General features: G+C 48.5%; 234 protein-coding genes, 1 tRNA gene, 4 pseudogenes and 1 riboswitch (1 of these 240 only partly in view). Of the genes and pseudogenes, 164 read left to right on the top strand and 75 right to left on the bottom strand.

Features of this window, described 5'->3' with window-relative positions:
* Together EDC33_RS10340 and EDC33_RS10335 are read left to right on the top strand one after the other, a co-directional pair.
* Positions 1-615, top strand: the 3' portion of a protein-coding gene (locus EDC33_RS10340; RefSeq protein WP_124011118.1) for a CPBP family intramembrane glutamic endopeptidase. Its footprint begins 102 nt before the window's first position; the window shows 615 of its 717 coding nt (coding positions 103-717); the start codon falls outside the window, past its left edge; its stop codon occupies positions 613-615.
* Between the two features lie 68 nt (positions 616-683).
* Positions 684-872 carry a hypothetical protein gene (locus EDC33_RS10335; protein ID WP_124011117.1) on the top strand — a complete coding sequence of 63 codons (189 nt, stop codon included), beginning with the start codon at positions 684-686 and terminating at the stop codon, positions 870-872.
* Between the two features lie 104 nt (positions 873-976).
* On the opposite strand, the gene EDC33_RS10330 is transcribed toward EDC33_RS10335, so the two are convergent.
* Positions 977-1,288: a hypothetical protein gene (locus EDC33_RS10330; RefSeq protein ID WP_124011116.1), complete on the bottom strand. Its 312-nt coding sequence runs from the start codon at positions 1,286-1,288 to the stop codon at positions 977-979.
* Positions 1,289-1,415: 127 nt separating this feature from the next.
* Positions 1,416-2,465 (bottom strand): homocysteine S-methyltransferase family protein, encoded by a 1,050-nt coding sequence (locus EDC33_RS10325; RefSeq protein WP_124011115.1) that lies wholly within the window; start codon positions 2,463-2,465, stop codon positions 1,416-1,418.
* Positions 2,466-2,711: 246 nt separating this feature from the next.
* Between EDC33_RS10325 and EDC33_RS10320 the strand changes: the two are divergent.
* The 3 genes and pseudogenes from EDC33_RS10320 to EDC33_RS10310 all read left to right on the top strand — a co-directional run bounded on the left by EDC33_RS10320 (position 2,712) and on the right by EDC33_RS10310 (position 4,922).
* A pseudogene (locus EDC33_RS10320) lies at positions 2,712-3,355 on the top strand (helix-turn-helix transcriptional regulator).
* 16 nt (positions 3,356-3,371) lie between these two features.
* A complete protein-coding gene (locus tag EDC33_RS10315; RefSeq protein WP_124011114.1) occupies positions 3,372-3,746 on the top strand; it encodes a RidA family protein in 375 nt (124 codons plus the stop codon).
* A gap of 72 nt (positions 3,747-3,818) precedes the next feature.
* Complete coding sequence (locus tag EDC33_RS10310) at positions 3,819-4,922, top strand: threonine synthase (protein ID WP_124011113.1); 1,104 nt, start codon at positions 3,819-3,821, stop codon at positions 4,920-4,922.
* Positions 4,923-4,978: 56 nt separating this feature from the next.
* Here the strand turns inward: EDC33_RS10310 and EDC33_RS10305 are convergent, their stop codons facing one another.
* From EDC33_RS10305 to EDC33_RS12685, 3 genes are read right to left on the bottom strand one after another with little or no spacing between them, the layout of a single operon-like run.
* Positions 4,979-5,491 carry a hypothetical protein gene (locus EDC33_RS10305; protein WP_124011112.1) on the bottom strand — a complete coding sequence of 171 codons (513 nt, stop codon included), beginning with the start codon at positions 5,489-5,491 and terminating at the stop codon, positions 4,979-4,981.
* The gene (locus EDC33_RS10300; protein ID WP_031546344.1) at positions 5,461-5,742 is read right to left on the bottom strand and encodes a hypothetical protein; all 282 of its coding nucleotides are present in this window, start codon (positions 5,740-5,742) and stop codon (positions 5,461-5,463) included. Before EDC33_RS10300 ends, EDC33_RS10305 begins: the two co-directional genes overlap by 31 nt.
* Positions 5,739-5,915: a hypothetical protein gene (locus EDC33_RS12685; RefSeq protein ID WP_170156390.1), complete on the bottom strand. Its 177-nt coding sequence runs from the start codon at positions 5,913-5,915 to the stop codon at positions 5,739-5,741. Before EDC33_RS12685 ends, EDC33_RS10300 begins: the two co-directional genes overlap by 4 nt.
* Positions 5,916-6,211: 296 nt before the next feature.
* On the opposite strand from EDC33_RS12685, the gene EDC33_RS10295 reads away from it, so the two are divergent.
* The 8 genes from EDC33_RS10295 to EDC33_RS10260 all read left to right on the top strand — a co-directional run bounded on the left by EDC33_RS10295 (position 6,212) and on the right by EDC33_RS10260 (position 12,209).
* Positions 6,212-6,925 carry an alpha/beta fold hydrolase gene (locus tag EDC33_RS10295; RefSeq protein WP_124011111.1) on the top strand — a complete coding sequence of 238 codons (714 nt, stop codon included), beginning with the start codon at positions 6,212-6,214 and terminating at the stop codon, positions 6,923-6,925.
* 55 nt (positions 6,926-6,980) lie between these two features.
* Positions 6,981-8,225: an amidohydrolase family protein gene (locus EDC33_RS10290; RefSeq protein WP_124011110.1), complete on the top strand. Its 1,245-nt coding sequence runs from the start codon at positions 6,981-6,983 to the stop codon at positions 8,223-8,225.
* A 57-nt stretch (positions 8,226-8,282) separates the two neighbouring features.
* Positions 8,283-8,999, top strand: a complete 717-nt coding sequence (locus EDC33_RS10285) for a DUF5694 domain-containing protein (RefSeq protein WP_124011109.1) — start codon at positions 8,283-8,285, stop codon at positions 8,997-8,999.
* Between the two features lie 14 nt (positions 9,000-9,013).
* Positions 9,014-9,301: a hypothetical protein gene (locus EDC33_RS10280; RefSeq protein ID WP_124011108.1), complete on the top strand. Its 288-nt coding sequence runs from the start codon at positions 9,014-9,016 to the stop codon at positions 9,299-9,301.
* A 26-nt stretch (positions 9,302-9,327) separates the two neighbouring features.
* On the top strand, positions 9,328-9,987 hold the full coding sequence (locus EDC33_RS10275) for a hypothetical protein (protein ID WP_124011107.1): 660 nt from the start codon (positions 9,328-9,330) through the stop codon (positions 9,985-9,987).
* Positions 9,987-10,298: a hypothetical protein gene (locus tag EDC33_RS10270; RefSeq protein WP_148087056.1), complete on the top strand. Its 312-nt coding sequence runs from the start codon at positions 9,987-9,989 to the stop codon at positions 10,296-10,298. Before EDC33_RS10275 ends, EDC33_RS10270 begins: the two co-directional genes overlap by 1 nt.
* Before the next feature lie 74 nt (positions 10,299-10,372).
* A complete protein-coding gene (locus EDC33_RS10265) occupies positions 10,373-10,660 on the top strand; it encodes a hypothetical protein (protein ID WP_124011105.1) in 288 nt (95 codons plus the stop codon).
* Positions 10,661-11,003: 343 nt separating this feature from the next.
* Positions 11,004-12,209, top strand: coding sequence for an erythromycin esterase family protein (locus EDC33_RS10260; protein ID WP_124011104.1), 1,206 nt, complete (start codon positions 11,004-11,006; stop codon positions 12,207-12,209).
* Between the two features lie 225 nt (positions 12,210-12,434).
* Here EDC33_RS10260 and EDC33_RS10255 read toward each other — a convergent pair whose 3' ends face one another.
* The 6 genes from EDC33_RS10255 to EDC33_RS10230 all read right to left on the bottom strand — a co-directional run bounded on the left by EDC33_RS10255 (position 12,435) and on the right by EDC33_RS10230 (position 18,659).
* Complete coding sequence (locus tag EDC33_RS10255; RefSeq protein ID WP_229716732.1) at positions 12,435-13,250, bottom strand: alpha/beta hydrolase; 816 nt, start codon at positions 13,248-13,250, stop codon at positions 12,435-12,437.
* 85 nt (positions 13,251-13,335) lie between these two features.
* Positions 13,336-14,442 carry a glycosyltransferase family 2 protein gene (locus tag EDC33_RS10250; RefSeq protein ID WP_124011102.1) on the bottom strand — a complete coding sequence of 369 codons (1,107 nt, stop codon included), beginning with the start codon at positions 14,440-14,442 and terminating at the stop codon, positions 13,336-13,338.
* 20 nt (positions 14,443-14,462) lie between these two features.
* The gene (locus tag EDC33_RS10245) at positions 14,463-15,980 is read right to left on the bottom strand and encodes a phytoene desaturase family protein (protein ID WP_124011101.1); all 1,518 of its coding nucleotides are present in this window, start codon (positions 15,978-15,980) and stop codon (positions 14,463-14,465) included.
* A 54-nt stretch (positions 15,981-16,034) separates the two neighbouring features.
* Positions 16,035-16,508 carry a glycosyl-4,4'-diaponeurosporenoate acyltransferase CrtO family protein gene (locus EDC33_RS10240; RefSeq protein ID WP_124011100.1) on the bottom strand — a complete coding sequence of 158 codons (474 nt, stop codon included), beginning with the start codon at positions 16,506-16,508 and terminating at the stop codon, positions 16,035-16,037.
* An 84-nt stretch (positions 16,509-16,592) separates the two neighbouring features.
* A complete protein-coding gene (locus EDC33_RS10235; RefSeq protein WP_124011099.1) occupies positions 16,593-18,083 on the bottom strand; it encodes a phytoene desaturase family protein in 1,491 nt (496 codons plus the stop codon).
* Positions 18,084-18,251: 168 nt separating this feature from the next.
* A complete protein-coding gene (locus tag EDC33_RS10230; RefSeq protein WP_124011098.1) occupies positions 18,252-18,659 on the bottom strand; it encodes an Lrp/AsnC family transcriptional regulator in 408 nt (135 codons plus the stop codon).
* Positions 18,660-18,777: 118 nt separating this feature from the next.
* Here EDC33_RS10230 and EDC33_RS10225 point away from each other — a divergent pair, with 118 nt between their 5' ends.
* Entirely contained in the window at positions 18,778-19,539 is a 762-nt protein-coding gene (locus tag EDC33_RS10225; protein WP_124011097.1) for an MBL fold metallo-hydrolase, read from the top strand.
* Between the two features lie 403 nt (positions 19,540-19,942).
* Here the strand turns inward: EDC33_RS10225 and EDC33_RS10220 are convergent, their stop codons facing one another.
* From EDC33_RS10220 to EDC33_RS10195, 6 genes are all read right to left on the bottom strand, one after another.
* A complete protein-coding gene (locus EDC33_RS10220) occupies positions 19,943-20,698 on the bottom strand; it encodes a hypothetical protein (protein ID WP_124011096.1) in 756 nt (251 codons plus the stop codon).
* 87 nt (positions 20,699-20,785) lie between these two features.
* Positions 20,786-22,033 (bottom strand): dihydrolipoamide acetyltransferase family protein, encoded by a 1,248-nt coding sequence (locus tag EDC33_RS10215; RefSeq protein WP_124011095.1) that lies wholly within the window; start codon positions 22,031-22,033, stop codon positions 20,786-20,788.
* Between the two features lie 13 nt (positions 22,034-22,046).
* Positions 22,047-23,078 carry an alpha-ketoacid dehydrogenase subunit beta gene (locus EDC33_RS10210; RefSeq protein ID WP_124011094.1) on the bottom strand — a complete coding sequence of 344 codons (1,032 nt, stop codon included), beginning with the start codon at positions 23,076-23,078 and terminating at the stop codon, positions 22,047-22,049.
* 29 nt (positions 23,079-23,107) lie between these two features.
* Positions 23,108-24,043 carry a thiamine pyrophosphate-dependent dehydrogenase E1 component subunit alpha gene (locus tag EDC33_RS10205; RefSeq protein WP_188358205.1) on the bottom strand — a complete coding sequence of 312 codons (936 nt, stop codon included), beginning with the start codon at positions 24,041-24,043 and terminating at the stop codon, positions 23,108-23,110.
* Between the two features lie 147 nt (positions 24,044-24,190).
* Positions 24,191-25,537, bottom strand: coding sequence for a dihydrolipoyl dehydrogenase (lpdA, locus tag EDC33_RS10200; RefSeq protein WP_124011092.1), 1,347 nt, complete (start codon positions 25,535-25,537; stop codon positions 24,191-24,193).
* A gap of 109 nt (positions 25,538-25,646) precedes the next feature.
* Positions 25,647-28,235: an ATP-dependent Clp protease ATP-binding subunit gene (locus EDC33_RS10195; RefSeq protein WP_229716734.1), complete on the bottom strand. Its 2,589-nt coding sequence runs from the start codon at positions 28,233-28,235 to the stop codon at positions 25,647-25,649.
* Between the two features lie 242 nt (positions 28,236-28,477).
* Between EDC33_RS10195 and EDC33_RS10190 the strand changes: the two genes are divergently transcribed.
* The 9 genes and pseudogenes from EDC33_RS10190 to EDC33_RS10150 form a co-directional block, all read left to right on the top strand.
* Positions 28,478-28,939: a GNAT family N-acetyltransferase gene (locus tag EDC33_RS10190; protein ID WP_124011091.1), complete on the top strand. Its 462-nt coding sequence runs from the start codon at positions 28,478-28,480 to the stop codon at positions 28,937-28,939.
* Positions 28,940-28,981: 42 nt separating this feature from the next.
* Positions 28,982-29,470: a GNAT family N-acetyltransferase gene (locus tag EDC33_RS10185; protein ID WP_124011090.1), complete on the top strand. Its 489-nt coding sequence runs from the start codon at positions 28,982-28,984 to the stop codon at positions 29,468-29,470.
* A 75-nt stretch (positions 29,471-29,545) separates the two neighbouring features.
* Positions 29,546-30,391 carry a DUF2268 domain-containing putative Zn-dependent protease gene (locus tag EDC33_RS10180; protein ID WP_124011089.1) on the top strand — a complete coding sequence of 282 codons (846 nt, stop codon included), beginning with the start codon at positions 29,546-29,548 and terminating at the stop codon, positions 30,389-30,391.
* Between the two features lie 26 nt (positions 30,392-30,417).
* The gene (locus tag EDC33_RS10175; RefSeq protein ID WP_124011088.1) at positions 30,418-31,170 is read left to right on the top strand and encodes a class I SAM-dependent methyltransferase; all 753 of its coding nucleotides are present in this window, start codon (positions 30,418-30,420) and stop codon (positions 31,168-31,170) included.
* A gap of 614 nt (positions 31,171-31,784) precedes the next feature.
* Positions 31,785-32,018: a heavy-metal-associated domain-containing protein gene (locus tag EDC33_RS10170; protein WP_124011087.1), complete on the top strand. Its 234-nt coding sequence runs from the start codon at positions 31,785-31,787 to the stop codon at positions 32,016-32,018.
* Positions 32,019-32,098: 80 nt separating this feature from the next.
* A complete protein-coding gene (locus EDC33_RS10165; RefSeq protein ID WP_124011086.1) occupies positions 32,099-32,662 on the top strand; it encodes a Dps family protein in 564 nt (187 codons plus the stop codon).
* Between the two features lie 300 nt (positions 32,663-32,962).
* Positions 32,963-33,301, top strand: coding sequence for a Crp/Fnr family transcriptional regulator (locus EDC33_RS10160; protein ID WP_124011085.1), 339 nt, complete (start codon positions 32,963-32,965; stop codon positions 33,299-33,301).
* A 50-nt stretch (positions 33,302-33,351) separates the two neighbouring features.
* Entirely contained in the window at positions 33,352-33,639 is a 288-nt protein-coding gene (locus EDC33_RS12885; protein WP_271397734.1) for a helix-turn-helix domain-containing protein, read from the top strand.
* A pseudogene (locus EDC33_RS10150) lies at positions 33,627-34,492 on the top strand (HAD family hydrolase); the annotation flags it as partial. The gene EDC33_RS12885 and the pseudogene EDC33_RS10150, both read left to right, overlap by 13 nt.
* Before the next feature lie 117 nt (positions 34,493-34,609).
* Here EDC33_RS10150 and EDC33_RS10145 read toward each other — a convergent pair.
* The gene (locus EDC33_RS10145) at positions 34,610-35,779 is read right to left on the bottom strand and encodes a serine hydrolase domain-containing protein (protein ID WP_124011083.1); all 1,170 of its coding nucleotides are present in this window, start codon (positions 35,777-35,779) and stop codon (positions 34,610-34,612) included.
* Positions 35,780-36,302: 523 nt separating this feature from the next.
* Between EDC33_RS10145 and EDC33_RS10140 the strand changes: the two genes are divergently transcribed.
* From EDC33_RS10140 to EDC33_RS10100, 10 genes are all read left to right on the top strand, one after another.
* Entirely contained in the window at positions 36,303-38,186 is a 1,884-nt protein-coding gene (locus EDC33_RS10140) for a heavy metal translocating P-type ATPase (protein WP_124011082.1), read from the top strand.
* 147 nt (positions 38,187-38,333) lie between these two features.
* Positions 38,334-38,567, top strand: a complete 234-nt coding sequence (locus EDC33_RS10135; protein ID WP_124011081.1) for a heavy-metal-associated domain-containing protein — start codon at positions 38,334-38,336, stop codon at positions 38,565-38,567.
* Positions 38,568-38,759: 192 nt separating this feature from the next.
* Entirely contained in the window at positions 38,760-39,041 is a 282-nt protein-coding gene (locus EDC33_RS10130; RefSeq protein ID WP_124011080.1) for a hypothetical protein, read from the top strand.
* Positions 39,042-39,145: 104 nt separating this feature from the next.
* Entirely contained in the window at positions 39,146-40,579 is a 1,434-nt protein-coding gene (locus EDC33_RS10125) for a multicopper oxidase family protein (protein WP_124011079.1), read from the top strand.
* A gap of 629 nt (positions 40,580-41,208) precedes the next feature.
* Positions 41,209-41,577, top strand: coding sequence for an ArsR/SmtB family transcription factor (locus tag EDC33_RS10120; protein WP_046791362.1), 369 nt, complete (start codon positions 41,209-41,211; stop codon positions 41,575-41,577).
* On the top strand, positions 41,570-44,038 hold the full coding sequence (locus EDC33_RS10115; protein WP_170156402.1) for a heavy metal translocating P-type ATPase: 2,469 nt from the start codon (positions 41,570-41,572) through the stop codon (positions 44,036-44,038). The genes EDC33_RS10120 and EDC33_RS10115 overlap by 8 nt, the downstream gene beginning before the upstream one ends.
* A complete protein-coding gene (locus EDC33_RS10110; protein ID WP_092987815.1) occupies positions 44,035-44,655 on the top strand; it encodes a CadD family cadmium resistance transporter in 621 nt (206 codons plus the stop codon). The genes EDC33_RS10115 and EDC33_RS10110 overlap by 4 nt, the downstream gene beginning before the upstream one ends.
* 509 nt (positions 44,656-45,164) lie before the next feature.
* The gene (locus tag EDC33_RS10105) at positions 45,165-45,476 is read left to right on the top strand and encodes a redoxin domain-containing protein (protein ID WP_229716751.1); all 312 of its coding nucleotides are present in this window, start codon (positions 45,165-45,167) and stop codon (positions 45,474-45,476) included.
* A gap of 61 nt (positions 45,477-45,537) precedes the next feature.
* A complete protein-coding gene (locus tag EDC33_RS12820; RefSeq protein WP_249036091.1) occupies positions 45,538-45,687 on the top strand; it encodes a hypothetical protein in 150 nt (49 codons plus the stop codon).
* Positions 45,681-47,621, top strand: a complete 1,941-nt coding sequence (locus tag EDC33_RS10100; RefSeq protein ID WP_249036090.1) for a copper-translocating P-type ATPase — start codon at positions 45,681-45,683, stop codon at positions 47,619-47,621. Before EDC33_RS12820 ends, EDC33_RS10100 begins: the two co-directional genes overlap by 7 nt.
* 228 nt (positions 47,622-47,849) lie before the next feature.
* Here the strand turns inward: EDC33_RS10100 and EDC33_RS10095 are convergent, their stop codons facing one another.
* Complete coding sequence (locus EDC33_RS10095) at positions 47,850-48,419, bottom strand: YdhK family protein (protein WP_229716752.1); 570 nt, start codon at positions 48,417-48,419, stop codon at positions 47,850-47,852.
* Between the two features lie 544 nt (positions 48,420-48,963).
* On the opposite strand from EDC33_RS10095, the gene EDC33_RS10090 reads away from it, so the two are divergent.
* The 5 genes from EDC33_RS10090 to EDC33_RS12930 all read left to right on the top strand — a co-directional run bounded on the left by EDC33_RS10090 (position 48,964) and on the right by EDC33_RS12930 (position 54,508).
* Positions 48,964-49,875 carry a F510_1955 family glycosylhydrolase gene (locus tag EDC33_RS10090; RefSeq protein WP_124011076.1) on the top strand — a complete coding sequence of 304 codons (912 nt, stop codon included), beginning with the start codon at positions 48,964-48,966 and terminating at the stop codon, positions 49,873-49,875.
* Between the two features lie 75 nt (positions 49,876-49,950).
* The gene (locus EDC33_RS10085; protein ID WP_124011075.1) at positions 49,951-51,354 is read left to right on the top strand and encodes a sensor histidine kinase; all 1,404 of its coding nucleotides are present in this window, start codon (positions 49,951-49,953) and stop codon (positions 51,352-51,354) included.
* Positions 51,332-52,003, top strand: a complete 672-nt coding sequence (locus EDC33_RS10080) for a response regulator transcription factor (protein WP_124011074.1) — start codon at positions 51,332-51,334, stop codon at positions 52,001-52,003. Before EDC33_RS10085 ends, EDC33_RS10080 begins: the two co-directional genes overlap by 23 nt.
* A gap of 139 nt (positions 52,004-52,142) precedes the next feature.
* Positions 52,143-53,459, top strand: a complete 1,317-nt coding sequence (locus tag EDC33_RS10075; RefSeq protein ID WP_124011073.1) for an APC family permease — start codon at positions 52,143-52,145, stop codon at positions 53,457-53,459.
* Positions 53,460-53,971: 512 nt separating this feature from the next.
* Positions 53,972-54,508, top strand: coding sequence for a YdhK family protein (locus EDC33_RS12930; RefSeq protein ID WP_188358210.1), 537 nt, complete (start codon positions 53,972-53,974; stop codon positions 54,506-54,508).
* 363 nt (positions 54,509-54,871) lie between these two features.
* On the opposite strand, the gene EDC33_RS10065 is transcribed toward EDC33_RS12930, so the two are convergent.
* Positions 54,872-55,198 carry a four-helix bundle copper-binding protein gene (locus EDC33_RS10065; RefSeq protein ID WP_124011072.1) on the bottom strand — a complete coding sequence of 109 codons (327 nt, stop codon included), beginning with the start codon at positions 55,196-55,198 and terminating at the stop codon, positions 54,872-54,874.
* A gap of 205 nt (positions 55,199-55,403) precedes the next feature.
* Complete coding sequence (locus tag EDC33_RS10060) at positions 55,404-56,972, bottom strand: multicopper oxidase family protein (protein ID WP_124011071.1); 1,569 nt, start codon at positions 56,970-56,972, stop codon at positions 55,404-55,406.
* A 614-nt stretch (positions 56,973-57,586) separates the two neighbouring features.
* On the opposite strand from EDC33_RS10060, the gene EDC33_RS10055 reads away from it, so the two are divergent.
* From EDC33_RS10055 to EDC33_RS10040, 4 genes are all read left to right on the top strand, one after another.
* Positions 57,587-58,984, top strand: coding sequence for a PQQ-dependent sugar dehydrogenase (locus EDC33_RS10055; protein ID WP_124011070.1), 1,398 nt, complete (start codon positions 57,587-57,589; stop codon positions 58,982-58,984).
* 234 nt (positions 58,985-59,218) lie between these two features.
* Positions 59,219-59,719 (top strand): ferritin, encoded by a 501-nt coding sequence (locus EDC33_RS10050; RefSeq protein WP_124011069.1) that lies wholly within the window; start codon positions 59,219-59,221, stop codon positions 59,717-59,719.
* A 162-nt stretch (positions 59,720-59,881) separates the two neighbouring features.
* Positions 59,882-60,346, top strand: coding sequence for a TspO/MBR family protein (locus tag EDC33_RS10045; RefSeq protein WP_170156401.1), 465 nt, complete (start codon positions 59,882-59,884; stop codon positions 60,344-60,346).
* 288 nt (positions 60,347-60,634) lie between these two features.
* Positions 60,635-61,837, top strand: a complete 1,203-nt coding sequence (locus EDC33_RS10040; protein ID WP_124011067.1) for a hypothetical protein — start codon at positions 60,635-60,637, stop codon at positions 61,835-61,837.
* Positions 61,838-62,055: 218 nt separating this feature from the next.
* Here the strand turns inward: EDC33_RS10040 and EDC33_RS10035 are convergent, their stop codons facing one another.
* The gene (locus tag EDC33_RS10035; RefSeq protein ID WP_170156400.1) at positions 62,056-62,550 is read right to left on the bottom strand and encodes a DUF1648 domain-containing protein; all 495 of its coding nucleotides are present in this window, start codon (positions 62,548-62,550) and stop codon (positions 62,056-62,058) included.
* A gap of 364 nt (positions 62,551-62,914) precedes the next feature.
* Positions 62,915-63,736: a YihY/virulence factor BrkB family protein gene (locus tag EDC33_RS10030; protein WP_124011065.1), complete on the bottom strand. Its 822-nt coding sequence runs from the start codon at positions 63,734-63,736 to the stop codon at positions 62,915-62,917.
* Between the two features lie 635 nt (positions 63,737-64,371).
* Here EDC33_RS10030 and EDC33_RS10025 point away from each other — a divergent pair.
* From EDC33_RS10025 to EDC33_RS09995, 7 genes and pseudogenes are all read left to right on the top strand, one after another.
* A complete protein-coding gene (locus EDC33_RS10025; RefSeq protein WP_124011064.1) occupies positions 64,372-66,495 on the top strand; it encodes an LTA synthase family protein in 2,124 nt (707 codons plus the stop codon).
* 472 nt (positions 66,496-66,967) lie between these two features.
* Complete coding sequence (locus EDC33_RS10020) at positions 66,968-67,246, top strand: AbrB/MazE/SpoVT family DNA-binding domain-containing protein (protein WP_124011063.1); 279 nt, start codon at positions 66,968-66,970, stop codon at positions 67,244-67,246.
* Between the two features lie 78 nt (positions 67,247-67,324).
* Positions 67,325-67,663, top strand: a pseudogene (locus EDC33_RS10015) (type II toxin-antitoxin system PemK/MazF family toxin).
* 199 nt (positions 67,664-67,862) lie between these two features.
* Positions 67,863-68,099 (top strand): hypothetical protein, encoded by a 237-nt coding sequence (locus tag EDC33_RS10010; protein WP_124011061.1) that lies wholly within the window; start codon positions 67,863-67,865, stop codon positions 68,097-68,099.
* 346 nt (positions 68,100-68,445) lie between these two features.
* Positions 68,446-69,399, top strand: coding sequence for a hypothetical protein (locus EDC33_RS10005; protein ID WP_124011060.1), 954 nt, complete (start codon positions 68,446-68,448; stop codon positions 69,397-69,399).
* A 13-nt stretch (positions 69,400-69,412) separates the two neighbouring features.
* A complete protein-coding gene (locus EDC33_RS10000) occupies positions 69,413-69,880 on the top strand; it encodes a helix-turn-helix domain-containing protein (RefSeq protein WP_124011059.1) in 468 nt (155 codons plus the stop codon).
* A 13-nt stretch (positions 69,881-69,893) separates the two neighbouring features.
* On the top strand, positions 69,894-71,918 hold the full coding sequence (locus EDC33_RS09995) for a hypothetical protein (protein ID WP_124011058.1): 2,025 nt from the start codon (positions 69,894-69,896) through the stop codon (positions 71,916-71,918).
* 72 nt (positions 71,919-71,990) lie between these two features.
* Here the strand turns inward: EDC33_RS09995 and EDC33_RS09990 are convergent, their stop codons facing one another.
* The 5 genes from EDC33_RS09990 to EDC33_RS09970 all read right to left on the bottom strand — a co-directional run bounded on the left by EDC33_RS09990 (position 71,991) and on the right by EDC33_RS09970 (position 76,765).
* The gene (locus EDC33_RS09990; protein WP_124011057.1) at positions 71,991-72,500 is read right to left on the bottom strand and encodes a cupin domain-containing protein; all 510 of its coding nucleotides are present in this window, start codon (positions 72,498-72,500) and stop codon (positions 71,991-71,993) included.
* Between the two features lie 155 nt (positions 72,501-72,655).
* Positions 72,656-73,588, bottom strand: coding sequence for an ArsA family ATPase (locus EDC33_RS09985; RefSeq protein ID WP_124011056.1), 933 nt, complete (start codon positions 73,586-73,588; stop codon positions 72,656-72,658).
* Positions 73,589-73,609: 21 nt separating this feature from the next.
* Positions 73,610-73,867 (bottom strand): cory-CC-star protein, encoded by a 258-nt coding sequence (locus EDC33_RS09980; protein ID WP_040105886.1) that lies wholly within the window; start codon positions 73,865-73,867, stop codon positions 73,610-73,612.
* Positions 73,868-73,880: 13 nt separating this feature from the next.
* On the bottom strand, positions 73,881-75,626 hold the full coding sequence (locus EDC33_RS09975) for a carbon starvation CstA family protein (protein WP_094906831.1): 1,746 nt from the start codon (positions 75,624-75,626) through the stop codon (positions 73,881-73,883).
* A 155-nt stretch (positions 75,627-75,781) separates the two neighbouring features.
* Positions 75,782-76,765, bottom strand: a complete 984-nt coding sequence (locus EDC33_RS09970) for a formamidase (protein WP_124011055.1) — start codon at positions 76,763-76,765, stop codon at positions 75,782-75,784.
* Positions 76,766-76,868: 103 nt separating this feature from the next.
* On the opposite strand from EDC33_RS09970, the gene EDC33_RS09965 reads away from it, so the two are divergent.
* The 4 genes from EDC33_RS09965 to EDC33_RS09950 all read left to right on the top strand — a co-directional run bounded on the left by EDC33_RS09965 (position 76,869) and on the right by EDC33_RS09950 (position 80,922).
* Positions 76,869-77,897 carry a restriction endonuclease gene (locus EDC33_RS09965; RefSeq protein WP_124011054.1) on the top strand — a complete coding sequence of 343 codons (1,029 nt, stop codon included), beginning with the start codon at positions 76,869-76,871 and terminating at the stop codon, positions 77,895-77,897.
* Between the two features lie 547 nt (positions 77,898-78,444).
* Complete coding sequence (gene abc-f / locus EDC33_RS09960; RefSeq protein WP_124011053.1) at positions 78,445-79,902, top strand: ribosomal protection-like ABC-F family protein; 1,458 nt, start codon at positions 78,445-78,447, stop codon at positions 79,900-79,902.
* Between the two features lie 83 nt (positions 79,903-79,985).
* Positions 79,986-80,099 (top strand): type I toxin-antitoxin system Fst family toxin, encoded by a 114-nt coding sequence (locus EDC33_RS09955; protein ID WP_372908744.1) that lies wholly within the window; start codon positions 79,986-79,988, stop codon positions 80,097-80,099.
* A gap of 274 nt (positions 80,100-80,373) precedes the next feature.
* The gene (locus EDC33_RS09950; protein ID WP_124011051.1) at positions 80,374-80,922 is read left to right on the top strand and encodes a GNAT family N-acetyltransferase; all 549 of its coding nucleotides are present in this window, start codon (positions 80,374-80,376) and stop codon (positions 80,920-80,922) included.
* Between the two features lie 68 nt (positions 80,923-80,990).
* Here EDC33_RS09950 and EDC33_RS09945 read toward each other — a convergent pair whose 3' ends face one another.
* Complete coding sequence (locus EDC33_RS09945) at positions 80,991-81,461, bottom strand: peptide-methionine (S)-S-oxide reductase (RefSeq protein ID WP_124011050.1); 471 nt, start codon at positions 81,459-81,461, stop codon at positions 80,991-80,993.
* Positions 81,462-81,501: 40 nt separating this feature from the next.
* On the bottom strand, positions 81,502-82,470 hold the full coding sequence (locus tag EDC33_RS09940; RefSeq protein WP_170156399.1) for a M23 family metallopeptidase: 969 nt from the start codon (positions 82,468-82,470) through the stop codon (positions 81,502-81,504).
* 142 nt (positions 82,471-82,612) lie between these two features.
* Between EDC33_RS09940 and EDC33_RS09935 the strand changes: the two genes are divergently transcribed.
* Entirely contained in the window at positions 82,613-84,019 is a 1,407-nt protein-coding gene (locus EDC33_RS09935; protein ID WP_124011048.1) for a sodium/glutamate symporter, read from the top strand.
* Positions 84,020-84,140: 121 nt separating this feature from the next.
* On the opposite strand, the gene EDC33_RS09930 is transcribed toward EDC33_RS09935, so the two are convergent.
* Positions 84,141-85,274, bottom strand: coding sequence for a trans-sulfuration enzyme family protein (locus EDC33_RS09930; protein WP_094906826.1), 1,134 nt, complete (start codon positions 85,272-85,274; stop codon positions 84,141-84,143).
* A 249-nt stretch (positions 85,275-85,523) separates the two neighbouring features.
* On the opposite strand from EDC33_RS09930, the gene EDC33_RS09925 reads away from it, so the two are divergent.
* A complete protein-coding gene (locus EDC33_RS09925; protein WP_124011047.1) occupies positions 85,524-86,738 on the top strand; it encodes an amidohydrolase in 1,215 nt (404 codons plus the stop codon).
* The gene (locus EDC33_RS09920; RefSeq protein ID WP_124011046.1) at positions 86,731-88,131 is read left to right on the top strand and encodes an MFS transporter; all 1,401 of its coding nucleotides are present in this window, start codon (positions 86,731-86,733) and stop codon (positions 88,129-88,131) included. The genes EDC33_RS09925 and EDC33_RS09920 overlap by 8 nt, the downstream gene beginning before the upstream one ends.
* A gap of 81 nt (positions 88,132-88,212) precedes the next feature.
* Here the strand turns inward: EDC33_RS09920 and EDC33_RS09915 are convergent, their stop codons facing one another.
* From EDC33_RS09915 to EDC33_RS09905, 3 genes are all read right to left on the bottom strand, one after another.
* Positions 88,213-89,496, bottom strand: a complete 1,284-nt coding sequence (locus tag EDC33_RS09915) for a CBS domain-containing protein (RefSeq protein WP_124011045.1) — start codon at positions 89,494-89,496, stop codon at positions 88,213-88,215.
* 148 nt (positions 89,497-89,644) lie between these two features.
* Positions 89,645-90,358, bottom strand: a complete 714-nt coding sequence (locus EDC33_RS09910) for an aggregation-promoting factor C-terminal-like domain-containing protein (RefSeq protein WP_124011044.1) — start codon at positions 90,356-90,358, stop codon at positions 89,645-89,647.
* 310 nt (positions 90,359-90,668) lie between these two features.
* Positions 90,669-91,517, bottom strand: coding sequence for an aldo/keto reductase (locus EDC33_RS09905; protein WP_124011043.1), 849 nt, complete (start codon positions 91,515-91,517; stop codon positions 90,669-90,671).
* A gap of 207 nt (positions 91,518-91,724) precedes the next feature.
* Here EDC33_RS09905 and EDC33_RS09900 point away from each other — a divergent pair, with 207 nt between their 5' ends.
* From EDC33_RS09900 to EDC33_RS09885, 4 genes are all read left to right on the top strand, one after another.
* On the top strand, positions 91,725-92,402 hold the full coding sequence (locus tag EDC33_RS09900) for an RluA family pseudouridine synthase (RefSeq protein ID WP_124011042.1): 678 nt from the start codon (positions 91,725-91,727) through the stop codon (positions 92,400-92,402).
* A 194-nt stretch (positions 92,403-92,596) separates the two neighbouring features.
* On the top strand, positions 92,597-94,240 hold the full coding sequence (locus tag EDC33_RS09895; protein ID WP_124011041.1) for an AAA family ATPase: 1,644 nt from the start codon (positions 92,597-92,599) through the stop codon (positions 94,238-94,240).
* The gene (locus tag EDC33_RS09890; protein WP_170156398.1) at positions 94,233-95,279 is read left to right on the top strand and encodes a 5-methylcytosine restriction system specificity protein McrC; all 1,047 of its coding nucleotides are present in this window, start codon (positions 94,233-94,235) and stop codon (positions 95,277-95,279) included. Before EDC33_RS09895 ends, EDC33_RS09890 begins: the two co-directional genes overlap by 8 nt.
* Before the next feature lie 30 nt (positions 95,280-95,309).
* On the top strand, positions 95,310-95,747 hold the full coding sequence (locus EDC33_RS09885; RefSeq protein WP_124011039.1) for an SRPBCC family protein: 438 nt from the start codon (positions 95,310-95,312) through the stop codon (positions 95,745-95,747).
* 44 nt (positions 95,748-95,791) lie between these two features.
* On the opposite strand, the gene EDC33_RS09880 is transcribed toward EDC33_RS09885, so the two are convergent.
* The 3 genes from EDC33_RS09880 to EDC33_RS09870 form a co-directional block, all read right to left on the bottom strand.
* A complete protein-coding gene (locus EDC33_RS09880; protein WP_124011038.1) occupies positions 95,792-97,138 on the bottom strand; it encodes a dihydrolipoyl dehydrogenase family protein in 1,347 nt (448 codons plus the stop codon).
* On the bottom strand, positions 97,125-97,601 hold the full coding sequence (locus tag EDC33_RS09875) for a MarR family winged helix-turn-helix transcriptional regulator (protein WP_188358206.1): 477 nt from the start codon (positions 97,599-97,601) through the stop codon (positions 97,125-97,127). The genes EDC33_RS09880 and EDC33_RS09875 overlap by 14 nt, the downstream gene beginning before the upstream one ends.
* Before the next feature lie 271 nt (positions 97,602-97,872).
* The gene (locus EDC33_RS09870) at positions 97,873-98,340 is read right to left on the bottom strand and encodes a hypothetical protein (protein WP_170156397.1); all 468 of its coding nucleotides are present in this window, start codon (positions 98,338-98,340) and stop codon (positions 97,873-97,875) included.
* A gap of 410 nt (positions 98,341-98,750) precedes the next feature.
* Between EDC33_RS09870 and EDC33_RS09865 the strand changes: the two genes are divergently transcribed.
* From EDC33_RS09865 to EDC33_RS09815, 11 genes are all read left to right on the top strand, one after another.
* Positions 98,751-99,596: a putative RNA methyltransferase gene (locus tag EDC33_RS09865; protein WP_124011035.1), complete on the top strand. Its 846-nt coding sequence runs from the start codon at positions 98,751-98,753 to the stop codon at positions 99,594-99,596.
* A gap of 39 nt (positions 99,597-99,635) precedes the next feature.
* Positions 99,636-100,913 carry an alcohol acetyltransferase gene (locus EDC33_RS09860; RefSeq protein WP_124011034.1) on the top strand — a complete coding sequence of 426 codons (1,278 nt, stop codon included), beginning with the start codon at positions 99,636-99,638 and terminating at the stop codon, positions 100,911-100,913.
* The gene (locus tag EDC33_RS09855; RefSeq protein WP_124011033.1) at positions 100,910-101,569 is read left to right on the top strand and encodes a DUF6320 domain-containing protein; all 660 of its coding nucleotides are present in this window, start codon (positions 100,910-100,912) and stop codon (positions 101,567-101,569) included. Before EDC33_RS09860 ends, EDC33_RS09855 begins: the two co-directional genes overlap by 4 nt.
* A gap of 55 nt (positions 101,570-101,624) precedes the next feature.
* Positions 101,625-102,593, top strand: coding sequence for an alpha/beta hydrolase (locus EDC33_RS09850; RefSeq protein ID WP_124011032.1), 969 nt, complete (start codon positions 101,625-101,627; stop codon positions 102,591-102,593).
* 454 nt (positions 102,594-103,047) lie between these two features.
* Positions 103,048-103,260, top strand: a complete 213-nt coding sequence (locus tag EDC33_RS09845; RefSeq protein WP_031546491.1) for a DUF6366 family protein — start codon at positions 103,048-103,050, stop codon at positions 103,258-103,260.
* A gap of 169 nt (positions 103,261-103,429) precedes the next feature.
* Entirely contained in the window at positions 103,430-104,416 is a 987-nt protein-coding gene (locus EDC33_RS09840; protein ID WP_124011031.1) for a LacI family DNA-binding transcriptional regulator, read from the top strand.
* 96 nt (positions 104,417-104,512) lie between these two features.
* Positions 104,513-105,919, top strand: coding sequence for a sucrose-specific PTS transporter subunit IIBC (locus tag EDC33_RS09835; RefSeq protein WP_124011030.1), 1,407 nt, complete (start codon positions 104,513-104,515; stop codon positions 105,917-105,919).
* A 13-nt stretch (positions 105,920-105,932) separates the two neighbouring features.
* Positions 105,933-107,384 carry a glycoside hydrolase family 32 protein gene (locus EDC33_RS09830; RefSeq protein WP_124011029.1) on the top strand — a complete coding sequence of 484 codons (1,452 nt, stop codon included), beginning with the start codon at positions 105,933-105,935 and terminating at the stop codon, positions 107,382-107,384.
* A 72-nt stretch (positions 107,385-107,456) separates the two neighbouring features.
* Positions 107,457-108,638: a diaminopropionate ammonia-lyase gene (locus EDC33_RS09825; RefSeq protein ID WP_170156396.1), complete on the top strand. Its 1,182-nt coding sequence runs from the start codon at positions 107,457-107,459 to the stop codon at positions 108,636-108,638.
* A gap of 136 nt (positions 108,639-108,774) precedes the next feature.
* Positions 108,775-110,052: a TolB family protein gene (locus EDC33_RS09820; protein ID WP_124011027.1), complete on the top strand. Its 1,278-nt coding sequence runs from the start codon at positions 108,775-108,777 to the stop codon at positions 110,050-110,052.
* Positions 110,053-110,261: 209 nt separating this feature from the next.
* A complete protein-coding gene (locus EDC33_RS09815; RefSeq protein ID WP_124011026.1) occupies positions 110,262-111,131 on the top strand; it encodes a DMT family transporter in 870 nt (289 codons plus the stop codon).
* A 62-nt stretch (positions 111,132-111,193) separates the two neighbouring features.
* Here EDC33_RS09815 and EDC33_RS09810 read toward each other — a convergent pair whose 3' ends face one another.
* Positions 111,194-113,449: an ATP-binding cassette domain-containing protein gene (locus EDC33_RS09810; protein WP_124011025.1), complete on the bottom strand. Its 2,256-nt coding sequence runs from the start codon at positions 113,447-113,449 to the stop codon at positions 111,194-111,196.
* A 169-nt stretch (positions 113,450-113,618) separates the two neighbouring features.
* Here EDC33_RS09810 and EDC33_RS09805 point away from each other — a divergent pair, with 169 nt between their 5' ends.
* On the top strand, positions 113,619-115,292 hold the full coding sequence (locus EDC33_RS09805) for a M20/M25/M40 family metallo-hydrolase (RefSeq protein WP_124011024.1): 1,674 nt from the start codon (positions 113,619-113,621) through the stop codon (positions 115,290-115,292).
* 49 nt (positions 115,293-115,341) lie between these two features.
* Here the strand turns inward: EDC33_RS09805 and EDC33_RS09800 are convergent, their stop codons facing one another.
* A complete protein-coding gene (locus EDC33_RS09800) occupies positions 115,342-116,607 on the bottom strand; it encodes a Zn-dependent hydrolase (protein ID WP_124011023.1) in 1,266 nt (421 codons plus the stop codon).
* 90 nt (positions 116,608-116,697) lie between these two features.
* Between EDC33_RS09800 and pxpB the strand changes: the two genes are divergently transcribed.
* The 11 genes from pxpB (at position 116,698) to msrA (ending at position 126,783) form a co-directional block, all read left to right on the top strand.
* On the top strand, positions 116,698-117,417 hold the full coding sequence (gene pxpB / locus EDC33_RS09795; RefSeq protein WP_124011022.1) for a 5-oxoprolinase subunit PxpB: 720 nt from the start codon (positions 116,698-116,700) through the stop codon (positions 117,415-117,417).
* Positions 117,417-118,403, top strand: coding sequence for a 5-oxoprolinase subunit C family protein (locus EDC33_RS09790; RefSeq protein WP_124011021.1), 987 nt, complete (start codon positions 117,417-117,419; stop codon positions 118,401-118,403). The genes pxpB and EDC33_RS09790 overlap by 1 nt, the downstream gene beginning before the upstream one ends.
* A 5-nt stretch (positions 118,404-118,408) precedes the next feature.
* Positions 118,409-118,831 (top strand): acetyl-CoA carboxylase biotin carboxyl carrier protein, encoded by a 423-nt coding sequence (locus EDC33_RS09785; protein ID WP_124011020.1) that lies wholly within the window; start codon positions 118,409-118,411, stop codon positions 118,829-118,831.
* Positions 118,791-120,191 (top strand): acetyl-CoA carboxylase biotin carboxylase subunit, encoded by a 1,401-nt coding sequence (accC, locus tag EDC33_RS09780; protein ID WP_170156416.1) that lies wholly within the window; start codon positions 118,791-118,793, stop codon positions 120,189-120,191. The genes EDC33_RS09785 and accC overlap by 41 nt, the downstream gene beginning before the upstream one ends.
* 2 nt (positions 120,192-120,193) lie before the next feature.
* Positions 120,194-120,952 (top strand): LamB/YcsF family protein, encoded by a 759-nt coding sequence (locus EDC33_RS09775; protein WP_124011018.1) that lies wholly within the window; start codon positions 120,194-120,196, stop codon positions 120,950-120,952.
* Positions 120,953-120,967: 15 nt separating this feature from the next.
* Entirely contained in the window at positions 120,968-122,179 is a 1,212-nt protein-coding gene (locus EDC33_RS09770) for an NRAMP family divalent metal transporter (RefSeq protein WP_124011017.1), read from the top strand.
* 12 nt (positions 122,180-122,191) lie between these two features.
* Positions 122,192-122,962 carry a putative hydro-lyase gene (locus tag EDC33_RS09765; RefSeq protein WP_031546532.1) on the top strand — a complete coding sequence of 257 codons (771 nt, stop codon included), beginning with the start codon at positions 122,192-122,194 and terminating at the stop codon, positions 122,960-122,962.
* 114 nt (positions 122,963-123,076) lie between these two features.
* A complete protein-coding gene (locus EDC33_RS09760) occupies positions 123,077-124,645 on the top strand; it encodes a glutathione ABC transporter substrate-binding protein (RefSeq protein WP_124011016.1) in 1,569 nt (522 codons plus the stop codon).
* Between the two features lie 84 nt (positions 124,646-124,729).
* Positions 124,730-125,326: a pyroglutamyl-peptidase I gene (locus tag EDC33_RS09755; protein ID WP_094907003.1), complete on the top strand. Its 597-nt coding sequence runs from the start codon at positions 124,730-124,732 to the stop codon at positions 125,324-125,326.
* Positions 125,327-125,354: 28 nt separating this feature from the next.
* Positions 125,355-126,080 carry a glucosamine-6-phosphate deaminase gene (nagB, locus tag EDC33_RS09750; protein ID WP_124011015.1) on the top strand — a complete coding sequence of 242 codons (726 nt, stop codon included), beginning with the start codon at positions 125,355-125,357 and terminating at the stop codon, positions 126,078-126,080.
* Between the two features lie 28 nt (positions 126,081-126,108).
* Positions 126,109-126,783: a peptide-methionine (S)-S-oxide reductase MsrA gene (gene msrA / locus EDC33_RS09745; protein WP_124011014.1), complete on the top strand. Its 675-nt coding sequence runs from the start codon at positions 126,109-126,111 to the stop codon at positions 126,781-126,783.
* Between the two features lie 45 nt (positions 126,784-126,828).
* Here the strand turns inward: msrA and EDC33_RS09740 are convergent, their stop codons facing one another.
* Both EDC33_RS09740 and EDC33_RS09735 read right to left on the bottom strand, forming a co-directional pair.
* Entirely contained in the window at positions 126,829-128,070 is a 1,242-nt protein-coding gene (locus EDC33_RS09740; RefSeq protein WP_124011013.1) for an ABC transporter permease, read from the bottom strand.
* A complete protein-coding gene (locus EDC33_RS09735) occupies positions 128,067-128,963 on the bottom strand; it encodes an ABC transporter ATP-binding protein (protein WP_124011012.1) in 897 nt (298 codons plus the stop codon). Before EDC33_RS09735 ends, EDC33_RS09740 begins: the two co-directional genes overlap by 4 nt.
* A 93-nt stretch (positions 128,964-129,056) precedes the next feature.
* On the opposite strand from EDC33_RS09735, the gene EDC33_RS09730 reads away from it, so the two are divergent.
* The 6 genes from EDC33_RS09730 to EDC33_RS09705 all read left to right on the top strand — a co-directional run bounded on the left by EDC33_RS09730 (position 129,057) and on the right by EDC33_RS09705 (position 134,603).
* A complete protein-coding gene (locus EDC33_RS09730) occupies positions 129,057-130,802 on the top strand; it encodes an ABC transporter ATP-binding protein (protein ID WP_124011011.1) in 1,746 nt (581 codons plus the stop codon).
* A gap of 18 nt (positions 130,803-130,820) precedes the next feature.
* Entirely contained in the window at positions 130,821-131,384 is a 564-nt protein-coding gene (locus tag EDC33_RS09725) for a VanZ family protein (RefSeq protein ID WP_124011010.1), read from the top strand.
* A 12-nt stretch (positions 131,385-131,396) separates the two neighbouring features.
* Positions 131,397-131,810 carry a PH domain-containing protein gene (locus tag EDC33_RS09720; protein WP_124011009.1) on the top strand — a complete coding sequence of 138 codons (414 nt, stop codon included), beginning with the start codon at positions 131,397-131,399 and terminating at the stop codon, positions 131,808-131,810.
* Positions 131,811-131,923: 113 nt separating this feature from the next.
* Positions 131,924-132,841, top strand: coding sequence for an ABC transporter substrate-binding protein (locus EDC33_RS09715; protein WP_124011008.1), 918 nt, complete (start codon positions 131,924-131,926; stop codon positions 132,839-132,841).
* Positions 132,842-132,855: 14 nt separating this feature from the next.
* Positions 132,856-133,731 carry a M23 family metallopeptidase gene (locus EDC33_RS09710; RefSeq protein ID WP_124011007.1) on the top strand — a complete coding sequence of 292 codons (876 nt, stop codon included), beginning with the start codon at positions 132,856-132,858 and terminating at the stop codon, positions 133,729-133,731.
* Positions 133,731-134,603, top strand: coding sequence for a DNA-3-methyladenine glycosylase family protein (locus tag EDC33_RS09705; protein WP_229716738.1), 873 nt, complete (start codon positions 133,731-133,733; stop codon positions 134,601-134,603). The genes EDC33_RS09710 and EDC33_RS09705 overlap by 1 nt, the downstream gene beginning before the upstream one ends.
* A gap of 63 nt (positions 134,604-134,666) precedes the next feature.
* On the opposite strand, the gene EDC33_RS09700 is transcribed toward EDC33_RS09705, so the two are convergent.
* Positions 134,667-134,846: a hypothetical protein gene (locus EDC33_RS09700; protein WP_040106448.1), complete on the bottom strand. Its 180-nt coding sequence runs from the start codon at positions 134,844-134,846 to the stop codon at positions 134,667-134,669.
* A 97-nt stretch (positions 134,847-134,943) separates the two neighbouring features.
* Between EDC33_RS09700 and EDC33_RS09695 the strand changes: the two genes are divergently transcribed.
* Positions 134,944-135,246: a thiamine-binding protein gene (locus tag EDC33_RS09695; RefSeq protein ID WP_040106447.1), complete on the top strand. Its 303-nt coding sequence runs from the start codon at positions 134,944-134,946 to the stop codon at positions 135,244-135,246.
* A gap of 154 nt (positions 135,247-135,400) precedes the next feature.
* Here the strand turns inward: EDC33_RS09695 and EDC33_RS09690 are convergent, their stop codons facing one another.
* The 3 genes from EDC33_RS09690 to exaC form a co-directional block, all read right to left on the bottom strand.
* On the bottom strand, positions 135,401-136,129 hold the full coding sequence (locus EDC33_RS09690) for a metallophosphoesterase family protein (protein WP_094907096.1): 729 nt from the start codon (positions 136,127-136,129) through the stop codon (positions 135,401-135,403).
* A gap of 246 nt (positions 136,130-136,375) precedes the next feature.
* On the bottom strand, positions 136,376-136,711 hold the full coding sequence (locus EDC33_RS09685) for a DUF779 domain-containing protein (protein ID WP_040106446.1): 336 nt from the start codon (positions 136,709-136,711) through the stop codon (positions 136,376-136,378).
* A complete protein-coding gene (gene exaC / locus EDC33_RS09680) occupies positions 136,712-138,232 on the bottom strand; it encodes an acetaldehyde dehydrogenase ExaC (RefSeq protein ID WP_094907014.1) in 1,521 nt (506 codons plus the stop codon). It lies immediately after the preceding gene.
* Positions 138,233-138,336: 104 nt separating this feature from the next.
* Between exaC and EDC33_RS09675 the strand changes: the two genes are divergently transcribed.
* Both EDC33_RS09675 and EDC33_RS09670 read left to right on the top strand, forming a co-directional pair.
* Positions 138,337-138,681 (top strand): hypothetical protein, encoded by a 345-nt coding sequence (locus EDC33_RS09675; protein WP_229716739.1) that lies wholly within the window; start codon positions 138,337-138,339, stop codon positions 138,679-138,681.
* Between the two features lie 106 nt (positions 138,682-138,787).
* The gene (locus EDC33_RS09670; protein WP_094907015.1) at positions 138,788-140,404 is read left to right on the top strand and encodes a BCCT family transporter; all 1,617 of its coding nucleotides are present in this window, start codon (positions 138,788-138,790) and stop codon (positions 140,402-140,404) included.
* Between the two features lie 147 nt (positions 140,405-140,551).
* On the opposite strand, the gene nagA is transcribed toward EDC33_RS09670, so the two are convergent.
* Entirely contained in the window at positions 140,552-141,688 is a 1,137-nt protein-coding gene (nagA, locus tag EDC33_RS09665; protein ID WP_124011005.1) for an N-acetylglucosamine-6-phosphate deacetylase, read from the bottom strand.
* A gap of 134 nt (positions 141,689-141,822) precedes the next feature.
* Here nagA and nagE point away from each other — a divergent pair, with 134 nt between their 5' ends.
* The 4 genes from nagE (at position 141,823) to EDC33_RS09645 (ending at position 145,291) form a co-directional block, all read left to right on the top strand.
* Positions 141,823-143,289 (top strand): N-acetylglucosamine-specific PTS transporter subunit IIBC, encoded by a 1,467-nt coding sequence (gene nagE, locus EDC33_RS09660; RefSeq protein WP_124011004.1) that lies wholly within the window; start codon positions 141,823-141,825, stop codon positions 143,287-143,289.
* A 91-nt stretch (positions 143,290-143,380) separates the two neighbouring features.
* Entirely contained in the window at positions 143,381-144,487 is a 1,107-nt protein-coding gene (locus EDC33_RS09655) for an iron-containing alcohol dehydrogenase (RefSeq protein ID WP_124011003.1), read from the top strand.
* Between the two features lie 10 nt (positions 144,488-144,497).
* Positions 144,498-144,791: a protease inhibitor I9 family protein gene (locus tag EDC33_RS09650; RefSeq protein WP_040106440.1), complete on the top strand. Its 294-nt coding sequence runs from the start codon at positions 144,498-144,500 to the stop codon at positions 144,789-144,791.
* Positions 144,788-145,291 (top strand): GNAT family N-acetyltransferase, encoded by a 504-nt coding sequence (locus EDC33_RS09645; protein ID WP_228311689.1) that lies wholly within the window; start codon positions 144,788-144,790, stop codon positions 145,289-145,291. Before EDC33_RS09650 ends, EDC33_RS09645 begins: the two co-directional genes overlap by 4 nt.
* A 20-nt stretch (positions 145,292-145,311) precedes the next feature.
* Here the strand turns inward: EDC33_RS09645 and EDC33_RS09640 are convergent, their stop codons facing one another.
* The gene (locus EDC33_RS09640; RefSeq protein WP_124011002.1) at positions 145,312-146,193 is read right to left on the bottom strand and encodes a helix-turn-helix domain-containing protein; all 882 of its coding nucleotides are present in this window, start codon (positions 146,191-146,193) and stop codon (positions 145,312-145,314) included.
* 43 nt (positions 146,194-146,236) lie between these two features.
* On the opposite strand from EDC33_RS09640, the gene EDC33_RS09635 reads away from it, so the two are divergent.
* From EDC33_RS09635 to EDC33_RS09625, 3 genes are all read left to right on the top strand, one after another.
* Positions 146,237-146,482 (top strand): hypothetical protein, encoded by a 246-nt coding sequence (locus EDC33_RS09635; protein ID WP_249036089.1) that lies wholly within the window; start codon positions 146,237-146,239, stop codon positions 146,480-146,482.
* Between the two features lie 239 nt (positions 146,483-146,721).
* Positions 146,722-147,126, top strand: coding sequence for a (deoxy)nucleoside triphosphate pyrophosphohydrolase (locus EDC33_RS09630; RefSeq protein WP_094907020.1), 405 nt, complete (start codon positions 146,722-146,724; stop codon positions 147,124-147,126).
* Between the two features lie 99 nt (positions 147,127-147,225).
* The gene (locus tag EDC33_RS09625) at positions 147,226-148,290 is read left to right on the top strand and encodes an NAD/NADP-dependent octopine/nopaline dehydrogenase family protein (RefSeq protein ID WP_094907021.1); all 1,065 of its coding nucleotides are present in this window, start codon (positions 147,226-147,228) and stop codon (positions 148,288-148,290) included.
* A gap of 39 nt (positions 148,291-148,329) precedes the next feature.
* Here EDC33_RS09625 and EDC33_RS09620 read toward each other — a convergent pair whose 3' ends face one another.
* Positions 148,330-148,746: a DUF2188 domain-containing protein gene (locus tag EDC33_RS09620; protein ID WP_124011001.1), complete on the bottom strand. Its 417-nt coding sequence runs from the start codon at positions 148,744-148,746 to the stop codon at positions 148,330-148,332.
* A gap of 68 nt (positions 148,747-148,814) precedes the next feature.
* Here EDC33_RS09620 and EDC33_RS09615 point away from each other — a divergent pair, with 68 nt between their 5' ends.
* Together EDC33_RS09615 and EDC33_RS12680 are read left to right on the top strand one after the other, a co-directional pair.
* Positions 148,815-149,213, top strand: coding sequence for a secondary thiamine-phosphate synthase enzyme YjbQ (locus EDC33_RS09615; protein WP_124011000.1), 399 nt, complete (start codon positions 148,815-148,817; stop codon positions 149,211-149,213).
* 196 nt (positions 149,214-149,409) lie between these two features.
* The gene (locus EDC33_RS12680; RefSeq protein ID WP_170156395.1) at positions 149,410-149,580 is read left to right on the top strand and encodes a hypothetical protein; all 171 of its coding nucleotides are present in this window, start codon (positions 149,410-149,412) and stop codon (positions 149,578-149,580) included.
* 67 nt (positions 149,581-149,647) lie between these two features.
* Here the strand turns inward: EDC33_RS12680 and EDC33_RS09610 are convergent, their stop codons facing one another.
* On the bottom strand, positions 149,648-150,631 hold the full coding sequence (locus EDC33_RS09610; RefSeq protein ID WP_124010999.1) for a metal ABC transporter solute-binding protein, Zn/Mn family: 984 nt from the start codon (positions 150,629-150,631) through the stop codon (positions 149,648-149,650).
* A gap of 134 nt (positions 150,632-150,765) precedes the next feature.
* A complete protein-coding gene (locus tag EDC33_RS12880) occupies positions 150,766-150,888 on the bottom strand; it encodes a hypothetical protein (protein WP_255620880.1) in 123 nt (40 codons plus the stop codon).
* Positions 150,889-150,968: 80 nt separating this feature from the next.
* Between EDC33_RS12880 and rpmG the strand changes: the two genes are divergently transcribed.
* Positions 150,969-151,118: a 50S ribosomal protein L33 gene (gene rpmG, locus EDC33_RS09605; RefSeq protein ID WP_084184929.1), complete on the top strand. Its 150-nt coding sequence runs from the start codon at positions 150,969-150,971 to the stop codon at positions 151,116-151,118.
* 120 nt (positions 151,119-151,238) lie between these two features.
* Positions 151,239-152,111, top strand: coding sequence for a bifunctional 5,10-methylenetetrahydrofolate dehydrogenase/5,10-methenyltetrahydrofolate cyclohydrolase (locus tag EDC33_RS09600; protein ID WP_124010998.1), 873 nt, complete (start codon positions 151,239-151,241; stop codon positions 152,109-152,111).
* A gap of 47 nt (positions 152,112-152,158) precedes the next feature.
* Here the strand turns inward: EDC33_RS09600 and EDC33_RS09595 are convergent, their stop codons facing one another.
* Positions 152,159-152,539, bottom strand: a complete 381-nt coding sequence (locus EDC33_RS09595; RefSeq protein ID WP_124010997.1) for a YolD-like family protein — start codon at positions 152,537-152,539, stop codon at positions 152,159-152,161.
* 145 nt (positions 152,540-152,684) lie between these two features.
* Between EDC33_RS09595 and EDC33_RS09590 the strand changes: the two genes are divergently transcribed.
* Both EDC33_RS09590 and EDC33_RS09585 read left to right on the top strand, forming a co-directional pair.
* Positions 152,685-153,704 (top strand): lactonase family protein, encoded by a 1,020-nt coding sequence (locus tag EDC33_RS09590; protein WP_124010996.1) that lies wholly within the window; start codon positions 152,685-152,687, stop codon positions 153,702-153,704.
* Entirely contained in the window at positions 153,705-153,995 is a 291-nt protein-coding gene (locus EDC33_RS09585; RefSeq protein WP_094907028.1) for an alpha-amylase, read from the top strand. It abuts the gene before it with no gap.
* A gap of 143 nt (positions 153,996-154,138) precedes the next feature.
* Here EDC33_RS09585 and EDC33_RS09580 read toward each other — a convergent pair whose 3' ends face one another.
* The 4 genes from EDC33_RS09580 to EDC33_RS09565 all read right to left on the bottom strand — a co-directional run bounded on the left by EDC33_RS09580 (position 154,139) and on the right by EDC33_RS09565 (position 157,168).
* Positions 154,139-154,402, bottom strand: coding sequence for a GNAT family N-acetyltransferase (locus tag EDC33_RS09580; RefSeq protein WP_094907029.1), 264 nt, complete (start codon positions 154,400-154,402; stop codon positions 154,139-154,141).
* Between the two features lie 12 nt (positions 154,403-154,414).
* Positions 154,415-155,338, bottom strand: a complete 924-nt coding sequence (locus EDC33_RS09575) for a manganese-dependent inorganic pyrophosphatase (protein WP_124010995.1) — start codon at positions 155,336-155,338, stop codon at positions 154,415-154,417.
* A 62-nt stretch (positions 155,339-155,400) separates the two neighbouring features.
* Positions 155,401-155,952 carry a cysteine hydrolase family protein gene (locus tag EDC33_RS09570; RefSeq protein ID WP_094907031.1) on the bottom strand — a complete coding sequence of 184 codons (552 nt, stop codon included), beginning with the start codon at positions 155,950-155,952 and terminating at the stop codon, positions 155,401-155,403.
* A 37-nt stretch (positions 155,953-155,989) separates the two neighbouring features.
* Positions 155,990-157,168 carry an MFS transporter gene (locus EDC33_RS09565; RefSeq protein WP_094907032.1) on the bottom strand — a complete coding sequence of 393 codons (1,179 nt, stop codon included), beginning with the start codon at positions 157,166-157,168 and terminating at the stop codon, positions 155,990-155,992.
* A gap of 95 nt (positions 157,169-157,263) precedes the next feature.
* Here EDC33_RS09565 and EDC33_RS09560 point away from each other — a divergent pair, with 95 nt between their 5' ends.
* The 10 genes from EDC33_RS09560 (at position 157,264) to EDC33_RS09515 (ending at position 168,788) form a co-directional block, all read left to right on the top strand.
* Positions 157,264-158,715 carry a nicotinate phosphoribosyltransferase gene (locus EDC33_RS09560; protein WP_124010994.1) on the top strand — a complete coding sequence of 484 codons (1,452 nt, stop codon included), beginning with the start codon at positions 157,264-157,266 and terminating at the stop codon, positions 158,713-158,715.
* Positions 158,716-158,722: 7 nt separating this feature from the next.
* Entirely contained in the window at positions 158,723-159,568 is an 846-nt protein-coding gene (nadE, locus tag EDC33_RS09555) for an NAD(+) synthase (protein WP_124010993.1), read from the top strand.
* 53 nt (positions 159,569-159,621) lie between these two features.
* Positions 159,622-160,266 carry a DUF2179 domain-containing protein gene (locus EDC33_RS09550; protein ID WP_124010992.1) on the top strand — a complete coding sequence of 215 codons (645 nt, stop codon included), beginning with the start codon at positions 159,622-159,624 and terminating at the stop codon, positions 160,264-160,266.
* Entirely contained in the window at positions 160,244-160,429 is a 186-nt protein-coding gene (locus EDC33_RS09545) for an NETI motif-containing protein (protein WP_371128704.1), read from the top strand. The genes EDC33_RS09550 and EDC33_RS09545 overlap by 23 nt, the downstream gene beginning before the upstream one ends.
* A 120-nt stretch (positions 160,430-160,549) precedes the next feature.
* Positions 160,550-161,845 carry an adenylosuccinate lyase gene (gene purB / locus EDC33_RS09540; protein ID WP_124010991.1) on the top strand — a complete coding sequence of 432 codons (1,296 nt, stop codon included), beginning with the start codon at positions 160,550-160,552 and terminating at the stop codon, positions 161,843-161,845.
* A 72-nt stretch (positions 161,846-161,917) separates the two neighbouring features.
* The gene (locus tag EDC33_RS09535) at positions 161,918-162,607 is read left to right on the top strand and encodes a M15 family metallopeptidase (RefSeq protein ID WP_094907038.1); all 690 of its coding nucleotides are present in this window, start codon (positions 161,918-161,920) and stop codon (positions 162,605-162,607) included.
* 132 nt (positions 162,608-162,739) lie between these two features.
* The gene (gene pcrB, locus EDC33_RS09530) at positions 162,740-163,408 is read left to right on the top strand and encodes a heptaprenylglyceryl phosphate synthase (protein WP_084217772.1); all 669 of its coding nucleotides are present in this window, start codon (positions 162,740-162,742) and stop codon (positions 163,406-163,408) included.
* 15 nt (positions 163,409-163,423) lie between these two features.
* Positions 163,424-165,598, top strand: a complete 2,175-nt coding sequence (pcrA, locus tag EDC33_RS09525) for a DNA helicase PcrA (protein ID WP_124010990.1) — start codon at positions 163,424-163,426, stop codon at positions 165,596-165,598.
* 8 nt (positions 165,599-165,606) lie between these two features.
* Positions 165,607-167,583 carry an NAD-dependent DNA ligase LigA gene (ligA, locus tag EDC33_RS09520; protein ID WP_124010989.1) on the top strand — a complete coding sequence of 659 codons (1,977 nt, stop codon included), beginning with the start codon at positions 165,607-165,609 and terminating at the stop codon, positions 167,581-167,583.
* Positions 167,580-168,788: a CamS family sex pheromone protein gene (locus tag EDC33_RS09515; protein ID WP_124010988.1), complete on the top strand. Its 1,209-nt coding sequence runs from the start codon at positions 167,580-167,582 to the stop codon at positions 168,786-168,788. The genes ligA and EDC33_RS09515 overlap by 4 nt, the downstream gene beginning before the upstream one ends.
* A 47-nt stretch (positions 168,789-168,835) precedes the next feature.
* On the opposite strand, the gene putP is transcribed toward EDC33_RS09515, so the two are convergent.
* Positions 168,836-170,395: a sodium/proline symporter PutP gene (gene putP / locus EDC33_RS09510; protein WP_124010987.1), complete on the bottom strand. Its 1,560-nt coding sequence runs from the start codon at positions 170,393-170,395 to the stop codon at positions 168,836-168,838.
* 307 nt (positions 170,396-170,702) lie between these two features.
* Here putP and gatC point away from each other — a divergent pair, with 307 nt between their 5' ends.
* The 3 genes from gatC to gatB are packed head-to-tail and all read left to right on the top strand — an operon-like array spanning position 170,703 to position 173,910.
* Positions 170,703-170,993 carry an Asp-tRNA(Asn)/Glu-tRNA(Gln) amidotransferase subunit GatC gene (gene gatC, locus EDC33_RS09505; protein WP_040106417.1) on the top strand — a complete coding sequence of 97 codons (291 nt, stop codon included), beginning with the start codon at positions 170,703-170,705 and terminating at the stop codon, positions 170,991-170,993.
* 11 nt (positions 170,994-171,004) lie between these two features.
* On the top strand, positions 171,005-172,480 hold the full coding sequence (gene gatA, locus EDC33_RS09500; protein WP_124010986.1) for an Asp-tRNA(Asn)/Glu-tRNA(Gln) amidotransferase subunit GatA: 1,476 nt from the start codon (positions 171,005-171,007) through the stop codon (positions 172,478-172,480).
* Positions 172,480-173,910, top strand: a complete 1,431-nt coding sequence (gene gatB / locus EDC33_RS09495; RefSeq protein WP_124010985.1) for an Asp-tRNA(Asn)/Glu-tRNA(Gln) amidotransferase subunit GatB — start codon at positions 172,480-172,482, stop codon at positions 173,908-173,910. The genes gatA and gatB overlap by 1 nt, the downstream gene beginning before the upstream one ends.
* A gap of 53 nt (positions 173,911-173,963) precedes the next feature.
* Here gatB and EDC33_RS09490 read toward each other — a convergent pair whose 3' ends face one another.
* On the bottom strand, positions 173,964-174,725 hold the full coding sequence (locus tag EDC33_RS09490; protein ID WP_124010984.1) for a hypothetical protein: 762 nt from the start codon (positions 174,723-174,725) through the stop codon (positions 173,964-173,966).
* Between the two features lie 123 nt (positions 174,726-174,848).
* Here EDC33_RS09490 and EDC33_RS09485 point away from each other — a divergent pair, with 123 nt between their 5' ends.
* From EDC33_RS09485 to EDC33_RS09475, 4 genes are all read left to right on the top strand, one after another.
* On the top strand, positions 174,849-175,355 hold the full coding sequence (locus tag EDC33_RS09485; protein ID WP_124010983.1) for a GrpB family protein: 507 nt from the start codon (positions 174,849-174,851) through the stop codon (positions 175,353-175,355).
* Positions 175,348-175,515 (top strand): hypothetical protein, encoded by a 168-nt coding sequence (locus EDC33_RS12675; RefSeq protein WP_170156394.1) that lies wholly within the window; start codon positions 175,348-175,350, stop codon positions 175,513-175,515. The genes EDC33_RS09485 and EDC33_RS12675 overlap by 8 nt, the downstream gene beginning before the upstream one ends.
* Positions 175,512-176,438 carry a diacylglycerol kinase gene (locus tag EDC33_RS09480; RefSeq protein ID WP_094907047.1) on the top strand — a complete coding sequence of 309 codons (927 nt, stop codon included), beginning with the start codon at positions 175,512-175,514 and terminating at the stop codon, positions 176,436-176,438. Before EDC33_RS12675 ends, EDC33_RS09480 begins: the two co-directional genes overlap by 4 nt.
* 120 nt (positions 176,439-176,558) lie before the next feature.
* Positions 176,559-177,287: a hypothetical protein gene (locus tag EDC33_RS09475; RefSeq protein WP_124010982.1), complete on the top strand. Its 729-nt coding sequence runs from the start codon at positions 176,559-176,561 to the stop codon at positions 177,285-177,287.
* A gap of 33 nt (positions 177,288-177,320) precedes the next feature.
* Here EDC33_RS09475 and EDC33_RS09470 read toward each other — a convergent pair whose 3' ends face one another.
* A complete protein-coding gene (locus EDC33_RS09470) occupies positions 177,321-178,112 on the bottom strand; it encodes a glucose 1-dehydrogenase (RefSeq protein ID WP_040106410.1) in 792 nt (263 codons plus the stop codon).
* Positions 178,113-178,229: 117 nt separating this feature from the next.
* On the opposite strand from EDC33_RS09470, the gene EDC33_RS09465 reads away from it, so the two are divergent.
* The 11 genes from EDC33_RS09465 (at position 178,230) to EDC33_RS09415 (ending at position 189,312) form a co-directional block, all read left to right on the top strand.
* The gene (locus EDC33_RS09465; RefSeq protein WP_170156393.1) at positions 178,230-180,047 is read left to right on the top strand and encodes a 5'-nucleotidase C-terminal domain-containing protein; all 1,818 of its coding nucleotides are present in this window, start codon (positions 178,230-178,232) and stop codon (positions 180,045-180,047) included.
* A complete protein-coding gene (gene rlmD / locus EDC33_RS09460; RefSeq protein ID WP_124010980.1) occupies positions 180,025-181,386 on the top strand; it encodes a 23S rRNA (uracil(1939)-C(5))-methyltransferase RlmD in 1,362 nt (453 codons plus the stop codon). Before EDC33_RS09465 ends, rlmD (EDC33_RS09460) begins: the two co-directional genes overlap by 23 nt.
* A 122-nt stretch (positions 181,387-181,508) precedes the next feature.
* The gene (locus tag EDC33_RS09455; RefSeq protein ID WP_124010979.1) at positions 181,509-182,420 is read left to right on the top strand and encodes a restriction endonuclease; all 912 of its coding nucleotides are present in this window, start codon (positions 181,509-181,511) and stop codon (positions 182,418-182,420) included.
* Between the two features lie 250 nt (positions 182,421-182,670).
* Entirely contained in the window at positions 182,671-183,663 is a 993-nt protein-coding gene (locus EDC33_RS09450) for a tRNA dihydrouridine synthase (protein ID WP_124010978.1), read from the top strand.
* 303 nt (positions 183,664-183,966) lie between these two features.
* A complete protein-coding gene (locus tag EDC33_RS09445; RefSeq protein ID WP_211328332.1) occupies positions 183,967-184,512 on the top strand; it encodes an RDD family protein in 546 nt (181 codons plus the stop codon).
* 30 nt (positions 184,513-184,542) lie between these two features.
* A complete protein-coding gene (locus EDC33_RS09440; RefSeq protein WP_124010977.1) occupies positions 184,543-185,073 on the top strand; it encodes a hypothetical protein in 531 nt (176 codons plus the stop codon).
* Between the two features lie 20 nt (positions 185,074-185,093).
* Positions 185,094-185,546, top strand: coding sequence for a GNAT family N-acetyltransferase (locus EDC33_RS09435; RefSeq protein ID WP_124010976.1), 453 nt, complete (start codon positions 185,094-185,096; stop codon positions 185,544-185,546).
* A gap of 66 nt (positions 185,547-185,612) precedes the next feature.
* Positions 185,613-186,467, top strand: a complete 855-nt coding sequence (locus EDC33_RS09430; protein WP_124010975.1) for a DUF6544 family protein — start codon at positions 185,613-185,615, stop codon at positions 186,465-186,467.
* A 91-nt stretch (positions 186,468-186,558) separates the two neighbouring features.
* Complete coding sequence (gene cysK, locus EDC33_RS09425; RefSeq protein WP_124010974.1) at positions 186,559-187,476, top strand: cysteine synthase A; 918 nt, start codon at positions 186,559-186,561, stop codon at positions 187,474-187,476.
* 85 nt (positions 187,477-187,561) lie between these two features.
* Positions 187,562-188,371 carry an ABC transporter ATP-binding protein gene (locus EDC33_RS09420; protein ID WP_124010973.1) on the top strand — a complete coding sequence of 270 codons (810 nt, stop codon included), beginning with the start codon at positions 187,562-187,564 and terminating at the stop codon, positions 188,369-188,371.
* Positions 188,368-189,312: a VOC family protein gene (locus EDC33_RS09415; protein WP_124010972.1), complete on the top strand. Its 945-nt coding sequence runs from the start codon at positions 188,368-188,370 to the stop codon at positions 189,310-189,312. The genes EDC33_RS09420 and EDC33_RS09415 overlap by 4 nt, the downstream gene beginning before the upstream one ends.
* A 29-nt stretch (positions 189,313-189,341) precedes the next feature.
* Here the strand turns inward: EDC33_RS09415 and EDC33_RS09410 are convergent, their stop codons facing one another.
* A complete protein-coding gene (locus EDC33_RS09410; protein ID WP_170156392.1) occupies positions 189,342-190,271 on the bottom strand; it encodes a protein-ADP-ribose hydrolase in 930 nt (309 codons plus the stop codon).
* A gap of 121 nt (positions 190,272-190,392) precedes the next feature.
* On the opposite strand from EDC33_RS09410, the gene EDC33_RS09405 reads away from it, so the two are divergent.
* The 4 genes from EDC33_RS09405 (at position 190,393) to EDC33_RS09390 (ending at position 193,871) form a co-directional block, all read left to right on the top strand.
* Entirely contained in the window at positions 190,393-190,845 is a 453-nt protein-coding gene (locus EDC33_RS09405; RefSeq protein ID WP_229716742.1) for a hypothetical protein, read from the top strand.
* Between the two features lie 116 nt (positions 190,846-190,961).
* Entirely contained in the window at positions 190,962-192,359 is a 1,398-nt protein-coding gene (rlmD, locus tag EDC33_RS09400; protein ID WP_188358209.1) for a 23S rRNA (uracil(1939)-C(5))-methyltransferase RlmD, read from the top strand.
* Positions 192,360-192,402: 43 nt separating this feature from the next.
* Positions 192,403-192,930: a hypothetical protein gene (locus tag EDC33_RS09395; protein ID WP_124010970.1), complete on the top strand. Its 528-nt coding sequence runs from the start codon at positions 192,403-192,405 to the stop codon at positions 192,928-192,930.
* 8 nt (positions 192,931-192,938) lie between these two features.
* Positions 192,939-193,871 (top strand): arsenic resistance protein, encoded by a 933-nt coding sequence (locus EDC33_RS09390; protein WP_124010969.1) that lies wholly within the window; start codon positions 192,939-192,941, stop codon positions 193,869-193,871.
* A 46-nt stretch (positions 193,872-193,917) separates the two neighbouring features.
* Here EDC33_RS09390 and EDC33_RS09385 read toward each other — a convergent pair.
* Together EDC33_RS09385 and EDC33_RS09380 are read right to left on the bottom strand one after the other, a co-directional pair.
* Positions 193,918-193,989: transfer RNA gene (locus tag EDC33_RS09385), tRNA-Val, on the bottom strand.
* Positions 193,990-194,279: 290 nt separating this feature from the next.
* Positions 194,280-194,564, bottom strand: coding sequence for a hypothetical protein (locus tag EDC33_RS09380; protein WP_308809867.1), 285 nt, complete (start codon positions 194,562-194,564; stop codon positions 194,280-194,282).
* 169 nt (positions 194,565-194,733) lie between these two features.
* Positions 194,734-194,843: riboswitch (SAM riboswitch) on the top strand.
* 64 nt (positions 194,844-194,907) lie between these two features.
* On the opposite strand from EDC33_RS09380, the gene EDC33_RS09375 reads away from it, so the two are divergent.
* From EDC33_RS09375 to acsA, 5 genes are read left to right on the top strand one after another with little or no spacing between them, the layout of a single operon-like run.
* On the top strand, positions 194,908-196,710 hold the full coding sequence (locus tag EDC33_RS09375) for a PLP-dependent aspartate aminotransferase family protein (RefSeq protein WP_371128707.1): 1,803 nt from the start codon (positions 194,908-194,910) through the stop codon (positions 196,708-196,710).
* 16 nt (positions 196,711-196,726) lie between these two features.
* Entirely contained in the window at positions 196,727-197,731 is a 1,005-nt protein-coding gene (locus EDC33_RS09370) for an aliphatic sulfonate ABC transporter substrate-binding protein (protein ID WP_124010968.1), read from the top strand.
* Positions 197,732-197,752: 21 nt separating this feature from the next.
* Positions 197,753-198,601: an ABC transporter permease gene (locus EDC33_RS09365; RefSeq protein WP_124010967.1), complete on the top strand. Its 849-nt coding sequence runs from the start codon at positions 197,753-197,755 to the stop codon at positions 198,599-198,601.
* Positions 198,602-198,611: 10 nt separating this feature from the next.
* A complete protein-coding gene (locus EDC33_RS09360) occupies positions 198,612-199,367 on the top strand; it encodes an ABC transporter ATP-binding protein (RefSeq protein ID WP_124010966.1) in 756 nt (251 codons plus the stop codon).
* Positions 199,368-199,384: 17 nt separating this feature from the next.
* Complete coding sequence (acsA, locus tag EDC33_RS09355) at positions 199,385-201,073, top strand: acetate--CoA ligase (RefSeq protein ID WP_124010965.1); 1,689 nt, start codon at positions 199,385-199,387, stop codon at positions 201,071-201,073.
* 131 nt (positions 201,074-201,204) lie between these two features.
* On the opposite strand, the gene EDC33_RS09350 is transcribed toward acsA, so the two are convergent.
* From EDC33_RS09350 to EDC33_RS09340, 3 genes are read right to left on the bottom strand one after another with little or no spacing between them, the layout of a single operon-like run.
* Positions 201,205-201,762, bottom strand: coding sequence for a DUF2975 domain-containing protein (locus EDC33_RS09350; protein WP_346255837.1), 558 nt, complete (start codon positions 201,760-201,762; stop codon positions 201,205-201,207).
* On the bottom strand, positions 201,734-201,955 hold the full coding sequence (locus EDC33_RS09345; protein WP_124010964.1) for a helix-turn-helix domain-containing protein: 222 nt from the start codon (positions 201,953-201,955) through the stop codon (positions 201,734-201,736). Before EDC33_RS09345 ends, EDC33_RS09350 begins: the two co-directional genes overlap by 29 nt.
* Positions 201,956-201,964: 9 nt before the next feature.
* Positions 201,965-202,441 (bottom strand): DUF2975 domain-containing protein, encoded by a 477-nt coding sequence (locus EDC33_RS09340; protein WP_124010963.1) that lies wholly within the window; start codon positions 202,439-202,441, stop codon positions 201,965-201,967.
* Between the two features lie 125 nt (positions 202,442-202,566).
* Between EDC33_RS09340 and EDC33_RS09335 the strand changes: the two are divergent.
* The 4 genes and pseudogenes from EDC33_RS09335 to EDC33_RS09320 all read left to right on the top strand — a co-directional run.
* Positions 202,567-202,758 (top strand): annotated as a pseudogene (locus EDC33_RS09335) (glycoside hydrolase family 2 TIM barrel-domain containing protein); the annotation flags it as partial.
* A gap of 64 nt (positions 202,759-202,822) precedes the next feature.
* Complete coding sequence (locus EDC33_RS12810; protein WP_229716745.1) at positions 202,823-203,812, top strand: thermonuclease family protein; 990 nt, start codon at positions 202,823-202,825, stop codon at positions 203,810-203,812.
* Positions 203,813-203,888: 76 nt separating this feature from the next.
* Entirely contained in the window at positions 203,889-204,314 is a 426-nt protein-coding gene (locus tag EDC33_RS09325; RefSeq protein WP_040106385.1) for an Ohr family peroxiredoxin, read from the top strand.
* 121 nt (positions 204,315-204,435) lie between these two features.
* Positions 204,436-204,816, top strand: coding sequence for a hypothetical protein (locus EDC33_RS09320; RefSeq protein WP_124010961.1), 381 nt, complete (start codon positions 204,436-204,438; stop codon positions 204,814-204,816).
* Between the two features lie 44 nt (positions 204,817-204,860).
* Here the strand turns inward: EDC33_RS09320 and EDC33_RS09315 are convergent, their stop codons facing one another.
* Entirely contained in the window at positions 204,861-206,237 is a 1,377-nt protein-coding gene (locus EDC33_RS09315; protein ID WP_124011208.1) for a hypothetical protein, read from the bottom strand.
* A 150-nt stretch (positions 206,238-206,387) separates the two neighbouring features.
* Positions 206,388-207,428 carry an NAD(P)/FAD-dependent oxidoreductase gene (locus EDC33_RS09310; RefSeq protein WP_124010960.1) on the bottom strand — a complete coding sequence of 347 codons (1,041 nt, stop codon included), beginning with the start codon at positions 207,426-207,428 and terminating at the stop codon, positions 206,388-206,390.
* A 101-nt stretch (positions 207,429-207,529) separates the two neighbouring features.
* Here EDC33_RS09310 and EDC33_RS09305 point away from each other — a divergent pair, with 101 nt between their 5' ends.
* A complete protein-coding gene (locus EDC33_RS09305) occupies positions 207,530-208,099 on the top strand; it encodes a DUF3267 domain-containing protein (protein ID WP_229716747.1) in 570 nt (189 codons plus the stop codon).
* A 61-nt stretch (positions 208,100-208,160) separates the two neighbouring features.
* Positions 208,161-209,228 carry a DNA polymerase IV gene (gene dinB, locus EDC33_RS09300; protein ID WP_124010959.1) on the top strand — a complete coding sequence of 356 codons (1,068 nt, stop codon included), beginning with the start codon at positions 208,161-208,163 and terminating at the stop codon, positions 209,226-209,228.
* Here dinB and EDC33_RS09295 read toward each other — a convergent pair.
* Entirely contained in the window at positions 209,221-210,252 is a 1,032-nt protein-coding gene (locus tag EDC33_RS09295; RefSeq protein ID WP_124010958.1) for an FUSC family protein, read from the bottom strand. The two genes, dinB and EDC33_RS09295, sit on opposite strands and share 8 nt — an antisense overlap.
* 106 nt (positions 210,253-210,358) lie before the next feature.
* On the opposite strand from EDC33_RS09295, the gene map reads away from it, so the two are divergent.
* Positions 210,359-211,114 (top strand): type I methionyl aminopeptidase, encoded by a 756-nt coding sequence (map, locus tag EDC33_RS09290; RefSeq protein WP_124010957.1) that lies wholly within the window; start codon positions 210,359-210,361, stop codon positions 211,112-211,114.
* A 58-nt stretch (positions 211,115-211,172) separates the two neighbouring features.
* On the opposite strand, the gene EDC33_RS09285 is transcribed toward map, so the two are convergent.
* The 4 genes from EDC33_RS09285 to EDC33_RS09270 form a co-directional block, all read right to left on the bottom strand.
* On the bottom strand, positions 211,173-211,364 hold the full coding sequence (locus EDC33_RS09285; RefSeq protein ID WP_124010956.1) for a hypothetical protein: 192 nt from the start codon (positions 211,362-211,364) through the stop codon (positions 211,173-211,175).
* A gap of 137 nt (positions 211,365-211,501) precedes the next feature.
* A complete protein-coding gene (locus tag EDC33_RS09280; RefSeq protein ID WP_094907080.1) occupies positions 211,502-212,068 on the bottom strand; it encodes a beta-class carbonic anhydrase in 567 nt (188 codons plus the stop codon).
* A complete protein-coding gene (locus tag EDC33_RS09275) occupies positions 212,052-213,095 on the bottom strand; it encodes a YihY/virulence factor BrkB family protein (protein ID WP_094907081.1) in 1,044 nt (347 codons plus the stop codon). The genes EDC33_RS09280 and EDC33_RS09275 overlap by 17 nt, the downstream gene beginning before the upstream one ends.
* A 56-nt stretch (positions 213,096-213,151) precedes the next feature.
* Complete coding sequence (locus EDC33_RS09270) at positions 213,152-213,472, bottom strand: hypothetical protein (protein WP_094907082.1); 321 nt, start codon at positions 213,470-213,472, stop codon at positions 213,152-213,154.
* 157 nt (positions 213,473-213,629) lie between these two features.
* Here EDC33_RS09270 and EDC33_RS09265 point away from each other — a divergent pair, with 157 nt between their 5' ends.
* The 8 genes from EDC33_RS09265 (at position 213,630) to EDC33_RS09235 (ending at position 219,274) form a co-directional block, all read left to right on the top strand.
* Positions 213,630-213,827 carry a DUF1128 family protein gene (locus EDC33_RS09265; protein WP_040106375.1) on the top strand — a complete coding sequence of 66 codons (198 nt, stop codon included), beginning with the start codon at positions 213,630-213,632 and terminating at the stop codon, positions 213,825-213,827.
* A gap of 12 nt (positions 213,828-213,839) precedes the next feature.
* Entirely contained in the window at positions 213,840-215,072 is a 1,233-nt protein-coding gene (locus EDC33_RS09260; RefSeq protein WP_124010955.1) for an aminopeptidase, read from the top strand.
* 74 nt (positions 215,073-215,146) lie between these two features.
* Positions 215,147-215,302, top strand: a complete 156-nt coding sequence (locus EDC33_RS12670) for a hypothetical protein (RefSeq protein WP_170156391.1) — start codon at positions 215,147-215,149, stop codon at positions 215,300-215,302.
* Positions 215,303-215,403: 101 nt separating this feature from the next.
* The gene (locus EDC33_RS09255; RefSeq protein ID WP_094907084.1) at positions 215,404-215,913 is read left to right on the top strand and encodes an acyl-CoA thioesterase; all 510 of its coding nucleotides are present in this window, start codon (positions 215,404-215,406) and stop codon (positions 215,911-215,913) included.
* Positions 215,914-215,923: 10 nt separating this feature from the next.
* The gene (locus EDC33_RS09250; protein ID WP_040106372.1) at positions 215,924-216,718 is read left to right on the top strand and encodes a RecX family transcriptional regulator; all 795 of its coding nucleotides are present in this window, start codon (positions 215,924-215,926) and stop codon (positions 216,716-216,718) included.
* The gene (locus tag EDC33_RS09245) at positions 216,705-217,007 is read left to right on the top strand and encodes a DUF1811 family protein (protein WP_229716749.1); all 303 of its coding nucleotides are present in this window, start codon (positions 216,705-216,707) and stop codon (positions 217,005-217,007) included. Before EDC33_RS09250 ends, EDC33_RS09245 begins: the two co-directional genes overlap by 14 nt.
* A gap of 4 nt (positions 217,008-217,011) precedes the next feature.
* Positions 217,012-218,505, top strand: coding sequence for a hypothetical protein (locus tag EDC33_RS09240; RefSeq protein ID WP_124010954.1), 1,494 nt, complete (start codon positions 217,012-217,014; stop codon positions 218,503-218,505).
* A 10-nt stretch (positions 218,506-218,515) separates the two neighbouring features.
* Positions 218,516-219,274: a hypothetical protein gene (locus EDC33_RS09235; protein ID WP_124010953.1), complete on the top strand. Its 759-nt coding sequence runs from the start codon at positions 218,516-218,518 to the stop codon at positions 219,272-219,274.
* 21 nt (positions 219,275-219,295) lie between these two features.
* Here the strand turns inward: EDC33_RS09235 and EDC33_RS09230 are convergent, their stop codons facing one another.
* Entirely contained in the window at positions 219,296-220,273 is a 978-nt protein-coding gene (locus EDC33_RS09230; protein WP_124010952.1) for a metal-dependent hydrolase, read from the bottom strand.
* A gap of 52 nt (positions 220,274-220,325) precedes the next feature.
* On the opposite strand from EDC33_RS09230, the gene mutY reads away from it, so the two are divergent.
* Genes mutY through EDC33_RS09210 form a run of 4 tightly spaced genes read left to right on the top strand, consistent with a single transcriptional unit; the run spans position 220,326 to position 224,386 of the window.
* On the top strand, positions 220,326-221,360 hold the full coding sequence (mutY, locus tag EDC33_RS09225; protein ID WP_124010951.1) for an A/G-specific adenine glycosylase: 1,035 nt from the start codon (positions 220,326-220,328) through the stop codon (positions 221,358-221,360).
* A gap of 56 nt (positions 221,361-221,416) precedes the next feature.
* Positions 221,417-221,962, top strand: coding sequence for a nucleoside tri-diphosphate phosphatase (gene ntdP / locus EDC33_RS09220; protein WP_040106366.1), 546 nt, complete (start codon positions 221,417-221,419; stop codon positions 221,960-221,962).
* 57 nt (positions 221,963-222,019) lie between these two features.
* Entirely contained in the window at positions 222,020-223,756 is a 1,737-nt protein-coding gene (locus tag EDC33_RS09215) for an ABC transporter ATP-binding protein (RefSeq protein ID WP_094907090.1), read from the top strand.
* A gap of 15 nt (positions 223,757-223,771) precedes the next feature.
* On the top strand, positions 223,772-224,386 hold the full coding sequence (locus tag EDC33_RS09210) for a DNA-3-methyladenine glycosylase (RefSeq protein WP_124010950.1): 615 nt from the start codon (positions 223,772-223,774) through the stop codon (positions 224,384-224,386).
* Positions 224,387-224,419: 33 nt separating this feature from the next.
* Here EDC33_RS09210 and EDC33_RS09205 read toward each other — a convergent pair whose 3' ends face one another.
* Positions 224,420-225,532 carry an FUSC family protein gene (locus tag EDC33_RS09205; RefSeq protein WP_124010949.1) on the bottom strand — a complete coding sequence of 371 codons (1,113 nt, stop codon included), beginning with the start codon at positions 225,530-225,532 and terminating at the stop codon, positions 224,420-224,422.
* 11 nt (positions 225,533-225,543) lie between these two features.
* Entirely contained in the window at positions 225,544-226,836 is a 1,293-nt protein-coding gene (locus EDC33_RS09200; RefSeq protein ID WP_124010948.1) for a glutamate-1-semialdehyde 2,1-aminomutase, read from the bottom strand.
* Between the two features lie 145 nt (positions 226,837-226,981).
* On the opposite strand from EDC33_RS09200, the gene bcp reads away from it, so the two are divergent.
* The 3 genes from bcp (at position 226,982) to perR (ending at position 228,903) form a co-directional block, all read left to right on the top strand.
* Positions 226,982-227,431: a thioredoxin-dependent thiol peroxidase gene (bcp, locus tag EDC33_RS09195; protein ID WP_124010947.1), complete on the top strand. Its 450-nt coding sequence runs from the start codon at positions 226,982-226,984 to the stop codon at positions 227,429-227,431.
* A 1-nt stretch (position 227,432) separates the two neighbouring features.
* Complete coding sequence (locus EDC33_RS09190; protein ID WP_124010946.1) at positions 227,433-228,377, top strand: D-2-hydroxyacid dehydrogenase; 945 nt, start codon at positions 227,433-227,435, stop codon at positions 228,375-228,377.
* Between the two features lie 82 nt (positions 228,378-228,459).
* A complete protein-coding gene (perR, locus tag EDC33_RS09185) occupies positions 228,460-228,903 on the top strand; it encodes a peroxide-responsive transcriptional repressor PerR (RefSeq protein ID WP_271397739.1) in 444 nt (147 codons plus the stop codon).
* Between the two features lie 37 nt (positions 228,904-228,940).
* On the opposite strand, the gene EDC33_RS09180 is transcribed toward perR, so the two are convergent.
* Entirely contained in the window at positions 228,941-229,330 is a 390-nt protein-coding gene (locus tag EDC33_RS09180; RefSeq protein WP_040106359.1) for a DUF2614 family zinc ribbon-containing protein, read from the bottom strand.
* Positions 229,331-229,716 lie beyond the last annotated feature (386 nt).

Genomic DNA, 229,716 nt, shown 5'->3' with positions numbered 1-229,716 from the left:
GGCCTCATTGTAATGTCAGTGTTATCATTCACCAATTTTTTCGGAACAAGAATTGCGGGAGTGGCGGTCATTGTCGGAGTCATTTTCTTTTTTCTCCATAAAAGGAGGGAAGGGGAAACCAGTTCCAACAGTGGCCTGGATATAAAAGCCATAGGGCATGATCTGAAACAAAAGGGAATCTGGTTCTGGATCATCCTTCCGGTCATCATGAATGCATTGAGCATCGGCATTGCCCTGATTTTTCTGCCTGATTACCTCGAACATGTCGTTTCGAGGACAGAAGCCTTCCTTTCATGGAACTTATTGTTCCTGTTGATTTTGCAATTGGCTTTCTTCGCATTGGGTGAAGAGATTGCCTGGCGGGCTTTCTTTCAAAAGCAACTGGGCAAAATGATGCCGATCATTCCTGCAGTGCTGCTTACTTCGCTGCTGTTTTCATTTGGTCATATCGTCTTCGCCAGTCCATTTGTTGTAGTATACGATATCTTTTTCGTCTTCATCAACAGTGTTTTATATGGCATTGTCTTCTATAGGACTGATAATGCCTGGATCAGTGCAATCGCTCATTTCCTGGCTAATTTTTCTTCTGTCGTTTTCTTTCTATGGATCTATTGAAACCGGGACTTGATCTATAGAGAGTGATTTATATGTGTGATTTTCAAATTCATAAAGGAGGGGGTTTCTTGGAACAGGTGGTATTCCTCATCGCCCTCACATCATTTCTGCTTGCGCTCATATTTCTGGGCGTGAACATCATAAGGGTGGGCTTCATGCCGGCCCTTTCGATCAGGACACGACTGTCACAACTGGCATTGGTGTTTATGGGGATCTATGTAATCTTTCTGATTGCATTTCTCGTGATGATAAATTGATGTTCATTCAGCAGATTTTCTGCATGGAGAAAAAGAGGGGCAACGCGGCAATGATTTAAAAACTGGCCGGCATCCGATGATTGGATGCCGACCAGTTTTTTTTGCTACCTATTCTCCATATGCATTCCTTTGAAGTTTGCACTCGGTGCTGCGCCATTGGTACCATGCATACTCCTATACATGTTTTTCATCTGTTCCTTCGTCATTTCGGGATGCATCTCTTCCATCATATTCTTCGCCTGGCCAAAGTTGATGACAGCCTCCGAATCCATCATCCTGTCATGCATTTCTTCCATTTCCGATTGGTCGATACCTTCATGCGGCATTTCCGGTTGTCCGCTTTCTGCATTGACGTCCGTCATACCTACAGCAGCAATCATTCCAAATGCCAATGTGCCAATGATAAACTTTTTCATGTCCATCAGCTCCTTTTTGTTGATAGCTTCATTATAGGATGAAACTATCAAGAATTTGTGGAGAAACTATTGAGAAACATTGACATTGTTGGAGAGCTGCATTTCTTGAAGTGATTCCCAGAACTCCCTATGCTTTCGAACGATAACTGACATTGTGCGCCTGCAATGATTCATCCTTGCCGAAAAGAAAATGCTTTTCCATATTGGGAGAGTACTTGGAGTTGACCGTTTCCATTCCGACGGCTTCCGCAACGGAGCGGAGCATGGCAGGGGAGGCCCCGCAGCACAGTCCAATATAGTTGACGCCTATGTCTTTGGCGCTCTTTGCCCATTCGGCCAGCTCATACCGGTTATGGTAAAGCGGGTCGAGTGAAGTTGGGAAGGTCGTCTCGAGCGGCAGGTGGCAGCTGCATCCGCCGTCAGGCAGATTGAAGAAGGTCGGGTGTTCCTCTGTAGTCCGGTACGGAATCGGCAGTCCGCCCACGTAACCATCGACTGATGCCCGTATCTTTTCGAGATAGGGCTGCATGGTGGCCGGCCCGCGGAAGCAGTTCATGCCTACCACCAGCGCACCTTTTTCGGATAATATCCTGCAGGATTCCTCTACGGTAAAGCCGTCCCTCAATATGTTTTCTCCCATCAACCCCAGCGTGATGACAGCGGGTATGCCCTGTCTTTGGATTTCTTCGAGAGCGATCACTGCTTCCTCATGATAATAGAACGTCTCTCCATTGATGTAATCCACTTCTTCTTCCTTGCACCAGCGGACCATCTCCCTGAACATCCGCCTCACCTGATCTTTTGATTCGGGGTTGTCCGGATCAAAGATGTTCGTATTGGAAATGTTGCCTGCCACCAGTGCTTCTTCCGTAGGATGCTCCTTTGCCACTTCTTTTGCCAGTCGGATTGCATTTCTATTCAGAGGTTCCAGCAGCTCCTCCTTGCCGATGATCCGCATCTTCTCCCTGTGGGCGTTATATGTGAAGGCCAGGACGACATCGGAACCTGCATTCATGTAGTCGCGGTATGTCTGTTTGAGTGCCTCCGGATTATCCAGCGCCACTTCGGGTACGAATGAGCCTGCCTGCAGATATCCCCTGCGTTCCAATTCGAATAGATATCCTTCTCCTGCGATTACTGGACCGTCCTCGAGTCTTTCTTCCAAACTGCGTTTCATATGAATTCCCCCTCGAATTTAAAGAAAAGGTCTGTAATGAAGTCAACCTGATCTTTTGATTAGGACAAGTCTATCACAATATGCAGGGTATAAAATAATACCGATTATTCATGAGTGGATATAGCGTGAGACTATACCGGAAGGGATAAGATGAGTCCTCCTGAATAATATAAAAAAATCTATTTATTAATTTAAATATATAAAAAATATATAATGAATTTGAGATTAAATTTGGGGGCTTTACATATGGAGGAATCGAAGAAAATTTTAGAGAGTTTCATCCCGTTGGCGAAATCCAACGCAAAAATGTTCGGGCCAAACTGTGAGGTCGTCATTCATGATTTGACGCATCCGCAGAATTCAATGATGTTCACCGTCAATAATCATGTGACAGGAAGGGAAGTCGGGCAGTCTTTTGATCATCTGGTCAAGACAGTACTGCAGGATGAAGACTTCAAGGAGGACCACCTGTCGGGCTATACATTCACGACCGAAGATGGACGGCTGATCCGCTCCTCGACTTCTTTGATACGTGGTTCCGATAGGAAGGTCATCGGTGCCTATTGTGTGAACTTTGATGTCGACGCACTGAACCGGATGCAGGCGTTCATGGATGATTTCCTGCCTGCACAGGATGACCCCAGGTGGAAAAAGACGAGGCGGATGAGGACCTTGAAAATGTCGAGGAGATAGTCGACCAGCTGATCCAGCAGATCATTAAAACCAGTGTGCATCCGGCAATGAAGCGCCATGAGAAAGTCGAATTGATACGGTTCATGGAAGAAAAGGGCATCTTCCTGATGAAAGGTTCGGTTGAGAAGGTTGCTTCTCTGCTGGGCATCTCCAAAGTGACCGTCTACAGTTATCTGGATGAAATCAAAAATAAATGAAAATAGGAGTGTCATCATGAAGCAGATCTTTGAAGTGGGAAATTTAAAATCAAATGGACATTATGCCTTGGCGACCATACATGGAGATACCGTGTATATATCCGGACAGTTTGCGGTCGACCCGGAAACCCGGGAAAAGAAGTTCGGGCCAATTGAAGAGGAGACGCTGCAGGCACTCAAGAATGTGGAGGCTATTGTGGGAGCGGCCGGCAGTTCGAAAGCGCAGATTGTGCGCATGAACCTGTATATTCCGGATGTGAAGCTGTGGGATAAGGTGGACGGCGTCTACAAGGAATTCTTCGGCGGGCACAAACCTGCCCGTACTGTGATACCGACGAACGAACTTCATTTTGGCTTCAAAATTGAAGTGGATGCCATCGCATATATCTAAGTATATTTTTTTGCATGAGGCGTATAAAAAAGTCTAATTAATATAAAAGATTATTTGAAAGGGTTGAGAAATTTGGAACAGTTCATCTGCAGCTGCTGTGGTAGAAAGCACGAGATTACTCCAACGTTATGGAAATGTGAATGTGGAGGTGTACTGGATATAGCGAAGGGAACCCCCAAGATTGATGTTGCAGCCTGGAATGCCTATCCGGACTCGTTATGGCGCTATTTTGAAACCATGCCCTTCAAAAAGGATTCGAGGACATGGGAAGGCGTCACGATGGGAGAAGGCCAATCACCTCTAATTGTCCTGGATTCTGAAACCCCAAATTCATATGTGAAAGTCGACTATATGATGCCGACGTTATCCTTCAAGGATCGGGGCGCAGCGGTTCTGATGACACTGGCCAAAGAGTTGGGTGTGAAAAAGGTGATTGCCGACAGCAGCGGCAATGCAGGCACAGCAATCGCAGCCTATGCAGCACGCTGCAATATCGCCTGTGACATCTACTTGCGTGATACAACATCACCGAAGAAGATCGATCAGGTGAAGGCACATGGGGCCACAATCAAGGCGGTCCATGGCACCCGTGAGGACATTGCCGCGGCAGCCCAACGGGCTGTGGATGAAGAGGGGGTCTTCTACGCCAGTCATGTGTACAATCCTTATTTCTATGAAGGGACAAAGACATACGCCTACGAAATCTACGAACAGCTGAACGGCGCGCCCGATTCAGTTATTGTTCCGGTGGGGAATGGGACGCTGCTTCTCGGTGTCTATTACGGCTTTAAAGAGCTTTATGAAAATGATTTGATTGAGAAGATGCCGAAGATCGTCGCCATCCAGGCGAAGCACTGTGCGCCCCTGGCTGCGGCTTATCAGAATGGTGAAGAAACCGCACAGGCTGTCGTCAATGAAGGGACGCTGGCGGAAGGGATTGCCATCGCTGCACCAGCGCGATCCAGACAGATTCTTGAAGCTGTAAGGAATACGAATGGTACATTCATTGAAATTGAAGAGGATGAAATCCTCGATGCCCGGGCTGAACTGAGCGGAAAAGGATTCTATGTCGAAGTGACATCAGCAGTCAACTATGCCGGCTACCTCAAGCATGAAAAACATCCGGACGAAAAAATAATCATCCCACTCTGTGGTGCGGGCATCAAATCGAAATAGGTTCGAGAAGTTAAGACATTAAATGAAAGGTGGATTCAGGGCAACTGATCAGCGAGTTATGGAAGCTTATAAGTAACCTCCCCATGTGCGTTCAGGAACTCCATCCTGGGCTCATCATTCTCATCTATGACCATCCGGATCCGATCCTTCCCTTTTGAATCCATAAGCTTCATGGATACATCACCATTTTGGGATTTACCCATGAAGGCACGTGGTGCGTTGCCTTTATACAATGCTTTATACGCGGTCTCTTTCTCCTCATCGCTCATATCAGATGATTCAATCTCACGATGTGCTTTGACGATATGTGAAAGTGGCCGATTGGGTCTATCAAAAACGGAAAATCCGTATTGGGTCTGTCCTTTTTCCTCTATGTAGCTCATCTGTACCACTTGATCCTGCCTGTACTCATCGAAGGTAAGGGAAGCGGTCATTGATGGGTTGCCATCTTCATCCTCTTCACTGCCAGAGATCAACCCGCCACATTTCTCTTCCCTTCCATAGAGAAAGCATAATTTTCTTATACAAAAAACTACTTCTAATTTTTGAAAGATTTTATTAATAACCATATTGGAGATATCAAATAGGCAACAATCATTGAATAACTAGCAATAATAGCATTCCAATCTTTAGTCTTTTCTCCAAGCTCTGTACTAACTGGAGTTAGTGTGAAGATAGAAATAAAAAAATATATTGTTAGTATGACAAAGGGGAAACTAAGAATATCTTGATTAAGTATGGCATTAACAATTGTAATATAAAAAATAAAGAAGAAAATGCCAACCAATATATTAAGAAAATATGTGGCTTTTTCATTCATAATTTAAAAACTCCTATCGGATTATCCTTTCTGTGTCCCGGCATGATATCTTGACCATCTAAAATCACTGGTGGGATATTCTCCTGATTGAAAAGCGTCATTTTGATTTTGCCGTTGCTGTCGACAATATTAAGTTTCTCAACATCAAGCTCTGTGAACTTTTTCTTCTTCAATGAACAGCACTCCTTTTGATTTATGTGAAATGGGAAATCACGAGATAAAAAATCAGAAAATTTGTTATACTGTTACCATACCAAATAATTACACCCAGAAAAATAAATTGAGGATGGATTCAGTCGAAGTGGCAGCAGGAGGACAATACTATGAAGTAAGAATACGACTGTTCCATGTGTCGAGTGAGATGACGATTGAAAATTCCTTTTTCTCATCACATATCTCGTAATGATAAATTAGGAGTCATCCTTTAGACAGTACCCATGCCAATAAAGAAGAGGAGGGAGCGACATCCATGATTCTGCATACCGACGTTTCAGGTGAAGGAGAGCCTGTCGTTTTTCTGCATACCGGGCTCCAGACAGGAGAAACTGAACTTGAAATACAGAAAGAATACTTTAATCAAGATAATCTGGTCATTCTCCCCGACCTTCGCGGCCATGGAAAATCCGTCGCGGAAGATTTTACAGACTACTTCGCCCAAACAGCCATCGATCTATCTGAAACAATGGATGATTTAAAGATCCAGTCGGCACACATTGCAGGGTGTTCACTCGGTGGATTGACAGCGCTGATGTTTGCCAAGGAATATCCTGAAAAAACGAAGAGCCTGACACTCTCCGGCATCATGGCGGAAAAGCCGTCAAACTGGGAGGAACTGAACCGTCTGGATGTGGAAAATGAAGAGAAGATGCTGGAGCATCCGGATACGGCTGCCTACTTTGATCGTCTCCACGAAGGGAACTGGCGGGAACTATTACGGCTGACACAGGAGGAGAGTTGGTATCCATTCGATGAGACGGCGGACCTCTCCATGCTCGATATGCCCGTCCTGTATATAGTGGGGGAGCAGAATATGCATGAAGTGAAGGGGACCATCAGATATCCAAAAATGAATCCCAACATCCATGTTGCGACAATTCCTTTCGCGGGGCATGTTGTACACCTTGACCAGCCGGAGATCTACAACAAGATGCTCGAAATATTCATATCACAGGTGCGGAATTGAAAATCGGTCAGGATGCGATGCTTGAAGAATATTTAAACGGTAGGGAGCAGTGGTGATGATCAAAATAAACAGTGTCAACTGGATTGATCTTGAGCAGGGAAAGATTGAAGTGAGGGATGTCGAAATTCCGTCAGGAACCGATGCAGTGATTGATGGGGCAGGCAAGTACATGATGCCCGGGCTGGTCGACATGCATACCCATATTTCGCCGCTCAGTGCGAAACACTATTTGGCCAGCGGTGTCACTTCTGTCCGTAATACAGGAGGCAACTATGAACTCATCCAGGTGGTCGATGATGTGGCTCCAAATACATACGCAACATACCGTTTCATCGATGGGGACCCAGGTCTATGGGGCCCGACGTCCTATGGCACCGTGTCCACCAATGATAGGGGTACAGCTGTTGAGGCTGTTGAAGAACTCCATGCTCAGGGGGCGAAGTTCATTAAAGTCTACGGGAATATTCAGGCGGATGTTCTAGAAGCAGTGGTCGAAAAGGGGGAGGCACTCGGGTTGGAGGTTGCAGCCGATCTGCTGCACACGAAGTCCATCGACGCTATGAAGGCGGCAGAGTACGGAGTGAAGTGGCTCGAACATGCATCGAGCATCATCCAGCACCTGTTCCCCGGCTACCATACGCAGCTTTCAGATGAAGATTTCGCTGCCATCGCTGGAAAACCTATGGATGAGGACAAATTGAAAGATCTGCTGCTTTATCTGATGGATAAAGGAGTGAAGATTGGACCGACATTGACGCTGTATCGTCATTTGGCTGAGGGGCGGGTATTCAACCCGCCTGAACTAGATGCCTCCCGTCAGATGAAACTGTTGGGGTCGGATGAAATGTTATCCATTGATGCACAGTTCCGTTCTATCGATGATCAGATTAGTAAGGAGTTCCGGAAACGCCAGAAATGGGAGCATGAGCAGGTGAAGCGGATCACCGAAAAGTACCTCGAAATGGGCGGGGAAGTATATATCGGTACCGACGCCCCGGCAGGCACATGGGTATATCCTGGTCTCAGCATGGTTGAAGAGCTGAATGCGTTCAGGGACTTTAGTCTCGACAACTTTGAAATACTTAAGAAGGCGACCATTGAAGCAAAGAAAGTGATTGGTGAAGATGAAGGGTATATTTTGCTCAACAATAATCCCATCGAGTGCCTGCAAAACATACTCGACATCGATACCGTATTTGTCGCAGGCAAAGTGTTTACCTGGGAGGAAATCACAGAACATCAGGTCGATGGAGACGGCATGAGGGAAGTCTTTGAATCACTTGAGGCAAAATATAATTAGGGATGGACTGAAGAGAAGGGGTCATCCTTAAAAATCCATGCGGATTGGAGCATCCATATGAAACCAAAAGTCCTATTGGTGGGCACCTATCACTTCGCATCAAAACTCGATATGGTGAGCCACGAAGATACTTTTGACGAAGAGAACGACCAGGATCAGATACAGGCACTGACAGATATACTCGCTCGCTTCAAACCGACTGCCCTGGCGGTGGAAATCACCAAGGATAAGCAAAAGCATCTGAATGATGAGTACAGATCATATTTGTCCGGGACATTTTCACTTGAAGCCAATGAAGTCCATCAAGTCATGTATCAGTTGGGGGAACGATTGGGATTGGCTGAAATCAATGCCGTGGACTGGATGGATTCGGTGGGCAACAGAGGTATGGGCGATGTGGTCGAGTGGGCAAAAGTCCATCAGCCGGATACATATGAAGCGGTCTATAACATGTTCGTGGAAAGTGATCGCATTGAAGATGACAATACAATCATAGAGAACCTTAGGCTGATCAATGACGAAGAGAACATCCGTGAAAATCACCAGGCTTATATGAAGTTGGCACAAATTGGTGTGGGGACGGAGTATGTAGGCATAGACTGGATGCGATGGTGGTATCAGCGCAACCTGATCATCTATAAGAATGTCATGGAACTGGTCGAGGGCGGCCATGATAGGGTACTGCTTTATATAGGCGCCGCACATCTCCACCTTCTGAAACAGTTTCTGACGGAGTCTGGAGAAGTGGAAGTTGTCTCTTTCAATGGATTTTAACAGGAGGGGTTCAAATGGAGTTGATAGTTTTCCTGCTCATTTTTGGTCTTGTCCTCTTTGGCTATAACCGACTGATGGGATATAGGAAGGGGCAGATTGTTCTGGATCTGGAGGAGCGGTATACCGACCAGTCGAAGTATGTGGAAGCGGTAAAGCATGAGCTGGTTAAAGAGGGAAGAAGTGTAGAATATCAAGGAAAAGGAAGATTCCTGGTCGACGATCAGACTTATATTCTAATCGAGCGGAATGACTCCATGGGCGGAGGCATGATCCAGATGACCATATTGAAGCCTGAAAAATGATTTTCATTACAACGAGGTGATATAGCATGGACAGTGGTCTTATACGGTTGGCAATACCTACAGATGAGGAGGCAATAGAATATCTGACCTCCCTAAGGGGCGAGGATAATTTGAAAGTGACGCCGCTGATGGCGAAGTCCCTCTATCCTGATAAAGTCAAAAGTAATCGTCATTTTACATGTGCAACTAAAGGGTGCGATGCACCAATCACTTGCCGTTCAATTAAAGAAACGCATGTCAATCAGCCGACATTTGTAAATCAGTCAAGAGTGGTCAACCTACATTCAAAACATTGCCGTCATCATCCGGATAATAAAGTGGAGGACAGGAAGGAAAGGCCTGAAGAAAGCTATGCAGAACACTTCGACAGCGGCAGAACTATTTCAGGAATATCCAGAGTGAATGGGTTTGTCCCCCTCACTCCACTGAAGCAAAAGGCTGTTGACCAGAAGCAGCGCAGAAAAACGCTTCTGATGCCGGAGGTTAAGAAAGAAGGGGAGTCCAGAGAGAAGAAGGGAGTTGTCCACAGGCTGAGGACGCTCCAACAACATGCCGAACTCTTTGCAGATGACCCGGACTTCAGAGTGATCAATCAAAGTGCAGGCGGTGACATCCCCATCAGGGAAATGTTTGAAATATCCGCAGCAATGTGTTCTATGAAGACATGCTGGATAAGGAAAAGGTGATGATCTATACAGGGAGGGCCTATTTATCGGAGACAAGTAATGATAAAGTCATTGCCGTGCGCTTCAAGGATAAGATTGAAGTAGAAGGACACGCGTACCGGCCATCCATGATCATTTCCAGGGACTATTTCATGGAGGAGTATGAGGATATCTATGAAGCCTTCATCAATGGAAACCAGTATGAATTTGACGTCTTCACCACGTTGCCTTTCTTCATGAATGGGAAGTACCTCAATTTCTCTTCTTACAGAACTCATGAGCAGGTCCACCCATTTGGTGAGGAGCTCTACAGCAATTTCTATATCAGATAGAATAGGTGCTTTGGACCAGGTAGATATAATCTTCGATTTGAATTAAATGCTGGATAAAGTGGGGGGGAGTTTTAATGAAGAATGGGATAGTGAGCATTTTTGGGGTTGTGTCTGTGTTAATCCCGCTCATCTTATCAATACTCATTTTGAACTTCTTTCTCGAAATTGTGCCAAATGAAAAAATCCAAGGCTTACCTCTGATTCTGCCACTATTTCTATGCCCTATAGGCGCAGTTGTTGGAGTTGTGGGATATAGATATCGAAAGGATCAAATATCAAGAATTGGCATTATTTCTAATATCATTTTATTTTTGTTTCCAATCGCCTACAATATTTTTGCCACACTAATATTTGGTGTGTAAAGAAAAACCAAAGCTGCTCCGTTCATTTCCTGATATGAATATTAGAGTGCTTGCGGTGCACACGATAATTTTTTCAACGCGCCACTTTTTCAAGTAATATTTGAAGAGAGAGAACAATCCATATACTCCGGTATAATTTTTAGCATGTTGAAAACTTAAGGGGTGAAATAATGGATAATAGATCTAAGTATCTCATCATTATTATTATTGTTGTTGGTCTTGGTTTGGGTCTGCTTGGTTATTTCGGTTTCATGGAGTTCATAAAGAACTTTCCGATGAATTGAATGGCAGTAAATTGATCAGGATACTCATATAGTACTAAATCATCAAAGGGGTTTATCAAATGAAGAAGGGGTTCTTAAAAGCAATGGGTTCTTTACTGGTCACTACATCAATATTGATTGGATGTAGTAGTGATGCCGAAGAGCCCAAAGATAGTTCTGCCGATTACTATGAATTGGATAATGACATTGAGGATATCGGAGACATCTTAGGGGAACATGACATTGTCATACTCGGTGAAAGTACGCATTGGTCATCTGAAATCGCGAAACAAAAAGTAGATCTCATAGATTACTTAGCAGAGGAACATGGCTTCAATAAGTTATTTTTGGAGACGGGTGATTCAGAATTCAACTATTATAAAGAGAGCGGTTTGCCGATTATTGAAGGCGTCAATCATCTATATCAACAAGAAATGTTTGAAAAATATTGGGATGGAAAAACTGAGGGCATCAGAGCATTGCCCATGGACTGGTCACCTAATTTTACAGATAACAGGTCTACCTCGATCTCCGTGCTAGAAAAAAACATCGTGGATGAAATTTCTGAATACGACCTTGAGCTTGCAGAAGAATTTAAGCGTTCGGAGTTCGCTCTACGCGACTGGTTTTCTAAAGGTGTGCATCAAGGCAAAAAAGTGGGATATTTCGAACGGCCTACAGATATATATGAAGATATTACAAGCCAGTCTTTCTTTGGGGATTTAACTTCAGAAACAAAAAACTATATCCTTTCAAGACAGGATAATATTGAAAAGTACTATTCAAAGATCAGCTTTGAGGACGGGGCCGCCAGTTACAACGATTATCGGGAAATCGGCATGTCGGAAAAGGTGCTTGAGCAGATGGAGAGTAATGATAAAGCTATCGTGTGGGTGGCAAACCTCCATTCGAATTATGATGTGACATCCATAGAATATACGAATGAGACATACGTCGAAGACAAAATGAATGAGCGTGTTGAATCACTTGGGGCATTGCTTCGAGAGAGTGAACATAGTGTTTACAATGTAGGTCTATTTCATAATGAAGCCGACAATTATGAACTCCTGCCTGAGGATTATGCAACCCCGAGAAGCGAAGCAGATGAGACTTTGGAAGGCTATATCGGAAATCGCGTCCAAAAAAATGTATTTATCGATTTTGCCACCAGCGATTTTATTGAAGAAAATCAGTATACGGTTTATTGGGCGGGATATTACGACTATAGAATGGTGCCTCAGGAACAATTTGACGGCCTGATCTACATAGATCATATTAAAGAATGATGGATAAATGATAAATAATAATAGTGAAGGTTCCTGCTTATTCAAGCTGCTTTAGGCAAGAGCAGGAGACAGTCATATACACTACAATAAAAAACCTCCATAAAACACTCGTAAGAGTGCTAGGAGGTATGAAGATGAAGTCATTGTTTATCAATGGCTTCATCATTTATTTTATTGGAATATCAATCCAGTGAATCTCTTTAATGGAAGAAGTTGAAAGCTCTATTACCGCTCGACAGCTTCTCTGATATTCTGTGAAATCAACTGCCAAGACTCCTGTGCTTTATCTTTTGGACCGAGATGTGTAAATGCATGGTGACAGTCTTTGAAAAGGACATCCTGGACGCTCACACCTGCAGCCTTTAATTTCTCAGCGTAAACCTCGGCTTCCGGTCTGAAAGCGTCATGTTCGGCAATGAGGATGAGGGCAGGAGCCAAATGGTCGTCTACATCGGCAAAGACAGGGGAGGCGAGGGGATTCCTGGCCATTTCCTCTTCAGGCACATAGCATATGTTCAAAAAGTGTGCAGCCTGCGGGAATTTCGCGCGCAACTTATTTGGTTCGGGCTTTTCTGAATATGGTGTGACGAAATCGAGCATCGGATAGGATAGAACTTGGAGAAGCGGCTGCTTTTCCGATTTCTCCTCAAGTAGGAGGCAGAATGCAGCTGCAAAGTTGCCGCCTGAACTTTGGCCGCCCACCATCACTTTTTTAGGATCGATGGCGAGCTCCTCCGCATGCCCCTCCATCCATTGAAACACGTCATAGCTCTGTTCGATCGCTTTCGGGAATGGATACTCCGGCGCCTTCACATAATCGATGTTGAGGACGACGCAGCCCGTCTCATTGGCGAGGTAACGGCAATACGGGTCATCCATATTCTTATCATTCATTATGAAGGCACCACCGTGGAAATTGATGTATACGGGGTGCTTTTTTTGTTCTGCCTCCAATGGATAATACAGCGTTATTGCGGTAGGGCCGATGGATGTTTCCACCATGATATCCTTCTTGCTTTCTACAGGCTGCTGATCAATCATTGGATTTTTTTCTGCTTTATTTGGAAGGAGTCGCAGTAATTTGGCAAAGATGGTTTTGAGCATGACTGACCTCGCTTTTCTAGCATTATTTGACGTTGATTTTCCGTCCTTTCCAGTTCACCGAACGCAGTACATGGACCCGGAAGATGGAGTATACGAATATACCGGCAAAAAAGGTGAACAGAAATGGGTGGAACAGGAAAAGAATCCTGTTGAAGTTGCCGCATCTTCGGGCGAATATCATCGTTTGCAGGGCATAGAGGAGATACACCACTCCGGTGAGTGCAATCAGCACGGCATCCAGTGCGATGAGTGAAGAAACCAATGCCCCGGTACTTATGAAGCTGCCGGAAATCCAGATGATGGTCATCAGCATGACGGCAGGGTGGGTCGCTTGTGAACCGAGCGCAAAACTTTTGCACCAGCCCTCGACAAGGCTTCTGAACCCTTCCGGATACATGCGGAAGGATATGACGTCTTTGCCGCCTATACAATGGACGGGGAGGTCTTGGTCAAGATATGCCTGTCCCAATGCCAAGTCGTCCATGATGGCTTCCTGTATCCCCTTATGCCCGCCTGTCGAAAGGTAGTCCTCCCTGTCAGACAGGATGCAGGGGCCGAACGACCCTGCAGGTCTGAAGCGCTTCCCCCAGACGGTGAATACATTCATCCCTACAACAACAATCACGTTGAAGATAGCTGAAAGGTTCTCGTACATGTCTTCGATGCGGTGAAAAGGCTGCAGGGATAATATGCCCCGGGCCCCTTTCCGTCGATAAAGCGCCAACAGATCCTGAAGGCTGTCGGGGGTGCTGAAGCGTGTATCGGCATCGAGGAAAAGGAGCCATTTCCCTTTCGAATGTTGGACACCGTGCCAGCAGGCTGACGATTTTCCCGCACCGGCCTCCTTGGATTCATTACGCAGTACTGTGGCATCAAAAGCCGATGCGACAGAAACGGTCTCATCCGTGGAGTCATCGTCGATGACCAGGACTTCAAATGATCTGAAATTCTGCTCCTGCAGGGATCTGAGCAGGGCGGAAATCCTTTCTGCTTCATTCCTGGCCGGAATGATGATGGATACGAAAGGGTATTCGGCACCCTCCCCCCGGCCTGACGGGCGGGGGAGGGACCAGAACATGAGTGTCCCGACAACAATCGCCAGAAGCCCCAGTATAAGATTGACCATCATAAGCGTCGTCCCCTTTCATATCATTCAGCGGATGGGCTGCCTTTGTCGTCCTGGATGAGTTCCCGGGCAGCGATTTGGGCGGACAGCAGTACAATCGGGACGCCTGCCCCCGGATGTGTGCTGCTGCCTGTGAAATACAAGTTGGAACAGCTCGGCGATTTGCTCTGCGGCCGCTTGTGGATGCTTTGGGAAAGGGTGGGCTGCAGCCCGAAAGCAGCACCGTTATATGCATTGAACCTCGACTCGAAATCGAGTGGTGTGAAGTGTGTCTCTGCAACGATCTCCTGCTCGACATTTTCAAACCCGCGTATCTGCTTCAAGGTATCCAAAATGTATGTACGGTAGTATTCGATCGTCTCATCGTTCCACTCATAGTCCGCCATACCGAGGTCGGACACCGGCATCAGGATATATAGTCCATCCTTTCCTTCCGGTGCGAGTGTGGGATCGAGCTTCGAAGCGATATAGACGTAGAAGGAGGCATGCTCCAATTTTTTGCCTTTAAAGATGTCCTGCATGTTCTTCTCGAGTGACTCATTGAAGATGAAATTATGGATGTGCTCGACGTCTTCATATTTCCGGTCCATGCCCAGGTAGAGGAGGAAGGCGGAACAGGAATACTTCATGCCGTCAATCTTCCGGTCGGTGAATTTCCCTTTGGCGCGGGGGCTTTTCACTAGGTTTTTCATCGCATACGGGAAATCGGCGTTGCAGACCACATAGTCGGCATCAATCTTCCTGTCATCCACCTTGATGCCGGTCGCCTGTCCGGCATCGATGGAGATTTCCTGCACTGCGCTTCCATAGAAGATTTCCCCGCCAAGTTCCTCAAACAACCGTTCCATGGCCGTTGCCATCGTATACATGCCGCCTTTGATGAACCATATCCCGTACAGGAACTGGATCATCGGAATCATCGAATAGAAGGACGGGCCGGTGAAGGGGGAGACGCCTATGTACAATGTCTGGAACCCCATGATCTGCTTCAGGCGTTCGCTGTTTATATACCTTCCGATGAAGTTGTCCGCTGTACCCACCAGTTTCACTTTCGGCGCCTTCCTCAACATCGAAAGGTTATAGAAGTCGCTTCTTTTGTGGAAAGGCCGTCCGAGGATATTATCCTGGGCGAAGATATATCCTTTATAGATATCATGCATATAGTTGAGGAAGCCTTCCGTATCCCCCGGGCTGATGGACTCGATCATTCTGGTCAACTCGGTCAGGTCGGAGGAGATGTCGATGGGTGCATCCGGAGCGTCGCTGAAGTATACCCGGTACATGGGGTCCAACTTCTCCATTGGAATGTAGTCGTTGGGGTCTCGTCCGCAAAGCTCGAATATTTCACGGTACAGTTCCGGCATCATGACGATGCTCGGCCCAAGGTCGAACTGGTACCCATCCTTTTCGATCCGGTTCATTTTTCCACCCGGAGTAGCATCCTTCTCATGGATCTCCACCTGATAGCCGGCGTGCTGCAGCCTGATGGCACTTGCCAGTCCTGCCACACCTGCACCAATGACGATCACTTTCTTTGTCATGCATACACCTCTTTCTGAAATGAAGGACCCGGAAGGTTCTAAAACTCTCCCGAGTCACGACAGCATTCTTCTGATTCTTCCGCGGTTGTATCTTTGTGTGATGATGAGGGGCAGGTTGAAGGCGACCGCATATACGATCATCAGCCAGCCCACGAGCGGTGGGTTCCACAGGAAGAACAGCGGAGCGGGCACAATCGACAGCCAATGTGTCAGCTCAGCCCGTTTCGTCTCCATGGCAAATGTTTCGAGGTCTTCCCTGCCCGTGCCATGCAGTGATTTCTTTTGATATCCCCTTTTGAACAGGGTGGCCCCATCGATCAGTCTGCCTTTCCATGCCTTCACCCGGAACAGCTGCTGCCATATCTCGCCTGATTTCTCCCACCGATAGATGCGGGACCAGAAGGCGTTGTTCTGGAATACTGCGGCCGGGAGCTTCAGGCAGAGGACAGATATGGCCATATGGAAGAAGAACCAGACGGCGATGTCGATGACGATGGTCCAGAATAGGGATAATGAAATCACTTGCATGGCCGAACCTCCTAAGCATCTTCATTTTCGCAGGCGTCATTTGCGGCAGTGTCCTTAATCACGCACAAGCTTCAGAAGGAGAAATCACTCATCAATCGAATCCCTCTGGACAATCTGGTCGCTGACATGTTGGCCGCTCAATGTCACCATCGGCATGCCGCCTCCGGGATTCACTGTGCCCCCGACGAAGTAGAGGTTGTCATAGTGTTCGCTCTGCTTTGGATGCTTGAACCCCTTATTCTTCTTGCGGTCGGACAGGGTGCCGTATATTGCGCCCCGGTCGGAGCCGTACACCCGCTGGATGTCCTCCGGCGTCCACACATCTCTTGTCACGATGTTCTCACGCAGATCCGTGAGGCCCATGCGTTCAAGCTTGATCAGCGTCTGTTCTGCAAAACGCTCATAGTCTTCAGCCGTGAATGGTTTGTCCTGGATATATGGAATGTGGGGGAGCACCTTCAGGTTCTCATGTCCCGGCGGTGCTTGGTCCGGGTCCGTCTTGTTGACGTTCACGAGATAGATGACCGGATCATCCGGCAGTTCATGCTTATGGAATATTTTATCCATCTGCTTCTTCATATCTTCTGCGAAGAAGAAGTTGTGGTGGGCAAGCTGGGGGTAGATCTTCTTGACTCCCAGATGCATGACCAGGCCGGAACTCGCAGGCTCGAATTTCTTTTTGATTTTTCTGACATAATCTTCTTTTCCGCCAATCAGCTGTTCGTAGGTTGGAATGACTTCCATATTGGAGACGTAATAGTCTGCATCGAGTTGTGTGCCGTCATCCAATACGGCACCGGTGATTCTGCCTTCTGAATTTCGGAGTTCAGAAATATGCTGTCCGGTATGGATCGTCACGCCGGTCTCCTCGGCAAGTTGTACAAGCCCTTTGGCCAGGTTGTCCATCCCGCCCGGTACATACCATACGCCCTGATCATGCTGCATATATATCATCATGTTCAATACAGCCGGTGCATCGTAGGGGGAGGAGCCGACATATTTGATGAAGTAGGAAAGCATGTCGCTCAACTGCTTATTGCTGATCCGCTTGTCGATCGCCTGGCGTACCGTCGAAAACAGGTCAAAGCCCTTCAAGGTGCTGAATACCCCTTGATACTTCAAAATGTCCTTCTTATCATCGACCCCTTTGAAGTAGCTCTGCTCGGTCGTATCATACAGCTTCTTGGAGTAGGCGAGCAGTTTTTCATACTGCTTGATGTCCTTTTTATCCAATGACGGATTCTTTTCCAGCATGTCATTCATATCTTCATACAGATCGATGACATTGCCATCCGGGAAGAAGGAGCGCCACTGATGATTCAGTTTGACCGTCGGCACATAATCCGCCATCTTCTTTCCGCTTGCGGTAAAGAGTTTTTCAAATACTTTCGGCATCGTCAAAATGGAAGGGCCGAGGTCAAAGCCGAAGCCATCCTGCTCCAGGCGGTTCAATTTCCCGCCCAGGTGTGCATTCTTCTCATATAACGATACATCATACCCCTTTTGTGCCAGGGAAATGGCGGCTGATAACCCTCCGAGCCCGCCTCCGATGATCAATACGCTTTTTTGTGGCATTCAAGACATCTCCTTAAAATAGAAAATAACTGCTGCTTATTTATATATGGACTTTAAAAATTTGGAAATTTAGTGATACTGGTATCATACCAAATAAATACAGGCATTAATATTTAGAGGTATGCGCCATGGGCGCATTGTGGAAGAAAAGGCATCTCTGTACTTCCGTCAATTGATGGCGATGGAGAGCTTGTAGTTCACATGGGATTCCAGTTGGATGAGGAATTCATCCAGTACTCTGTTTGAAGGGAAGCGGCATTCGAGGAGATAGCACCCATCCCCACTGATCTTATGGTTTCGGACGATGTACTGTTCGTTGGCCGCCACCAGGTTCAGATAGGGCGTGTGATAAGAGCTGCTTGTGAATATGGTGATGAAGGCATGAACCGGGTAGCCCATCTTTTCCGGGTTCACTTTGATGGTGAACCCTTCGATGACTCCCGCATCTTCCAGCTTCTCCACCCGGGCCGAAGCCGCAGGACCGCTCAAATGCACCTTTTCACCAAGTTCCTTCATCGTGATGCGGCTATTTGTCCGAAGGACATCCAGAATGAGCGAATCTGTATCGTCAAGCATAGGCGTCTGCTCCTTTCATTTTTAAAGTGAAATGACATAAAAACTTTCATGAGTCCATTTATTTCAGAAGTGGTATCAGTATACACTGGAGGTAAATCAAACTAAAGGAGTTGCTGTTATGAACATTCAACATATACGTAATGCCACACTCGTTATGGACTATGCAGGGAAGAGGTTCCTGGTCGATCCGTTTCTGGCGGAGAAGGGGACACTGCCGCCATTCCCGAACTCTGCGCGGCAGGATCAGAACAATCCGCTCGTCAGCCTGCCGACATCCATAGAAGAAGTAATCAGCGGTGTGGGTGCCGTCATCGTCACCCATACACATCTCGACCACTGGGATGACGCTGCAAAGGATGCATTGCCGAAGGACATCAAGCTTTTCACCCAGAATGAAGCGGATAAGGAAGAGGTCGGGAATGCCGGTTTTACGAATATAGAAGTACTCGCGGAAGATACAGTGTTTGAGGGCATCCAACTGATCAAGACAAAAGGCGAGCATGGCAGGGGAGAGATATTGGAGATTGCCGGATCCGTATGCGGTGTCGTCTTCAAGCATCAAGAGGAGAAGACGCTATATGTAGCCGGGGATACCGTATGGTACGAAGAAGTGGAGAAGACACTAAACACCCACAAACCCGAAGTCATCGTAGTGAACGCCGGAGACAACCAGTTCCTCGAGGGCGGTTCCCTTGTCATGGACGCGGAGGATGTACTCAAAGTCCACCAGACTGCACCCGATGCCAGGATCATCTCCGTTCACATGGAAGCAGTGAACCATTGGGGGCTATCCAGACAGGAGCTGAAGGACTATGCAGAAGAAAAAGGAATGAGCGATAACCTGCTCGTGCCGGACGCCGGCGAAGAGTATTGGTTTTAAAAGGTTAAGATTCGTTACCGAGCAGGATGAAAGTAATATAGGCAATCAAACATTATGGCATGGCATACCAACTCCCCAATCCATTTAAATGGATTGGGGGGGGGGTTATTAGTGTTCTTCACATAAAGATAGAGCAGTATAAAGAGGTTTGCGAGAAAATAAATCATTCTATGTCTTCCAACCCAATCTATTAGAAGGATTTAATGAGAAGGAAATTAAAACCTACTCAACATATAGGGTAATCTATGGTGTTTGTGGAGCATTGGCAGAAAACTATGGTACAAATTCTTTTATAATCAATTAATAATCTGAAAAATACGATATTTGAATAGGTTTAATCTCAAAGGTGGGGTAATCTCCTCTTTAAAGGAAGAACCTATAAAGATTGAAGCATAACAGATTTTTAGTATCCAATCACTTCTCTTTCGACTGTCTGTATAATCTCTGATGGGATACTTTTAATATATTTGAAATATGAAACATTCAAGCGGGGGTTAAAAAATCCAATCCTCTCGACCTGCTTAAACCTTTCCCTGTTGGATGACCTCAATCCCATCAAATAATAGACCAGCACCTGCAGGGTATGCTTGTTGGTGATCTTATTTTTGCTGACTTTCATATCCCATAATCCATCTGCAGTTAATATATCCCCATCACCATTACGTATTTTATGTGTGTACGCACCTTCAAAAGTCATGCCTGAGTCGATGACAGGTCCATTGTCATTAAAAAACTTAACTGAGCGATTGACCATCGTCTTGATATTTTCAATCGTATTTTGATCAATCATAAAATCCTCGACCGGCCTGTAAAAATCCCTGCCCATCCTATAGATGACATCATAACCGCTCAACCGGCACGCATTGATGATGGAGTTATCATCCAATCCTTGAATATTTTCCAGGTATAAAATAGAAGGGTTATGCAAACCTACATTGTAGGCTCCTTGCAGGGAAACCTTGAAAACCTCTTCTTTCTTTTCACCTAGCATGAACTCACTCAAGTATTGAGTTGCCATACCAATGATACTCGGGTGCAGAGTCTCCCCATCATTCAATACAATGTCGTCACCAAATTGTGCCATTTCAAATTCACTGACTTTTAGAAAGCCACCGTACGGTTGTTTGAATTTCCTCGTCACATATGTCACTGTAGTCATTGAATACTCTCCCTTATTAATATATAACAACATATTAAAATGGTATCTTAAAAGCGCAGGACCATAGGGATCCTGCGCTCATTTCATTTAAAGTATTAAACGGTAGGGCTGTTCTAGATAATCTGCTACAAGTTGCATGAATTCTGCAGCTGGTGCGCCGTCGATCAGTTGGTGGTCATAAGTCATGCTTAGTGGAAGCATCTGTTTTTCTACTACATTTTTATCTTCATCAAATGCCAGTTCACTTTGCATCGCACCGACACCGAGTATAGCGACTTCAGGTGTATTGATGATCGGGGTGAAGTATTCGATTCCTGATCCACCAAGGTTGGTTATAGAGAAGGTGGATCCTGAATATAAATCACCTTCCAGTGTACCCTGACGTGCTTTTGTCGCAACTTCTTTAATCGATTCACCAAGTTTCGACACTGTCATATAATCTGCATTCCTGATCACCGGGACAACGAGTCCGTCACCGATATCTGTAGCCATACCGATATGGACTTCTTCATTGATGATGTGTTCACTGTTGTAATACCATGCATTGATTTCTGGCATTTCCTTCAATGCCAGAACCACTGCGCGTGTAAGCAGGGTATTAATGCTGAAGGCACTTTTGTCGACTGTGCCATTTGTACGTTCTTTCATCTCGCTTCTGAATGCGATTAATTTGGTGATGTCTACTTTGCGTTGGTTTGTCACACTTGCAGTGGATTGGGCGCTGCGCATCATGCGTTCTGCGATAGTCTTCCGCATACCTTGGAGTCCAGCACCGTATTCGGTGTCCAATGCCTGCGGTGCTTCAGTTTTGGCTGCCGATTTCTCTTCTGATTTGAATCGTTCAATATCAAGTTTTGTAATCCTACCATTTCCACCGGTTCCATTGACTTCCTGTATATCAATGCCACGCTCATCAGCCATTTTCCTGGCAAGCGGGGTAATGAAGATTCTGTCACCGCCGGGCTCTGCTTTAGTGTTGGTGACCTGTGAGGCCGGTTTGCCGGTCGGCAGTGGATCATCTTTCTTTTGGGCACTGGCCGGGAGGGTTTCAGCACTTTCTTCAGAGGCGGGGGTACTGTCACCACCGACATCTTCCCCGGGTTCACCAATATATGCCATAGGTGCCTTGCAGGCAACAGTGTCACCTTCTTTTGCGACCAGTTTGATGATCGTCCCATCCGCATTCGCTTCAACTTCACTGGTCAATTTCTCGGAACTGATTTCTGCAACGATGTCTCCGACGGATACTTCATCGCCTTCTTTCACCATCAAATTTTCTATCGTACCTTCGGTCATTGTGAGTCCGAGTTTCGGCATTACTAATTCTGTGGCCATTCATGATCACCTCCTACGATTTTAAATCGCTGATGATTTCATCAGCTTCTTTCAATACTTTTTCAGCATCAGGAATATAAAGCTGCTCCAAATTGACAGCGAATGGTACCGGCACATCCGGCGCGGTCACACATTTGATGGGTCCGTCTAAGTAATCGAATGCTTTATCGGAAACAACCGATGCGATATCTGTTGCGGTGTTGTTATGCGGGTTCGCTTCGTCGATGATGATCAGACGGTTCGTCTTCTTGACTGATTCAATGACGGTCCCCTGATCCCATGGGGCGACAGTCCTGAGGTCGATTACCTCTACATCCACATTGTCTTGCTCCAGTGTTTCCGCCACTTCGAGACCGACGAACAGCATTTTACCGATGGTGACGATGGTGAGGTCGCTGCCTTCACGTTTTACATCCGCTTTTCCTATCGGAATCGTGTAGTAGTCATCCGGGACTTCTCCTTTAGTCCCATATAGGGTTTTATCTTCGGAAAAAATGACTACATTGTTGTCCTCGATGGAGGAGAGTAGCAATCCTTTCGCATCATAAGGGGTGGCAGGTACAACAACTTTGACACCTGGTATGGAACCGAAGATTCCGTAGTAGGAGCCTGAGTGCTGTGCTGCGGCACTCGCACCGGCACCGTGCATCGTCCGAACCGTCATAGGTATACTGGCCTTCCCGCCGAACATGTACCGCATCTTTGATGCCTGGCCGAGAATCGAGTCGAAGGCGAATCCAATGAAGTCATTGAACATCAGTTCAGGTACAGGTCGAAGTCCGGTCGCGGCCATGCCAACAGCACCCGACATATAACCCATTTCGGACAACGGAGTATCGATGACACGGTCTCTGCCATACTTCGGCATCAATCCTTTAGTCACACCCATCGTACCGCCCCAAGCGTCTTCGTTAGCTTCTTCAAGATGTTGTACATCCGCGCCCCCTGCGATATCCTCACCCAGTAAGACGACATCTTCATCATTTTCCATAGCCATGTCTAAAGCTTCTTTGATTGCATTCATGAATAATTTTTCACTTGCCATATTATCGCTCCTTTTTATGGTTGTAATGGTTAGTCGGCAAAGACATCAGTATATAATGACTCGGGGGATGGCTCCGGGCTATCCTGTGCAAACTTGACCGCTTCTTTCAAGTCGTTTTGCGACTGTTCACGTACTTCATCTAGTTCTTCCTCAGTCATCAATTCATTCTCTATGACATAATTTCTGAAGACATCAATCGGATCGATATCCGCCCATTCTTTTTCATCGCCTTCTTTAGCTTTATAAGCTTGTTCATCACCTTCAAAATGTCCGTATCTCCTATAAGTGACACATTCGATTAGAGTAGGACCTTCGCCACTGCGTGCACGGACGATGGCTTCCTGTGAAGCATCCATGACAGCAACGATATCCTTACCGTTCACCCGCATGCCCGGCATGTTATATGCTGAGGCTCTTTCGGCAATTGTATCCGTAGCTGAGGCATACCAGTGCGGGGTTGATTCAGCAAAGAGGTTGTTTTCATTGACGAAGATGAGCGGCAGTTTCCAGATGGATGCCATATTCATGACTTCGTGGAAGACCCCCTCATTGGCAGCACCATCACCGAAGAAGCATACTGCGACCGCATCTGTGCCTTTGTATTTGTTCCGCATCGCAGCACCCATGGCAATCCCGAATCCGCCGCCGACCATGCCGTTCGCACCGAGTATACCTTTGTCGACGTCGGCGATATGCATGGATCCGCCTTTACCTTTACCAAGACCGGTCTCCTTACCGAAAATCTCGGCCATCATCCCATTCAAGTCACCGCCTTTTGCCACACAGTGCCCATGTCCGCGGTGGGTGCTCGTGATATAGTCCTCATCAGTCAAGTTGGCACATACCCCTGAAGCAATCGCTTCTTCTCCGGCATATAAGTGTACGAAGCCGGGAATTTCACCTTGGTTGAATAAGCGGCGTGCGTTTTCTTCAAAATTACGGATATCTTCCATTGTTTTATACATATCTTTGGCTTTCTCGGCGGATAGTTCTTTAGCGGCAGTACCTACAGAAGTCCTTATTTCCAGATCTACGTGGCTTTTCTCATCGGATTTGCTTTGAAACATCGACTTTGGCATACCTTGTAAATTTTCAGCCATGTTGATTCCTCCTTAATGATATTTAATGATATTTTTTGATACATCCTGTATCAATTCAGATAATGTCGGATGACCGTACACTGTGCCGGCTATTTCATCTATAGTGCCTTCCGATTCATAAACTGTGAGTAATTGGTGAATGAGGTCAGTAGCATGGGGGCCGACCACGACCGCCCCAAGTATCCGGCGGTACCGGCTTTCTGAAACAATTTTGACAAAGCCATCGGTTTCTCCTACTGAGATGGCCCGTCCATTGAATGAGAATGGCAACTTTTCCGTAATCACATCATATCCTGACGTGGTCGCCTCTGATTCGCTCAAACCGAACTCTGCAACTTCAGGATCGGTGTACAATGAACGTGGAATGCTCAGAGGACTGACAGGGGTCTCTTTTTTATTGGCCATCGCCCTAACTGCCTTGATTCCTTCTGCGCTGGCAGCATGGGCAAGCGTATGACCGCCGATCAAATCTCCGATTGCATAGACGCCGGGGGCACTTGTCTCATAATACTCATCGACTGCGACGAAGCGGCCGGAATTATCGAGATCCAGACCCATCGCTTTCGGGAGAGTCAGATTTTGCCTTCTGCCGATAGCAACCAGGAGTTGGTCAAACTCAAAGCTGTTTCCGTCCGAGAGGTTCACACGCGAAGCTTTCACCTCTTTGATTGAAACTTTCGTCCTTACCTCCACCCCGAGATTTTCTAGCCTTTTCTTGACGGTTTGACGGGCATCTTCATCGATGGTGAGGAGGATATCTTCCGCCACTTCAAGAAGACTAACATCGATACCGTATGCTTTCATTGCAAAAGCAAGTTCAACGGCGATGATGCCGCCGCCGATGGTTACGAGTTTTTCAGGCAGCTCAGTCATATCGAAAATGGTATCTGTCGTTAAGTAATCCACCTCTTCCAGTCCGGGTATGTCAGCGATGAAGGGGTATCCGCCAGTTGCAAGCAGTACCTTTTTCCCAGTGATGCTCCTGTCGTCCACTTCGAAAGTCCTGCCTTTCTTATGAATGGCCTCTCCCTGGATATAATCGATGTTGTTGGCTTTAAAGGTTGACATTATGCCTTTTTGCAGAGTGGCGACCACACCATCTTTCCTATCGACCAGTGAGGGAAAGTCGATATTCTTTATTTCGACTTCAATACCCTTACTGTTAGCCCTTCCGATTGTATTCAGCCAGTGGGCATGCTCCAGATAAGTTTTTGAGGGGATGCACCCGGTATTTAAACATACTCCTCCTATATCTTTCTTTTCTACCACTGCCACGCTGTTGCCGAGGAGTGCCGCTTCTTCAGCTGCGACATATCCGCCTGGACCTGAACCGATAATCAATACATCATAATCACTCAATACTTTGCCTCCTTTAGAACTAAGCTTCAGGATGAAGCGCTTTCATAAGACAAGTCTATAATATCAGATATTATTCCGAATTTTCAATAAAATGAATTTTATTTGAATATTATTCAGATTTTACCATCGAGAAGATGGGTTGATCATTTTCGAGACTGACTGTGACGGTGGTGGGGCTTCGATTCGGGTGGGCTATGATGTGGCGTGCAATAGGTGTTTCAATTTCCTGGACGATGAATCGGTCGAGTGGGCGTGCTCCGTAATTTTTATCGTATCCATTGACGGCGAGCCATGTCATCACCTCATCGTCGACCTTAAGTGAAATCGATTGCTTTTCAAGCCTCGCTTCTAGGTCGGAGAGCATGAGACGCACGATGTTGTACATATTATGAAGTAGTAATGGATTGAACATGATGACTTCATCAATCCTGTTTAAAAACTCAGGCTTAAAGTGCGTGCGCAAATCGTCCATGACTGCAAGCCTTGTATCGTCTTCCAACTGCCCCTCCTGATTTGTGCCATCAAATAACTGATGGGAGCCGATATTGGATGTCATGATCAATATCGTGTTTTTAAAATCGACCTTCCTGCCTTTCGAATCCGTGAGATGTCCTTCATCGAGGACTTGAAGTAAAATATTGAACACATCTTCATGTGCCTTTTCAATCTCATCCAGTAAAACTATCGAATACAACCGCTGCTGGACCGCTTCCGTCAGTTGACCACCTTCATCATATCCGACATAGCCGGGCGGGGGACCGATGAGACGAGCAACGGCGTGTTTTTCCATGTACTCCGACATATCGAGGCGCACCATCTCAAGCTCACTTCCGAACAGCGACTCTGCGAGCGATTTGGCGAGTTGCGTCTTCCCTACACCAGTTGGCCCTAAAAACAGGAAAGAACCACTCGGCTTGTTGGGATCTTGTATGCCAGCACGCATACGCAGGACGGTATTGCTGACTTTCCCCACAGCCTCATCCTGGCCAACCACCCGGGCTTTCAGCTCATCTTCAAGATGCAGCAGCTTCTGTCTTTCATCTTCCAATATGCCGCGAACTTTGATGCCAGTAAGCCTTTCTATTACGCCTGCAATATCATCTTCGGTGATAATGGTTTCATTGATGAAAGATGCAGAAGGAACATCTTCCTCAATACTGTTGATGTCCGTTTTTATTTTAGGCAGCTTGATATTCTTCAGTGAGACGATTTTTTCAATGTCTTCTTCCGACCGGGCGGCATGATACTCTGCATGCTGCTGTAGATTATCCTGCCTTAGTTGTTGCAGATCAAAAAGCAGATCCTGCTCATCTTCCCATTTTTCAAGCTGTTTATTCCGCAGCATCTCTAGAGACGCCATCTTTTCATCGAGGCTGGATTGCTGCGCTGCCTCATCGGATTCGAATGCCATGATTTTAAGATTGAGCAACTTTTCATTGATTTCTTCAATGGAGCGGGGGAGTGCGTTCAATTTGAGGTTCTGCACGGCACTGGCCTCATCCAGTACATCGATGGCTTTACCGGGTTGGTAACGATCTGTGATATAGCGGCTGGACAGCTTTACAGCGGCTTCAACCGCCTGTGGCGTGATGATGGTGCGATGATAGGTTTCGAATTCTGATTTGATACCTTCTAGAATTTCCATCGTACCATCTATATCCGGCTCATTGACGAGCACCTTTTGAAACCGGCGCTCGAGTGCTTTGTCTTTTTCGATGTTTTCCCTGTATTCATCCTGGGTGGTAGCACCGATGCAGCTCACTTCACCCCTTGCGAGCATTGGTTTTAAGATATTGCCGGCATCCATTGCACCGCTTGTCTGCCCGGCCCCGACGACTGTATGGATCTCATCGATGAAAAGGATGATTTCTCCCTGCGAGTCACGGACCTCGTTCAATACACTCTTAAAACGTTCTTCGAATTCGCCGCGGTATTTTGCACCGGCAACCAATGCACTCATGTCGAGGTTATAGATGATTTTATTTTTGAATTTGCCGGTGACATTCCCTGTTACGATGTCTGAGACCAAACCTTCGATGATGGCCGTCTTCCCGACGCCTGGGCTGCCCACCAGGATGGCATTATTCTTCTCTTTTCTGGAAAGTATTCTGAGCACGTCATGGATTTCATCCTGTCTCCCGATGATCGTTCTGAGCTTCCCCTCCATATAACGGACGTTCATGTTGACTGCATACCTTTCCAAAGACCGGTATATGGATTCTTGATATTCAGAAGCAGGCTTTTTCCCGTCCCGGTTGATGTTCATCTGCTTTTGCAGAGTGTCGATGGTGATACCCTCATCTTTTAAAAAGACGGTCAAAGGGTTGTATTTCTGTTTGAAAAGCGCAAGTATATAATGCTCACAGGTGACGAATTTATCACGCTGGAGCCGGGCCTCTTCCTCTGCATGCTGTTTTAATGTGCCAAGTCGTCTGCTCAACTGCTGGCCGTATCGTTGATCGGTTCTCGAGACGGTGGAAATCTTGTCCACTTCCCGGTTGATCAGCTGGATGAAGGCATTCATATCTATGTCCAAACCCGCATAAAAATCATATAAAAACTTCCCGGACTGCATCATGACAGACCAAAGGTGAGGGATATCGATCTGATAGTTCTGTTTTTCTTTTGCGAGTGTCTCTGCGTCCCGAAACCCATCTCTCACTACGACAGTTTCTTGTAATTCTGTTGCATCATTCAAATGACCGCCTCCTTTGTAAAGCGCTTTCATTAATTCCATATTAACAAAGTTTTAAAAGTATTTGTGATAATTTAAACTTAATTCATAATATTGTGATTATTTAGCGGTTCAATTTGAATAATAAGTGAATTTTTTTAATGGATTTTGACGATGGATTGGCGGGCGCGTGAATTATTCAAATAACTGTCATCAATTTACCCTTTGGTCGCTTTTACGAACTAAGGGTAAAATCGAGTGATTAAATGGAATTTGTTAATATTAACCTGAATTTTCATAAGGGCATAGTGATTAGGTTCCGGAAGGATTCATTCAAAGAAAGCTTCCGTCATTCAAAAGATTTTAATGAGGAAGAAAATGTATTGTGGCTAGAGGAAAAGGTACAAGAATTTTCTAATGGCTTCTTACTTCTTAAGAAAGAAAATGAATATATCAGACAAATTGAACTGACAATCAAGAGATACAAAAATAGAGTGGTTGGATACACCAACCTATACTATTTAGCAAAATCACATCGAGAAAAAGGGTGTGCTGAAGAGAGGCATACATACGCATTGAGTTATTTTAAGAACAATGTCTTAGAAGAATATCACCTTAGAGTCTCTCCAACAAATAGACGTGCAATAAAGTCCTACCAAAAAAATGGGTTGGAAAAGATAAATGAAGAACATAAGGGGAAAGTCATATGTATGAGAGGTTATTTATAAAATTATCGGTCCAAATTACATAATTATATTGGGGGAAGTTGAATGATACCGTTTAAATTAAAATTATTTGATAAGGAGAAGGAATTTAATCCCTTCTATAACTTCATCATGGGCAATACAGATCATTTCAGGGATTATATGGAGGTAGCCCCATCCTTTGATGAAGTTGAAAAAGAATTCCTATTGGATGTGCCTCCCGTCATGGATATAAAAAATAAAGAAGTATATGGCGTCTATAGAGAGGAGAATCTTATTGGCTTTCTGGACATCCTATTCAATTATCCTGAAAGCCACACCTGTATGATAGGATACTTGGTCATTGATCAAAATTATAGGAAGCAGGGTATTGGTCAGCAAGTATATAATCACGCTGTTGCTTATGCTAAAGAAAAAGACATGCGGAAGATTCGGCTCAGTGTTATTAAAGAAAACGAACCGGCTGTTAGAATGTGGAAAAAGCAAGGTTTTGAAACAATAGACGAAGAGGTAACGGAATATGGCACACAATTAATGATGGAGATTAGACTGTAGGGCTAAGCTATGAAACATCAAGAACAAAAGCGCCATTGGTAATTGCATCAATCTTTTGTAAGACAGGTGGTATATATGAGACTGCAAGTCGGTTTAGAAAAATTTAATCATGCTTTGAGCAATATTGAAGTAAAAGGTAATGTTGATGCATGGATGGAATACTATACTTTTTACCGTAGACCTTTCAGTACGATATTTAAGACATTATACATGATGGATGTGGAGTCTATTAAAAAAATGGTTAGAGATAGTGATTTAGAAACTTTAAGCGAAGAGGCTAGAACTGCCCTCCAGATGTATACTATTGAAGAACTCAAGGAAATAATAAAAGAAACTGCAGATTACTATAATTTCGAAGCACACTATGATGCCTATTTATTAGTGGGATTGGGACAAGTAGATGGTACTGCTCTTCCAAGTGAGATTCCCTTTCTCTACTTAGGACTAGAACGCCTAAGGAATTCAGATATCGAAATGCTGATCCAACATGAATTCAACCATCTTGTCAGATTCAACAGTATAGAAGAAGTAAATGAAGAAATGGGTATGACGGTGGGGCAGCTTGCTATAGCTGAAGGGTTGGCGACACTCGCCCCTTTAGTTATGAGTGGATTGGAACTGAATGAAGCGAACATTAGAGAGGGCCTTTTCGTTAACGATGAAGAATTTAACCGTTTAAGAGATGATTTTTCAACCTTACAAGAAGAACTGGAAAGAGATTTCAATGAACCATTGTCTCCAAAACTCCATGAAAAATATTTTATGTATAACGAAGGCAACAAATATCCAAAAGTGGGTTACTTCATTGGCGTTCATTATATTATCCCGCTTTTGGAAGCAGGATATAGCTTGAAGGAATTAACGAGAAGTAAAACCAAGGATATTTTATATAAATATACCGAGATGAAACGCTTGCTGTGAATGAAAAATACAAGGTGGCAAAGATGATGCAATCAAACTGGGAAAATGCTTATTATAAGAGACAATTTGAAATGATGACATCTAAATTCAATTATCCAGACAGTTCCTTCTTTGAAGAAGAAGTCCTCCTGCTCCTGGAACAAGTAGGGCGGCCTTTCACTAAAGTTTTGGAATTAGGGGCAGGGCGTGGCGAGATAGCCAATGGACTAGCTCGTCAGAATAAAGATATAGTCACTGTTGAATTGGTGGAAGAGATCTGTGAATATGCGAAAAAGCATGCCCATCCAAATGTTCAAGTGATATGTGACGACTTTTATACAGTAAAGTTAAATGGAGACTTCGATTTAATTTTGTATCTTGATGGATTTGGTGTTGGAAATGACGATGATCAGTTCTTTTTACTGCAACGGATTTACAATTGGCTGAGTGATGATGGATATGCCTTAATAGATATTTATCAACCGCTATACTGGCAAAAAGTTGCAGGGAAAGAGATGTACCCCTTTGGCACGAAAGATATTGTACGAAAGTATGATTATGATGAAGATGAAAATAGAATGACGGATACTTGGTGGGAAAGTGGCCAAGAAAATGATTCGATTACACAATCCCTTGCGTGTTACTCACCTGGGCAAATCTATGCCCTTTGCGAAAAAGCAGGATTACATATAACTGCTTATTATCCTTCAGGTGCGATGGACTTTGAAAAAGGCGTTTATCAAAAAATAACAGCATTGGATGAATGCTTATCCTACCGCATCAAGTTAAAAAAGAAATAAGACGGAGTAAAGGACCTTCTGATATAACAATCGGAAGGTCCTTCTACTATTTATAGGGTCTAATCTAATCAATCAAAAATTTAAAAAAGAAAAACACATTTAAAAATTGTTTGACCGAAGATTATTTTTCTAGTTATAAATGAAAAGTGTCCGTGAAAGTGTACTTTTGTGAACCACAATATGCTGTACTTAATTGAATATGATTGTTCATAAATCTAAAATAAATACTAAGCAAGGTGTATACGGTGCTCTAATATTACCATTACGACAACCTAAGCATTACCATCAAAATCGCACGCCTCGCTACGACTCGAATCGGATAATATATCATCCTCCTCCTCATTCTGATTATTTTTTACAGCCAGATGATCTTAAAAGGAGAAAACATTTATGGAGATGGCATTCAATGCCATGAGGTTGATGATTTACCGTCTAAGAGGCAGAGGTGCCAATGCAGCAGAAAGATAATGAAACAAAGCGCTTTATCAGAGAAAATAAAAAATTTTAAATCAGCAATCAAAAATTGATTTACATCAATTCTTTTAACGGCAAAAAGTAATATATTTGAATTGTAGAGAAGGAAACGCATAAAATTTATGTAGGAGAGATATATTATGCAAAAAGCAACCATTCAATTAGAAACTTTATCATGTCCATCATGTCTCCAGAAGATTGATAACGCTGTAAAAGGTTTGGACGGTGTGGAAAAAGACAGCGTCAAAGTCATGTTCAACGCAAGTAAAGTCAAAGTAAATTTTGATGAATCAGTCACGCCGATTGAAAATATAGAAAATGCGATTGAAAACCTGGGGTACCCGGTCACCAAATCAAAAGTAAAAGCTGTCTAATTTACAATAAAATGAAATTACTTCCACAGTTTATTTAGCAATAGTGTAAGCAAATAGTAAAAACGATAGGAGGAACAGAAATGACACGAGATAAAACACCGCAAGAAAGATTGAAAGAGGAGCAAGAGCATAAAGAGCATGTCCACCATACAAAAATCAACGCAGCAGCCATTGCAGATCACATTTTAGGGAACATCCACACGATGCATGTAAAGTTACATCAATATCATTGGTATGTGAAGGGACCGCATTTCTTCAGTCTCCATGGCAAATTGAAAGAACTGTACAACGTAAATGAAGAGTGGTTCGATAAAATCGCGGAACGATTGATTGCTTCCGGCCATAAACCAGCTTCGACTACTGCTGAATTAGAGGAATATTCCATGCTTTTAGAAGACCCGGCCCACAAGTATTTGGAAGCAGAAGAAATGATTGAAAATGTGATTGAAGATTTCAGAAGCACCCGTGGCTTAACCATTCGTGCTATCCATTTGGCACGAGAAGAAGGCGATGATGTGCTAGAAGATACACTGATTGCTTTCAAAAAGTATTTGTATGAAAATATTTGGATGCTGCAAGCCTATCTTGGCAAAGAAGCATTGGAAGATGACGATGATTTTGAAGTGGATGATGACGAAGAATAAACCTGCCTTGCGCACATTAAATATTTGTAATTTAGCCTAGCCAAAAAAAACAAATCGTTTTTTTGGCTAGGCTGCTTTTGAATGAACTGAAGAAATTTGAGATGAAACGCCTGATTGATGAAGTCACCACGGATGAAACCACTTATAATCGAATCCACGGAGGTAATGAGGTATTGAATTTGAATTGACGTTCAGTTTTATCATATTTTTATCGAGTCCTGCAGAATGTGATCTATCACTTTGCAGGGTTTTTCCGTGGACCAGAATGTCATCATCAAATATTGAAGGGAGGCGAGATCGTTGTTTGTAGAATACCTGTCATCCATGAAGGTTTTTGAAGCTTTGAACAAAGAAGAGATTTCTGCTATCGCTGAAATTGCTTATCATAAAAATATAGAAAAAGACACCCATCTATTTCATATGGGGGAGGGAATGACCAATGTCTATTTCGTGGTCAAAGGCAACATGAAAATATATCTCATTGATGAAGAAGACCGTGAGCAGATCATCAACTTCCTCGCCAAAAATGAGATGTTTCCGCACCATGCGATATTGAGGAGTGACCCCTATTTGGCAAACGCATTGTCAACTGAAAATTCCGAAGTAGTTTTCATAGATAAAGGGACTTTGAAGGTGTGATCCGGAAAAATCCAAATATCGCGGTCAAACTGCTCAATTATATAGGAGAAATGATCATCGACCTCCAGTACTGGCTACAGGAGAAGATTTTAAAACCGACGGACAAGCAAGTCCTCCTGCTGATCCGCCGACTTGCATATGCCCATGGGCTTGTACTTGGTGATGGCCGGCGTGAAATCACGTTGAAGTTCACCAAGCATGAGATGGCGAACATGATTGGTCTCGCCCGCGAAACCGTCAGCCGCAACATCTCCATGTTCAGGAAACTCGGCATACTGGAAATCAGCAAATCCGGCAAGATGATTGTCGATCTGGATGAGCTGAAGTTGTATGGATGACGATTTCAAACAACGTGGACTTTGCACTTGAAAGGCTGGTGACGGTGTTGGTCATCGCATGTCCTCATGCGCTCGGGCTTGCCATCCCCTCGTCACGGCACGGTCGACATCCATCGGCGCGAGCAACGGTTTGATTGTGAAAAACCGTGAATCTCTGGAAACTGCCAATCAGTTGGATGTGGTCATGATGGATAAGACCGGCATGCTCACAGAAGGCAACTTTGCAGTGAATCATTTTGAAAGCTTCAATGATGCCTATTCTGATGAGGAAGTACTCGGATTCATGGCAGCAATGGGAAAAAGTTCGAGTCACCCGCCGACATTGGATATTTTGGACAAAGCAGCAGAAAAAGATATCAATATCCCGCACGCCGAAGATGTCAACAACATACCGGGCATCGGACTGGAAGCCACAATTGCGGGTAAAGACATGAAAATAACAAGTGTTTCTTATTTTGAAGATAATGATATGGATTATGGTAAGGAACAGTTTGAATCCCTTGCAGGGCAGGGGAAATCGGTCAGTTTCCTGGTCATAGACGGTGAAAACAGCAGCATCGTTGCACAGGGCGACCAGATCAAATCAAGTTCCAAAGGCATGGTGAGAAATCTGATCGACCGAGGCATCGAACCTGTCATGCTGACAGGGGACAACAGGCAGGCAGAGAAGACGATGAGTAAGACAGTACAGAACTTGTGACTCGGGACAGGATATAATATAATCGCGGTCCCACTTGCAACAGGCGTACTCGCTTCAGCCGGGCTTATCCTATCTCCTGCTGTCGGTGCAATACTGATGTCGATCAGCACGGTCGTTGTTGCACTGAACGCCATGACATTGAGATTGAACTAGTATTAACCAGCAAATTAGGGGTTGTAATTCTTAACTTAAACTTGAAATTTACGAATCTTGATAAATACGTATAACAGTCGGAGAACATGAAACTTTGGAGAAATCTCCAGGGTTCCTTCATTTTATATTATCAATCAGATCCTCAAGGAACAGCATATCGTCAATCGGCTGCGTGCCCATGGGCTTCGGACGGGCGGAGGAAATGGCTATGACCACGTCTTCTTCCGGGTCGATATGGATGACCTGTCCATGGATGCCGACTGCCTGAAAGGCCTTGTTCTCTTTGGACTTCTGCGTCCATGCGGGCCACCACATCAAACCATAATCGACCGTCTCCCCGTTTTCCAGAGTCGTCGGCTGACCGGCCATTTCTGTCCATCCTTCGGGTAAAATTTGCTTACCGCCCGCTTTTCCACCCTCAAGGAAGAACTGGCCGAAGCGTGCATAATCCCTCAAAACAGCGGAAAAACCGCTGCCGCCGATTTCATTGCCGTCCGGGGAATCCAGCCACCATGCCGCTTTGCTTTCCATGCCGTATGGTTCCCAAATCTTTTCATATAAGTAATCGGACAAACTTTTACATGTTGCACCGATGACGATTTCACTGGCCACTGTCGTCTCCCCCGTAGAATAGTTATGGACATGACCGGGTTCTCCTGCGCTTGGAAGATCAGCCATCACTTCAAGCAGGGCGCCCGGGTTCCGGGAGAGCTGGGCTTTTAAAAAAGCACGGCGGTCCGAGCCGGGATTGGTGTAAGCCTCATCCCACTCCACGCCTGAGTTCATGCCCAAAATATGACGGACCGTGGTGTTTTCATAAGCACTGCTCTTCAATTCCGGTACATATTTCACCGTCGGATCGTCAAGGCTCTCTATGTAACCGTCTTGGATCGCCGCCCCCACCAGTGTTGAAGTAATCGCCTTTGCGACCGACATCGACATCCAGCGCGTGTCGGGGCTGTTGCCGTGAAAATAGTTTTCATAAACGAGTCTCCCCTCTTTCAGCACCACGATCCCCGTCACCGAATTCAAAGCCACATAATCATATAGATCATAATTCTGCTCCGTTTTATCAGTTGTCGTGTCTTTGATCCTCGATTGGAAAGGCTGAAGAGACTCCCTCGACTGCTCAAAAGGCTCCGGTCTGGTTGAAGCGAGAATTGTGCGTGTCGGAAAAAGCCGTTCAATATTACGGAATGTGTTGATGGCAAGATCCGGGAACATGTCCCCGTTGTAAATATTATCTATAGTGCCGATTTTCTCTTTTGCATGTCTGTATGTACTCATTACCATTCCCCTTCTGATTCAATAATGATGAAAATGCCTTACTTAATCCATACCCTCTATTAATAATCCCACATCTCAAATATAAAAAAACTGTTGTGCATTTCTCCAAATCCACTATTTTTTATTCAGTATTAAAAGAGGAAACCATGTAATGAGGCAACTTTTAATGAATTGCCCCTCTAAAGTTGAACTCAATTTTAACTTTAGGGTGTTTTGCAAAGCAAAAGAAGTCTATGAGATTTCATAAGACGATTCAACTACACTCAAACTGTCCATTACATATATTAATTCAACCAACAAAGCAAACTTAACAATATATCTACCTTAACAAACTTAAGTGTGGATTATGGTTTCTTGCATGATATATAGAATTGCCATATTATGATGCCGTAGAAATTATTACAGACTAATCAGAGTGTGTCCACATCGAAATTTTATAATCTTGACCTCAGTCAATTTTTATACGAGGCTAAAACTTTATACTTTAACCAACAAGAAAATATAGAGAGATGGAGGAAGTATCATGCAGAGGGCTATATTAGATATGAAAAACCTGATTACGTTGATTAGTGCAACCTTGATCATACTTGGATTCTATGGTCGATTTGGTATGGGTAACATGTTCGTCTTCGATTTGTCACTCATCATTGCAACTGTCATTGGAATCACACCGATCGCAATTCAAGCTTATCAGGCATTAAAAGTAAAGGTTATCAGTATTGACGTATTGGTCACAATTGCCGTTGTCGGTGCTTTGCTGATTCAAAACTATGAAGAATCCGCAATCGTTACATTCTTATTCTTATTTGGTTCTTATTTAGAACAGCGTACACTCAAACGGACACGATCGGCCATCAAAGAACTAACGGAAATGGCGCCGGAAAGTGCTTTGAAACAAAACGCGGCTGGTGAATTCGAAGAAGTGGACGTTGATGATGTAGATGAAGGTGATGTTTTATTAGTAAAAACTGGTGCGAAAATACCCGTCGATGGCACTGTTTTAACTGGTGAAGGCCATATCAATGAAGCAAGTATCACTGGTGAATCTATTCCAGTGAGTAAAATGAACGGATCAGAAGTATTCGCAGGTACAATTTTGGAAAACGGGACGATTCAAATCGAAGCTGACCGTGTCGGGGAAGATACAACATTCGGTAAGATTATCGAATTGGTGGAAGAAGCACAAGATTCCAAGTCGGAAGCAGAACGCTTTATCGACCGATTCTCCAAATACTATACACCGGCGGTCCTGGTACTGGGTGTCATCGTCTGGTTGTTCACCAATAATGTTGAACTGGCGATTACAGTTCTGGTACTGGGCTGTCCAGGCGCCTTAGTGATCGGGGTCCCTGTCTCCAACGTTGCCGGTATTGGGAATGGTGCCCGTAACGGCGTGCTTTTAAAAGGCAGCGAAGTCATCAACGATTTTAGTAAAGTGGATACAATCCTTTTTGATAAGACAGGTACATTGACCATTGGAAACCCTGAAGTTGCAGAAAAGGAGTTTTACGGAGATGACATGGATGAAGTGCTTGGATATCTGGCCAGTGTAGAGCGGGAATCAGATCACCCTCTGGCAAAAGCCGTGCTGCAGGATATTGGACCAACGAACTTCTCTGATGTAGATGAAACGGAAGTTGTCAAAGGCGGCGGCATCATCGCTAAAGTCGCTGGTCACCGTGTCGCAGTAGGAAATGTCGCTTTGATGGAAAAAGAAAATATTGAGTTGAATGAAACGGTCAGACAAGATCTGAAACGTTTTGAGGAAAACGGGAACTCCCTTGTACTGACTGCAGTGGATGGTGTGTTGCAGGTATTGATGGGGATTCGGGATCAAATTCGACCGGGTGTTAAAGCGGACTTGCAAAACCTGAAAAAGCTTGGTGTTAAAAACCTCGTTGTACTTTCAGGCGATAACCAGGGCACTGTGGATGCCGTTGCCAGCGAACTTGGATTGACAGAAGCCTACGGCCATATGTTGCCGGAAGACAAGTCCGCTCATCTTGAAAAATTACAATCAGAAGGGCAAATAGTGGCATTTGTCGGAGACGGCGTAAACGACAGTCCGTCCTTGGCTCTGGCCGATATCGGTATTGCCATGGGCACCGGCACAGATGTTGCGATAGAAACCTCGGATGTCGTCCTGGTGAACTCTGACTTCAGCCGATTGACTCATGCCTTGGGTCTGACAAAATCGACAGCGAGAAATATGAAGCAGAACATCACCATTGCGGTTGGCGTGGTACTGATCTTGTTGGCCGCCTTGCTGTTCAGTGACTGGATGAACATGACGATTGGCATGCTGGTACATGAATTGAGTATCCTTGTCGTCATATTCAACGCCATGAGATTGATGATTTACCGTCCAAGAGGCAAAGGTGCCAGGGCAAATGCAGCAGAAAGATAATGAAACAAAGTGCTTTACCAGAGAAAACAAAAAAATTTAAATCAGCAATCAAAAATTGATTTACATCAATTCTTTTAACGGCAAAAAGTCGTATACTTGAATTGTAGAAAGAAAACGGATAAAAATTATAAATAGGAGAGATACATTATGCAAAAAGCAACCATTCAATTAGAAACCTTATCATGTCCATCATGTCTCCAGAAGATTGATAATGCTGTAAAAGGTTTGGACGGTGTGGAAAAAGACAGCGTCAAAGTCATGTTCAACGCAAGTAAAGTCAAAGCGGATTTTGATGAAGCAGTCACAACAATTGAAAATATAGAAAATGCGATTGAAAACCTGGGTTACCCGGTCACCAAATCAAAAGTAAAAGCTGCTTGATCAAATTAATTATTTCCATTTTAACTGATTCCGGACATTCAATCGATTGTCTGGAATCTTTTATTATGAATCAATAGATAGGTAAGAGCTTAACTTTAACCAAAGCCGGTACACTATAATTAAGTTTAAGATAAATATATTTTGGAGAGACTATTATGAGTGAATATAGTCGAGATTATGAGAAGGAGAGATATGAAAATGAACAAATACACTTTCACTTACAATCTGGTTGATGGCACAAAAGTGATTTTTGAAAATATTGAAGGAAAGACGCCTCAGAGTGCTTTGAACAGTATTAAAGTCGTTGAAAATGAAAACATTTGCGGCCTGGAAAAAGTGGACGGTGATATAACCACCATGATTCATATTTTTAAAGCGAATATATTAACAATGGAGGTATCCTACCCGACGGAAGAATCAGTTCAAGCTCGTAAAAGTAAGGGCAAAAGCAGCAAAAAAATAGAACTAGAATAATATAAGATATCTTTTAACCGCCCCGCATCAAAATATGATGTGAGGTGGTACTATATAAAAGCATAAAATTTTCATGTAATTTAAAATATGTAAGGAGAGATTGAATGCTGATTAATTCAGACAATCATTTTAAAAAGTTGGATATGAGTTACCAGCCCTCATCGTTAGATACAATATTCCGCAGTGATGATGAAGTTAAAATCATTGAAAATGACATCGAATCACGTCCCTTGAATATCCCTTCTTTACTCGAACCAACCAGCCAGACAGACGGCCAAATAGAATATGAAATCAGAGCCCGGAGCGGAGAAACAGAAATCATCCCCGGACGAAAAACGCCGTCTCGGGGTTATAATGGAGATTTGTTAGGGCCGACGATAAAGCTTAAAAAAAATCAACAGGTCAAGATTCATACCGGCAATGATATGGATGAAGTGACCACCTATCATTGGCATGGTCTCATTGTTGACGAAGCTTCAGATGGCGGACCACAAATGACTATTGAACCTGATGAAACAAAAACAATTGACTTTAATGTTGATAATGAAGCAGCAACATTATGGTATCACCCCCATCCGCACGGTTTGACTTCAAAGCAGGTGTATGAAGGCTTAGGTGGGATGATTATAGTGGAAGATGAAAATACCGAGCGATTGAAAAAACACCTCCCTCATGAGTATGGGGTGGATGATATTCCGGTTGTCGTACAAGATCGTTTCCTGGTTGACGGGTACAAGTTGGATTACGACGACATAAAAAGTATTGATGGTACGGGAGGCGACACATTGTTGCTGAACGGTACAGCAAACGCCACCTTTGATGCTGACGGGCGCTACTTGCGAATGCGTCTGCTTAATGGTTCGAACGTAACAAATTTTGAGTTTTCATTACAAAACCACACTACATTTTATCAAATCGCCACAGACGGTGGCTTGTTAAATTATCCAATTGAACTCAAGCATTTATTTTTGTCTGCAGGTGAACGTGCTGAAATCATTATTGACTTGGAAGGTTATAAGGAAGAAGAAGTTAAATTATTTGTTAACGGAGTGACCGGTTTAACAATCAGACGCGGAGAGAATAAAAACAATGCCGATTTTAATCCGAACATGTCCCTTCGCACAGAGATGCTTCCAGTTATTCAACCACATGAGGTCGCTAAGTATCCAAAGAAATTGATGTTGATGGCCGGAACAGATTATCGTGTATCCATCAATGGCAGGAAATATGACCCTGATAGAATTGACACTACTCAGCCTCTGGGTGAATATCAAGTCTGGGAAATTGTCAACGCCAAGGATGAAATGGAAAATTTAATTCATCCTTACCATGTTCATGGTGTGCAATTTAGAATTTTAGATCGGGATGGTAAGATACCGCCCAGAAATGAACAAGGTTGGAAAGATACAGTGCTGGTTAACCCAGGTGAAACGGCTCATATTTTATTGAAATTTACCAAACCGGGTAAGTTCATGTATCATTGCCATATATTAGAGCATGAAGAACATGGCATGATGGGTCATTTAGAAATTGATTAAAAGTAAAAATTACTATGTATTAATAGGGTGTCTATCGAAAATCCCAGAAGCATCACTTATTTTATAAATGTTAATCAGTCATTATAGACTGTGTCCATTATCTCTATATTTAGAGGTAATGGACATTTTTAAATTTTAAAATATTAATGTCTTTATGATTAATTGGGGATATCTGATAAAACGCAGGTGTAATCGGCAAAGGGCTCCTCTTTAATGAACTTCATCCTAATTATTGTGTATTTAATATTTAGCGAAGTATGTGTCGCTTTCGATGTTATTTTGCGTAACCAACTTTAAAACTCGACTGTCTTCAGGAAAAGAGAAGTTGTTTTTTTAACTATAGTGCAAGTTAGCTCCTAAATCAGTGCAAGATATCATTAAAAATGACAAAATGCAGTCAAATCAATACATAATATATGTATGTTTAGGGCCTACCCTATTTTCATAAACAACACAACATAAAGTTCATTTACAATATCAGAATTTTTTCATTTATTTATTTCAAAAAATTCCGTTTTGTTGAGAAAAATTTATACGTATTCATTATTCTTATTCAAATATTAGCTTGAATAATAAACTGAAGATGATTATACTGTATTCAAGTGAAAATTTGAATGAAGAGGTGGATTATGAATAAAAAAGATACTTGTGATATTTTTTGTTATGACGAAGAGAAGGTCAATCGAATACAAGAAGATTTACAAACCGTTGATATTTTTGGTGTTTCGGAGATGCTGAAATCCATTGCCGATGTAAACAGAGCAAAAATCACCTATGCCCTGTGTCAGGATGAAGAATTATGTGTCTGTGATATCGCAAATATCCTCGGTATCACTGTAGCCAATGCATCCCACCATCTGCGGACCCTTTATAAGCAAGGGGTGGTCACTTTTAGAAAAGAGGGCAAACTCGCTTTCTATTCACTGGAAGATCAACATATCAAACAGATAATGGTGATTGCATTAACACATAGAAAAGAAGTGATGACCAATGTCTGATAGCATTGCAGAACTCACTAAGGAAGAGAAAAACGTCTATCGCATCCAGGGGTTTTCTTGTGCGAATTGTGCAGGGAAATTTGAGCGCAATGTGAAGAAACTACCTGAAGTTCAAGATGCGAAGGTGAATTTTGGCGCATCAAAAATTTCTGTATATGGTTCTGCAACGGTTGAGGAACTGGAAGAAGCAGGAGCATTTGAAAATCTCAAAGTGGTGCCTGAAAAGTCTAGTCGTCAAGCGCAACCAGAAGTTAATAAAGAAAAAAATGTTTACCGTGTTCAGGGATTTTCCTGTGCAAATTGTGCTGGCACATTTGAGAACAATGTGAAGAAACTGCCTGAAGTTCAAGATGCGAAGGTGAATTTTGGCGCATCAAAAATTTCTGTATATGGTTCTGCAACGGTTGAGGAACTGGAAGAAGCAGGAGCATTTGAAAATCTCAAAGTGGTGCCTGAGAAATCCCGGGAAGAAAGTGGACAAGACAAAAAAGAAAAGGAAGTAACCATTCCATTTTATAAAAAGCACAGCACTCTGCTCTATTCGCTACTATTTATCGCTTTTGGCTTCATTTCAATGTTGGTGAATGGTGATGACAATATTCTTACACCGCTGCTATTCATCACTTCCATGATTGTCGGAGGGGCTTCAATGCTGAAAACGGGTCTCCAGAATTTAGTCCGGTTTGAATTTGATATGCGAACCCTGATGACAGTCGCAGTGATTGGCGGTGTCATCATCGGAGAATGGGCCGAGGTCGCCATTGTTGTCATCTTGTTTGCCATCAGCGAAGCGTTGGAGCGTTTCTCGATGGATCGAGCAAGGCAATCCATCAGTTCATTGATGGATATTGCTCCTAAAGAGGCACTTGTCAGACGCAACGGACAGGAAATGACAGTGCACGTCAATGATATTGCTGTGGGCGATATCATGATTGTTAAGCCTGGACAGAAAATTGCTATGGACGGCGTAATTGTCAATGGTTACTCTGTAATCAACCAGGCAGCAATCACAGGTGAATCAGTGCCGGTTGAAAAATCGCTCGATGATGAAGTATTTGCAGGGACACTGAACGAAGAAGGCTTACTGGAAGTTAAAATCACTAAATTGGTTGAAGATACGACCATTGCCAAAATCATTCATCTGGTGGAAGAAGCACAAGGTGAGCGTGCTCCTGCCCAGGCATTCGTTGATAAATTTGCAAAATATTATACACCCATCATTATGGGTGTCGCAGTGCTGGTTGCGATTGTACCGCCGTTATTTTTCGGTGCCAGTTGGTCTACTTGGGTATACCAGGGGTTAGCGGTCCTCGTTGTAGGTTGTCCATGCGCATTGGTGATTTCCACGCCGATAGCGATTGTTTCAGCAATCGGAAATGCTGCCAAGAAGGGAATCCTTATAAAAGGGGGGGTTTACCTCGAAGAAATGGGTGGATTAAAAGCCATTGCATTTGATAAGACCGGCACACTCACAAAAGGCGTCCCGGTTGTAACCGATTATCGTTTAATCGACAATGCAGTTGATGAAAAGGAAATGCTGGCAGTCATCACAGCATTGGAAGATCGTTCCCAGCATCCATTGGCATCCGCTATTATAAAGAAGGCAGACAGTTATAACCTTCCTTATTCTGATATCTTTGTCGAAGACTTTTCTTCCATTACAGGCAAAGGGATACGGGGTAAAATCAATAATGAAATGTATTATGTTGGCAGTCCGGCATTATTTGAAGAGATACAGGCAACTAATTTCAATGATGCAATTAAAAGTGATGTCAAAACACTTCAAGAACAAGGTAAGACCGTTATGGTTGCAGGAACGAAAAATACAGTTCAGGCAATTATTGCAGTCGCGGATGAAGTCCGCGAATCAAGTAAAGCGGTAATCCAGAAGCTGCATCAGGCAGGCATCGAAAAAACAGTCATGCTTACGGGGGATAATCATAGTACCGCCAGTGCGATTGGTTCACATGTCGGTGTCACAGATATTCAATCTGAATTACTCCCGCAGGATAAACTAGACGTAATCAAGCAACTAAAAACTGATTATCGTCATGTAGGCATGGTCGGTGATGGGGTCAATGATGCGCCAGCATTGGCAGCTTCCACCGTGGGTATCGCTATGGGTGGCGCCGGTACAGATACCGCTCTTGAAACAGCAGATGTCGCCTTAATGGGCGATGACCTGAAGAAACTGCCTTTTACCATCAAGCTCAGCCGCAAAACATTGAACATCATCAAAGCGAATATCGCTTTTGCCATTGGAATCAAACTGATTGCTCTATTGTTGGTCATCCCAGGATGGCTGACACTATGGATTGCGATTCTCTCGGACATGGGTGCCACTTTAGTGGTGGCCATGAATGGTTTGAGGCTTATGCGTGTGAAGGAAGATGAATTAAGCTTGGGTTCTTCCCAGATAATTAAAAGTACTGATGCTGAAAAATTGGAGTTGGAACTATGATTGTAACGGCATTTACAGCTGCTGCCGTTTATGTAGCGACAGGAATCGACTACCTCGTTATATTGATTCTTCTGTTTTCGCAAATCGAAAAGAGTAATCAAATAAAACATATTTGGGTTGGACAATATATAGGGACAGTCATTATTATAGGCGCAAGTCTTCTGGTCGCATTGGGAGTAGCCAATTTTATTCCTCAACAATGGATGATCGGCCTGCTTGGATTGCTGCCACTTTACCTGGGTATCAAAATATGGATCAAAGGGGAAGAGGACGAAGATGAAGATAACATTCTCTCCCTTTTCTCTTCAGGCAGATTTAATCAATTATTTATAACGGTCACTTTCATTGTACTGGCTTCCAGTGCGGATGATTTTTCTATCTATATACCATACTTTACAACTTTAAATATGATGGAAATCGTTATTGCCATCATTGTTTTCATGATCATGGTTGGTGTTCTATGTCTAATCAGCTATCGATTGGCTTCCTTGAATTTTGTTTCAGATAAAATCGAAAAATATGAACGTTGGATCGTTCCAATCGTCTTTATAGGATTAGGAATTTATATCCTATTTGAAAATGGCACATTCAACGCTCTGTTCTCATTCCTATTTTAATAGAAAATTTTATAAGCCGATATCTCTCTTTTAATGTGAGATATCGGCTTAATTTTAGTGCAAAATATCACTTAAATAAGTGCGAAATAAAGTCAAAAGTCACATACAGTCAAATCAATACATACTATATGTATGTTTAGGGCCTACTCAAAACATCCGATTTTCATAAGCAAATTTATCTGGCTTATTTTAGTGTTGAATTTAAATTTATTCATAATTTGAAATGTCACATTAAATACTAATAAAATGCACAGTTTCTTTAAAAATTTGATTTAAGCTAAATAATTAGAGGGGAATTTTTTAATAGCTAAAATTGGTAATAAGACTAGTGTACGAATGATTTCTTATTCTAATAGAATAGTAAGTTTGTTTGAAAATTATCTTTCAAAATTAACTATGTATGAGGTGCAAGATGAAAGTAATTGCTACTGGAGGTGTAAGAGTATGAAGAAAAAACAAGGAAGATTCTAAGAATCAGTATTATACTGAGTGTCATTATTTTGTTAGGTGTGACCTTATGGTTCAACTTAACTTCTGATACAAAAGCCTTACAAGTAGGCGATGAATCAATTGATTTTCAATTGGAGACGTTAAATGGTGATTCAATACAATTATCGGATATCAATTCAGAAAAAGGTGTTATTTTGAATTTCTGGGGGACTTGGTGTAAGCCGTGTCGTGAAGAAATGCCTGATATGAACCGAATTTATAATGAAGGACATGAAGACTATGAAATCATTGCAGTAAATGTTTCTGAGGATGAGCAGCAGATTAATCAGTTCTTATCCAGTAGTTGCGAATTATACCCACTAGGGGTATAATGCAAGTAAGATACAACACTAGGGAGTGATAGAATGGATCATCACAAAAAAGAGTCGCATCATGGCCAGAATGAAAGTCACAATCATCATGGCCAGGAAGAGCATACCCATCACGACCATCATGACCACGAAAGTCACAATGGGTCTCATGAGGCACATGAGCACGATAATCATGGCCACGGTGCACATGACCATCACGGACATATGGTGACGGAATTCCGGAATAAGTTTTTTGTTGTTTTAATATTCACCATTCCGATCCTTCTCCTGTCTCCAATGATTCAGGATTTTATGGGCGTCGACTGGCGCTTTACAGGGGATATCTATATCCTAGCTGCCCTGTCCACATTCGTTTATTTCTATGGCGGCTGGCCTTTCCTCAAGGGTGCTTTTGATGAACTGAAAAACAGAGAACCCGGGATGATGACACTGATTGCCATGGCCATCTCCATCGCATTCTTCTACAGCCTAGCTGTCGTATTTGGGTTTAACGGGGAGCAGCTTTTCTGGGAACTGGCAACCCTGGTACTGATCATGCTTCTGGGCCACTGGATTGAAATGCGATCGATCAATAATGCATCCAAAGCTCTGGAGTCACTTGCATCCCTGATGCCGAACACAGCAAATCGTATTGCTGAGAATGGTGAGACGGAAGAAGTGCAGGTTGATGCTATCAAAGCAGGGGATCTGCTCTTGGTCAAACCGGGAGAAAAGATGCCATTGGATGGAAAGATCGTTAAAGGAAAATCCCAAATCGATGAATCCATGCTGACAGGTGAGTCCGTTCCCGTAACCAAATCTGTTAATGACGAGGTCATCGGTGGATCGATCAATAGGGAAGGCTCACTTACAATAGAAGTAGAAAAACTGATGGATGAGTCCTACTTGAACCAGGTCATCGAAATGGTCAAAGAATCCCAGAAGACAAAATCCAAAACGCAGGACATCACGAATCAGGCGGCCAAATGGCTGTTTTATATCGCTTTGGCTGCTGGTATTATCACCTTTATTGTTTGGATAAGTATCGGAGCCACTGTAGATACGGCCATACAAAGAACAGTGACCGTCATGGTTATCACCTGCCCGCATGCTTTAGGTCTCGCAGCGCCCCTGGTCATCTCTGTTTCTACTGCTTTATCTGCGAAGCATGGTCTGTTGATTCGCAAACGTCCTCAGTTCGAACGGGCCCGGAATATTGATGCGGTAATTTTCGATAAAACTGGTACGTTAACTGAAGGTAAATTTGGAGTAACAGACGTGCAAACTTTCAGTGATATGGACGAAAATAAGATACTAAGCTATGCAGCGACAGTAGAGAATGACTCTGAGCATCCCATTGCTACGGGAATAATCAATGAAGCAAAGAAAAGGAAACTGAAACTGCATGAAATGACACATTTCAATTCTATTACTGGCGTGGGAATTGAAGGGACAATTGATAACAGGAATATCAAAGTTGTAAGTCCCGGGTATATCAGTGAACAAGGTATCAGCTTTGACGATCAGAATTTCAACAAATGGTCCGAACAGGGTAAGACGGTTGTGTTCCTGATCATTGATGAAGAACTGTCAGGCGCCATCGCATTGGCAGATAAAATCAAAGAGAGCTCAAAACAGACGGTTGAACAATTGCACAAGCGAAATATCAAGGCCATCATGCTCACTGGAGACAACCGGAAAGTGGCGAATTACGTTGCAGAACAAATCGGGATTGATGAAGTCTATGCAGAAGTTCTGCCGGATCAGAAGGCAGAGAAAGTGACGGAAATTCAAAAGCGTGGTTTAGTGGTTGCAATGACCGGGGACGGTATTAATGATGCGCCGGCCTTGACGAAAGCAGATGTTGGCATTGCGGTAGGGGCAGGGACAGATATCGCTATGGATAGTGCAGATATCGTTCTTGTGGACAGCAATCCGAAAGATATACTGGCCATATTCAGCCTTTCCAAACGGACCTTTAATAAACTGGTTCAGAACTTGATATGGGCAACCGGCTACAACATTTTTGCCATCCCATTGGCTGCAGGCGTTCTGGCGCCTTGGGGCATTGTACTCAGCCCGGCTGTCGGTGCAATACTGATGAGCTTAAGCACCATCATCGTAGCAATCAATGCGCAATTGCTACATCGATTCGAAATGGATTAAAGTAAACTTATTTGAAGTATTATAGAGATAATATTTTTTATAAGAAGTGAAAATTATGCAATATATTATGGAAGGAAGGCGATTGCAATTTCGACTTCCTTCTTAATTTTATAAATTCTCTTACTTGTTTTTAACATTTTGGTATATTGGATTAATAACATATGGCCAATAATAAAGAGTCTATCCGTTTTGGATAGACTCTTTATTCATCGTTGAAAATATTTAGAGTTATTCAACAGGCGCCAATTCGCTTTCAATTACCCATTTATGATTTTGTACTTCTTCTCCAGTATCTGTTGTGACAAAGTCTACCATGTAAACTGTTGTCTGTTCAGCTGAATCAATCGTAGCAGTGGCACCTTCCATACCTTCCATATGCGTGGCATTCATTACTTCCTCATCCCCTGGTTCTAAGGGGGCTTCACCCGGATTTTCCAATTCTTCGTGGATGACCCATTTATGATCTTCTACTGGTTCTCCACCATTTGTTGGTGTATACGATACGGAATAAACCGTTGTATCAAAGGCTCCGGAGATGGTGGCTTCAGCGCCATACATACCTCGCATGTGATCGGCTTCAATAATTGCTTGGCTCCCTACTTCGTATGTAGGATTTTCTGCTTCTTTCAAATCTTCAGGCACTTCACCAGAACTCGACATTTCCCCAGCGGAATGGTTCATATGTCCACCGGAATGTGGCTCAGACTGCATATTCATGTGGTCCTCAGAATGGGATTCGGACTGCATATTATAATGGTGCAGTCTTTCTTTCAGCTCTTCCTTTGTCAGACCATTGATGTATTTCGTCTTTTCTCCATCTTCATTGACTTCATAGTAGTAGTGGCTACGTGCTCCGTTATAAGGGTAGCCCAATTCATCTTCCAATTCTTTTTCAGTCAAACCATCAATGTATTGCGTCTTGTTTCCATGTGCATCGACTTCGTAGTAGTAATAACTTCCATCTTCATGGGCGGCAGTATCTGTACTACCTGCGTTTGCTGCTCCTGGACTAAGCCCCAACGCTAATGCGAAAATCATTGCACCTGATAAAGAAATTCTTTGAAATTGTCTCATCTACCTAGCCTCCAATTTTTTGAGATACCAAAACCATACCCTTAGAATATGCAGTTTAAGTGCAGATTCAATGAAAAGTGGATGTAATTGGAAAATATCAGAGATTAATATTTATAAATATATGTTTAGATTTTCAATGTAGAGTTTTATAACTTAGATACAACATGTCATATCCTTATTAGAGTCTGCACTAAAAATCGATATTTAAATAATAAAATGGTTGAGGGCTTCCGAGTTAATTAGTAAATAGAGGTGGGAGGAAACGACTATGGTATCAAGGAAGTTAGTGATTAATGCAATGATAGTATCAGCGATATTTCTAGCGGGATGCAGTAGCGACGGAGCAAGTGAATTCGAAGAAGCCTTTAACGGCGAAATAGAACATGTGCATGGAATGGGGTATGCTGGTGGGAATGATGGATTATATCTGGCGACCCATGGCGGCTTGAAAATATTTCGTGACGGGGGATGGCATGAAACCACCAGGAACTACAATGATTATATGGGATTCAATGCTGTAGATGAAGGGTTTTATACTTCCGGGCATCCAGGTGGAGATTCCGATATTCCCAACCCTTTTGGTATTCAACGTAGTTTTGATGGCGGCAGGACACTTGAACATATCCAATTCGAGGGAGAAACGGATTACCATGCCATGGCGGTAGGATACGACAGCCATGATATTTTTCTGTTGAATCCTCAACCGAATTCAGCGCTGGGCCAAGGATTTTATAAAAGTAATGATGATGGAGAAAATTGGGAGCAAGCAGATGCGGAGGGCCTTCAGGGGGGTGTATTATCATTGGCAATCCATCCGTCAGATTCCAACTTTGTCGCAGCAGCGACTTCCACCGGCATCTATTTGTCAGAGGATGGTGGAAATCAGTTTAAAGCATTAACAGATTCAAGCCAGGTAGGAACGACCGTATATTTCTATGGGGACGACTTATATTATGCGATAAATAACGAAAATATTGAACTCCACAGAAGAAATGTTAAAAATGACGAAGAAGCCATCATTGATACACCGGAATTAAAAAATGATGGCATTGCATATATTGCCCGAAACCGACAGAATGAAAAAGAACTGGCCATCTATACCGTAAACGGCGATGTATATGTCTCTGATGCCGGGTCAACTGCATGGGAGAAAGTTTTAGATGAGGGTCAAACCAGGTAAGCGTAAGTTTTGAGGTCATCTTTTCACTCTGTTGTTAGGCACTCGAAGTATTATTGTCGAAGAGAGGGGGCTGTGATGCTAAATCAATTATCTTTGAAGATCGGGTTGTTATTTTTTGTAGTAGTTATTACTGTTGAAATCATATTATTCTCCATATTATATACAAACCTGGTCAATGATCGTGTCGACGAAGTGATGGGAGATTTGCTGGCCCGTGGGAACACCCATCGGGATGTATTGGAAGAAAATTACACCTCATCAACCTTGAATCATGTCGCCATCATGGAATCCGAATCTGATTTTATTGTCGTCATTACAGACCGGAATGGAGAAGTGGTTACCAGCTCCAACCCAATGGAGCCGAAAATGGCAGCGGTAATCGAGCATACAGATAACGACCAAGTGCCAGATGAAGGCGTCATACTGGAGTCGGATTGGGCGGATGAAAAATATGTGGCGACAGACAGCCCGATTATCATGGAGGGTACACATAGTGGGCATGTATTCATGTTTGTCGACAGCAACCATATCAAAGAAATCATCAGCAGTCTCACTCGGCAATTTTTATTCATCGGATTGGTCACTGTCATTTTAACCATCATCACGGTGATTGTGCTTTCAAAAGTCATTACACAGCCATTGGTCAGAATGAAGAAGGCCACAGAAGCGTTGAGCAGAGGCAACCATGAAGTGGAACTATCCACCAGTCGAAAAGACGAACTCGGAGAGTTGGCAACTGCTATCACACGCTTATCAAAAGATTTGAAGCGTTTGAAAAATGAAAGAAATGAATTCCTGTCGAATGTCTCCCATGAACTCCGTACACCACTGACCTATTTGAAAGGATATACAGATATCATCAATCGGGAGACCACATCCGAGGAAGATCGAACCAGATATACAAAGATCATCCAGGAGGAGACAGAACATCTGGCCGGACTGATAAAAACATTGTTTGAACTGGCCAAAATAGACCAGAATGAATTTGCCATAAAAAAAGAAAAAGTGGAATTTGATGCGCTAATTCAAAAGATCGTGGAACGGATTTATCCAGCAATTGAAGAAAGAGAGATAGAATTTTCATATTCCTGTCCAAGTAATGTGGTCATTTCCATTGACCCGGAAAGAATCCAACAGGTGCTGTTGAACATACTCGATAACGCCATAAAATACACTCCGCGCGGAAATCATGTCAGATTGGAAGTGGTTCAAACTAAACATGAGGTCTTAACGGTTATTTCGGATACGGGGGATGGCATTGCCGAAGAAGATATGCCGTATATATTTGAGCGGCTCTATCGTGCAGAAAAATCCAGGTCCCGTTCCAAGGGAGGATCCGGTCTTGGGCTGACAATCGCCAAAGAGATTGTGGAACTCCACAACGGCAGGATGGAAGTCGAAAGTGAACTAGGTGAAGGAACGGTTTTCAACATATCTTTGCCGAAGGAGGATGCGTATGAAAAAGGCATTGTTGATTGATGATGAAGAGAGGATGCTGGAATTGCTGGCGTTGTATCTGGAACCCTACCAATACGACTGCAGAAAAGCGCTGGGGGCGAAAGAAGTGCTCCAATACATCGAAGAAGAAAGATTCGATATTGTACTGCTCGATATCATGATGCCTGACATGGATGGGTGGGACGTATGCAGAGAAATCCGTCAGCATTCGGATGTGCCCATCATCATGGTGACTGCACGGGAGCAGAAGACGGATATCGTCAAAGGCCTCAGATTGGGGGCGGATGACTATATAACAAAACCCTTCAATGAAAAAGAACTCATTGCACGGATGGATGCATTATTAAGGAGAGCGAAACCTGGCAACCATGTTGAGGTGGATGGACTGCTATGGGACAAGGATCGATTCGAACTGTCCTATAAGAATCAGTATATCAAGTTGACCCCCAAGGAATTCTCATTGATTGGATTGCTCATACAGAACCCGGGGCGGGTATATTCCAGGGATCAACTGATCGATCTGGTGTGGGGAATGCATTCGGAAACTGAAGGCCGGACTGTGGATTCGCATGTTAGAAACATGCGGGAAAAAATCAGGGAAGTGGGGTTTCCCATCGATGATTATTTTCACACAGTATGGGGCGTGGGCTACAAGTGGATTAAAAAGTGAGGTTTGTATATTATCGATTGCTTAAAAGTATGGTTTTTGGGTGCATTACTAAATTAGTTTGTAATATTTTAAAAACTGCACACTAACTGCATAAATCATGGGCATATACTTAGAGGCCATTATTTCTGAGGTGATGCTAATGAACGAATATAAAAAAGACAGCTTATCTCTGACGGGTGCGATCGGTCTTGGGACAGGCGTGATGATCAGTGCCGGCATATTTGCATTGCTGGGTCAGGTTGCCGCGCTTGCCGGCATGTGGTTCCCGATCATGTTTGTCGTCGGGGGTATCGTAACTGGATTCAGTGCCTATTCCTACGTCAAGATGAGCAATGAATACCCCTCTGCAGGGGGCATCGGCATGTTTTTGGCAAAAGCGTATGGTCAGGGTACCGTCACTGCTTCTGCAGCGATGCTGATGGCCGTATCCATGGTCATCAACCAGAGTCTGGTGGCCCGTACTTTCGGCACCTATACATTACAGATTTTCAATATGGATGCAACCAGCTACCTGGTGCCTGTGCTCGCTGTTGGTCTTTTGCTCTTTGCATTCCTGGTTAATATTTCTGGCAACAGTTTCATTCAGACGTTTACTTCGATTGTGTCCCTGCTTAAAATAATTGGACTTGTCGTCTTTGCGATGGGCGGGTTATGGGTCGCCGGTTTTTCCATTACACCCGCAGAGGGCAGTGGAAGTACGGAAGACGCAACTATTACCAGCATGATTGCAGCTGTGGCACTCACCATCCTATCGTTCAAAGGGTTTACGACGATCACTAACAGTGGCTCTGAAATCGTTAAACCCCATAAGAATATCGGCCGGGCGATTGTCGCATCCATTTCCATCAGTCTTTTTGTGTATCTGCTGGTTGCATGGGCGGTATCCAGCAATCTGCCGTTAAACGAAATCATTGCAGCCAGAGACTACTCGCTTGCAGAAGCCGCAAGGCCAGCATTTGGAAACTACGCTGTATGGTTTACCGTCGGCATTGCGATCATCGCAACAGTATCCGGTATTATTGCCAGTGTCTTTGCGGTGTCACGCATGCTTGCCATGCTGACAGATATGAAGCTGATTCCACATAAGCACTTTGGCATGCCAGGACGGATTCAAAAGCATACGCTGGTATACACAATTGTACTTGCGATGGTACTGGCCGTCATTTTCGACCTCAGTCGTATCGCCTCAGTCGGGGCCATATTGTATCTTGTGATGGATATGATTGTGCATTGGGGTGTATTTAAACATCTGAGGGATAAGATGGATGCAAATCCAGTCATTGTCATGACCGCATTCATACTTGATGGAATTGTACTGGCAGCTTTTATGTGGGTCAAACTGATGAATGACTGGCTGATTGTTGTCGTCTCCATCATTTTCATTATCATCATCTTCATAGGGGAGTATGTATTTCTTAAACACCGTAATGATGGGGAAGAAGGGCATGCGCATTAAAGCATTTTTAAAAAATATTATTAACCTGAATTTCAAAGAGGGGAAGGTCATGGTTGCAAAGGGGTGATGCTTTTTCAGAAAGGTGAATCAATAGAATTTAAAATGATTAGAAGGCATTGGATCGCTCATATCATTTAAGGTAAATATCTCTTAGAAAAAATACCAGGGAGGAATGTAAAATGAATAACAGATTTACAAAAATAGTCGTCACACTCGCAACCGTTACTGGAATCAGTTTCTCAGCAGGACAAGTTTCGGCAGATTCCATCAACGCAGCTCCCCAAGCCAATGGACAAGCACAGGGGGAAGCAAAGGTTGAAAAGAGACTGGATAAGGTTGAGAAGAAAACGGACGCTATCCAATCTGAGCTGGAGGCAATCGAAGGATCTATCGAAGGCGCCCCTATAACAGTTGATCAAGTACAGCTCTATAAAGAGTATCTGGACAAGCTGGAATCTCTGCTGAATCGCTTAAGCGCCGCTGACAATCATTTGGATGCTATAACTAAAAAAATGGAAAATCAGGATGCATCCATTGAAGAGACTGAAGCAGAAATTAATGATATCCGTACCAGTATTTTAGAGGTGCAGGAAACGATTCAATCCATTTTTGCTGAACAGATGTCGAGCACCGGTGTAGTCCCTGACGGTCTGCAGGAAGCAGAAGATCCAACTTATGAAGTGGGTAGCCAAGCCATTATCAAAGCCGATCATATGCCAGGTATGTATGGCGCTGAAGCAACAATTGCAGGCGCATTTGATACTGTTGCTTATAGTGTCACTTATTACCCTACAACTGGTGGAGACCCAGTGGAGAATCATAAATGGGTCATTCACGAAGAATTGGAAGGTCCAGGAGAAGCACCACTGGAGCCCGGCACTGAAGTAACCCTGGATGCGGATCACATGAAAGGCATGGATGGTGCAACCGCTGTGATCGAATCTGCTGAAGACACTACTGTATATATGCTTGACTTCACAACAACAACTGGAGAAAAAGTAGAAAATCATAAATGGGTGACAGAAAGTGAATTGTCACCTGTTGAATAAAAACAGATGATATTAAAGAGCTTATCTTTACTGGATTATCTATCTCAAATGGATAATCTGCATGGATAAGCTCTTTTTATTATATGAATTAACAGATATATTAATGACTGTTTTGAAGGGAATTCGGTTTACTCTTCCTTGCAACGAGGGTCCTGAATGAACTTAACTTTTTTCTATAACCATGTCTAAACTAAGGTGTTTCTTATAAGTATTGCCAAAATCAAAGGAACTCTTAAGTAATAATGCAAATACACCTTAATGTATATTTTCGTTAAAATACTGGGTACAATTTTAACCGGAAATAAAAGAAGTGGTATGTCCGGAATAAGTCCCGACATACCACTTCTTTCTAGGTATTGTACTTTAGGCGGTTTCTTTACAAGCCTCTGCACATTTGAAGCACGCTTCTGCACATTTCTGGCAGTGGTCATGGTCATGTTTCTGGCATTCATTTCCGCATGCTTCGCAGACCTTGGCACATACTGCCGCCAAATCAGAAGAAAATGGTGAGTTTCTTGTCAGTGACTGTGCCAGGAATGCACAGATATCTGCACATTCACGATCCAATCGGATACACTCCGCCATCATTTTTACGTCTTCTTCCCTCAGACAGGCATCGTAACAGTGGTTACAGGCTTCCATACATTCATGTAACGTCTGAATCAGTTGTTGATGTTGTTCATGAGCCATTATAAATCCCTCCTATAGAATTGAATGCACTTACATTAATTGAATTCCCATCCATTTCGCATATAAACCGATATGGTAAAACTCCATAGAAACTGCACATAATTTTAATGATGATTGTCCTTTTCCAACTTACTCAATATTGTAATTCGTCTAGAAAAAATCAAGAAATAGTTCCTTTTTTGTTATTAGATTGAAGCTTTGGAGCTTACTCTACTTTAACCTGTCCCATCATCCCATTGTCCTCATGTTCAAGTATGTGACAGTGGAACATATATATGCCTTTATTTTTAAACTGAATGGCAATTTTTACAGTCTCATCCGGGGCAACGGAAAAACTATCTTTCCAACCTCTTTCGTTCTCAGGTGGTGCTTCTCCATTCCTGGAAAGGATCTTAAACTGAGCACCATGGATGTGGAACGGATGAATCATGCCGCCCATCATGTCAGGTTTATTATAGATTTCCCATACTTCTGTAACACCTTGTTCCTGCGTAAAATCAATTCTTTCAGGATCAAATTTTTTTCCGTTTATCGTTACCTGATCCATCATGCCGAAAAGTTCAATTTCTTTTGTCACTGGCAGGTTTTTTTCTTCTTCCGTAACTGAAAAGTCATTCATTTCATCAGGTATATCCATGTTCTTACCTGTTTGATCTGTGATTTCAAAAGGTAAGAGCGTGGCACCATCTTCATTCATTAACGCTATATTTTCATTACCATCGACTTTAGAAAAATCAATGATTATTTCGGCCCGCTCTGAAGGCGTGAGTGTGATTTCTTCCATTGAGACCGGTTCATTTAAAAACCCGCCGTCCGTTGCGACTTGTACAAAAGAATCCCCTGTATTTAGTTTAAAGGTGTAATTTCTTGCATTTGATCCATTTAAAAGTCGAAGCCTTACTTTTTCTTTATCTACAGTTAATTTTGGATTCAATGTGCCGTTAATTAATGATGTATCCCCGACTGTGCCATCTTCATTTGCTATGGCTTTGTAGTCCAATTGTTTCTCATCATTAAATACTTTGTCCTGGAAAACAAGAGGGATGTCATTTTTTCCATATTCACTTGGTAATTCGAGTTTTTTTGAATTTTGGTCCTCGATATAAACTAACCCAGCAAGTCCGTTGTACACTTGCTCAGAGGTTTTTCCTTCCGGGTGGGGATGGAACCACAATGTGGCAGCTTCCTGTGTCACTTCAAATTCAATAGTACTCTCTTCGCCTGGCTCCAACACATTATGTGGACCACCATCGTCATTCCCTGGCACTTCCAATCCATGCCAGTGAAAAGTGGTATTTTCATCGAGTTCATTGATTAAGTTTATTTTCACAGTATCTCCTTTTTCAAATTGAAGCATGGGACCTAGAAACGAGCCATTATAGCCATATGTTTTTGTTTGAACGCCATCAAATATTTCTGTTTCTCCTTTTTGCGCGCGTATTGTATACTCAGTTCCTTTGTTGCTGTCGCTTTTGAGTACAGAGGGGATACTCAGTTCGTTCTCTCCTGTCGAATCAATTAGACCTACCACATCATCATGATCCATATGACCATTACCCATGGAACCATTATTCATTTCTCCTTCACTGGAGGAGCCATTCATATTTTCTTCCATAGAACCTTCATTGTCCTCATTCATGTTCATCTCTTCATTTGAATTCTTTTCATTGCTAGTATCTTCTACAGATGCTTCTCCGTCATTGCTTGTACAAGCTGATAAAACAATGACCATCATTAGAGAAAACAAGCTTATCAATAGGTTCTTTTTTCTCATACTTTACAATCCCTTCTTTCTACTTTTAATAAAGAACTTGTCATTCCTTTATGTATTAGACTAGATTATAATTTTCGAGAATCCGTGCATAAAATGAGTATTTAATATGACAAAAACTACATGTAAAATTAAGTTTAAAAAACGACCGTTTATTGGAACATTGGAGGAAGAAAAGATAGAGTTGATTTCACTACAGATCGACAATATAAAAACACGTACAATTATCTAAGTACAATATTCTAAAAACCTATTGAGTTTTTGTACTGTAACCAAGTCCTTTGAGGCCAATTAGTCAATTTTGACTATCAAGTGCATATATTTTAGGTTCTATTCTGCATAACTAATTTTAAATCCCGGCTATCTTGATGAGAGATAGACTGGGTTTTTAAATTATAATAGTGCGAACCAGTACCTAAACCAGGAGAGTATAATTCCGTTTATAGTGAAAAAAGTAAGTTCATCATTAAAGTTATCTGATAATTGTGATAAAATTGTATATAAGGAAATCTATAACTTCAGTTATGACATGAAAGTCTGAATCGTTTTTGATGCTGGGAATTATGGACTGGGTTTTAATATATTCAGTTCAATATTATATAAAGGGGAGGAAAATGATGGGGAAAGTTTCGTGGTCAAGATTAACGTTCCTTCTGATGCTGGTCTTTGTATTGGCTTTGGCAGCATGTGGCAATGGTGGCTCTTCAGACGAAGAAACCACTGAAGAATCAACAGAAGAATCGGATACTGCAACAGAAGAAACTGAAGAATCCACTGAGGAATCAACAGAAGAATCGGAGGAGACAACAGAAGAGAGTGAAGAATCAACAGAAGAAAGTGATGAAAGTGCAGACGGAGAATCTGAATCAGCAGAAACTGAACCAAAGGTTACTGATTTTGAACCAGCATTCCCAGAACAGACAAGAGCACCTGAAGTAGAGACTGAAGCAGAACTTGATGTGGAAGTTGTTACAGAAGGTCTTGGCGTACCTTGGGGTATGGTGGAGTTTGACACGAACCGCCTGCTTGTTACACAAAGGGACTCAGCAGAACTTCTTATCGTAAACCTTGAAGATGGCTCTGTATCCGACCCAATCGAAGGGACACCGGAAGTGAACAGTGAAGATCAGGGCGGTCTGCTTGATGTAACCGTTGCACCTGATTTTGACGAATCAAGAACAGTATTCATGACGTTTTCTCAGGATATCGAAGGGGGTACTGTAACGGCCGTCGGTAAAGGTATGTTGTCAGAAGATGAAACCGCACTAGAAGATTTTGAAGTGATCTTCCAGGCAACGCCAGCATATGAAGGCACCCTGCACTACGGTGGACGCATCATCTTTGATGATGATGGCAACCTGTTCCTGACAACTGGGGAACGTTCCGATGATCCGATCCGCGAACGTGCACAGGACTTGGATGCCTACTTGGGTAAAGTAATCCACATTACACCAGATGGGGAACCAGTAGAGTCTAATCCGTTCATCGAAGATGAAGACGCACTGGATGGCATCTACAGCTATGGTCACCGTAATATTCAAGGTGTGGACTTCCACCCCGAAACAGGGGACCTATGGATTGTTGAATTTGGTCCACAGGCCGGGGATGAACTGAATATCATTGAACCAGGCAACAACTATGGCTGGCCGATCGTTTCCTATGGTATCGAGTACAGTGGTGAATTGATCAACGAGGGCGTTTCAGAACACGAAGCGCAAGGCTTTGTTGAACCAAGATATTATTGGGATCCGACAAGTGCACCAAGCGGTATGTCATTCTATGACAACGACGCAATTTCTGAATGGGAGAACAACCTGTTCATCGGTGGCTTAGCACCGAACTATATCGTACGTGTCGTTATTGAAGATGACACCATCGTTGGAGAAGAACGCCTATTGACTGAAGAAGGCGAACGTTTCCGTGATATTCTCGTAACCGAGGATGGCGCGCTTATTGCAAGCACTGATGGCGGTAAGATCTATAGGATCACTGAAGCAGGTGAAGGCTCAGAATAAGGCGCCGTATGATTTTCTAAAGCACCCATGAAGAAGGTTGCTTATATTAAAGAAGCAGACATTCATATGAGGTGCTGCCTCCCAAGCTTACAGATGAAATGAAAAATCTGTGGACTTGGGAGGATTTTTCATGTCTAGACGTCATAGTATTACTTTTTGCTGATGATGAAAATGATATATTTAGTGATAAGAGGGTAAATATAAATGAGCAATCCAAAGGGAGGCACGTATAATATGTTATCGGAAAAACTCAAAGAAGCATTGAATGATCAGATGAACAATGAATTTGCAGCAGCACATGAGTATATGGCTATGGGCGCATATTGTGAGTCCAGAAGCTATGATGGCTTCGCGAACTTTTATATCCAGCAGGCCAAAGAAGAGCGTTTCCACGGTATGAAACTTTATGATTATTTGAATGACCGTGGAATTCATGCCGTCTTTAAAGAAATCCCAGCTCCAAGGGCTAACTATGATTCCATCCTGGATACTTTCAAGGCAGGGTTGGATCAGGAGATAAAAGTCACGGAATCCTTCTACAACATTTCTGATATCGCGACTGAAGAGAAAGAATATGCTACATTATCTTTCATCAGATGGTTCCTGGATGAACAGGTTGAGGAAGAATCCACTTTCGAACGTCATATCGACTATCTTGAACGGATTAAGGATGACAATAATGCGCTGTTCATTTACGAACGGGAGCTCGCTAAGCATAAGTTTGAGGAAGAATAAAATAATCAATTGAATGTGTAAAACCTGGCAGAATATATTTCTGCCAGATTTTTTATTTCCCATTTGCATCATTGATGATTATTGTATTTTGATGTGTATCAATATTACCTTAACCTGAATATGGTATATACTTGGTATCAAATTACGAAACGAGGAGATTCCATGAAACCAATCATCCAGTTTGTATTTCATCTTGTCACTCCGCTCATATTAGGTAAGACGGTCGGTAAATTATCCACCAAATCGGCACCAAGGCAATACAAGAAGCTTAAGCAGCCTCCCTTTGCCCCGCCACGTAAAATCTTTGCCCCCATGTGGACTTTCCTTTATCTGACGATGGGACTGGCTCATGCCATCGTCAAAAGGAGAGGGGACCGTAAGGCAAGCAGGCTCTTCAAGGTTCATCTCATGATCAACTACACTTGGTCCTTCCTGTTCTTCCGTCTCAGAAAACGTCAATTGGCATTGGTGAATAGTATTATGATTTGGGTTACGATGTACGCTGTATTAGTGAAATTCTTCAAAGTAAGCAGACTGGCCGGCATCATCCTGTTGCCGTATACACTCTGGACAACATTCGCAGCTTATCTGACACTAGGCAGCTGGTATCTGAATCGCGCAAAATGATAGAAGACATAAGTTCTGACTTTTAATTAAAAACCATCTCAGGAGCAATCGAGTGCCTGGGATGGTTTATTTTTTAACTGATAAAATATATAAAGTCTATCATCAAGAGTGACAAGCAGTAATCTCAACACCTTGATCGCATCTATTTAGAGTCTACTTTAATTTAAAACTGTTTCATTTGTTTTGTAACTTAAAAATCTTTACAAAGAGACTAATATTTACTTTCAAGGGTAGAGCAGTATAAAGAGTCTTATAGAGATAACTCATTCTGGTAAAAGGAGATTTTTAATGCGGTTAATTATATTTTCAACCATATCACTATTGATTTTATCAAGCTGCCAATCTAATGAAAATGATGTGGAACCAGATGATAACACAGAAGAAGAGACAGTAGAGTCTTCCGACGAAAGTGGCAATGATAGGACATCGGAAGAAAAAGCAAGCAATGAGCAACCTGAAACAAATGGCTCATCGGAAGCAGCGACTGAAGAAGATGCAAATAGTGAGAAGGAAGGAGAGGGAACAGCGTCGTCAGAAGAATCCAGTGATGATTCGAGTAACCCAGCTGCCACTTCATTCGACATTCATTCTGACGAAGTGCAGCAGGCTTTGTTTGATTCAGGAAGTGTGAAGACGGAAAATCTGACATTTTCTCAAGATGTCATTACTAAAGGAATGTCACAGAGTGAAGTTGAGGAACGATATGGTCCATATGATTTCATTTATCCTGGCCATGGTAGTCCTGTAGTTATCTATGGAAATCTGGGTGTAAACTATTCGGAAGTTTTCCCATATGGAACAAATGACGAACAAGCGGATGAAGATATAAATCCGGATGAAAACATTGTAGAGGATGTTAAATTTTATGCCGGCCTGCCATACGATGAAGTGGTGGATGCGCTGGGAGCACCTGATGTGGATGTCTATGAAACAGAAGGGGGCCCAGTAAGCGGTCTGCAACTGATGGAATATGTAATTGAAGATAAAGAAGAGTCTACAATTACAGGTACGTTTTGGTTACATGATAATGAATCGGGAGAAAAAATAGTGGATTTGATGACTGTCGATGAAGTGCCCGACCATACGGAAGAAAGTACTGTCAAAGAACCTCAGGAATCAGAAGATGTGAGTGAGGATGAAGAAGAGCGGATAAAAGCATTTATCAGTAACTACACCGATGATCTAACGAACTATTATAACAACGATGAGGAAGACATACTCACTTTTACACGTGAGGAATCACCGAATTACGAGAAAATATCAGCCAATAAGGCTTCCGGTAACTATCGCAACCATCGGACATATGATGTGGATGTCATCGACATTAAGAACAATGAGACAAATGAATATGAAGTGACTGTTACCCGTAATTATGAACATATCTCCTCAAACGGAAGAAGGACAACAGTAGTAGAATATACGATCGTAAATACACCCCAAGGGTTTATGATTTATGATTATGAAGAGATAGACAATGAGCCTGTTTATTAAAAGTGCCAGTACTCTATCAAAGTGAAACTGCTTTTGTTGAGCGATTAAGTTAGAAGCCCCCTATTCTGGTGTTATTTTATACTGGTTTACGATTGATTTTACTATAGTTAAGAAACCCAGCTCATCTTTTCAGAAAGATAGCTGGGTTTTAAGGTTGGTTATGCAGACGAACACTTAAGTCCTATGTACATTATCCACATAAATGGGGCTGGCCTGAATCATCTTATTTTTCTGCGCTCGATCATCCATCCTACCGGGCCTAGTGTAAGCAATAGAATCAATGGAAGTAGAAAAGCTCTAAATGTGGATGTGCCAATAAGACCGTAGTTGATGATTTCGATGAAGACAATCGCAAATACGATGAGCGCGCCATTCTTTCCAAAATTGGCTAGCATTCTGCTGTGCAAATAGAATTCTTCAATATTGGATTCGTCCATGCGTCGTGGATAGCTATGTATTTCCGGAAATCGCTCCAGCACCTCGAGCCCGGGAATGAGGAACAGTGGTGTGACGACGAGAACGATCATCTCATACTTCGATCCGTATCTGTTGACTTCACCATCCGCTCCGAAGTGGGCGGGCACTTCCGCGGGCAGGAAAGGGAATGTGATGATCATATAGATTAATGCTCCGATGAAAATACTGTAGCCGATGATGTTCGCGACCTTTTCCGTCATGGTCTTCGGAATCTCCAGTTTCGGCCTTTCTTTCATATCAATCATCCTCCTGATAGACTTGTTTCCATTGTATCAGTAATAATGACCTTAATTTATCTATTATTACTAGAAGTTATATGCTTCATTTTCTACATTCGAAAATTAATGTTCATTTAAGGACTGATCATTGGAAGGTCGTCGGAAATTAAATCAGCCTCATCGTCGCTTCCCATATTATTTTATACTGATTTAGGCGATTACTTTTAATATGGTTAAGAAACCCAGCTTATCTTTTTCATGAAGATAACTGGGCTTTAAGGTTGGTTATGCAAAATAAATCTTAAAATATAAGCAATATATTATCAAAATTAAGGGCCGAGACACTCGGTCGACTTGCTGATAACGCAGGCAATAACAGTTTCTAGGTTTCTCTCTTATTATCGCTTACGATGGCGTTGATCTCACCGCCTATTAAAACGATCAGAGAAGATAAATACAGCCAGATGAGCAGGATGACGATGGTTCCAAGATTTCCGTAAATAAGGGAATAATCAGCGATGCTCACATAGTATGAGAATCCGAGCGAAGCCAGCTGCCATCCGATCACAGCGAACAATGTGCCGGGAAGGATGTGAAGAAAACGCAGTTTTTTATTCGGTACAAAGTAATACAGAGCTGCAACCAGGCCTACTAATATAATGAAACTGAAAGTCCAACGGAATGTGTTCCAGTCCTGCAGGAAAGTGGAGTCGACGCCTAGTAAGGAAGTGATGGACAACCCGATTTCTCTGCCGAAAACAAGTAGTACTAAAGAAATGATTACACCTAAAATCATACCGATGGTGAGCAGAATGGCAACACCAAGAGCCCTGAAGAAAGGCCTGCTCTCTTCCACCTGGTGGGCACTGTTCAATGTCCGTACCAATGCACTGGCGCCCATTGCCGACAGCCATATCGTTGCTACCATACTGATCGATAATAAGTCTCCTCTTGTAACCTCGAGCACCTGATACAGATTGTCTTCAATCAACTGCATCGCCCCCTCTGGTGCATAGGGGGCGATAAAATCCAGTACTGAACCGGTCGAGATCGGCAAGAATCGCAGTAAGGTAAATATCAGAATCAAAAATGGGAAAATCGCGAGCAGCAGAAAATAAGAGAGCTGTGCAGCCATATCAAACACTTTATCTTTTAAGGAATAGTGGACCAATTTTTTGAAAAAGCCTTTTACCTGGATCGTCATTTAACATCCCTTCAGTCCTATTCATTTCGTAAAACATACAGGAAAAACACCAACAGCTGTGATTATGAATATCGCTTCACCACAGGGATTATAGCTTGCTTATACATACCCGGCTTTTTATGCGCCTACTCCAGTCTAGTTCAGCAGTTCCACCTGGCAATCGATCAGCCATTGGAAGTCTTTTTGAGTTATATGGGTTACAAGCAACTGTCCAGCTTTTTTTGACAAACGAAATCATTAATGCTAAATTGTTTTTCTTTATTAAATATTTGTAAATGTCCTTGTTGATATACGAGTATTTTTTGCTTAAAAACTACATATTGTTCTATAATAAAAAGTATTGATAAAGTTCGTAAAGGATTTGTAAAAATCCGAGGCTGTGAGTGTAAAGATAAGAATCATCAATATAGGCTTTGCAGAAGGGATAACACCTCAATGAAGTGGATGAAGTAACTGTCCATATATTGATGTTAAGGCATTTCAATTTTACTTGTTGCCTGTTACCAAACCGTCCCCGCCTGCTTGAGGGATTTCTTATATTTTACTCTATCTTAATTCACTATGAATGGTCCGTATAGAACCTTTATGAACCATTAGTGGTCCAGAAACAAGATAGAGAATAGGGAAGTGAAAGTATGTCAAACATAAAAGAATTATTGAATAAACGCTATGGGTATTTCATCCTGTTCCTTTTTTTGTTCTGGTTGAAAACATACATGGCTTACTGGATTGAATTCAGTCTAGGCGTATCAGGTATATTCGAACACATCATATTGTTCATCAACCCGGTTGCTACCGGTATCATATTGTTGTCCATCGCGCTATTTTTCAGTAGTCCAAGTTTAAGAAAATGGGCAATGTTCATAATGTTACTCTTAATGACTTTATTATTATATTCGAACATACTATATTACAGGGAATTCGCTGATTTTCTGACATTTAATATTGTATCGGGCACTAATAATGTGACCACCGGCTTATTTGCTTCCATATTTGAAATGATGAGGATTTGGGACTTTTTATACTGGGTCGATATCATGTTGTTTGTCTATCTGTTCTTTTATAAAAAGGAGGCACCGCTCGCTGAAGATAAGAAAGAACATAAGAGGCGTACTAAAGCCATGGTTACATTAGTGGGTGTCCTACTTTTGGTAGGGAACCTGATATTGGCGGAAATTGACCGCCCTCAATTATTAACGCGCACTTTTGACAGGAATTATATAGTTAAATACTTAGGTTTGAATTTCTTTACCGGTTATGATGTTTTCCAATCATCTCAAAACAGCCAGATGCGCGTGAGTGCTGACGAGTCAGATTTAGGGAAGGTGTTTAACTTTTCGGCCGAAAACCATGCAGCGCCAAATCCAGAATACTTTGGGGCGGCAGAGGGCCGCAACGTGATTGTAATTGGATTGGAAAGTGTGCAGCAGTTCTTAATTGATTACGAACTGGAAGATGAATATGGTCAAACTCACGAAGTCATGCCATTTCTTTCAAGCATCTTTGACAATGAAGACTCATACAGTTTTGAAAACTTTTTCCATCAGACCGGCCAGGGCAAGTCATCAGACGCTGAAGTTTTAGGTGAGTTGTCACTGTACGGTCTCCCTAAAGGCAGTGTTTTTCAATCATTGGGATCCACAAATACATTTCATTCAGCGCCAAATATTTTGGCCCAGCATGGGGAGTATACCTCAGCTGCTTTTCACGGGAATGTTGGCTCTTTTTGGAACAGGACGGATACTTACCAAAGTTTCGGCTATGACTTCTTCTTTGATGCCGAGTTTTATGATGTGTCCGGGGACAGATCAATGGAATATGGCTTGAAAGATAAATTGTTTTTCCATGATTCGGTAGAGTATCTTGAACAGCTCCCTCAACCATTCTACTCCAAGTTCCTCACCGTCTCTCATCACTTCCCATATCCATTGGATGAGGAAAATGTGGAGTTTCCAGCTGCCCAGACAGAGGATGATACAATCAACAATTATTTCGTCACAGCACATTATGCTGACCAGGCGTTGAAGGAATTCTTCAATTACTTGAAGTCAAGCGGCTTATATGAAGATTCGATCATAGTCATGTATGGTGACCATTATGGTATCTCCGATATGAGAAACCCGGAATTGGCACCTTTAGTGGGTGAAGATCCGGAGGAGTGGAATCAATACCATGACACTCAAATGCAAAGAGTGCCGTTCATCATGCATGTTCCCGGCGTTGGAAATGGTGAAGTGTTCGACACATACAGTGGTCAGGTGGACATGCTTCCAACCTTAATGCATTTACTCGGCATGGAAACAGATGGCTATTTATTTATGGGGCAGGATATTTTATCAGAAGAACATGATAATACCGTCCCACTCAGAAATGGACGTGTAGTGACGCCTGAATATACTTTCTTTGAACAGGAAATCTATGACACAGAGTCAGGGGAGGCACTGCAGGATCAATTTACCAAAGAAGAATTGGAAGAACTTTATCGCTATAGAGACGAAGCGAGAGAAGAATTAAGTCATTCCAACGAAATTCTGATGAAAGATCTATTGCGTTTCTACAACCCTGAACCTCTGGATGAATTAAAAGAAATCGATTATATATATCGTGATCAATTGGATATCCTCGAAGAGCACCCAGAGAAAGAAACAAGCCTGATTGAACAAAATGGTGGAGAATCGAGCATGGAACTATATGAAACAGATGCACCGGAGCTGGAAGCATCAGATTACGGTTCTAATCCACCTGGTCCGCCGGAATGAATCAGATCAAAACTAAAATAAGAATGTTGAAGCTTAAAAGACAATATATTCGTCTTTAAAAGCCCCTTCAGAAAAATGGTATGCTCCCTTCAAAGTAGACACTTGAAAAAGTAAAAACTTTGAAGGGGGCATACCATTGTCATTTAACATCCCTTCAGTCCTGTTCATTTCGCGAAACATACAGATAAACCCCAACGACGGTGGCCATAAATCCTCCTTTACCAGAGGGGTTATAGCTTGTTTATACGTAAAGAATAAAAGGCAATATCCTGCCAAGATATGATTTAAATAGAGCATAATTATCCGTATAGATGAGTCTCCTTAAGGCAGTTTTTGCAGACGTCATATTTGCCTCGCGTAATTCCTACAGAACATGATTGTGGCTCAATGACGAAGCCGTGTTATCAAGTGATTAAGGTATATAAGTGGGATATACTACAGATATGACATGATCAGGAGGAGATTGGGGGGCATGGATGATACAAAATGCAAAGTGCTGCATTGTGAAGCCAGAATCCTTCCGTGGGGGAACAGCCAGGGCGTCAGACTCACTCGGGAAGTCTTGAAAGAAGCAGGGTTTGATGTAGGCGCCACCGAAATCGAGTTGGAAGTGGAACCGAACCGGATTTCATTGGTACCGAAGAATAAATTGACACCGTTTCAAAAGTTATTTGAGGACTACAATGGTCGAAAGCCTGAAGCTGAATCTCTTTGGAATGAAGCCGAGCTGATGGGAAAAGAAGGATGGTAATCTATTGATCAGCTTAAAAATAATGCCTCTGTACTCATGTTCTAAAAAAGGGTGCAGGCTTTATTTTTGCAGGGATGAATATTTAAGGCCGGGGAGATTATAAAGATTAATATGTCACCAGCGAAAGCACATGAGCGGCAAGGATATCGACCCGTCATTATTGTATCGTAGGAAGGTGTACATAGATACATGGGCTTGATCTGGGTTCCGCCCATAACCAATACTGATAAAGGCTGCCCGACACATGTCGCTATTAGCGGCAGGACGAAAAATAATGGAACCACAGGTTACGTACTGTGCGAAAAAATAAAAGCGATCGACCCGGCGGACAGAAGTACCAAATTGACTGACCAAGTTGAAAGGGGTTTTTTGGAAGACTACAAGAAGATCATTGATGCCATCACATATATTGGTTAGTAGGGTTTTTGTGAGGACTTTCCACGAGATATAAGCGATAAACTATAAGATAAAGTATTCCTATGAAGCCCCCTGACCATATTCAATATAAGCAGGGGCTTTTTCAAAGGTATTAAATTCAATCAACATATTCTTTTCGGAGGGTTATCTATAGTATAATGGAAGCAACTTCCAATAGATAAGAATAAGTGAATGACATATGAGTTACGAAAGAGAGGACACTCTTGAGGCGAAGATCATGAAGCGTCTTGAGGGTATTGGATATGAACGGGTGCCGATTCGCAGTAATGAGGCACTGGAACAAAACTTCAGAAACCTCCTGAACAGACACCACAGTAAACTGGAGGCGGAGCCGCTCTCGGACAAGAAGTTCAGCCGTCTGATGACGAAGATCAACAACAAGAGCGTATTCGATAGCGCGAATATTTTAGGCTAACTTGTACTATAGGGGTTGGGCTTAAAGAATTCATAGCTTGAAAAATTTCAAATTTGCTAGTGTTTCTTTGAGTCAATTAGGCATATATTTTCTAAGGAATTGTTATAATATTATATTTTAGTTTTTCAGTAAAAACTTTTAAGGATTTGAAGACTATGAAAAAATGTAATCAATATTTTTATAGGGGATTAGAGGTAGAAGTTCTAGAAACAGATATCGAATTTGATTTAGTGCTAGTAAAAATTTTGCCAAATAAGAAAGTACATTATATTAGTAAGAAATTATTAACGTTAATACCTAATAAAGAAAATTTCATATCAATTCGATTATTAAGAGAGGAAAGATAATGGTAATAAATTGGTTAGATTATAAGTTGGATGGCAACCGATGGGAGACGTTATGTTTAGATATTTGTCGAATAATTTATAAAGAGGAGTATTTTCACGAAGTTCCTGCCCATTATAAGGGAGATGGAGGTATTGAAGGATTTACTAAATCTAAATTGGGGGTTGTAATTCAGTGCTACTGTCCTGATGATCCCAATCTAGATCATAACAAATTGTATGAATCGCAAAGAGATAAAGTGACAAATGATATACAAAAAATAATTGATAATCATGTCATTTTAAAAAAAATTGGAGTGGCAAAAATAACAAGATGGATTTTCATGGTTCCTGAATATAAAGATAAAAGAATATTAGAACACTGTCAAAAAAAGCAGAGAATGATATTAAAAGCAAAAGAAAATAACCCAAAAGATCTTGAGTATATTAGTGAAGATTTTCAAGTGCATATAAAAGTCGCCGCTGATTTTAAAACAGAAATAGCAAGGCTGATTAGAACAGAAATAACCGATGTAAAATTAGATATTCCCGAATTAGAAAAGGAGTCTATAAACTGGGAAAATTTGGATTCTGAAAAATCTAAAAACGTTTCAAGGAAAGTGAAAGCTATTTCTCCAACAGCAGAAGAAAATCCTGAAAGAAGTAGTAAATTAATTGATTATCATATTAAAAGATATATTTTTGGGAAAGCTACTCTAGAAAAACTATCTAATGAATACCCCGATATATGGAATGATGTAATGAATATTGAGCGAGTCTTTAAAAATAAAGTGAAAGAAAAAACTCTCTTGTCCCATAATCATGAAATGAATTTAGAAACCTACAAAGATCTTTCAGATGAATTTGAAGAGTCGTTAAACAATGAGCTAAAGTATTTAACAACCGAGACCTCGATGATGTTAGCTCAATCTATTATAAGCAGTTGGCTAGCAGATTGTCATATGGAATTTTATTAAAGGAGCGTAATAGATGGATATAAACTCCAATATTCTAGGAATCAGATTTTTGCAAAAAAAAGAAGCGGTTCCATATCATAATAGGTTGACGTATAAAACAACGATTTTGTTGTTAATTTTATTAAAGTGTTGTAGAGGCAAAGGTTGCTCAATATCTAAATTTCAAATAATAATGAATCATTTACATTCTACAGAGAGTCAGAAAGAGTTAATGGAATTTATAAAAACGGAACAAACATTTATTTATTTAAGATATGATTCCACTGTGATAAAAGCACTTGAATACATGAAATACGATGGGCTAATAGAAACTCAACAAAATGGCAGTTTTAGATTAACCGACAAAGGAAAAAAGATAGGGGAAAATATTTGGAAAGATAAAGAAATCTTTCTTTTCGAGAAAAAATTCTTTAAGGATCTAGGAGGGTCGTTAACAGAAAAGTTGGTAAAAAATATTACTAGTAATCTATTTAGTGTTTAGATTGGAGTCAAATATGAATATAAACAGATTAATTATAAAGATAACTACAGAAGAAGAACCATTTATCTTCGATGAAAAATTTCAGAATGGTTTAAATATAATTGCAAGTGAAATGAATACTTCAGGTAAAAGTTCTATTATATCTGGAATTATGTATTGTTTAGGAATGGAAGAAATTATAGGTGGAAGAGGTTCTAAAGTATTAAGTGCGGCGTACAATAACAAAATTAGAGATACTGATGGAAAAATATTCAATGTTTTGAAAGCTGATATTTTCTTGCAAATTAGTAATGGTAGAAACATCATTACTATTCTCCGAACGGTTAATGATTTGACGAGAAATGATAATCTCATGACTGTAATATATGGCGAGTATGAGGATAGGCTTAATCCATATGTGAAAAAAGAAGACTTTTTTGTACATGATTCAAATTCAGCAAAAGGAAAGTTTGGATTCTTTCATTTCCTAGAAAATTTTATGGGATTAGAGTTACCTAATGTATTAGGCTACGATGGGAAAGAGAAAAAATTATATATTCAAAATATTTTTGCAGCAATAATGATTGAGCAAAAAAGAGGTTGGAGTGATATATTGTCCAGAGCTCCGAACTTCGGGATAAAGGAACCGAAAAAAAAGACAATAGAATATATCCTTAATATGGATTCCATTGAATTATCTAAGAATAAAACCGAAATAAAAGATAAAATAAAAGAGAATAAAATGAGATGGCAAGAATTATATATAGAAACAAATGCATATCTAAAGAATTCAGAGTTAAGATTGGCGGGTGTAACAAAAGAATTAAATTTTGTAGAAAAAGATCAAATTGAGATTATCTCTGATGAAAATTCTTTGAGTTTAAAAGAAAGTATAGATATTACAGAGGCAGAATTAAAGAATATTGCTGTAAATAAATATAAAACCACTAATGATAATAAAAATTTGAATGAAGAGTTACTACAAGTTAAGGAAAATATCAGCAATTATGAGTTTGTAATAAGTGACTTAATCAATCAACAAAATAAGGAAACTAGAGAAATCGCTAGCTTACAAGAAGGATTGGAAAACTTAAGTAATGATATTCAGAATAATATAGATATTAGAAAAATAGTTAATTATGGATCAGAAAAAGGTTCAAATATATACGAAGGAGTTTGTCCAACGTGTGGTCAAAAAGTAGAAGATACATTACTCAATAGTCAAAATCATACTGAAATAATGACACCTGAAGAAAACATAAAGCATTTAAAAAGCCAAAAAATTTTATTTGAATCAATAATTTCTCAAAAAAAAGATATAATTAATGATATTAACTACAAAGTACAAAGATATTCTCAAAAAATAAAAAAACTAAATGCTTTAGCTGTGGCTATTAAAGAAGATTTGTATAAATTAAATGATGAATATAATGAGCATGTTATATTAAAAAAAATAAAGTTAGAACAAAAGTTAGATAAATTGAAAGAAGTGCAAGGAAAACTATTGAATATTCAGAATGACTTCACTAACATTTCTGAGGATTATGAGAGGTTAAAAAAGAAGTTAAGTAAATTGATCAAAGATGATTACTCTCACGAAGATTATAAAAAAATAGAGAGTTTAAAAAATAAATTCGTAATCAATCTTAAAAAATTCGGTTACAGGAGCATGGAGCCAGAAGAAAATATTAGTATATCTTATCAAACATTGTTGCCTGAGATTATGGGGTATGATTTGAAGTTTGATTCTTCAGCTAGTGATCATATAAGAGGTATTTGGGCTTATACGATTGCATTACAAGAAGTGTCTGCAGAGTATGGAGGTACCCATCCAAATTTTATTATGTTCGATGAGCCTAATCAGCATAGTATAGTAGAAAAAGATATGAGAGCATTTCTCTCTAAAGTGAAATCTTTAAATAATAATGTACAAACTATAATTGGTTTTACTATAAAAGATGCGGACTCTAAAAGTATAATAGAAAATTTAAGCACTGTAGATAAAATCATTAAAGTTGATAAACTTGCTTTTAAAAAAGAAATTAAAGAATTGGATTAAATCATAAAGAGAGGCCTATAATTTATTTTATCGAAATAAGGGATGCAGTTCTTCAGTAACATAGTCAAACAATTATATTTTCTGCTGAGCGACCAAGGGCCCTATTTGATCAAACATAGGGTCATAGTCAGGCATTGATATTTCCTCTATATTCTTCAATTTCTCAGGCCGCTCTTCAGGCTCTCCATCGCACATGTCAAAGCTGACGCCACCAGGGTAGGCACCATAGTTTGCATAATCATCACTTGCTTCTATCTTCTTATGGCCATAGCCGGCAGGGAGGATGATGACATCACCTTTTTCCGCTTCTACCACCTCACCCTGCTCACCACCAAGCTGGAGTGTGGCATGTCCTTCTTTGACCGCAAGCACTTCATGGGTGTTGCTGTGGTAGTGGTGGAAAGGGTGGACGGAACCGAGCCATTCACCGGACCAGTCATTGGAGTTGAGGATAGTGGGAATGTCATCCCCATCTTCAAACACGCTCTTATAGATCAGTAGGGGGAAGTCGGGGTGGTTGGGTATCTTGCCGTCGTCTTCGACTTTTATTGGAATGATTTCAATATCTTCAGCACGTTTCATCTTCATCCCTCCATATAATGATTATTATACTTTTACCGCTTCTGACTGAAACTAACCATTACATTAAAAGCCCATAAAAAAGGAGCAGATTGCTCTGCTCTAATAGATTCAATATATAGGAGTCTCCACAGTGGTGGAGGCTCCCTTTATTTTCCTCAGTCCATCTCATAATATTCACTGAAACGGTCGAGCTCCTCGATCGTCGTGATGTCATGCGGAAGCAGGGGCACGCGGATGAGGTTCTGATCTTTGAAGGTATCTTCAATCTCCTTCAGGTACCGCTGTTCATGCTCCCGCCGCTGGGCGAGGAAGGTGCCGTCGGCTTCATCGGGCAGCACCTTATTGATGATGAGCGTCTTTACATGCAGGTGATACTTGTCGAGGAGGCCCACGGCCTTTTTGGTTTCAAGTATCGGCAGCCTTTCTGGATTCAGCACGAATATGAACCCTGTCTTGCCGGACTCGAGCATAATCTCCCGTGCCCGCGAGAAGCGGTTCTGCCGGGTGAGCAGGACATCATAGATCGGGTCCTCAACCGGCTCCCCGTCATTCAGGAGCTGGGTGTAGTTCTCATTCGTCTTCTGCCGCTTCTTCAAGAGCCCCTCGATCCACACACCCATCAGCTCAGGCAGTGTGAGCAGCCTTATCGTATGGCCGGTGGGGGCGGTGTCGAAGACGAGATGGTCGTATTCGCCTTCCTCCTCGAGGATGATGGAGACGAGCTTGTCGAACAGCGCCGATTCATCCGCACCGGGTGAGGCCTGGGCGGTATCGAGCTGGCGGTTGACCTCCTCGATCATGCTGGACTGTACGGTGCCCTTGATGTTCTCCTTCACCGAGTCGATATACTTCTTCGTCTCATGCTCCGGATCGATCTCAAGCGCATGGAGGTTCTCTGCAATCTCCACCGTCTCCCCGCCGATGTCCCGCGAGAAGATGTGTCCGAGGTTATGGGCCGGGTCGGTCGAAACGAGCAGCGTCTTCTTTCCTGACTTTGCGAGTTGCCATGCGATGGCGGCAGCGGACGTGGATTTGCCCACGCCGCCCTTGCCGCCGATGAACAGGATCTTCTTTGTATGAATGCTCATGGATATGCTCCTTTAGTGTAGTCAGCAGCAGCGGATGCCGGTCAGCGGTGACTTGTCCATCCCCATGCGGAGATGCCAGTCGTGGAAGTCCTCGATGATGTGCGGATACAGTTCCAGCGTGTAGTAGTAGACTGGATTCGGTATGCCGATCATCTCAGAGTAGAGGAGCAGCAGGAAGAGGTCATCCTGGTCCCTCAGCTCCCTTGCCACTTCCGTACGGTGCGGCATTTCGAGCACTTCCTCGTAGTACCGGATCAACTTCTTGATATTGTCGAGCATGGGTTATCCCTCCTTACTCGTCATTGCGGTGCTTCTCGAGTTCATCATCGAACTTGCCGGTAAGCGCCTGGATGGACGTGATGACGATCCAGATGGCGAAGACGAAGATGATGGCACCGAGTACAAACAGCAGCAGGTTGGAGCCGTCGGCGTACCAGGCCCATTCGAAGAACACCTGGACGAACATGGCATAGAGTGTCATGAACATCAGGAAGATCATCGGGATGAGCGTGACGGCGTAGTTGATGCCTTGGCGCTTCAGCCAGATGGAGATCAGCAATAGACTGATGCCCGCAAGCAGCTGGTTCGATGTACCGAACAGCGGCCAGATGAGATAGCCGCCGGAACCGAAGCCGTTCGGCCCTTCCGGAATCAGCACGAGTGCGGCAGTGGAGACTACGGCGATGCTTGTTGCCACATGCTTCTTCGTGAGTGACGGTACTTTATACTCAGTGCCGATTTCGGCAATGATGTAGCGCATGAGGCGGACTGCCGTATCGAGCGTCGTGGCGGCGAAGCTGACGACGATGATGGAGACGATCGTTGTTGCGACAGCCGCCGGGATGCCGAGGCCGCCGGCAAGAATCGCAGCCCCTTCGACGAAGTTGCCGAGGCCGGTTGCATTGGCTTCATTGAAGCTCGAGTAGGTGGCAGAGAAGTCATCCACACTGCTGAACAGCGTTACGACGGCGATGATGGAGATGAGTGCAAGGATCCCCTCGCCGACGGCACCGAAGTAGCCGACGAAGCGGGCATCCGTTTCCTTATCCAGTTGCTTGGATGAGGTACCCGAAGATACGAGTCCGTGGAAACCGGAGATCGCACCACAAGCAACCGTGATGAAGAGCAGCGGCAGCCAGGATGTGTCCGCATCGGCGTTCGTCGCCGGTGCATTGATCGTCGGATTCGTCAGAAGCAGACCTGCATACAGGATGAGCAGTCCGACGGTCAGCTGGTGGGAGTTGATGAAATCCCGTGGCTGGAGCAGCTTCCATACCGGCAGGGTCGATGCGATATAGACATAGATGAGCAGGATGACGATCCAGACCATGAAGGCCGTCGATACGGCACCGAGGCCGAACAGTCCCGCAGCCTCCTCACCACCCATATAGGACACGAGGTCGATCTGCAGCCAGGACACTTCCGCCGTAATGACGGCGACGAAATACATGGCGGCAAGTGCGAGCAGTGAAGGGACAAGCATCTTCATGTTCTTCTTGTATGCTGCGTAGCCGATCCATATCGCGAGCGGAATCTGGATGAAGACGGGCAGGACGCTTGCCGGATATGTAATGAACAGGTTTGCGATCACCCAGGCGAATACCGCATTGATCATCAGCACGAGTGTGAGGATGATGAACAGGAACAGTATCTTGCCGCGCCGGCCGATGAACTTTTCTGCGATCGTACCGATCGACTGGCCTTTATTCCTGACGGATATTGCGAGCGTTCCGAAGTCATGGACACCAGCGGCGAATACGGTCCCGAGGATGACCCACAGGAAGGCCGGCAGCCAGCCCCAGTAGACGGCGATGGCAGGACCGAGGATCGGTGCCGCCCCCGCGACGGATGTGAAGTGGTGTCCCCATAGGACGAATTTGTTCGTAGGCACGAAGTCGACGCCGTCCTTGTACTTGTGGGCGGGCGTCATGTAGTTCGGGTCGAGCCGGTAGATGCGTTCTGCGATGAACTTGGAGTAGTAGCGGTAGCCCAGGACGAAGACACCGAGCCCGATGATTGCGACGAGTATGGCATTCATTGAAGTTCCCCCTTCTTGTATGTATTACTTTAGATTGTAGCGAATATTCAAATAATTGTAAATGCGAAAAAGTACAATGAAGCCTTTAATGGAGGGGAAGAAAAAAATGCCACCGGATATACTTCCGGCGGCACGTGATCATATTGGATGTGATTCTACTTTTTTCTCGGCTTCTCAAACCCGTAGGCCCCTCCGTCCTTATGGACGATGTCATCTTCCCATGGCAATTTATACTCCCCGTTCTGGAGATCCTGCATATAGGTGTACGGTGCATCGGTGATGCCGTCTTCAACGGCGACATAGCCGCGGTGGCCGAGCTGATACATGTTGTTCTCGACGGCCCAGTCCGTCCGCGCTTCCCGGACGAGGTCCGGTCTGACTTCTCCGGTGATGATCTCATCGGGACGGTTGCTGCCTTCGACCATAGGCACCCCGTCGAAGTTGACGATCATGCCTTCGCCCATGGAATCGTTCGTGCCGTCGGTGCCGCACATGGCAACCGATGCGGTATAGGCGAGGTTGCAGAAGGCGTTCGACTGGTTCGTGATCCGCCAGGAGTGGCGGATTGGCGCGGTATATCCTGCCGTCCTCAGGATGATGTCGGCGCCTTTATACGCCAGTTCACGGCTCACTTCCGGGAACATGCCGTCGTGGCAGATCGCAAGTCCAAGTGTACTGCCGTTCGGACCTTCACATACCGGCAGCCCGACATCGCCAGGCTCCCAAGGTTCCACCGGCACCCATGGATGCAGCTTCCGGTAGTTCAGTTTGATTTCTCCCTTATTATCGATGATCAGTCCAGTGTTGTATGGATTGCCGTCCGGGTTATACTCCATGATGGAGAAGCAGCCCCAGATGTCATTCTCCCTGCACACTTCCTTGAATGCCTCGACTTCAGGACCATCCACATCACACATGATCTCCTTATCCATGCTCATGGAGAGGCCATGCAGCATGTATTCTGGAAAGACCACCAGGTCTATCGGTGCTGCAAACCGCTTCGCCTTCCTGACCATTTCACAAACCTTCTCCGTCTGCTGCTTGAGATCTTTCTTCGTTTCAGTCACCGGCAGCTGCAGCTGTACAAGTCCGATGACCACACCATTCTGTGATTTGTTCAGTCCACCAAGTCCACTCATTTCATTCAACCTCCTAATATATATTTTCATACAAAATATGTTACGCTTATTATATTGGAGAATTCTGTAATTTAAAAGCAGTCAAATTTTGAGGGGGATATACATGACAGTCTGGTTGTTCAGAGCAGGGAAGAATGGAGAGTACGAAAATAAATTTTTAGAGGATAATAGAATATACTTAACATGGGATAGTCTCAATTTTAATTTGAAAAGTATCGAATCTAAGGAATTACTGGTAGAGAAATTAATGGAACACTATGATATTGAGAAAAAGAAAACAGCTATAAATTGGGCATCACAAATATGGCCAATGGCTCGTAAAATTGACGTTGGTGATTATATTGCATTACCGTCCAAATTGAATCGGACTATCCACATAGGGGTTGTGAAAAGCCAGTACATTTACGATGAAAATTTGGAAAATCCGTATTTTCATTATCGGGAGGTAGATTGGATTAAGGAAGATATTCCTCGTGAGAGGTTTGATCAAGACATCTTATATTCTCTCGGCGCCTTTATGACAGTTTGCAAAATACAGAGAAACAATGCTGAAGAAAGAATAAAAGAAATGAAGAATAATGGATGGCAGGTTCCAAAAAACAAAAGAACAGTTCAATTAGTAGATGAGAGTGAAGAACCAGCATCTATAGATATAGAAGAGTTTATCTATGATCAGATTTCAGAGAGAATTATAAGAAAGTTCAAGGGATCTAAGATGGAAACATTAATAGAAGAGATATTAAAGGCACAAGGTTTTACTACATTTAAAAGTCCAGAAGGTTCAGATCATGGTGTAGATATACTGGCTTCTTCAGATTTACTAGGATTCGGTTCTCCTCGTATCTGTGTTCAAGTTAAAACAGAAGATTCACCGTTAGATAGACCTACGTTAGACCAATTGGTTGGAACAATGAGTAACTTCAATGCAGATTATGGTCTCCTCGTATCTTGGAGTGGTTTTAAATCTTCTGTTACTAGGGAAGTGCCTAAACATTTCTTCAAAGTAAGACTATGGGACTCCAAAACCATTATCCAACAGATATTTGAACACTACGATAACCTTAGTGACGATATAAAAAACGAAATTCCAATAAAGCGAGTATGGATGTTGGATAAGGAGATAGAAGAATAACTTATAAATAAGTGAAGGGCAAATATTTTCTATCAGCGAAACTAGCTTAGGGCTGCAGTATAACTGTTATACTTCGCATTCCTATCATCGTTTAACTGGTTGCACTTGTCATTATAGGTGTAGCCCTCACGTAGTTGGTGAGGGGCAGTACTTCGACGGCAATCCTGTATGTTACTCCCAACGGCGGATGAATGTTTCTGCTTCTTTCAGGTAAGTTCAACTATTATTCTAATAATCGCAAATGTGAAGATGTCTATTTTGGTAGTGTATTTGGAGAGATTATTTCTTCTTTTCATCATAATATGGTAAAATAACAGCAAATAAACGCAAGGAGGTTCTGGAAATGGGTATCCCGAGAATTTGGCAGACTGATTTGAATAGCTGACAGAATAGAATATTCAAAAGTCTTGCCAAACTATATTCTCATAGGGATGAGTATGTCCATTTTCAGGATCGTCCTGCAACAAGAGTGGGAGATGGCTTAGGCTGTCTCTTTTTTGTGCGCGAAATAATATAGTTTGCAGGCTCATAAGGAGTGCAAATTATAATGAACGAACTATCAGTAAGATTGAAAGATGTACATGTCACATTCGGCAACAAAGATCTACTTCACATTGAAGCACTATCGGCGTATATGAACGACAGGATCGCCATCCTCGGCCCGAACGGGGCAGGGAAGTCGACACTGCTGAAGATGATCGCAGGCATATTCAGTGATTATGAGGGCAGTGTGCAGGTGGAGACGGACTTCAATTATTTCGCCCAGCTCGGGGAGCCGGCGGATCCAGTCGATGGAGATTTCAACTTCGAACTGCTGAGCCGGTTGAATGTACCGGACAACGAAGGACTCAGTGGCGGTGAGGAGACGAAGTTCCGTCTCGCCCACGCATTGTCCGAGTACAAGCTCGGTCTGCTGCTGGATGAACCGACGACGCATCTTGATGAGGTGGGCGTTGAACTGCTGATCGATGAACTGAAGTACTATTACGGTACTTTGATATGCGTCAGCCACGACCGGCATTTCATCAACAGCATCGCCGAAAAGATATGGGAAGTGTCGGATGGCACCGTAAAGGAGTATGTGGGGAACTATGATGACTACATCGCCCAGAAGGAAATTGAACGGCTCGAGATTGAAAGGCAGCATGAAAATTTTATAAGAGAGAAGAAAAGGCTTGAGGAAGCGGCCAGGAAGCAGCTGGAGAAGGCAAGCAGGATGGGCTCTGGAGACAAGTCCAGGAAGCAGGATATAAAACCCGACCGTCTGAGTTCGAGCAAGCAGAAGGACACGGTGCAGAAACAGGCTTTCAAGGCCGCGAAAGCGATCGAATCGAGAATAGGGCAGTTGGATGAAGTGGAACAGTTGACAGTGGATAGACAACTGAGGTTCCCGATGCCGAAATCGATGGAAATCCATAACAAATTCCCGATCATGGCACAGGACCTCAACGTCCAGCGGGGAGAAAAGGTGCTGCTCGATAATGTCAGCTTCCAGTTTCCCCTGGGGAAAGTCATAGCAATCACCGGCAGCAATGGCTCGGGGAAATCGAGCCTGCTTCACGAGGTTATGCACAATGCCCCAGGGATGGACATTTCTCCGAAAGTCACAATCGAGACCTACAGGCAGATGGACTACAGGATGTCTACAGACGCGCCCGTCCTCAGGCATCTCATGAAACATACGGAGTACAGTGAGCCGGTCGTCAGGAGCATCCTTCAGAATCTCGGGTTTACACAAGATGAGGTGTCGAAGCCGCTGCATAACTTGAGTGGCGGTGAGGCGACCCGGGTCTCCCTGGCACTGCTGTTCGTGAAGCCGTCGAATGTCATCATACTCGATGAGCCGACGAACTTCATCGATTTGGATAAGATCGAAGCACTGGAGTCCTTCATCGAAGCTTACGAAGGCACAGTCATCCTGACTTCCCACGATAAGTACTTCGTCGAACGGGTGGCGGATATCGTCTACCGGATTGAAGATGGGAAGCTTAATATTGTAGATTGAACAGTACCCGGCAACAATAATGGAAGGGTGCATTTATGATAAAATGATGGCGGTCATCTGGTCCACTTCCGTGCTGTAACAGCATGGAAGGAGGTGAAGTCATGTACAGCACCCTATTTGAAGTTTTGGTTGCACCTGTCATCACAGGTGTAACCCTCACGTTGTTCGCCTATTGGCTCGACAATCGTGACGACTGACCAGATGACGCAGCCAATACACCAAATAAAACCCCCAATCTACTGCCATAGATTGGGGGTTCGGTGTTTCATATACAGCATCCTATTTGTTACTTGTATTATAACACCATATTCAAATCAGGTAAACATGAATGATTTAATATACTGTTTCGTCCAGAGATGTGCTGCCTTTGGATATATGCCTGAGGAATCGGTACGTACCTTTCTTGAGGCACCGGCCTTCAATTACTTTCAAGCCATATGATAATATTGACACTGACATTAAATTGACGATATGAAAAGAAATGGAGTGCTGATTCTGGATATAAGAACTCTGGATAAAAGTGATGCTTTGGCATATAGGGAATTAAGGTTGGAAGGCCTTCGGACGGAGGCGAGTGCATTCGGCTCCACTTATGAAAGAGAAGCGAACTTCTCACTAAAAGAATTTGAAGCGCGCATTGAACCTTCAGAGCACCAGTTTACAATTGGAGGGTTTGATGACGGGACACTCGTCTGTACTGCTTCTTTCGTCAGGCTGCAGGGAGATAAGGTGAAACATAAAGGATTGTTGATCGGCATGTACTGCAGCCGAAGCCATAGGGGCACAGGAATGGCGGAAGAGGTTGTAGGTTATCTGATGGACAGAATAAAGAAGCTTGAAGGCCTGGCAGTCGTAAATCTTGCGGTTGTAACCGAAAATACAAGAGCGCTTTCATTCTACAAAAAATTTGGCTTCAGGATCTACGGTACAGACCCTAAAGCCATGTATGATGGAAAGAGGTATTACGATGAAAATCTGATGGTTTTGGATTTAAGTGAAGACAAAGAACGAGCGCGCTAATCAAGCAGAAATCGATCTATACAGCAAATGAATATGCCCCGTGGAATGTAAAGTCCACGGGGCATTTCTCATTGGTATTTCGTAAGCAGTTCCTTCGGGATATGGCAGTAGTCATCCGGACATCGATCCAACCGGTCCTGATGCTCCTCTGCGCTTCTCACATAGTTGGTGAGGAGCAGTACTTCGACGGCGATTTTGGCATGGTCAGCCCTCCGATGTATGAATGCTTCCGCTTCTCTCAAATGCTCCGGGTCTGTGCTATATAATCCAGTTCTGTACTTCCTGCCGACATCCTCACCTTGGCGGTCCACACTGTATGGATCGATGATCTTGAACAGATGATCCATCAATCGGTCGATGGAAGTCACTGCCGGATCGAATTCCGTCTTCACACATTCTGCATATCCGTCATACCTACCATCGAGTGTATCACTGGTGCCGTTTGCCCGGCCCGCTTCTGTCGCTTTGACACCGGGCAGGGTCTTGATGAAGGCCTGGACGCCCCACAGGCATCCGCCGGCCAAGTATACGGTTTCCATATTGATTGCTCCTTAAGTATTTATTCTGATGCATCCTGCATCACTTAAATATTCTTGTCAGAAACTCCGGGACGAGGGGACTGCCTTCAGGCCCGAGTGTATCCGGGTCGAATTTTTTGGACGTGTCACCCGAAGTGCGTGTGACGATGTCCCCCTGGACCGGGCTGCTCCGATCGTTGAAGCGGATGGGGATGGACTTGCATTTATGGATCTTCGGGGCGTCCATCACCTGGAAGTGGATGTGCGCTTCCGAGGAATTGCCGGAGTTGCCGGATTTCGCTATTGTATCTCCCGCCTGAACGATATCGCCCTTATCGACTTTGATCGAGTTTTCCTTCAGGTGGGCGAGGAGGCTGTATTCCTTTTTGGCGTGCTGGAGGATGATGTAGTTGCCGGCGGGCTGCTTTTCATTCATCTCACCCGGCACATTATCCGGTATGTTGTTGAGCACCTTGACCACCCTGCCGCCGGCCGGTGCGATGATGTCCTTATTGAAGGCATGGTAGTTTTCATTTTTCATCGGTGTGCCCTTATGGGTCTTTCCCTTCTCCATAATCAGCAGGTCGTATGCATACCTTTGGGAAGGGTAGGCGTAATGGTAGTTGATGAATTCATTGGCACCGCCCCAGAAGACGAGCCAGTCGTCTTTGACCGGCATGGTGTAGGAGACTTCGGACAGTGTGGCGTCTGTTTTCGGGAATGTCTTATACTCATGCACCACGAGCCGATGGATCAGGTCGGCCGAGTCGAAATAGACGCTGAGTGCCTTCTTGCCACTCTGATCGCGCCAGAGGTAGTGCCGGTGCTCTCCGAGATGGGAGATGTGCTCCAGCTTATACTGTTCGACCCCCTGGTTGTATCCGTGCACCATCTTCTCGAACTGGTCTAAGGGGATGATGTTCTTGAAGTCCGAGATGCACTGGTCATATATGCACTTCGGGCTTTCATTCAGGAAAGCCTCCCCGAAATTATCGGGATCGATTTTGCCATTGGAACGATGATTACTCACAGAACCCCTCCGTTTTGTCATTGGTTTCACGTTTCCATATTATCATTGTTGGGAAGAGGGGGATAACACTAACTATCGTTTATGGACGGTAATTAGGGGAAGGTGCGTGTTTTTTTAAGAAATATTTGAGAGGAGTGTAAATATGAGTCCGGAGCACATAGGATTTGCGCTGCTGATTTTGGGAATCTTCCTCCTGCTCGGAAAATGGATCCGGATGCGTGTTGAATTGATGCAGAACCTTTTCCTCCCGGCGTCGGTCATCGGGGGATTTGTGGCGTTGTTTTTGGGCCCGGGAGTACTGGGGCGGATTGCCGGCAACTTCGTCGGGGAGGACTCGTTCTGGACGACCGGAATATTGACCGAAGAGATCATGGAAGTCTGGTCGTCACTTCCCGGCCTCATGATCAATATCGTATTTGCGACGCTGTTCATCGGCACTGTCCTGCCGGGACTGAAGCGGATCTGGAATGTCGGGGGACCGCAGCTGGCATTCGGCTGGTCCCTTGGCTGGGGGCAGTATGTCATCGGCCTGCTGCTGGCACTTCTGATACTGGTGCCATTCTATGACATGCCGCCGTTTGTCGGTGCACTGATAGAAATCGGCTTCGAGGGCGGACATGGTACGGCTGCGGGGCTGCAGGAGACATTCGCGGACCTCGGGTTCCCGGAAGCGTATGACCTCGCTGTCGGTATGGCCACTGTCGGCATCCTGAGTGGTGTAATCATCGGCATCATCCTGATTAACTGGGGTGTCCGAAGGGACAAGACGAAGATCATCAGCAATGTAAAAGGGATGTCAGCGATGAAGAAGGCAGGCATCGTCGAGGAGGAAGACCGCAATTCCGGACCTGAGAAGACGGTCAGGTCGGAATCGATCGAGACGCTTACATTCCATTTCGCCATCGTCGGACTCGCCATCTTCATTGGCTATCTGCTGCTCGAGGGCATCACGTGGCTGGAAGCTGCATTGTTCGGATCGGACTTCATGACATATGTGCCGCTGTTCCCGTTGGCGATGTTCGGGGGACTGGCCGTCCAGTTCTTCGTGGACAAATATGACAAGCACCGTCTCGTCGACAGGCAGATGATTACAAGCATCCAGGGCTTTGCCCTCGATATACTCATCATCAGTGCCATTGCGACCGTTTCACTGGCGGTCCTTGGGGAATATCTTGTGCCGTTCCTGCTGCTCGCTGTATTCGGTATCGTGTGGAACGTGTTCGGATTCTTCGTCTTCGGACCAAGGATGCTGCCGGACTACTGGCTTGAACGGGCCATCGGTGACTTTGGCCAGTCGACGGGTGTTACCGCCACCGGTCTGATGCTGATCCGCGTGGCCGACCCTGAAACCGAATCACCTGCACTTGAAGGTTTCGGCTACAAGCAGCTTGTGTTCGAGCCGTTCCTTGGCGGCGGCCTCGTCACCGCCTTATCCGCGCCCCTCATCTTCCAGTTCGGCCCGATTCCGTTCCTCATCTTTGCCTCAGTTATGCTGCTGATCGGGCTGCTCATGGGACTGCTTTATTTCGGCAGGAAGAAGGCGGAATAGAAGAACTTCTTCATGCATTTCATGGACACACATGCTAAAGGACGAATGACAGACCATCCATTTTCTGGTGATGGGCCATTCGTCCTTTTTTAATCTAGCGGAATTGCATCAATTGTCTGATCTATATGTTACTCAGCGCCTGATCCAGGTCTTCCTTCAGGTCATCGGCATTTTCGAGGCCGACGGACAGGCGGAGCAGATTCTCGGGTGCGCGAGTCAGTTCCTTTTCCACGGAGTAGCGGTGCTCGATATAGGTGTGTGTGCCGCCGAGGCTCGTGGCCTGCGTGATGAGCGCGACAGTATTGGCGACTGTGAGCGCCTCCTTTTCCCCACCTTTGACCTGGAACGACAAGAGTCCGCCGAAACCGCTCATCTGCTTCCTGGCGACCTCATGGCTCGGATGGTTTTCAAGTCCTGGGTAATGGACGGCTTCGACCCTGTCATGCTGCTTCAGGAAGTCGGCAATCTCTTTGGCATTGGCGCAGTGGACACGCATCCGTGCAGACAGGCTCTGCACACCGCGCAGGGCCAGCCAGCAGTCGAATGAAGATGGTACGGCCCCTTTGGCATGCTGCCAGTTGCGCAGGTTGGTGAGCATCCGGGTGTCTTCCTTCGCAACGACCGCACCGAGGAGCAGGTCGCTGTGGCCGCCGATGTACTTCGTGACGGAATGGAGCGAGAAGTCGACGCCGAGGGCGAGCGGATTCTGCAGCATCGGTGTTGCGGCTGTATTGTCTATGACGGTGTAGGCGCCAGCTTCTGTGGCAATCTCGACGACGGCTTCGATGTCGGTGATCTTGATCTGCGGATTGGACGGGGTTTCCATCCAGACGAGTCCGGTATCCGCCTCCTCGACCGTTTCCCTTACGGCGTTGAGGTCGGTCATGTCGACTGTAACGATGTCATACCGTCTACCGATGTCCGTCTCGCCGATCAGTGTGCGGACGCCGAAATACATATCATCGGCCATGACGATGCGCTGGGATTTCTCGGCAGGCAGGGATTCGATCACCGAGGCGATCGCCGCCATGCCTGAAGCATACGTCACGCAGTCATATCCATTTTCAAGTTCCGTGAGGCATGCTTCCAGCGACCGGCGGTTCGGGTTGTCCCCCCGGCTGTACATGAAGCCATCCGTATAGGAACCATCTTCAGCCCGCTCATATGTAGTGGATAGGTGGATCGGTGTCGTGACCGCGCCTGTGACGGGGTCGACCTTGCGTCCGGCATGGACGGCTTTTGTTTCAAAACGCATAAATATCCCTCTCTTCTAAAATGTATACTCCCCATTATATAACTTATTGACTGAATAATCATTCAATAGAATGCGATTTCGATATGTCTTTGATGATGTCGATTGAAAATTATAATTAAAATTTCATATTTGTTTCAGGTATGGAAAGCTGAAATATGTTTTTCATATTTGTTTCAGGTATGGAAAGCTGAAATATGTTTTAATGGTAGTGAAGAATAATGTGAATTTTTTAATAAAGGAGTCATTAAGATGCAATTGAAGGAAAAGTTATTCAAGAGGCTGGAAGAGAAGGAAGAACGGATGGTGGAAATCCGCCGCCATCTGCATGAGAATCCGGAACTGTCGTTTGCAGAAGCGGAGACGGCAAAGTACATCCTCGATTTCTATAAGGATCAGGATGTGACGGTCAAATCCGAAGTCGGGAATGGCCATGGCATCATCGTGGAGATCGAAGGGAAGGGCAAGGGTCCGGTGATCGGACTGCGTGCGGACTTTGATGCACTGCCGATCCAGGAGCAGGCGGATGTGCCGTTCAAATCCAAAAATGACGGTGTAATGCATGCATGCGGACATGACGCGCATACGGCGTATCTCCTGATACTGGGTGAAACGCTGATCGAGCTGAAGGATGAATGGAACGGTACGATCAAACTGATCCACCAGCATGCTGAAGAAGTGCCGCCGGGCGGGGCGAAGAGCATCGTGGAATCGGGTGAACTCGACGACCTGGATGAAATCTACGGCATCCATGTCCTGCCGACGATCGACCAGGGTGAAATCGGACTCGTGAAGGGAAATGCACTCACGGGGCGTTCGAACTTCGACCTCAAGATAAAAGGGCAGGGCGGCCACGGTGCCATGCCGCATACCACAAAGGATGCTCTCGTTGCGGGCGCCTACTTCATCACCAACGCCCAGACGATCATTTCTAGATTTTCCAATCCCATGCATTCGACGGTGCTGTCCGTGACGGCCTTCGATGCACCGGGCGGCTATAACGTCATCCAGGACAGCGTCACATTGAGGGGGACTGCGCGGTATCTCGAGACCGACAGCAAGGAGTTCCTCTACGAATCGATGAAGAAGGCCGTGCAGAGCATTGAAGACATGTTTGATGTCGAATGTGAGCTGGACTACGTCTACGATTACCCTGTAACCCATAACCATGAGGAACAATGTGAGTTCCTGGAGGAGATTCTCATGGCGTCTGAGGGGACATATTTCGACAACTATACAAACCCTGAACCCCAGTCCGCCTCCGAAGACTTCGCATATTATCTGGAGAAGATTCCGGGCGTATTCCTGTTCGTCGGGGCGAAGCCGGAAGGGGTGGATACGGCCTATCCGAACCACCATCCCAAATTTGAAGTCAACGAGGACAGTCTGATGATCTGTGCCAAATCATTGGGTGAGATTGTACTCAGCCGTCTGGAAAATCTGGGCAAGGGTGACGGAAATGAATAATGAAGCCGGGGGAGTGACGAGACGTTCAGGCAATATGATCATCCTTGGAATCGTGCTTGCGATCCTGACCTATTGGCTGTTTGCCCAGACCTTCCTGAACCTGGGTCCGCACCTGCAGAATACCTTCAATACATCACAGGGCATCATCAACCTGTCGATCAGCCTGACCTCGCTCATCACCGGCATTTTCATGGTGGCTGCCGGAAACCTTTCGGATAAGCTCGGGAAGGTCCGGTTCACCTTTATCGGCATCATACTGAGCATCGTCGGATCCCTGATGCTGATCATCACCGGCAATGCCTACATCATGCTGGCGGGGCGTGTCATCCAGGGCTTCTCCGCCGCGATGCTCATGCCGGCGACGATTTCCATACTCAACAGCATATTTGAAGGTAAGGCACGCCGCAGTGCATTGAGCTGGTGGTCCATCGGTGCATTCGGTGGTACCGGATTCGCCTCGTTCTTCGGCGGTGCCGTCTCCACCTATATGGGATGGCAGTGGATCTTCATCATTTCCATTGCACTCTCACTCCTTGCGCTGTTCCTCCTGAAGGAATTGAGGCACCACACTGTGCCACTGCCAAAAGGTGGATTGTCATTCGACTATGCAGGACTTGCGCTCTTCACCATCCTCATGGCGGCACTCAGTGTGTTCATCACCCAGGGTGACACAGTCGGATGGCTCAGTCCCATCTCGCTTGCACTGATTGCGGTGGTCCTGGCCAGTGCATTCGTCTTCTACAGGGTCGAGAAGAAGAAGGACAAGCCGTTCATCGACTTCTCGCTCTTCGCCAACCGCTCCTACACGGGCGTCGCCTCAGGGAACTTCCTGCTGAACATGTCCGTCGGGAGCATCGCAGTGTTCAACATCTACACACAGTCGAACCTTGGGTTGACTGCATTCGAGTCGGGACTGGTGACACTGCCGTACGTGATCCTTCTGCTGCTGCTCGTACGGGTAGGGGAGAAGAGCATCGCCAAGTATGGACCGAAGAAGGCATTGATGGCCGCACCGGTACTGCTTTCGGTCGGTGTGGTCTTCCTGACGCTGACGTTCTTCGATGGGCTCGGGTTCATCATCAGCGCACTGATCGGATTTTCATTCTTTGGTGCGGGCGTCGGACTGTTCGCCACCCCTGCACTGGATACCGCAGTGTCCTCACTGCCATCGGATAAGACAGGTGTCGCATCCGCTATATTCAAAATGGCGTCGACATTGGGACAGGGGTTCGGCATCGCAATCCTCGTCTCGGTCTATTCCCTGCTGAACGGCCTGTTCGGCATCGAGTGGGCGGCGAGCGGCGCCTTCATGGTGAACATCGCCATCATCATCACGGCATTCCTCTTCATCAAAGTATTCCTGCCGGAAAAAGTGGATGAAATTGTAGAATGAATTGAAAATTGCCCATGCTCCAAAACTGGAGCGTGGGCAATTTTTTTATGATGTATCCGTTTCGCTGTCGGAGAAACCAAATCAGCTGTGCAGCACCTGAATGATGTCCGTCCGGGTGACGATGCCGACCGGCTGGCCGTCCTCCATCACCGGCAGCCGGCCAATATTATGGGTGATGATCAGTTCCTCGATTTCCTCCTTGGTCGTTTCCGGCTTAATGGTGACCGGGTCCTCACGCATGAAGGCCTTGACGGGGGCATGGCCGAGATCATGCCGATTCGCCTTGTCGATATCCCGCAGCGTGATGATGCCGATGAGCCTGCCGTCTTCCATGACGGGACACCCGGAGTATCCACGCTGTTCGATCAGACTTTCGACATCTTCGACTCTGGTGTCGGGCGCCACGGTCTCGACAGGATGCGACATGATGTCGCGGGCGATTACCGCCTTTTTCAAAATAAGGTCAAGGTGCTCATCCACCTGTGCCACGACATTCTCCAGTTCACTTTTCCGGACCGTGGCCGAACCCGCCCGGGGATGGCCGCCGCCCCCAAATGCCTCGAGCAGGGGACGGAGATCGATCCTGTTCGAATTCCCGCGGCCGACGATGTGTACATGCTTCTCCATTTTGACGACAGTCAGCACGGCATCGGCACCGCTCAGTTCGAGCAGTTTGTCGGTGATCGTCGCAAGTTCTATCAGGAAGCCATCGATCTGGTGGGCACTGACGATCAGCGTCAGCCCATCCTGATCGATTGTCTTTGCATCGCTGAACAGCTCGGTCAGGAGATGCTGCTGGTCGGGGTTCAGCTTATAGTCGGAGAACCGCTGGATCACTTCTAGGTTCATATCCTGTTCCAGCAGGAAGCTCGCGGCGATGAAGTCCCGGCTGGTGGTGTTCGGGAATGTGAAGGCGCCTGTATCCGTATAGATGCCGAGACCGAATAGGGTGGCTTCAAGCGGGGACACGGGGAGCTCCCGCTTTATGATCTCCTCGATCAGCAGGGTTACCGTTGCACCGACCGGTTCTATCACTTCATGATTGCTTTTGACATTATTTTCACCCGGCGTATGGTGGTCATAGACGGTGATGGTCATCTGTCCTTCATCGAGTTTGCCGGTGTGGTTGCCGAGCCTTGATATGGATGCTACATCCACCAGGATCATATCGGTCACTTCCGTCCAGTCGACATGCGTATCCTCGATCAGATCGAAGCTGTCCCTGTAGATGGCGAGGAACTGCCTGACAGGAGCCGTCTGTTCATTCGGGATGACGACTGCTGCGTCCGGATGGAGCCTGCTTGCTGCAATCAATGAAGCAAGCGCATCAAAATCGGTATTCACATGTGAAATGATCACCTGCATCTAAATCACCTCCGTACCACGTAGTCATTGATTCAATTATATCACTACATCAGGAATGAAAATATTCATATTATATTTTTCATCTGGATAACAAAAAAATCCGCATCACCTGTCTGAGGTGATGCGGATTTTGAATGGGATGGAGATCTTACCACCAGTTGTTCGCTTGACGGAATTGGATTGCTGCTTCTACGGAACCGTAACGTTCAACAGCATAGTCGAGCATGCCTTCAGTCTGTGTTTCTACAGAACCAGTGCCCCAATATTCCTTCGTCTGACCAAGGCCTCTGTAGCCGAGTTCATTGACGGCTTGTGGGTTACCGCTGGATTCAGGCATTACGATGTGCTGCCACATTGCTTCTGAACCGCCTGCTGCGAGGAACTGTTCCTTAGTGGAACCATTCGCCGCTGGTGCTGCTGCCTGTACATCTTCAACCTGCTGTGTCTGTTGTACCGGCTCTTCTTCAACAACCTGAGGTGCCTCTTCTTGAGTTTCCACTTCAGCTGGCTGTTGTGGCGCAGCTTCCTGTGTTTCTTCTTCAGTCACCTGCGGTGCCGCTTCTTGAGGCGCCTCTTGTGGTGCTGCCTCTGCCACTTCTGGCGTTTCTACACTGTAGCCGCCATAGGACCATGTGTAGTACGTGCCATCAGATTCGAAGTTGTAGTTGACGCCATCAACAGTGAAGTTGTAGCTGTACTCACCTTCGTGAATCGGTGCATTGTTCAGTACGCTTGAGTTGTTCTGCGCCATCTGCGCGAGTTGGTCTTTATTGACCTCTGAAGCTTCTGCATTCTGGTCGGCTACGATGCCGGATACGCCAAGTCCAAGTGCGAGTGTCGTCGTCAATATTGTCTTCTTCATAAAAAAATCTCATCCTCCATGAATGGGTATATTATTTATCAATCGGTTGTTTTTAATCTTCAGGGTGCATCACGTTTTGATGTCCTGCTTTTTCCAAGACAAGACACACTATAACACGTGTATTCCCGCCTGTGGTTACAGAGCGATAATAATGAGGTTACAAAGTACATCGTTCTCTGTAATGTGGAGATATCACTGTAATATTTGAGAATATTCAATACTCGGCTGATGATCTTCAAGTTCCCTCCATATAAAAAACGCCTCCGGACCAAACCTTGGTCCGAAGGCGCTGCATACAATTCTGATGAGTCTAGAAATCCACTTCGTTCGGGTCCATGCCGGAGAAGCCGACATTCTCCATCGCATCGATCGTCTTCATGTCCTGCTCCATGATTTCGAAATCGAAGATGTCTGTGTTCTCTTCGATGCGGGATGGGGTGACGGATTTCGGCAGTGGCAGCACATCGTTCTGCAGTACATATCTGATGCACAGCTGTGCGACGGACTTTTCGTACTTATCGGCGATCTTTGTAAGGTCTTCATTCTCGAGCAGGCGGCCGGAACCGATCGGGCTCCATGCTTCGACCAGGATGTCATGCTTCCTGCAAAGGTCGACGACCGCATCCTGAGTGTAGCCCGGGTGGTATTCGATCTGGTTGACCATCGGCTTCACTTCCGCATCAAGGAGTGCCTCCAGATGGTTCGTCATGAAGTTGGAGACGCCGATGGCCTTTATTTTTCCTTCTTTATATAGCTCGGTCATCGCCTTCCATGTATCCAGGTTGATCTCTTTCCAGTCGTCGAACTGCTTTTCGTTCGCCGGCCAGTGGATGAGATAGAGGTCGAGGTAGTCCGTGCCCAGTTCTTTAAGTGTATTCTCGAAGGCCTGCTTCGTATTTTCATAGCCACGGTCTTCATTCCACAGCTTGCTGGTGATGAAGATATCTTCACGGGCAACCCCTGATTCTTTGATTGCCTGTCCGACACTGCCTTCATTCTTATAGGCCGCTGCGGTATCAATATGGCGGTAGCCGGATACGAGCGCCTGCTTGACGGCATTCACTGCCGTGTCGCCGTCCGGTGTCTGCCATGTGCCGAATCCGACCCATGGGATTTCTACGCCGTTGGATAGCTTGAATGTACTTGTCAATTGTTCCATATCTATACCCCTTACATTTTCTGGTTTGCGGTGCAGAATTTATTTTATCACTCATTAAAATTGATGGGTAGGAATGTGCATAGGGGAGGCTGCATGCTTTCCCCAGAAGGAGGTGAGGCCATTGGAAGTGACTGAAACCTGTAGTAGAATAGGTGGTTATGACAAATCGTCATTAGATTATAAAATGTAATGTAGAGGAGAGATTCTGTGCATGTCAAAGTACTCTATGAGGACAACCACCTTCTGATCGTCGAAAAGCCTGTAAACATTCCGGTTCAGGGAGACAGCTCAAAGGAGAGGGATCTCCAGGAGATGCTGAAGCAGTACATAAAGGATAAGTACAACAAGCCCGGCAACGTATATCTTGGTCTCATCCACAGGCTGGACCGCCCGGTGGGCGGGGCGATGGTATTTGCGAAGACTTCAAAGGCCGCCTCCCGCCTGTCGGATGAGCTGCGGCGCCAGAAAATCGGCAGGAAGTATGTCGCCGTCATCCATGGCCGGCCGAAGCGGAAGGCAGGAAGACTGGTTGATTATTTGTGGAAGGACAGGAAGAAGAATATCGTCAAAGTTGCCGACCGTAAAAAGAATGGTGCGAAGGAAGCCATACTCGACTACAGGGTGCTCGATCAGGATGGGAAACACAGTCTGGCTGAAGTGCAGCTGCAGACCGGCCGTTCCCATCAGATAAGGGTACAGATGGCCAACCAGGGCACACCGCTCTATGGCGACCAGAAGTATGGACGCCACATGAACAAGGTTGGGCAGCAGATCGCCCTCTGGGCATGCAGCCTCAGCGTGAAGCATCCGACAAAGGATGAAATCATATCCGTCGACTGCCCGCCACCTTCCGTCCATCCATGGAATAAGTTCCAGCTGTCATGACAGCCGGCGAAATGATGCAGCCCCTTGGAAATAGTCCAAGGGGCTTTTGGTTTTCTTCAGGTGCTGGAAACAGACATACTTCCTGTTTAAATCAGAGATGGGAAAGATGGTATGATTGAAGAAATATATACTTGTAATGACAATATTCTTTAGAAGAACTTATCTTCTTATTGTCAGCAAAGGGGGATCATAATATGGAAGGTGAATTCCAACTGGAGAAGGGCATCAAATACTGGATGTTTCAGCCTGGCAGGGGTGCCGAGTATTGGGATGAATTCTATGAAAAAGGTTATATTGCTATCGGTTGGGGCTACTTGGGAGACCTTAGCAAGTTTCAAAGTAAAGATGAAATAAAAGACGCCATGATCAAGCATGAGAAGTTGAATAGTGTACCTTTGAACAAATCACTTGCTGCATGGGAATTTTATAAGGTCATGAAGCCTGGAGACATTGTATATATTAAAAATGGGGCCCGAAAAATTATAGGTAAGGGACGCATTACTGGAGATTATGTGTACGATGAAAAATTGGAAGGATATAAAAATACACGTAAGGTAGCATGGTTGGAGATAGGGGAGTGGAAACTTGACGATCCGATTGCTTTAAAGACTCTGACCGACTTCACAGACTATACGGATTGGCTTTTCAAATTTGAAAATATTATAAAAAAGCGGAACCCTGGTTTGCCAATTCTGCAAAAGGAATTTAAGGAATGGCTTAAGACGCGGGAGGTGGATGGAGAACCATTGGACGAAACAGATATAGATTCGAGGGTCAATGTGCTGCTGAAGCTGGAATCAGATTTCTCCATTTCCATATTCAACGACCCGGAAATTGAACAGCTTAAAACACTTAAGGGGAAAGTCGATTCCCAACAGAAAGAGGGGGTCTATACTGACCATATCTCAACCGCAAATATCAGCATTGAGAGTTTCATAAAATTCCTTGAAACGAGACCCGAAACTGTTACGGGAGCCACTTCGTATGTGAAAGCGGATTTTCTGGAAGAAGTCTTTATGGACGAAGCGGATTTCAATCGTCTGCAATCGCTCCTAAAGCGCAAAAAGAACATTATACTAAGGGGAGCGCCGGGAGTCGGAAAAACATATATTGCGGATCGCCTAGCATATACATTCATGGGTGAAGAAGATGCGTCTAGACTTCGCTTTGTGCAATTCCACCAGAGCTACAGCTATGAGGAATTTATAGAGGGATTCCGTCCCAATGAAAATGGAGAAGGGTTCTCTCTGTCAGAAGGACCATTTATCGACTTCTGTGATAAGGCGTCCCAAGACGACCGCCCTTACTTCTTCGTCATCGATGAAATCAACAGGGGGAACATGAGCCGAATTTTCGGGGAACTGATGATGCTGATCGAGGCGGATAAGCGGGGCCAGAAAATCAGCCTGCTCTATTCCAAAAGAAAGTTCTCTGTGCCGGAAAATGTCTTCATCATCGGTACAATGAATACGGCTGACAGAAGTTTGGCGATGCTCGACTACGCATTGAGAAGGAGGTTCGCCTTCTTCGATCTGGAGCCCGCATTTGACACACAGACGTTCCAAAGCTTCATTGAAAGTTATCAGAACCCCTCTCTGATCAACCGCTTCATCCCACAAGTCAAACAGTTGAATGGGAAGATAAAGGACACATTCGGGCCAGGTTTCCAAATAGGGCACAGCTATTTCATCGACCCGTCCCTAAAGGAAGATACAAGGGACGCCCTATACGAAATATTGGAATATGAAATAAAGCCCCAGCTCGAAGAATATTGGTTTGACGACTTGGACATCGTAGAGGCGGAATACGATAAATTGAAGGATGTCTTGGATGAATAACCCGACCGGCATTCCAATCAGAAACATATTCTATATGCTCAGCTATGCCTATCGCTCATTGAAGATTGAAGACGAGTTTTCGTATTCAGCTGAAAAATTCAAGAATCTGATTGAACTTTATACGGAGCTGTTGATCATCAGCACCACCAAAATAGTCAAACGCGGAATGTGGAAGGAATATCGGGAAGTTAAAGAGGACTCCACCTTCATCCGGGGAAAGATTGATATTGGAAAGACTATAGGCGCTTCCAATGCAATGAAGCATAAGCTTGCGGTACAGTATGATGAGCTTACTGAGAACAATTTACTGAACCAGATCCTCAAATCAGTGCTTCTGAAGCTCGCTGTTCATGGGGAGACCGGAACTGAACATAGGAAGAAGTTGAGGAATCTGCTCGTCTTTTTTACGGATGTAGAGGAAATCACGTTGGATACTGAGTTATGGAATCATATAAAGTTTACAAACCAAAACATGTTCTACCAGCTGCCAATTGACCTGTGCCAATACCTTTATGAAGGGTTGTTGGTGGGGGAGGATGGCTACTCCCATAATCAACAGGCAATTAAGGATGAGCAGCAATTATCTTCTCTATTCGAAAAGTTTGTGTTCAACTTCTACAGGAAGGAAACAGATTATAAGGTCTATAGGCCGCAAATAAACTGGGATACAGCAGGTGGTTATTCAGAGGGATTGCCTGTCATGAAAACTGACGTTGTTTTAAAGAAAGGGGCCAATACCCTAATCATCGATACAAAGTTTTATCAGCAGAACATGACAAGTTTCAATGAAAAATCCTCCCTGAAGCATCTATCGGGCAACATGTATCAGATATTTTCCTATTTGGAAAACTATAATGAAAAAGAAGAGGAGACAGTCAGTGGATTACTGCTGTATGCCAAGACCAATACAGCTGTTCAGCCAAACCACTCGTATATGATTAAAGGTAAAAATATACGTATCGAGACACTGGACCTTTCACTCGATTTCCATAAGATGAAGGGACAACTGCTTGAAATGGCTGAACGTAGCTTAAAGTGATGACTAATCAATGTGGGAAGAGGAATGCATATGGAACTGTACCGTTATGAAGGGGAGTTGGATGCCACACCGGAAGAGATCTTCAAAGTGGTGAATGATGACGAAAAGCTCAAATCCTGGAGCCCGATATTCGAAGGGAATGAATACCTGACAGAAGAGAAGCGGGCTGTGGGAACGAAGTTCAGGACGCGCATGAAGGTGCTGAACCGGACATATCAGTTCCGCTCGGAAATCATCGAATATGAAGTGGAGCGGTACATCAAGGTGAAGACTGCCCTTAGGCAGGGAGACATCATCTCGGACTTCAGGCTTGAACCTTTGGAAAGCGGCGTGACGAAGGTTGGGGTGACGAGCCATTTCGACACCGAGAGCCGTAGGTACAAGCTTGTGCTGAAGGGGGTAAAGCCTGTCATGAAGCGGGTGCTGGATCATCAGATGAAGAAACTCGGGGATGTAGTGGAAACATAAAAACAGTCTGGAAAATATTTTCCAGACTGTTTTTGTTTACATTATTACAGAAGCTCGAACTTGAGCAGATCGATGACGCCGCTTGATGGGCTCGGGAAGGCGAAGATCATGGTGGAGAGGTCCTGGGCAGTGACCTTCTGGTTGACTGCGAATGTCAGTACGTTGATGAGGTCTGCAGCATCATTGCCGTAGATTTCAGCACCGACGAGGCGTTTCTGGTCATCGATGATGATGTCCATCTCCGCTTCTGTCTCATTCTTATATTCAAACAGCAGCCTTTCTCCGAACGGAATGGTCTTCACGGTATAGCGGTCATCCTGTTTCGCCTCTTCGACGGTGATGCCGATGGAGGACAGGCGAGGCAGTGTATACAGCACCATCGGGATGGCCGGATACTTCAGCGGTTCGGGATTGATGCCGAGTATGTGTGCCGCGATATAGTCCGATTCGAATGTGGCCGTCGGTGTGAGCTTCGGCACATCCTTATCGAGCACATCACCGCTCGCATAGATATTCTTCTGGGCGGTGCGCATGTATTCATCAACCTGGATGCCCTTCTTCGTGAACCTGACGCCGGCGTTCTCAAGTCCAATGCCGGATACATTCGGTACACGGCCCGTCGCATCGACGACATAGTCCGTTTCGAGCGCAAGGCCGGATTCGGTCTTCAGTATATAGCTGTCGCCGTCCTTTGCGATTTCTTTCGTATCTTCATTGTAGTGGAACTGGATGCCTTCAGTTTCGAGCTTTCCGGTGAGCTTATCGACATGGCCGCGGTGGAAGCCGCCGAGGACATCATCGGAATGGTTCACGATGTGTACTTCCGCACCGGTCTTCACGGCAATGGAGGCAAATTCGAATGTGATGATGCCGCCGCCGATGAACGTGATGCGCTTCGGCATCTCCTCCATATCCATGAAGTCACGGCTGGTATGCGTGTGTTCGCTGCCTTTGATGTCGAGGGCGTTGCTGTGCTGGCCGGTGGCAACGACGAATTTGTCGGAGGTGAATGTCTCTCCCTCCACTTCGACGGTGTGGGCATCCTGCAGGATACCGTGTCCCATATGGATGTCGATGCCTGCCTGTTCAAACATCTGCTTCAGACCATCGGACATCGGGTTGATGACCTTTTTCTTGTATTCCATGAGGGACGGCCAGTGGACGTTCACATCCTGGTCGAGGATGCCCTTGTAGTGGCCGAGCTCCTCGAGCACTTCAAACGGGCCTTCGAGCAGTATTTTCGGGTTGCAGCCGAAATTCGTACATGTGCCGGCGATGGTATCCTTTTCGATGATGGCGACCTTCATGTCCCCCTGCCTCAGTGTCATCGCCGCATGCCATGCAGCATGTCCGCTGCCGATGAATGTTACATCATAATCATATTGTGCCATTGAAATTCTCCTCTGTTTTGTCTGTGTTTTCCACCAGGGCTGTGCGCAGCGTCTCTTCGAGTTTGACAATCGTTTCATGTGCTTCGCGATATTGTGAAATATCAAGATGTTCATGGCCAAGACAGTCCGCGATGGCCTGTTGGATCGGTTCTTTGGCATCACGCCCCTTATCCTTCAACCGGATGCCGAGCTGGCGTTTGTCCTGCGGTGACTTCTCACGGATGATCCAGCCCGCCTGTTCCATGCGGCGGAGCAGGGGTGTCAGCGTGTTGCTTTCGAGATGGAGCCGTCTGCCGATCTGATGGAGCGTCTGATGGTCCTCCTCCCACAAGGCAAGCAGCACCAGGTATTGCGGGTAGGTCAGATTGAACTCCGACAGGGCCTTCTGATAGAACTTCGTGAACAGCCGACTCGTGTTGTAGACGGAAAAGCACAGCTGGTTGGCGAGTTTGATATCTTCCATGAATATACCCCTCCTTTAAATAATTAATCGTGCGCGATTGATTAAAGTGTAGGACAGGTGGATACAGGATTCAAATCATATGCCTGTAAAGAAAAAGACTCCGGATTGGTATCCGGAGTCTTTCATTCAGCGGCATGCTTCGTCCATTTTGAACCTGCAGATTGTGGTATTACGTTGAATATCAGGAGGGAGGCGAAGGTATAGATTGGTTTTAAGGAAATGGATTTTACTTTCTCCCTTCAGTCTCATAAAAAATTTTATTCAAGAAGTTTTAATTGCTTTTATAGAACCCCACATATCCATCCAAGGAAAAATTGCTGCCTACCCTATGACGTCCATCCGTTTTAATATCCAGCTTCGAAATGGTGCCGGTATATAATTTTTCATTCTGTTCATGCGGGGTAAAATCCCTGAATTCCATTGCCAACGATTCTTCACCATCTTCATTCTTCAAATCCAGACTCAATGTATCATTTTCCAAAGAATAATCTCCTTCAAATGTCTCTCCTCCTGATCTTACATCGACTGTATCCGATGATTTGAAATCGAATTCCAAACTGGAAGAAGGGTTGAGGTTGTCTGAGGCTATGTCTCCGGGAGCAATGTCAGGCGTCCATGAAAAAACGCTGAAGACTTCTCCCTCCAACTCATTGCTGGTGTCTGAACAGGCACCCAATACCAAAGCTGAAAATACGAATAAAGTGACAAATGCTTTTTTCATCTGATTACCTTCTTTCATTAATTTTCACAGGGGTCGAATGATCATAGACTGTACCAATGTAATGACAAAATAATGATCAATACAATGACTTCAATACCGAGTATCCCTTTAAGGAATATATCTGCAGGAGAATTCTCAGCCCTTTTTCCACTGGTGTTGAATAGGTTTGAACGATTGATGTACATCAGGACAAGTGTGAAAAAAAGTATGGGCAGCAAAATTTCCAAGTATTCCATATGTATCTCCCCCTTTATTCCAGAATAGACAAGAGTACACTGCAAAACAATGGTTTGTAAATATTTGTCATTATTTTTGCATATGTGAAATGTTTTCCATGAGCGATCGGGTGAATTATCACAGTGTAATTGAATTATCAATCCAATACCTCTAATATTAAGGCAACAGAGATGACGGAGCGGAGGAGAACCATGAAGAAGAAAGAACAGATGGCCGCATTGGTCGAAGGGCATGCTGACATGCTGCGCTGCCCGATATGCGGGGGTGCAATGCATGTTGAAGCACTAAAAAGCCTCGTGTGCGGAAACAATCATTCATTCGATTTCGCAAAGCAGGGCTATGTGAACATGATGACCCGCCCGGTGAAGACACAATATGATAAAAATCTGTTCCAGCATCGGCGGGCGTTCATTTTGGAAAGCGGGTTCTACCGCAAGATGCATGAAGAAGTATCTGGGATCGTCAGCAGGCTTCAGGGCAGGCCGCTGGTGCTTGATGCAGGCAGCGGTGAAGGCTCGCACCTGGATCGGATACTGGACGGCGTGGATGGTGTCGGCATCGGCGTCGACATTGCCAAGGAAGGCATCATGCTGGCAGCGAAGTATTACCCTCAATCCATATGGTTCGTCGGGGATTTGGCGAAGTTGCCTATCCGGGACGGGAGCATGGATGCGATCGTGAATATCCTGTCGCCTGCAAACTATGCCGAGTTCAACCGCGTCCTCTCACCGGACGGACTGGTCGTGAAGGTCGTGCCGGAGTCGGGATACTTGAAGGAACTGCGTGAGGCGCTGTACAGGGATACCGACAGGGAGACATATGACAACACCGGCACCGTATCCCTTTTCGAGGAAAATTATGAGATTGTGGAACGGCGGCGTGTGACGGATGAAATGTCGCTCGACCGTATGGCACTCGAACACCTGATAGAGATGTCGCCGTTGGCATGGAACCATGCCAGCGGTGAACTGGATGATTTCATCGCCGCGGAGAAGACAGTGACGCTCGATCTCGAAATACTGGTCGGGCGCAGATGATGAAATAGATGAATGAAAAATGGAAAGGGAGGCGGACTCATGGATGAATGGTACAGGATAGACAACACGGGCAAGATCTTCCATGCGGTCTCCGATACGACGAACTCGTCGGTCTTCCGGGTGGCGATGATCCTGAAGGAGCAGGTCGATCCGGAATGTCTGCAGTCGGCGCTTGATATCGTGGCGGTCCGCTTTCCGACGCTCACGGTCCGGGTGCGCAAGGGCCTTTTCTGGGACTTCATGGAACATAATGATGAACAGCTGCTCGTAAAGCAGGAAGTGGATTATCCCTGTGCCCCGATCGACAGGAAGGAGAACAATGCCTATCTGATCCGTGTCCTCTATTATGAGCAACGGATTTCGGTAGAAATCTTCCATTCCCTGACGGATGGCGGGGGTGCAATGGAATTCCTGAAGACACTGGTCTACCAGTATCTGCGCCTCAAGGAGCATGATGTCACGGCGGATGATAAGGTGCTCAGGCCTGAGGATTCGCCGAAGCGCGAAGAGACGGAGGACAGTTTTGAAAGGTATGCTACATCGCACTCGGTCAGACGGCCGGAGAAGCGGGGGGAGAAGGCCTATCAGATTGAAGGGAAGACGCTCGATCCGCCGGGCATCCATGTCGTACACGGTGTGGTCGATGCCTCCGCCCTCAACCGTCATGCCAAGAGCCTTGGTACATCGCTGACCGGCCTGCTTACAAGTGTCCTGATCGATGTCGTCCATGAAGAGAAGATCGGGCAGGGGTCCCCTGAAGGGAACGTGGTCATTGCGCTGCCCATCAGCCTGCGCAGGGCGTTTCCATCCGAAACGTTGAGGAACTTCTTTTCGGTGGCCAATATCGGGGTGCCGATGGACGGTTATATGCAGTTTGATGACATCATCGGAACGGTGACGGAGCAGCTCGTGGAGAAGACGGATAAGGCGCGCCTGCAGCAGGGCATCAACCGCTTCGTCTCCCTCCAGAGCAGCCTGTTCATACGTGCGACACCGGTGTTCCTGAAATATCCCATCATGCGCTTCGGGTTCAATCAAATCGGTGAACGGGCCAAGACGATGACGCTTTCGAACCTTGGGAATCTGGCTCTGCCCGAGTCGATGAAACCGCATGTGGAACGGATGGAAATCATCCTCTATCCCACAAGGAAAAGTCCGATCAACTGCGGTGTCGGAACACTGAATGACCAGTTGACCGTGACATTCGCCCGGTCGATCGAGGAGAGTACCATCATCCGGTCGTTCTTCCGTCGGCTGCGGCAGATGACGGGGCTTGAAGTCATGGTCTATTCGAATCGATGGGGGGAGGAGCGATGAACCGTTGTCCAGAATGTGATGTCATGACGGTGCACAGGCGGTGCCCGTTGTGTCAAACGGAATTGTCAGAAGCACAGGCGGCCATCCGCTGGTACCCTGATTACGACAGGAAGCAGCAGCGGATCCGCGCACGCATATCGCGTCTTGCGATTTTCATCGGCATCCTGGCCGTACTCGTCTGCTTCTTCATCAACCTCATCGTCCTCCCGCAGTTCCTGTGGGTCTTCTATGTGGCGGTCGCCGTGTTCTATGCGCTTGTATCACTCAGCCATACGATCCTCTCGGCCTCGCACATCGGCGGGAAGATCACTGCCCAGGTCATCAGCCTGACCATCGTGCTGCTCGTCATAGATGCCATGTCGGGTGCCGTGCAGTGGTCGGTGGACTATGTCGTGCCGGCCCTCATCATCGCGGGCATCCTGGTGATTACAATCATCATGGTGACGGTGCGCCTGAAGTGGACGGGCTATGTCAGTTTTCTGCTGATGATGATCGGGCTTGGATTCGTACCTGCGGTACTCTACCTGACGGGATTGGCCACAGTATTATGGCCGAGCCTTGTTGCGGCATTGTACGCGGTGGCGACATTTGCGCTGATGCTGGTCTTCGCCAACCAGGCCTTCATGACGCAGCTTGGGCGCCGGTTCCACCTGTAAAATATTCGGCACGACCCGTTTGACGGAAGCAACATGACCTGAAAGGAATGATTGGATGAAGAAAATGCTCAAGGCCACAGCTTTATTGGCAGGGGTGAGTGTCCTGTCCTATGTAGGACGGGCAGTCCTCATCGAAGGTAGAAGTGTCGGCAGCAGGCTGGCCGAGGATATCATCAGAATCGTCAACTTCGACCTCGAAGATGTCGATGCGGAGATGCTTGCGAAGAATTTCAAGGAGAACCGTAAGGAATACAGGATTCCGGAAGGCATCATGCGCTCGGAAATCGAACACTTCCAGGAAGCAGGGATGAAGGTGTACAGGATGCGTCCCCGGCATAAGAGGGGCGCCCGCCGGGTCCTTTATCTGCATGGCGGCGGCTATATCCATCAGCCGTCACTGTTCCATTGGCTGTTCCTCGACCGCATGGTGCAGGACACGGGGCTCGAGTTCATCGTGCCAATCTATCCGAAGACGCCTGAACATTCATTTGAGAAAGCGTACAGCGCCGTCGCAGCACTATATCAGAAGCTCCTCGCAGATTCGTCCGAACCACTGGTGCTGATGGGGGACTCTGCAGGCGGCGGCCTGGCCATCGGCTTCTCCCAATGGCTGTCTGAAGAAGGACTGCCAATACCGAAGGGGATCATCGTCATCTCGCCATGGCTCGATGTCACGATGGAGCACCCCGAAATCGCCAAGTATGCCAAGCTCGATCCGATGCTGAAGACGGAGAACCTGAAGGTCATCGGGCGGATCTGGGCAGGCAACCATGACCCCGCCCATTACCGGGTCTCCCCGATCAACGGGCCGATTGAAGGCCTGCCGAAACTGTACATGTTCGTCGGGGAACGGGAGATCTGCCTCCCCGATACACGGAAGTTCGCCGGCATGCTCAAGGCAGCCGGTGTAGACCACGAATACTACGAATATCCGATGATGAACCATGTCTTCCCACAGTATCCGATTCCAGAAGGGGCAGATGCACGCAGGAAGATGAGAAAGATATTGGAGTCGCTGGAATGAAGATAATAGATTACTACACCCATAGGAAAGCCAGAACAAAATTAAGAGGCCTGTTTTCTGCTATATACAGAAGACAGGCCCTTGAAAATATTGCTTAATTAATGTTCAACTCTTGGGTTCACTACAGTCTCGACTATTTTTGTTTCCATCTGTCAGTTTGAATTAAATACCCAATCGCAATAACAGCAAATACAGTTCCTAAAAAACTAAATAATACCAACATTTCCATCATCCTCAGAGGTCAATATAGTTTCTTTTCTATACCCTGATTTCTGAGTTTGGTGTTTATTGTCCTGCTTTATATCTTATAGATTTGATAAGAAGGATTGTCTTCCCGTCTATAGTTGATGATTAATATATTTGAGGAGCATCTCCTTTCATTTGAAAAAAGTGTTTAATGAATTTTGGGTAAGAGGATACTGATAATGAATTTATCATAGGAGGTGTTTGTATTATGCATAAGGACAGAGAGACTTCCGAACAAAGAGGAGAAAGACTAAGACAGGAAGAGTTGAAAAACAATCCTGCAGGGAATCTGAAGGATGCTTCCGATCGGGCAGGCAGCGGCAGCCTGGCCGATATGGCAGGGAGTCTCGGCTGGAAGGGTCTTGGCCTGCTCATTCTGCTGTTCGTGATCGGGCTGGTAGCCGGTCTTGTCTTTTTCTGAGTCCCATGACAGATCCATGCATCAAAGACGGAGGTGGGGCGCGTACTGCGCTCCGCCTTTCTTCAATACGGTGCCAGATGAAGAAAAACCATCAGCAATGGATTCAAAATGGACGCGATATCGGTTATGATGAAGGCAGTAGAAGATAGAGAAGTGCAGGTGAGGGCTAATGATAACCATCAACGATATAGCGGAAATGGCGGGTGTCTCAAGGACGACGGTGTCCCGGGTGATCAACAGTACGGGGTATGTCAGCGAGAAGGCCAGGAAAAGGGTGATGGATGTCATCGAGGAGACGGGCTATGTTCCGAGCCAGCATGCGAAATCGCTCCGGACGAAGGAGACGAAGATCATCGGGGTGATACTGCCCAAGATCAGCACGGACACCTCTTCCCGAACGGTTAATGGGATGAACAGTGTATTCGAAGACGTGGGTTACCAGATCCTGTTGACGACGACGGATCTCGACCAGCAGAAGGAGATCGAACATCTGCGCCTGCTGCAGAACCGGCAGGTGGATGGCATCATCCTCATCGCGACGAATGTGGATCAGACACTGGTGGATGAAATCAAGGCGTCCAAAGTGCCCGTGGTCGTAGTCGGCCAGGAGATGACAGGTGTGCCGTCCGTCATCTTCGATGATCATGCGGCAGCGCGCCGGATGACGGAACTGCTGATCGAAAAGGGACGACGGTCGATCGGCTACATCGGTGTGGACGAAGCAGACCATTCAGTCGGTATGCAGAGGAAGGCAGGATATCTGGAAGAGATGGCAAAGCACGGCATTGAAGTGGAAGATACTTGGGTGGAGACCGGGGACTTTTCCATAGACTCCGGATATGAAGCGATGGCACGGATGCTGGAAGGGCCTGGAAAGGTGGATGCGGTGTTTGCCGCAACCGACCGGATGGGGCTCGGGGCGTGGAGATGCATCAGGCGCCAAGGTTACGATATCCCCGGGGATATCGCGGTCGTCGGCATCGGCGCTTCCGAAACGTCACGCTTCATCGAACCCGCCCTGACGACGATCGAATACGAATATGAGCAGGCGGGCAGTGTTGCAGCGCGCACGATGATGCAGCTGCTGCAGGGGAAAAAGGAAATTCCGAATAAAAAAGTACTTGACTTTAAGTTGGTTGAGCGCGATAGTATATAGTAAGAATGAAAGCGGAATCATGCGCCTTTCATTTTTTCTTCCGCAGATGTGGAATCGATTCCCTAATTCATATAATTCAGAAAAAGGAGTGTTGAAATGTCGGATAACAGCAGAATCGCCAAAGAGATCATTGAAGCTGTAGGCGGAGAGGAGAACATCTCTTCCGTCGCCCATTGCGCTACACGACTGCGACTGATCATAGAAGACAGAACCAAGATCGACCAGGAGGCGGTCGAGAACATCGACAAGGTGAAAGGGGCCTTCTACAATTCCGGGCAGTACCAGGTCATCCTTGGGACCGGCACGGTCAACCGGATCCATGATGAGATGGTCAAATCCGGTTTCGAAGGCACCACGAAGTCGGAAGCGAAGAAGGAGGGGGCCAAGAAGGGTAATGTCGTCCAGCGGGCCATCCGTGCATTCGGTGATGTCTTCGTACCGATCATCCCGATCCTCGTTGCCACCGGTCTTTTCATGGGTCTGCGCGGACTCGTCCTGCAGGAGGAGATACTCGCCCTGTTCGGCATGACGGCCGATGACATCTCGGACAACTTCATCCTGTTTACTGAAATACTGACGGATACCGCCTTCATCTTCCTGCCGGCACTTGTGGCATGGTCCACATTCCGCGTGTTCGGCGGGACGCCGATCATCGGACTTGTGCTTGGTCTGATGCTCGTCAGTCCATCCCTGCCAAATGCATGGGATGTTGCAGGCGGCGGTGTCGAGCCGATCATGTTCGCCGGTTTCATTCCCGTCGTCGGCTATCAGGCATCCGTACTGCCGGCCTTCATCGCCGGCATCATCGGGGCCAAAGTGGAGCGCTTCATACGGAACAGGACACCGGAGTCGCTGGACCTGATAGTCACGCCGTTCCTGACGCTGCTCATCATGATCACGCTGGCGCTCTTCCTGATCGGTCCGATCTTCCACGCGCTGGAAGGGGTCATCCTGGATGTGACGCTCTCCGTACTCGCCTGGCCTTTCGGAATCAGCGGCATACTGATCGGTGGTCTGAACCAGATCATCGTCATCACCGGTGTGCACCATATCTTCAACCTGCTTGAAATCCAACTGCTCGATGAGCTTGGCGTCAACCCGTACAATGCGATCATCACAGCTTCCGTTGCCGCCCAGGGTGGCGCGACACTCGCCGTCGGCCTGAAGACGAAGTCGAAGAAGCTCAAGGCGCTTGCGCTGCCGTCGTCATTTTCAGCATTCCTCGGCATTACGGAGCCGGCCATATTCGGTGTGAACCTGCGCTACATCTGGCCGTTCGTCATGGGCCTCATCGGCGGTGCCGCCGGCGGGTTCGTGGCCTCCATCTCAGGGTTGGCGGGAACTGGCATGGCGATTACCGTCATCCCGGGAACGCTGCTCTATCTGAATGAAAACATCTTCATGTACATCCTCGTCAATGTTGTGGCAATCGGCGTGGCCTTCACGTTGACATGGCTGTTCGGCTATTCCGATAAGAAGGCGGAAGAAATCACTGAAGAGTAGAAGGAGTTTTGGAATGGACCAGAAAAGTGACTACCAGACACATATCGATGCCGAGATCAGCGATAATGTACAGAATCTTGAGATGGATCCTTATCGGCTCGATTATCACCTGATGCCGCCTGTCGGGCTGCTGAACGATCCGAATGGTCTGATACAGTTCAATGGGACCTACCACGTATTCTTCCAGTGGAACCCGTTTGAAACGACACATGGAAAGAAGGCCTGGGGCCATTACACATCAAGGGACCTCATCAACTGGACACTGGAGCCTGCGGCACTCGTGCCGGATGCGTGGTATGACAAGAATGGATGCTATTCCGGAAGTGCCATCGAACATGACGGGAAGATTTACCTCTTCTACACCGGCAATGTGAAGGATGACGAGGACAGACGGTCGACCTACCAGTGCCTTGCTGTGTCGGAGGACGGCATCCATTTCGGGAAGAAGGGCCCTGTGCTCCATCTGCCTGACGGATACACCCCACATTTCCGGGACCCGAAAGTGTGGAAAACGGATGGGCAATGGCTGATGATCCTCGGGGCACAGAATGAACAAGGGCATGGTGAAGCTGTCATCGCCGCTTCTGAAAACCTGGTGGACTGGGATTTCATCGGACCGATCGCCGGCAGCAACATCAACGGGCTCGGCGACTTCGGCTACATGTGGGAGTGTCCAGATCTGTTTGAACTGGATGGAAGGGACATACTCATCGTCTGCCCACAGGGGCTTGAAGCGGATGGGGACAAGTACCATAACCTCTTTCAGGCCGGATACTTCACCGGAGCCTTCGATTCATCCATGTACACCTACAACCATGGAGATTTTACGGAGCTCGACCGGGGGTTCGACTTCTACGCGCCGCAGACATTCACTGATGAAGCGGGGAGGCGCATCCTCCTTGCCTGGATGGGCATCACGGATGATGATGAACAGGATCAGCCGACCATCGGGAGAAATTGGATCCATGGGCTGACGATTCCGCGGGTGCTTGAAATGAAAGGGGATAAGGTGATTCAGAACCCTGCTCCGGAACTTCAAAAGCTGCGGGATGAGAGGGTGAGTCATGCGGTCATGCTTAATCCCGAGACCTCATTTCATGCCGGAATCGAACCGCTCAGTGAAATCAGTATGGACTTCAAGAATGACATCACGGATGGATTTGAGATGGTTCTGAGGAATGATGTGAGGGTCATCTACGATGGCCAACGCTTCATCATCGAAAGAAGGAAGTTTTCGGGAGAAGGGCGAGAGCAGCGTGCCTTCCAACTGGAACAACTTGCGAACCTCCGCATATTCCTTGACCGCTCCTCGGTGGAGATCTTCGTCAATGGCGGGGAGGAAGTGTGCTCATCCCGCTTCTTCCCTGAAGTAGATGAAAGGAATATCGAACTGAAGGCGCGTGGGGCAGTACAGTGTGAGATGACCGTATGGAACCTTAAAGAGAATACGATCGACATGTACTGATGGTAATGATCGGACCGGGTGAAAACCCGGTCCTTTTTTCTGTTATCATTGAGGAAAAGGGGAGGGATGGATATGCAGATGGTATGGAATGGCTTCAAGAAGAAAGGCAGCCACACGCTGCTCCTTGAACATTTCGACCCGGAACGGCTGGAAGCGGTGAAGATGTTCCATGGGAGTGTACTGGGTTATGATGAGACACCGCTGGTCCAGTTGAATGATTTGGCGGACAGTATCGGCGTCGGGAAAATATATGTGAAGGACGAATCGAAGCGGTTCGGACTGAACGCCTTCAAAGGGCTCGGCGGCATCTATGCGGTGGCTGAATACTTCAGGAATCATGAGGGGATGGAGTTTGATGGTTTTGATGGGCTCCTTTCTGCACTTGAAAACCGCCCGCCAGTCACATTTGCGACGGCGACGGACGGTAACCACGGCAAGGGGCTCGCGTGGGCCGCATCGTTGTTCGGCCAACAGGCGAAGGTGTTCATGCCGGAAGGATCGGAAGCCTCCCGTCTGGAAGCGATACGGGAGCTTGGAGCAGAAGCGGAGATCATAAACCTGAACTACGACGACACGGTGGAACGGGTGGCCGCACTGGCGGAGGAGAACGGCTGGGTGCTGGTCCAGGATACGGCGTGGCCGGGGTATGAAGAGATTCCGCTCTCGATCATGAAAGGCTACACGACAATCATCACGGAAGTGCAGTCACAGCTTGGAAAGAATGATTTCCATGGCATCACACATGTGTTCCTGCAGGCCGGTGTCGGTTCATTCGCCGGTGCTATGGCAGCGGCGCTCTTCAACCTGACTGGTGGAGAAGGTCCAACGATCGTCGTCGTGGAGCCGGACCAGGCCGATTGCTTCCATCGCTCGATCCAGAACCCTTCCGGAGACCCGCAGCGGGTCACGGGCGCCCTTGACACGATGATGGCCGGCCTCGCATGCGGCGAACCAAGCATCCAGGGCTGGGAGATACTGAAAGCCTCAGCCGATGCCTTCATCAGCTGCGGGGATGAGACAAGTGCCAGGGGCATGCGGCTGCTTGGAAGACCTGAGGGTGACGATCAAAGCATCGTCTCCGGTGAATCCGGTGCCGCACCGTTTGGTGCATTCCATCGATTGATGACGGAAGAAGAATATCAGGAGGAAAGCCAACGGCTCGGACTGGATGACACTTCAAATGTCCTGTTCATCAGTACCGAGGGCGATACCGATGCCGCGAACTACGAAAGGGTTATGACTCGGAGGCTATGAGTATTAGAATAGTCATTCCATCATGGCGAGAAGATATTCATGAACACGGATGCTTCTTCATTTTTGGAAACCGCTATGAGATAGACTACAATCATTTGACGGAGGGGATACTATCAGTAGGAAAAAGACGCTATTGGTGCTGATCGGCGCAGTGGCCGTACTGTTCGCTGCATCGGTTGCCTACAGTATGTTGAGTGACAATGATCCAACCCGCCATCACACGGGCCTCGGGGAAGCCATCGACGTCTCTCCGGATGATGAACAGTTGGCATTTTCCTATTTCGACCAGGGCAGGGAGTCGATTCATGTCGGGAATTTGGAGGATGGCAGCACAACGCAACTCACATCTCCTGAAGCGGAAAATCACAGTCATCCGACGTTCACACCTGATGGGGAAGGACTGTTCTACATCGCCACCGTCGAGGATCGAATCCAGACGCTGCGTTACTTGCCTGAGCGGGGTGCGGATCCGGTGGAGCTGACTGACTCCGACATGCATGTATTTGAAGCGGTCATGTCGCCGGATGGTGAAACATTCTATTATATCGCCATGCCGGCAGAAGATCTGCTGGCGCAGGAAGGCAAGGCTGAGAATGGAATGGATATTCATCGGGTCAGTGCTGAGGGTACTGATCATGAGCAGCTGACCGATAAGGACGCCGTGGATATGAATAGCCTCAATATATCAGAGGATGGCAGTACACTTCATTTTATAGACGGCATGCGGGGTGCAGCGCTGCGGACATATGATATTGAAACCGGAGCAGAAACGCCGTTTGAGGGGGATCCACTCCCGGGCGAGGCATTTAATGTTACCCTCTCTCCGGATGGGAGCTCGGCAGCCTATACGACAATGACGAATCCGGAAGGTGGCGGAACGTACATCTACGAACTTTTCCTCATGGATATGGGAAGTGGCGACACGCAGCAGGTGACGGATTATGGTGCCTCCGTCACCTCACCGGCGTTCTTCCATGACGAAGATCGGATTGCTTTTCTGGCACAGCCGAACTGGCCTGGTGCGCCGGCATCATACGAATTGATGACTGCAGACCATGACGGAGAGGAAATGGTGCCGCTCGCTATGGACCTGCCGGAGTCAGAAGGCGGCTTCCAGCCTGGAGCGGTGGTGGATCGGATGGTCAATACAGCGACCCTGACCATCCTTTATCTCCTGATGTTCGGGCTTGCCACCCTTTATATGCATACGGAAGGGCGGACATATTTGCCGTCCATCGTCAGTGCAGCACTTGCGGCATTCACACTCATCGGCTCGATCATCGCATCATTCAATAACGCATGGATGGGTATCGGGCTGATGATGATTGCGATCTGGCTCCTGGGATGCACCGTCGTGCTGCTTGCTTTCGCCTTCATCCATAAGCGGGTGTCTTCAATCAATCAAACCATGTAGAAAAATGAAAACCGTGGGTCTCCCTGACAGGAGTCCCGCGGTGTTTTCATTTGAAGGATAAGCGTCCGCATCCTTTTTTTGCGTGCTGCCTCCCTGTATCCTCGAACCTTCAATTCATAAGTGTAGAACGGCTGAATTACGGGTACGCGATAACACAGACTATTTGACACTGCAGGTTGGTGATCAATGGAAGGCAGGAGGACGCAATTATGAAATACACCGGCCTCGTGTTCGTCATGCTGGCGGCCATGTTCTGGGGCATCAGCGGGGGGATTGCGGATATATTGATGGAGAAGGGATGGGACCCCCTTGTGATTTCATTCTACCGCGGGGCGGTCGGGTTCATATTCTTCTTCGTATGGTTCGTCATCCATTTTAGGCAGAACTGGATCACTGCACCGCGCTTCCACCTCTGGTCGGTGGTCGGCGGCATCGGGGTGGCAGGGAACTTCACCTTCTACTTCCTCGCGATCCAGGAGTCGAGTGTGGCTGTTGCGGCGACACTGATGTATACGGCACCGATCTTCGTCCTGCTGATTTCTTTCCTCTTCAGGATGGAACAGTCGACATGGTTCAAGTGGCTCTGTGTCGCCTCGGTCATCATAGGCATCGTCCTGCTCACGGGCGCCTACGATCCGGCATCCGTGTCGACCGGCATATTCGGTGTAGCGGCAGGACTCGCTGCAGGCCTGTCGTATGCCCTGTTCATATTCGGCTTCAAGAATGCTTCCGCAATCGGCAGCCCGCAGACGGTGCTTGCCATCGCCTTCTTCGCATTCTGTCTCATCCTGGTATGGTTCATAGATATCAGTGAGGCTTTGAGTGTATTGACCTCCGGGGACATATGGTGGTTCCTGCTGCTTGGTGCAGTGGGTGCCGGTGTATCGTTCATCATCTATGTCATCGGTGTCCGGCGGACGGCGCCGACGACGGCTTCGATGGTCGCCATGGTGGAGCCGGTGACGGCGTCGCTCTTTGGTGTGCTGCTGCTCGGCGATCAGCTCGCGATCATACAGATCCTCGGCATGGCGATCATCCTTGTGACGATCACCGTGCTCAGTGTCAAACAGGCAGGATAGATGAATACGTGAAAAAGCATCCGACGGGTATGTCGGATGCTTTTTTTGGTTTCGGGTCATTCCTATTCTATATACCGTCTGATATGCTTGGCGGTGACCGATCCTTCTACATCAAGAAGACCTTCAGGTGCTCCGCTGTAGAGGATGTTCCCGCCGCGCATGCCGGCGCCAGGCCCGACATCGATGAGCCAGTCAGCATGGGTCATCATGGTCAGGTTGTGTTCGATCAGGATGACGGTGTTGCCCTGTTCGATGAGCTGGCTGAAGCAGTCGAGCAGGGTCGGGATATCATCCTCGTGGAGGCCGGTCGTCGGTTCGTCGAAGACGAAGACCTTTCCGCTGGCGTCACTGTCGAGGTGGCGGCTCAGTTTCACACGCTGTATTTCACCGCCCGAGAGCGTATCTAGGGACTGGCCGAGGGTCATGTAATGCAGGCCGGTGTCCTGGATATTCTTTAGGCGGCTGATGACGTGCGTGTTCGTCGTGAATATCTCGAGCGCCTCTTCGACAGTCAGGGCGAGGATGTCCGCGATGGAGTAGCCATCTACTTTCGCCTCGAGGGCTTCCGGCCGGTAGCGCGTTCCCCCACAGACTTCACAGACTTGTGAGAAGTCCGGCATGAAGGCAAGTTCGGTCTTGAGTATCCCCTTGCCACCGCATTCCGGACAGGCACCTTCCGAGTTGTAGCTGAACATGCCCTTCCTGAGGCCCGTCTGCTGACTGAAGAATGTCCGGATGTCGTCGAAGAGGTCCATATAGGTCAGCAGGTTCGACCGATTGGAGGCATGCACCGGCTTCTGGTCGATGAATACCGCATCCGGGTCCTTCTTGAAGCCGGCCTTGATGAGCGTACTCTTGCCTGAACCTGCGACACCGGTGATGACCGACATGACATTTTTCGGGATGTCGACCGAGACATCCTCGAGGTTGTTCTTAGTGATGTGTTCGAGGCTGATGAAGCCTTCCGGTTCCCTGGGATGTGCCTTCAGTCCATGCGTCCTGCTGAGGGCGGTTGCGGTCGGTGTGCTTGAAGCCATCAGTTCCTCGTATGAGCCGGTGAATATGATTTCGCCACCATGCTGGCCTGCACCGGGTCCGATATCGATGACGTGGTCGGCGATCCGGACGACATCCGGATCGTGTTCGACGACGAGGACGGTGTTGCCCTTATCGCGTATCGAGCGCATGATGGTGTTGATCTTCTCGATATCTTCCGGGTGCAGCCCGACACTCGGTTCGTCGATGATGTAGACAAGATCCGACAGTGGACTGTTCAGGTGTCGGATCAGCTTGATGCGCTGTGATTCCCCGCCCGAGAGCGACGGCGTCTCGCGGTCCAATGTCAGGTAGTTGAGTCCGACATAGGCGAGGGATTCCATCTGTGCAAGCAGCGGACGGATGATGTATTCCGACTTCGGATCATCCAGCTTCTTCAGGAACGGAATCGCCTCCTCGATGGAGAGGGCAGTGAAGTCTGCAATGTCGAGGCCGTCGATTTTACACGAGAGTACCTTCCTGTTGAGCCGCTTCCCTTCACACTCCGGGCATTTGCGGCTCGTGACGACACGCTCCACATCGGCCAGGAAACGCTTCTTCTCGAAGTTGTCGTTCAGCAGGAATGAACGCCTGAAGCGGTGGATGAGGCCTTCGAACTTCGCCGTCCTCGGCCAATTGTCCGGCGGATCCTTCAGCTTCGTCGGCTTCGTATAGAGGAAGGTATCCATCTCCTCCTTCGTATAGTCCCTGAGCTTCTTGTCGTTATCGAAGAGCCCCGTATACAGGTAGCGTTTCCCGCGCCAGCTGTCCGGTCTGAATGAAGGGAACTTGATCGCATCCTCATTGAGCGACCGGTCGAAGTCGAGCAGTTCCTCAAGGTCGATGTCCTCCACATAGCCGAGCCCCTGGCACTGTTCACACATGCCACCCGGATTATTGAAGGAGAAAACATTCGAGTAGCCGACGAACGGCTCACCGATGCGCGACCATAGGAGGCGCACGGAGGAATATATGTCCGAGATCGTGCCGACCGTGGAGCGCGAGTTCCCGCCGAGCCGCTTCTGGTTGATGATCATGGCCACAGGCAGATTCTCTATCTGGTCCACATCGGGCTTCTCATACTGCGTCATCTGGTTCTGGATGTAGCTCGAGTATGTCTCATTAAGCAGACGTTCCGATTCCGCGGCAAGCGTATTGAACACAAGGGATGATTTGCCGGAACCCGACCGCCCCGTAAATACGGTCAGTTGATGCTTTGGTATGTCGACGCTCACATTTTTCAGGTTGTTCTGATTGGCGCCTTTTATTCGTATCATTGACATGCGTCTCACCTCCATCCTGTAGTGTACCCGAATGGAGGGGGAAATCACATGGAAGCGGGCTGTGAATGGGAATCGCCGAAATATTTTACTGGTGCGGCGGCGGAAGGGGATTGATATAATTGTGTCATGGCAATGAAAGACCGAACGATACATAGAAGGAGGCATATTCATGGAAGAGGGTAATGAAAGGCTCGACTGTCGGGAGGAGCTGCTGGCGATCACGAAGCGGCTCGTCGGTATACGGAGTGAGGTCAATACGGACGGGGAGCGGGTGGTTGCTGCATCCATCCACGGGATGCTTGCGTCACACCCCTATTTTGAAGCGAACCCCGCGCAGCTCGTCATGGAGCCGACGGTCAATGATGAGCGGAAGCGGTACAATGTCATGGCGCATGTCAGGGGGACGAAAGGGAACAGCCGCCGTACAGTCGTGCTGATGGGGCACATGGATACGGTCGGTGTGGAGGACTTCGGCGCGCAGCAGGAGTTGGCATTCCGACCCGATGAATGGATGGCGCATCTTAAGGGCGAGGGGCTGCCGGAGACGGTGCAGGCCCAGCTCGAGTCGGATGACTGGCTTTTCGGCCGGGGTGTGCTGGATATGAAGAGCGGGGTGGCGAGCAACCTCTACCTGCTTACCCACTATGCCTCAAATCCGGAACAACTCGATGGCAACATCGTCTTCATCGCCGAATGTGACGAGGAGGATGGTTCGCACGGCATCTTGTCTGCCCTGAAGACATTGAAGCGCTGGCAGTCGGAGGAGGGGTTCGAGTACGTCGCCGCCATCAACAGCGATTTCGTCGCACCAGCCCACGAGGGGGACGAGAACCGCTACATATACAAGGGGACGGTCGGCAAACTGCTTCCATCCTTCTTCATCACAGGGGAGGAGACGCATGTCGGCTCGGCATTCGACGGACTCGACCCGAACTTCATCGCAGCAGAACTGACTCGGCAGATCAGCTATAACCCGGACCTGTGCGATGTGGCGCTCGGAGAGGCGACCCTGCCGCCGGTCTCACTCAAGCAGACGGATCTGAAGCCGTCCTATACCGTGCAGACGGCGCTGGCATCCTATGTGTACTACAACTTCTTCGTTCATTCCTGGTCGCCGGAGAAGGTGCTCGGACTGCTGAAGGCACAGGCGGAAACGGCCTTCCGGAATGCGATTGAAACATTCCGTACACGCTACCGGAAATACGAAGCGGTGAGCGGTCGTCCGGGACGGGAGGTCACCTGGGAACCGAGGGTCTATACGTATGATGAAATGGATACGCTGCTCAAGGAGGCGCATGGTGAAGATTATGTACAGCATATGAAGGACTTCAAGGACGCGCTTGAGGAGGATGAAAGCCTCGATTCACGCATGCTTGCGGCCCGCGTCGTCGAGGAGGCATGGAAGTTCATGCCGGACAAGCGACCGGCGATCATCGTCTTCTACTCCTCCCTCTATTCCCCGAGGGTGGCCCTGACGGGTGAGCGGGAGAACGAGCGCCGGCTGCTCGATGCACTGGATGATGCAATCGAAGCGGTGCAGCCAGAGTATGGCCATCCGATTGTGGCGAAAAACTTCTTTCCGCACATATCCGATATGAGTTTTGTGGCGATGAGCGACGATATGTCGGAAATCGATGATATGGTCGCGAATACCCCGTCATGGGGAAAGAAGCTGTATGTCGACTACCAGGATGTGGCCGACCTGAACATCCCCGTGGTCAACATCGGCCCGTATGGCGAAGATGGACACAAGCGGCTCGAGCGGATGGAGATGACCTACTCGCTCGAAGTGATGCCGAACCTGACCAACCGTGTCCTACGAGGCGTGCTCGAATCCGAATAGATGGCAATAGTAAAGACCGCATGCCAATGCATGCGGTCTTTGTCGTCTTCTAGTAGTTCTCGAAGAAGTCCTTCAGTACCTGGACACTTTTGCTCAGGTCTTCGATATGGGTGAACTCTTCCGGGTTGTGGCTGATGCCCCTGATGCTCTTTACGAAAAGCATGGTGATCGGGAACTCGGTGCCGATGCTCATGGCGTCATGCCCCGCACCGCTCGGCAGGTGGACCGGAAGCAGGTCCTGCCTTTTGAATGATTCCTCCATTTTGGAGATGACTTCCGGATCGACCGGGATCGGCAGGACGCGTGTCGTAAGGTCGACCTCAACACTGACCGGACTGTCTTTGACCATATCTTCAGCGTGTCTCGCAACGGCTTCAATCAGCCTGGCCTGATTGTCCTCATCGATATCCCTGGCATCGACGACGAGGTTCACTTCACCCGGTATGACATTGACGCCGCCGGGTTTCACATCCATCTTGCCGACGGTGGCGACGGCTTCTTGGCTGATGCCCTTGGCGACTTCCGGCAGGGTGCTGATGAATTCAGATGCCTTGACGAGGGCGTCCTTGCGCTCGGTCATCGGGGTGCTGCCGGCATGCCCCGCTTCCCCGCGGAAGGTGACGTTCGTCCGTGTGGCACCGGCGATGCCGCTTACGATGCCGACGGGCAGATCCTTCTGCTCGAGCTGCTTTGCCTGTTCGATGTGTACTTCGGCATAGATTTCAATCGGATGATCGGGGCCTTCCGCCTTCATGAACTGCTCCCTGTCCGAGCCGATGGCACTTAGGACATCATCGATCGTCTGACCGTCAGGGTCGCGGTACTTGTTGATCTCCTCTTCAGTGAGCATGCCCATGAATGCACGGCTTCCTGTCAATCCGCTGCCGAAGCGGCTGCCTTCCTCATCCGAGAAGATGACGACTTCGTAGGAATATTTCGGCCTGTATCCTGCCTCATGCCACAGCGTTGCGATTTCGAGTGCCGTGATGACGCCTGTAGCACCGTCGAAGTGGCCGCCGTCGGGGACGGAATCGATATGGGATCCGGCCATGAAGACTCTGGAATCATCCTTCCCCTCATATCTTCCGAATACATTTCCGGCACCGTCGGTGCGTACACGCATGCCGATCTCCTCCATCCAGCCTGCCACCTTGTTCTTTGCCGCGAGTTCGTCTTCCGAGTACCCCATCCTTTTTGAACCCTGATTCTCCGTGCGTCCGATTTCGGAAATTTCGAGTATGCGTGCGTGGAGGCGGCGGCTGGAATCGCTCTCCAGTGTTTCAGCTTTCATCTTGTCGAGGAAGTCATTTGTCATCGCTCATTCTCCTTTTCTCCTATTTGTCCTTTGATAATATACCATCACCATTTATAATAAAAGTGGGAATATTCAGAGGAGGATGAAAAAATGGAGATCAGGCAGTTTGCGGAAAATGCACTGACCATCTATATGGGGGATGAAATAGATGAGAAGATCAACAGGAAGCTTGTGGCGCTGCGCCATCATATAGAAGGGATGGAGGGCGATGGCATCAACGAGATCGTCCTGTCATACACGAGCCTCATCATCTATTTTGATATTTTCAGGACGGATGCCGGGACGCTTGAGGCAATGATGGAAAGCATCGATGAGGCGGCACTCCTCGAGGAGGAAATCGAATACAGGGTCATCGAAATCCCCGTCTGCTACGGCGGGGAGTACGGGCCGGACATCGGAAACTTCGAGGAGAACGGGCTGTCGGAACAGGAAGTCATCGACATGCATGCAGACAAGGAATACCTCGTATATATGCTCGGTTTCATGCCGGGCTTTCCTTATCTCGGCGGACTGGATGAAAAACTGCATAAACCACGCCTGGAGACGCCGCGTGTACGCATTCCGGCCGGATCGGTCGGCATCGGCGGCAGGCAGACGGGCATGTACCCGTTCGAATCCCCGGGCGGCTGGAATCTTTTGGGACGCACGCCGGTCCCCCTGTTCGATCCCGGCCGTGAGGAGACGATTCTCTACGCAGCGGGCGACCGCATCATCTACCGTCCGATCGATGAGGATGAATACAAACGTATTGAGGAAGAAATCGCCTCCGGTGAATACGAAGTCAAATATGAAGTGAAAGGGGGCGGATAATGGTGCTCAAAGTGAAGAATCCGGGACTCTACACGACGGTCCAGGACCTTGGACGCTACGGCCACCAGGCGGAGGGGTTCTCCCCAGCCGGTGCGATGGACTACCGTGCATTCATGCTGGCCAATCAGCTGCTCGGTAATGATGAGAATGCGCCTGGTCTCGAAATGACCTTGCAGGGGGCATCTTTTGAAGTGATGAAGGACACGGTCATTGCGGCGGCCGGTGCCGATATGGCACTCAAGGTCGATGGGGAGGAATTCTCCACAGGTGTGCCGATTCCAGTATTCAAGGGGAGCCTGATCGAGTTCGGGGCTGCCGAAGATGGGTCGCGTACATATCTCGCAGCGGCCGGAGGCTTCAAGGTGGAGCCCGTGCTCGGCAGTGCCTCGACACATGTCAGAAGCGGCATTGGCGGCTATCATGGGCGTACGCTCCAGGCGGGAGATGTCATCGGTACCGGGGATGCGGCCGCTGCGCCGCGACCATTCAGAATCAGCGCAATCGAAGAGGCGGAAGCGGTCCGGGTCATCCCCGGCCAGCAGTATGACCGCTTCAGTGAAGAGATGCGGCGGAAGCTGTCCGGTGAAGGCTATACGCTGACGAAGAATTGCGACCGGATGGGCTACCGCCTCGACGGACCGGAACTCGTTGCCGAAGGTGGACATGATGTACTGTCCGAGCCCACCCAGCTCGGCAGCGTACAAGTGCCGAAAGGCGGCATGCCGATCGTGCTGTTGAACGACAGGCAGACGGCAGGCGGATATGCACGCATCGCCACCGTGGCACGCGTCGACATCCCCAAGCTGGTCCAGAAGCAGCCGGGGGACACGGTGAAGTTCGAAGAAATATCGGTGGAGGAGGCGGCGACGCTCTACCGGGATGAAATGGAAAAGATAAGGGACGGCGGCTATCTTGAGGTCAACAATGACTTCAGGTCCCATGTCAGACCGACAGCAGGCAAGCTGAAAAGAATAATGGAGAGGTGATCGGGTTGGATATAGAAGAAGTGAAAGCATATGCAAAATTACTGAAGGAAGAGGATCTGAAGGTCCTGACCATAAAGGATGGGGATTTCAAGATCCATCTGGAGGCGAATGTGGCTGATGCTCCTCCTGCCGGACAGCAGGCTGCACCAAAGTCCGAAGCTGCTGGTGAAGAATCATCCGGACATACCGTCAAGGCCGGGCAGGTCGGCACGTTCTTCATCGAGAAGGAAGAGAACAGCGATGAGATGTTCGTATCCGTCGGCGACGACGTTTCGGAAGGGGATACGCTCGGTGTCATCGAAGCAATGAAGGTATTCAATGATGTCAAAGCGGATGTATCGGGTACCGTTGAAGAAATTCTTGTCGGAAATGGAGAGAGCGTCGAATATGACCAGCCGCTCTTCATTCTGCGGCCGAAGGAGGACTAGCGTGGAAAAGGTTCTCGTAGCAAACCGTGGAGAAATTGCCGTCCGTGTCATCCGGTCGCTCAAGGAAATGGGCATCCCGAGTGTCGCCATCCATTCCACTGCAGACCGGGACAGCCTGCATGTCGCGCTTGCGGATGAAGCGATATGCATCGGTCCGGCGAAGAGCACCGAGAGCTATCTGGATATCGACCGGATCATTGCCGCAATTGAAGTGAGCGGGGCAGATGCGGTGCACCCCGGATACGGCTTCCTCTCGGAGTCGGCGACTTTTGCCGAACGTCTTGAGGAGATCGGCGTCATCTTCATCGGCCCCACTGCAGAGACGATTTCCCGGATGGGGGACAAGGCTGAGGCACGCCAGACGATGAAGGATGCCGGCGTGCCGGTCATCCCCGGAAGTGACGGGGTCATCGACAGCTTCGATGAAGTCGAATCCGTTGCGGAAACGGTCGGCTATCCGCTCGTCATCAAGGCGGTCTCGGGCGGCGGCGGCAAGGGCATGCGCTTCGTCCATGAGCCGGCGCAGCTTGAAAAAATGTACAAGGAAGCGAAAAAGGAAGCGAAGAATGCGTTCGGCGACGACCGGATCTACATCGAAAAATACATCGAGAAGGCCCGCCATATCGAAGTGCAGGTGGTTGGGGACGGCCAGGGGCATGCCGTCCATCTCTATGAGCGTGACTGCTCGATCCAGCGGAACAATCAGAAGCTGGTGGAAGAGGCCCCGGCTGCCATCCTGGATGACGCATCGAGAAGGGATATTACGGAACGGACGGCTGAAGCCGTTGCCAAACTCAACTACAGGGGTGCCGGGACGGTCGAGTATCTCTACGTTGAAGAGGAGGATGCCTTCTATTTCATCGAAATGAACACGCGGATCCAGGTGGAGCACACGGTATCCGAAGAGATCACCGGTGTGGACATCGTCCGCCTGCAGCTGGAGGTGGCGCAGGGGAAGCCGCTTGAACTCACGCAGGACGACATCTCGATCAACGGCTTTGCGATCGAGTGCCGGATCAATGCGGAAAATCCCGCAGAGCACTTCATGCCCGCCCCGGGCACGATCGAGACGCTTCATTTCGGCATGGGCCAGGGCGTGCGGATCGATTCCCATGTCTATCCGGGCTACATGATCCCTCCGCATTATGATTCGATGATCGGCAAGATCATCATCCACGCGGAGTCGAGGGAGGCGGCGATACGGAAGATGACCCATGTGCTGGATGAGACGGTCATCGGACCGATCCATACGAACCTCGACTTCCAGCATTATCTGATGAACCACCCGAACTACAGGAAGAACGATGTGGACATCAAGTTTCTTCCACGCAATCACATTATCGGACAGGAAGGGGAATGACCATGTACACAGTAGATTTGAATGCAGATCTTGGGGAGAGCTACGGCAACTATACGATCGGCAATGACGAAGAGATCATCCCGCTGATCTCTTCGGCGAACGTCGCCTGTGGATTCCACGCGGCAGACCCGTCGGTCATGCTTGAAACCATCCGGATGATCAGGGAGAGCGGGTCGACGGGTGTCGGCGCCCATCCGGGATTCCCGGACCTCATGGGCTTCGGCAGGCGGTATATGGATATGTCGATGGCAGAGGTCAGGAGCATGATGTTCTACCAGCTCGGTGCCCTCGACGGTTTCTGCCGGGTCGAGGGGGTCCGGATGAACCACGTCAAACCGCATGGTGCACTGTATAATGCCACATTCAAGGACGCGGAACTGGCCCGGACCATTGCTGAAGCAGTCAAGGACTACAATCCGGAACTCAAGCTGATGGGGCTGTCCAATCAGAACCTGGTGCGTGCCGGGGAAGCGGCAGGCCTCGAAGTGCGCCACGAAGTGTTCGCCGACCGCGCCTATGAGGATGACGGGACGCTCGTCAGCCGGAAGAAGGAGGGCGCCATGGTGACGGATACGAAGCAGGCTGTCGACCGCGTCGTCCGCATGGTAAAGGAAGGAAAGGTCGAGAGCATCAACGGCCGTGACATCGATATAAAAGCCGACAGCATATGCGTCCATGGGGATGGACCGAAAGCCCTGGAATTCGTCCGGGAAATCAGAAGTGCGCTCGGGAAAGAAGACATTACCATACAAACAATGTAGAGGGGACTTGGGAATATGGACAAAAAACCAAAAATGACCGGTGTGCAGCGGCGTCTTCTATTCGGTGCGATATTCCTGATGGCGACATCGTCCATCGGACCGGCATTCCTGACGCAGACCAGCGTATTTACAGAACAGTTTCTGGCAAGCTTCGCATTCGCGATCCTTGCCTCCATCATCATCGACATCGGCGCCCAGCTGAACATCTGGCGCATACTGAGCGTCTCCGGCAAAAGGGGGCAGGATGTCGCGAACCAGGTCTTCCCGGGACTCGGGTATCTGATCGCCTTCCTGATCGTCCTCGGCGGCTTCGCCTTCAACATCGGCAACGTCGCCGGCGCCGGCCTCGGGTTCAATGCCATCTTCGGCTGGGATCCGAGGATCGGCGCAGCGATGGCCGGCATCATCGCCATCATCGTCTTCCTGCTGAAGAACGGCCGTGCGGTGATGGATGTCATCATCCAGATACTCGGTGTGCTCATGATCGCCATCACGGCATTCGTCATGATCCGGTCCAATCCGCCATACGGTGAAGCGGCCTACCGGGCAGTCATGCCGGAGGAGCCGATGACGCTCTTCCTGCCGGTGGTGACGCTCGTCGGCGGAACGGTCGGTGGCTATATCACCTTCGCCGGCGCCCACCGTCTGATCGAGGCTGGCGTGACCGGCAAGGAGAACCTCGGATTCGTCAGTACAGCAGCGAACCTCGGGATACTCACGACAGGGGTCATGCGTACGCTGCTCTTCCTGGCTGTGCTCGGCGTGGTTTCCGGAGGGGTTGCACTCAACCCAGAGAATCCGCCGGCGTCCGTCTTCCAGATTGCGCTCGGTGACATCGGCATGCAGATATTCGGTGTCGTACTCGTTGCAGCCGCACTGTCATCGGTCATCGGATCCGCCTACACGAGCGCCTCATTCCTGAGGTCGCTGCACCGTGTATTCGATGACTACAACAATATCGTCATCATCTCATTCATCGTCATTTCGACCATCATCTTTACATTCGTCGGCCGTCCGGTCGTGCTGCTGATTCTTGCAGGGGCCTTCAACGGACTCATCCTGCCGCTGACGCTGGGTGCGGTGCTCGTCGCCTCGAGGAACAGGAAGATCGTCGGCGACTACAAGCATCCGATGTGGATGATCATCTTCGGCATCATCGCCGTCGTCATCACACTGATTGCCGGCTTCATGTCGCTGCAGGGTCTGCAGGACCTCTGGACCCAATAAGGAGGAAAGTTCATGGAAGCAAAAGCACTGCGTGAAAAGATAAGGAATGGAACATTCGACAGGACGACATCCGGTGCCGCCGGGGACAACGTGCAGGCCAATATCGTCATTCTGCCGAAATCCTATGCATTCGATTTTCTGCTCTATGCGATGCGGAACAGGAAGGCCGTCCCCGTCATCGAGGTGATGGAGGATGGCAAAGTGGAAAGCAGCTATGCCGAAGGCTCCGACATCCGTACCGATGTGCCGAAGTACAACATATACAGGGACGGGAAGCTCAAGGAGACGGTTACAGACATCACAGAGTACTGGCAGGATGACTTCGTGACCTTCCTCATCGGCTGCAGCTTCACATTTGAACAGGCGCTGCTTGAAGCGGGACTTGAAGTGAAGCACATCAAGGAGCAGAAGAACGTCGCCATGTACAGGACGAACATCCCGACAGAACCCGCCGGCATCTTCAGTGGGGAACTCGTCGTATCCATGCGGCCGTTCAAAAGGGAGCTTGTTGAAAAGGCATCCGATGTGACTGCACAGTTTCCGGACATGCACGGCCGCCCGGTGCATCACGGGGAGCCGTCTGAAATCGGCATCCGTGACATCAATGCACCGGAATACGGTGAGCCGATCGATATCGATTCTGATGAAGAGCCTGTGTTCTGGGCATGCGGTGTCACGCCGCAGAATGCGGCACTCAATGCCAGGCCCTCCATCATGATCACCCACAATCCAGGGCACATGTTCGTGACGGATATCAAGAATGAAGATTATAGGAAAAAGTAGGATGTTTTACACTTTTAGCGGAATTTCAGCCGGATGGGCGGGAATTCCGCTTTATTTGTCCTTTATTTCCTACATGTAATGTAGGTATAATAAGTAAATAAGGGAGGAAGGAAAATGAAAAAATTATATCTGTTTTTATTCATATGCATCCTGGCATTGGCGGGATGTACGGACGACAGCAACGTCGAAGAGGACACGGAGGAAACGGGAGCGTCTGAATCCTCAGGTGAGGACATTGCCTTCAGCCTGCAGGCATTGCCGAATTCACTGGATCCCCATGCGGCGAATGATGGCTATTCGCTGTATGTAATGATCAACATATACGAAACGCTGGTGAAACTGAACCAGGACCTGGAACTCGAACCGGGACTGGCGGAATCCTACGAGCAGCTGGATGATACGACGTGGGAATTCAAACTGCGTGAAGATGTGACATTCCACGACGGCAGTCCGTTCAATGCTGAAGTGGTCAAGGCGAATCTGGATCGTGTGCGTGACCCGGAAGTCGGGGCACCGCTTGAATTCCTGTTTACAGAAATCGATGAAGTGGAAGTGGTGGATGACTACACTGTGAATATACATACGAAAGGGCCGTTTGCAGCACTGCCTGCGCACCTGGCTCATCCGGGTGGCCATATGATCAGTAAGGAAGTCATCGACAGCGACTATGAAGGCATGGAATCAGGTGGAGATCCGCTGACTGAAGTCAATGCCAATCCGGTAGGCACGGGCTTCTTCAAGTTCGAGGAGATCGTAGAGGGCGACCACATCACATTGAGCCGCAACGAGGACTACTGGAGCGAACCGGCAAATCCGTCTTCCGTGACCTTCAAGGCGGTGCCTGAAGACGGTACGCGTATTGCGGAACTCTCGACAGGCGACGCGGATCTCATCTATCCGGTGAATCCGAGTGACGTGGCACAGATCGACGGTGCCGACGGTACACGGGTCGAGCAGCATGAGAGCGCAAGCATGTCGTATCTCGGCTTCAATCTTGAAAAAGAGCCATTCGACGACCCGGTGGTAAGGCAGGCGATTGCGATGTCAATCGACAAGGAGGCCATCATCAACGAGATGCTGGAAGGCATACCGGCTGTGGCAGAGACACCCCTGAACCCGACAGTGAAGGGCTACAGTGACGATCTCGATCCAATCGAGTACGATAAGGAAGCCGCACAGGCACTGCTTGAGGAGAACGGCTACGGCGATGGGTTTACGGCTGAAATCATCGTGCGTGACCGGACGACTGCCGATATCGCAACGTTCATTCAGGAAGAGCTCTCCGACCTCGGCATCACGCTTGAAATCCGTCAGATGGAATCCGGTGCCTATCAGGAATATACCGCCAATGGCCAGCATGACATGTTCATGGGCAGCTGGGGCACGGTGACGCTTGATGCGGACTACGGGCTCTATCCGATGTTCCATTCCGACAACCATGGCGCACCAGGGAACCGGACACGGTATTCGAATGATGAAGTGGACCAGTTGCTGGATGCTGCACGGACGGAGACGGATGAGGCGGCACGCATGCAGCAGTATGCTGAAGCGCAGCAGATCATCATCGATGAGGCACCACTCGTGCCGATCTACCATTCGGTGCTGCTTGCCGGGATCAATGATGAGCTGGACGGCTACTTCCAGTACCCGAGCAGCTTCCCGTATCTGAAGGAATTGGAATGACATTCTGCTCCCATCGTTTAGATGGGAGCTTTTATTATAATCTGGTATAGTGTAGTGACATATGATTCTTGAAAGGATGATTGCATGAAGACATTGCTGTTGACGGGATTCGAACCCTTTCTGCAGTTCAGGGAGAACCCGACTGCAGCTGCTGTGAAGATGTTCGACGGAGAGGTCATCGGGGACTACCGGGTCACCGGCCGGGTCTATCCGGTTGCGTTCGACCAGATCAACGAACTGATCACATCGGACATCGATGCTTTGAAGCCGGATGTTGTAGTCAACCTCGGGCTTGCAGGCGGCAGGCATACGATAGATATCGAACGCATCGCCATCAACTGCATTGACGGGCGGACGGACAACGAAGGCTTCACCCCGGATGGTGAGAAGATAGACGACTCGGGGCCGGATGGATTATTCTCGACGCTGCCGATCAAGCGTCTGGAGAAGGCTTTGAAGGCGAACCATGTACCGGCAAGGATTTCAAATTCTGCAGGGACGTACCTCTGCAACAATCTGATGTATACATCATTGAATCATATAAGGCAGTCGGGGAAGTCCACCCCGGCCGGCTTCATCCATGTGCCTGCCCATCACGAAATCGGAACGGAGCTCAATGTTTCGAGCTGGTCCCAGGATGATATAAACAAGGCAGTAGGCATCATATTGGGCAATATATGACAAGAATGTTCAGAGAAGGAGAAGAGCAATGAAATTGGTACATGTAGAAAATTATGATGAAATGAGCATGCAGGCGGCACGTGCGGTCTTCGACAAGATCACGTCGTCCGAGCGTGTGGTGCTCGGGCTTGCCACAGGATCGACACCGGAGAAGATGTACGACTACCTGGTGGATATGCTGAACAAGAATAAGGTGGACCTCTCGCATGTCTATACAGTCAACCTCGATGAATATGTCGGACTTGATGCAGACCATCCGCAGAGCTACCACCAGTATATGAACAGGATATTCTTCGACCGGGTCGACATTCCGAAGAACCATACTTTCCTGCCGAATGGTGCGGCGGAAAACCTCGAAGATGAAGTGGCGGAGTATGAAAAGCTGATTGAAGAACTTGGAGGTGTCGACCTCCAAGTTCTCGGTATCGGCAGAAATGGACACATTGCATTCAATGAGCCGGGGACTGCCTTCGACTCGGAGACACATGTCGTCGATCTGACGGAAACGACTGTAAATGACAATGCAAGATTCTTCGATACGGTCGATGAAGTGCCGAAGCAGGCCATTTCGATGGGACTCAGCACCATCATGAATGCGAAATCCATCGTCATGATGGCTTCCGGTGAAGAGAAGGCGGATGCCATCACCGCAATGATGGAAGGGGAAGTGGATGAGTCGCTTCCGGCATCCATACTGCAGCGGCATCACGATGTGACCGTCATCGCCGACAGGAAGGCATTAAGAGAGGGATGACCAGATCCCGAGACGGGAGGTTTTAAGGATGACTGTACAAAACCATCAGCTGCCGGAGTTGGAAGCGGATCTCGCATCATCACCTTGTGAAACCGCAACCTTCGGCATGGGGTGCTTCTGGGGTCCGGATGCACGCTTCGGTGCGCTGCCGGGTGTCATCCGGACACGCACCGGCTACGCGGGCGGAACGACGGGAAATCCGACATACAAGGAGATGGGGGACCACACCGAGACCATCGAAGTGGACTTCGATCCGTCCCTCATTTCCTACGAGGGGATCCTGCGCCACTTCTGGCGCAACCATTATCCAAACCGGGATGCCTACAGGGGACGCCAGTACATCTCGCTGCTGCATTTTCATGACGAAAATCAGGAAGCTGCAGTGGAGAAGGTCAAAGGAGAGATGGAGGCTGAACTCGGCTTCTCAATAGAAACCGAGATTGCGCCGTTTGAAGGGTTCACCCTGGCGGAAGAACGCCATCAGAAATATTATCTGAAACGCTATCCGGGTGCGCTCGGCCAGCTTGAGGATATGGCCCCTGAACCGTCAATACTGACGGATTCCATTTTCGCAGCCCGTCTGAACGGTTTCGTGAAAGGCTTCGGAAACCGGGATGCACTGCTGGAGGAAATTTCCGGCTGGCCCATCCGGCCTGAAGCGAGGGAACAGCTGAAGCAGAAGCTCAAGCATATGAAATGGTAAAAAAGGCATGTCCACCCGGGTGGACATGCCTTTTGAATGACGCTGCTATTCCTTTTTTATACGCTTCAGGTTCTTGAAGATGCCGTTCGATGTCGACAGCACACTGTTGCGGTAGATGCTTGCTGCAAGCAGTATGGCCAGTATGATCGATACGAGTAGTATGGCGACTCCGATCAGGAGCGGTGCCTGTCCCGTTTCCTCATGCATCGCACGGAGCGGCATGACGAATGGAGTGAAGAGCGGGAAGTAGCTGGATATTCTGACCAGGAGACTGTCCGCGCTGCCCCAGATGTTGAAGATGGCAATGTAGAAACCGATGAGCGAGAACATGGTCACCGGCAGCAGTGCCTGCTGCAGATCCTCCATCCGGCTGATGAATGAACCGAGCATCGCCGCGATCGACAAGTAGAGGATGAGTCCGAGGATCAGGAAGATGACCGAGTAGATGATCATGGTGACCGTCTGGTCATTTGCCTCAAGGCCGAAATCGCTGATGATTTCACTGAAATCGAAAAGCTGTATCGCAATGAGGATCGCAACGATGAAGATGGCGAGCTGCGTCAGGCTGACTGAAATCATCGCGCTGATCTTGGCCAGCAGGTGCGTGACCGGTGCCACGCTCGAGACGATCATCTCGATGACCCGCGACGTCTTCTCCATGGCGACTTCAGTCCCGATCTGGCTTGCATAGTTGATGATGATGAAGAACATGACGATGACCGTTACATAGAATACGACCGTATTCAGCGGGTTGATGTCAGACATCTCGCCGCCTTCCGCTGCACTTTCTGAAGCTTCCCCGTCTCCGCCGTCCTGGCCGGCGATGTCATAGGTGATGTCCGGTGATGCATTCAGACGCTCCGCCTCCGCCTGTGTCAGGTTCAGGGATTGGATGGTATTCATGCGCTGCACCTGGCCGAGGGCCGTCTCGATGTCGTTCATCTGGCTGCCGGGAATCTCCTGGTCGGCTTCAAGCGTCACAGCGAGGGGTTCCATTCCGTCCACTCTCAACAACGCCCCGGTATCACCGATCTCCCCGTCGTTCTGTGCAATGTCGAAATCCGGCTCGATCGGTTCCATCACCGCCTCGAACTGGGCGTAGAACGCATCGTCGCTTTCGACATTGAGTGTGGTGATTTCTTCGGACGAATCGAAGATATTGATGATCTTGTCGAAGTTCGCCCCGACGAAGATCAGCAGGACGATGATTGCGGTGCTGATCATGAATGATTTGGCGCGTACTTTGGACAGGTAGGTCTGTGAAAAGGTTGCGAGGAATTTACTCATAGCTCATGTCCCACCTTCGAAATGAATATGTCATTGATGGATGGCTCGTTGACCTGGAATTTTTTGAAATAGCCGAGCTTGACGATTTCGTTGAAGATCGGCTCTGCATACTTTTCATCCTCGATCTTGAGGACGCTTTTCCTGCGTATCTGCTTCATGTCGAGGACGCCGGGCATGTTGCGCAGGAATTCGATGTCATGGTCGCCTTCGATGATGATCTCCTTCTGTCCGAAGTCGCTTTTGATCTGGTCGATATTGCCGCTGACCACCTGTTTTCCCTTATTCAGGATGCACAGTGATTCGCACAGCTCCTCGACATGCTCCATGCGGTGCGTACTGAAGATGATGGTCGCCCCCTGCCGGTTCAGTTCCTTGACTGCGGTCTTGAGGATTTCCACATTGACCGGGTCGAGTCCGCTGAATGGTTCATCGAGTATGATCAGTTTCGGGTCATGAATGATCGAGGCGATCAGCTGGATCTTCTGCTGGTTCCCCTTGGAAAGTTTTTCAATGCGTTTGCTCCGGTTCTCTGGCACTTCAAACCGCTCGAGCCACTCGGTGAGCTTCGTATCGATATCACGTTTCGACATGCCCTTCAGCTGCCCGAGATAGCGGATCTGCTCATCGACCTTCAGTTTCGGGTGCAGCCCCCGTTCTTCGGGAAGGTATCCGATTTCATTCGTAACGTTATAGTCGATTTTTCTGTCGTTGTAGGTGATGCTGCCTGATGAAGGCTGAAGCAGGCCGAGGATCATACGGAATGTCGTCGTTTTTCCGGCCCCGTTGCCTCCAAGGAATCCGTACATGCTGCCTGCAGGAACTTTGAGATTGATGTCGTCTACTGCAACCTGTCCGTTGAAGCTTTTTGACAGGCCGGAGAGTTCCAGTGTCATAGGTGTATCCTCCTTAGTCATTATGATTTTATTTTACCATAGAGCATTATTGCAGGATAATATATACTGTAAAGAAAATGGGAGTGCGATTTGATGGATAAAGGCAAGAGGGACGAAAAAGCGTCGTTCAATGATTTCATGGGTCTGCTGAAGCGTACGGAACTGAATCGCGGATTGTTTGCGACGGGCATCATACTGACCCTGGTGGGGACGATCGGTTCACTGATTGTGCCGCTTTTGACGCAGAGTTTCATAGATGGATACGACACGGAAATGTTCTCGGCAGGACTCATTGCGCTGATCATCATGGTATTTGTGCTCAGCGCCGTCCTGGACGGGATCGCCTACTACATACTGGCGAAGATCGGCCAGGCGATCATACTGAAGTTGAGGGAGAACGTATGGGATAAGTTCCTGAGGCTGCCGATCGGATACTTCGACCAGACGAAGAGCGGTGAATCGGTCAGCCGGGTGGTCAATGACACCGCCATCATCAAAGACCTGATCACCCGACACTTCCCGCAGCTGATCAGCGGAATCGTCTCCGTCATCGGGGCGGTGGTGATCCTGTTCATCCTCGACTGGCGCATGTCGCTGATCATGTTCATCGCGGTGCCGGTCTCGATCGTCGTCATCCTCCCGCTCGGCAGGCGGATGAGCCGGATTTCGCGGGCGCTTCAGGATGAGACTGCTGCATTCACCGGCCTCATCCAGGAGACGCTCAGCGAGATGCGTCTCGTGAAGTCTTTCAATGGGGAGGCATTCGAGCGTCGGAAGGGGAGGAAGGGCATCAGGACCCTATATGGATACGGCATGAAGGAGGCGGCGATCAACGCCTTCCTGTCACCGATCATGAGCACCGTCATGATGTTCGTCATCATACTGATCATCGCGTATGGTGGACTCAGGGTTTCGGAGGGCACGCTTACGATCGGTACGATGGTGGCCTTCCTGCTGTACCTTTTCCAGATCATCATGCCGATGACGATGTTTGCGATGTTCTTTACGGAATACAACAAGGCGCTCGGCGCCACGGAACGCCTCATACTGATCCTCGCCAAAGAGGAGGAGCAGGGCGGGGACGCGGCATTCGCCCAGCCGCTTGATTTCAATGTACTTGAGTTTGAGGATGTCTCATTCGGCTATGACCCTGAAAATAAAGTGCTGCATCACGTCGATTTCACGGCACGGAACAGTGAAAAGGTTGCATTCGTCGGCCCGAGCGGCAGCGGGAAATCGACACTGTTCGGCCTGATCGAACGCTACTATGACATCGATGCCGGCCGGATCATGGTGGATGGCATCGACATCAGGGATATCCCGCTCACCCTGCTGCGGCGGCATATCGGCTATGTGGCCCAGGAGAGTGCCATCATATCCGGGACGATCCGCGACAACATCACCTATGGCCTCGCACCTGACGAGTATACGGATGAAGAGGTTGAACTGGCCGTAAGGCGCTCCTATTCCCACGAGTTCATCGAGGCGTTGGAAATGGGTCTTGATACAACAGTCGGGGAGCGCGGCATCAAGCTCTCAGGTGGCCAGCGCCAGCGCATCGGCATCGCGCGGGCCTTCCTGAAGAATCCGAAGCTGCTCATGCTTGATGAAGCGACGGCAAGCCTTGATTCAAGGTCCGAGCGGTTCGTGCAGGAGGCGTTGGATGACCTGATGGAGGGCCGGACGGTGCTCGTCATCGCCCACAGGCTGTCGACGGTCATCAATTCCGATCGGATCTTCTTTCTCGACAACGGCTACATCACCGGTGAAGGCACGCATCAGGAACTGATGGCGGATCATGCGATGTACCGGATTTTTACGGAACAACAATTTGGATAAAGTGAAGAGGAATCTACCATGCGTCAATTATACGAAGCGTTTCAGCCGGTGATCCCGGTGTTCATACTGTTATTTATACTGGTCATTGCGATGACTCTCATCATCCAGAGGAAGTCCGGCTACCGCCTTGACACCATGAGGAAGCGGATGGATTTCCTCCTCTATCTCGGATTGATGATGACGATCATCGGCATTCTGCTGCTTACGCTGCTGCCGAGTTCGAATCCCGAGAAGGTGACCCAGTTCGTCCCGTTCTACAGCATCATCGACACGTTCGAGTATGCGACGGACTATGCAATCATCAATTCGATAGGGATGAACATCCTCCTATTCGTGCCGCTCGGTATGTTCCTGTACATTTTTACAAAGAGCGAATTCCTGACGACGGTGCTCGCCTGCCTATTCTCGATCTTCATAGAGTTCCTGCAGTACATGCTGCCGATCGGCAGAATATCCAACGTGGATGATGTCATTCTGAACACCTTGGGCGGCATCATCGGCATGATCCTCGGTCTTTTATTCTCAAAATTGGGAATTGTTTATTATTTCTTTGGAGCGGGTAAGGGAAATAATAAGGATTAGGGGGGATGGAATATGCATAGGAAACTGAAGAGTCTTGAAGATGTGGAACTGCATAAGGATGAGGTAATCGGACCAGAACTGGTCGGTACCATCGAATATGAGAAGGATGGGGAACATTCCTTCTATGGTGCAATCATTCCAACCACACACAGGTTGTTCGTCAATATAAGGGAAGCGGATACGGTGAAGCACCATCCGGTGGAGTACAAGGAGATTACAGGCATCACCACTGAAAATCTGCTGATGGTCGGCAACATCATCCATATATGGATCGGCAACGAAATCGTCATCAGCATGAAGAGCGTCTCTGACGGTAAACTGGACAAGTTCCTGAATTACCTCTATAAGCATAGGGCCCGCCGGCTGCGGCTGGACTCTGACGCATCGATCAGTCACACCCAGCATCATGACCAGCAGGTCGTATGATATTTTAAAGCGAAGAATCAGGTGCATGCCTGATTTTTTTGCGTTCTGGTTCATTTTCTTTGAAAAATCCATTCGTGTATAATGATAATGAATCAAATGAAGAGGATGAATCGATGAAAACAAGACTTGTACTGATGGTGCTGCTCATTGGCGTCCTGTCGGCATGCAGCAGCTTCAGGGAAACCGGTGTCTCGGAAGATGGCTCAGTGCGGCAGGTTATGACGGAACATACGGAAGAGATAGAAATACCGGCCGAACCAGAGCGCGTGGTGCTGCTCCGGGCGATGGATGCCGGCAATGCCAGCCTCCTCGGTGGCAACGTGGCGGGTGTAACGGATGTCGTCAAGGGCACCCGCCTCGCCGAGGAAGTCCTTGAGGAGGATGTGGCATATCTGGAGCATGGCGACATCGAGGCGCTGAAGGCGCTCGATCCGGACCTGATCATCACGTTCACTCCGGATGAACACCTTTTCGAATACCAGGAAATCGCTCCGACCGTGCAGATCAACTACAGCACCGCCGCATTCAGCCCCTTCAGGGACAGGCTGTATCTGGCACACCTCTATAACCTTGGTGTGATACTGAACAAACAGGAGGAAGCGGAGGCGCTCGGGGATGAATGGCTGGAGGAGACGACCCGTCTGCAGCGTGAAGTGGGCGGTTTGACGATGGACAGGAAAGCACTGGTACTCGTGGAAGGGCCGGATTCATATTACATATATGGCAGGCATTCGGCGTTCGGCACGGAAGCGGTGTATGATGTGCTCGGCTTCCAGATGGATGAAGACCTTGAAGAAGCGCTTGAAGATGGACCGGTTGAGGTTTCGATCGACGACCTTGACGGCTACAAGGCCGATCATGTCTTCGTCAATACCAGGCAGCAGGATGATGGATTGGACACGGAGATCGCCCAGGTGATGGGCATCGATGAAGAAAATGTCATCATGCAGGATTACGACGATTATCGCTTGAACGATCTGATTTCGATTGAAATGCAGGCGGAAGATATAATAGAACGCATCAAACCGTAAGGGAGAGGACCATTATGGCACAGGACAGAGTATTCCCGGAGGAATTCGGATACCATTTTTCCAATGGGAACTTTGAACAGATATACAGGCAGACGGTGCAGGATTTCCAGCTCCAGATGGATATGGAGACATTCCGGGAAGCCGCCGCTGATTTCAGCCGCAACGCCGGCAGCTTTGAACTGAAGCATTCGAACCAGCTTGAGCCGGGGATCAGGAGATACCAGTGGGTGGACACGGGCGACGCCAGGATGATCACCGTCGCCTACGACAGTGCAGGGGACATCATCGGCATCCAGTTCGACATCTATGAACAATTCACTTCCGACCGGGAAGTGACGATCAACACGTACCGTCTGCCCTTTGAAGGAGAATGGTTTGTGCTGTGGGGCGGGAACGACGCATTCCTGAACTACCACTATCCATATGAGCATCAGCGGTATGCCTATGACTTCATCCGCAAAGTGGACGGCTCGGCATTCGAAGGGGACGCTGAGATGCTCGAGTCCTACCATGCATTCGGCTCGAGCATCGTTGCCCCAAGAGGCGGGGAAGTCGTGAAGGTGGTGGATGATGCGGAGGACAACCTGCCGCACTACCCGAACATGTCGGCACCTGAAGGCAACCATATCATCATATCCCACGGCTACAATGAATATTCTCTGCTCGCCCACCTGAGGAAGCATTCGGTCACGGTGAAGGCAGGCGACACGGTCGAGACAGGGGAGCGCATTGCACAAGGCGGCAACAGTGGCGCCTCCGATACACCGCACCTCCATTTCCATGTGATGGATGGCGTCGATCCCTATACTTCGAAATCCATACGCATCCAGTTTTCCCCTTCCGGCGAACCAAGACAGGGGGACCGCGTCTGGGGCAGAAGCGGCCAATGATGATCAGGGCGAACGGGCCTTTCGATTATGGATTGGCCTATGACTTCATGGACCAGCAGGATGACTGCCTTTACCAGACAGAGGCGGGCACCGTCAGGAAAGCAGTGGTGCTTGAGGGGGCGCGTGTGCTGTTTGAGGTTTCGGAAGGACCGGAGGACAACTCGGTGGAAGTGGCCATCCTCATGAATGAAGGAGTGCCGGAATCCCTCGTCAAGGGCTATGTCACGGAATGGTTCGACCTTGAATATGATCTTGATGCCTTCTACCGCTTTGCCCGTGGGGACGATCGCCTCAGTCCTGTTGTGGAAACTCTGCACGGCTACCGCATGAACTGCACCGTGGACATGATGGAGGGGCTGCTCTGGTCGGTACTCGGCCAGCAGATCAACATGCGGTTTGCCTTCACATTGAAAAGGAGGCTCATCGAACACTTCGGCCACCATATTGAATTTGAAGGGGAGCGGTATTGGCTGATGCCAGAAGCCCGGGAATTCCTGTCACTGGACGCGGAATCGATGCGCAGCATGCAGGTGTCCTACAGGAAGGCCGAATATGTCCACCGCTGTGCAGCCGGCATCGAGGACGGGATACTCTCAAAGGCGCATTTGGAACGGATGGTGGACTATGAGACGGCGCTTGCCCATCTTACAAGCTTCAAAGGCATAGGACCATGGAGTGCCAATTCGGTATTGATGCGCACCCTGAAATTCAGGAATGCCGTTCCGGTAGGGGACGCAGGCCTGAAGAATGCGATCCGGACGACGGATGACCTTGAGGAGAAGCCGGACCGTGCATACATCCAGTCGGTTACAGACACGTGGGGCGGTTATGGTGCCTACGCCACGCTCTACATGTGGCGTGTACTCGGCTAGCAGCGGCTGCACAATAAAACCCACCATATTCATATGGTGGGTTTCATTGCTGATATGATGACGTCATTCTCCATTCTCCCGCTTCAGGACGAGGACAAGGGAAACCATGCCGATGAGCACCAGGCCGACGATCATCAGACCGTGCATGGATGGGTCGACGATACCGTCCAGGAATACGTATATTGCGAATAGGGCAATGACCGTCAGCGTGAAGTTCAGCCATTTGATGGTATTTCGGTTCATGCATCTGCTCCTTTTTTATAAACACCGAGTTTCTTTAAAAGCATTTTTTATAATGGTATCATAATAGTGAACAAAAATTAAAAGAGGAGGCTTATTGATGAACTATATTATGAGTGTGCAGCTACTTCCTCACCATCCGGAGTCGAATGACCTCTATAGTCATGTGGGCGGTGCGATTGAAATCATTGAAGAAAGCGGCCTGACCCATTTCGTCGGACCGATGGAAACGACGGTTGAAGGCAGCATCGACGAATTGATGAACCTGATCAAGAAATTGAACAGTCATCTTGCGAGCGAAGGATGCGACAAGGTCATATCAAACATCAAACTGATACAGTCCGAAGAGGCGATCAAAATCAAGGACATCCTGTCGGACTACTACGAGTTTGATGATGAATAATTGCTGTTAAAAAGGACTGATATCCGTCATTTAAATCCTTATTATCAAGTGTATATGAGGAAGGACGATAGGTTAACGCCCACGCTCTTGAGCGTGGGCGTTTGTTATTTAAGTGTGTTTCCATTCACAGTTGGAAATCTGGTGATGTCTATCATTACTGTGGCAACGAACCGCGTTCGATTACGCCAGTCAGAAATCCGAGGTTCGGATAATCTTTCTCTTCCAATTGCTTTTTAACTTTTTCTACATCGTATTGTACACGTTGAATACCTATATTGAACTGCTCTTTATCCCCTTCCGCCATAAGGTAGGAAGCATGGTTCAAACCATCGAACGGCAATCCGACACTTCCTAAGTTAGCCACACATTTTCCATTGATATAACGGACATATGGAAGATGGATGTGACCATATAAGTAGATATCCGCTTCCTGGTTCTGCATCAGCTTCTCTTCCAGTGCCTTATCTGATTCTGTCGGTTTGACAACCTCAAAGAGACTTTCCGGTGTGGCATGGAAGCAATGTACTTTAATCTTATCTGTCAGATCAACAGTCACTTCTGATGGAAGGTTTCTTAAATATTCCATATCCTCATCTGATAACTGGCCGACCGCCCATTCCCGTTCTCCTCTCATGGTATCCAAAACCTGATCCGGAACTTCTCCATCCTTTATTCCACGGTGGAGCCATTCATCTGCATTGCCCTTTATGACTGCCGTATTCAAATTCCTGACCAGGTCGAGTGATTTCTTCGGTTCCGGGCCACGGTAGGAAATATCGCCCATTACTACAATCTTATCTGCCTTCTTCTTTTCAATGTCTGCCAGCACTGCTTCGAGCGCAGTTGCATTTCCATGTATATCCGAAACAAATGCAATTTTCATCATGAAACACCGCCTTTTGTTATTGTTGTTTCCTCAAATTATATATCGTTATAGAAAAAGACATCAAGAAATTAAAATGAATGGCAGTTTCAGTTTTGATTCCATATATAAATTGTATTCGACCATAAAAGTAATCCCCGGAAGTTAGATTTCAGGTCCAACTTCCGGGGGATCAGCTCAAAATGATAAGATTCTTTTTGCTAGTGTCTAATTTATAGGGCCTAGTTTAAAGTGTAAGAGCTTTTCTTATTTGATGGGTTCACTCCGTATATGGAAGCGGACGCCACGGGGTCCCTCCACACTGAACATGCCGCCGATGCCGTCGACGACATCGAGGGTGAGGCGTGTATGCTTCCAGTATTCGTACTGGCGGTGATGCATGTAGAAGGGGACGCCTTCGACTTCCCCGAGCTTCACATCCGCATCACCGATGATCATGGTGCCTTCCTTCAGGCACATGGGGCTGGAGCCATCGCAACAGCCGCCGGATTGGTGGAAGATGAGATTTCCGTGTTCCTCCTTGAGCTCCCGTATAAGGGACCTGGCCGCTTCTGTCGCGTCAACGGCCTTCAATTGTTCCATTTAGAAGAATCCTTTTGGAGACTCGCCGTAGCTGACGAGCATATTCTTCGTCTGCTGATAATGACTGAGCATCATCAGGTGGTTTTCACGGCCGATGCCGCTCATCTTATAACCGCCGAATGCAGCGTGGGCAGGGTAGTCGTGATAGGTGTTCACCCATACACGGCCTGCCTGGATGGCACGCCCGAACCTGTATGCCTTGTTCTGGGAGCGGGTCCATACGCCCGCGCCGAGGCCATACAGTGTATCGTTGGCAATGGCGATCGCTTCGTCATCGTCCTTGTATGTTGCGACAGCAAGGACGGGTCCGAAAATCTCTTCCTGGAATATCCGCATCTTATTGTCACCCTTGAAGATGGTCGGCTCGAAATAGTAGCCGCCTTCGATTTCTCCATCGACTTCCTTGATGCTGCCGCCTGTGAGCACTTCGGCGCCTTCTTTCCTGCCGATGTCAAGATAGGAGCTGATCTTCTCCTTCTGCTCCTTGGAAGTCTGGGCACCCATCATCGTATTTTCGTCGAACGGGTTGCCGACCTTGATCTGCTCGACCCGCTCGATGACGCGTTTCATGAATTCATCGAATATATCTTCATGGATCAAAGCGCGTGACGGGCAGGTACATACTTCACCCTGGTTGAGCGCGAACATCACGAGGCCTTCAATCGCCTTATCGAGGAATCCATCATCTTCATCCATGACATCCTTGGCGAAGATGTTCGGGGACTTACCGCCAAGTTCCAGTGTGACCGGAATGATGTTCTGGCTGGCATTCTGCATGATGATGCGCCCCGTCGTCGTCTCCCCAGTGAAGGCGAGCTTGTTGATCTTATCATGTGTCGCAAGCGCCTGGCCGGCTTCTGAACCGAATCCGTTGACCACATTGACGACGCCTTTCGGAAGAATATCGCTGATGAGCTCCATCAGGTGCAGGATCGTCGATGGTGTCTGCTCTGCCGGTTTGAGTACGACGGAGTTTCCAGCAGCAAGCGCCGGTGCAAGCTTCCATGTCGCCATCAGAAGCGGGAAGTTCCATGGGATGATCTGTCCCACGACACCCAGCGGCTCGTGGAAGTGATAGGCCACGGTATCCTCATCAAGCTGCGATATGCCGCCTTCCTGGGCGCGGATGGCGCCGGCGAAATATCTGTAGTGGTCGACGACGAGCGGCAGGTCGGCGTTCAGTGTTTCCCTGACGGCCTTGCCGTTTTCGAAAGTTTCAAGTACGGCAAGTTCCTCGAGGTTCTGTTCGATGCGGTCCGCAATCCTGAGCAGGATGTTGCTCCGCTCGGTCGGGGAGGTCTTTCCCCATTCCTCCTGCGCCTTATGGGCAGCTTCGACCGCTTTGTCGATATCTTCTTTTGTGGAGCGCGGCACTTTTGAGACCACTTTGCCGATGACCGGAGACTCGTTGTCGAAGTACTTTCCGTTTGCCGGCGGCACCCATTCCCCGCCGATGAAGTTCTCATACTGCTCCTTGATTTTATATTGTGCATTTTCTTTGTTTGGAAACTCATATACCATTATGCATACCCCCTGTTTAATGTACCTTCATTTTATTCCAATATTGAGATATTTGCAAGCGCTTACATTTATGGGGTTTGGCTGATCATCAATTTTCGATTATAATGGGTCTACAGTTTATGAGCGGAGTGATGGAATTGGGAGAATGTCCGTATTGCAGTCATGAGTGGACGTATAAGGAGAAGCTTCTGGGATATGCACTGAAGCCGCGCACGCGGATCAGATGTCCCAGGTGCAGGGAATATCTGGAGCCGTCGACATTGACGCTCATCTATGATTATATCGCGATCATCGGCCTGGCCATGATGGTATTCCTGCTGATCCCGATCATGGGCTGGCCGGTATCGATATCGGTCGGGTTGAGTGCGCTGCTGCTGGTGATCTATATGGCAGTGTTCCTGCCGCTGACGATACGCTTCAAGAGATACAGCTATAACATGAAGGAATGAAGGTGGACCCCGGTCCATCTTTTTTTGTCAACTTGCTTATATCTCCCACTGTGTTAATATAAGACAGTCTTTTGAAATGGAAAATAAATTTATACGAGGTGAAGATATGAAGAAATTTCGATTGATGGACTGGCCGACATTCATTGCGTCACTATTGATCCTGCTGTCGGTGGTCGTCCCGCTCATCGTTTTCCCTGAAGCGAGCCGGAATACGATCCTTCAGTTGAATGAATGGGTGACCACGGGACTCGGGGCAGTGTATCTGGCAGTCGGTCTTGCGGTATTCTTTTTCGTCCTCTATATCGCATTCGGCAAATATGGACAGGTGACACTCGGTAAGGAATCCGATGAGCCTGAATTCGGCACTTTCAGCTGGGCGGCCATGCTGTTCTGTGCGGGTATCGGCTCGAGCATCCTGTACTGGGGCGTCATCGAGTGGGTCTACTATTATCAGGCACCACCGTTTCACCTGGACCCTGCAAGTGAAGAAGCGATCAACTATGCGACTACATACGGAATATTCCACTGGGGACCGATCGCGTGGGCCATATATGTACTGCCCGCCCTGCCGATCGCATACTCCCTATACGTCAAGAAAAGGCCGATACTGAAAATCAGTCTGGCATGTGAACCGATACTCGGGAAATATACCACCAGATGGCCCGGAAAACTGATCGATGTGCTGTTCATCTTCGGTCTGCTGGGCGGTGCCGGTACGACACTCGGCCTTGCGACACCGATGATTGCAGCAGGTATGGAATCACTGTTCGGCATCGATGGAGAAGGGTCAGCTCTGCGGCTTGGGATTCTGGTTGCAGCGACTGTGATTTTTGCGGTCAGCTCCTACTCGGGACTCAAGCGCGGCATCAAAGTGCTCAGCGACATCAACCTGTGGCTGACATTCATTCTGCTCGGGTTCGTCTTCATTGTCGGACCGACGGTCTTCATCATGGAGACGACGGTTTCAAGTGTCGGCCTCATGATCAAGGACTTCTTCAGGATGGCTACATGGCTTGAACCGTTCGGCGGCTACAACAATGTTCCTGAAACATCGTTCCCACAGAGCTGGACCGTGTTCTACTGGGCATGGTGGCTCGTCTATGCGCCATTCGTCGGACTCTTCATTGCGCGGATTTCGAAAGGCCGCAGACTGAAGGAAGTCGTGCTCGGCACACTGCTTTATGGCACGCTCGGCTGTGCGCTGTTCTTCGGCATCCTCGGAAACTACGGCCTATGGCTGGAACTTTCCGGAACATTCTCCGTCACAGAAGTGCTCAATAACCAAAGTGGGGAAGCGGCAATTATGGCAGTCATCGGCCAGCTGCCATTCGGCAAGCTGACCACAGCGGTATTCGTACTTACTGCACTCATCTATCTGGCGACTACATTCGACTCCGGTTCCTACATCCTTTCTGCAACGACTCAGACCGAAGTCGATGGGGAGCCGTACAGATGGAACCGCCTCTTCTGGGCATTCGCACTATCCGTACTGCCGTTCTCGCTGATGCTCATCAGCGGTGAGGACTCACTCGGCCTGCTGCAGACGGCATCCATTGTGGCCGGTGCGCCTCTGATCATCATATTCGTCATGCTGATGATATCGTTCATACGGACGCTCGGCGACGACCGGGTCAAGCTCGAAGAGCGGCATAGGGCACATAAGGAAAAAGAAAGAAGAACACTCTCCATTTCGTATGCCAAGCGCGACAAGTGGTGGGAATAGTATAAGGAAAGCTCCGGAATTTTAAAATTCCGGAGCTTTTTTGTGTGGAATGGGGTGGCGGGTGGAGTATTGGACGTTAATTCACACTCGGAACCGCTGCGACTGCAAGTTGGCATGTTGATGCCCACCCATCTCCAGCAACCCAACTCAGACATACACCTCTCCGCCAATGATGGTGTGCTTCAGGTCGGCATCCTCATCATAGATGACAAGGTCGGCATCGGCGCCTCTCCTGATTACACCTTTCGAATCCGTTAGGCCGAGTTCGACTGCTGGATTGTAGGCGGTCATCCTGACGATATCGGTCCATCCGCAACTTGTGAATTCACGCATGTTCCTGACGGCCTGCTTCATGGTGAGTACGCTGCCCGCAAGTGTACCGTCAGCGAGCCTGGCTTCTTTTCCGGCTACATGGACGGTCTGGCCGCCGAGGTCATATTCTCCATCCGGCAGCCCTTGGGCCCTCATGGCATCGGTGATCATGACGAGGCGGTCGGGTGTGATGACATCATATGCAAGCTTCACCATTTCCGGTGTGGAATGGATGCCATCGGATATCAATTCGACATAGGCATCCGACATGTAGGAGAATCCGACGGTGCCGGGTTCACGGTGGTGAAGCCCACGCATGCCATTGTATAGGTGGGTCACATGGGAGAGGCCGAGTGCCTGGGCCTGCTTCAAGGTTTCAAATGTAGCGTCGGTGTGGCCGGCGGAAGGGATGATGTCGAGTGCCTTCAATGCATCGAGGAATTCCCCATCATCCTCTTCCGGGGCATAGGTGATCAGGCGGATCTGATTTCCGGAAATATTCTGCAGATGATGGATGGTGTCACTGTCCGGATCGAGTATATGTTTTGGATCCTGGGCGCCGGGATGCTTTTTTGAAATGAAGGGCCCCTCCTGATGGATGCCGAGCATTCTGGCACCGGAGACATATTTATAATCTGCAAGGTTCATGAGCGCCCGCTCGATGTCTTCAATCGGCGCAGTCATTGTAGTGGCAAGGAAGGAAGTCGAACCGGTTCCCGGGAGATGTTCGGAAATCTTTTCTATATACTCCATGTCTGCATCCATGGCGTCCACCCCGTCTGCACCATGGATGTGCATCTCTATGGCACCGGGCAGTACATTCATCCCTTTGGCATCGATGACCTCCCCGACTTCCGGACAGCTGTCCATCGGGCCGAAATCTTCAATCCTGCCATCGGTGCACAGCAGCCAATGGTCCTCAAGCCTCTCTTCATGTGTTGTCAGGCATGCATTTTTAATCAGGAGCCGCATAGTCCTTTCATCCTTTCCATAATCATTTGTAATCTTATTATAGTATATATGAAATAAATTCCTATACATTGATGCATAGCCATGTGCTATATTGGATGTAAGCATTTACATAAAAAGGGTGAAGGAGGATTTACATGTTACGTTATATACAGAATATGGGACGTGCTTTCATGCTTCCGGTCGCAGTACTTCCGGCTGCAGCACTACTGCTCGGCATCGGCTACGCGATCGACCCTGAGGGATGGGGCGGGGGCAGCGCCATTGCCGGTATGTTCATCAATGCAGGCGGTGCGATTCTCGATCATCTCGCGATTCTTTTTGCGGTGGGGCTCGCCTTCGGCATGTCGAAGGACAAGAACGGGGCAGCGGCACTCGCAGGCCTCGTATCATTCCTTGTCGTGACGAATCTCCTGAGTGCAGATTCTGTGGCACTGCTGCGCGGTGTTGAAGTCGAAGAGGTCGGGGAAGCTTTTGGCGTCATTGAAAACAACGTATTCCTCGGAATCATCACAGGGCTGATCAGTGCAGCGCTCTACAACCGTTTCAGTGGCACGAAACTGCCGGATTATCTGGCATTCTTCAGTGGACGGCGTGCCGTTCCGATCATCGCAGTGTTTGTCATGATCCTGCTCAGCGGCATACTCTACTTCGTATGGCCGCTGCTCTATAACGGACTGTTCAGCTTCGGTGAATGGATCAGTGGAATGGGGGCCCTTGGTGCAGGCATCTACGGATTCTTCAACCGTCTCCTGATTCCGACAGGCTTGCACCACGCATTGAACTCGGTGTTCTGGTTCGATACGGTGGGCATCAACGACATCGGAAACTTCTGGGACAATGCCGGTGAACAGGGCATCACCGGACGCTATCAGGCCGGGTTCTTCCCGATCATGATGTTCGGCCTGCCGGGCGCGGCGCTTGCCATGTACCATACGGCGAAGACGGAATACAAGAAGGCGGCGGGCTCGATCCTGCTTGCTGCCTCCCTGACGGCCTTCCTTACAGGAGTGACGGAGCCGCTTGAATTTTCATTCATGTTCCTTGCACCACTGCTCTACTTGGTGCACGCACTGCTGACAGGGCTTTCCCTGTTCATTGCAGCATTGTTCGAATGGACGGCCGGATTCGGCTTCAGCGCAGGACTCATCGACTTTGTGCTGAGTACACAGGTGCCGATTGCCAACCAGCCATATATGCTGCTCGTCCAGGGTCTGGTGTTCTTTGTCCTCTACTACTTCATCTTCAGGGTCATCATCAAAGCGATGGACCTCAAGACACCAGGACGCGATGATGCGGTACTTTCCGCGGAAGCACCGGCTGGAGCCGAAGAAGGGGAGGACCTCAAGACCTCCCATGACGACAGGTACTCCCGCAAGGCCGACCAGATCCTGATTGGCCTCGGCGGCAAGGACAACATCGATACGGTCGACTATTGTACGACACGCCTCAGGGTGAATGTCCATGATGATTCATTGATTGATGAAGATCAAATCAAGTCATCAGGGGCACACGGCATTGCGAAACCAGGCAAAAATAATGTGCAGGTCGTGGTGGGGACGGAAGTCGAACATGTTGCTGAAGAAATGAAGCGTCTCCTATAGATATATGCAGGGCACCTCTTGGAGGGGCCCTGTTATATTCTCTACCGGTTTAGTATATAATGGAGGAAAGAAAGCATAGAGGAGGAGCTTGATGTTTAATTTTCACCATCCAGTCGAGATCAAATTTGGGGAAGGGATCATTTCCCAGATCAATGAAGTTGCAGAAGCCAAAGACTACAGCCGCATCATTGTCGTATCGTCGAATTCCCAGATGAAGAACGGCACCACAGAGTTCATCAATACACAGCTTGGCGAGCGCGTAAAAGCGACCGTTTCCGACATCGAACCGAATCCGACCCTGCAGAATGTCGGCACAATCGTAGACGCGATGAACCAGCATAATGCCCACGCCGTAGTGGCCGTCGGGGGCGGATCAGCCATGGATGCCTCGAAGGCTGCCGCTGCTGCATACATGCAGGGGATTGCGATGGAAGACCTGCTCGAACATGACGACTTTACACGGGCACTGCCGGTCATAGCGATACCGACCACGAGCGGTTCAGCATCCGAAGTCACTGCAGCCAGCATCATCAGCGACAAGGAAAAGGAACTTAAAGTGCCATTGATCGGTCCGGCACTCTATCCGCAGACGGCCGTGGTCGATCCCGAGCTGACACTGACATGTCCTCCAGGCGTCACTGCGGTATCGGGGATAGACATCCTTTGCCATGCGCTCGATTGCCTGGGTTCGGTCAAGCACAATCCCGTGTCCGACGCGTTGGCGATCCGTGCGTCGAAGCTCGCATTTGAAAATCTGCTTGCTGCCTACACGGAGCCATCCAACAGGGAGGCACGCAATAATCTCTCGCTGGCGAGCATGCTGGCAGGCATGGCGTTCAGTCAGACCGGCACTTCGGGCTCGCATGCAACGAGCTACTACCTGACTTCCCATTATGGGGTGCCGCATGGCGAAGCGTGTGCATTCACGATGGATGCATGGTTTGTGATCAACGCAGAAGCGAACCCTGAAATTCAACAGCATGCCAGAGACATCGGTTTTGATGATGCAGAGGCATTGAGTGAAGCATTCAATGCCTTGAAGCGTGAGATGGGGCTTGCGATGACATTCGAAGACCTCGGCATCAGCCGGGAGGATATTCCGCAGATTGCAGAAGAAAGCATGCAGCCTGCAAATATGAAGAATAATATTGCACAGCTGTCCAAAGATGAAATTATCGGGATGCTTGAAAAGAAATAGGGGTGATGCCATGAAGAAGCGTGTCTGCCTGGTATTTTTCCTATCAATCCTAATGATGGCGGGGTGTGGCGGCATGGAAGAAAAGTCGGACTATCTGGTTGGTGTCAGGGGAGAGCTGACTGAAGAAGACCTCGATTCGGCCGGTCTGGAACCTGATGATGTCAAACAGCGCTTTTCGATGATGAAGGTGTATGTCATTTCAATGTCGGAAGAAGAGGCCGAGAAGATGGAACGCTTGGATAAGGTGAATTATGTCGAACTGGACCAGGAAGTGAATGTGCCTGATCCTCCGGGTGAGAAATGACTTCGATGAAGCCTGATATCCGGCGGCCCGAACCGAAAGACGCACCAGCCATCGCACGGATCTGCCGTAACGGATGGAAACAGACGGTGGAAGGTCTGCTCTCCCGAAGCCACCAGCATGAAACCGTCCAATTCTGGTATGGTGAAAAGAAGGTCATGCAGGATATCGGAAGAGGCCGCTACAGCTATGTAGCCGAACTCGATGGTGCAGTGGTGGGCGTAATCGGAGGCGGCAGGGCTTCCGTCCGGAGCGGGGAGATATATGTATTCTATGTGGATGAAGCCCATAGGTATAAGGGCATCGGTCGAATGCTCCTTGACCGCCTGACGGAGGATCACAGGAATAAAGGTCTGGTGGAGCAGTGCGTTTCCGTGCAGGAGGGCAACCGGCATGGCCAGCCCTTCTATGAGGCCAGGGGCTTCGAGTACATCGGAAAGAAATCGCAGAGGACGGGAACGGGTGAAGTGCAGATTTCACTGAGGTTCAGACGTCATATATAAGAAGCGCTGGGGCAGATGATCTACCCCAGCGCTTCTATTTCCTCCCTGGCAATCTGTATATGGTATGCCAATTTGTCGTCCAAGTCTTCGAGCAGGAATGCAGCTTCGCATTTGGTCAGGTGCTCTCTGGCAGGCTTGGGGTCCCTCAACGCGATGTAGATCAGTGTCATCAGGTGATGTGTTTTGCCCAGATAGAACATGGAGTTGTTTTCCTGGATGCGGATGAGCAGCTTGTAGCATACTTCCAGGGCTTGGACATAGGAATGATTATTGTAGAGGCATGAGGCGTAGCCGTAGTGGAGCTGCTTGATCATGAAGCGCTCGAAACCGTCCACACGTGGGAAATCGAGAATGCGGTTCCTGTGCTTCTGATAGAGGGCCAGTGCCTCATCATCCCGGTCCGTGACGATATAGAGGTCACCAAGGGCGTTGATGATCTCCAGTTCCAGCGACTTTATGTTTTTGGTTTCCTCCATGAGTTCGAGGAGGATCTTTTCGGCCTGCACATACTTATCGTCATTCCTTAAGTCGATTGCCGTGTATGTGCGGTAGAGCCGGTCATAGTTGCGGTATTTCAGATCGAAGCCGGGCTTTTCATTAATCGTTTTCTTGGCATCCTGAAGGGTCTGTTTGAGCATCTCCGGATGCTTGAAATAGACATAGTCCCGCAGCTTGTCGAGATAGTAGTCGATCAGTGCGTATTCGGATTCTTCATCTATGAAAAGCGTCTGCATGCTGATGCTGAGGCGCTGGCACAGTTTGTAGAGCACTTCCGCTGTAATTGCCGTATCTCCCCGTTCAAAACGGTAGATCGTCGTCATCCCGCATATCCCCTCCGAAACTTCTTTGTGGGTTAGACCTTTTTGTTGTCGAATTTCCTTGAAGCGTTCATAATATCTCATCGGTATCCTCCCCAATCAGTGAATGTTCACAATTTTTGCATATGTGAATATTGATAGAATATTTGGAATGATGCATAATATATTTATAAACATTGAAGGCGGTGATGGCATGAAAAAGATTATCAGTGCTTTGGTAGTGAGTACAATTCTATTTGGCTCATTCTCAGTAGTCAATACTTCTACAGCAGAAGCGAGTGTTGTAAAAGCTGGCTATGAAGAAGTTGGAACTTTTGGTAAAGGTTCTGGTTACCTTCCTGATGGTAGGCCAGCCCCTATCAATGTTTATTAGCAACTTCTAGTAAGTTCATTTTTTCCTTACCCTTAATTGGATTCCCTCTGCCCCGAAATGCACCCGACCTCTTAATAATTTTGGGCAGAGGGTCTTTTTTTTGTTCCAAATGAGGTCAGGTTAAATTTTTAGGACAAGATAATAATACCATATACTATATATTAAACTCGACTGTGAAGGGGAGATCCGGCGCAGTCTTTTTGTTATAATGGCCGTATTATAAAACTTTGGAGGATATCATGAAGAAATATATCAGAGTCGTTGGTGCTGTCATAGTGAATGAAAAGGATGAGATATTGTGTGCACAGAGGCCGGAAGGCAAGAACCTGGCGCTGATGTGGGAATTCCCGGGAGGCAAGATTGAAGCGGGTGAGGCACCGGCGGAAGCGCTGAAGCGTGAGCTGATGGAAGAGATGGAATGCGAAATAGAAGTGGGGGAGCGGATCACCACCACAGTGCATGACTATGACTTCGGAACGGTCGAACTGACGACATATTATGCGAAGCAGCTGTCGGGGGAAATCCAGCTCCTCGAACATATCGATATGAAATGGCTGTCACGCAAGGACATCGAAGCACTCGACTGGGCACCTGCTGACATTCCGGCCATCGAAATGATCAAAAATGGCAGCCCGGCGAAATAGGGCAGGGACCCGGTTCTTCGGAACCGGTTTTTATAGTGGATTAATATCGGAATTTTCAGTATAATGTTCCCTATACAAATTAAGGAGTGTTCTAATTAAATGAAAGTTTCCATAGTTGGTGCAGGCAACGGGGGAGTTGTAGCTGCAGCAGATCTGACCGCAAGAGGCCACGAAGTGACGCTGTACCACTCCCTCCAGGCGTTGAAGGACCCCCATGAGGACATCATGCAGGGTAAAGTGAATTTCAAGGGTGAGGCACTATATTTCCACAAATTCACCCAAGATCCGTTCGAAGCGGTGAAGGATGCAGAAGTGATCATGACATGTCTGCCGACCCATATACTCGCGCAGATGTTCGAGGAACTCATCCCATATCTTGAGGATGGCCAGATGGTCTTCATAAATGGTGCAAGTGCGATGAACAGCATGATGCTCACCAATCTGTTGAAGGAGAAGCGTCCCGAGGTTTCGGTTCTGATCGGGGAATCGATGTCCCTGACATATGCTGCACGATATGACTATGAAGAAAACGATGCGGATATCATACTGAGGAGCAGGCACAACCTGTTCAGTGCATATCCGAGCAGTGATACTGAGAAGATGATGGAGAAGCTTGGCGTGCTCTATGATACGCTCGTACCGGCTGCGAACATCATTGAAACGGCATTGAACAACGGAAACCCGGAGAGCCATCCGGCCCCTTCCATATTGAATACGGGCTTCATCGACAATCATGGTGAGGAGTTCTACCTCTACCGCGATGGGGTGACCCATCATACGGTCAAAGTGATCGAAGCGATAGATGAAGAGCGCCAGAAGATATGCGAGGCCCTCGAATTTGAAGCGCTGGACAAATCCGCGCGTTCGGAAAGGAGCACCTATTTCGAGCCGGGCAAGCCGCTTAAGGAGCAGTACAACGAAAGTCCGGTACTGAAGGATCTGGTAGGTCCCGTGACGCTGAACAACCGTTATGTTGTCGAGGATGTGGGCTATGGCCTCGTCCTGTGGAAGAGCATTGCTGAAGCGGTGGATGTGGAGACACCTTCGATCGACTCCATCATCCACCTGACTTCACTGATGCTTGAAGTTGATTTCACGCGGGAGGGACTGACGCTTGAGAAGATTGGTCTGGACGGCACAAAGGACCTGAACGCACAAGTATAGAAATATCCCCGGCTCTTCAAGAAGCCGGGGATATCCATTCTATTCGTTCTTATTGTGGATGATGGTTTCAGCACCGCGGTTTTCGGCAATTTCCTTTGCCCGACTGATTGCGTCATTCTTATTGTCGTATGTGTTGCTCGGACGTTTTGCCCCCTTGGTCTGGACTTTCCATTCATCGTCCTCAAAGAAGACCTCCACATTATTGTCTGCAATCTTGCCTCCCTGTGAACCGGGATCCTTTTCATGGTCTGTGACTTTTTCATCCTTGAGTTCATCCAGTTCCTTCTGGGAAGCATCCTGGTACCATTCCTGGGCCTGCTCGGTGCCGATCGGGATGGCACGGCCTTCGTCGTAGCCTTCCTCAAGCAGGGCATTGATGATGTCAATCGCCTTTTTACGCTCCAGCTTCTCCATGTTCTTCAAAGAATCCGGATAGTCGTTCATTGTATAAGGCATCTCCATTTCCCCTTTCATCAATATTTAGTATTATAGTACCCATACAGAGGAAAGTTAAAGGTGATAATATGCTGTTTACATTTACCGTAACATCCAAAGTGAGGGAAGAGTACATCAATATCGATGCACTTGTCGAAGAAGCGCTCGAAAAGAGCGGGGTCGAAGCGGGCATCATGGCGATATTCACTCCGCACACGACGGCCGGAATCACGATCAATGAAAATGCAGACCCTGATGTGACACGTGACCTGGTCTATGGAATGAACATGACGTTCGACAATAAGAAGGAGTACAGGCATGCAGAGGGCAATTCGGACTCCCATATGAAGTCCTCGTTGACGGGTGCCAGCGAGACCCTGATCATAGATGGCGGCGAAGTTATCTATGGCACATGGCAGAGTACCTATTTTGCCGAGTTCGACGGACCGAGGGACCGCAAGGTGCACATCAAAGTGATTGAAGGGTAGAAATAAAAAAACCTGCACCTTGTGGATGCAGGAAAAATAGGAGAAATTTTTAAGAAAATGGAATAGGTTAGTTAATAGTGATTAACTACTATTATAATACTGAATTTTCAGATAAATATCAACCCTCTTTCAAAAGTTTTTGAATGAATTTTAGATTCTCAGGGTAGAGGGGTTAAAATAATTCATGGAGGTCAATATGGAATTCATAAAATCATTGCTCAGTTTCCTGCTTAAATTGATTCTTGTACTTATTCTGGTGGGCACAGCCGGAGTGGCCATCCTCGCCTTCTTCCTGAAGAAGGATGTCGATGAGATCAAGGAATTCACCGAGAAGCTCAAGCATGAGCTGGAAGCGGAAAATAATTAGATTAAAAAAAGCTGACCCCCGGTCAGCTTTTTTTGATGGTGCAGGATCACGCGATCCCGTTTCCAGTCTATTCGTTCAGCACACGGTCCAATACTTCAATGTTATCCTGCATGATGGACTGGTAGGTGGCTTCCGGGTCATCTTCGTCATTCAATACAGAGAGGTTGTGGAACTCGAGTGGCTCTGTGTCGGTCTCTTCACGTATCGTGTCGGTGATTTTTGAAGTGATGTTCTGCTCGTAAAGGATATAAGGTATTTCCTTGGCTTCAATATCCTCGATGATCTGGGTCAGTTCCTGCTGTGAAGGCTCCTGGTTGTTCAATCCGGATATCCCGACCTGCTCGAAATGGTATCTGTCGGCAAGGTAGCCGATGGATTCATGGGAGATGTAGACGGTGTCACGGAGGGGGGCTTCTGTAATGGAGGCAAGTTCCGCATCAATGTCAGTCAGTTCCTGTTCCAGCGCTTCGAAGTTTTCAGTGTAGTCCGAAGCGTTGTCGGGATCCATTTCCACAAGCTGGTCTTTAATGGCCGAGGCCATTTCTATAGAAAGGTTGGGATCGAGCCAGATATGGGGATCTGTACCATTTCCGTGTCCGTGGTCTTCATGTCCTTCTTCACTTTCGTGGTCATGTTCGTCTTCATGACCTTCTTCAGCTTCCTCATGTTCATGATCGTGCTCAAATGCCTCTTCAGGGATACCTTCGGCGGCCGGGAAGAATACAGTATGATCTTCCACTGCCCCCCGGATCTTTTGGGAGACCGGATCGAGGTCATCCGCCGTATAGATGAAGAGGTCGCCTTCTGCATATTCGAGCATATCCTTCTGAGTAGGTTCATAAGTATGGATGTCGGCACCGTTCGGGTAGATGGTCTCGACCGAAACAGACCCGCCGCCGATCTGCTCGGCGAAACTCTTCAATGGGAATACGGTCGTATAGATTGTCAGTACATCATCGTCTGTTTCATTGGAATCTGTAGTCGATGAACCGCATGCAGCGAGGGCCATCACCAAAAGGGCCATCAAGCCCGGGAATAGATATTTTTTCATAATGTACTCCTTCATAACGTAATGATTACGATTTAAAATTATATCGTAATGATTTCGATTAGGCAAGTGCAATTTTAAATTTTAGGCCCTTTCCACAAAAGTGTTGAAAAAATATCGATAAACCTTTAAAATGGTTAAGGCGGTTCAATGTTGATGAGGAACCTGTTATCATTGAAGACCATCGTTTCATCCCCCGGGATGATCAACTGGCCAGTTGAAACGGAGTCCGGGTCAGCTTCCAACAAGCCCCTGGACATGGTATAATAGCAACATTATCCCAATTTGGATGTTCCTCACCGCAAAGCGGAACAGGTAATGAATAAAGGAGGCGTAACTGATGAGAGTAAATGTAACTTTGGCTTGCACTGATTGTGGAGATCGTAACTATATTACGACTAAAAACAAAAGAAACAATCCTGAGCGTATTGAAATGAAGAAATACTGCCCAAGATCCAATAGCTATACAATCCACCGTGAAACAAAGTAACGGGGATGCCGCCCATCGGGCGGCTTTTTTATTTTGTCATAAAGGTGGCGCTTTTGGGTGTATGCTTCGATCTGTAGTGTGGTATATTGGGATAAAAAGGGTATGAAGGAGCGCATTTTTATGACAACGATTATGGATGGCAAAGCAGTTGCGGCACATTTATCAGAAGGGATCCAGCATGCTCTCGAAGAATCGCATAAGCATGGGATCCAGCCGAAGGTCGCCTTTGTGAGGGTGGGGGACCTGTCGGATTCCATCTCCTATGAACGGGCGGCTATGAAAAGGTTCGAGAAGCTGTCCATCGAGACGGAACAGTACCACTTTCCGGAGGATATTTCCGCCAGGGCCTTTCTGACGAAATTCAGGGAGATCAATGAGGATTATTCGATAAATGGCATACTGCTTCTGCAGCCGCTTCCCGAGCACATCGATATGAAGCGGGTGGTGGAACTGATGAACCCGATGAAGGATATCGATGGGATGACGCCTTTCAACCTCGGTCAGGTATTGACCAATGAGAAGAACAGGCTTGAACCATGTACACCGGCGGGTGTGATGGAGATGCTTGATTTCTATGACATAGATCTGAAAGGGAAGAACGTGACAGTCGTTGGAGCGAGTGCCGTAGTCGGCAAGCCGCTCTCACTGCTGTTCATGAACCGGGATGCGACGGTGACGACATGCAACCTCTATACCGATGACCTGGTGGCCAAATGCAGCAATGCAGATGTCATCGTCAGTGCAGCCGGTGCGATGAACCTGATACGCGCCGAGCATGTGAAGGAGGGGGCGATCGTCATCGATGTCGGCATCAACTTCAACGATGAAGGAAAGATGGTCGGCGATGTCGATTATGAAGGAGTAAAGGACAAGGCCTCCTATATCACGCCTGTTCCCGGCGGCGTCGGAGCGATTACGACGACCGTCCTCGCCTATCATCTGATGATGGCAACCGACTATCAGAAGGAACCGGTCCTCTTCCTGGAACGCTAGAGAAAAGCCATGCAGAAAATTTTCTGCATGGCTTTTCTGATATCACGCTACAGCATGGTGATGTCCAGAATGTCTATGAATGAAATGAATGTCATTTCGGCATCATCGTCCGGATGATGGCCGATCAGCACCATGCTCCATGTATCGACCTGGACGAGTCTGAGTTCGGCATGGAAACGGAAGCCATCGTAGTAATATTCGACATCTACACACCGTTTCTCATGCAGCGCCTTCTTCAGGATGTGGTTCATCTCATCCAGCCGGTCATCGGACAGGACCGGCCGCTCGATCCGGGTCTGGTCCTTGATCATCCGGTCGACCCTTTCAAACTGTTCGGGCATGGTGGCGAAGGGCGCCCATTTGATCATCCCGCGCCCCTGTGGAATATTGGAGTCGAGTTCATCCATCGGCATATCGCGGTAGTCCATCTGCATCCCCCCTCATTGTCCTGTGCCTCTGCCAATTCCAATTATACGAACATGTGTTCGCTTTTTCAAGTGGAATTTATCTTTTCATTTAGGGTATGGGAGAGGGTATGCTACTATAATAGAAAAAGATGGAGGAGGAATCAGCATGATCGGGTACGTCGGTACTTATACAAAAGAGCATGGAAAAGGGATATACAAGTTCAATCTGGACACGGAAGCAGGAAAACTGACCGCCGTGGAAGAGGCGGCGGAATCTCCAAACGCGACCTATCTGGATATCGAAAACGACCGCGTATATGCAGTGAAGAAGGGCAAGACGAAGGCGGGCATCGCCACATTCGAAATCAGCGATCTCGAGACGGGGGAGCTGCGCTTCATCGAAGACTGCCTGGAGGAAGGCGCTTCAGGCTGCCATCTGACGCTCACTTCAGATCAGAATTATATAGTGGATGCGGTCTACCTCTCCGGGGAAATCAGGCTGTACCGCGTGGATGAACGTGGCGTGGCATCAGAGCGTCTGGATATTTTCCAAGTGGAGGGCGATGGCCCCCATGAACGCCAGGACAATCCCCACTCCCATTTCGTCACTGAAACGCCGGATAAGAGATACATCGCAGCGGTGGATCTCGGGGCGGACAAGATTGTGACGCTTGAGATCAGGGACGACAAGCTGCATAAGATTTCGGAATGCACGGTTGCGGCAGGGAGCGGGCCAAGGCATCTGGTTTTTGACGACAGCGGCACCCATGCCTATATTTTCACTGAGCTTTCCAACGAAGTGATCGTCGCCAACTATCATGATGGGGAATTCTTCCCTGTGGAGACATATTCCGCACTTCCCGAATCATTCGAAGGACATTCCCAGGGCGCTGCAATCCGCAAGCATCCGAATGGGAAATACATCTATGTATCGAACCGCGGCCATGACAGCATCGCCGCATTTGAAATCATTGAGGAGGGCAAAGCGCTGAAACGCCTCCAGATCGAGTCCACGAACGGGGACTGGCCGAGGGACTTCAACCTCACACCGGATGGGGACTATCTGATATGTGCCCACGAGCGTTCCCACAACCTTGTACTGTTCAGGGTGAATGACGACGGCACCATCGAACGGCAGGAAGGCGAACTGGAAGTGCCGGAAGGCGTCTTTGTCGGATTCGTCTAAATGAACAGTAGAGGCATATGGGCTGTCCTGGTTCTGATGGCAGTTGCGGTCGGATTGCTTTTTCTGCCGCTGGCGGACCGGACGAGCGGTTCCGAGCGGGTGATCGTCGACCATACACTCGAGGAGATCGTCCATCCCGGGTGCTACGACCAGGCGGAACTCACAAACTATATCGATGAGGTGTCATTCTCCAGGGCGACGGACGAGCTGGGATACCGGATTGAGGATGAATGTTCAAAGGAGCGTCTTCAGGAAGGCAAGGAGAGTGTAATAAGTAAAATATTTAATTGATTCAAGTATGCTGATAATATTGATTTTTCAGAAAACTGATGATATTATTTGTTCATACCATTTTTTCATTCTTTCAACTATTTTTGGAATTGCCTTCCATAGGAAAACCCCGCCACACTGAAATGTGGCGGGGTTTTCTGATGTCATTTTATTTTTATGTCGTCATACTTCGAGTCGCGGATGGCGTAGGAGACGTATGGGCAGGTCGGCTGGACCTTCTTGCCGTCCTCACGTGCCATTTCAACCACTTCATCCACCAGGTCCTTTGCCAGTCCCCTGTTGCGGTGGCTTGGCTTCGTGTAGGTGCTGGTCACATCATAGTACTCCTCATGATTGTTGTAGATGAGTTCCGCAACGACTTCGTGTCCTTCTTCCAGATAAAGTCTGCCATCTTCCTTCTTCAGCATATAGATGCCTCCTTATGACAATGCTTTTGTAATCTGTGGTACTACCTGCTTCTTGCGTGATACGACACCTTCAAGAACCGCCGAATTCTCATCAAGGGCGACATCGAACGCCTTTTCGATGGATTTGGCGTGGGCGCCGAGTGCGAGGACCCTGGAGTTGGAGTTCAGGATGTCCGTGACTACAAGTACGAAAAGATCGTAGCCATCCTTCTCAATCTGTTCATTGATGGCAGATTCGAGTTCTTCCTTGCGCTCGAAGACTTCATCCACATCCACAACGTTGACCTGGGCGATGCGGGTAGAACGCTCACCCATCTCGAATGTCTTTGCATCACCGGTGATGAGTGCCTCTGCAGACTTGTCGCTTGTGGACGCGCCGGCCTTCAGCATTTCGATGCCGTATTCCTCGAGGTCGACTTCCGCGGTCTCCTTCAATGCTTCGGCAGCTTTCCTGTCCTCTTCAGTCGTAGTCGGTGATTTGAACAGCAGTGTATCCGAGATGATTGCGGAAAGCATGAGTCCTGCCATCTCCCTGGAGATGGTGAGGTCGTTTTCCGCATATATCTTCTTCAGGATCGTCGCCGTACAGCCGACGGGCTCTGCACGATAGTAGAGCGGGGACTCCGTACGGAAGTTGGATATGCGGTGATGGTCGTACACTTTCAGTATGTCGGCATTCTCGATGTTCTCTGCGGACTGCTGGAACTCATTGTGGTCCACCAGGATGACCGGTGCATCGTCTTCGAGCGGTTCGAGCATTGCCGGGGCTTCGACACCGAAGTGGTCGAGCGCATACTGCGTCTCAGGATTGACTTCACCAAGGCGCCGGGCTGCAGCGTCATTGCCGAGCTGCTGCTCGATGTCCGCAGTGACGAGTGCGGAAGTGATCGTATCCGTATCCGGGTTCTGGTGTCCGAAAATTTTTGTCTGGGTCATGTTTCATTCTCCTTTTGATATGTTATTACTCTTCCCATTTTATCATTGTAGTATGCATCCTTCTACGGTTCTACAGTGGCACCGAGTGCATTTTTGAAATGATCGAGTGCGCTCTCATGTCCCGCCGGGTTGAAGGAGGCGACGCATGAGGCGGGGACGACGATGCCATAGCCGTTGTTGTAGGCGTCCACGGCGGTGTGCATGATGCATATGTCGGTCACAAGACCGGTCAGCGTCACGGTGTCGACCTTCCGCTCCTGGAGCAGCTGGTTGAGGGGTGTGCCGGCAAATGCGCTGTAGCGGCGCTTGTCGATGAAGAAGATATTCTGTTCATCCTTGATTTCCTCGTAGACATCATGGACCCTGCCATAGAGTGCACGTCCCTCCGTCCCTTCTATGTTGTGGGGTGGAAACAGCTTCGATTCGGGGTGCAGGTCGTCCTGTTCGAAATGAAGGTCCATCATGAAGAATATCGGCTGACAGGCTTCGTGGGCCTCACGGATCCTGTCCACGATGGCCGCCTCGATTGCCTGGGCGGCTTCTCCTGCGGTCAACTTACCGTCGGGTGCTGCAAAATCATATGAATAGTCGATGACGAGCAGTGCATTGTTCATCTGTAATCCTCCTTGTGCTTCATTATTTTCATATCCATTATGCCACATCCCGGCGCCTATACATAAATGATATATTCAGCAGGGTGATGATGGCGATGGCGATCGTGAAGAAGATGAAGTAGTAGTTCCCGCCCGAGGCGGTGATGATGTACCCGCCGATGACAGGTCCGACGATGCTGCCGAGGCTGAACATGATACCCGCCATCAAATTGCCCGCCGGAAGGTTGGACTTCGGTGTGATGTCCGTCATGTAGCTGATGCCTAAGGAGTACATGGAGCCGACGAAGACGCCGGCGAGTATGAACAGCATCACCAGCATGGCGAAGGAGCTGCTGTAGAGTTCCATGAACAGGAACGTCACACCTCCGAGCACGAGCAGTACGGTGATGAGCCGGCTGCGTCCGACGCGGTCCCCGAGCGCACCGATCGGCACCTGCAGGAGTATGGCGCCGAAGCTGAAGGCAGGCAGTATCCAGGTGATGTCGGAAATGGTGAATCCATTCCTGACTGCAAAGACGGGGAAGTTGCTGTTGAGCGATGCCTCGAAGATGCCGAACAGCATCGGGAACAGGAAGGCGATCCAGCTCGTTGCGAGCACAGCCTTGAAATTCCTGAAGGTATTGAACAGCGTGATGGGCGCGCCGGAATCGACCGGCATCGCATCTTCAGCCCCCTTCAGCAGGAAGATGAGCGGCCAGCCCATCATGGTGAGTACGCCCGAGACGACGAAGGGCAGCGGTTCCCAGATGACCACGAGCTCGCTGATCTTCGGTCCGATCATGAAGCCGAACGAGAAGAACAGGCCATAGAAGGCGATGACACGTCCGAGCTTGTGCTGCGGGGTGCTCTGGGTCAGCCATGTCTGTGTACTGAAATGGAGCACATTGTCGCCGACTCCGACGAGGAGGCGGAGCAGGAACCAGATCCATATCGATTCCAGAACCGGGAACAGCAGCATGGATATGCCGACGATGACCCCTCCGGCGATGATCATGGGCCTGAAGCCGTATTTCCTGAGCGGTGCTTCGATGAATAGGGCGGACACGAGCACCCCTATGTAGAGTCCTGAGGCATGCAGTCCGTTGAGAGTGGCATGCACTTCCCGGTTCTCCAGGATGAAGGAGATGAGGGGGAGGAGCATGCCCTGCGAGAATCCGGATATGCAGACGATCAGGGAGAGGATGACGAAGCGTGCCCTGAAACTTGCAAATTTCATGGTATTCCTCCAATGATATTTATGTTGGTATGGAATTTGGTTGTGTTAGAATGATTATAACTGATTTGGAGCACTTCATGGAGGGACTGTAGAAAATGTATCAATTTGAAGATGACAGTTTTATGCTGCACACGGATCTGTATCAGATCAATATGGGCAAGACCTACCTGGAACAAGGGCTGGGGAACCGGACTGCCGTGTTCGACCTTTATTTCAGGAGCATGCCGTTCGATAATGGCTATGCGGTATTCGCCGGCCTCGAGCGCATCATCAATTTCCTCAAGAATCTGAGGTTCACGGAATCGGATATCGAGTATTTGAGGTCCATCGGATATGAGGAGGACTTCCTGGCATATTTGAAGGATCTGCGCTTCACCGGAAAGGTGCGCGCCGTACAGGAAGGCGAGCTTGTATTCGCCAATATGCCGCTTGTCCAGGTGGAGGCGCCGATCATCGAAGCCCAGCTCGTCGAGACCGCACTCCTCAATATCGTCAATTTCCAGACGCTGATCGCAACGAAGGCGAGCCGCATCCGGCAGCTCGTGCCGGACAGCATCCTGATGGAATTCGGCACACGCCGGGCGCATGAGTTCGATGCGGCACTCTGGGGTGCCCGCGCTGCCATCATCGGCGGGTTCGACGGGACAAGCAATGTACGGGCTGCGAAACTCTTCGGCCTGAATGCAAGCGGTACACATGCCCATGCCATGGTCCAGGCGTATGGCGACGATTACGATGCCTTCAAGGCCTATGCAGAGTCGCATAAGGACTGCGTCTTCCTCGTCGACACTTTCGATACGCTGAAGTCCGGCGTGCCGAACGCGATCAAGGTGGCCAAAGAGTATGGGGACAAGATCAATTTCATCGGCATCCGACTTGATTCCGGCGATATCGCATACCTTTCCAAAGAGGCGCGGAAGATGCTGGATGAGGCGGGCTTCCATGATGTGAAGATCATCGTCTCGAATGACCTGGATGAAGTGACGATCCTGTCGCTCCTCTCCCAGGGGGCAAAGGTAGACAGCTGGGGCATCGGCACCAAATTGATTACAGCCTATGACCAGCCGGCGCTCGGCGCCGTCTACAAGCTCGTGGCCATCGAAAATGATGAAGGAGAGCTTGAGAACAGGATAAAGATTTCAGGCAACCCGGAAAAGGTGACGACACCCGGCAAAAAGAACATCCACCGGATCATCAACAAAAATACGGGGATGTCTGAAGGTGAATACATTACGCATTTTGGGGAAGAGATAAAGCAGGATGAGCCGCTGCTCATGTTCCACCCCATCCATACGATGAAAAGGAAGCTCATCCGCTCCTACAGGGCGGTGGAGCTTTTGAAGGACATATTCATAGATGGGGAGTGCGTGTATGAGCCGGAGAGTGTCGACACGATAAAACGCCGCCACGAGGAACGCCTCGGACTGCTCTGGGAAGAGTACAAGCGGTTCCTCAATCCAGAGGAGTACCCGGTCGACCTCTCCAGGGAGCTATGGCAGATCAAACAGGACCTCATCGAGGAATCAAGTAATAAAACATTGGAGTGATGTAGAAATGAGACCTTTACAGAAAGAGATTGTTGAACAATTCAATGTAAAACCGGAAATCGATCCTGCCACGGAGACGCGGGAGATCATCGATTTCATGAAGGACTATGTAAAGAACTATACATTCATCAAATCGTTCGTCCTCGGCATTTCGGGCGGACAGGATTCGACGCTGCTCGGGAAACTCGCCCAGATGGCCGTCGATGAACTGAACGAGGAAGTCGAGGGTGGCGGTTATGAATTCCATGCGCTGCGTCTGCCGTACGGCAAGCAGAATGACGAACAGGATGCCATCGATGCGGTCGAATACATCCAGCCGACTGTTTCCGCAACGATCGACATCCAGCCCAATGTGGATCAGAGCATCGCTTCATTGAAGGAAGCCGGATATGAACTGACGGACTTCCTGGAAGGCAACGAAAAGGCCCGTGAACGTATGAAAGCCCATTATGCAGTGGCTGCCGTGTCCGATGGTGTCGTGCTCGGAACGGACCATCCAGCCGAAGCCATCACAGGCTTCTATACGAAATTCGGCGATGGGGCAGCCGACCTTGTTCCGCTGTTCGGCCTGAACAAACGTCAGGGCAAGATGCTCCTCGAATATCTGGAGGCCCCTGAGCACCTGGCAAATAAGGTCCCTACGGCCGACCTGGAGGATGACAAGCCGATGCTCAGCGATGAAGAGGCGCTCGGTGTCAGCTACAAGGCGATCGACGACTTCCTGGAAGGCCGGGAAGTCTCGGATAAGGACTATGAGACCATCATCGGATGGTTCAAGAAGACCCAGCACAAGCGGGACCTCCCTTACCACCGCTACAACAAGCCTGCCTATGGAGAGAAGCAGGAGGAGTAGCTCTGCCTGTCGGCAGGAGAGGCATATTCAAGCAGAAAGAAAGGTAGAATAGAATGATAACAGCCATATCACAAAATCCGTGGCTGATGGTACTGGTCATCTTTGTCATAAACATCATCTATGTGAGTTTCCTGACGTTGCGTACCATCTCTACACTCAAGGGATACCGTTATACTGCAGCAATATTCAGCATTCTGGAAACGTTCGTATATGTCATCGGTCTCGGCCTGGTGCTCGAGAACCTGGACCAGTTCCAGAACGTCGTCGCCTACGCCCTCGGTTTCGGAGCCGGCATACTCGTCGGCCTGAAGATCGAGGAGAAGCTCGCCCTCGGCTACCTGGTCGTCAACGTGATCACATCGGAGATAGACAAGGATCTTCCGAAGAACCTCAGGGATTTGGGCTACGGTGTCACGCATGGCTATCAGTATGGGCGTGACGGTGAACGGATGACCCTGCAGATACTTACGCCGAGGAAATATGAACGGAAGCTCATCGCAACGATCAAGGAACTTGATGAACGGGCGTTCATCATCACGCACGAGCCGAAGAACATCAATGGCGGTTTCTGGACGAAGGGCGTCAGACGCAAGCGACTCAGAAACTATGAGCCTGAAAATGTAGAAGAAGTATTGGAGGAGATTTCCGAAGCAGGAGAATCGGAAAGTGATAAAGATGCCGAAAAAGAAAAAGTTTAAAGTGGAAGATGGGGAATCCCTGGAGGGATGCCTTGCGCGGATGCGGGAAGAAGGGTATCAGCCGGTCCGCCGCGTGGAGCGCCCAGTATTCATCGAGAAGGATGGCAGACGCATCGTCGACCATCAGGAAATTGTATTTGAAGGAAAAAAGATTGAAGAATAGACGGATATATTAATTATCCGTCTATTTTTTCGAACATTTTTATTTTATATCAAAAAAATGTTCGTTTTTTGATATGTTTTGTTATAATGGAGAGGAAATAAAACTAAGGAGCGTGTATGCATGATTTCTCGTTATTCCCGTGAGGAAATGTCAAAGATATGGACGGAAGAAAATAGGTTCAGAGCATGGCTGGAAGTGGAGATCCTCGCATCTGAAGCATGGGCGGAACTCGGTTACATACCAAAGGATGAAGTGCAGGAAATCCGCAGGAATGCCCGGATCGACGTGGACCGCATCAAGGAGATCGAAGCGGAGACGCGCCATGATGTCGTGGCATTTACACGCCAGGTGTCGGAGACGCTCGGCGAAGAAAGGAAATGGGTGCATTACGGCCTGACTTCGACCGATGTCGTGGATACAGCCCAGAGCTATCTCATCAAGCAGGCGAATGCACTGATTGAAGAAGATCTTGAGAAATTCATTGAAGTGCTCGGCGATAAGGCAAGGGAGCATAAGACGACATTGATGATGGGACGTACGCACGGTGTCCATGCGGAACCGACGACCTTCGGCATCAAGATGGCGCTGTGGTATATGGAGATGAAGCGCAATCTCGAGCGTTTCAGGAATGTCAGGAAGGAGATAGAGGTCGGCAAGATGAGCGGTGCGGTCGGCACCTTCGCGAACATCCCGCCGGAAGTGGAGGCCTATGTATGCGAACACCTCGGACTCGATACTGCAGAAGTGTCCACACAGACACTGCAGCGTGACCGCCATGCCTATTACATAGCGACGCTCGGCCTGATTGCAACATCGATCGAGAAGTTTGCGGTGGAAGTGCGCGGACTGCAGAAGACCGAGACGCGGGAAGTGGAAGAGGCATTCGGCAAAGGGCAGAAGGGCTCCAGTGCCATGCCGCATAAGCGCAATCCGATCGGCAGTGAAAATGTGACGGGCCTCTCCCGCGTCATCCGCGGCTACATCACAACCGCCTACGAAAACGTACCGCTCTGGCATGAACGGGACATCTCACACTCTTCCGCCGAGCGGATCATGCTGCCGGATGTGACGATCGGACTCGACTACATGCTGAGCCGGTTTACGAACATCATCAAAAACCTCACAGTGTTCGAGGACAACATGAAGGCGAACATCGACAAGACTTTCGGCCTCGTGTACTCCCAGCGCGTCATGCTCACGCTGATCGACAAGGGGCTTGTACGTGAAGAGGCATATGACCTCGTCCAGCCGAAGGCGATGGAATCATGGGAGACTAAAGTACCGTTCAGGGAACTGGTGCAGGATGATGCACGCATCAGGGAACTGCTGACTCCAGAGGAGCTTGAGGAATGCTTCGATGAAAACCACCACTTGAAGCGCGTGGACATCATCTTCCAGAGGGCAGGACTGGAATAGGTGCATTTATCCTTAAAACAGCAGACGGGAATGTGATAAGATGAATCTACCGAATGCTGAAGGAGCGGTTCAATGTACAAAAGTGTGAAATCGGGTCTGCTGCCTGTGCTGGTCCTTATTGTGGCCGGGTGCGGCATCACCCTGGATGAAGCGGAGACACAGGCGCACGACACCTTCGAAAAAGACTATGCCACAGCTGAAGTGGGCGAGCTCGAGGCACTCCCGGATATCGAGGTCATTGATGGCGTCACCTATGTCGATGACATACTGGTCGTCAACAAGGAGATTCCGCTGCCGGTCGATTATAATCCCGGACTCCAGCCGGAAGTCATAGAGGCCTATCAGCAGATGTTCCGCGACGGAGCGGAACGCGGCCTCGACTTTGTATTGGTCAGCGATTTCAGGACCTACGAGTATCAGGAGCAGCTCTACAACAACTATGTCGCCCGTGATGGACAGGAAGCGGCCGACCAGTACAGTGCAAGACCCGGACACTCGGAGCACCAGACCGGACTTACCGTCGATGTCGGCTCCACCGACAGTGCCTCCAACCTGACCGTCGAGTTCGGTGATACGCCGGAATATGAATGGATGAAGGATGTGGCCCACGAATATGGGTTCATCGTCCGCTATCCTGAAGGCAAGGAGCATATTACCGGATACATGTATGAACCCTGGCATCTCAGGTATGTAGGTGAAGAGGAAGCGGAAGCGATATACGAAAGCGGACTGTCCCTTGAGGAATATCTGGGCATCGATTAGAATGACCTGACCGGCATCAGCCGGGCGGGTCATTTTTGCTTTTGAAGACTTTCGAAAATCCCGTATATAATAAAACAGCGGCATGCTAAAAATGCTATAATATCCTTATGAATTCTGATGGGAGTTTTATATATGCTTAAAGATTGCAAACATGTATTCAAGCTGGATCCTGCAAAGGAGATCAGTGACGAGGATCTGACACGGATCTGCGAGTCGGATACGGACGCCGTCATCATCGGCGGCACGGACGGCATCACGGAGGACAACGTGCTGAACCTGATGGCGCGCGTGCGGCGCTTCTCTGTACCGGTGGCGCTTGAAGTGACATCGACGGAAGCGGTTGTACCCGGATTCGACCATTATTTCATACCAGCGGTCTTCAACACCGGAGACATGAAGTGGCAGCATGGGCTGATGCTCGAGGCACTGGCGGAATATGGGCACCTGCTCGACTATGATGAGATTTCCCTCCTGCCGTACATCATCATGAATCCGGAATGCAAGGCATTCAAAAAGGCGGAAGGGAAGCATGTGACGCCCGAGATGCTTCCGCACTACATCAATATGATGGACAAGCTCTATCAGACAGAGTATATATATATTGAATACAGTGGCACCTACGGGGATGCGGAGATCATGAATGCCGTGCGCGAAAATGCCGGCCGCTCCCATATCATCTATGGCGGCGGGATCTCTTCACGGGAGGAAGCCGCGGAGATGTCACAGTACGCCGGCACCATCGTCGTGGGGAATGTCATATACGACAGTCCGAAGAAGGCACTCAGGACAATCATTAAATAAATTGGAGTTTTTATAATGGATCTAAGTTTGATGAATAAAGAACAGAAGAAGGCCATCCAGACGACCGAGGGGCCGCTGCTCATCATGGCAGGGGCAGGCAGTGGGAAGACGCGGGTGCTGACGCACCGTGTCGCCTACCTGCTCGGTGAGAAGGAGGTGCCGGCGAGGAACATCCTGGCCATCACATTCACCAACAAGGCGGCAAGGGAGATGAAGGACCGTGTCGGTGCACTGGTGTCGGAAGGCGCGGAGCATATGTGGATCTCCACCTTCCACTCCATGTGTGTGCGGATACTGCGGAGCAACATAAACCATCTGGGTTATGAAAACAGCTTTTCCATCCTCGACCCGACGGACCAGAAATCCGTCGTCAAGGATATATTGAAGCGGCGCAACCTGGATATAAAGCAGCATAACCCAAGGAGCATCATCGGTTTCATTTCGGACAAGAAGAACCAGCTGATCCGTCCCGAAGAGAGCATCAGGGAGGCGGCGGCCTATCCGGATACGCTCTACAGCGAAATCTATCACGACTACCAGCAGATCCTCTACCGCAACAGCGCCCTCGACTTCGATGATCTGATCATGCTGACGATCGAGCTGTTCGACAAGGAGCCGAAGGTTCTGGAGTACTACCAGAACCGTTTCCAGTACATCCATGTCGATGAATATCAGGATACGAACCATGCACAGTACCGCCTGATCAGCCAGCTTGCGGCGAAATACCGCAATATCTGCGTGGTCGGTGACTCCGACCAGTCCATCTACAAATTCAGGGGGGCGGACATCACGAACATCCTCAACTTCGAGGATGACTATCCGGAAGCGGTCGTCATCAAACTGGAGCAGAACTACCGCTCCAGCAAGAACATACTCGATGCGGCGAATGCCGTGATCGAGAACAATACCGAGCGCAAACCGAAGGCACTGCGCACCGATCGTGACGGCGGACCGAAGCTCAAGAACCTCGTCGCCGATTCCGAGCGCGGGGAGGCCGAGGAGGTCGTCCGCAACATACTGGACCTCTCAGGCAAGTACAGCTACAGCGATATGGCGATACTGTACCGGACGAATGCCCAGTCGCGGGCGATCGAGGATACGCTCGTCAAATCGAACATCGCATACAAGATGGTCGGCGGCATCAAGTTCTACGACCGTAAGGAGATCAAGGATCTCATGAGCTATCTGAAGGTGATCCTGAACCCGAATGACGACATCAGCTTCGAACGCATCGTCAATACGCCGAAGCGGGGCCTTGGACCGAAGACGGTGGATAAGCTGAAGGCACATGGCCAGAATACCGGCATCAGCATCTTTGAGGCGATCAAGGAATCCGACTTCATCGGCATTCCGAAGACGGCCGTCGTCAAGCTGATGGGTCTTGTAGATCTGCTCGAGAAGCTGCAGCAGAAGGCCAGGTTCATCACCATCACGGAACTCGTGGATGAAGTGCTGAAGACGACCGGCTATATGGAGATGCTTGAAGCGGAGAAGACCATCGAGTCGAGGAGCCGCATCGAGAACCTTGAGGAGTTCAAGACGGTCACAAGCGAATTCGACAGGGACAATGAAATTTCCGATGAGCTGCTGTTCACCTTCCTGAGTGACATGGCGCTCGTGTCCGATCAGGATGGCGTCGAAGACGACAGTGGAGTGACACTCATGACGATGCATGCTTCAAAGGGACTCGAATTCAAGATCGTCTTCATCGTGGGCCTCGAGGAGGGCATCTTCCCTTCAAGGCGCGTCGCCTATGATGACAAGGAGCTGGAGGAGGAACGGCGTCTGATGTACGTTGCGCTCACCCGGGCGGAGGATCAGCTGTTCCTCTCGCGGGCCAACAGCCGCATGATCTACGGGAAGACAGAGGCGAACATGCAGAGCCGTTTCCTGGCTGAAATTCCGGAGACATTGGTGGAAGGCGGAGATGGCGCCGTGTCGAATGACTTCTTCTCCAGCAGCTCGGGCAGTGCACGGAAGAAGCAGGCGCCGAAGAGGAGCCGTGTAGTGACGAACAACAGCGGCGTCAGCTTCTCCATCGGAGACAAGGTGGCGCACAAGAAATTTGGAGATGGCATCATCTCGGCGATCAAGGGTGAGGGTGACAGCCAGGAACTGGACATCATCTTCACTAAAGTCGGCGTCAAGCGGCTGCTTGCCAACTTTGCGCCGATTGAAAAGAAGGAGTAGGTGGATCAATGGAAGAGAAAATCAAGGCACTGCAGGATAAGCTGAACCGCTATAACTACGAATACCATGTGCTCGATGACCCGACCATCCCCGACAGCGAATACGACAGGCTGCTGCACGAGCTCATCGCCCTGGAGGAGCAGTATCCTGAATTCAAGTCGGACACTTCCCCTACAGTGAGGGTGGGCGGCGAGGTGCTCAGCCGCTTTGAGAAGGTGGCGCACGATACACCGATGCTCAGTCTCGGCAATGCCTTCAATGAAGAGGAATTGTGGGCGTTCGACAAACGTGTCCGGGAAGCGGTCGGTGATGTCGAATACATGTGCGAACTGAAGATAGACGGCCTGGCCGTTTCATTGAAGTATGAGTCGGGGCGTTTCGTCCAGGGCACGACGCGGGGGGACGGAACCGTCGGTGAGAACATCACCGCCAACCTCCGGACCATCCGTGCGATTCCGCTGACCCTGGACCGTCCGCTCTCCTTTGAAGTCCGGGGCGAGGCATACATGCCGAAGTCTTCATTCGAAAAGCTCAATGAAGAGAAGGAGCAGAATGGTGATGCGCCATTCCAGAACCCGAGGAATGCGGCAGCAGGCTCACTGCGTCAGCTTGACCCGAAGCTTGCAGCCAAGCGGAATTTGTCGATCTTCCTCTACAGCGTGAATGATCTGACGGAGCTCGAAGCGGAGACGCAGAGCGAGGCGCTGGATGAATTGGATAGGGCAGGCTTCAGGACGAACAGGGAAAGAAGGCTCGTCAGCAGCATCGATGAAGTCCTCGAGTACATAGAATACTGGGAGAACCACCGCAATGACCTTGAATATGACATCGACGGGATCGTCATCAAGGTGAATGCCTTCAGCGGCCAGGAGGAGATGGGCTATACCGCAAAGTCACCGAGATGGGCGATCGCCTACAAGTTTCCTGCCGAAGAAGTGGTCACTGACCTGATCGACATCGAATTGACAGTCGGGCGGACGGGGGCCATCACCCCGACGGCGATATTGAAGCCGGTAAAGGTGGCCGGAACGACTGTGGCCAGAGCGTCCCTGCACAATCATGAACTGATAGAGGAGAAGGATATCCGCATCAATGATAAAGTTGTGATCCGCAAGGCCGGGGATATCATACCGGAGGTCGTCCGGCCGATACTTGAGGAAAGGACCGACCAGGAGATATACGAAGCGCCGACCAAGTGCCCGGGATGCGGTCATGCTACGGTCAAGCTCGAAGACGAGGTGGCAATCCGCTGCATCAATCCGGGGTGTCCGGCACAGCTTGTCGAGGGCATGATCCACTTCGTCTCAAGAAGTGCCATGAACATCGATGGGCTCGGTGAAAAAGTGGTCCGCCAGCTGTTCGATGCCGGACTCATAAAAGATGTCGGGGATATATATGCCCTGACATACGACGACCTCATTCCACTGGAGAGGATGGGGGACAAGAAAATCGAAAACCTGCTTTCAGCAATCGAAGCTTCCAAGGAGAATCCACTCAGGAAGCTGCTGGTGGGACTCGGCATCAGATTCCTGGGAACGAAGGCGTCTGAACTCATCGCCCGGGAATTCGGTTCCATGGAGGCAATCATGGAACAGCCCAAGGAACGCTTCATAGAAATTCCTGAAATCGGTGAGAAGATCGCCGACTCCATAGTGACATATACCGCACACCCAGACTTCAGGGAATTGATAGACAAATTGGCGCGGTATGGCGTGAATATGACGGAGGAAGTCCAGGAAGCATCAAGTGGCGCACTTGCGGGAATGACATTCGTCCTGACGGGGAAACTTGCAGAGCTGACAAGGAATGAAGCCAAGTCGATGATAGAGGATACCGGTGGAAAAGTGACCGGCAGTGTCTCCAGTAAAACGGATGTGGTCGTTGCGGGGGAGGATGCCGGAAGCAAACTTGAAAAGGCGCAATCCCTTGGCGTGACGGTCTGGAACGAACAGGAATTCATAGAGAAGATGGGGCCACGGTCATGATGAAGAAATATATATTGCCACTGTTTCTTATGATGTCCCTTCTGGCGGCATGCAGCTCAGAGGAAGCGGTGCAGCAGAACGAGGATGAGGGGGAGCGCGATCAGGAAGTGAATACGGCCCCGGTGGAGGAGCAGGATGAGACGGTGACTTCGAACGATGAAGCAGGATATTACCGTACCGTCATCCCATACGAACTTTCACCATCCCGTGGGCTCACCAGCTCCAATATGGTATCGAACTACAACATCGAAGCATTTGAAAAGGGACTCTTCGAGTTGAGCAAAGGCTCATTCAGCCCGGATGAATACGTCTTCCGCGAAGGTCAGGTGTTCACCGAGGAGATGATCCGCGGCTACCTCGGGCGCAGCTACACGATGGAAGAGATCGAAGGGATGTCTGAAGAGGAGAAGGCACAGAACAATGCATTCAGCAATCTTGGACTCAACCCTTCTGCCGAAGGGGAAACAGACCCTGAAGCCATCGCCCAGAAAGCACCCCTCTACCTCTCCCATATATTGGAGCAGAATTATATGATTCCTTCAGAAGATGGGGAGGATCTTGAGTTCGGAGGCATGACGATCGGGCTGGCGATGAACAGTGAATACCATTATCAGAAAGAGCAGTATGGGCCGACCTTCACAAGGGAACTCGATGCAGAGACGGTCAGGCAGGAAGGGGAGCAGATGGCTGAGGAAATTCTTGAGCGTCTGCGTGCCAATGAGGACTACAAGGACATGAAGATCGTTTTCGGCATCTTCATCCAGTCCACAGATACGTCCATCACACCCGGAAATTTCGTCTCCACTGCAGTGGTGGAGGGAGGCGCAGATGAGATTTCAAGCTTCGAAGAGGTCAATGAGAACTATGTCCTCCTGCCTTCTTCCGATGCCAGTGCCGTCAGCGAAGAAATAAACAGCGAGTATCAGAACTTCAACAGGAAGCTGGAATCATACTTCGACAGCTTCACGACCTCCATCGGCCATGGGTACTTTGTCGATGGGGCGCTTGAGCAGCTGACTATAGAGATTCCGGTGGAATACAGCAGCCGCGGTGAAATCATCGGCCTGACGCAGTATGTAAGGGGTCTCGTTGCAGAGCATTTCAGGAGTACGGAAGTCGAGGTTTCGATTAAAGACAAAAACCAGTCCTATGCGCTGATCACCAAGGATGAGGAAGAGAACATTAACGTGCACATATACGAATAGAAGAACAAAAAAGGAGCACCCCGTGCGGGTGCTCCTTTTCGTGTATCCTACTTGCTCTGTTTAAGGATGTTCGTCGTTTCATCGAATTCGGCTTCCATCTCTTTGGAGATGCCGGTACCTTGGGTCATCTTACTTACAATGATTGCTGCAAGCGTAGATACGATGACACCAGGGATGATCTCGTAGAGCCCTGTACCGAAGCCGCCTGCTGCGATCCAGATGATGACCGTGGCGGCACCACCGATGATGGCTGCAACGGCACCTGCGCGTGTCAGGCCTTTCCAATGGAGTGAAAGGACGACGAGCGGTCCGAATGCTGCACCGAACCCTGCCCAGGCATTGGCGACGATGTTGAGGATGACGGATTCATCATCCCATGCAATGATGATTGCAACGATGGCGACGAGTACGACGGAAAGGCGTCCAAGAAGCACGAAGTGCTTGTCGAGCTCCTCTTTCGATTTCGTCTCCTTATCGACCGTTTTGCGTCTCATGATCTTGTAGAAATCCTGAACCAGTGAACTGGATGTAACGAGAAGCTGTGAAGAAATCGTACTCATGATTGCTGCAAGAATCGCTGCCAGGAAGAATCCACCGATAAGCGGATGGAAGAGCACCTGGCTCATGAGGATGAGGATCGTCTCAGGGTCTGCCACGTCATTCGCTGTGGCATCCGTGAATGCGATCCCGAGCAGACCTGTCAGACACGCACCGACGAGTGCGATGGACATCCAAGTGATGCCGATCCGACGGGCTTTCGGAATGATCTTATGGGATCTAATGGACATGAAGCGCACGATGATGTGCGGCTGTCCAAAGTAGCCGAAGCCCCATGCCAGGTTGCTCAGGATGGTGATGATCGATACACCGCTGATGAATGACAGATAGTTGACATCCGCAGCTGCACCGAGGTCCTCTATCCTGACGAAAGGTTCGACTCCCTGTCCTGTAAGGTTCATCCATGCAACGATCGGAATCAGGACGATTGCGATGAACATGATCGTCCCCTGGAAGAAGTCGGTCAGACTGACTGCCAGATATCCCCCGACGAATGTATAGACGACCACGACAGCTGCTGTGACGAAAAGTCCCCAGTGGTAAGGCACATCAAATGCACTTTGGAAAAGCTTACCGCCGGATACCATGCCGCTTGCCGTGTAGACCGCAAAGAATATTACTATAACGAGACCGGAAACGATTTTCAGAATATGTTTATTGTCTTTAAAGCGGTTCTCGAAGAAGTCCGGCAGTGTGATGGAGTCTTCGGAAACCTCCGAATAGACACGCAGCCTCGGTGCGACCACCCAGTAGTTGATGTATGCCCCGATTGTGAGACCGATGGCGATCCAGATGCTGGATAGACCTACGCTGTACATGCTGCCTGGCAGACCCATGAGCATCCAACCGCTCATGTCCGATGCACCTGCGGACAGTGCAGTAACCCAAGGACCGATGCTGCGGCCGCCGAGCATGTATCCACTGAGGTCTGATGTGGATTGCTTATAGGCATAGAGTCCGATGATGATCAGAACGATGAAGTATAATGCCATCATTATGTACTCCTGCCATCCAGCCGTGAATGTAAATTGTGCTGAATTCAGTATCATTTTTAATCTCCTCCCCTTAGACACAATACAAAACCTGGTCTTGCATTGCAAATTGGTTTCGTAAAATTATGCCGCCAAAATGCGCGGAACCCCTGATATGAAAGGGATTTTCCAGGTATAAATTTACACGGTTTAATTATACTATACTGGTCAGGCATTACAATGAATATTTAGAAAATAAAGAAAACAATTTTACACTAAATTTCCATTTTTACAGGAAGAAAGAGTAAAAAGGCTGATGGAATAGATTTTTGAAGGAATGTTTGATAAAATTTATATGTTCTTTATTAGAAATGGAGGGAACAGGATGTCTGAGATTAATCTGGATACGGTAAAACACGTGGCGAATCTTGCACGTATCGAAATACAGGATGAGAAAGCAGCAGAAGCTTTCACAAAAGAATTGGATAAGATAGTCGACTACGCCCACCTTCTCGATGAAGTGGATCTGAGTGAGACGGAACCGATGTTCCACGCGCTGGATTTGACCAATGTCATGCGTGAAGATGTACCGAGTGAACCTTTATCGCAGGAAGAAGCGATGAGCAATGCGAAATCCACAAAAGACGGCCACTTCAAAGTGCCGAAAATGCTGTAAGGAGGGCTAGTGTGAACATTCACGAAATGACAGTGGAGACACTGTATGAAAAGATACAATCCAAAGAAATCAAACCTTCTGAAGTGGTAGGTGCGCTGTTCGATAGAATCGAAGCGTCTGATGAGACAATCGGTTCTTTTTTGTTTGTCGATAAAGAAGCGGCGATGAAACAGGCGGAGGCACTCGACCAGCTTCAGGCTGAAGACAGGATGGAAGGCCCGCTGTTCGGCATTCCGATGGGCATCAAGGACAACATCTGCACGAAGGATGTGCTGACGACATGTGCAAGCCGCATGCTGGAGGACTTCATTCCGGTATATGATGCGACGGTCATGGAGAAGCTCAATGCCGCGAATGCGGTCATGGTGGGCAAGCAGAACATGGATGAATTTGCCATGGGCGGTTCCACGGAGAACTCCTACTTCAAAAAGACGCGCAACCCATGGGACACCAATGCCGTTCCAGGCGGTTCCTCAGGCGGCTCTGCAGCAGCAGTGGCGGCTGGCTTCGTCCCATTCTCCCTCGGCTCCGATACGGGCGGTTCCGTCCGTCAGCCTGCAGCCTTCTGTGGTGTGGTGGGCATGAAGCCGACATACGGACGTGTGTCCAGGTACGGCCTCGTCGCATTCGCGTCATCACTTGATCAGATTGGTCCGATCACAAGGAATGTCAGGGACAACGCAAAGATCCTTGAACTGATTTCAGGTTCACACAATAAGGATGCGACAAGCAAACCAGGCATGGACAACAACTTCCTGGAGGGCATAGACAAGGATCTATCCGGCATGAAGATCGCCCTTCCGAAGGAGTTCATCAGGGAAGGCATCAGCGAAGAAGTGAAGGCATCCGTCAGAAAGGCTGCCGAAACGTTCGAATCCCTCGGTGCGACAGTGGAGGAAGTATCCATTCCCCACACCAAGTATGTGGTCAGTGCATACTACCTGATCGCCTCCAGTGAAGCGAGCTCAAACCTTGCCCGCTTTGACGGCATACGCTACGGCTACAAGGCTGAAGGTACGAAGACGCTTGAGGAGCACTATAAGAAGACGCGTGCAGAAGGGTTCGGCGAAGAGGTCAAACGCCGTATCCTCCTCGGAACATTCGTGCTCAGTGCCGGCCACTACGACCAGCACTACATCCGTGCCCAGAAGCTGCGCGGCGTCATCGAAGGTGAGATGAAGGATCTCTTCAATGAATATGATCTGATCATCGGTCCGACAACACCGACACCTGCATACGACCTCGGAGAGAAGTCCGACGACCAGCTGGAGATGTACAAGGATGATATCCTGACCATCCCGGCGAACCTGACGGGGATGCCGGCCCTCTCCATCCCGAGTGGCCTGAGCACATCCGGCCGTCCAATCGGGCTGCAGCTCATCGGCAACCACTTTGATGAGAAGAAAATATACAATGCGGCATTGAAATTCGAAGAGCAGTTCAATCTCCACGAAGAACTGAAGTCGCTGCAACTGGAGGTGCAATAATGCATTTTGAAACGGTCATTGGACTGGAAGTCCACGTTGAACTTAAAACAAACACCAAGATGTTCTCGGATGCACCTGCACACTTTGGTGCCGAGCCGAACACGAACTTGAGCGTCATCGACCTCGCCTATCCGGGCACGCTGCCTGTACCGAACAAGGAAGCTGTCAACTTCGGCATGAAGGCGGCCATGGCCCTCAATATGGATATTGCGGATGTGACGAAATTCGACAGGAAGAACTATTTCTATCCGGACAACCCGAAAGCATATCAGATTTCACAATTCGATCAGCCGATTGGAGAGAATGGCTGGATCGAAATCGAAGTCGGCGGGGAGACGCGGCGCATCGGCATCACCCGTCTGCACCTTGAGGAGGATGCCGGCAAATCGACGCATAAGGAAGACCATTCACTGGTCGACCTGAACCGTCAGGGGACGCCGCTTGTCGAAATCGTCTCCGAGCCGGACATCAGGACGCCTGAGGAGGCGTATGCCTATCTCGAGAAGCTGAAGGCGATCATCCAGTATACAGGCGTTTCCGACTGCAAGATGGAGGAGGGCTCACTCCGCTGTGACGCCAACATCTCCCTGCGTCCATACGGCCAGGAGGAATTCGGCACGAAGGCCGAATTGAAGAACCTGAACTCCTTCAACTATGTCAGGAAAGGTCTGGAATTCGAAGAGAAGCGCCAGGAAAAAGTGCTGATGAAGGGCGGGGAGATCGCCCAGGAGACCCGCCGCTTCGATGAGAAGAGCGGGGACACGGTCCTCATGCGCGTCAAGGAAGGATCGGACGACTACAGATACTTCCCGGAACCGGACCTTGTGGAAATCCATATCGACCAGGAGTGGAAGGACAGGATCCGCGAAAGCATCCCGCTCCTGCCTGATGCCCTCAAAGAAAAGTATGTGGATGAATACGGACTTCCGGCATATGATGCCCACGTACTCACACTCAAGAAGGAGACTTCGGACTTCTTCAATGAAATGGTGGAGTCCCATCAAGCAGACGTGAAGCTCGCTTCCAACTGGCTGATGGGCGGCGTGAATGAATACCTCAACAAGCAGCAGGTCGAGCTCGGTGATACGGCGCTTACGCCGGAGAACCTGTCCGACATGATCAAGCTGATCGAGGACGGCACCATCTCAAGCAAACAGGCGAAGAAGGTCTTCAATGTACTTGTGGAAAAAGGCGGGGATGCGAAGAAGGTCGTCAAGGACCTCGGCATGGAACAGATTTCCGATCCGGCAGTCCTCACCGGCATGGTGACGGAAGTACTGGATGCCAACCCGCAGTCGATCGAAGACTTCAAGAACGGCAAGGACCGTGCAATCGGCTTCCTCGTCGGCCAGATCATGAAGAAATCAAAAGGCCAGGCGAATCCGAAGATGGTCAACCAGATATTGCTGGAAGAGATCGACAAGAGATAGACGATTCATTCGGCACGTTGAAAAACCTTGGGTGCATGCACCCAAGGTTTTTTCTATTCGATCATATATTCATGGATATTCTGTGCGATGCGCGTTTCCACCGGCCCGGTCAGCACCCCGGAATCGTAGTCATAGTATGCATCTTCAACGGTGATGTCCTGGTTGTCGATATAGTAGTAGTCATGCTCCGGAAAATGTTCCGCGTCCGCTTTCAGTACCTGGGCGAGGTTCTCGTGCTGGTGGACATTGGGGTTCCCCAGCAGATACACGACTTTGCCCGCATCATGGAGCTTCATGTATGCATCCTCAAGACGCTCCACCGCACGATCGGGCAGGACCTCCTGATTATAGTCCATGATCTGCAGGGCATCGATGATGACTCCATCGCTGTTTTCGTTGACTGTGAGCGTTTCAAGCCCTGGAGAGGCGGCATCGAGGTCGACCCGGTTGAATTCGATGCGGCTCTTGCCGAATTGCTGCGTCAGGAGATCGACGAAGTCTTCGGTGTAGTATGAGGGGATGACGACATCGATGATGACGGGTTCATTCTCTGCCACCGCCTCTTCATGGATTCCGTTCAGCGCTTCCTGATTGAATGGACGCATATCTTCTTCATTGGTGGCTTCAGCAGTTTCAGGCTCCTCCTGTGGAGCTTCTTCTTCATCGGGTCCTTCTTCGGATGGCGGTTCTGCGGATGCCGTTGAGGCAGGTGCTTCTTTGATGGTGGTTTCTTCGACGCTCTTTCCCATGCCGAAATTCATGTATATGCCGATGCCGAAGATGACGAGAAGTATAATTATCAGTGCTTTCTTCATGATGTCCTCCTTTAATGTATACACATACTATACTTCAAATATGATATAATGTTGAAAATTAAATTTTTTCAAATATAGTATACACAAAACTTTTAATGAATGACACATTTAGGATGATTATAGATGAATACCACTACTATTTATGAGAAGGCGTCGGAATGCTACATCCAGGCATCACTGGAGATCCTGAACCATTTCAAGACGAGTGTGAAGGAGATCCATCATGTCGGTTCCACCAGCATCCCGAAGATGGACCTCCCGGGAGCTGTCGATGTCCTTTTACTGATGAAGTATGAAGAAAATATAAATATGCTGGCGAACGGAATGATCCAGGAGGGGTACGACAAGGTGAGCGGCCTCCCCACCGACTACATTGAAGAGGTCGTTTTGCGTGATACCCTTGAGGATTTCGAGGTGAATTTCATCCTGATGCACCATGAATCGGAAAGGAAGGATGAAATACTCTACTGCAGGGACTGCCTCAATGAGAACGACAGGTTTATCGAGCAGTTCCGAAAGATCAAGGAGGCCTACCTGGACCAGAAGCTGGATCAGAAGAGGTATGAACTGAAAAAAGCAGAGCTGTATAGTACCATCATGGAACAGCAGGGGGACATGGGCATTGTATAGATTCCTCTTCATCCTGAACTGTGTGCTCATCGTGCTCATGCTCATCGTCTCCACGACCGGGTATTCTGCACTGCTCAGGACGTTTCAGATTGTCGTTTTTCTGCTGAGCGTCTACCTGTTCTACGCATATACAAAACACAAAAATAGGAGAAGGAAATGAAGACTGCGAGAATTATCTATAACCCGACTTCCGGACGTGAAGCGTTCAAGGAATCCCTGGCAGAAGTATTGGAGCGCCTGGAGGTCGGCGGCTACATAACAAGTACACATGCGACGACATGTGCCGGGGATGCCACACAGGCTGCAGCAAAAGCGTGCGATCTTGGATTCGATCTGATTGTTGCGGCAGGCGGCGACGGTACGGTCAATGAAGTGGTCAATGGTATGGCGGCATATGATGAAAGGCCGGCCCTCGGCATCATACCGATGGGAACGGTGAATGATTTTGCCAAGGCACTGCATATCCCACCGACGATCGACGAAGCAGTGGAGATGATTGTCAGCGGCCAATCGGCACGCATCGACATCGGCCGCATGAACAGCAAATATTTCATCAATATTGCAGGCGGAGGGAAGATCACTGAAGTCTCCTATGAAGCGCCGAGCAAATTGAAATCCATCATCGGTCCCCTGGCATACTATGTAAAGGGGATAGAGATGCTGCCGAAGATAAGGAGCACCAATGTCAAGATAGAGTATGACGACAATGTCTTTGAAGGCAAAGTGATGCTGTTCATGCTCGGACTGACGAATTCCATCGGCGGCTTCGAAAAGCTTGTGCCGGATGCACGGCTGAACGACGGCAAGTTCACCCTGATCATCGTCGAAGAGGCGGGCCTTGCAGAAATCGGGCACATCATGACCCTGGCCACACGGGGGGAGCATCTGAAGCATCCAAAAGTCCATTTCTTCAAAGCTGAGGAAGTGGACATCTCCTCGTTCGAAGAAGTCCATCTCAATCTGGATGGGGAATTCGGAGGCGTCCTCCCCGCCCACTTCATCAACTTGAAGGAACATCTGGAAGTCCGGGTGCCGAAGTCCTTCTACGAGGAATATATCTTGACGGATGAAGAGGGACAATAATATTTCATTCCGTTTACCATTCCATTACATCCGGTTTTTTCCGGGAGGATTGGGTAAAGGATATGCCAAGTGCACTGCACTTCTAAAATAATCAATTTCCTATAAAGAGAGGTCCATTTCATGTTTGGCATACCCGACTTGATATCACTCGTCATTTCCGCATTCATCATATTGCCTGTCGTCGTCATACTCAGAGAGACAGGGTATGTGGTGGCCGGTTTCATTTTCGGCGCGACCAACAGCCGGCTTACACTGGGTTCCGGCCCCAGACTGTTCAAGATAGGAATACTGGATGTCCGCAGGCATTACCATCTATACAGCTGGTTCTCGTACGATGAATTGAAGAACCAGAGCAGGTTCGCGTATATCATGGTCTACGCCAGTCCCATCCTGGTTAATGCCATCCTTGGACTAACCATCAATGCACTGCTCGCAAATGGCTATATGGAGGACCAGGTGACCTTCTGGAACCGGTTCATCTTCTATATATTTTATTTCGTCCTTTTTGATGCCGTACCAATGAAGACCGTAAACGGTATGCCGAACAACGGCCTGCTGATCTATGAGATGCTCCGCTACGGCAAACGGACCGACCACAATAAGGAACCGTTCCTGCCATCCACGTCCGAAGTCGAACAGGAGTATCAGGAAGAGATGCAGGAACTGGAAGAAGAAGTGGAAGAGGAGAAACAGGAACGCAAAGAAGCAGAAGAGGAGAAGAAACAGGCGAAGGAAAAAGCTGATGAAGAAGAGGAGGAGCGTAAAGAAGAGGAAGACAAGAAGCAAAAGGCGAAAGAGAAGGCGAAGGAAGAAAGAGAAGAGCGCAAGGAAGCAGAAAAAGAAAGCTGAATGGTCCATCGGATCATTCAGCTTTCTTTTGTATCAGTCGTATTCCGGGTTCTTGTGGGAAGGATAGAGGCTCAGGCCGCCATCGGCTACGATCGTCTGTCCTGTAATGTACACGGACTGTTCCGAAGCCATGAAGGCTGCGATGTTCGATATGTGCTCAGGTTCTGCAACATAGCCCATCGGTACGAAGTCGTCTGCACCTTCCTTCTCTTCCGGTGTGGAGAAGAACTCTTCATTGATCGGTGTATTTACACTGCCGGGAGCGATATTGTTTACCCTTATGCCAAGGCCTGAATACTCGAGGGCAAGGGACTGCGTCAACAGCTTCACGCCGCCCTTGCTTGCAGTGTAGTGGGCGTAGTGCGGCCAGGGGATGATCTCATGGACGCTTGAGATATTGATGATGCTGCCCTTCTTATCCGTATCGAGGTAATGCTTCAATGCCTCGCGGGCCCCGATGAATGTGCCGCGGAGGTTCGTATTGATGACCTTGTCGAACTCGTCGACCGAGAGCTCGTGACTTGGTACATCCTTCTGGATGCCGGCATTGTTGACCATGACATCGAGGCCCCCGAACTTTTCGATCGTCTGTCTTACTGCATCGACGACTTCCTGTTCCTCTGTCACATCACACTTCATCGTGGCGACGGATGCGCCGCTCCCATCATTCAGTTCATCGACGATTTCGTTCGCTTCATCGTCTCCGCTGTGATAAGTAAACATTACATTCATGCCCTCTTCATGATATCTTTTCACAATCGCCTTACCGATACCGCTTGACCCGCCTGTCACAAGGGCTGTTTTTCCTTTCAGATCTTCATACATAGATTCACCACTCCCATTCTATTTTCTTTACTATGTATACCCGAAATTTTCCGCTTCAAGCCTAAAGGACGGGCGCATTTGATATAATGGAATGAACCAATGAATCAGAGGTGGCTTATGAGACTGACGATATTTGCAACGACAGACATACATGGCGCACTCTATCCGTATGACTATTTTGACGGCTCGGAGAAATCGTCGAGCCTGCTTCATCTGCAGTCGCACATTAAAAGGTATCGGGCAGACCACCCTGAAGCGCTTGTTCTGACTGTAGATAACGGGGACATGCTGCAGGGGGATGTCTGGAGCGACTATGACTACAGGCACAGGGATGGTGAAGATCCGCTTTTTGCACCGCAGATGATTAATGAAGTCTATGATGTCATCGGCGTCGGCAACCATGAATTCAACTTCGGGCTCGACTACCTCGAGACCGTCTACAGTCAGGTCGGGACAGAAATCATCAATGCAAATGTGGACTTCAGGCAGCACCCTCTAAAAGACCACATCACACCCTATGTGATTGTTGAAGCGGAGACGCCGCACGGGCCGCTGAAGATAGGCTTTTTGAGTGTCGTGCCCACACAGATCATGAAGTGGGATGCCTTCCACCTTGAAGGGCAGGTCACTGTCGACGATATGCGCCTGACCGTCGAGAGGATTGCCGAAGAAGTGAAGGCGCAGGGGGCGGACGTCATCATTCTGCTGTCCCATTCCGGCATGAGCAAGGATCCGGAGCATGTCAGAAGCTATGGTGAAAACCAGACATTCCTCATGACCATGATCCGCGATATCGACGGCATCGTATTCGGGCATACCCACGAATTCTTCCCCGACCCCGATTTTGAAGCGGAAATAGACAATATCGACTTCAGGCGGGGGGCGGTGAACGGCAAGCCGATGGTTCAACCGGGTGTTTCTGCGAGCTATCTCGGCCAGCTTACATTCGAACTTGAATATGATGGTGGATGGTACATCAGGGATGCCGGGGCACAGCTCATTGCAGCCCACTCCATAGAGATGGATGCATCGCTGAAGGCACGCTATCTCCCGATGCACCAGAAGGTGCTCGACTACCTGTCGGAGCCGATCGGCCATATAGAAGAGACATGGCACACCTATTTTTCCAGGGTGGTGCCGTCGAAGGCCGTGCAGGCGGTTGCTGAAGCGGGAAAAAAGTATGCCTTGGAGCTGATGGACAGGGGAGAGGTTGAAGCATTGCCGGTACTCGGCTTCAACGCAGCCACCAAGGCGGGGCGGGATGGCGCACATGACTTCACCGTGATTGAAGCGGGAGAGGTCACACTGTTCTCAGCCATCGACCTGTACAAGCACACCAATACGATGGTGCTCATCAAGGTCGACGGCCGGATATTGAAGGAATGGCTGGAATGGAGCGCCTCCCAGTTCAACCAGCCTGCTGAAAGCGATGATCTGCTGAAGCCGAACAGTTCAAAAAACGGCTTTCCAAGCTACAACTTCGATACATTCTTCGACCTTGAGTATACTTTCGATATTTCACAGCCACCAAAGTACAGCGGTACGGCGAAAAAGCTCAATGATTCAGAACGGGTCGTCGAAATGATGTATAATGGAAAACCTGTCCGGCCGGATGACTGCTTCATCGTGCCGGCGAACAACTACAGGGCCGCCTATACTTCATTTTTAAGGAAAGCGGAGGTCGTGTATGAATCACAGCAGAGTGTACGAGATATTGTGACGGAGTACATGATGGAAGGCCCCGACTTCGAGTACAAGAATCCGATGACCATCATCCCGAGAGGAAAATACAGAATGAAAACCGCCACGAAGGCGAAAGAATATATTCAGAATGACAGCAACATCCGCCACCTGGAGATAATCGGGGACGGATTCAGCTGGTACGAAATCGATTTGACCAAGGAGGAAGGACATGACCCCAGTCAAGAAGAATGACTATTTGACCGCAACCGTTGAAGACTATACACATGAAGGGCAGGGTGTCGTCAAAGTGGACGGCTATCCGATCTTCATCCCCAATGTACTGAAGGGGGAGGAGATAGAGTTCAAGGTGCTGAAGGTAAACCAGAAATTCGGCTTCGGTAAAAGCGAGAAGCTGCTCGCTCCTGCCACAAACCGCATTACGCCACCATGCCCGTACTACTATGAATGCGGCGGCTGTCAGATTCAGCCGCTGAACTACGAAGAGCAGCAGGCATTCAAGAAGGGGACCGTGGACAAGAGCATCAACCGGATGGGCAGGCTCGACCGCGAGACCATGGATGTCATGGCGATGGAGAACCCATTCAACTACCGCAACAAATCCCAGATCCCCGTCCAGTTCAAGGATGGCAGGATCGAGATGGGATTCTACCGCCCGAGGAGCCACAACATCGTCGATATAGACAACTGCATCATACAGAAGGACATCCACAACAAACTGATGCTTTTCATAAAGGAAAAGTTCAACCGGGAACACGTTTCCGTATATGATGAAGCTCTGCACAAGGGACTCGTACGCCATGTCGTCATCCGGTCGAACCATGATGACAGCGAAGTGCAGGTAGCCTTCGTCACCAACGGCAAGAAGAACATCTTCTCAAACATCATCAACGAGATGATCGAAGCGTTCCCGATGGTCACCAGTGTCGTCCAGAACATCAATGACCAGAAGACCAATGTCATCTTCGGGGAGAGGACCATCACACTCCGCGGCAAGGATTACATCACCGACACGCTGCTTGGCAAGGACTTCCGCATCCGCGCAAAATCCTTCTATCAGGTCAACCATGCCCAGACGGAAAAGCTGTACCAAAAGGCCATCGAACTCGCCGACCTGAAAGGTGATGAAACCATCATCGATACGTACTGCGGCATCGGCACCATCGGTCTCTGCGCATCCGATAAAGCCGGGAAGATCATCGGCATCGAAGTCGTCCAGTCCGCCGTGGAAGACGCGAAGGAGAATGCGAAGCTCAATGGTGTGGACAATGCGGAGTACCACCTCGGCAAATCCGAGCAGGTCATGAAGAAGCTCGTCAGCGAAGGGGTCAATCCCGACGTCGTCTTCGTCGACCCGCCGAGAAAAGGGTGCCACCCAGAATTCCTGGAGTCGCTCGTCGAAGTGAAGCCGGAGAAGATCATCTATGTCTCCTGCAACCCGAGCACACTGCAGCGGGATCTGAAGTATCTGAACGCAGAAGGCTATGACATCAGCCCCGTCACACCCGTCGACATGTTCCCGCAGACGAATCATATCGAGAGTGTGGTTATGTTGGAGAAAATGGATTTTTAAATTTAGAGTTACTATTAAGCGTCTGAAAGATTTTAAGGTGAAAATGATAAATTTACCAAACAAAGTAATCAACAAATTTTGCTATATGATAAAACATGAATATTAACAGTGGGTGGTATTTTATGTCCGTTCCAGGTTACCAAGAATTTATGTACCCTATTCTTAGAAAACTAGGTGACAACAAAGAATATAGGCTGAAAGATCTCTATTCATTTATTGCGGATGAGTTCAATTTGAGTGAGGAAGATATACAATTAAAATTACCAAGTGGTCGACAAAGTGTTTTGAATAATAGAGTGAGTTGGGCAAAGACCTATTTAACTAAAGCAGGTCTCTTAAAATCTGTAAAAAGAGGAGTAATAGCTATTACAGATGAAGGGCAGCAAGTCCTTTCGGATCCTGAAATCAATAAAATTAATAGAAAATTTTTATTAAGATATAAGGATTTTAGGGAATTTCAAAACCAAGTACCTAAAGAAGAAAAGGATATTGAGATTACTGATGAGAAGGAAATGACTCCTTTAGAATTGATTGAGGAAAACCATAGGCTTTTAAAAAATGAGCTGCAAGATGAACTGTTGGATAAAATCATGTCATGCTCTCCGACATTCTTTGAAAATTTGATTGTTGAACTGATTGTTTCTATGGGATATGGAGGTTCGGTTCAAGATGCAGGGAAAGCGATAGGCAAATCGGGTGATGAAGGTATAGACGGAATTATTAAAGAGGATGTGCTTGGTTTAGAAATGATCTTTCTCCAAGCCAAGAGATGGAATCCAGATGGAGCTATTTCTAGGCCGGAGATACAATCATTCGTGGGTAGTCTAGTGGGACGACAGGCTTCGAAAGGCCTTTTCATTACAACTGCGAAATTTACAAAAGGTGCAATTGAATATGCAGAAAAAGTTGATAAAAGGGTCATTCTTATAGATGGACAGCAACTGACTGATTTAATGTTCAATTATAACGTAGGTGTAGTTAGAGAAATGGTATTTACCACTAAAAAGATTGATGCCGAATTCTTTGAAGAGTAAAAAGAAAGACAGAAGTTTATCCTCATGTGTTCCTTAGCTACTCAAGAAGATTAATGTTAATACTTAAAATAGTATTTGTAATTAATGAAATCAAAAATACCGCGAAGAATTCTCTCCCGTCTCCAGGTTTCTTTTTTCGGAAGATTCACCTCTTGATATGGAAGGCTTAAGAGAGTAAAATTACTTATGTTCTTATAAGATGATGAATGATTAATGAGATATACCGTAATGAGAGGGATTGAATTTTGATATGAAAGATAATTTTTGGAAGGAACTGCCGCGCCCGTTCTTCGTGCTGGCGCCGATGGAGGAAGTGACGGATGTGGTCTTCCGTCACGTGGTGGCGGAAGCGGCACGTCCTGATGTGTTCTTCACGGAGTTCACGAATTCGGACAGCTACTGCCACCCTAAGGGCAGGCAGAGCGTCCAGGGCCGCCTGACTTTCACGGAAGATGAACAGCCGCTCGTGGCCCACATATGGGGGGATAAGCCGGAACATTTCCGCGAGATGAGCATCGGTATGGCTGAAGCGGGATTCAAGGGCATCGACCTCAATATGGGATGTCCTGTCCCGAACGTCGCCGGAGACGGCAAGGGGAGTGGACTCATCCAGCGTCCCGAAGTGGCGGCTGAGCTCATCGAGGCGGCGAAAGCGGGCGGTCTGCCGGTCAGTGTGAAGACGCGCCTCGGCTATACGGAGGTAGATGAATGGAAGACATGGCTCAAGCATGTGCTGGAGCAGGATGTTGCGAACCTGTCGATCCATCTGCGCACACGCAAGGAAATGAGCAAATACGATGCGCACTGGAAACTGATTCCTGAAATCAAGCAGCTGAGGGATGAAATCGCTCCGGAGACGCTGCTGACAATCAATGGAGATATACCGGATTATGAGACGGGCATCGCACTTGCCGAAAAGTATGGTATTGATGGTGTCATGATCGGCCGTGGCATCTTCAAGAATCCGTTCGCCTTTGAGAAGGAGCCGAAGACCCATACAAGCCGCGAACTTCTCGATCTTCTGAGACTGCACCTTGATCTGCATGATGACTATGCGCATCTCGGGCTCCGAAAATATACAGCGCTCCACCGCTTCTTCAAGATATATGTCAAAGGCTTCAGGGGGGCGAGTGCCCTCCGGAACGCACTGATGCAGACGAAGGAGACGGATGAGGCGCGTGCGCTGATCGACCAGTTCGAGCAGAACTTGTCGGAAGAAGAGATGGAGACGCAGCACTCTTGACGAAGCATGCTTCCCCGGGCCAGTGGCTTAGTGTCAAAAATACGATCAATATCGGAAGACTCAGGGCATCTGCCTTGAGTCTTCTTTTCGTACAACCTTAAGGAGTGACATCAGTTTGAATACATATAATATCGGTCTATATTTTTCTGGAATCTCATAAGATAATGAAAATATGGTAAAATGTAAATAAAATGAGAGTCGTGTTTCACTAGACTGAATAGAGAAGACAGGGTCACGTGCAGAATCCTCAGAAGAAAAGTAGCTGTCTGGCATAAACGCCACAGAATGAAACAGGGTGGGTACATGACAAACGGACAAAGTGAAAGTGGTCTGATCAGACCGTCGACTTTATCGAGGATCAAAGCGCTTTTCTTTGATTGGCTTTTCATATGTGGGTATCTTATTTTGCTGCTCATCCTCAATCTCATCACTTTTGCAGTTGTTCTGGATACATTCCCGGAATATACACACATGGAATCCCAACTTATTTCCACTTTCACCTCAGTGATTCCGATCATACTCATCTTTTCCTTCATGGAAGGAAAAGCACCCTTCGCCTCATGGGGGAAGTGGAGATCGGGCATCAAGGTACACTATGGGAGTTCGCCCATAACGGGCGCCATCATCAGGAATACAATCAAATTCCTGCCTTGGCAGCTTGGGCATATGAGTACGATTGATGGCATCTATCATGACTACACTACACCATCTTCAATGTTGTTTCTGGCATTGTCATTAGGACTCTTTCTTGTACTCATATTCATGGTCTTGGCGAGGGAGGACGGACGGCACCTGGGTGATCTACTGGCACGCAGCAGAGTGGCACATTACGGAAAAACTTTAGAATGAAGAAGAATATATATTGATAAGGATGATACTATGGCGATCAATTACTATCAATGTCCGGAATGTGAAGCACGGGAGACCCGGCGCATCTTAAGGGCGGATCCCCATTATGCGTCATATCAAAAATCGCGGAGGCCCGACTATCGCTGCAACAGCTGTGGAAACGAATGGACGAGAGAGGACTCCATCGATTATTCATACAGGCGCATTAAAGTGCTCGAAGCAACGGTAGGCAGCCATTTCAGCGGTGATACGAAAGTGACCATCAATTTTGAAAGGAATCTTGTGAAGTGGGAGCATGGGCTCTTGACACCGATGGAGATCCATTATGCAAGGTTCGAGTCGTCTGAGATGGAGAGGATTAGAGATGAGTTGAAAGCGGTGAATCTCCTGAATTGGAAGCGGAGCTATCATGAACCATATATACTGGACGTCACGCAGTGGGAGATCGTCGTCCACAAAAGCGGACGGAATCTCTATAAGAGCGGGAGCAACATGTTTCCCGAAGAATGGGAGGCATTCTGCAGACTCGTAAAGAAGGTCAGCAGCAAGGAATTCGGCTGACGGCCGGGACGGAGGGTTAGATGAGGATACGGAAGATTGCACCGGGCGAGGCGCCGCCCATGGCGCTGCTGCTTTTGGCGGACCCGTCTGAGGAGGCTGTGGCATCCTATCTCGATACAGCCGAATGCTTTATTGCTGAAGCTGATGATGCCGTAGTCGGCACTTATGTGACAGGGGAAATTTCAGAGGACAGGGCGGAAGTATTCAATATCGCAGTCGCAGAAGCGTGGCAGGGCCGGGGAATCGGAAGGATGCTGCTCCAGGATGCGATTGACCGCCATCGTACAAAAGGGTGCCGTGAGCTTCACATCGGTACCGGCAATTCAAGCATCGGACAATTGGCACTGTATCAGAAATGCGGCTTCAGGATTGATGGTGTCATAAAGGACTTCTTCACGGACAACTACGAAGGGAAGATCCATGAAAACGGCATATGGTGCCGGGACATGATCCGGCTGGTAAAAGTGCTGTGATATGGAAGCGGGGGGAATTTCGGTCAAGGAACATCATATCTGATTACCAAACAGGGGGAATGAGAAATGTCCAAAACGAAAATTTTGCTTGCTGGAATCGGAGGTCTGCCGGCTGTGATGCTGGGTGGTGTCTTCGCCGCCAGAAAAAGGTTCAACAGGATGGTGGATGAGGAAGTGGAAGCACTTTTTGAAAAGGTGGAAAAAGATGTCCGGAAAATATCGGAAGCAGACTTCGAAGGGCTGCCTGATGCGGTCGGGAGATGGCTTGGAAATTGCGGCATCATGGAGCGTGGGGATATAAAAGCGGTGCGGCTCAGGCAGAATACAGAGATGCGGCTGGCTGAAGACAAGCCATGGATGCCTGTCCAGGCGGAACAGTATTTCATTCCCCATCAGCCGGGGTTCATCTGGAAGGCGGATATCCGCATGGCACCCTTCATCCACATTTCGGGGAGGGACAAGTATGATGATGCCCGGGGGAATATGCTGATCAAGGTGCTTTCCATGTTTACAGTCGCCGACTCGAGCGGCCCCGAAATCGATCAGGGGACGATGCTGAGGTACTTGGCGGAAACAATATGGTTTCCGAGTGCTGCGCTGAATGACTATATAATATGGAAACATATCGATGAAAACAATGCGGAGGCAACCATGACATACGGGGACATTTCAGCAACAGGTGTGTTCACCTTCAACAGTGAGGGGGATCCCACGCACTTCGAGGCGGAACGGTATGGGGAATTCGATGGTGAGACGCGTCTTGAGACATGGGCGATCCCTTTGAAGTCGTACAGGGAGTTTGAAGGGGTGAGGGTTCCGACTGAAGGTGAAGTGACCTGGAAACTGGATGCCGGAGACTTCAACTGGTTCAATTTCGAAGTGACGGAAATCGAGTACGACAGCCCCCACCCCTATCAGTGAATTCAGGGAGCGCCTCTCTTTGACCCGCAAGACATAAATGTTATAGTATACTAATGAAATAGGATTAATAGAGAAGAGAGGTAGCATCCATATGGATAGGGTCGATAGTATTGTTGATGTGATAGGAAACACACCTGTAGTGAAATTGAATAGGCTGGTGCCCGAAGGGGCAGCGGATGTCTATGTGAAACTTGAAATGTTCAACCCCAGCAAAAGTGTGAAGGACCGGGCGGCATATAATATGCTGAGGCAGGCGGAAGAAGATGGGCTGATCGAGCCGGGCGGCACGATCATCGAGCCGACGAGCGGCAACACCGGAATCGGTCTGGCGATGAATGCGGCAGCCAAAGGCTATGAGGCGATATTCGTCCTGCCTGACAGCTCCACAAGTGAGCGCATCAATCTGCTGAAAGCATTCGGGGCAAAAGTGGTGCTGACGCCTGCAGATGAAAAGATGCCCGGATGCATCAGGAAAGCCAAGGAACTGCAGGCGGAAATCCCGAACAGCTTCATCCCCCAGCAGTTTGAAAACTATGCGAACCCGGATATCCACCGCACGACGACGGCGGTGGAGATTCTGGAGGATTTCGACTATGATCTTGATGCCTTTGTGGCGACAGCGGGCACGGGCGGCACGATTACAGGCACCGGCGAGGTGCTCAAAGAGCATCTCAAGGATCTCCATATTGCTGTTGTGGAACCGCAGGGCTCCCCTGTACTCTCAGGAGGAGAACCGGGCAAGCACAAGCTTGTAGGCACAAGCCCTGGGTTCGTCCCGAACATACTGAATACGGATGTATATGATGAGATCATCCAGATTGCCGACGAGGACGCGATCGACATGTTCCGCAGGCTGGCAACGGAAGAGGGCATCTTTGTAGGCCCTTCTGCCGGGGCTTCCGTCTTTGCAGCAATCAGCGTGGCGAAGAAGCTCGGTGCGGGCAAGCGCGTTGTTGCGATTGCACCGGATACGGGCGAACGCTACATGAGCATGGGCTTGATAGAATAATGGAGACAGAGGCGATGGATTGGATTCCATCGCCTTTTTTCTGTATATTTGCAGATAAATACAGTGATTGGATGGAGGATGCGATATGGATCAGATCATCAAGCTTGAGGATGTATCATGGAGAAGGGACGGCAAGGAAATACTGAAGGACATCAATTGGGAAGTGAAGCCCGGAGAACATTGGGCAATCCTTGGTCTGAACGGCTCCGGAAAGACATCGTTATTGAATATCGTCACGGGCTACAACTATCCAACTGCCGGACGGGTCAAAGTGCTGGGGACTGAATTCGGCAAGGCCAGTCTGCCTGAGATGCGCAAAAAGATCGGTTTCGTGAGCAATGCGCTCGGCAGATTTGCACAGACACTGAACCGGGAGACGGCAGAGAACATCGTTTTGAGCGGCAAGTTCGCCTCCTTCGGCATCTATCAGGATATTACGGAGGAAGAGGCACAGCGTGCAGCAAACATCTTGAAGGAACTCAGGCTGGAATACATAGCGAATCAGCGCTATTCGGTCCTCTCACAGGGGGAGCAGAGGAGGACGCTTCTGGGGCGTGCCCTCATGAGCAATCCTGAGCTGCTTATCCTGGATGAACCGTGTGCCGGACTGGATGTGCTGGCACGGGAGGATGTGCTGGATATGACGGAGCAGGTGGCCGAGGAGACACGGCCGCTGCTCTATGTCACCCATCATATAGAAGAGATCACGGATGCCATCTCCCATGTGCTGCTGATCCGGGACGGGCAGATCATCGCACAAGGGCCGAAGCAGGATGTCCTGACAGGCGAAAACCTGACCGAAACGTATAAGATTCCGATTAAGCTGCACTGGGAAGGCGGCCGTCCCTGGATGTCAGTGGAGCGGATGGCAAAGGAAAGCGGGGAGAGGACATGATTTCAGGACACCATCATATTTCGATGTTCACGAAGGACCTCAAGGAGAACAATCATTTCTATACTGAAGTCCTTGGTTTGAGGCGGGTAAAAGTATCCGTGAATCAGGGCGATGTGAAGATGTATCACGTCTTTTACGGAGATGCTGAAGGTAGTCCGGGCAATGACCTGACATTTTTCGAGATGCCGAATGTCGGCAGCACGCACCGGGGCACCAATATGATCTCCGGCATCGGTCTTCTGGTGCCTTCCCATGACAGTCTGGAATATTGGGGCAGACGACTGGCTTCCTATGATGTCGATCACGATGGCATCATCAGCTATGCCGGCAGGGAAGCTCTGAGCTTCCGGGATCCGGATGGGCTCATGCTCATTCTGCTCAATCATGAAAATAAGGATATCCCTGAGGGGTGGCACCCGTGGGAGGAAAATGATATAGAGGATGAGCACCACATCCTTGGCATGGGAACTGTTGAAATTACAGTGGGGGACAGGGGCAGCCTCACATCACTGCTCCATACCATGTTCGGCTACACCATCGCCCAGGAAGACGAGGAGGAAACGCTGCTTGAAGCGGTGGAAGGTGAAGCTTTCGGAGAAATCCTTATCCGGAGCGGAGCAGGCGACAGGGCGCGTGCAGGACGGGGAAGTGTCCATCATCTTGCGCTTGAATCAAAGTCACGGCCGCTTGCCGAATGGGACCGTATGCTGAAGGAAGCGGGCTATATGACGACCGGTGTCAAGGATCGGTATTATTTCGAGAGCCTGTACTTCAGGGAGGAGAACGGCATCATGTTCGAAATCGTCGGACCCGATGGGCGGGGATTCACTGTAGACCGTGATTTTGAGGAACTGGGTGAAGGATTGGATCTTCCGCCGTTTCTTGAAAACAGGCGTGATGAGATAGAAGATGGATTGCGGCCGATTGAAGAGTGGACGTAAAAAAGAGCGGAATATCTTCCGCTCTTTTTTTATGACTTGATTTTGGTTTCATAGATATGCTTGTCAGCCTCGCTGAAAACATTGAATATGACGACATCGAAATGATGGTCGTGCGACTTGAGCCAGCTGCCGACGGTTTCAAGGGCGATTTCTGCCGCCCGCTGTTTCGGGAAGCCGAATACGCCTGTTGAAATGGAAGGGAAGACGACTGTCCTGATATCCTCCATTTCGTCAGCAAGATCAAGAGCGGAACGGTAGCTTGAAGCGAGTGCCGCTTCGTGTGCCTCCGTCACGGTTTCGTCCGCGGTTAGGGCCGGTCCGACCGTATGGATCACATATCGGGCTGGCAGATGGTATCCGCGTGTGATTTTGGCATTGCCCGTCTCCTCATCCGATTTCTGGCGGTGGATGATTTCTGCACAATCATCCCGGAGCATTGGGCCGGCGCCTGAGTGGATGGCGTTGTCTATGCAGTCATGGAGAGGCTGCATGCATCCGAGGAGCTTCTCATTCGCCGCATTTACAATCGCATCTGCCTCGATGGATGTGATGTCACCTTGCCACAGGGCCATACGATCGGCCCTGGATACATCCGTTTCTGGATACTCCTGGCTGATGACCGGAAGTTCTTTTGCCGCAACGGTCTGCTTCTCTTCTTTCTCAATCTGAAGCAATGTGTCCAGCTTGAGCATCATTTCCCTGTTCAGCGGCTTCGGCTGCCGGATGTTGAGAAGCGCCCGGATAAGCCGCCTTTTCGCTTCATAGTCAGTGGGGATGTCGATGTCCTGGGTGCCCGCCTGCTCATTGCGCAGAATTACCAGCACGTCATCCACCAGAGCTTCCCTGTCCGTCGTTTCAGCAAGTTTCGGTTCGAATGGATCGTTCAATTTGATCGCATCCGCGTATTCCTGTAGTCCGATGTTGGCCATTACAATCACCTCTTTATTCCATTTTGTCATGAATATTCTCTGAATGCCATTTAGAGGTTTCAGCTGACCCATCCATTATTTTTTCCTGGGGAGTATAATGATCTTTTCCAATGGGTATAGTGTCTATGAACATTTTCCAGTGTTTTATTTGATGGCAATGGTACTCATGGATTGGAGTGATGGGATGGGGACTTTTTTGAAGCTGGTGGTGATCGGTGCAATCTCGGGGGTGATTTTGGCAGCGGTTATGAAGGTCATCTGCAGAATTACGGGCAGCAAAGCGGACATACTGCTCTATAACATGGACTATATTCCGATACTTAAGCGGTGGAGCGACAAAAAGATTACAGGCATACTGTTCCACTATGGCACATGCATAGCGAGTGCGGTCATACTATACTATCTGCTCATTCCATTCGGGTGGGAGATGGAGATATGGCCATATATCCTTGTTTTTACTGTGGGCGGAGGCATCCTCTACTTTCTCAGTGCATTGACGGAGACGCCGCCTGCGCCGTACGATTTCATGGCCTGGCTCTACTGGACGCTTGGCCACGGAATATTCGGGTTGTCTGTGGGCCTGCTGATCACTTTATGGATATAAAGGTTTTTCCATCTTGCGAAAACCGCATAATCTCTTTAAAATATTTGGAGCATTTGTGAATGCGCTCATGGATAATGTAGAATGGATATAAAGAGATAAGGATAGGAGATGCTGTTGTGTCCAATCAGGAATTCGAAACGCACAATGTAAAAATAGATAAGCTTGATAAGAAGGGATCTGGGATGGGGCATGTCTGGCGCGATGCCGGCGGCAGCAATCCTCGGAAACTGAAGCTGAACGTCCCCCAGACGCTCATCGGGGAAGAGGCGAAGGTCACTGTACCGAACCCCGACAGGAAGCTTGCCCGTGTACTGCCAGATGAAATCATTACACAGCATCCGGAACGTGTCGCACCGCCATGCCCGCATTTCGAGAAGTGCGGCGGATGTGTGTGGCAGCACTGGACGTATAAAGGGCAGCTGGCCTATAAGACAGAGGAAGTGAAATCATTCCTTGAGGATCAGGGGTTCGACTCCGCTGTCGTGGCGGATGCGCTTGGCATGGAAACACCGTGGGAGTACCGCAACAAGATGGAGTTCACCTTTGGCAAGGATTGTGCCCTTGGCCTGCATGAACTTGGGAATTTCCGCAACGTCATCGATCTGGATACGTGTCTGATTGCTGGAGACGAGATGGTGGAGGCGATGCTTGAAGTTTCCGAATGGGCCCGCGACCATGGACTCAGCGGATATGACAAGGATAAGCATGAGGGACTGCTCAGAAACCTCATGACAAGACAGTCACAGAAGACCGGTGAACTGATGCTTGCCATTTTTTCCACCGGCACTCCGGAGGAGAACCAGTCGGCTGTGGATGACCTCGTCAGTCGGCTGACATCAAAGTTCGAAAACATCAAGAGCCTGATGTGGATGGAGAACAGGGACTGGGCGGATATGGCTCAGTCGGAGAAGACGCACGTACTCCATGGCCGTGACTATATCAATGATGAAATGTACGGCTACAAATACAGGATCTGGTTTGATACTTTCTTCCAGACGAACCCGCTCCAGGCGGAGAAGCTGGTGGATCTGGCGATTGAGATGGCCGAAGTCACATCCGAGGAACGGATGATCGACCTGTTCTGCGGTGTCGGTACATTTTCACTGCCTTTTGCCAAAAGGGTCGAGGCGCTGGCAGGCATTGAAATCGTTGAAACTTCAATCGAGTCCGCGAAGAGGAACGCCGAGGACAATGGGCTCGACAACACATATTTCCTCGCGAAGGACGCAAGGCGCGGCATGGATGAGGTACTCGATACATGGGGCAGGCCGGACCTGCTCATGCTCGATCCGCCGCGTTCCGGAGCAGGAGGCAAGGTCATGCGCCGAATCGGCCGTCTCGGGACCAATCGGGTCGTCTATGTGTCCTGCAACCCGGAATCATTTGCCCACGACATCACATGGTTGAGGGAATATGGGTACACACTCGAACGCGTGCAGCCTGTGGATCTGTTTCCACATACGGTGCATGTGGAGCTTGTCGCCCTGTTAAGAAAAACGGATTCAACAGTATAGACATATGCATGGGTGGGGTGGATAGATTATGGAGGAGGCAGTTATGAAGCAATATCAATTCAAGCTTTCCGTAGATTCAAACAGAAAATCGGTAGCGATAGAAAATGATCATGATGATCCAGTCGGTTATGTTGAAAAGGCAGTCTTAAGGAATTGTGAAAAGCGGAACACCTATTCTTACACATCCACCCAGGGTGATTCCCTCATACTGGGATTGAAGAAGCGCAAATTCAGGGATATGAACATTTCAAAATACATCATCGTGGCGGATGATCTTGAGCTTGTATTCAAGGAAAGACCCGGAACGAGCCTGCTCCACTTCCGTGTCGATGGCCGGATAGACCACCAGTTCATGAGCATCGAGGAAAACTGGAGCGGAGATATGGAAGTCTACTTCCATGGTGATCATATTGCAACGGTGAAGGAGGATGTGGCGAGCACAGAGACCCTCATTCTGGCGGACAGCCAATTGGATGACCATTCCCTGAAATTCGGCATACTCGTCCTCATGTACTTCATGTTCAAACTCTACAAAAGGGAATCCTGGGATGTTGCCAACCTTTTGGCATAGGAGGCGCCATGAACAGCCTTGAAAAATATCAGCCGCTGATTCTGCTCATTGCCATACTCATGGGGGTGATGATCGGCGGCATCGACATCATCCAGCAGCATGCAGGTAACTTCATCGTCCCGTTCCTCATGCTCATGCTTTATGGATTGTTTTTGCTGATGCCATTGAAACGTGTATTCACTTCATTCAAAAAGGTGAAGTTCGTGCTCGTTTCACTCGTCATCAATTTTTTATGGACGCCCTTCCTAGCCTATGCAATCGGAATGGTCTTCCTTTCAGAACATCCATTGATATGGATCGGGTTCGTCATGTTGACAGTGACCCCGTGCACCGACTGGTACCTTGTATTCACCGGCCTGGCGAAAGGGGATACGGTGCTGTCGGCGTCCCTGCTGCCAATCAACCTGATTCTCCAGTTGATACTGCTGCCTGCCTATCTCTATCTGTTCTTTGGATTTGAACAGGGCATCGGGCTGTCATTCCCTAGCATCATACAGAGTGTGCTGCTTGTGGTCGGGATCCCTTTTCTACTTGCACTGCTGACGAAGCGCTTCCTGCCTTCAGAGGGCAGAGTGGAAGGCTTCTTCGACACCTTCAATGTCATCTTTCTCGCACTTGCCGTGACTGCAATGTTCGCTTCCGAACGCGATACACTGCTTGAGAACCTTGATGTCGTCATTCTTCTGCTGCCGTCGTTGGTGCTGTTCTTCGTGATCACCTTCATAGTGGGGAAGGGTGCGGGCAGACTGTTCCGGTTCGGCAGGAAGGAATCCGTCAGTCTGATCATGATGATACTGGCACGCAATTCCCCCCTTGCACTCGCCATTGCAGTCACAGCATTCCCGAATCAGCCGCTGATCGCCTTGTCCCTCGTCATCGGTCCCATCATAGAACTGCCGGTACTGGGCCTTGCTTCGAGGGTCCTGTTTCCATATAAATAAAAAAACATCCAGTCAATAGACTGGATGTTTGCGTTGTGGTGCTGGATGGTCTGTACTGGGATCGAACCAGTGACCCCTTCGATGTCAACGAAGTGCTCTCCCGCTGAGCTAACAGACCTTACTTTTATTTATCCGTCGGGACCCCGAAACAATAATTTCAACACCTGATGGACAAGTGCCTGTCTGATGGATCACGATTTAAAAACTACATATTCAAATTTACAATGTTAACCCGGAATTGTCAATAACGAAATGACGATTCCGGGTATTATTTTTTCCCTCTCATGGTCTCGGCTTTTGCCATTTCTATGAAAGCCGTCATCCTGTCTATGGCTCCCTTGAAATCCTCCTTGAATTCATGTTCCCACATCCGCATAATATGCCAACCTTTTTCATGATAATAGGCATTCACTTCCCGGTCGCGCTCCATGTTCCTCCCGAGCTTCCTGTTCCAGAATTCCTGATTGCTTTTCGGCCAGTTGCCATGGTCGGACACATATGCCAGAAACAGGAGTCGATGAAGATGACCACCCTGTATTTCTGGATTGCGATATCCGGAGACCCCATCAATGTGCGCACATTCTTCCTGAACCGGTAGCCTTCAGCCCACAAAGCTTTCGTAATCCTGTTCTCGAGTTTCGATTGGGACCTGATCCGGCTCATCGTCCGTTTCCTCTTTTCTGCAGACATCATATCCGCCACTGTCGCCACCTCCCTTCTTTCCCACCACCTACCCAGCTTGGGCGTAAAATATTCGGCATGAAAAGTAGTGGAAAATAAAGTATTTTAAATTTGAAAAATGTTTTGACAAATATACTAATCCATAGTAGTGTAGTATACATTATCGATAATATAGTTCTATCACTTATCCAGAGCGGCGGAGGGACAGGCCCTATGACGCCCGGCAACCATCAGGCAATCGAGTCTGATAAGGTGCTAATTCCTGCAGGAGATTTTCCTGAAAGATAAGAGGAGGCGGAGACTCTCTTCTTATATAGGAAGAGAGTTTTTTTATTATTACAATCAGGAGGAGATTATATTGACGAAGAAGAAAAATGCAACTTATGACCTGGAGACGCTGTCGCTCCATGGCGGACAGGCGCCGGATCCGACAACAGGCGCAAGGGCGGTGCCGATCTACCAGACGACATCATATGTCTTTCACGACACGGATCACGCAGAGAGCCTGTTTTCTCTGGATGAACCGGGAAATATCTACTCACGCATCGGAAATCCTACAGTGGAAGTGTTCGAAAAGCGGATGGCACTCCTTGAGGACGGAGTGGCGGCAGTGGCGACATCTTCCGGGATGTCGGCCATCACACTGTCGATACTGAACCTGGCAAGTGCAGGGGATGAAATCGTGGCAGGTTCGAACCTCTACGGCGGTACATATAATCTTTTTGCGGTCACTCTGCCCAGATACGGCATCAACGTCAAATTCGTTGATCCTGACGACCCGGAGAATTTCAGGGCAGCAATCACAGGGCGGACGAAGGCTGTATTCGCCGAAACGATCGGCAATCCCGGACTTCAGGTCCTTGACGTCGCCGCAGTTGCCGAAGTAGCGCATGAAGCCGGCGTGCCATTGATCGTCGACAATACGTTCGCCACACCACATGTCTTCAAGCCGATTGAATGGGGGGCGGACATCGTCGTCCACTCGGCAACAAAATGGATCGGCGGCCACGGCACTTCAATAGGCGGTGTGGTCATCGATGGTGGACGGTTCAACTGGAATACCGAAAAATTCCCTGAATTCACCGAACCCGACAGAAGCTATAACGGCATCCGCTATGCTGTGGATTTCGGAACCCTTGCCTTCATCACGAAAATCCGCGTGCAGCTGTTGCGGGACTTCGGGGCGAGCCTCAGCCCACAGAATGCCTTCCAGCTGATTCAGGGGCTGGAGACTCTGCATATACGTGTTGAAAGACACAATGAAAATGCGCAGGAGGTTGCCCGCTTCCTGGAGGCGCATCCGGCGGTCGAGTGGGTGACATATCCTGGTCTGGAGCACCATCCGTCGCATGATGTTGCGAAGAGGCAGTTCGAGAATGGATATGGCTCAATCATCACTTTCGGCATCAGGGGCGGAAAACCGGCAGGGAAGAAACTGATCGACAATGTCTCGCTATGGTCCCATGTTGCAAATGTCGGCGATGCGAAGTCGCTGATCATCCATCCGGCATCCACGACCCACCAGCAGCTGACGAAGGAACAGCTTGAGGAGACCGGTGTGCTGGAAGAGCTCATCCGTCTGTCGGTGGGCATTGAATCCGTAAGGGATATCACAAAAGATCTGGGACAGGCGCTGAAGAAGGCCACCGGAATCAGCGATGGGTCAACAGATGCGGCAGTCATCAATGACGAAGGTGTCATAAGATGGGCACTGGACTCTCCGACGGAGAAGGTCATCGGGGAGGACGGGGCGGAAACGGTACGGCAGAAAACGCTGGCAGTGGTCGGATTAAGCGGCAAGGAAGCCAGACCGAGCTACCGTCTTGCACGGAAGATGCAGCGCCTCGGCTATCGGATCATTCCAGTCAATCCGAGGGAGACGGAAATACTCGGTGAAAAGGCCTATCCGGATCTCTCAAGCGTTCCCGATGCCATCGATGTCGTCCAAGTATTCAGAAGTCCTGAAGCGGCAATTGAAATAGCGAAGGAAGCACTCGAAGTGAACCCGAGGGTCTTTTGGCTCCAGGAAGGCGTCGTTTCTCCGGAAGCTGCGGAAATCGCAAGGGACGGGGGCATACAGGTGGTGCATAACCGTTGCACATACAAAGAGGCACAGCGTCTGCGGGGCACGATTTCCACATACGCATGTGAAATATAGAATGGAGGTCATAAAAATGAAATCATCAATATTCAATCAGAGGGTGTGGGCACTCATCGTGCTCGCCCTGGTGGCCGTGGTTGCCGGCTGTGGTTCAGGAGAGGCTGAGTCTTCAGGCGCGCCAGAGAAGATCAGACTGGACTATGCATATTATTCCCCTACAAGCCTCGTGCTGAAAGAGTTTGGATGGGCAGAAGAGGAATTCGAAGAGGAAGGAATAGAAGTGGAATGGACATTGAGCCATGGAAGCAACAAGGCGCTTGAATTCCTGAATAGCGACAGTGTCGATTTCGGCTCGACTGCCGGCGCCGCTGCGCTGATGTCGAAGGCCAACGGCGCACCGATAAAGAATGTATATATCGCCTCCAAACCGGAATGGACAGCTCTTGTGAAAACGGAGGATTCCGGCATTGAGGACATAGGAGACCTGAAGGGCAAAAAGGTGGCTGCGACACTTGGCACCGATCCATACATCTTCCTGCTCAGGGCCCTGAATGAAGAAGGCATCTCCCAGGATGATGTCGAGATTGTAAATGTTCAGCACAGCGACGGCGCCACTTCACTGACAAACGGGGGTGTGGATGCATGGGCAGGACTCGACCCGCATATGGCCCGCCTGGAAGTGGAATCGGGGGCAAAGCTGTTCTACCGCAACCCGGATTTCAATACATACGGCTTCCTGAATGTAAGGGAAGACTTCGCGGCGGATCATCCGGAATATGTGAATCGTGTCATCGGAGTGTATGAAAAAGCCAGGGAATGGATTCAGGAAAATCCCGACGAGGCTGTGGAAATAATGGTGAAGGAAGCGCAGATCGAGCCTGAAGTGGCGAGACTGCAGCTTGAACGCAATGATTTTTCAAACCCGGTTCCGGGACCGGTCCATCAGGAAGCGTTGGTCGAATCGGGCAATATCCTGCAGGAAGTGGACGTAATCGATCCTGATGCGGATATAGAGGCTCTGGTCTCAGACCTCATTGAGCCGAGTTTTGCCGAAGAGACGATAGAAAGTGCGGAATAGATGACTAAAGGAGTGGAGATGATGGAAAAAAGCGCTGGCCGATTCCTTGGGAGGCAAGTTGCAGATGAAAGCAGTACGGGAGGGAAGCGGGAGCAGAGGGATACTAAAAGGCTGCAGGCCATATTGCTTGGCAGTCTGCTGCCCGTTCTCCTTGTTGCAGTGTGGGAAGTATTGAGCCGCACTGGCGTCTTCCCCGCCTACCAGCTGCCGGCCCCGTCCACGATCCTTTCGACGATAAGGGAAATGGCCCAGGACGGGAGCCTGTACAGCCATGTCGGGATTACGACTTTCAGGGTGTTTGCGGGATTTATCATCGGGACGCTATTGGCGATTGTATTGGGGTCGATTGTAGGATTCTATGAAAAGGCGGAACAGATCTTCGATCCGATGATCCAGGCTTTCCGTTCCATCCCCTCATTGGCGTGGGTGCCCCTGTTCATACTCTGGATGGGGATTGGTGAGCCGTCCAAGGTGACCATGATCGCTGTGGGCGTGTTCTTTCCCGTCTATCTGAATGTAGTCAGCGGGATTGCCGGAGTCGACCGTAAATTGATCGAAGTCGGGAAGATGTATGGACTGAACACCTTCCAGCTGATCAGAAGGGTCATCCTTCCGGCGTCCATGCCCTCTTTTCTGACCGGGCTCAGAAGTGGACTTGGACTGGGATGGATGTTCGTTGTCGCGGCTGAACTCATGGGGGCGAGCACCGGTCTCGGATACCTCCTCGTACTTGGACAGAATACACTTTCACCAGAAATCATCATTGCCAGCATCATCCTGTTCGCAATCATAGGAAAGCTGACGGATTGGATATTGAAGATTGTGGAGCAGCGTGCCCTGCATTGGCAGGATGGCATGGTCAAATCATAGGAGGGATCGCATGAACTTGAACTTACAGGATGTCGGGCGGACTTTTGACGGCAGGGAAGTGGTCAGAAACGTATCTTTCACTGCGGAACCGGGTGAAATTATCGGGCTCCTTGGTACGAGCGGCTGCGGAAAAAGCACGATTCTGCGGGCGATTTCCGGCCTGGATGATGCGTATGACGGACGGATAGAAATCAATGGGGATGTCTCGAGGAAGGTGGAGGATACAACCGGCTTCATCTTCCAGGAGCCGCGTCTCATGCCCTGGCTGACCGTCCTTGAGAACGTCACTTTTGGCCTGAAGGGAAGCAGGGACCAGAGAGAGGCGGCAGGAAAGAGATATCTGGAAAGTGTCGGCCTCGGTGGGAGCGAAGCATTGTATCCAAGAGCCCTTTCTGGCGGGATGGCCCAGCGTGTCGCCATTGCACGGGCACTCGTCACCTCCCCTGAGATACTGCTCCTGGATGAACCTTTCAGTGCATTGGATGCATTCACCAAGATGCAGCTCCAGGATCTCCTGATGGAAATATGGAGGGAGTATCGGACGACAATCATTCTGGTGACACACGATATTGACGAAGCGACCTATCTCTGTGACCGGATCATCACTCTGCGGGGACAGCCGGGAGAGATGGACAGGGTGATTCCGATTGAACAGGAAAGACCGAGAGAGCGGGGAAGCAGACAGCTGGCCGAGTATAAGAAGGAAATACTGGGCAGCCTGGATCTGAACCAGTCGACACAGTATGAACAGCGGATAAATTCATGAGGAAGGAAGTGCATACCATGTCACAGAGAATTTCAGAAGTCATCAATCCAATAGAGGACACATACAATCTGTCCAACTATGAGGAAATACGCCACGCGTACGATTGGCATCAGGCGGGAGAGGATTTGCGCTTCAGGGAGACAGGAAAGGTCAACATCGCCTATGAGACAATCGACCGTCATGTAGAGGACGGATATGGGGACAAGGTTGCCCTCCACTATGTGGATGGGGAGACAAGGACGTCCATGACCTTCAGGGAAGTCAAGGAGAAGACGGACCACTATTCCCGTATTCTGAGAAGCAATGGGGTCAAAAAGGGCGAGCGCGTCTTCATCTTCCTCCCCAAAACCCCGGAATGCTACATATCGATATTGGCGGCCATAAAGATAGGCGCGATTGCAGGACCGCTTTTCGAAGCTTTCATGGAAGACGCGGTAAGGGACAGGATCAACGACTGCAGGGGGACGCTGCTGATTACGAACAGGGAGATGGTTTCCCGTGTGCCGCAAAATGACATCCCTTCGCTGGAAACCATATTGTATGCCGAGGATATCGAAGCGGCACCGGTGGAGAACGGCGGAGAACAGGTGGAATGGGTGGATCTGGAGGATGGCATGCTGATCCACTATACAAGCGGCTCCACTGGAAAGCCAAAGGGCGTGCTGCATGCGCACCGTGTCATGACCCATCAGTATGAATCAGGGAAGTGGGTGCTTGATATCAGGGACGATGATGTATACTGGTGCACTTCGCACCCGGGCTGGGTGACAGGGAGCGTATACGGCCTGTTCGCCCCATGGCTGAACCGGGCGACGATCGTCATCCAGGGTGGGCGTTTCAAAGCGGAAAACTGGTATCAGCTGATAGCGGACCTGAAAGTGACGGTATGGTACAGTGCGCCGACGGCTTTCAGAATGCTCCTCTCCCAGGGGGATGTCCTGAAAGACTACGACCTGTCCTCGTTGAGGCACATTCTGAGCGTTGGTGAACCGTTGAATCCCGAAGTCATATACTGGGCGTGGGAACGTCTCGGTGTCAGAATACATGACACGTGGTGGATGACGGAAACGGGTGCGCACCTGATCGTGAATCTTCCGGGTGAAAAAATAAAGCCCGGCTCCATGGGACGGCCGTTTCCCGGCATAGAAGTCGGCATCCTCGATGAAGCGGGGAACGAGCTGCCACGGGGGTCTGTCGGACAGCTTGCAGTCAAAACACCATGGCCGGGACTGATGAAGGAGATATGGGGGAACAGGGACAAGTTCGATTCCTATTTCAAATATGAAGGATGGTATGTATCAGGGGACCTGGCATACCAGGACGATGAGGACTATGTCTTCTTCCAGAGCCGCGACGACGATATGATCAACTCTGCCGGTGAGCGTATCGGGCCATTCGAGGTGGAGAGCAAGCTGATCGAGCATCCAGCTGTACAGGAAGCGGGAGTGGTCGGGAAGCCGGATCCTGTAAGAGGAGAGCTCGTCAAGGCATTCATCGTCCTCAGGGAAGGGTACGAGCAGTCCGACAGCCTTCTTGAAGATATCCGTATATTTGTAAGGAACAATCTGGCCGCGCACTCGGCACCGAGGGAGATCGAAGTGATGGAGGAACTGCCGAAGACCACGATCAGCGGCAAAATTTTGAGGCGTGAACTGAAAAGGATGGAAATCGAAAAACAGAAAGAGGCGGAGCTGAAAAAAGTGTAGGATTATCCCATGATTTGAAGTCACACATAAGAATACTCCCTTCAAAATGTACATTTTGAAGGGAGTATTCTTATGTGTACTTGTATATTTTGGAGTTTTTCAGCAGAGTTGTCCATAAACGTATCGTATGATCACACGGTCAGTTCGTTTTCAGATTTGATATTGATTATTTCGTTCAGAAGCTTCTGCAGGACAGCAGTAAACACTCCAATAACCAGTGACGCGAATATCGGGACCATGACCATGATGATGAGTTCCGGTGTGTCACTCACTTCCGCCGTTATATAGACAAACGGTGCTATCAGTATATACACCATACTGAAAAGAAACGCTGAAATCTTGATCTTTTGGAGGGTGCTGACGGATTGTCCGGAAAATGCGGCATCCCGGTCGATGTAGTTCAACAGTCTGAATGACTGGTATAGTGCGAAGAGATAGGGAATGACCGACAGGAGGGCGCCGATGAATATAGGGTATAGCATCAGGACATAATCCGGATTGACCGGATTTCTCAACAGGGAGTATATTCCGAACGCAGCCCCCGCCAGTACGGGCAGAGCCATGAGTATCAGCGCTGCTTTTAAAAACAGGGATAATCCTCGCTTCATTTCATTCACCTCACAATTTGTTGGCTCTTCATCATTCAACGGATCGCTGATTCTATTCTTCTGCGCTTTCATCGGCTTCATACTCAAGTATATCCCCGGGCTGGCATTCGAGCGCCCTGCACAATGCCTCTAGTGTAGAGAAGCGGATTGCCTTAGCTTTGCCGTTTTTCAGTATTGAGAGATTTGCCATGGTGATGCCCACCTGGTTGGACAGTTCCGTTACACTCATTTTTCTTTTGGCGAGCATTACGTCGATATTTATTCTGATTGCCATCATTACACCTCAGACCGTCAAATCGTTTTCGGATTTGATATTTATTGCTTCATTCAGAAGCTTCTGCAGAACCGCAGCAAAGACGCCGACCACGAGGGCGGCAAATATGGGCACCATCCCCATGAGGATTATGCCGGGTGCATCATCAATTTCTGCGACGATATAGATGAAGGGCAGGATTATTGCATAGATCAGGCTGATTGAAAAAGCGGCGAATTTGATTTTCTTCAGCGCTTTGACGGAAAGGTCTGAGAATGCCTTTTTGCCATCAATGTAGTTCAGCAGCTTGAAAGACTGATACAGCGCGAATATGAAGGGGATGACTGTCAGCAGTACGCCGATGACGATGGGGTAGAGTATCATTGCATACTCGGGATTGAATGGATTTCGCAGCAGAAAGTATATTGCGAATCCGGCACCCGCAAGGACGGGCAGGGCCATCAGGATGACAGCAGCTTTCAGAAATAATGATGATCCACGTTCCATTTCATACACCTCACAATTTGTTATACAATTATAATAATATATTATTTATCGATTATCAATAAATAAATATTGAAATATGATAAAACATCTACAAGCATTCTGAAGAGATGACGCGCCTCGCCGACAGGGAAATCATCAAAGCTCTCGTGAAGCGCGACAAGAACCATGCTTCCGTCGTCCTTTGGAGCATTGCGAACGAGCCGGCTTCTGAAGAAGAGGGTGCCTATGACTACTTCAAACCGCTCTATGACCTGACGAAGGAATGCGACCCGCAGAAACGTCCAGCTAGAGTGGTCACACACCTCATGGCAACTCCTGTCACTCTTCGGATGCATCCCATGTTATAGTAGCTGATATAAGTACATGGATTAGAGGGATTTTATGGATTTGTTATTTCTTATATTATCATTTCTGGCTGCGCTGGCGGCTGTAGTCGTTTTTGGTGTGGGCCTGTTCAAATATGTCGGACGGGGGAAGTACAGGGAGACATGGCAGATGTCGCTCATGATGATGACGATCGCCTCTGTGCTTGCCCTCATGGCGACCCTGATGGATGCCGATCTGAGTCTTGGGATGGGATTCATGGTGATGGGCATATATCTCCTTTTGACTGCAGTGGGCATTCTATTGGTGTACATCGTCAAAAAAGCTAAAAATGACAATGCCCAGGGATATGTGAGGTATGCCGCCATCACGCTGCTTGCTGCACTTGCAGTTATGATAATCCCGCTGTTTATGATGGATAACGCTGAGAACCCGGTTCGGGAAATCAATGAAACTTTCGGCTCTGAAGAGAGGAGTGCAGACAGGATTCCGGTAGAGGTGGCTTCGTTCATCGACGGCGATACGACAAAGTTCCACTTTGAGGGGGAAGCGGCCTCCTTCAGATATCTGCTCATTGATACGCCGGAGACGAACCACCCGAGAATCGGGGAGCAGCCATTCGGGGAAGAGGCATCAGCCCGAACCAAAGAGATTCTCGAAGATGCGGATGAAATCGAAGTTGAATTCGATGTCGGTCCAAGACAGGATCATTACGAGAGGTATCTGGCCTATGTCTATGCAGATGGGGAGATGGTCAATGAAATCCTTGTGAGGGAAGGTCTGGCCCAGGTCAAATACATCAATCCGCCGAACACTACCCATCTGGACCTGTTGGAGGAGGCGGAAGAAAAAGCTGAGTCGGAAGGCCTTGGCATATGGTCGCTGGAGCGGCCGTACGACTCTGAAGGAGAGGAATCGGAGACAGGAAGTGGAACATTCCGAAACTGTACAGAGTTGAGGGAAGTCCACCCGGACGGTGTCGCGGAAGGCCATCCCGCCTATACCCTTCAGATGGATGGGGACCGGGATGGCATGGCTTGCGAATGACGTGAATCTGTTTGTTTGATAGTTGGGCGAAAGTTCCATACAATGTAGGTAGACTATAAAAGGAGTTGAGCTTCTAATGAAACCTTTGTATGAGGTAACAATGATCAACACAGGCGGTAGGGACGGCGAAGTCCATAGCGAAGACAAGTCATTTTCAATGAATGTCAAGCAGCCGAAGCAGATGTCCGGAGAAGATACTAAGGAAACAAACCCAGAACAGCTTTTTGCAGCGGCATACAGTGCATGCTTCAATAGTGCGCTTGATGGTGTGCTGAAAAAGGCGAAAGAGGAAAATACCGACCGTGTAGTCAACGCAACGGCAAGACTCTTGAAGGACGAATCGGACGGCGGCTTCAAACTTTCTGCAGCAATCGAAGTGGAATTCGATGGTGTGGCAGAGGATAAGGCCCAGCAATATGTTGAAGATGCACACAAACTGTGTCCTTACTCCAAGATGGCACGTGATGGCATCGATGTGGAACTGAAGGGTACAACGAAATAAGGAAGAACAAATCGATGGGAAGCCTGAAGGCTTCCCGTTTTTTATTGGAAAAGATGATACAATTGTAATGGTTCATTCATTGGCGGGTCGACAGGATGCGTCAAAAGAGGAGGAAAACCATATGATATATTTTTTGAGCGTCCTTTACATAGCGGGCATACTGCTTTCTACATACCTGATGGCACGGACGGAGGAGCTGCGGACGAGACGGGGGATCTACGGATATTTCGGCTTCATTACGATAGGCTTCCTCATCAGTCTGATCCTGATCGGTGCCTTCGATGTCAGTGGTGATTCCGCCCGACGGATACTGGTGTTCGCCTATCTCTATGTCATCCCGTTCATGATGCTGATCGGATATAAGCTGTTGGGGTTCATCAAGGTGTATAAAAGATGGCAGATGGTCATACTTGGTATTGTGGGACTCTTCAACCTGCTGATATTCGGCTACCTGCTGCTGTTCATCTTCACGATCCTTTTCTATTACATGGTACAGGCGTAAAAAGAAGCATCCATGGAGGCGATGTCTCCATGGATGCTTCTTTTTCATATCATAAGCGCGATCATCGCAATCAGTATACCCGTCAGGCCCATCCTGAGCGAGAATCCCATATTCATTTTCGTGATCCTGTAGGGGTTGATGCCCATGCTCTGGGCGGTCATGGTTGCGTTGATGCCGTACGGTGCGGCAGCGGATATGCCCATGCCGCAGACGACCATGACGATGCCTATTGAAAGCACATTTTCCGGGGTCATGACCGGGACAAGGACTTCCGCCAGTATGGCGAGTGTTGCTACGGGATGGACGCCGAACATGGCGAGCCCATAGATGACTGCCATGATGAGCAGCAGGATCAGTATGAGGAATGAATCGACATAGCCGAAGACCTGCTGCATCACTCCAGGGACACTGCTGCTGTTGAATCCGCCGGAAAAGATGCCGAGCGACAGGAAAAGCACCGAGAAGTTCTGGAGATGGTTGTTGTGGTTCTTCCATGTGGCCCATCCTGTCTTGATGAATATGGGGAACCGCTTCATGATAAACGCCGTGGCAAAGGAGAATGGAATGATGATCAGTGCAACTGTCATGACGAAGCCGAGGTCCGAATTCATATTGAATACCATGACGATGCTGAGGAAACTGATCAGCAGGAGGACCATCTTCATGATCGACCGGCCGAGTGCCCGGCGATCGATTTCATCGAAGGGCGCATCGAGTGTGATGTCGTTGAACTCACGCCTAGTCAGGAAGACTTCTGTCATGCCGACGATTATCGATGTCACCAGCAGCCAGGGCAGGAGGGTGAAGTAGGAGACATCTGTCGAGTCGACCGTCAGACCGACGATGACTTCAAGTGGACTCCATATGACCGCAAGTGCAAATGCCCGCAGCGTGGATTTGATGATGAATTCATTCCTGAATCCGACTGATGTCTTTCTGAACAGTTCTCTGAGCACCTGCTGTATGATGTAGATGGCCGACAGGTTCAGGAATACCGCAAGGAAATAGGAGGTGACGACGCTTCTGCCATAGATTTTCTCGACCCTGTTCGCACGGTCCTGTATCATCTCAGTGATGCTTTCATCAAGTCCCCCCACCTTTACGACCGTACCTATCCATGGCAGGGTGCTGAAGAATAGCAGGAGGGGAAGGTTGCTTGTCGTGTTGCTGATGATCACACCGATGCTCCCGCCGGACGTGAGGGTGAAGAGTGACCCTGCAATGATGAAGAGGCCGCCGATCAGCTTGAACAGTCTTGTGCTGAAGACCCAGGAGATGAGAAGCACGCCCACAGCCAGATAGTCGACGAATGCCCCCAAAATCCCGACACCGCTGAAGAAATAGATCAGGAAAAGGATGAACAGGACAGCATATATGTAGAAGAAGTTCTTTAGTATGGTCTGATTGTAGAGTATATTCAATGTAATACCTGCTTTCACGATAAATATGAATCAGATGGAGCTTGTGGATATATTCATTAATTATATGATAGATGAGAGCACTTTGCCAAAGCTATTTAAATGTTCCAACAAATTGAAACGGAATAGAAAAAAGGCAGAGATGCTCTGCCTTCAGATATAGGAGTAGTCGCTTATGTCGAGTGTCGTCTCTTCGCCGCTCAGATGCGCGGCGACTTCATGTCCGACGAATGGGCTGGCGGTCAGGCCGGTCGCTCCCATTCCGTTGATGACGAAGACATCTTCTTCCACCTTTCCAAGGAAAGGGAGGAAGTCCCGTGTGTAGGGCTTCAGCCCCACCATCATTTTGACATCCTCGATTTCGGAGTCGGGGAAATAGCGGTGGGCGAGTCCCCGCAGATATTCATGGTTTTCGGCTGAAGGTTCTGCTGAAAAACTTTCTGTATCTTCATGTGTCGTCCCGATGGCATACTGGTTCAAGCCCATTTCTACGATGTAGATTGGCCCCAAGGCCATGACGACGGGGGCGTGGTCCTCCTTCATTCCATCCTTGAGTTTGAAATGCAGCACTTCGGACCGCTGATGGCGGATTTTCGGATCGGTATCCTGTTCTATGCCCCATGCACCTGTCGCATAGATGACGGTGCCTTCAGCCTTCTCGGCATCAAAATCTGCGGTGATCCATTCGCCGCCATGTTTCAGGAATCCGGCCTTCAGTGCCTTGAGCAGGCTGGCCCCCTTCACCTGGCCCCCGCCTTCGACGAATACACCGGGGTAGAGTCCCGTCAGATCCGGATGCATCTGTTTCACTTCTTCACGGGAGACCATGCGGACTTCCCCCATCTCCGGTGCATCGGGCTTTTTTGCACTTATCCTGTCGAAGGCCAGGCTTTGTACATGATCATCCTTGAAAAGGCTGATCGAGCCCTCACGCCGGTAACCGGTGTCGAGCCCCGTCTCCTCCTGGAGCCGGGCGATGAAGTCAGGATAGTATTTGGCACTTTCCTTGACCAGGCGGTACCATTTCTTATTTCTCCTCTGGCTGACCCAGGGGCATATGATTCCGGCGGAGGCGTCTGTCGCCTGACCGGTATCGGCACGGTCGTAGACTGTCACCTGATGCCCCTTCCGGGCGAGATGATAGGCTGTCGAAGCACCCGCGATGCCGCCGCCGACGATTGTAAAACTTGCCATTCGATTCACTCCTGTCAGTTGTTTGGACGATATCATTTATAGGATAGTCTAACATTATTTGTGCCGATTGTGTTACAGTGCTTTTGAAAGGGGAGAGGATATTGGGAAATAAATATGTACTCGACATCTTCAGGGATCGATCTGCGATCCGGACTTTGAATATACTGGCCATATCACTCACCGTCCTGTCGTTCATCGCATTCTACCTGCTGGACCTGTTCCTGGCTGATGACGCAGGATCTGCCCTGATCGGAATGGAATCCTTCGGCATCATCGGTGCGGTCCTCCTGATCATGGCGATCCTGTTTGCAATCATCACCGTTCACGAAGGCATACACGGCCTGTTCTTCAAGCTCTTCCATCCGAAGGGGAAGATCCGGTTCGGCTACAAAGCGGGCATGTTCTATGCTGCAGCACCAGGTGAGGTGTTTACGAGAAGGCAGTTTGCAATCGTGATCCTGATGCCATTCGTCGTAATCACTTCGGTGATGCTGATCATGATGTTCACAGTGCCCCACGGAGCCTATAAATATCTGCTGGCACTCCACACTGGGGCATGCGCAGGCGACTTCTACTACATATATCTTATAATGAAGCATCGGAATATGAAGTATGTGGAAGATACAGAAGTCGGCATGACGATGTATGAAGGCTATCCAGCAGATTCATGATAGGAACATCTGTTCGTTCTATGTTATAATTTGGGCAAATATTTTAAAACAGGTGGATGCTATGGAGAGAAGGATCATTCATATCGATATGGATGCGTTCTATGCCCAGGTGGAGCAGCGTGATAATCCGTCATACCGGGGGAAACCGGTCATCGTCGGCGGAAAGTCCGCAAGCCGGGGTGTAGTGGCGACAGCAAGCTATGAAGCGAGGAAATTCGGCGTGCATTCGGCGATGCCGACAAAGCAGGCCTACAAGCTCTGTCCCGACGGCATATATGTCAGGCCGCGATTCGACCAGTACAAGGCGGTTTCGAAGCAGATCATGGACATCTTCCTATACTACACTGAAATAGTGGAGCCGCTCTCCCTGGATGAAGCATACCTGGACATCACCCATCTCGTTTCAAGGGAGCGCTCCGCCCAGTCGGTGGCATTGGATATACAGCGTGATATTTTTGATGCGACACGCCTGACATCATCAAGCGGCGTATCATACAATAAATACTTGGCTAAAATCGCCTCAGGCATGAATAAGCCTGCGGGGACGACGGTCATCCACTACGATAATGTACAGGACATCCTTTTTCGACTGGATATAGGAGATTTTCCGGGAGTGGGGCGTGTGACTGAAGAAAAGATGAAGTCACTGGATATCCATACGGGAGAGGATCTCTATCAATGGAGTGAAGCGGCCCTCATCGAGCAGTTCGGCAAGAAAGGGGCGAGCCTCCATCAGAAGGCCAGGGGCATCGGGACTTCGGAACTCAAGGTCGAAAGGGTCAGGAAATCAATCGGGAAAGAGACGACCTTCAACTATGATATCAATGAGGATGAGGAGATACTGAAGGTGATCGAAGAATTGTGCGGCAAGGTGAGCGCCCGGCTTGAGCTGCAGCAATTTGCCGGGAAGGTGGTCACCGTCAAGATGAAGACGGCTGATTATGTTTCGCACACTAGACAGATGATGACGAACAACCCGGTCTTTACGGAAGACGAGATATACCGTTACGCCTACAGCCTCTACCATGAACTGAAAGACCCCGATGTGCCCATAAGGCTCATCGGGGTGACTGTTTCGCAGCTTTCGGATAGGACTTACCGTAACTTGACGATATACGACTTCATGTAGTGCCGTCTTTCGGCCTGCTGTTGGTCTGCACCTTCTTATGGGTGCTGGAGCCGGCCTTGTGGTGCTGGACGATCATCTGATAGATGATGATGATCTCATAAAGCAGATGAATCTTGAAGGCGTCCGCCTCTTCATCCAGATTCCTGATATGGCGTCTGATGAAGCGGACGGCGGAGTTGGTCATCGTCAGCTCGTCAAGATCACGGTTGAGGTAGTCGATGATCTCTTCGACTGCCGCTGTTTCCTGGGAAGTGAATTTCATCGAGATGTCTTCGGGCAGGTAGATCAGGTTGCCGAGGTGGGTGAAGTACAGCTTTTTGAACTGGAGCTCCCGCTCCAGCTGGTTCATCAGGCGCATCTCTTCACGATTTGATTTGTGGTACCGGTATTCATCCTGCTGGTATTTGAGCAGTTTTTCGGCATCGGTGATGGCGTTCTGCACCTTGGTATAGGCCCTCTCGCTCTTGTCGGATTCGTACTTGCCGGCAATCAGTTCCCCGAGCCTCTGGATCAGCAGGCTGTGGGTTTGCTGGGTCGTCGATTTTGTGATTTCCTCGATCTGCCCGGCATACTTCGGCGGCAGTATCAGAAAGTTGATCAGTGTGCTGGTAGCGAGTCCAATCGTCGTGGTCGCCAGCCTGGAAAGGAAGTTGAAAACGTAGGCATCCTGTACAGAAGGGACCATGGCGACTGCAGTGATGGCTGCAACAAGCACACCCGAATGCAGATTCAGCCGATAGGTGACAAGTATGGTCAGCGTCGCCGCCAGTGAGTAGGTGAAGGCGTTCTCACCGAAGATGTACAGTGATGTCACCGCAATGAAGGCACCGATGATGGAGGCCGGAAAACGGACATACGCCTTCTTCAACGAAGCATAGGCCGTCGGCTCGATCGTCACGATGGCGGTGATGACGGCGAAGATCGGCGGCAGGTCGAGTGCCATGCATATCAGGGCTGTCAGAAACGTTGAGAGGCCTGTTTTAATGATCCTTGGACCAATGATTTTACGGATGTCAAATTTCATATTCATGCTTCTTTCAATAATTTTAAGTATACGACTCTAGTATAGCATGAAGAGTTTGTTATAATAATTGATAGGATAAAAATTTTTAAAGTAAGTAGGGTAGCAAATGATCATTAAAACTGATGAAGAAATGCAGCAGCTTGAAGAAATCGGACAGATTTGCGGCAAGGTGCTGAAGGAACTTGTAGAAACGACGAAAGTGGGGATGACCACTAAGGAAATCGATGAGCTGGGAGGCAGGCTCCTTGAAGAGATGGGCGCCGAGAGTGCCCCGATCAGTGAATACGAATTTCCGGGCCATACATGCATAAGCGTAAACGAAGAGGTGGCCCACGGCATCCCGGGCAGCCGCGTCATCAATGAGGGGGACATCGTCAACATAGACGTCTCCGCCAAGAAGAACGGCTATTTTGCAGATACAGGCCTCTCCTTCATCGCCGGCACTTCCTCAGACCCGTTGAAACAGAAGGTCATCGATGTGTGTGAAGCCTCTTTTGAAGAAGCACTTAAGAAGATCAAGCCCGGCACCAAGGTCAGCCAGATTGGACGTGCAGTGCACAAAGTGGCGCGACAGAACGGGCTCACGGTCATCAAGAATCTCACAGGACACGGTGTAGGAAGAAGTCTTCATGATGCGCCGAAGCACATAATGAACTACTACGAGCCTGGAAATAGCGAACTGCTCAAGGAAGGCATGGTCATCGCAGTGGAGCCGTTCATCTCCACGAAGGCCGCCTTTGTCACAGACGGCAAGAACGACTGGGCATTTGAAACGAAGGATGGCAGCTATGTAGCCCAGAAGGAGCATACAATCGTCGTTACAAAAGAAGGTCCGAAACTGCTGACACTGGTGGAGGACTAGAAAGCAAAGAAGCGTGGCATACGATTGTATGCCACGCTTCTTTGCGTTGGACCGGCCATCAGCCGGCTTCTTTATACTCTGGTGAAGCTTCGTTCTCTTCTGTTTGAGAAACGGCTTCATCAGTGTCATCCGGCTGAGGAGTTTCAATCTCATGATGAAAGTCATCGAAGTAGTACATGAAGCCGCCACCGCCTTCGTTGATCATGCGGTCAACATCAACATTCCGGCTACCTCTCCTGTCTCTGTTCATCACTATCCCCTCCTTTATTTACATTATACACCTTTCGGGGGCAATTACAAACTATCAAACTGAACAATCAGACACTTTGAAGGTTGAAAAATCCCCTCTGCTGTAAAGTGGAATTACAGCAGAGGGGATTGTTGCCTCTATTCTTCTTCATACCCGTTGATGACGAGGTCGACTTTCCCATTTTCAGGGTTGATGACCGTGCCATGTACCGGCATATCCGGTACCATCAGCGGATGATGTTTGATCTTTCCAACACTTTCTGTGATGCTCTCCTCGACGCTGTCGAAGCCCTTCAGCCAATTTTTGATGTCTATATCCGAGTTTTCGAGGGTCTCGAAAGTCTCTTCCGTGATGCCGCGGGCTTTCATGTTGTCGATCATCGGCTCAGGCTTCAGGGCGCCGAACCCACAGTCGTGGTGGCCCATGACCATGACTTCATCTGCACCGAGCATATAGACCGCAACCAGTATACTCCGCATCGTGCTTCCATATGGATGGGAAATGACTGCGCCGGCATTCTGTATATGCTTGATGTCCCCATTGCTGAGCCCGAGGGCTTTCGTTGAGAGTTCTGTAAGCCGGGTGTCCATACAGGATATCAGGACAAGCTTCTTGTCAGGTGATTTGGTGGTTACATACTTTTCGTATTCCTTGCTGGCTACAAACTGTTCGTTGAATTCAAGCAAATCATGCAGTAGACTCATTATTCGCAGTTTCCTCTCCTTGTTCTCTCATTGCCCGCTTATGCAGTATCGCATTGATCTGGGCGCCGAGTATGATGATGACTCCAGTGATATACAACCATAATATCAGAATGATGACGCCGGCGATACTGCCGTATGTTGCAGAATAGTTGCCGAAGTTGGAAATATAGAAGCTGAAGCCCCATGATGCGACTAGGAATGCGATTGTCGTGAATAGGGCCCCCGGTATGACTGCTTTGACCTGCAGTTTGATGTTCGGCGCCGTCGTATAGATGACGACGAAGACGATGAACACGAGAAGTACTGGGAGCAGGCTTCTGACCCAGTTCCATATTACCTGGAACTGCTGATCGAGACCGATGACCCCGAACATCAGGTTACCAATCTGTTCACCAAACACGATGAGTACGAATGTAAGCAATACGGATACTGCCAGGATGATGGTGAATACTATGGAAAGCAGCTTGGCAACGACGAAGTTCCTGTTGTCTTCCACATCATAGGCGACGTTGAAGGCATTCATGAGTGCCGTCATACCGTTCGATGCGGACCACAGTGTCACCAGCAGACCCACTGAGAGCAGTCCGCCGTTAGAATTCTGCATAACGTCAGAAATTACGCCTTCAAGCATGCCGGCTATATCGGATGGTGCATAATCCTGGATGAACTGGGTGATCATCTGCTGGTCGATCTGGAATAGCGGGACCAACGTCAGCAGGAAGATCAGCAGCGGGAAGATCGCAAGCAGGAAGTAGTAGGCGAGCTGCGCCCCCATGCCGGATGTATTATCCTTTGAAAACTGGAACATAAGACTTTGGAAAAAATTAGGATTATCCTTGTGCTTTGCCGGTTTGTTGATCTTTGATACGTAGAAGGTCTCATCCGGCTTCTTTGAGGCCTTGGATTTGAACTTTACATTATCTACGAAGGTTTCGTCTTCTGCATTCTGTGACTTTTTAGCCTGGGATTCCTTGGATTCCTGTTTTGTCTGGTTCAAATAATCCGAATTGGTAGGTTTATCTGCCATATCCTCACTCCTTTAAAAATAAAAGGGCCAACAGTCGTCAGCCCTTCAATGGATCATCAGTTCAACTGCTTCTGTTCACGCTTCTTCTGGAATGTATCTTTCGCATCCTTGATGGACTGTTCGAGTTCAGGGTTGTTCTGTCTGATCTCTTCGATTGTTTCTTTCCAGAACATGATTTCATCCTTGAGTCCTTCAATCTTGGATGGCTGGCCGGAATCGGAGGAGAGTTTATCCTTCGCTTCATCCGGGTTCTGTGCATAGTACTTCAGATCCTTCGAACGGCTGAGTACGGATTGTCTTGTATTTTTGTCGATCAGGCTGAGTCCAGCACCTACGACTGCTCCAATGAGAACAGCGGGTATCAATTTGTTATCCATGTAAAATTCTCCTTTGTATGTGATTTATAGTTGCTTATAACCATTTTAAACTAACTTCAAACTTTATTCAGTGAATAACAGGATTATAAATTTTATTATCATATGAACTTTGTTACTATTATAATGACATTTAATATATTGGTATGGAGGAATTCAAATGAATAAGGCAGATATGCTGAAAGAGATAGAGGAATCACTGAACGTGGTGAACAAGGGGCTTTTCAATGCGGATGATTTCGACGATGGGAACACTGAGGAAATCCGCGAGATTCACGAGATGGTGACGGGCAGGAACCAGATAACGGCAATCGAACAGTCGGCAATCATCGAAGAGCTTTCAAAACTGAGGAAATGAAGGAGAATACATATGACACAATTTGAAGAGAAACTTGAAAAATATGCAGATCTTCTGGTGGACGTAGGACTCAATGTCCAGCCGGATGGCCGGGTATTCATCAGGGGGGCGCAGGACGCACTCCCGCTGATCAGGCTCGTGACCGAGAAGGCCTACCAGAAAGGTGCAAAGGAAGTGAAGGTCGTCCTTTCCGATGACAGGCTGACGCAGCTGCATGCCAAAAACCAGTCCAAGGATGAGCTGAGCACGATCCATCAATGGGCCATAGATGAACGAATGTTCTACTCGGACGAAAAGGCCGGGTTCCTGAGCATCACCTCCTCATCACCGGAACTGCTGAAGGATGTGGATCCCGAGAAGCTGCAGGCAATGCAGGTGGCTTCAGGCCGCGCTTTCAAAGATTTCTCGAACCGCATCCAGTCGGACTACCACAGCTGGTGTGTGGCGGGCTATCCGTCCGTAGAATGGGCCAGGCTGGTGTTCCCAGATAAGGATGATGAAGCGGCTGTTGCAGCACTGATGGACCTCATCTTCTATACCGTCCGTGCAGATGTCGACGATCCTGTATCGGCATGGGAGAAGCATGATGCGACGCTCCATGAAAAGGTGGACTACCTGAATACCAGGAAGTATAAGGCGCTCAGATATGAAGCGCCGGGTACAGACCTCGTAATTGGTCTGCCAAAAGGACATCTGTGGGCCGGCGCCTCCAGCCTGAACGCGGATGGCGAAAAGTTCATGGCGAACATGCCGACCGAAGAGGTGTTCAGTGTGCCGGACCGGAACCGGGTCGACGGCTACGTATCCAACACGCTGCCGCTCAGCCATGGAGGCAATCTGATCGATGATTTCAAGCTGACATTCAAGGACGGCAGAGTCGTCGATTTCGAAGCGGGCAGAGGATATGAAGTGCTCAAGAATATACTGGACGCCGATGAAGGGGCAAGACACCTTGGAGAGGTGGCGCTGGTACCTGATGACTCACCGATCTCCAATGCGGGTAAACTCTTCTACAACACACTGTTCGATGAAAATGCCTCATGCCACATCGCTCTCGGCAGTGCCTACGCATTCTGTCTCGAAGGCGGCAAGACCATGTCACGGGAAGAACTGGAGGCGGCGGGGCTCAATGATTCCATCACGCATGTCGACTTCATGATCGGTTCCGACCAGCTGGACATCTATGGCATCACTGAAGATGGCACAGAAGAGAAAGTGTTTGAAAAAGGGAACTGGGCCTTTTAAATTATAGATAGTACAAGTGCGGCCTTTATGTTAAAATATAATCAATAGGAAAAGTACCATTAGGAGGGTTTTTCATGAGCTTTGCAATGATGTTTCTCGTAATGCTGGCATTTCTTTTTGCCATCTTTGCATTTGCCCTGATCCTGCACCACTTCCTGTCCAAGGCGCTTCCAGGCAAGGATGCGATTGTGATCGATACACCGGAAGAGGCGCTGGAACGTCAGGAGTAGCAGTTTCCAATAGAAGAAATCGGGAAGGGATATCCATTATCCCTTCCTTTTTAATGCCTGAAATGTGCTATTATAGTAGTGCTTGGAATGGAGGAAAAAATATGGAAAAGAAAATGTCGGAATCCTATACGGTGAAGACTTCAAACGTCATGCCGCCGGATACGAACAATCATCATACATTGTACGGAGGCAGGCTGATGGCATACATAGATGACGTGGCAGCGATCGCTGCACGCCGTCATTCGCGGTCGAAGGTGGTGACCGCTTCAATCGATTCGGTCGATTTTCTGGAGCCGATCCATCTCGGGGATGTCGTCATCCTCGAGGCACTTGTGACCCATACGGGGAAATCATCCATGGAGATTCTGGTCAAGGTTTCGAAGGAGCAGCTTGAGAACGGCACTGAAAAGAAGCTTGCCGCCTTCAGTTTCCTTACATTCGTTGCATTGGATGATGATCTCAAGCCGCTGGAAGTGCCAGAGCTCATCCCTGATAACGAGCGCCTGAAATGGCTCGATGAGACGGGGGAGGAGCGCGCGGAGCACCGTCGGCATAGAAGGGAACGTTCGAAAGCATTGCGCGAGTTCTTTGCGACAGATCTTTTTGACTAGGGGGGATCGTATGCAGATAAAGAAAGTGGCGCTTCTGAAGAACAGCATGTATGAAATACACATGGATGACGGCACTTCATTCAAAGCCCATGAGGAGTCGGTGGTGAAGTACCGGCTGATTCCGGAGCGCATTCTCGAAAGGGATGAGTACAATCAGGTGCTCGAAGCGATCCAGTATGACCAGGCCTACGTCAAGGCACTCGGATACATCAGCTACAAACTGCGTTCCGAGTCGGAGATGAGGAAGTACCTGGTGGAGGACTACCATCCTGAAATGATCGACAGGACCATCCAGAGACTCAGGGAGGAAGGGTATGTCAATGATGCGCATTACGCCAAGGCTCTGAAGAATACGATGGTCGCCACGACGGACAAGGGACCTTTCGCACTGGAGCGTGAGCTGAAGAAGCACCGCATCGATGAGGCGGTCATCCGGGAGAATGTGGATGCCTTCAGCAGAGAAGTCGACGAGGAACGAATGAACAAGCTTAAAGACAAGCAGCTGAAAAGGCATAAGGGCGCCTACCGACAGTTCAGGATGAAGCTGACCGAGAAACTGTACCAGAAAGGGTATGGCAAGGCTCATATCGACATGATCAACTTCGATGATGATTATGACGAAACGGCGCATTTCGACAAGGATTTTGAAAAGTACTTCAACAAATATCGGAAAAAGGAAACAGGCCACGCCCTGAAGCAGAAGCTGATACAGGCGCTCATGAGAAAAGGGTACGGCTATGATCTGATCCAGGAAAAGTTAGGCGGTATAGATGATGAGACCTTTGAACACTATGACGAGACGTGAACTTGAAGCATATATTGCAGAGAAGCGGGAAGCGATGAGGAAAGCGGAGATGATGGGCGTCGAAAATGAATACAGGGTGCTTGAACGCCAGGTGCTCATAGCAGAAAGCTATTTCATCGACCTCTCCCTGATTGAACCGGGGAAGATCTATAAGGTGATCAGTAACGAGAACCACTACTTCAAAGTGGAATACATCAAGGGCACCTTTGTCTGGGGATTCTTCGTCGGAGGAGAAGAGAAAGAGACAGCCATTCCTGTCAGCATGCTGCAGTTGAACAAGAAGGGATGATCTGATGCAGAACATCATTCTACTCAGGGCACTGAACCTGACATATGCCAAGGAATCAAAAAAGTTCATGGACCGGATGCTGGGCAGGGAAGGCGGCCTTCTGCTCAAAGATGTCACCTTCCATCTCTATAAGGGGGAAGTGCTCGGCATCTTTTCGGACTACAGGACGCTGAACTACCTGAAGGAGATGGTCAACGGCAGCCTTGACCCCAAAAAGGGGCGGGTAAAGACGGACAGCTCGATCTTGAGCCTCGATGTGCTCGACCACATCAGCCATCCCCACCCATTGAACATCTTCGTTTCTGAGATGCTCGATGAATACATGCAGGCGGATGAGGCCGCTGAAGCGGCCGAGCAGCTCTGGTCCCATCCCCTGTTCAGGAAGTACTGGAATACACCGGTCAAGGAGATGAATCGCAGGGAAATCGCCCTGGTCCTCCTTGAGATGTCCAACGTCTCGGACGCTGAAATCATCCTCTACTGTAACGTTTACCGGCACTTGGGAGCTCAGGATGCCGCGGTGTTCAAATCGACAATCAATGGACAGGAAGAAAAGGGGCGCGGTGTGCTTCTGCTCGAAAGCAGCATGGAGCCGATCGAATCCCTCGCCAACTATTTCCTGTGGCTGAGCTACGGCCAGGTGCGCTATGACGGCAGCGTCAAGCAGGGCATCATGGAATATAATGCCCATATGAAAAAGAAGAGCCAGCTCAAAAGTGTGGACGAAGAAGCCCATTTTGATATCGAATGGAAACGGAACCTGGATGCGTCGGGGAAATATGCCCATGGACTGAAGCGTCTGAGCCGCAAGCAGTCGGGGCTCATCGACACCCTGAACATGAGGAAGATCATCCTGTCCCTCATCCTGATGTTTACGATGCTTATGGCGAGCATCGTGATATTCATGGATATCTCCTTTACGGGTTCTGCCAATACCGGACAGGAGCAGACCGTGGCTGCTCCGGAAGAGGAAGAAGACAACCGCATCGCATATGCCCTGGTCACTGAAGAAAACCTCGAAGTGAATGGGGAAAGCTATCCCTACCTGTCTCTGCTCCAGGTGAGAGACAGGTCAGGGGAGACGTACACCATACTGGATGATGGGACGCCTGTGGAGATGGACAGCTCGTCCTTCATATACTTCAACCCGGCAAGCCTGTACCCTGAAACGACGCTGGAAGCATTGCTGCCCTACACGGATGAAGTGTTCGAGAACAACTACCTCTATTATTCGAGGGTCCTCAACGGGGGAACGGAGAGGGTGACGGATGAGATGAACCTGTCCGCATCAAGCGCCAGGCATGCTGAACTCTCAGGCATACCGATCTCGTACCAGTTCAAAGACGGGCTTATATTCTCGATGTCCTTCCCGGCCCGGGGTATGGAAGGGATGTACGAGGCATTCGGCATAACGACAGAAGATGTGATATTCAGGCTGCCCGAGGGCTATATGATACTCGATGCATCAAATCAGACATGGCTATATATACAGCGTTAGGAGAGGTGCTATGAATTACAAAATGAAATATCTGTTCCGCCACTTCTTCAAACAGACATCCTATTTCTCCACACACAACCTCACACCGCTTCTGATCTATTCGATCGGACTCGTGTTCCTGCTTGTGGCGATGGCACTGATGGATGCCGGGGAAGTCCTGGAGTACCTGTATGTACTGGTCGGGCTGGCGGCGGCCGTCTGGCTGTTCAGCATGACGGTACTGAACAAGAACACGGCATTCTATAAAGATTCGGTGCTGAAGGTGAACTACATCCCCCTTTATATGCGCATACTCCCGACCATCGTCTTCCAGACCTTCATCTTCCTCATGTTCGTTGTACTGTACAGTGCACTTGCGGCACTGGTCATGGATGATTGGCTGATAGGCATATTCACATTGCTGTATTATGTACTGCTTGGGGTGCTCCTGATCATCCCATTCACACTGGTGTACCTTTCAGTGCAGATCGACAGGATAGGAAGTGTGAACATCATCGTGTTCATCATCCTGGTGGTTTCAGTGCCGATCCTGTATCTGCCGGAGAACATTCCTTCGGGGCTGCAGCACCTGCTCAGCCTGAACCCGTTCTACTATGTCATCAACGGCCTCCAGTCGAATGCGGTGCATATCTCTTGGAACATCAACCGTCTGCCCAACGATGTCCTGTTCTTTGCGCAGATCATCTTCCTCTACATGTGGGTGTTCGAATACTACAGCAAGATGAAGTTTTCGATATATCACCATCTAAAAAAGCGACCGGGCGTATAGCCCAGTCGCTTTGTCTTTATATCAGCTGTCGAGCAGCTTCTTTTGGAGCTTGCTTTCAGAGAAGACCCATCCCGTATAGCTGTGCAGCACTTCATTGGTGTGCCTGTCCAGAAGCATGATGCATACGAATGGATAATGCCCCTCCTTCAGATATCTCAAGTCGATATACCTGATTTCCTCCTGATCTTCCGATATCTCCTCGGTTTCATATGTGTAGATTGATGAGAAGAAGGTGAAAGCTTTGAAGTTCGGATCCTCCTTGATGCTTTGGAACTTCTCCTCATCCAACGGGCCGTTCTTGTTGAAGCGGTCATAGAATATGATGTTTCCCCGGAAGCTGCGGCCGACATAATAGGCTGTCTGCGTGACTACGACAATGCGCCATTCGAAGAAGTGCATCGTCGGCATGCAGAAGGTGCGTGTCACATATTCATGTGGCAGCTGCCTGTCGACCCTTGAAGTAATCGAACGCTGCATGAAGAACCTGACCACATAGTACAGGAATAGCACGATGTAGAGGGCGATGAAGAGCAGTACAGATGACGCCCCGAAATACCATAGGATGAAATACAGCACATGCATGACGATGATCGGGATGTCCACCGTATTGATGACGCTGAGCTGTATCCATGTATGGCTGATGGGCCGCATCGCTTGGGTGCCGTATGAATTGAATATATCGACAAATACATGCAGGAAGACTGCGAACTGTATCCACAGGTACATATTCAATGCAGGCAGATCGAACAGAAGCACACTGAGTGCAGTAAGGAGTACCGGCCAGATGAAGAATGTAAATGGCAGGGAGTGGGTGATGCCCCGGTGATGGGTGATGTATACTGCATTATTTTTCATCTTCATGACCGTATCTATGTCAGGCACAAGGGATGCACCGACTACAGTAGTGATGAAGCCGACGGAAATGGGGTCGATAGAAGGGTCGATGGCAGCAAGGCCGACGATTGTGCCCCCCATTAGTGTATGTGTTAAAGTATCCATGTTCATTCTCCCCATTCAAATGGAATATATAAAGCAGAGGAAGGTGTCATTCATGCTGAATAGTTCAGAATTCAATCATAATCTGTTGGCGTGGTATCAGGCCAACAAAAGGACATTGCCGTGGCGGCAGACCCGTGATCCCTATCTGATATGGCTGAGCGAAGTGATGCTCCAACAGACTCAGGTCACTACTGTTATACCCTATTACGAGAAATTCATAACCAAATATCCGGATATAGACAGCATGGCGGAAGCGGATGAAGAAGCACTGCTCAAGGACTGGGAGGGGCTCGGGTACTACAATAGGATCCGCAATTTCCAGGCTGCCGTGAAAGAGGTCCGGGAGCACTATGATTCGACCGTTCCCGAGGAGCCGGAAGCATTCTTCTCGCTGAAGGGCGTGGGACCCTATATCGGAGGTGCCGTGCAGAGCATCGCATTCAACCATCTGCTTGCTGCAGTGGATGGGAATGTACTGCGTGTCATCTCCCGCCTCGATGCCGATGATCGGGATATGACGAAGGCATCCGTACAGAAGGACGTCAAGAAGCGGATTGAAGAGATCATCCCGCTTGAAGCGGGGGACTTCAACCAGGCGCTGATGGAGCTCGGTGCGACCGTCTGCACCCCGCGGGCGCCAAAGTGCATCATGTGTCCGGTCCAGGAGCATTGCGAGGCCTACAGCCGGAACATCGTATCGGAGCTGCCGGTCAAGAAGAAGGCGAAAAGGAAGAATGAACTTTTCTATAATGTATATTTCATCCTCAACGACCGGAATGAGATACTGCTGAGGAAACAGGAGGGCACACTGCTCCAGGGCATGTATGAACTGCCGAAATACGATGTTGATACATCAGTCGAGTCGATAGAGGAGGATCTCGGGCTGACCATCGATACATCCGGCCTGCACATCGGCAGCGGAAAGCATGTATTCACCCACCAGGTCTGGTTTATGGAAGGGTATATGCTCCATACACGCGACCAACATCCGGACTTCGTCCCCCTGGAAGCGGTCGAGGGACTGCCGATGAGCCGGGCGATGCAGAAGATATACGGGCAGTTTGAAGTCTCGGACGAAAGAATGTGAATATATTCCCACCTATGATATAATATAAAAGTATTATTTTAAAGGTGGTGTGGAATATGGGTTTGGAATCCATACCGAAAGAAGGCAGCAAGGTTAAGATACAGAGCTATAAGCATGACGGAAGCATCCACCGCGTGTGGTCCGAGACGACCATCCTCAAAGGGACGGATCATGTCGTCATCGGCGGGAACAACCGGACACTCGTCACGGAAAGTGATGGGCGCACCTGGGTCACCCGGGAACCGGCGATCGTCTATTTCCATGTCGACTACTGGTTCAACGTCATCTGCATGTTCAGGGAAGATGGGGTGTACTACTACTGTAATCTGTCATCCCCTTTCATCTATGATGAAGAAGCATTGAAATATATCGACTATGACCTCGATATCAAGGTTTACCCGGACGGGAAGTATCATCTGCTCGATGAAGATGAATACAAGCTTCACAAGAGCCGCATGAAATATCCGGAGGATATCGACAAGATACTCAGGCATAATGTGGATGTGCTTCAGCAGTGGATCGAAAGGAAAAAGGGGCCGTTTGCTCCGGACTTCATCAAAGTCTGGCAGGGCCGTTTCAATAATGATTACAAATCATACTAAAGATCAATCAACTTAACCGGTTGGTTGTTTTTTATGTAAGAAAAGGAAGTTTTTTGTGTGATTAGACGTTATATGCAATTCGTCAAACCCTATAAATGGCTGATCATATTGACGATCATCATCGGTATACTGAAGTTCGGCATCCCATTGCTGCTGCCGCTTCTGATCAAGTATACGATCGATGACATCATCATGCCTGACGGGCTGACGACCGAAGACAGGGTGAATATGCTGATTCAGGTGCTCCTGATCTTCTCCTTCATATTCGTCATCATCAGGCCGCCTGTCGAATACTTCAGACAGTATCTGGCCCAATGGACGAGCAACAAGATACTCTATGATATAAGGAAGAAGATGTACGGGCACCTGCAGATGCTGAGTGCAAAATTCTATTCCAACAGTAAAGTGGGGGAGATCATCTCCCGCGTCATCAACGACGTTGAACAGACGAAGGATTTCATTATGACGGGGCTGATGAACATATGGCTCGATCTGGTGACGATCATCATCGCGCTTGCGATCATGTTCTCGCTGAACGGCGAATTGACTCTGGTGTCGATCATCGTCTTCCCGTTCTACATCTTCGGCGTATGGTATTTCTTCGGCAGGCTGCGCAGCCTCACCAGACAGAGATCCCAGGCACTTGCGGAAGTTCAGGGCTTCCTGCATGAGCGCATACAAGGCATCAATGTCATCAAAAGCTTCGCTGTTGAGAGCCACGCCGCAGAGCACTTCAACAAGCGCAACGGTAATTTCCTGAATAAGGCGACAGACCATGCGAAGTGGACCGCCAGAAGCTTCTCGGTCGTCAATACGATCACCGATATCGGTCCGTTGCTCGTGGTCGGCTATGGTGCCTACCAGGTCATACAGGGCAACCTGACCGTCGGGACGCTGGCTGCGTTCATCGCCTATCTCGACAGGCTGTATGGACCATTGCGCAGACTCGTATCCTCTTCCACGACGCTGACGCAGAGTATCGCGTCGATGGACAGGGTGTTCGATTTGTTCGATGAGAAATACGATGTCAAAGACCGGCCGGGTGCCCGTGAACTCAGACATACCGACGGCAACATCGAATTCAGGGATGTCGGCTTCGGATACAATGGCGAAGATACGAGCGCGCTGAAACATATCAACTTTGATGTCAAAAGCGGGGAGACCGTCGCATTCGTCGGCATGAGCGGAGGCGGCAAATCCACGCTGGTCACGCTCATACCGAGATTCTATGATGTCACATCGGGGAAAGTCATGCTCGATGGGACAGATCTCAGGGACTATACGATCGAATCCCTCCGGAATAATGTCGGACTCGTTATGCAGGATAATATCCTGTTCTCCGACACGATCAGGGAGAACATCCTGCTTGCCCGTCCGGAAGCGACGGAAGAGGAAATGATAGGGGCCGCCAAACGGGCGAACGCCCATGATTTCATCATGGAACTTCCTGAAGGCTATGACACTGAGGTCGGCGAGCGCGGCGTCAAACTCTCGGGTGGACAGAAGCAGCGTATTGCGATTGCACGGGTCTTCCTGAAGAACCCGCCGATCCTGATCCTTGATGAGGCGACGAGTGCACTTGACCTCGAGAGCGAGAGCATCATACAGGATACGCTGCTCGAGCTCTCCGAGAACCGGACGACGATCGTCGTCGCCCACAGGCTCTCGACCATCACCCACGCGGACCGCATATTCGTCATGGTGGATGGGCAGATCCAGGAATCCGGACCGCATTCGGAACTGATGAAGAAAAAAGGCGAATACTACAAACTCTATAGTATCCAGAATCTATAAGTAAAGGGTGTCAGCATGACAGAGGCATTGGATATAGGATTTTTGGCTGATGATACACTTGGCGCCGCACGAAGGCTGCTTGGCGTCGAGGTCATCACCTGTATCGATGGTGTGGAAACAAGCGGGTTCATTACAGAAGTGGAAGCCTATCTTGGTGTGGATGACCGTGCTGCACATACATTCGGCGGAAGGAAGAACAAGAAGAACAGCATGATGTTCAACGACTTCGGCCATCTCTATGTATATACGATGCACGGCCACCACTGCATGAACATACTGACGAAAGAAAAGACGCATCCGGAAGGGGTCCTCATCCGGGGAATCGAGCCCCATATCGGCAGGGATGTCATGATCGAAAGGCGGGGGCGCGAAACCGGCCTTACGGATGGACCGGGCAAGTTGACCAAGTCTCTCGGTGTCCGGCGCGAATTCCATAACGGCATGGAACTGAACAATGGTATCCTAACCCTCAGGCCGGGCAGGGCCCCGCGTGAAATTGAGGCGACGAAACGGATAGGCATCGACAACAAAGAGGAAGCGGTGCATTATCCATACCGCTTCATCGTCAAAGGCAACCCGCATGTCAGCAGATTCCGCGGACGGCCGGCGGAGAACAACGGCTGGAAATAGAACAGGCGCAGGGAAATCCCCTGCGCCTGTTTTCTATATATCCAGTGTTTCATCCTGTATATTGATCTTGTTCTTATCCGCATGGAAACGGAAGAAGCTTGATGCGAGCCGGTCGAGGCGGTCCAATGAATTGGAGTATTCGTGTATGGCTGAGATGAATTCCAGTATGTTCTCGTACTGGATCTTCTCCTCGGGGGTTTCCGCTTCATAATAGAGGCGGACGAAATCATCCATCATGGAGCGCTCGAATTGCTCATCGTTATCATAGGTTTCAAATGCGGCTTCGGGCCTGATCTTTTCAGTAATCTTCATGAAGATCTGTTCATGGTAGGCCATGAGCTGGTCCATCTCATGTCTAATCCGGTACTTGAAGTCATCATCCAGATGGTTGTAGTCATTTTCATACCGGTTCAGCTTCCTCAGCAACTCAAATGCCCGGCGGGTCGAGGCGATCAGATGCCTGAACAGGATCTTGCGCCGTGCGTCGGCAAAGCTGCTCCGCTTGAAGTAGTTCTTCTCCTCCCGGTACCAAAGATACATCGTCTCCAGGGTGACGACGCGTGTCCGCAGAGACTCGATATCCTTTTTGACGATCTGGTATTCGCTGACTGCATTCAGTTCGAGGCGTATCCATTTGAATATGTCGCTCGTGATGTTGAAGCAGTTGTGGTACATCTTCGTTTCATACTTCGGCGGGATGAACAGCAGGTTCACCACCAGGGAAGACAGCACCCCGATCATGACGAGTGAAAATCGAATACCGGCGGCCTCCAGGAAATCCATGGTTGTGGAATTTTCCATGAGGGTCGGTGCGTCCATTATGGCGATCATCGTCACGACAGCCAGGGTGGAGACGCTCTGCAGATTGAAGAACAGCAGTATGGCAAGCACCAGAATGACCGTCAGACCGATGACGATGACATTGTTGCCGAAGAGCAGCACCATGACGATGGCTGATACGGCCCCGAGAGCATTGCCCTGAAACTGCTCCCAGGTTCTCATGACAGAGCGGTGCACATTCGGCTGCAGGGCAAACACTGCAGCGATGGCAGCGATGAGTGAAGGCTCGAGCCCCAGCAGGCTGGTGATGAATAATGTAAGCACGACTGTTACGCCGGTTTTGAATACTCTAGCACCAAATCGCATGGCACCATCTCCTAAAATTCATTTTTGAATACTTCCTCCACAATGGACAGTGTTTCTTTGATATCTTCTTCGGTATGCTCCGTGGTCAGGAACCAGGCTTCGTATTTTGAAGGAGCGATGTTTATGCCGCGCCTGATCAGACCGTTGAAGAATTTGGCGAACTGTTCGCCGTCGCTTGCTTCAGCCATTGTATAGTTGGTGACCGTCTCGTCGGTGAAGTAGATCGTCAGTGCGCCGACAAGGCGGTTTATCGTTGCCTTAATACTATATTTATTTATCAACTCTATCAACCCGTCTTCGAGCATGCCGCCGAGACGCTCCATTTCACTGTAGATGCCAGGCTTCTCGAGCACTTCAAGGCAGGCGATACCCGCGGCCATGCTGAGGGGGTTGCCCGCCATGGTGCCGGCCTGATAGGCGGGGCCGAGCGGGGCGACGCTTTCCATGATGTCCCTGCGGCCGCCATAGGCGCCGATCGGTGTGCCGCCGCCGATGATCTTGCCGAGGGCGGTCAGGTCGGGTTCGACACCAAGCAGGTTCTGGGCACCGCCATACATGAAGCGGAATGCGGTGATGACTTCATCATAGATGACGAGCGAGCCGTTATCATGTGCGATTTCGTTCACCGCTTCCAGAAAGCCTTCCATAGGTTCGACGATGCCGAAGTTGCCGACGATCGGTTCGACGAGGACAGCTGCTATTTCGTCACCAAAGTGGGAAATGGCCGTCTTGAAGTCCTCCAGATCATTGAAGGGCACTGTGATGACATCCTCTGCAACGCCTTTCGGTACGCCGGCGGAATCCGGTGTGCCGAGCTGCGACGGGCCGCTGCCGGCTGCCACGAGCACAAGGTCGGAGTGGCCGTGATAGCAGCCTTCAAATTTGAGTATCTTGTTTCTGGATGTGTAGGCTCTTGCCACCCTGATCGTCGTCATTACGGCTTCAGTGCCGGAGTTGACGAACCTGACGCGTTCGAGCGAAGGGATTGCGTCCCTGATCTTGTTGGCAAAGTCGATTTCGAGTTCCGTCGGCGCACCATACAGTATGCCCTTGCTGCTCTGTTCCGCAATCGCCTCGTGGATGCGCGGGTGGGCATGCCCTGTGATGATCGGTCCATATGCTGCAAGATAATCGATGTAGCGGTTGCCGTCCACATCGTAGAAGTGGGCACCTTCGCCCCTGTCCATGACGACCGGTGCACCGCCGCCCACGGCTTTATATGATCGGGAAGGGGAATTCACTCCACCGAGGATCACATCTTCTGCCTGAGTTTGAAGTGTTTGAGATTTTTCATGACTGTACATATTTCCCATCCTTTGGTCAGTAATTTTTCACAATGAGTATTCTACCACATCCAGGGAACATAATTAAGAAAGATCCTGCTATTGAGAGCGGGGCTCAAGTTGGGTATCATCATATATATGCATATACAATCAAGGAGGCAGACAAATGGAGAAATTTCCGGAATTTGAACTAGAAAACCAGGATGGGGAGAAAGTAGGCAATAAGGACTTCGAAGGAAAGACGGTCATCTACTTCTATCCGAAGGACAATACACCAGGGTGCACCACCCAGGCATGCGACTTGCGGGACAACCTGGGCCACCTGAACGAGTTGGGCGTGAAGGTGTATGGCGTAAATGGCGATTCCAAAAGGAAGCACAAGAACTTCATAGAGAAGAATGATCTGAATTTCGACCTTCTGGTCGATGAGGACTTCGGGCTTGCCGAGTCACTCGGCGTCTATAGGATGAAGAAAGTATTCGGCAAGGAATCCAAAGGCATCGTCAGAACGACATTCCTGGTCGATGAAGCCAACAATATCCTGAAAAGGTGGGATAATGTCAAGGCGAAGGACCACATCGATGAATTGAAGACTTATCTGGAAGAGGAAGCATAGGATGAAGAACATATTATCGACAGTCAACCTGAAGCCGCATATGATCGAGTACATCAATGAGCATCACCCGGATATGGAGTACCGTTTCTCAAAGACAAGGGATCTTACGGAAGCGGACAAGGAGTGGTGCGAGATCTTCGTCACCTACGGTTCCAATTTCGACAGGGAGGATGTCGACCTCTACAAAAACCTGGAATGGATGATGGTCATGAGCGCTGGGCTTGATGATCTGCCGCTCGATGCCTTGGAACATGTGCATATCACGAACGCCAAAGGCATCCATAAGATACAGATGACCGAGTATACTGTCGGCCTGCTGCTCAACTTCCATAAGGACTTCCACCAGTTGAAGGTCGACCAGGAAAATGCCCACTGGAGGAAGAACGCACGGACCGAGGAGATATATGAAAAGACCGTCCACATCCTCGGCACCGGGAGCATCGGTGCGCACTTGGCCAAAGTGCTCCAGGCATTCGGCACCCAGGTGGCCGGCTATAACACGACGGGGCATGCAGTGGAAGGGTTCCACCACACCTATGCCATCAGTGCGCTCGAGGACCATATCGGTGAAGCGGACATCGTCATCAACATCCTGCCGAGCACCGATAAGACGCGGGGACTGCTTGATGCCGACTTTTTTGGTAGAATGAAGGAAACAGCAGTCTTCGTCAACATCGGACGCGGGGACATCATGACCGATGAAACGATATCCCATGTGCTGGAAGCGGGAATGATACGCCACATGATCCTCGACGTATTCAATCAGGAGCCGCTGCCGGCGGACCATATCTTCTATACGTACGACAATCTGACGATTACACCGCATGCCTCATCGAAGACTGAGGGGTACTTGAAGCGGGGATTCGAAATCTTCGCCCACAATCTTCAGTATATGGAAGAAAAGGAATCGATGATGAACATCATTGATAACAGCAGGGGATATTGACTGAAAGTGATTTGACAAACAATTTCAGGACAAAGTACAATATTCATATTACAGTAGTCTGCTAGAGAAGGAAGGTATCAATATGAAGATGATGGATGCCCATGACCAGTTCACTGAATCGATCAATGCGCTGAAGAAGACCGGTGTTCGCATTACACCGCAGAGGAAAGCAGTGCTCAGGTACATGATAGAAACAGGAGAACATCCGACTGCTGATGATATTTTCAAGGCGCTTTCTAATGAATATCCAAATATGAGTGTGGCCACTATATATAATAACCTGAAGCTCTTCAAGGAGACGGGGCTAGTAAAAGAGCTCACATATGGAGACGCTTCAAGCCGTTTCGACTTCATTACAGATACGCATTATCATATCATCTGCAGCGAATGCGGAAAGATCACGGATTTCCACTATCCCGGCCTGGAGGAAGTGGAACATCTTGCAGGTTCAGTGACATCCTACGATGTCAGCCACCACAGGCTTGAAATCTATGGTGTATGTCCGGAGTGCCGGAGGGCGGAATGAGCCAAAAAGAAAATGAGCAGGGGGATCATCCCCCTGCTCATTTTTCGTTCTCGGCATTCTTTTCGTCGATCGCCTTTTTCCTGCGATGCTCCACATTATAGTCTAGGGAGAATTCCTCACCCTCAAGTTCCTTGTCGATGGTCAGTGGTTCCTTGCAGTGCTGGCAGAAGTCGACATGGCCCAAAATCTTAGTGTGCTTTTCGCAGTTCGGGCATTGTACAGTGACTGCACGCGTACTGATGAGTCCCACCCAGAAGTAGATGACGAAGCTCAGAAGGATGGGGAGCAGTCCTATAAGAAGGAATATGCTGAACACCCATTGGTATTCCCGGAAGAATACGCCAAGATACATTGTTCCCATACCTATAAAGATCAGGGCCAGTGCATAGCCACGGATACGCAGTATTTTGTTTCCTGGTTTTTTCATAAAACATTTCACCTCTGAAATTCATTATATACAAGTTATAGCATTTATGATAATCTAATATTTAGCATTTGGTGAACAACACGGCACAGACAAAACGAATTAAAAAAGTTTTCGAAAGTCGTTGACACCGGATAGCCAACTTGGTATGATATAAAGGTCGCTGATTTGGGAAACACAACAGCAGCGGACAAAGACAACAAAACATTTTATTTCAAAAAAATATTCGAAAGTGTAAAATTAACGCTTGAATAGTTTTGAGAAGTAAGGTAGTATTGTAAGAGTGATTTCGAGAGAACATTGAAAACTGAATGACAATATGTCAACGTTAATTCCGATAAAAACGAATGCTACGGCATTCAACTTGGGCGACAAGTAAAACCGCAACG

The sequence above is a fragment of the Salinicoccus roseus genome (genome assembly GCF_003814515.1).
In the GTDB taxonomy this organism is placed as follows: Bacteria; Bacillota; Bacilli; order Staphylococcales; family Salinicoccaceae; genus Salinicoccus; species Salinicoccus roseus.
This window is presented reverse-complemented; position numbering and strand designations above follow the sequence as displayed.

What these genes read in the sequence shown, in the direction of transcription:
- EDC33_RS09775 (WP_124011018.1), top strand. Translation starts at nt 120,194, where the DNA reads ATGTACACAGTAGATTTGAATGCAGATCTTGGGGAGAGCTACGGCAAC.
- EDC33_RS09945 (WP_124011050.1), bottom strand. Translation starts at nt 81,461, where the DNA reads ATGGAAACCGTATACTTGGCCGGCGGATGCCTGTGGGGCGTCCAGGCC.
- EDC33_RS09240 (WP_124010954.1), top strand. Translation starts at nt 217,012, where the DNA reads ATGCAGAACATCATTCTACTCAGGGCACTGAACCTGACATATGCCAAG.
- EDC33_RS10100 (WP_249036090.1), top strand. Translation starts at nt 45,681, where the DNA reads ATGGTGACGGAATTCCGGAATAAGTTTTTTGTTGTTTTAATATTCACC.
- EDC33_RS10115 (WP_170156402.1), top strand. Translation starts at nt 41,570, where the DNA reads ATGTCTGATAGCATTGCAGAACTCACTAAGGAAGAGAAAAACGTCTAT.
- EDC33_RS09470 (WP_040106410.1), bottom strand. Translation starts at nt 178,112, where the DNA reads ATGTATGAAGATCTGAAAGGAAAAACAGCCCTTGTGACAGGCGGGTCA.
- EDC33_RS10085 (WP_124011075.1), top strand. Translation starts at nt 49,951, where the DNA reads ATGCTAAATCAATTATCTTTGAAGATCGGGTTGTTATTTTTTGTAGTA.
- EDC33_RS09700 (WP_040106448.1), bottom strand. Translation starts at nt 134,846, where the DNA reads ATGAACCGAAATACCATCAAATGGCTGAACTTCACGCTGACGGTCATT.
- EDC33_RS09620 (WP_124011001.1), bottom strand. Translation starts at nt 148,746, where the DNA reads ATGCCTTATACAATGAACGACTATCCGGATTCTTTGAAGAACATGGAG.
- EDC33_RS09625 (WP_094907021.1), top strand. Translation starts at nt 147,226, where the DNA reads ATGAAAGTTTCCATAGTTGGTGCAGGCAACGGGGGAGTTGTAGCTGCA.
- EDC33_RS09490 (WP_124010984.1), bottom strand. Translation starts at nt 174,725, where the DNA reads ATGAAGAAAGCACTGATAATTATACTTCTCGTCATCTTCGGCATCGGC.
- EDC33_RS09200 (WP_124010948.1), bottom strand. Translation starts at nt 226,836, where the DNA reads ATGTACAGTCATGAAAAATCTCAAACACTTCAAACTCAGGCAGAAGAT.
- EDC33_RS10305 (WP_124011112.1), bottom strand. Translation starts at nt 5,491, where the DNA reads ATGGTTATTAATAAAATCTTTCAAAAATTAGAAGTAGTTTTTTGTATA.
- EDC33_RS09610 (WP_124010999.1), bottom strand. Translation starts at nt 150,631, where the DNA reads ATGAAAAAATATCTATTCCCGGGCTTGATGGCCCTTTTGGTGATGGCC.
- EDC33_RS09365 (WP_124010967.1), top strand. Translation starts at nt 197,753, where the DNA reads ATGGAAAAAAGCGCTGGCCGATTCCTTGGGAGGCAAGTTGCAGATGAA.
- EDC33_RS10135 (WP_124011081.1), top strand. Translation starts at nt 38,334, where the DNA reads ATGCAAAAAGCAACCATTCAATTAGAAACCTTATCATGTCCATCATGT.
- purB (WP_124010991.1), top strand. Translation starts at nt 160,550, where the DNA reads ATGATTTCTCGTTATTCCCGTGAGGAAATGTCAAAGATATGGACGGAA.
- EDC33_RS09920 (WP_124011046.1), top strand. Translation starts at nt 86,731, where the DNA reads ATGAATAATGAAGCCGGGGGAGTGACGAGACGTTCAGGCAATATGATC.
- EDC33_RS09280 (WP_094907080.1), bottom strand. Translation starts at nt 212,068, where the DNA reads ATGAGTCTACTGCATGATTTGCTTGAATTCAACGAACAGTTTGTAGCC.
- EDC33_RS09415 (WP_124010972.1), top strand. Translation starts at nt 188,368, where the DNA reads ATGATTTCAGGACACCATCATATTTCGATGTTCACGAAGGACCTCAAG.
- EDC33_RS09715 (WP_124011008.1), top strand. Translation starts at nt 131,924, where the DNA reads ATGAAAACAAGACTTGTACTGATGGTGCTGCTCATTGGCGTCCTGTCG.
- EDC33_RS09640 (WP_124011002.1), bottom strand. Translation starts at nt 146,193, where the DNA reads ATGAGATATTATGAACGCTTCAAGGAAATTCGACAACAAAAAGGTCTA.
- EDC33_RS10025 (WP_124011064.1), top strand. Translation starts at nt 64,372, where the DNA reads ATGTCAAACATAAAAGAATTATTGAATAAACGCTATGGGTATTTCATC.
- EDC33_RS10240 (WP_124011100.1), bottom strand. Translation starts at nt 16,508, where the DNA reads ATGCAAGTGATTTCATTATCCCTATTCTGGACCATCGTCATCGACATC.
- EDC33_RS12930 (WP_188358210.1), top strand. Translation starts at nt 53,972, where the DNA reads ATGGAAAATCAGGATGCATCCATTGAAGAGACTGAAGCAGAAATTAAT.
- EDC33_RS10010 (WP_124011061.1), top strand. Translation starts at nt 67,863, where the DNA reads ATGAGTTACGAAAGAGAGGACACTCTTGAGGCGAAGATCATGAAGCGT.
- gatB (WP_124010985.1), top strand. Translation starts at nt 172,480, where the DNA reads ATGCATTTTGAAACGGTCATTGGACTGGAAGTCCACGTTGAACTTAAA.
- EDC33_RS09295 (WP_124010958.1), bottom strand. Translation starts at nt 210,252, where the DNA reads ATGAAATTTGACATCCGTAAAATCATTGGTCCAAGGATCATTAAAACA.
- EDC33_RS10220 (WP_124011096.1), bottom strand. Translation starts at nt 20,698, where the DNA reads ATGACTACAGTGACATATGTGACGAGGAAATTCAAACAACCGTACGGT.
- EDC33_RS10170 (WP_124011087.1), top strand. Translation starts at nt 31,785, where the DNA reads ATGCAAAAAGCAACCATTCAATTAGAAACTTTATCATGTCCATCATGT.
- EDC33_RS09905 (WP_124011043.1), bottom strand. Translation starts at nt 91,517, where the DNA reads ATGGAACAATTGACAAGTACATTCAAGCTATCCAACGGCGTAGAAATC.
- EDC33_RS09320 (WP_124010961.1), top strand. Translation starts at nt 204,436, where the DNA reads ATGATATATTTTTTGAGCGTCCTTTACATAGCGGGCATACTGCTTTCT.
- pcrB (WP_084217772.1), top strand. Translation starts at nt 162,740, where the DNA reads ATGCTTAAAGATTGCAAACATGTATTCAAGCTGGATCCTGCAAAGGAG.
- EDC33_RS09575 (WP_124010995.1), bottom strand. Translation starts at nt 155,338, where the DNA reads ATGACCCAGACAAAAATTTTCGGACACCAGAACCCGGATACGGATACG.
- EDC33_RS09985 (WP_124011056.1), bottom strand. Translation starts at nt 73,588, where the DNA reads ATGAGCATTCATACAAAGAAGATCCTGTTCATCGGCGGCAAGGGCGGC.
- EDC33_RS09180 (WP_040106359.1), bottom strand. Translation starts at nt 229,330, where the DNA reads ATGAAAAAACCAGGAAACAAAATACTGCGTATCCGTGGCTATGCACTG.
- EDC33_RS10190 (WP_124011091.1), top strand. Translation starts at nt 28,478, where the DNA reads ATGGAATTTGTTAATATTAACCTGAATTTTCATAAGGGCATAGTGATT.
- EDC33_RS09975 (WP_094906831.1), bottom strand. Translation starts at nt 75,626, where the DNA reads ATGAATGCCATACTCGTCGCAATCATCGGGCTCGGTGTCTTCGTCCTG.
- EDC33_RS09590 (WP_124010996.1), top strand. Translation starts at nt 152,685, where the DNA reads ATGATCGGGTACGTCGGTACTTATACAAAAGAGCATGGAAAAGGGATA.
- dinB (WP_124010959.1), top strand. Translation starts at nt 208,161, where the DNA reads ATGGAGAGAAGGATCATTCATATCGATATGGATGCGTTCTATGCCCAG.
- EDC33_RS10035 (WP_170156400.1), bottom strand. Translation starts at nt 62,550, where the DNA reads ATGAAAGAAAGGCCGAAACTGGAGATTCCGAAGACCATGACGGAAAAG.
- EDC33_RS09705 (WP_229716738.1), top strand. Translation starts at nt 133,731, where the DNA reads ATGATCAGGGCGAACGGGCCTTTCGATTATGGATTGGCCTATGACTTC.
- EDC33_RS09550 (WP_124010992.1), top strand. Translation starts at nt 159,622, where the DNA reads ATGATAACAGCCATATCACAAAATCCGTGGCTGATGGTACTGGTCATC.
- EDC33_RS09955 (WP_372908744.1), top strand. Translation starts at nt 79,986, where the DNA reads ATGGAAGGAGGTGAAGTCATGTACAGCACCCTATTTGAAGTTTTGGTT.
- pxpB (WP_124011022.1), top strand. Translation starts at nt 116,698, where the DNA reads ATGGAGATCAGGCAGTTTGCGGAAAATGCACTGACCATCTATATGGGG.
- EDC33_RS09760 (WP_124011016.1), top strand. Translation starts at nt 123,077, where the DNA reads ATGAAAAAATTATATCTGTTTTTATTCATATGCATCCTGGCATTGGCG.
- EDC33_RS09725 (WP_124011010.1), top strand. Translation starts at nt 130,821, where the DNA reads ATGCGTCAATTATACGAAGCGTTTCAGCCGGTGATCCCGGTGTTCATA.
- EDC33_RS10215 (WP_124011095.1), bottom strand. Translation starts at nt 22,033, where the DNA reads ATGGCCACAGAATTAGTAATGCCGAAACTCGGACTCACAATGACCGAA.
- EDC33_RS12885 (WP_271397734.1), top strand. Translation starts at nt 33,352, where the DNA reads ATGATCATCGACCTCCAGTACTGGCTACAGGAGAAGATTTTAAAACCG.
- EDC33_RS09480 (WP_094907047.1), top strand. Translation starts at nt 175,512, where the DNA reads ATGAAGACTGCGAGAATTATCTATAACCCGACTTCCGGACGTGAAGCG.
- EDC33_RS10275 (WP_124011107.1), top strand. Translation starts at nt 9,328, where the DNA reads ATGGACAGTGGTCTTATACGGTTGGCAATACCTACAGATGAGGAGGCA.
- EDC33_RS10230 (WP_124011098.1), bottom strand. Translation starts at nt 18,659, where the DNA reads ATGCTTGACGATACAGATTCGCTCATTCTGGATGTCCTTCGGACAAAT.
- EDC33_RS10290 (WP_124011110.1), top strand. Translation starts at nt 6,981, where the DNA reads ATGATCAAAATAAACAGTGTCAACTGGATTGATCTTGAGCAGGGAAAG.
- EDC33_RS09395 (WP_124010970.1), top strand. Translation starts at nt 192,403, where the DNA reads ATGAAGCAATATCAATTCAAGCTTTCCGTAGATTCAAACAGAAAATCG.
- EDC33_RS10280 (WP_124011108.1), top strand. Translation starts at nt 9,014, where the DNA reads ATGGAGTTGATAGTTTTCCTGCTCATTTTTGGTCTTGTCCTCTTTGGC.
- EDC33_RS09805 (WP_124011024.1), top strand. Translation starts at nt 113,619, where the DNA reads ATGGAAGAGGGTAATGAAAGGCTCGACTGTCGGGAGGAGCTGCTGGCG.
- EDC33_RS09230 (WP_124010952.1), bottom strand. Translation starts at nt 220,273, where the DNA reads ATGGATACTTTAACACATACACTAATGGGGGGCACAATCGTCGGCCTT.
- EDC33_RS10060 (WP_124011071.1), bottom strand. Translation starts at nt 56,972, where the DNA reads ATGAGAAAAAAGAACCTATTGATAAGCTTGTTTTCTCTAATGATGGTC.
- EDC33_RS09695 (WP_040106447.1), top strand. Translation starts at nt 134,944, where the DNA reads ATGAACTATATTATGAGTGTGCAGCTACTTCCTCACCATCCGGAGTCG.
- EDC33_RS09630 (WP_094907020.1), top strand. Translation starts at nt 146,722, where the DNA reads ATGAAGAAATATATCAGAGTCGTTGGTGCTGTCATAGTGAATGAAAAG.
- EDC33_RS09870 (WP_170156397.1), bottom strand. Translation starts at nt 98,340, where the DNA reads ATGAAAGAAGGTAATCAGATGAAAAAAGCATTTGTCACTTTATTCGTA.
- EDC33_RS09690 (WP_094907096.1), bottom strand. Translation starts at nt 136,129, where the DNA reads ATGAAAATTGCATTTGTTTCGGATATACATGGAAATGCAACTGCGCTC.
- EDC33_RS09720 (WP_124011009.1), top strand. Translation starts at nt 131,397, where the DNA reads ATGCATAGGAAACTGAAGAGTCTTGAAGATGTGGAACTGCATAAGGAT.
- EDC33_RS10185 (WP_124011090.1), top strand. Translation starts at nt 28,982, where the DNA reads ATGATACCGTTTAAATTAAAATTATTTGATAAGGAGAAGGAATTTAAT.
- EDC33_RS09885 (WP_124011039.1), top strand. Translation starts at nt 95,310, where the DNA reads ATGGAACTGTACCGTTATGAAGGGGAGTTGGATGCCACACCGGAAGAG.
- EDC33_RS09585 (WP_094907028.1), top strand. Translation starts at nt 153,705, where the DNA reads ATGAACAGTAGAGGCATATGGGCTGTCCTGGTTCTGATGGCAGTTGCG.
- EDC33_RS10285 (WP_124011109.1), top strand. Translation starts at nt 8,283, where the DNA reads ATGAAACCAAAAGTCCTATTGGTGGGCACCTATCACTTCGCATCAAAA.
- EDC33_RS09345 (WP_124010964.1), bottom strand. Translation starts at nt 201,955, where the DNA reads ATGGCAATCAGAATAAATATCGACGTAATGCTCGCCAAAAGAAAAATG.
- EDC33_RS09340 (WP_124010963.1), bottom strand. Translation starts at nt 202,441, where the DNA reads ATGGAACGTGGATCATCATTATTTCTGAAAGCTGCTGTCATCCTGATG.
- perR (WP_271397739.1), top strand. Translation starts at nt 228,460, where the DNA reads ATGAAGATGATGGATGCCCATGACCAGTTCACTGAATCGATCAATGCG.
- EDC33_RS09910 (WP_124011044.1), bottom strand. Translation starts at nt 90,358, where the DNA reads ATGAAGAAGACAATATTGACGACGACACTCGCACTTGGACTTGGCGTA.
- EDC33_RS10325 (WP_124011115.1), bottom strand. Translation starts at nt 2,465, where the DNA reads ATGAAACGCAGTTTGGAAGAAAGACTCGAGGACGGTCCAGTAATCGCA.
- accC (WP_170156416.1), top strand. Translation starts at nt 118,791, where the DNA reads ATGACCAGCCGCTCTTCATTCTGCGGCCGAAGGAGGACTAGCGTGGAA.
- EDC33_RS12810 (WP_229716745.1), top strand. Translation starts at nt 202,823, where the DNA reads ATGGATTTGTTATTTCTTATATTATCATTTCTGGCTGCGCTGGCGGCT.
- EDC33_RS09770 (WP_124011017.1), top strand. Translation starts at nt 120,968, where the DNA reads ATGGACAAAAAACCAAAAATGACCGGTGTGCAGCGGCGTCTTCTATTC.
- EDC33_RS10125 (WP_124011079.1), top strand. Translation starts at nt 39,146, where the DNA reads ATGCTGATTAATTCAGACAATCATTTTAAAAAGTTGGATATGAGTTAC.
- EDC33_RS09845 (WP_031546491.1), top strand. Translation starts at nt 103,048, where the DNA reads ATGCATAAGGACAGAGAGACTTCCGAACAAAGAGGAGAAAGACTAAGA.
- EDC33_RS10145 (WP_124011083.1), bottom strand. Translation starts at nt 35,779, where the DNA reads ATGAGTACATACAGACATGCAAAAGAGAAAATCGGCACTATAGATAAT.
- EDC33_RS09380 (WP_308809867.1), bottom strand. Translation starts at nt 194,564, where the DNA reads ATGATGTCTGCAGAAAAGAGGAAACGGACGATGAGCCGGATCAGGTCC.
- EDC33_RS10020 (WP_124011063.1), top strand. Translation starts at nt 66,968, where the DNA reads ATGGATGATACAAAATGCAAAGTGCTGCATTGTGAAGCCAGAATCCTT.
- EDC33_RS09465 (WP_170156393.1), top strand. Translation starts at nt 178,230, where the DNA reads ATGAGACTGACGATATTTGCAACGACAGACATACATGGCGCACTCTAT.
- EDC33_RS10045 (WP_170156401.1), top strand. Translation starts at nt 59,882, where the DNA reads ATGAAACCAATCATCCAGTTTGTATTTCATCTTGTCACTCCGCTCATA.
- EDC33_RS09865 (WP_124011035.1), top strand. Translation starts at nt 98,751, where the DNA reads ATGAAGAAGAAAGAACAGATGGCCGCATTGGTCGAAGGGCATGCTGAC.
- nagA (WP_124011005.1), bottom strand. Translation starts at nt 141,688, where the DNA reads ATGCGGCTCCTGATTAAAAATGCATGCCTGACAACACATGAAGAGAGG.
- EDC33_RS12680 (WP_170156395.1), top strand. Translation starts at nt 149,410, where the DNA reads ATGGAATTCATAAAATCATTGCTCAGTTTCCTGCTTAAATTGATTCTT.
- EDC33_RS09645 (WP_228311689.1), top strand. Translation starts at nt 144,788, where the DNA reads ATGACTTCGATGAAGCCTGATATCCGGCGGCCCGAACCGAAAGACGCA.
- EDC33_RS10330 (WP_124011116.1), bottom strand. Translation starts at nt 1,288, where the DNA reads ATGAAAAAGTTTATCATTGGCACATTGGCATTTGGAATGATTGCTGCT.
- EDC33_RS09445 (WP_211328332.1), top strand. Translation starts at nt 183,967, where the DNA reads ATGACAAACGGACAAAGTGAAAGTGGTCTGATCAGACCGTCGACTTTA.
- EDC33_RS10175 (WP_124011088.1), top strand. Translation starts at nt 30,418, where the DNA reads ATGCAATCAAACTGGGAAAATGCTTATTATAAGAGACAATTTGAAATG.
- EDC33_RS09890 (WP_170156398.1), top strand. Translation starts at nt 94,233, where the DNA reads ATGAATAACCCGACCGGCATTCCAATCAGAAACATATTCTATATGCTC.
- EDC33_RS09880 (WP_124011038.1), bottom strand. Translation starts at nt 97,138, where the DNA reads ATGGCACAATATGATTATGATGTAACATTCATCGGCAGCGGACATGCT.
- EDC33_RS09485 (WP_124010983.1), top strand. Translation starts at nt 174,849, where the DNA reads ATGAATACCACTACTATTTATGAGAAGGCGTCGGAATGCTACATCCAG.
- EDC33_RS09430 (WP_124010975.1), top strand. Translation starts at nt 185,613, where the DNA reads ATGTCCAAAACGAAAATTTTGCTTGCTGGAATCGGAGGTCTGCCGGCT.
- EDC33_RS10030 (WP_124011065.1), bottom strand. Translation starts at nt 63,736, where the DNA reads ATGACGATCCAGGTAAAAGGCTTTTTCAAAAAATTGGTCCACTATTCC.
- EDC33_RS09825 (WP_170156396.1), top strand. Translation starts at nt 107,457, where the DNA reads ATGCAGATGGTATGGAATGGCTTCAAGAAGAAAGGCAGCCACACGCTG.
- EDC33_RS09685 (WP_040106446.1), bottom strand. Translation starts at nt 136,711, where the DNA reads ATGGAACAATTGAAGGCCGTTGACGCGACAGAAGCGGCCAGGTCCCTT.
- EDC33_RS09545 (WP_371128704.1), top strand. Translation starts at nt 160,244, where the DNA reads ATGCCGAAAAAGAAAAAGTTTAAAGTGGAAGATGGGGAATCCCTGGAG.
- EDC33_RS10265 (WP_124011105.1), top strand. Translation starts at nt 10,373, where the DNA reads ATGAAGAATGGGATAGTGAGCATTTTTGGGGTTGTGTCTGTGTTAATC.
- EDC33_RS10090 (WP_124011076.1), top strand. Translation starts at nt 48,964, where the DNA reads ATGGTATCAAGGAAGTTAGTGATTAATGCAATGATAGTATCAGCGATA.
- EDC33_RS09740 (WP_124011013.1), bottom strand. Translation starts at nt 128,070, where the DNA reads ATGAGTAAATTCCTCGCAACCTTTTCACAGACCTACCTGTCCAAAGTA.
- nagE (WP_124011004.1), top strand. Translation starts at nt 141,823, where the DNA reads ATGTTACGTTATATACAGAATATGGGACGTGCTTTCATGCTTCCGGTC.
- EDC33_RS10245 (WP_124011101.1), bottom strand. Translation starts at nt 15,980, where the DNA reads ATGACAAAGAAAGTGATCGTCATTGGTGCAGGTGTGGCAGGACTGGCA.
- EDC33_RS10235 (WP_124011099.1), bottom strand. Translation starts at nt 18,083, where the DNA reads ATGCCACAAAAAAGCGTATTGATCATCGGAGGCGGGCTCGGAGGGTTA.
- EDC33_RS09650 (WP_040106440.1), top strand. Translation starts at nt 144,498, where the DNA reads ATGAAGAAGCGTGTCTGCCTGGTATTTTTCCTATCAATCCTAATGATG.
- EDC33_RS10065 (WP_124011072.1), bottom strand. Translation starts at nt 55,198, where the DNA reads ATGGCTCATGAACAACATCAACAACTGATTCAGACGTTACATGAATGT.
- EDC33_RS10055 (WP_124011070.1), top strand. Translation starts at nt 57,587, where the DNA reads ATGGGGAAAGTTTCGTGGTCAAGATTAACGTTCCTTCTGATGCTGGTC.
- EDC33_RS09350 (WP_346255837.1), bottom strand. Translation starts at nt 201,762, where the DNA reads ATGAAGCCGATGAAAGCGCAGAAGAATAGAATCAGCGATCCGTTGAAT.
- EDC33_RS09515 (WP_124010988.1), top strand. Translation starts at nt 167,580, where the DNA reads ATGATGAAGAAATATATATTGCCACTGTTTCTTATGATGTCCCTTCTG.
- exaC (WP_094907014.1), bottom strand. Translation starts at nt 138,232, where the DNA reads ATGGTATATGAGTTTCCAAACAAAGAAAATGCACAATATAAAATCAAG.
- EDC33_RS09565 (WP_094907032.1), bottom strand. Translation starts at nt 157,168, where the DNA reads ATGAAATTTGCAAGTTTCAGGGCACGCTTCGTCATCCTCTCCCTGATC.
- EDC33_RS10225 (WP_124011097.1), top strand. Translation starts at nt 18,778, where the DNA reads ATGAACATTCAACATATACGTAATGCCACACTCGTTATGGACTATGCA.
- EDC33_RS10140 (WP_124011082.1), top strand. Translation starts at nt 36,303, where the DNA reads ATGCAGAGGGCTATATTAGATATGAAAAACCTGATTACGTTGATTAGT.
- EDC33_RS09990 (WP_124011057.1), bottom strand. Translation starts at nt 72,500, where the DNA reads ATGAAACGTGCTGAAGATATTGAAATCATTCCAATAAAAGTCGAAGAC.
- msrA (WP_124011014.1), top strand. Translation starts at nt 126,109, where the DNA reads ATGACTGTACAAAACCATCAGCTGCCGGAGTTGGAAGCGGATCTCGCA.
- EDC33_RS09255 (WP_094907084.1), top strand. Translation starts at nt 215,404, where the DNA reads ATGGAAAAGAAAATGTCGGAATCCTATACGGTGAAGACTTCAAACGTC.
- ntdP (WP_040106366.1), top strand. Translation starts at nt 221,417, where the DNA reads ATGGGTTTGGAATCCATACCGAAAGAAGGCAGCAAGGTTAAGATACAG.
- EDC33_RS10165 (WP_124011086.1), top strand. Translation starts at nt 32,099, where the DNA reads ATGACACGAGATAAAACACCGCAAGAAAGATTGAAAGAGGAGCAAGAG.
- EDC33_RS09840 (WP_124011031.1), top strand. Translation starts at nt 103,430, where the DNA reads ATGATAACCATCAACGATATAGCGGAAATGGCGGGTGTCTCAAGGACG.
- EDC33_RS10295 (WP_124011111.1), top strand. Translation starts at nt 6,212, where the DNA reads ATGATTCTGCATACCGACGTTTCAGGTGAAGGAGAGCCTGTCGTTTTT.
- EDC33_RS09995 (WP_124011058.1), top strand. Translation starts at nt 69,894, where the DNA reads ATGAATATAAACAGATTAATTATAAAGATAACTACAGAAGAAGAACCA.
- EDC33_RS10315 (WP_124011114.1), top strand. Translation starts at nt 3,372, where the DNA reads ATGAAGCAGATCTTTGAAGTGGGAAATTTAAAATCAAATGGACATTAT.
- EDC33_RS09435 (WP_124010976.1), top strand. Translation starts at nt 185,094, where the DNA reads ATGAGGATACGGAAGATTGCACCGGGCGAGGCGCCGCCCATGGCGCTG.
- EDC33_RS10110 (WP_092987815.1), top strand. Translation starts at nt 44,035, where the DNA reads ATGATTGTAACGGCATTTACAGCTGCTGCCGTTTATGTAGCGACAGGA.
- EDC33_RS10050 (WP_124011069.1), top strand. Translation starts at nt 59,219, where the DNA reads ATGTTATCGGAAAAACTCAAAGAAGCATTGAATGATCAGATGAACAAT.
- EDC33_RS09950 (WP_124011051.1), top strand. Translation starts at nt 80,374, where the DNA reads ATGAAAAGAAATGGAGTGCTGATTCTGGATATAAGAACTCTGGATAAA.
- EDC33_RS09370 (WP_124010968.1), top strand. Translation starts at nt 196,727, where the DNA reads ATGAAATCATCAATATTCAATCAGAGGGTGTGGGCACTCATCGTGCTC.
- EDC33_RS09420 (WP_124010973.1), top strand. Translation starts at nt 187,562, where the DNA reads ATGGATCAGATCATCAAGCTTGAGGATGTATCATGGAGAAGGGACGGC.
- EDC33_RS09850 (WP_124011032.1), top strand. Translation starts at nt 101,625, where the DNA reads ATGAAGAAAATGCTCAAGGCCACAGCTTTATTGGCAGGGGTGAGTGTC.
- EDC33_RS10075 (WP_124011073.1), top strand. Translation starts at nt 52,143, where the DNA reads ATGAACGAATATAAAAAAGACAGCTTATCTCTGACGGGTGCGATCGGT.
- EDC33_RS09475 (WP_124010982.1), top strand. Translation starts at nt 176,559, where the DNA reads ATGTTTGGCATACCCGACTTGATATCACTCGTCATTTCCGCATTCATC.
- EDC33_RS09930 (WP_094906826.1), bottom strand. Translation starts at nt 85,274, where the DNA reads ATGCGTTTTGAAACAAAAGCCGTCCATGCCGGACGCAAGGTCGACCCC.
- ligA (WP_124010989.1), top strand. Translation starts at nt 165,607, where the DNA reads ATGGAAGAGAAAATCAAGGCACTGCAGGATAAGCTGAACCGCTATAAC.
- EDC33_RS09440 (WP_124010977.1), top strand. Translation starts at nt 184,543, where the DNA reads ATGGCGATCAATTACTATCAATGTCCGGAATGTGAAGCACGGGAGACC.
- putP (WP_124010987.1), bottom strand. Translation starts at nt 170,395, where the DNA reads ATGATACTGAATTCAGCACAATTTACATTCACGGCTGGATGGCAGGAG.
- EDC33_RS09600 (WP_124010998.1), top strand. Translation starts at nt 151,239, where the DNA reads ATGACAACGATTATGGATGGCAAAGCAGTTGCGGCACATTTATCAGAA.
- EDC33_RS09980 (WP_040105886.1), bottom strand. Translation starts at nt 73,867, where the DNA reads ATGCTCGACAATATCAAGAAGTTGATCCGGTACTACGAGGAAGTGCTC.
- EDC33_RS09580 (WP_094907029.1), bottom strand. Translation starts at nt 154,402, where the DNA reads ATGCTGAAGAAGGAAGATGGCAGACTTTATCTGGAAGAAGGACACGAA.
- EDC33_RS09675 (WP_229716739.1), top strand. Translation starts at nt 138,337, where the DNA reads ATGGGTCTACAGTTTATGAGCGGAGTGATGGAATTGGGAGAATGTCCG.
- EDC33_RS09455 (WP_124010979.1), top strand. Translation starts at nt 181,509, where the DNA reads ATGTCCGTTCCAGGTTACCAAGAATTTATGTACCCTATTCTTAGAAAA.
- EDC33_RS09855 (WP_124011033.1), top strand. Translation starts at nt 100,910, where the DNA reads ATGAACCGTTGTCCAGAATGTGATGTCATGACGGTGCACAGGCGGTGC.
- EDC33_RS09535 (WP_094907038.1), top strand. Translation starts at nt 161,918, where the DNA reads ATGTACAAAAGTGTGAAATCGGGTCTGCTGCCTGTGCTGGTCCTTATT.
- rpmG (WP_084184929.1), top strand. Translation starts at nt 150,969, where the DNA reads ATGAGAGTAAATGTAACTTTGGCTTGCACTGATTGTGGAGATCGTAAC.
- EDC33_RS09835 (WP_124011030.1), top strand. Translation starts at nt 104,513, where the DNA reads ATGTCGGATAACAGCAGAATCGCCAAAGAGATCATTGAAGCTGTAGGC.
- EDC33_RS09310 (WP_124010960.1), bottom strand. Translation starts at nt 207,428, where the DNA reads ATGGCAAGTTTTACAATCGTCGGCGGCGGCATCGCGGGTGCTTCGACA.
- EDC33_RS10005 (WP_124011060.1), top strand. Translation starts at nt 68,446, where the DNA reads ATGGTAATAAATTGGTTAGATTATAAGTTGGATGGCAACCGATGGGAG.
- EDC33_RS09190 (WP_124010946.1), top strand. Translation starts at nt 227,433, where the DNA reads ATGAAGAACATATTATCGACAGTCAACCTGAAGCCGCATATGATCGAG.
- EDC33_RS09815 (WP_124011026.1), top strand. Translation starts at nt 110,262, where the DNA reads ATGAAATACACCGGCCTCGTGTTCGTCATGCTGGCGGCCATGTTCTGG.
- EDC33_RS09655 (WP_124011003.1), top strand. Translation starts at nt 143,381, where the DNA reads ATGTTTAATTTTCACCATCCAGTCGAGATCAAATTTGGGGAAGGGATC.
- EDC33_RS09270 (WP_094907082.1), bottom strand. Translation starts at nt 213,472, where the DNA reads ATGGATAACAAATTGATACCCGCTGTTCTCATTGGAGCAGTCGTAGGT.
- EDC33_RS09830 (WP_124011029.1), top strand. Translation starts at nt 105,933, where the DNA reads ATGGACCAGAAAAGTGACTACCAGACACATATCGATGCCGAGATCAGC.
- EDC33_RS09560 (WP_124010994.1), top strand. Translation starts at nt 157,264, where the DNA reads ATGTATCAATTTGAAGATGACAGTTTTATGCTGCACACGGATCTGTAT.
- EDC33_RS10260 (WP_124011104.1), top strand. Translation starts at nt 11,004, where the DNA reads ATGAAGAAGGGGTTCTTAAAAGCAATGGGTTCTTTACTGGTCACTACA.
- EDC33_RS09935 (WP_124011048.1), top strand. Translation starts at nt 82,613, where the DNA reads ATGAGTCCGGAGCACATAGGATTTGCGCTGCTGATTTTGGGAATCTTC.
- EDC33_RS12880 (WP_255620880.1), bottom strand. Translation starts at nt 150,888, where the DNA reads ATGTCCAGGGGCTTGTTGGAAGCTGACCCGGACTCCGTTTCAACTGGC.
- nagB (WP_124011015.1), top strand. Translation starts at nt 125,355, where the DNA reads ATGAAATTGGTACATGTAGAAAATTATGATGAAATGAGCATGCAGGCG.
- map (WP_124010957.1), top strand. Translation starts at nt 210,359, where the DNA reads ATGATCATTAAAACTGATGAAGAAATGCAGCAGCTTGAAGAAATCGGA.
- EDC33_RS09250 (WP_040106372.1), top strand. Translation starts at nt 215,924, where the DNA reads ATGCAGATAAAGAAAGTGGCGCTTCTGAAGAACAGCATGTATGAAATA.
- EDC33_RS09390 (WP_124010969.1), top strand. Translation starts at nt 192,939, where the DNA reads ATGAACAGCCTTGAAAAATATCAGCCGCTGATTCTGCTCATTGCCATA.
- EDC33_RS09925 (WP_124011047.1), top strand. Translation starts at nt 85,524, where the DNA reads ATGCAATTGAAGGAAAAGTTATTCAAGAGGCTGGAAGAGAAGGAAGAA.
- EDC33_RS09450 (WP_124010978.1), top strand. Translation starts at nt 182,671, where the DNA reads ATGAAAGATAATTTTTGGAAGGAACTGCCGCGCCCGTTCTTCGTGCTG.
- EDC33_RS09265 (WP_040106375.1), top strand. Translation starts at nt 213,630, where the DNA reads ATGAATAAGGCAGATATGCTGAAAGAGATAGAGGAATCACTGAACGTG.
- EDC33_RS09800 (WP_124011023.1), bottom strand. Translation starts at nt 116,607, where the DNA reads ATGACAAATGACTTCCTCGACAAGATGAAAGCTGAAACACTGGAGAGC.
- rlmD (WP_124010980.1), top strand. Translation starts at nt 180,025, where the DNA reads ATGACCCCAGTCAAGAAGAATGACTATTTGACCGCAACCGTTGAAGAC.
- EDC33_RS10080 (WP_124011074.1), top strand. Translation starts at nt 51,332, where the DNA reads ATGAAAAAGGCATTGTTGATTGATGATGAAGAGAGGATGCTGGAATTG.
- EDC33_RS09595 (WP_124010997.1), bottom strand. Translation starts at nt 152,539, where the DNA reads ATGGACTACCGCGATATGCCGATGGATGAACTCGACTCCAATATTCCA.
- EDC33_RS09730 (WP_124011011.1), top strand. Translation starts at nt 129,057, where the DNA reads ATGGATAAAGGCAAGAGGGACGAAAAAGCGTCGTTCAATGATTTCATG.
- EDC33_RS09765 (WP_031546532.1), top strand. Translation starts at nt 122,192, where the DNA reads ATGGAAGCAAAAGCACTGCGTGAAAAGATAAGGAATGGAACATTCGAC.
- EDC33_RS09895 (WP_124011041.1), top strand. Translation starts at nt 92,597, where the DNA reads ATGGAAGGTGAATTCCAACTGGAGAAGGGCATCAAATACTGGATGTTT.
- pcrA (WP_124010990.1), top strand. Translation starts at nt 163,424, where the DNA reads ATGGATCTAAGTTTGATGAATAAAGAACAGAAGAAGGCCATCCAGACG.
- EDC33_RS09260 (WP_124010955.1), top strand. Translation starts at nt 213,840, where the DNA reads ATGACACAATTTGAAGAGAAACTTGAAAAATATGCAGATCTTCTGGTG.
- EDC33_RS12670 (WP_170156391.1), top strand. Translation starts at nt 215,147, where the DNA reads ATGAGCTTTGCAATGATGTTTCTCGTAATGCTGGCATTTCTTTTTGCC.
- gatC (WP_040106417.1), top strand. Translation starts at nt 170,703, where the DNA reads ATGTCTGAGATTAATCTGGATACGGTAAAACACGTGGCGAATCTTGCA.
- EDC33_RS09670 (WP_094907015.1), top strand. Translation starts at nt 138,788, where the DNA reads ATGAAGAAATTTCGATTGATGGACTGGCCGACATTCATTGCGTCACTA.
- nadE (WP_124010993.1), top strand. Translation starts at nt 158,723, where the DNA reads ATGAGACCTTTACAGAAAGAGATTGTTGAACAATTCAATGTAAAACCG.
- EDC33_RS10255 (WP_229716732.1), bottom strand. Translation starts at nt 13,250, where the DNA reads ATGATTGATCAGCAGCCTGTAGAAAGCAAGAAGGATATCATGGTGGAA.
- EDC33_RS09405 (WP_229716742.1), top strand. Translation starts at nt 190,393, where the DNA reads ATGGCAATGGTACTCATGGATTGGAGTGATGGGATGGGGACTTTTTTG.
- EDC33_RS10300 (WP_031546344.1), bottom strand. Translation starts at nt 5,742, where the DNA reads ATGAATGAAAAAGCCACATATTTTCTTAATATATTGGTTGGCATTTTC.
- EDC33_RS09965 (WP_124011054.1), top strand. Translation starts at nt 76,869, where the DNA reads ATGACAGTCTGGTTGTTCAGAGCAGGGAAGAATGGAGAGTACGAAAAT.
- EDC33_RS12820 (WP_249036091.1), top strand. Translation starts at nt 45,538, where the DNA reads ATGGCCAGAATGAAAGTCACAATCATCATGGCCAGGAAGAGCATACCC.
- acsA (WP_124010965.1), top strand. Translation starts at nt 199,385, where the DNA reads ATGTCACAGAGAATTTCAGAAGTCATCAATCCAATAGAGGACACATAC.
- EDC33_RS09245 (WP_229716749.1), top strand. Translation starts at nt 216,705, where the DNA reads ATGACGAGACGTGAACTTGAAGCATATATTGCAGAGAAGCGGGAAGCG.
- EDC33_RS09570 (WP_094907031.1), bottom strand. Translation starts at nt 155,952, where the DNA reads ATGAACAATGCACTGCTCGTCATCGACTATTCATATGATTTTGCAGCA.
- mutY (WP_124010951.1), top strand. Translation starts at nt 220,326, where the DNA reads ATGCTGAATAGTTCAGAATTCAATCATAATCTGTTGGCGTGGTATCAG.
- EDC33_RS10000 (WP_124011059.1), top strand. Translation starts at nt 69,413, where the DNA reads ATGGATATAAACTCCAATATTCTAGGAATCAGATTTTTGCAAAAAAAA.
- EDC33_RS10210 (WP_124011094.1), bottom strand. Translation starts at nt 23,078, where the DNA reads ATGGCAAGTGAAAAATTATTCATGAATGCAATCAAAGAAGCTTTAGAC.
- EDC33_RS09970 (WP_124011055.1), bottom strand. Translation starts at nt 76,765, where the DNA reads ATGAGTGGACTTGGTGGACTGAACAAATCACAGAATGGTGTGGTCATC.
- EDC33_RS09275 (WP_094907081.1), bottom strand. Translation starts at nt 213,095, where the DNA reads ATGGCAGATAAACCTACCAATTCGGATTATTTGAACCAGACAAAACAG.
- EDC33_RS09860 (WP_124011034.1), top strand. Translation starts at nt 99,636, where the DNA reads ATGGATGAATGGTACAGGATAGACAACACGGGCAAGATCTTCCATGCG.
- EDC33_RS10040 (WP_124011067.1), top strand. Translation starts at nt 60,635, where the DNA reads ATGCGGTTAATTATATTTTCAACCATATCACTATTGATTTTATCAAGC.
- EDC33_RS10270 (WP_148087056.1), top strand. Translation starts at nt 9,987, where the DNA reads ATGATCTATACAGGGAGGGCCTATTTATCGGAGACAAGTAATGATAAA.
- EDC33_RS09810 (WP_124011025.1), bottom strand. Translation starts at nt 113,449, where the DNA reads ATGTCAATGATACGAATAAAAGGCGCCAATCAGAACAACCTGAAAAAT.
- EDC33_RS10250 (WP_124011102.1), bottom strand. Translation starts at nt 14,442, where the DNA reads ATGATGGTCAATCTTATACTGGGGCTTCTGGCGATTGTTGTCGGGACA.
- EDC33_RS09210 (WP_124010950.1), top strand. Translation starts at nt 223,772, where the DNA reads ATGACAGAGGCATTGGATATAGGATTTTTGGCTGATGATACACTTGGC.
- EDC33_RS09360 (WP_124010966.1), top strand. Translation starts at nt 198,612, where the DNA reads ATGAACTTGAACTTACAGGATGTCGGGCGGACTTTTGACGGCAGGGAA.
- EDC33_RS09915 (WP_124011045.1), bottom strand. Translation starts at nt 89,496, where the DNA reads ATGCAGGTGATCATTTCACATGTGAATACCGATTTTGATGCGCTTGCT.
- bcp (WP_124010947.1), top strand. Translation starts at nt 226,982, where the DNA reads ATGGAGAAATTTCCGGAATTTGAACTAGAAAACCAGGATGGGGAGAAA.
- abc-f (WP_124011053.1), top strand. Translation starts at nt 78,445, where the DNA reads ATGAACGAACTATCAGTAAGATTGAAAGATGTACATGTCACATTCGGC.
- EDC33_RS09615 (WP_124011000.1), top strand. Translation starts at nt 148,815, where the DNA reads ATGCTGTTTACATTTACCGTAACATCCAAAGTGAGGGAAGAGTACATC.
- EDC33_RS10130 (WP_124011080.1), top strand. Translation starts at nt 38,760, where the DNA reads ATGAAAATGAACAAATACACTTTCACTTACAATCTGGTTGATGGCACA.
- EDC33_RS10205 (WP_188358205.1), bottom strand. Translation starts at nt 24,043, where the DNA reads ATGTATAAAACAATGGAAGATATCCGTAATTTTGAAGAAAACGCACGC.
- EDC33_RS09755 (WP_094907003.1), top strand. Translation starts at nt 124,730, where the DNA reads ATGAAGACATTGCTGTTGACGGGATTCGAACCCTTTCTGCAGTTCAGG.
- EDC33_RS10180 (WP_124011089.1), top strand. Translation starts at nt 29,546, where the DNA reads ATGAGACTGCAAGTCGGTTTAGAAAAATTTAATCATGCTTTGAGCAAT.
- EDC33_RS09325 (WP_040106385.1), top strand. Translation starts at nt 203,889, where the DNA reads ATGAAACCTTTGTATGAGGTAACAATGATCAACACAGGCGGTAGGGAC.
- EDC33_RS09205 (WP_124010949.1), bottom strand. Translation starts at nt 225,532, where the DNA reads ATGCGATTTGGTGCTAGAGTATTCAAAACCGGCGTAACAGTCGTGCTT.
- EDC33_RS09235 (WP_124010953.1), top strand. Translation starts at nt 218,516, where the DNA reads ATGAATTACAAAATGAAATATCTGTTCCGCCACTTCTTCAAACAGACA.
- EDC33_RS09735 (WP_124011012.1), bottom strand. Translation starts at nt 128,963, where the DNA reads ATGACACTGGAACTCTCCGGCCTGTCAAAAAGCTTCAACGGACAGGTT.
- EDC33_RS09410 (WP_170156392.1), bottom strand. Translation starts at nt 190,271, where the DNA reads ATGACAAAATGGAATAAAGAGGTGATTGTAATGGCCAACATCGGACTA.
- EDC33_RS09875 (WP_188358206.1), bottom strand. Translation starts at nt 97,601, where the DNA reads ATGGAAGATATCAAACTCGCCAACCAGCTGTGCTTTTCCGTCTACAAC.
- EDC33_RS09790 (WP_124011021.1), top strand. Translation starts at nt 117,417, where the DNA reads ATGGTGCTCAAAGTGAAGAATCCGGGACTCTACACGACGGTCCAGGAC.
- EDC33_RS10120 (WP_046791362.1), top strand. Translation starts at nt 41,209, where the DNA reads ATGAATAAAAAAGATACTTGTGATATTTTTTGTTATGACGAAGAGAAG.
- EDC33_RS09710 (WP_124011007.1), top strand. Translation starts at nt 132,856, where the DNA reads ATGGCACAGGACAGAGTATTCCCGGAGGAATTCGGATACCATTTTTCC.
- cysK (WP_124010974.1), top strand. Translation starts at nt 186,559, where the DNA reads ATGGATAGGGTCGATAGTATTGTTGATGTGATAGGAAACACACCTGTA.
- EDC33_RS09285 (WP_124010956.1), bottom strand. Translation starts at nt 211,364, where the DNA reads ATGAACAGAGACAGGAGAGGTAGCCGGAATGTTGATGTTGACCGCATG.